This window comes from Candidatus Berkiella cookevillensis (genome assembly GCF_001431315.2).
In the GTDB taxonomy this organism is placed as follows: Bacteria; Pseudomonadota; Gammaproteobacteria; order Berkiellales; family Berkiellaceae; genus Berkiella_A; species Berkiella_A cookevillensis.
Window position 1 is genome coordinate 2,710,559 of the sequence record NZ_LKHV02000001.1, and the last position, 204,199, is coordinate 2,914,757.

The following is a 204,199-nucleotide window of genomic DNA, read 5'->3' on the forward strand; positions in this document are numbered from 1 at the left end:
TCTGTAACTGATCTGTTATATGTAAGATGACTGGGTTTATTTCTGGATATTTTAGCATGCATGCATTTTAGCATGTCACACAGCAAGCATTAACCAAGCAATGCATAAAAGTAGTATCGCAAAGAGCTTTCTTAAGTAATAACGTGGCAAAGTATGGGTAATATGCACGCCTAGTTTGGCGGTTAACACACTAACTACGCCTTGAGTGAGTGCTATAGGCCAAATAACATAGCCTATGCTGGGCAAATCAATAGGTGGCGCATCCCAGCCAAAATAAATAGCGCTAACGGTACCTGCAATGACGGTAGGCAAGGTGCAACTTACCGATAAGGCGCTGGCTTGCGGCAAACTAAAATGTAGTGCTACTAACAAAGGTATTAATAGAACGCCCCCACCCACACCCAACATGCCCGCAATCGTGCCAATGAAAACACCTATTACCGTTAAAACACACTTTGGTATGCGTAGCGACTGTTTATCTTCGGGACTACGTTCAACACGCTCTTTCCTAAAAAATAATAAAGAAATGAAAGCACAAAAAGCAGCAAAACACACCTTTAAAAAGTGACTAGAAAAAGAATCTGCAATAAATCCACCGAGCAATCCACCCAACACCGTGCCTGGCGCGATATACCAGAATAAAGGCCATAATACCGCCCCCTTTTTATGCTGAAAAAAACTAGCAGATAAAGTACTAAAAACCATAGTTGCAAGCGAAGTGCCTACTGCATAATGCATCACCATATCAGCAGGGATTGAAACATGAGCAATCATGAAGGCATAACTTAATAGCGGTACAACAGCAACCCCTCCTCCAATACCTAATAATCCTGATAGCAACCCTGAAAATGCACCAATCACAACAGCAAAAATATAAATCACTTTACTTACCGGCTCTTATCAAGCCACCTAAGCCTGCGTCTTCCAGTGCTTTTTCTAAATGCTGTCTAATATCGCGGGCATGATCCAAATCTTTTACTTCTTCAAATAATTGCTTTGCGCGCGCAACGGTAAAATTCCGAATAATCCATTTCACTCTTGGCAAAGAATGTGCATTCATGCTCAGCATATCAATACCTAAGCCTAAAAGTATAATAACCGCAGCAGGATCTCCTGCCATTTCACCACATAAGCTCACTTTTTTGTTTTGCAGATGCGCAGCATCTATCACAACTTTAATGGCCCCAATGACAGCGGGATGCAATGAATCAAACATAGATGCCACATAAGGATTATTGCGATCGACTGCCAACAAATATTGGGTTAAATCATTGCTACCAATCGAGGCAAAATCAACTTTACTCATCAAAGATCGGGCTTGATAGACCGCAGAAGGCACTTCAATCATCACGCCTGTTTGAGGGAATAATACGGGCGATCCTTCATCAATTACCTCACGATGCGCTTGTCTTAGCAATCGGAGTGCTTCCTCTACTTCTTGTATAGAAGAAATCATCGGAAACATCACTCTTAAATTATTAAGACCACTACTTGCACGCAACATGGCTCGTAATTGCACCAAGAAAATTTCTGGATGATCTAGCGTTACACGAATACCACGCCAACCTAAGTATGGGTTATCTTCTTCAATCGGGAAATAAGGCAGCATTTTATCGCCACCTACATCTAATGTACGAATAGTTACTTGCTTAGGGGCAAAGCTTTCCAATAATTGTCGATAGATTAAATATTGTTCTTCTTCTCCTGGAAATCTATCGCGAATCATAAAGGGCACTTCTGTGCGATATAAGCCTACGCCTTCTGCTCCTGCTTGAAGCGCGGGGCGAATATCAGCAACCAGCCCTGCATTTGCACATAAGGGAATGCGCATACCATCGGGTGTTTCCGCTCTTAACTCACGGAGTTCACTTAAGCCCGCATACAGTTCTTTTTCTTCTTCAGCCAATCGTAAAAATTCTATTTGCATGGATTGGCTTGGGGAAGTAAATACTTCTCCGTTATAACCATCCACAATGATGCATTTGCCTTCTAATTTATAAACCGGCAATCCACTTGCACCCATGACAGCAGGAATGCCCATAGCGCGCGCCAAAATAGCAACATGAGAATTTGCAGAACCTTTGGCAGAAACCACGCCCACAATAGATTCTTGCGGCACTTCTGCCAGCATAGAGGCTGTGACTTCATCCCCCACTAAAATGGTTTGTTGAGGATAAGTCTGCAAAGTCGTTGTTTCACTTTGCAAATTTGCTAATACTCTCTGTCCTAAATCAATGAGATCCGTGGCACGTTCACGTAAATATAAATCTTCCATGGCTTCAAACTTATGTACCTGGCGCTTGATAATTTTACGCAAGGCATAAGGTGCCCAATGCTTTTCTTCAATCAGCTCAATAATGTCTGCTTTTAAACTTTTACTATCTAAAATGCTTAAATAGGCATCAAATAAGTTCTGCTCTTCTGGTAAAAGTGTTTTCTCGAGCCGGAGCTTTAAACGTTCAATGTCAGTTCGCGTATCTGCCAGTGCCTTTTCAAATTGCATGATTTCATGTGGCACATCTTCAATTATTCTATCTGGGACAGTGTCTAAATCTGCTTGTTTGTATACAACAACCACTTCACCAATCCCAACCCCTGATGCAGCAGGTACACCACGAATGGTTGTATGAATTTGATTATCAAAATTAGATAGCTCATCCACCATACCCGCAATTTGGCCATGTGCGATGATCCCGGCCAATTGGGCTGAAATGGTAACGAGAAAAGCGACTTCCCCTTCATCAAAACGTCTTGGTTCACGTTGTTGTATCACTAAAATACCAACCAATCGACGCTGATGAATAATGGGAACGCCTAGAAATGCCTGATATTTTTCTTCACCAGTCTCAGGATAATAGCGATAACGAGGGTGTTGATTGGCATGAGATAAATTAATAGGTTCTTCACGCTCTCCCACAAGACCTACTAAACCTTCAGAAAAACCAATTGTGATCTTTCCGTCTACACCTTCTAAGAATCCGACAGAAGCGGCTAACAAGAAATGATTATGTCGTCTATCTGCTAAATAAACAGAACATGCTTCAACAGAGATGCTTTCTGAGACACGTTTCACCATCAGGTGTAAAACCTCCTGAAGGTCTTGTGCCTCATTGACTTCTTGGACTATTTGCCTCAGAACATTTAACAACAGCCCCTCCTGAGCATTTTCTATGGACTCACGAGATCAATATAATCTTCACGCATGAGTAAAAGTTGAGTAAAAGCTTGTCTTGTACTTGACACGGGATTTCTGACACCACAGAAATGAAATTATACAGCAATGCCCATATACGCTATTTTACGATAGGATCGAGCATAAATATTTTTTTTCTTTTTTCATTAATAACTGGATAAAACTCTAATAATGCCTGCCTGTACACTTCACGTTTAAATGCAACAACTTGATGTAATGGAAACCAAAAGTTTACCCATCGCCAATCATCAAATTCAGGTTTCACACAATCGTCCAGTTTTATGCTTTTAGCATCAGACTCTAGCATAAGCAAAAACCACTTTTGTTTTTGCCCAACACAAACAGGGGTCGAATCCAATCGGATCAACCGCTTAGGTAGTCTATATTTTAGCCAGCTCTTTGAACATGCAAGAATGGAGACATCTTTTGCCTTTAGGCCTATTTCCTCATTGAGTTCTCGAAAGAGTGTTTCTTCTACTTCTTCATTCTCATTCAAGCCACCTTGCGGAAATTGCCAAGCATCTTGACCAACTCGTTTGCCCCAAAAAAGCTTTTTTTGTTTATTAGCTAAAATAATCCCAACATTTAATCTAAACCCATCTTCATCTATCACAAACAAAAACCTGATGACAATAATTAAGTTTATTTTTCCACAAAGGCGGTAAACTAAGCAAATAGATTATGATGAGATTTAAAAATTAAAACAAAGCGCTCTTTGTAAAGAGCGCTTTGAAGGAAGGTTTGGGGTGTTACTTAATTGACTACTTGACCTATTATAAGAAATTCCAAACAACAGAAGCTTTACCAGAATGCGTTTTAGGCTTCATATTGGAAGCAACAAAAGTCAAATTGTCATTTGCCACCCCTCCCAAATCAACAACTTTGCCCTTTCCATGATAGTTATACTCAGCTCTTAGAGATAAACCTTGTATAGAAGGGATTGGCACTTCAAGTCCTACACCACCTAAGAAACGATACGTTCTTTTATCTTCACTCATCGCAAAGGCTGGCGTATTCGCTGGACCAAAAGCGCCTACAACAGAATATTCATCATTACTGGTTTCAGCACCTAAGCGAATGTACGGCATGAGATAAGGTGTCATTTGATAACCTGCTCTAGCGGTTAAACCAACGACAGTGCCTCTATCATAACGTGCAACGGTATTTGCCGCCTCTAGTACACCACCACCTAGATTACGATTGAATTGATGTTGTCTTGCATCATCAAAATCATGCCAATCCACATTGGTTTCTACACCAAATAACCAGCTGTTGCAATGCGCTTGAAAACCGCCTAATAAGCCCCAAATAAAACCACTATCAGAATGGTTTCGGGCTATTGTTGTTCCAGCTAATGCTGGTGCTGGTGTCACGGTTGTGAAATGATAATCACCACTTCTATCCCCATAACCTGCTGATGCCCCCACTAAGAAGTTATATTGCCATTGTGCCTGTGCAGCAGATGCACTTGCTAATAAAATAGAAGACACAATCACTGCTTTAGATAATTTTTGCATAACATTCTACCCCAAACGTTATTTAGTTAAACAAACACAACTAAAGGTATAACCCTAGATAAATACAATGTCAAGAAATTAGGAGGCATACATTATTTATCCTTTAAATCTCAATAAAAGATATGAAGAAATAAACAGCCAAAATATTTGTGCGTCGCAAAATGTATCCGCAATATCAAGCATATTATAAAGCAGGTAATAAATAGAGATGAGGTTTAGCTGTTAAGAATACATAAGACGAAAACAAAAACGCCGATCTTAGATCGGCGTTTTCGGTGATTAGGCGAGTAACTGTGAATTACATGAAATTCCAAACCCAAGCAATTTTACCAACGTGTGATTCAGGGTACTTAATACGATGCACACCCACCATTGAACCAACATTATCATCAATTACAAATCTATCTGTACGAATGTAATTGTATTCAAAACGTACGCTAGAGTTAGCGAAAGCTGGGAACTCAAGGCCCACACCACCTAATACGCCCCAAATATCATCCTTCTCATGATTGATAGGCTCACTGACAGGCGCTAATTGTCTTGCAGGGATTACATAAGTTAATTCATCACGACTATATTGCACACCGGCTTTTGCGTAAGCCATAAAGAAGGGTGTCAACCAATAACCACCACGCAGTGTAACACCATAGATATTACCTCTGTTGTATTCAACAGTAGCAGCAGTAGGCCCAAAGGGTGGGAATACGAGCACATCAGAAATGACGAAATCTTTATGCTTGTCAAAATTATGAAAATCGACATTTGCTTCAATGCCTGCGAGCCAACGGCTGCAATGAACTTGCCAACCACCCAACAAGCCTGCAAAAGAACCGGCATCTGCAACGCGTACAGAATTTACATTCAGTACTGCATCAAAAGGGGCTGGCACTAAAGGAACATTCACAATTTGATATCTAGATGTAAAGTGTGCGCGTCTAGATTCAATACCTAGCTCACCACCTAATAAGAAATTGCTTTTTAATTCAGCACGTGCAATTGTGCTAGAAACCAAAGTAAGTAGAAGCAATGATGCTAAAAATAAGGCTTTCACTCGCATGGAAATCGTCCTTAATCACCTTCATAGATTATTGTTTTGGAAATATTAAAACCCAGCTTTTTAACTAGGCTTTCAGCATATTAACCGAATTTCTTGCTCAAGCCAATGACTATTTTACCCAATACAGCACATGAAGCAGACGAACAAAAAAATTAGATGTCAGGCATGCACATCACATCTAATTTTTTCTTTGTCTTTGCGACGTCTCAGTTATTAATAGGCTGTTTCCCAAGTCAGCTGTAACTCTCTTGCCGCTTTAACCTCATCGAGACGCTGACATGCTAAGTGCTTAGGTGCCTGCTTGATGCTGGCTGGCTCTGCATGCATTGTCTGCCAGATTTTCTGCATTACCTGAACTAAATGATCCAATGTTTGCTTAGATTCTGTTTCTGTTGGCTCAAGCAATAAACATTCTGGTACCAATAATGGGAAATAAACTGTTGGCGCATGAATACCTTCATCCAACAAGGCTTTTGCAACATCAAGCGCTGTTATTTCAAGTGACTTTGCTTGCTTGCTTAAAGTAAGAATAAACTCATGCGAAGCACGTCTTTGAGGAAAAGCCGCTGTAAATCCAATCTCTTGTAATTTACACAGTAAATAATTTGCATTTAAAGTTGCAAATTGACTAACTCGCTGAACACCTTCTCTACCTAATATTTTGGTATAAATATAGGCACGTAACAAAATACCAAAATTTCCCATAAAGGTTGAAAGCCTTCCGATTGTATTTGGACACTCTCTTTCTTCTAACCAATAATATTTTGTTGTAGCGCCTTCTTGTAACGCTGCAACCCGTGGGATCGGCAAAAAGGGCAACAACCTTTCCGCACAAGCAACCGGACCACTACCTGGCCCACCGCCACCATGGGGGGTCGCAAAAGTTTTATGCAAATTCAGATGCATCACATCAAAGCCCATATCACCTGGCCGGACTTTACCCAATATGGCATTTAAATTTGCACCATCGTAATATAGTAAACCACCAACTTCATGCACTGCTTTAGAAACTTCTAATATGTTGCGTTCAAAAAGCCCCAAGGTGGAGGGATTGGTCAACATAATACCCGCTGTTTTAGCGCTTAGAATCTTCTTCAATGCATCAATATCAATATCACCCAATGCATTCGTTGGCACTTCTTTAACGGTATAACCACACATGGCAGCAGAGGCGGGGTTTGTACCATGTGCTGCATCTTGCACTATCATTTCACTGCGCTCAGTATCACCACGCGCACGATGATAGGCTCGGATCATCATCACACCGGCAAATTCTCCTTGTGCACCTGCCATGGGTGTTAAAGCAGTCGCTTTCATGCCTGTCATTTCTGTAATATCATTTTGCAATTCATACAGACAAGCCAACGCACCTTGGCACAACTCTACAGGTGCTAGAGGATGCAAGGCGGTAAAATGCTCCAAACTCGCGAGCTTATGTACACCTCTTGGATTATATTTCATCGTACAAGAACCCAACGGATAGAAATTTGTATCAATACTGAAATTCTTCTGAGATAGCTTTGTGAAATGGCGTATAACTTCAAGCTCGGATAATTCAGGCAAGCGAGGCTTAGATTTTCTTAAAGCCGATGCATTAATTTTTGTATTGCCTATGTCAGAGAGTGCTTGAGATCCTGAAACCCTGTTTTGAATACTTTTTTCAAAAATAATCATAAAAAATCCTTTGGTTTTCTTATCCTAAACGACATGCTTTACTTAAAGCGATAAAGTAGTCTTCTAATTGTGCCGTTGTTTTTGTTTCTGTCACACAAACCAGCAAACTATTATCTAACTCAGGGTAATAATCACTGAGATCAACACCTGCTTGAATGCCTGCTAAACGCATCTGTTCTAGTGCTTGCTTAACGGGTACCGGCAGACGAACCACAAACTCATGAAATCTATCGCTTGAAAAGACGCTTGTTACACCCGGGATAGTCAGAATTTTTTGATAGAGCTGCTCTGCTTGTACATGAGAATGCTGTGCTACATTCTTCAAACCATCGGGCCCCATGACACTCATGTAAATAGTCGCAGCCGTAACAAGCAAGCCTTGATTGGTACAAATATTGGATGTGGCTTTACCACGTCGAATATGTTGCTCACGTGCCTGAAGCGTTAGAGTAAAACCTAATTTACCCTCTAAATCTACTGTTTTTCCGACAATACGGCCTGGCATTTGTCGCACTAAATCTTTTTGGCAACATAAGAATCCAAAATAGGGTCCACCATAATTCATGGGTACGCCTAAGGGTTGACCTTCACCACATGCAATTTGCGCACCTTTTTCTCCCCATTCTCCAGGTGGCACTAGCAAATTCATTGCCATAGGATTCACAACACCAACCACAGTTGCTTCATTACGATGCGCCCAATTGGTCAGCTCATCTACCGCTTCTATACCACCAAAAAAATTGGGTTGAGAAATAATCAATACATCACAGGAAGATTTTTTCAGCATATTTTCCAAAGAAGAGAGTGAAATTGTTCCTGTGTTAAGCTCATAAGCGATTTCATGCAATTGGATCTGTTGCGGTTTTAAAATAGTATTCAGTACAGCACGATACTGTGGATGCAAATTCATGGGCAGCCAAATATTTGCGGTGGCTTTACGTCTTGTTCTTAAGGCCATCAAGATAGCTTCCGCTAATGCGGTTGCACCATCATACAAAGACGCATTAGAAACAGACAGCCCCATCAAAGACGCCATCATACTTTGATACTCCCACATCAACTGTAAATTACCTTGTGAGGCTTCAGCTTGATAGGGTGTATAGGCTGTCATAAACTCACCTCGAGAGCTTAACTCCCAAACACAAGCGGGAATATGATGTTCATAACATCCTGCACCGATATAGTTGCTCAGTAAGACATTTTCATTAGCACGTTTTTTTAAAAGTTGTGTTGCCTGCATCTCATTCATGCCAGGCGCTATATCCAATGGTGCATTGAGCTGTAATTCTGCTGGAATTTCAGAAAATAACGCATCAATAGACGCAACATTGATAGCAGCAAGCATCTCAGATATTTCTACTTCTGTATGTGGTATAAATGGCATGCCTTACTCCTTTACAGCCGTCTCAATGTTATCATGATAGCTTTGAGCATTGAGTAGCTCTGTCCATTCTGACAAATCACTGGGTTTGATTTTCAGCATCCATCCATCTTGATAGGCGTTTTGATTCACCAACTCCGGTTTTGAAGCAAGTGATTCATTGACTGCAATCACCTCACCTGAAAGCGGCGCATACAGATCACTGGCGGCCTTAACCGATTCAATCACACCAAATTCTTCACCTTTCTTTAGGATACGACCTACTTCTGGTAATTCAACAAAAACGATATCGCCCAGCAATGCTTGTGCATGATCCGTCACACCAATGATAATTTCTGTTGCACTTGATTGCATTGCCCATTCATGGCTGGTTGTATATTTAAGATCTTTAGGGATATTTGACATGCTGAACTCCTTTTTTATTGAACACTTCACACTTAAGTTTAAAATCCGATATTTGATTTTCCTGCTTTTACAAAGGGTGGTTTAATGATTTGTGCTTCAAGGCATTTGCCTCTTATCTCAATCCAACAATATGGCATATCCCAAGCATCAAGCTGAGCAAAGCCAATACCTTTTGATAAGGTTGGTGAGAAAGAACCACTGGTTAATAATCCGATTTGTTGCGTAGCCTCTTTATCCGCATAAACACACATATGTGGCCTGAGGACGCCTTTCTCTTTTAAAACAACACCTACTAGTTTCTGTGTGATACCCGCTTCTTTTTGACGTAAAAGTGCTGATCTACCAATAAAGAGCCGATTAGAATCTTTAAAATCAACGGTCCATGCTAAATTAGAAGTTAAAGGTGTAACTGTTTCATCCATATCTTGTCCATATAGATTTAAGCCTGCCTCTAACCGCAAAGTATCTCGCGCACCTAAACCAATCGGATAAAAATCCTGCGCTATCAATTTATGCCAAAAAGCCGCAGCTTGTTCATTAGGCAATAAAATCTCTACGCCTGCTTCCCCGGTATATCCTGTTCGAGCAATAAATAAATGCTCATCACTACATGCTGAAAAATAATTAAGTTTTGAAACTTGAGAAAAAAGCTGTGGAGAGAGGATTGTACTTAATTTTTCAATGGCCTGTGGGCCTTGTATGGCAATCATGGCAAGATCATAACGCGGATTGATACGCACTTGATAAGATAGGGCTTGTGTGTGCATCCAGTCTAAATCTTTGTCCGTTGTTGCGGCATTAATCACAATACGGTAACTGTTTTCTGAAATCCGATAGGTTATCAAATCATCTAAAATGCAACCCTGTTCATTGAGCATGCATCCATACAAAGCCGTGCCATCTTTGGTTAATTTGATAATATCATTTGCAAGCAGTGTTCTTAAAAACTGTGTGGCATTTGCCCCCTCTACATCGACAGCTCTCATATGAGACACGTCAAAAATACCAGCACTTTGCCTAACCTTAACATGCTCATCAACAATAGAGGTATATTGCAAAGGCATCTCCCAACCAGCAAAAGGCACCATCTTTGCACCTAAGGCTTTGTGAGATTCATATAACGGTGTTTTTTTTAACACGAGAAACTCCTTTTTATCGTCCATTTAACTGAATTTTAGAGGGCTATCATTTCCCTAATGCTTTTTGAATAAAAAATTGCTTTAACCAAGCATGACTGTCTACCCAATCTAGGCCTTTATTTCGCAACAATCCCAGCAAAGGTGACGTATGCGTAAATCCTTCTTTAAAAGCACGCATTAAATAAATCATGCCTTGATTATGCATTCTTCTGCTACGTTGATAGCGCTTTAATACATAATCATAACCAATATCTCGATGTTTTTTGGTTGCTTGCACCAATATATCTGCTAATACAGCCGCATCCAAAAATCCTAAATTCACACCCTGTCCTGCTAAAGGATGTATCACATGCGCGGCATCTCCTACCAAAGCCACACGCTCGCCTATATATGAAGTTGCATGCTGCTCTCTTAAAGGAAATTGTATGCGCTTGCTCATCACGGTCAATGTCCCTAACACAGCTTCCACTTCTTGGGTTAGCTGCTGTGAAAATGCCTCTTGTGAAAGCATCATTAAGGATTGACCCAAGGTCGTCTCTACACTCCAGACAATAGAAAGTGTGAATGGATCAGATAAAGGTAATAAGGCTAATACACCTGTTGCATTAAAGCGCTGATAGGCGGTGTTTAAATGAGGTCTTTCGCTCTGAATGGTCGCGACAATGGCCAGTTGATCATAGGATCTTTCTTTTACAGCAATAGCAGAAAAATTCCTCACCCATGATTGTCCACCATCACAACCCACTAATAATTTTGCACTTAAAATACTATTATTCTGCATGGTAGCCATTAAGCGATCAGCACTTATCTGATAAGCTTGCAATGGCGTATCATAGATTGTTTGCACATTTGGATAATGCTGTAATGCTGCTTGCAATGCATGCAAAATCACAGATTGCTCAACAATAACGCCTAAATCAGGCTCTTTTGCTTCCAAGGCACTGAAAAAAACCGAACCACTGAGTGCTTGATCCCATACTTTGATGTTCTCCATTGTACCCAAGCGCTTACTTGCAATACTCTGCCAAATATCTAAGCTTTCAAAAAGTTGCCGTGTTGCTTGTGTTAAAGCAACCACGCGTAAATCAGAAGGTATTTCTGTGGATGTAGGTGCGATGGGGGTCTTAATATTCGTCTCAAGAATAATAACGCTATAATCTGCTTGCGCTAATAATAACGCCAAGGTTAAGCCAACCATACCGCCACCATTTATAATGACATCACAATGAAGTGCATTGTTGGCAGTTTTTAAATAACAAATACTCATAATTAAAAATCTAATCCCATTGCCAAACGTGTAAAGAGCGCTTTCATTGGCATTAAAGTATCAAGACTATTAATACTCACTGCTTTCAAAAAACCAGGCACCTTTTCTAAAGAATGTGCAAGCTTATCTGTGGCGGCAATTATTTTCTGTTGATCACTCTGACATGTTCGAACATAATCGCTTAACTCAAAGAGTGAGCTCCCCCATTTGGCGGGATCGACACTCTTTGCAATGGATACATAAAGACGCTTAATATCCCTTAAACTCAAATTAAAGCCCTGAGCGGCAATAGGATGAATACTATGCACGCTGTTTCCAAGCAACAACAATTGTTTAAAGAAGTGCTGCTGTGAAAGCTGCATATTAAGTGGCACAACTATTTTCTTTCCAATCGCTTCTATCACACCATAGGACTGCCCAAGCGCCTGCTGACAGATATTCATAATCTCAGCGTCTGCATATGAACGAAAAAGCTCACTCTTTTCTCTTGGAAAAGAGAGCACCATCGTTGCGATATTATTTTTCCATGGTAGTAGCGCAATCACACCGGCATCAATAAAACGCTCCACGGCACATCCAGAGAGTGATTGTGAAAGCTTAACATTTGCCATAATAACGTGATGTTTATAGTCATAACGATAAGTCCCAATTCCCAGCATGTCACGAACTGTGCTGCTCGCACCTTCCGCTAAAAGTAATAACTGCGTCTTAAAATTTTTCTTATCATCTTGCTCACAATACCATTGCCCAGCCTCAAAACGAACCGCTGCCAGTGATGCTGAAAATCTTAGCTCAACATTTGGAATTTTATCTAAAGTCTCATACAGCACATTTTTTAATGTTTCCGTAGCAATTACATAACCCAATGCAGGATACGCGACCTGTTGTTTTGAAAGCCGTGCCCCTCCCCAATGCCCACGTGTGCTAACATGTACCTCATTAATCGGCTCAGCATAAGGCATTATCTCAGACCATAATCCTAAGTACTGATAAAGTTGAGCACTGGCATAAGATAAGGCAATCGTATTCATTTCTAAAAGATCAGCGCTCTGTTCATACAAACGAGGCTTTGTTTCCAGCACACAAATAGGCAAATGAAACTTCGCTAATGCTAAAGCAGTTGTAGCGCCAACAAGGCCACCACCTAAAATTGTATACTGATATTGACTCACAACGCCCCTTAATGCTTTTTCATAAAACTTTCAAGCTCAGCAACCGTTTTGGGTAGATCAGCCGTCAGCACTTCGCACCCTTGTTCAGTCACTAAGATATCATCTTCAATTCTGATACCAATGCCACGGTATTTTGCAGGCACACTACTTTCTTCTTGATCAATATAAAGACCTGGCTCTACAGTTAAGACCATTCCCGCTTGCAGTGGTCGCCATTGGTTATTTATTTTATAATCACCAACATCATGCACATCTAAGCCTAACCAATGCCCACTATTGTGCATATAAAATTTCTTATAGGCCTCTTTTTCAATTAATTCTTTGACATCACCTTGCAGAATTCTTAGCTCAACCAAACCTGTTACCAGTACTTCAATAATAATTTTCTGCGCTTCATTCCACGCTGCACCTGGCTTGATTGATTGAATAGCCGCTAACTGCGATGCCAACACACATTCATAAAGTGCTTGCTGCTCAGTGGTAAATTTTCCATTCACAGGAAAAGTGCGCGTTACATCGGCAGCATAGTTTTCATATTCACAGCCTGCATCAATTAATACCAATGTTTTATCTTTTAATTTATCTTTATTTTCAACATAATGCAGCGTACAGGCATTATTCGCAGAAGCAACGATTGGATTATAGGCAACATGCCGACTTCCTCCTTGATAAAAGGCATAAAGTAATTCAGCCTCAAGGCTATATTCATACAAATCGGCACTTGATGCCTTCATGGCTCTGCGATGCCCTGATAGAGTAATATCACATGCTTTTCTCATCGCACTGATTTCTTCTGCGCTCTTTATGAGTCGCATCTCATCTATCAGCACACGAAAATCAATAAATGTATAAGGAATAGTAACGCCTTTGCGTTGCTGTCTCCTAATCGCATTTATCCAAGAAAATAATTTTTTCTCAAAAGCTGGATGCATGCCAACGATATAATAAACCTGATGAATATCATGAAATAATGCAGGGAATCGAATAGCAGCTTCAGAAATAGAATAAGCCTCATCTGCTCCAAACTGCTCCCGTGCGCCCTTTAATCCTGCTCTTGTGCCAGACCATCTTTCTTGATCTTTATCTCTGTCTTGGCAAAATAAAATAAATTTATTACCTTCTTTATTTTTAATAAAAGCAGCAATGGCAAAACTCTCATTAAAGCCTGTTAAATAATGGAAATAACTCTCTTGTCTAAACATATGTTCTGCATCACTATTGCGAAACTGCATCGGTGCACTGGAACATAGCACTAAGCTATTTTCTGGGAGTTTATTAAAAACGGCTTGTCGCCTTGCTGAAAAATCCATTTATTTCTCCGATTAGATTTTAGCGTTTGTCGTAACTGTTTTTTTCTTTGTTCGCAAAGTGCACCTTAATGATGAACTTGATTGGCTTTTGCCTGCCGTTGTTCAATAAAAAACAGTGCATGTTCCGCCATAAGCAGAATACCAATCCTTACATATTCAATAATCTCAACATAATTAGCTTCACTTTCTTCAGAATCTTCTTCATCCATATCCATCTGCGTCAGCACAGAAAAATCATTCAGCATCTCTTCTAATGCTTCTGGCTCATCCACAAAATCACCCAAGGTTTCTTGCTCAATGCCTAATAAAAAAGCTTGCAAGAATTCTACTAAAGAATAAATACGTGCAGATAAAGGCATTTCGCTATTTGGAAGCATGTTTTCCAACTCGATTGAGGTTTCTAATAATTGCAGATAAATGAGTTCTATGATGGGTTCTACGAGTGGTTCAATTTTTTGAGATAGCTTTTCATCCAACTTGAGCTGTGTTGTATATGCAGCTAAACATAGCTTGGGATCATGTTTGCCTTGTAAGACCTTAGAGAGTGCATAACCAAATAAATAGGACGCTGTAATGGGTAAATGCAAAGGTTCTAAAAAAGTTTGTATGTGTTCGTACACTGAATGCTCTGTTTTTGCTGTGCTCATCGTCTTACCCCTTGCAAAGCGCTTAAAGGTTTGTAGCTTATCACAGTGTGTGTGTTGACCCCATGCCCCTACGAGGCCTAATATTAATAGAAAGAGAAAATTTCATCTATTGGACCCAACTGGAGCGCTTTTCATGAAAGCAAGTGATAAAGGTACATTTGTTAGTATTCTAGATAAAGAGTTTTGCATTAACTGTCCTCCTGATAAGGAAGTGACCCTTAAAAATGCCGCGTCTTATCTAGATAAACAAATGAGGCAAATTCGCAAGACAGGAAGAGTCATTGGTTTAGAACGTATTGCCGTAATGGCCGCTCTCAACATTGCCCATGAGCTACTTGCCCTCAAAGAAAATCGAGAAAATAGAGTTGCTGATTTTTCTGATCGGATTAAACTACTACAAAGTAAGATTGATGAAGCGCTTCAGAAAGATCTGAGAAAAGAGGAAGTGGCGCAAAATAATCATTTAAATATCAATGTAGCTATGGATAATAACCCCATGTCTACACTATCATTTTCTGAAACTTCCGTGAATGCACACGCAATGGAAGCGGAAACCGTGTAACGAATTGGCTTTTTCTGGTGTGTTTGCATGCACCTTAAAGACTCTTGAGCCGATGCTATGAAACTTGGGAGCTAGACTGCTATCACTGTTGTGCAAGTCCACCTTGTGTGGAAAGCCTGAAGAGATACATAGGCGCCCACTTGAACCCCTGGGTTCAAGACCGACAGGTAGCGGCATACTGGATTAAGCCACCTTTATTTTTTTAAGTACGAGCTTAAGTGACACACCAAGCAAAGCAATTGTTACGACAAAGTCTTAAAAAACTAAGACGCAATTTAAGCCGGTCACAACGGCATGATGCTTCCATTGCTGTATGGTTGCGCATCATTGAACAAAGCTTCTTCAAAGAAGCACAACATATTGCCTTGTACATGCCTATACAAGGTGAATTAGACACAAAACCGATTCTGCAAACATCTGCAAGATTAGGTAAAAATATCTATCTACCGATTGTAAAACCCGAAGCTTCCACCTTAGATTTCTATCACTACACACTCAAAATGAAAATGGCAATGAATCAATATGGTATTTTAGAGCCTCCAGAACAAGCATCAGAGTATATTGAGCCACAGAAGCTCGATTTAGTGTTTGTGCCCTTGGTTGCTTTTGATGCACACTGCCGTCGTTTGGGTATGGGAAAAGGTTATTATGATCGTACCTTTGCTTTTCATCAGCCTCTATCCAAACCAATGTTAGTAGGACTAGGGTATGCCTTTCAAGAAGTACCACTTGTACCCAGCAATGAGACTGATATTGCCTTAGATAAAGTTGTTACACATCAAGCTATTTTTGAAAATCCTAAAGCCTAGTCACAGCAGATGAGCTGTCGGGCAGGCGAGCCTCTTGTGGCTAAAACTCATCTACGAAGACGATTAAGCGCCCAATTGTTTTTGGGAGACCGCTAAAAGCTATGCTAAAATGTGTCTTTACTGACAAATAATTCAGCAGACTTTCACGGCACCCCCTATGCAACAAAAATTCTGGCTTATGAAATCCGAGCCTTCTACTTTTAGTATCGATCATCTTGCGGCGCTTCCTCATCAAACCGAACATTGGGAAGGCGTGCGCAATTATCAAGCCAGAAATTTTATGCGCGATGAAATGAAAGTGGGTGATGAGGCTTTTTTCTATCATTCAAATTGTGATACACCAGGTATTGTTGGGATTGTCACTATCGTAAAATCTGCTTACCCCGACCATTTTGCCTTGAAAAAAAGCTCACCCTATTACGATCCTAAAAGTACAACAGAAAATCCACGCTGGTATATGGTGGATGTAAAGCTCAAACAAAAATTTGACACTGTAATATCATTACGTACTTTAAAAGAAAATACCGCACTTGCAAAAATGCCTCTGGTACAAAAAGGTAACCGCTTATCTATCTTGCCTGTTACAGCAAATGAGTGGCGCACCATTTTAAAAATGCTAAAAAAATAACTCTAACTTACTTGGATATAATCATGACAACACAAAATGAACTCAAACAAAAAGTTGCTATTGCTGCTGTTGCAGAAATTGAACCAGGCACCCTTATTGGGGTTGGCACAGGCTCTACAACCAATCTCTTCATCGAGGCTTTAGCGCAATCTCCCATTCGTCATGAAATCATCGGCGCCGTGCCAAGCTCCTTAGCAACAGAGGCAAAATTAAAATCCTTTAATATTCCCATTGCGGATATAAATGATGGCATCATCCGCGTGTATATCGATGGTGCAGATGAATGTAATCATCATTGCGAATTAGTCAAAGGGGGCGGCGCAGCCTTAACGCGAGAAAAAATTATTGCTGCTATTTCTGAAAAATTTGTATGCATCATTGATGAGTCTAAATACAAACTCCAGCTGGGTGCTTTCCCCTTACCTGTAGAAGTGATTCCCATGGCCAGAAGTCATGTTGCAAGACAACTTGTACTATTGGGTGGTGATCCTGTGTATAGAGAAGGCTGTGTTACTGATAATGGTAATCACATTCTAGATGTACACCATTTAAACATTACCCAACCAATTGCCTTAGAAGAAAAGATTAATAACATCGTCGGTGTTGTTACCTGTGGGTTATTTGCCAAACGTGGTGCTGATAAGGTATTAATGGCAAACAACGCTGGCGTACAAGTGATCACACCGAGATAGATTATGGCTAAACTGTATTTTTACTATTCTGCAATGAATGCAGGCAAAAGTACTAACTTATTGCAGTCTAATTATAATTACCATGAACGGGGTATGGAAACTATTCTCTTTACCCCCAAACTGGATAATCGATTCACGGCTGGAAAAATTCATTCGCGTATTGGTTTAAATGCCGATGCAATTGCGTTTAACGATGCCACTCATTTATTTGAGGTGACTCAATTATGTCTACAAGAAGCCACAAGAAAAATAGCTTGTGTGCTAGTCGATGAAGCACAATTTTTATCTAAAGCACAAGTACATCAGTTATCTGAAATTGTAGATAAACTTCGTCTACCCGTGCTTGCTTATGGGCTACGCACGGATTTTCAAGGCAATCTATTTCCTGGTAGCCAATATTTGTTAGGCTGGGCAGATGAAATACAGGAACTCAAAACCATTTGTCATTGTGGAAAAAAAGCGACTATGAATGTGCGGCTTAATGAACAAGGTCGAGCGGTGACGCATGGAGACCAAGTGCTGATTGGTGGCAATGACACCTATATAGCAACCTGTAGAGCACACTTTAAATCTATGCGTGAAGAATCTCTCGCACTTGCCGAGCTTGCGACAGAGCAACCTGCTTAATAATTAGCAAAAATATTCTGTGCGTTGATGGCTATTTATTTTTTTAATATTTGATCTAACCTCACCCGCCCTACGAGCACCCTCTCCTGTCAACAGGAGAGGGAAAGTGCCACTACAATATTCTCCACTTTCGTCATCTCGGAATTTAGAAAGTTTTATAAATTAAAATTTTTAATGCCCAAGCTCTCTCAGTATTACTAGCATTTAAAGAGAGACCAGATAATAAGAAATAAAACTAAATACTTGCTCGTCCCTCTCCTGTCAACAGGAGAGGGTGCTCGTAGGGCGGGTGAGGTTAGATCAGCTTTTGGCAAAAGAACAGCGCTTCATACTAAACCACGCTATACTTTTGTCTGTCAACTAAAATATCAATTGCCATTCCTACGAGTGATCCATTGCGAAATAGAGGTTAATTTGGTATAAAGGCTGGCTCAACAGAATCATTTATAATTTAGGTAAGGGGAAATCATGGCAAGAGCATGTATGATTACCGGCATTGGTACAGCTCGTGGCAATCATGTTGCCCATTGTAACAAAAAAGTAAGACGTGACTTTAAAGCAAACGTCCACTGGAAAAGATTTTGGGTAGACAGCGAAAACCGTTTTGTCCGATTACGCGTATCCGGCCGTGGCATGCGTATTATTGATAAAAAAGGTATCGACACTATATTAGCTGTCTTACGCCACAACGGTGAAAAAGTCTAAAGGAGCCTATCATGGCAGCAGATACTATTAATGTAATTATGCGATCTACAGAATCTCGTTTTTTTTACACAACGACCAAAAATAAGCGCAATAAAGAAAAATTAAACTTAAAGCGCTATGATCCCGTTGTTCGTAAACATGTTATGTTTGTCGAAGAAAAGATGAAGTAGCACTAAAAATCGCTTTTTAAAAAAATCCCGGGAATTCCCGGGATTTTTTTATTCACTTATTTCTACTCTTATCAAGTAGGCGCTAAACAAAGGCTCTTAATGTAGGCAGAGAACTCTTCTAAAGATTTTATACCCGTTGCTTCCGCCTCTTTACACCAAAGCTGTAATGCAGTGATAAGCTCTTTTTCTTTAGCTTGTGTCTGCCCCCAAATCGATTGTAAACGCTCTCTAAAGTCGTATACCAGAGATAAAGAACGATTCTCTGACAATACATTTTGCAGATTTATTTTAGCTTGGGGCTTTAACAATGAAGATTCTCTCATCATTAAATCTTTCATCTTATCTAAAACCTGATTTTTTACACTCTTAAGATTTTGTGCTTCTTGACTAAAAGTTGGCGCAATAACTTTTTTAGAGTAACAAGCCATGATTTGGAAACGATTTGCTATCAATGCCTTAAGCGTATCAGTATCTATCTGCATCTTATTAGGCGCAGTATGTGCTTTAGGAATAACACGCTTCACACGGGCAAGCCCTAAAAAGGATAGCACGCAAATAATGCCCCACCCCATATCAAACTCCCACCACTTAGCAGATAGCTTAGCGGAAGTTGGATAAGTATGGTGATTATTGTGTAGCTCCTCACCCCCAATAAAAATGCCTAAAGGAGAGAGATTGCGAGCCTCATCTTTACACTCAAAATTTCTATATCCCCAATAATGGCCTATGCCATTGACAACACCCGCCGCCCAAAATGGAATCCATGCCATCTGTATAGACCAGACAGCCAAGCCAGGCACACCAAACAATAAAAGCTCCAGCGCCAAGAAAGAAAGAATGCCAAGCTTTGGATATTTTGAATACACATTCCTTTCAAGCCAATCATCTGGCGTACCCTGACCATAGCGCTCTAAGGTTTCTTTATTTCTTGACTCTTTACGGTACAATTCAGCTCCATGCCACAAAACGGTTTTAATACCCATTATTTGTGGACTATGTGGATCTTCCGCTGTTTCACAACGAGCGTGATGTTTGCGATGAATAGAGGCCCATTCTTTGGTTACCATGCCAGTCCCTATCCACAACCAAAATCTAAAAGCATGACTAATGATAGGGTGCAAATCTAAAGCGCGGTGCGCTTGATGTCGGTGCAAAAAGATGGTCACACCTGCGATTGTAATTTGCGTTGTAACTAAGGTTACTACTATGTATCCCCACCATGAGAGATTACATAACCCATAAAAGAAGTTTTCCACTATCTTACCCTCAGAATTATTTATATAACAAACATAAAAAATTATTCATACAACATGATTCTAAGCTACACGCTCAGTGCTCAGCAACTCAGCAATCCACAAGTCATTCTGAGCCTTAATATATGAAGGTACTTGAAGAGCTGCTTACTTACACGCAATGCTCAGTACAGGATATCTATTTTGCTTTAAAATCCAGCCTAATACAAAAAATTTTGAATGATAACTAATATCTAATGGCACTTACAGATTGCTATTTTCTTAAATAAGCGTATAACTCCAAAGACTGCATACAAATATAGCTAAAGCTTTAAGCCTATTCTATCGATAACTAAAAGTAGTTATCAGCACTTAACAAGCATTAAAAGCATCCATGACACAAGGCAAATCACTGATTATTCATCTCTTTATTTTGCTGCTACTCGGCGCTAGCTTAGGCTTAGTCTTTGTTTATCATCAATATTTTCAGCAGCAACTCACGGACAAACATCTTGCCTTAGACAAAGCGCAAACAGAAATACGTGCTCTAGAAAATGAAATTCGTCAAATAAAAGCCTCCTATGCACAGGCAACAAGCCCTGAAGCAAAAGCAGCACAAGCAGCGCTTTACGCGCAGCAACTCGAAAAAATGGCTCAAGAAAAACAAAACCTACAAAAAAACTATGACGCGCTTAATCTAAGCCTCACTGAATGCCAAACAACGCATGCAGCAGGAAACCTATCTTCCCCAAACAGCAATACTGCCACAGAACAAAGTAGCCAAGCTCTCCCCTTAGAAGCCCCACTCTCACCTACACCTCAAAGCTATCCTGAACCAGGCAAATCTGATAATACGATTAGCACCATTAATAACATGATAGAAAAAGATCATTTCGAATGCCCCATACCCCGTATCGTGAATAGCCATCTCGATACAGGACAATGGTCTGATATAGACATGAAATGGTGGGTTGATTTCACTTTTAGACCACTACGAGATGATGAAGAAGTTAAAAAACCTTTCCAAGCCTTGTTTGACGGCATCCATGTAGATTGCTACTACCGTATTGGTCCTGCTCATAATGAAGAAGAGATCAGTAATACCTGGATAGTTATCAAAGGGGTCAGTACCCATAAAGCAATTACGCCGAATAATGCTTGGCAACCTTGTGAGGTAGAGGGCTGCGAAAGAAGATGTGAATATGAAAATGGTACAAGTTGCAGCTTTGAACTTATAGATAAGCAATAATAATACAAATATGCGCAAATTGAGATTCATTTGATACGGATAAGTTGCTGATATTTTTTCTGCAATTCATCTTTACTTTCAACATAGGCCTCATGCAATGTAATACAATCCACAGGACAAACCTTCTGACATTGTGGTTCAGCGAAATGTCCAACACATTCTGTACATTGATGAGGATTGATTTCATAGATATCTTCGCCTTGTGAGATAGCTGTATTTGGACATTCCGGCTCACAGGCATCACAATTAATACAGTCGTCTGTAATTTTCAGTGCCATTACACGCTTATGTAGATATGCCTTTCATATGTACGCATATGCTAACACAAAAAAACCTTCTATTTTCATTTAAAATGCTTCCACCAAAGCTTGGCATACAACTTTGGGTGTCGCTTCAAAATACTTTCAAAAATTTTAAGAGAAACACGATTTGCTTCACCATAAAGCGGATTCTCATGAATACTAATATCAGGATTTGAGTTTGACTCAATGATGATGCCTGTAGAGCCAGGTTGTTCAATAGGCTTAGAAATATCCTCACAAGCAAGATCAAAACCAACCAATTTTAAATTTAAACGTTTAGCTGCACGACAAATCAGATCAATATTTTCTTCGCAAATAAGCGATATATCTAAAGCTTCCATGGTGCCACCCCATAAAGCATTAGAACAATAGCATAACATCACTGTCTCTCCTTTTTTAGGAACAGTCTCTAAAGTAATGCCAAGTTCTTCCATACGAATTGCATATTCTTCATTCACAGATAATTCATCTATACTTACTTTTCCAATGTAGGGTTTTCTACGCTCATTTTCAATTGCCATCAATTCGCTAATATTATGCACACCATCACCAAAAACACGAGCAGGAATTCTTTCTAACAAACCAATAACTTTATTATCTAACAGAAGTGCACGGTATGAACGTAACCCACCATGAAATTCTTCAACAGAAACAAATTCATGCATTTCAAAACAAAAGGCCAAATGTTTCTCAAGCAACTCATAATTTTTGATATTACAAAGCACATCCATGCCACCAAAGGTAAAACTCGTGGGTTTTGCAACAAGTGGAAATTTCAAATTGCCTATCCCCCAAGTTGATTTATTAAAGTCTTCCCTTGAAACCAAGGCAGCATTGGCAACAGGAATCCCCACATCTTTCAACAGCTTGTTCATAACTGCTTTGTTATCGGATACAAAACTGTCTGAACGGAGATTCAGCGGTGTAATCGAGCCTTTGAAGTAATAGTATTTATTTTCCAGTTTAACTTGCATACAGTGTTCATCTGAATAAAAATGAACTGGCAAACCTAAATCAAGCGCTGTTTGATAATATAGTTTTGCATTGATCGGCAAATTTGGCTGTTCTTTTCTCTTTGTTATATTAGCGTTCATGTTCCATTGACCGATGATATAATCATTCTTTGCGAGTGCTTTAATTATAGCAAGATAATAAAACTGGTTTTGAATACAAGCATTGTGCGCAATTTCAAAATTTAATGTCACCTTCAGCAGATATACACTACAATTTTATTATTCAATATCATTTCTATTCTCTAGCTAAAACGCATGTATATTAATACCAGGCTATACAAAAAATCAGCAGAATTATTACATCTTCCCATCATTGAGCATGAGGACTTCTGGATGATTGAAATACCACTGGGTAATCGTAATTATTTCTTCTGGAACAGAATCAATAGTTTTTCAATTCAAGCAAACGTCATCATTGGCATTGACAGATTACTAATAAATAAAATCTTAAGACGCGTCAAGCTACCCGTCACCAAAATGATAAAAATAAAAAGAGAAGACTTTGAATCTAAAAATTGGTCGCTTAACCCTTTAAAATTTCCTGTGAACATCATGACTGCTTATGATTTTGCCTACCAAGCAGATACTATTTGCAATATAGGAACACAACATAACTTGCTAGACCATATGAAATTAGTATTTGATGAGTGCGAAGAAATTGTCATAGAAGAATTTGATCCAAGGCTAAAAGCATATAATGTATTCTTATTTAAAAATAAGATTCTTAGTTGTGCCTCTTTACACTCGGCATTTGTTATCGGAGATGGTATTCACACCATTGCTCAACTCATGGAGATTGAGAATGACAGAAGGAGTGCATTAGTAGAAACCGTTGATATTGGTTTATTAAAAATGGATCTTGGCTACAAAGAAAATTTACATAGCCTGGGTCTAAGCTTAGATCATATCCCTGAGGCAGATGAAAAAATTATTTTAACGCTTGATCCAAGTCCACAACGTGGTGGTAGTACACAATCTTTTGATATAAAACGTATTCATCCACACATTGCGCAAACTTTAATAAAGGCTTCCACCGTACTCAATTTAGAGTGTATTTCTTTTAATATATCCTGCAAAGATATTAGTGAACCACCCAATACACAACCACTTTTTATCAGCCCATGTTGCTATCCAGATCTCAGTATGCATGAGACACCACTCTCAGGCGAAGGCATTGCCATCAGTAAAATAATGCTCAAAGATTTAATCTATCGTCATCCTTTTAGTTATCTTAAACATATTCTGTATTCTCTGTTCAACCATAATAATGAAGAACAACCCCATGAAATTACTAGCAGATAATATCATCCATTTGGAAACAGAAAGCGCTTTCAAGATTGGCGATCACATTTCTAAAGTACAGGCATCTGGCTTAGATGTGGTCAAACTGAATATTGGTGATCCAAATTTTGACATCCCTCATTTTATAAAAGATGAGATCAAAGCTCAATTAGATCAAAATAATACACATTACTGCGATCCCAAAGGCTTACTTTCATTCCGTGAAGCAATTTGTGAACGTATCAAACAAAGACAAAAAATATCCATCGTTCCAGAGCAGATTGTTGTGTTTCCTGGCTCAAAGACTTCTGTCGGGTTCTCCCAGCAAATATACTGCAATAAAGGTGACGAAGTTATCTATGCAATTCCTGGATTTCCAATTTATGAAATCTTTATTAACTATTTAGGTGCCAAAGCAGTGCCTATTCTCTTAAAAGAAGAATCTCATTTTGTAATGACGGCAGAACAACTTGCAGATGCTATCACACCAAAAACAAAACTCATTTATTTAAATTTCCCGTCTAATCCGACTGGCTCCATGCTTTCTCAAAGAGAAGCAGAAGCGATTGCAGATGTTATTTTGTCAAAATGCCATAAGAATGTAAGAATATATTCTGATGAAATCTATGAGGATTTGATATTTGATCAACAATCACACCATTCTGTAGCAAGCATTCCAGGGATGCAAGAGAGAACGATCATCAGTAGTGGACTCTCTAAGAATTTTTCTTGGACAGGTGGGAGAGTTGGTTACGCTGTCCTACCCACGATAGAAGAAGCAGAGATATTCAAAAAGCTGAATATTAACTATTTTTCGTGTGTGCCAGCTTATCATCAAGAGGCGGCAGCGGCTGCATTCAAGCACCCTCAAGCCTCGGATTATCTGGCAAAAATAGTCTCTACCTATCAGCAACGCAGAGATAGTATTGCAAAAGCCTTAAATGATATTAAAGGCATGTACTGCGCCATTCCTCAAGGAGCAATGTATTTATACCCCAATATCACTGAGATTTGTGAACATTTAGGTATCTCTGAAGTTTATAAAAATTTACCAGAGAATATTAAAAAACTCAGCTCTCCATCTACTATTTTCCAAATGTTTGCTCTTTATTATCATCAAGTTGCTGTCTTAGACCAGCGTGCATTTGGCGCACAAACGACCTACCAACAAAGCTATATGCGTTTATCTCTAACGGCTTCGCAAGAAATGCTAAACGCCGGTGTAAAGAAAATACAAACTGCTGCCGCAGATATTGATGGCTTTAAACAATATATCGTTAAAAACCTGCCGTTGTATTAGTTCTTTGCATGATAAACGCATTACTGGAAATACTATATTGCTTATAGGGTATTGCTTGAATATGTGGATTTACTTCTAAAAATTCTCTAAAGGCACGTGCTTCCCCTTTATTGGGATTGCCTTTGAATGCAAACCATTCATCGAACATGATCACCGTACCATCTTGTATTAAAGGCTCAACATGCGCTAACACCGTTTTACACGATTCATACAAATCAGAGTCAATGTGAATCAAAGCTGCTTTATTATATTTTGCGGGTATTGTTTTAGGAACAGTATCAGAAAAGAGCCCCACTTCAAGAATCGGTGCTTCATAGCCACAAACATCAAAAAGCTTAACAACATGTTCTGGCTTAATAGCTTCGCCAATTGCCAAAAAAGGGTGGTTGAGCCTTTCATTATTTTTAAAAACACTTTCATGCCATCTTGCATGCCCCTCTCCGATGGGTAAGCCTTCAAAAGAATCAAAACCAACTATTCTTCGTTGTATAGGTTTTTTCTCTTTGTCGCCCAACCATTCTGGCCATTTCTGATATTGTGTATTAAAAAGTGCAAATAATAGAAGACTAGCGCCCGCACCGACCCCAAACTCTAAAATATCACCTTCAATCATTTCATAATTCAACCAATACAAAATATCGCGAAATGCAAAATATCGAAAATCAGATAGCAACATTTGATGTGCTTTATCATAGGTATCCATATATAAGCTCCATGTAAATGCTTTATTTTATACAACACAATACACTACTGTATCACTGGCCCTCTGCGAAGAATAAAGGCATAGCTAGAGGTACTATATTGCTTATACGGTATTGCGCGAATATGCGGGTGCGCCTCTAAAAATTCCTGAAAGGCTCGCGACTCACCGCAGTCAGGATCACCCTTAAAGGCAAACCATTCATCAAACATAATCACAGTACCATTCTGTATCAAAGGCTCAATATGAAATAATACTGTCTTACAAGATTCATAAAGATCCGCATCAATATGAATCATAGCTGCTTTATTATATTTTTGGGGTAACACTTTAGGAACAGTCTCTGAAAATAAACCAATTTCGAGTATAGGTTTATCAAAACCACAGATATCAAACAATTTAAGAACATGTGCAGGCTTAATCACTTCACCTGTTTTTAGAAAAGGATGATTTCGTCTTTCATTATTTTTAAAGACATTCTTATACCACCGCGCATGTCCTTCTCCTGCGGGTAGTCCCTCAAAAGAATCAAAACCAACAAAATGTCTTTGCAATATTTGTTTGTCTTTATTGCCCAACCATTCAGGATGTTTCTGACATTCTTCATGAAAAAGAGCAAATAACAATAAACTAACACCTGCACCAACACCAAACTCTAAGATATCGCCTTCGACCATTTCATAGTTTAGCCATTGTACAATATCGCGAAATGCAAAATATCGATAATCAGATGCCAGCATTTCATATACTTTTTCGTATGCTTCCATAATGCAAATCCTTTGCTATATATTTGCTTCTACTTTTTAAATTTTTCTTTGAGCATCTGCTCGACAACAGTAGGTACAAATGTCGATATGTCTCCACCCAAAGATGCAACCTCATTTACCATAGAAGAGGAGAGGAAAGAATATTTCTCTGAAGGAATGAGAAACAGTGATTCAATATCCGCGGCCAAACGTCTATTCATATTAGCGAGTTGAAATTCATATTCAAAATCAGATACTGCACGCAAGCCACGAATAATTGCTTTTGCTTTTTTTTGTCTAGCAAAATCTGCTAACAAGATATTAAAGCCTTCAACCTCTACATTATCACAATGTGTTAATACTTCTTTGGCCAATCCAACACGTATAGCAAGTGAAAAAGCTGGGCCTTTGCGCGTATTCTCTGCAACAGCAACCACAACGTTTGAATATAGCTTTGATGCACGTTCTATCAAATCAATATGACCATTAGTAATGGGATCAAAAGTACCAGGAAATATAACCGTATATGCTTCATGTTGTTTCATATTTTATTCAATCCTATTTGACCACCCATTATCACCGCATTATTCTTGGCGACTATATAGTCACAGCACATGAGTTTCACCCGCAAGGGGCACAATGTAGGGTAGGCGTCGAGCCTCGAGCAACCAGAGTGTACATAAAAGTACATGAGGATTGCGAGAGGACGAAGACAACACCCCCGAAAGCTCATGTGCGAAGACTATACATTTCAACCCATTCGATTAAACGTTCTACTTGCTCCGGTGGTGTCTGAGGTAAAATACCATGCCCCAAGTTAAAAATATGCCCTGGCTGCTTGCCATGCGATTGTATGACACGTGCCACTTCTTGTTGCAACATGTCAGGTGTTGCCATTAATAAAGTAGGATCTAAATTACCTTGTAAGGCTATCTTCTGGCCGACTTGCTCTCGAACCCAACCCAAGTCTACCGTCCAATCAATGGACAATCCTTCTATACCCAGCGCAACTAAATCAGAAAAAAGTGTATATTTACCTTTGGCAAAGAAAATAATAGGCGTTGATTTTGTTGCTTCATCTGCTTTTAAAGCTTTTACTATTTTTTGAACCGCAGCTAAAGAAAAACGCTTATAGGCATGATCGGATAAAATACCACCCCATGTATCAAATATCATCAGTGCTTTCACACCTGCTTTTACCTGCGCTTTGAGGTATTTTATGGTTGTTTCTGACAGCTTATCTAACAATAATTCTACTGTTTCAGGTTGTTGCCAAGCCAAGGTTTTAATTTTACTAAAATCCTTGCTAGTGCCCCCCTCAACCATATAGGTTGCCACTGTCCAAGGACTGCCACAAAAGCCAATCAAAGGAATATTGTTTAGCTCTTTAACAACCAGTTTAATCGCATCACTGACAAAGGATAATTTATCTGCTGCTTCATTGGTCTCCAATTGCTCAACTTGCTTTAAACTTTCAATGCGAGGCGCAAACACAGGACCTTCTCCTTCTTGGAAAGAAAGCGGTAATCCCATGGCTTGTCCAATCAACAGGATATCAGAAAATATAATAGCTGCGTCCAAACGATAACGACGCAATGGCATCATCGTGACTTCGCAGGCAAGCTCTGGATTTTGGCAAAGTACGATAAAATCTTTTACCTGACTTCTTAATTTGCGATACTCCGGCATATATCGACCTGCTTGTCTCATCAACCACACAGGCGTTCTTTCAACAGGTTGGCACTTGAGTGCTTGTAAAAAAAGACTGGAAGTATCTTTCTCAACAGGCGTAAAAGGATGTGTATTTGAAGAATTGCTGGTCGTGCTGAGCGTATCTTTTACCATGACTTAACTAACTTCTTTTTGATAGGATGGTTCATTTTAACGGATATGGCTAGCGCCGTCGAGGAATTGAGGGGGTGCTTCAGTACTGTCTTTTCCCCCGTTCGCAAAGCGAACATATGCCCCTCGACCATTTATTCGTAGGGGCCGGTCTCTGTGCCGGCCCATCACATTCAGGGCGGACACAGCGGTCCGCCCCTACATAATCCATCTCATCATTTGTTGTCAAAGGGAGTCGCCGTCTGCGGCGGAAGGGTTTTCAAAATTTAACCCTGAGCTGAATTAATTTCTTGCTGAACGCTCTCTATGCTTCTCACCCATGGTTTAACATTTTGTCTCAATGCTGGAGGCAAAGTTTGTATTGCTTTCTGTGCAGATTCTTTGCTTGGATATTCTCCCAACACAACCACATACCAAAGATCGCCTTTGACTTGTTTGCGGTATGTATAGGCTTTATCGGCAATTTTATGTGTATTGATAAATTGCTTAATACTGGCTTGATTTTTACCACCCATTAACTGCAAAGTATAAAATTTAGCATTTGCATTTAATAATTTATTTTCTGCACTTAACAATGTTTTTGTTGCCGGCTTGGCAGTGGCTTGTTTGCTCACAGGTATTGCAGGCGCAACTGTTTTAAGGTCAACTGCTGCAGCTGTCTTGCTAACAGTTGCTGCCTTATCTGCTGCCGTGACATCACTGACAACCGCAGTAGTGGCAACACCACTGCTATTATTGTCCGTCGCAGCAAGTATAGGCGCTTGATTTGCATTTGTCTGTGTTGTTGCATTCCCTTCTTGCACTGCACTCGCATTTGTCATTGCTTCTCTAGAAGCAGACAGTACTTTGATATTTAAGGGCTGCGAGCTTGTTTCCCAATTTACTTCTGCCAACTGTGCAGCTTGTGTGGGTGGATTCTGCCATTCTGCATCGTCCATCGGGTTTAGGCTTAAATAAATGATACCCAAGCCCACACCTGCAAGTGCACCTAGGGCAATAGGATGAACAAGCATCTGCCTTGCTCGATCTAAAGAAAGTGTTTTAGTGGCCATATTAACTCCATGTGGCTTTGCGGTTTTTCTACTCACCGGCTCTTGAAAAATGTGATCTGATTGATGCTCGAATAACCCATCTTCATCTAAATCAGCTAAAGTATTTTTCTTTACAGTAGGAGGCATTGTAGCGGCTCTTTTTACCGTATCTATGCTTGCTTGTGCTAATTCTAAGGTATGGCTATGACCTTTAATGATAGATTGAAACTCATCTTGCGCTAAGGTTTGCTCTAATTCTGGCTGTCCAAATAAAATAATATGTAATTGTCTTCTCGGCTCAAGATCCGTTTGTGAAAGCTGTAAAAGTGCTTTTAAACACTCTGGCGACATGAAATCAGCATCATCAACCAGCAAAACCCAGGTTGAATCCTGGTGTTGTGCTATGCCATCTGCCTCTACTTGCAAGGGCAGCGTACTCTGTTTATCCCACGGCAGATTAAAGAGTTGCGCAATTTTCTGCATCATCGCATCCACTGTTTTCTGCTCAGAATACAAGGCATGTTTATATAATCTAGGCAAAGGCAAATCAAGAAAATATTGAATGAATTCTGTTTTACCAGAATTATGAGGTGCTACAACGCACAACACATTTTGACTAAATTGACATAAATGAGCGAGTAATTCTGCTTGCTGTTGCCATAATGCGACACGCGGTGTTGGTTTTTTGAGAGGCTGGTTTTCCATCTGTATCAGGTTCCCTGGTTCACATGGGTTCTTTCCATCGACTTAAAACTGTTTTCACACTTTCTATGTCCACGTTACTCAAAATCTCTGCACATCCAAGTTGAGACAAGAGCACCCAATTCATTGTTTGGTTATATTTTTTATCTAAGCTGATTTTATCAATAATTGCTTCAATGGATAAAGTGTTTGGCACATGAGTAGGTAGTCCAATTACTTCTAATAAGGCAACTAATCTATCCAATACAGTATAAGAAAGTGCATTCAATTCGCAAGCTAAATGGGTGGCAATCACCATGCCTATGGCAACGGCCTCACCATGCAATATGCTTTTGAAATCAAGCAGACTTTCAATTGCATGACCGATGGTGTGTCCAAAATTTAAGATCATGCGATGACGTGATTCAAATTCATCCTCACTCACAACCAAAGTTTTCAGCTGACAAGAACGGTAGATAGCTTGTGTACATAAAGTCATATCTTCATACAGTTGACTTGCATTTTTTTCTATCCAATTAAAAAAATCTGCGTCCTGTATGAGACCATACTTTATCATTTCAGCAAGCCCAGCATTAAATTCTCGTTTGGGCAAGGTTAACAAGGCTGTAGGATCAATGATAACAGCTTTGGGAGAATAAAAAGCACCAATTAAATTTTTACCCAGTGCATGATTAACCGCTGTTTTGCCACCGATTGCAGCATCAATCTGTGCTAAAAGTGATGTAGGGCATTGTATAAAATCTATACCCCGCAGATAACAACTTGCAGCAAAGCCTGTTAAATCGCCCACAACACCGCCTCCTAATGCAAGCATCAAAGCATCACGACGGTATTGGTTTTGCAAACAATGCGCCCACAGCGCTTCTGCTTGGGAGATTGTTTTATGTTGATCGCCTTCAGGAATGATATGCAATGCAATTTTGCTGGCAGAAAGGCTACGTGCCGTTGCTTCTAGGACAGGGAAATAACGATCGGCAATCAATTGATGCGACACAACTAAAATGTGTCTATTTTCCAGTAATGGCTTAAGAAGCGTTGTATTTTGATAGGCGCGTGACATTACCCATACAGGATAATCACCACGCTTTGATTTAACCCAGAGTGGTTTTTCTGTATCGATTGTTGGCATCATGAGGTCTAAGTCAGAAGATGTTCTTTTTCAAGAACGCGAATGACTTCCAAAGCAACGGATCGTACGGTGCGACCATCTGTATCAATAATCACATCTGCAATCTCACGATAAAGAGGATCTCTTGATTCCATTAAACCATCTAACTTCTCTTCTCTTGGCATATCTTTTTGCTGAAGCAATGGTCTTCTCTTATCTTTGGCAGTGCGCTTTAGTTGTTGTTCAACAGTGGTAAACAGATAAACAACCGTGCCTCGGGCAGCGAGCTTGTTTCTATTCTCGGCGCTTAAAATGGCGCCACCGCCTGTTGCCAAAACCAAACCCTGTCGTTGACTGAGTTCATCAATCACTATTTCTTCGCGCTTTCGAAAGCCTTCTTCGCCTTCAACATCAAAAATCCAGCCAATATCCGCACCTGCTCTGTCTTCAATTTCTTGATCGACATCACAGAATTCAAGCTTCAATTCCTTAGCGAGTTGTTTGCCAATCGTGCTTTTACCAGCACCCATTGGTCCAACAAGGAATAAGTTAATTGATCGCTTCATACGCCTCTTGATTTGTATTTAAGTATTTTGACTTCGTTATGCATATTAAAAACGAAACCTAGGTTTAGGGAGTAGACCAACAAAAGATAAATCCCCTGGGTCTCATTTCACAGTTCGGCAATAGTATAGCATCTTGCCTAAGATAAGCGCTAGCAAGAATGGGTCAGCTCATCGACCCATATTATACTTTTATCTCTTGCTATGTCACCCCCTCCTGAATAATCTTTGGCGTGACAAAAATTAAGAGTTCATTTCTCTTATCTAAATTTGTTTCGCTTTTAAACAACCAACCAACTAAAGGCAGATTGCCTAAAAAGGGTACTCGTCTAACTTGCCCATTCTTTTCTTGCTGATAAATACCACCCAAGACAACGGTCTCACCATTTGCCACTAATACTTTGGTATGCATTTCTCTTGTATTGATAGAGGGTACACCATTGACAGAAAGTGTACCTCGAGAATCTTGATTGACTGTTAAATCTAAAATAATTTTATCGTCTGGCGTAATTTGCGGCGTTACCTCCAAGCGTAATACCGCTTTTTTAAAAGCAACAGAGGTTGCACCACTGGATGAGCTTTCTTGATAAGGAATTTCCTCACCCGCTTCAATATAGGCTTGTTGTTGATTAGAAGTCACAATACGTGGGCTGGCTACAATTTTACCCAAACCCTCAGACTCCAAGGCGGCTAATTCTAAGTCAAGAATAGTGCCCCCTGGTAACGAAGCAACCGTTAAGCCCAAAGAAGAAGTACCCCCTGTTGAGATTGCCGCAGGCAAGTCAACCATGAGCCTTTCTGCGACTGAGGTTGCCGCAACAGCCGCTGTTGGATTTTGTGCCAAGGCAATACCACTACTGCCCGCATTATGACCCGCCACCCCTAAGACAGGCTCATTGCCCGGGCGCAGTTTTGCAGCAGCCCCAAATTTAACCCCCAGCGCATCTTCAAAATCATCTGTTGCAAAAACAACCCGCGACTCAATCAATACTTGTCTAACCGGCATATCTAAGCGATGCACCAATTTCCTAATCTCATCCAATTTCTGCGCTGTATCTTGTACAAGCAAGGTATTGGTTCTTTCATCCACAGAGGCCGTGCCTCTAGCGGAAAGTAAGGAATTATTTTCATCTTTTAACAAGCCAGCAATACTTGCAGCCTTTGCATAGTTGATCTGAATGTATTCAGCACGCAAAGGTGCCAAATCCTGAACTTGCTGCGTTGTTTGTAACTCCAATTTCTCTCGCGCTGATATCTCTTCTGTAGGCGCCACCAACAAGACATTGCCCACTTGACGTTTTGCCAACCCTTTTGTTCTCATAATGATATCTAAAGCTTGATCCCAAGGCACATTTTTCAAGCGTAAGGTCACACTGCCTCGCACCGTATCACTCGACACAATATTGAGCCCGGTAAAATCTGCTATCAACTGCAGGACAGCTCTTACTTCAATATCCTGAAAATTCAGCGACAATCTTTCGCCGGTATATTCAAAGGCCTTCTCCTTAAGCGCATCCTTTTCTTGCTTTGTTAAAGGGCGCACTTCAATGGTAAAGCGATTATCAGCTTGATAGGCGATATGCTCTGCATAGCCTTCCATTTTAATGGTCATTTCAACATCAGAACCTTGCTGTATGCTATTTACAGAAACAACTGGCGTTCCAAAGTCGGTGACATCTAGCTTGCGCTGTAACTGCGCTGGCAAGTGCGCATTGACAAATCTCACCCGTATTTGAGAGCCTTCTTCTTTCAACTCAATGGCAACATTCTGATGGCTTAAATCAACCATGACGCGCCCATCTGATTGCGCACCTCTTCTAAAATCTATATTGTTGATTGAAAATTGCCCTGCTATTTTTTTTGCAAAGGCATGACCACTGAAGGGATCTGTACTTTGTGCCGCAGGAATACCCGCAGCAATAACAATATTGACGTCGCTGCCTTCCACACTCATTTGATAGGGCACAGACTCATTTAAATCAATGACAACGCGGGTGCGGTTGTCTGCCTCAACCACACTAACACGTCTTACCGCGCCTAAATTATATTCCGCTCGAGCGGCATCAGATGCCAATCCATTTTTAACACCCGGCAAATCTAAAACTATCTTTGCTGGATTTTCAATTGCAAAGTTTTTAGGCTCTGTGATGGGGTGGGATAATTTTAAATTGACTTTAATTCGATTGCCTTCGATGCTCGAAACTTGCACCGCCCTTAATTGCAAACCATGCGCTGATGCCGCATTTCTAGCCTGTGGCGCAGCAGTAGCACTCGCCACATACCCAAGCAAAGCAAATACTAAAAGCATGCAACCAACGACACTGCGCTGTAACTTAGCCATATTTTTTAACTCCACACTATTCCTTTGTAACGGTTTCTTCTGCCGTTAATACCATGTCGGATTGACGCTCTTGCCATCCACCTGTGGGGCTGGGGACAATCTCCGTAATACCTACTTTTTCTTCTGTAATTGAATTAATTTTGCCATGATTGAGTCCAACATAATTTCCTTTGACTACGCGGTGGAGTGCGCCATCTTTGTCTACAATCAGCGCCCACATTTTGCCATCTCTTTCTAAGGTGCCCACCATTTTAAGTGCATCAATTGGAAAACCTTCTAAAGGCTCTTTGGGTCGATTTGCATCTGGGCGAATGCCATTATCCAGCACTGCGGTCGCAACTGTTTTTTCAGGATCCGGCGGCACAAAGGGACTACGCTTGTCTAAAGCTGCATATGTAAAAGTCTCATAGGGCTTAATTTGTGGTAAAGCTTCAATTTCTCCAGAAGGACGGGCTTTGACTTGAGCAATGTACTGCTCAAGCTTTTCTCGTTTCTCATCAAAATTACAACCTGCTACCACGAAGCACAAAATTAGCACAAGTAGTCGTCTAGTCATTCGACTCTCCTTCTGCTGTATACCGATAAGTCTTCGCCGTAATATTCATCATCAGTCTTTCATTCGTATCTTCGTTAGAAAGACGTTTAATTACAAAATCATGCAAGGTAACAATACGTGGCAAAGAAGCAATATTTGAAACAAATTCTGCAAATTGATGATAGGTACCAATCACCGCTATCTCTATGGGAAGCTCAACATAGAAATCAATTTCTTTTTCTGGCAAGAGGCGAATCGTACGAAACTCTAAACCTGTTGCAAGTCCTTGATGTGAAATATCTTCTAATAAGCCTGGCACTTCTGTTTTTTCTGGTAATTGGCGAAGTAAGGCACCAAAAGAGGCTTTCATCGTCTTCATTTGTTCTTGATAAGCATCTAAGTTTGCTGCTTGCTGCTGCTTATATTCAAAGGTCTGCTTGAGTGTTTGCTCTTCTTTTTCATATTGCTCTAAAACGCGCAATTGTTTTTTAGTATCAAACCAAACGCCTAAGGCAATCATTGAAAGCGTAATAAAGAGGATCATAATCCCCTTGGCAACCAAAGGCCAATTCCCAATGTCATTGATATCTAGCTCATTGAGGTTTAGGTTCATCGTGATCCACCGGCTCCTCTACAACTTGCACCGCTTCTAAATTAAAGCCTATGTATTTACCATCTTCTACTTTTTCATCTGCTTGAATAAGGTTTAAGTTAGGTCTCTTTAACCATGTGTATGCATCTATGTTACGCATAAAGGTAGATACGCGGGTATTGGATTCTGCTTTACCATCCAAAAGAATTTTTGTGTCACTTCGCGTAATGGATGTTAAATACAATCCTTCTGGCACCGTACGCACAATGCCATCAAATAAACGTACAATATGTGGCCGATTGGTTTGTAATTCTTGAATGATTTGCATTCTTGCAAGTAATTTTTCTTTCTCTTTTTGTAAGCCTTTGATTAATTCAATTTGCTTATCGAGTAAAGCAATCTCAGTGCGCAAGCGCTCATTATTGCCCATCTGAAAATTAATAGATGCCTTCATAGTAAGATGCATAATCACTATCAGAAAGACAGCAACCATCAAAGCACTACCCAAGAGCACCAGAAATTCTTTTTTCCTTGTCTCTTTTAACTCTTCACGCCAGGGTAATAAATTAATATGTGTGGTCATTGAAAGCTCCTCATGGCTAAACCACAACAAATCATCAGTGCCGCTGTATCGGCTTGCAGTGCTGGCAAATTGACTTTTGGTGCAATCGACATATTGGTAAAAGGATTTGCAAGTAATGCTGGAATACCTAGTTTCTCTTGTACTTTTTCAACAAGACCTGGAATAGTTGCTGTGCCACCTGCCATAATAATCTGATCAATTTCTGAATATTCTGAAGAAGAGAAAAAGAATTGCAAGGAACGACTTACTTGCTGCACAACACCTTCTTTAAAAGGTTCTAAGACTTCCGACTGATAATCTTCCGGTAATCCCCCCTGCTTTTTCGCACGACCTGCTTCTTCATAGCTCAAACCATAACGTCTCTGGATTTCTTCTGTGAGTTGCTTTCCACCAAAGATCTGATCGCGCGTATAGACCGTCACTTTATTTTTCAACACACTTAAGGTAGTCATAGAAGAACCAATGTCAACAACAGCAATGGTCTTGTTCTCACCATCATGAGCAAGTTGTGTTCCCAACAAGCTCAGTGCTCTTTCAATGGCGTAGGCTTCAATATCAACAACTTTAGTTGTCAATCCACCTAAACGAAGTGCTTGAACGCGTGTTTCAATATATTCAGCGCGCGATGCAGCTAATAGTACATCGACTAAGTCTGGACTCTTGCTAGAAGGGCCTAACACTTGGAAATCTAAAAAAACTTCTTGTAATGGATAAGGAATGTAACGGTCGGCTTCTAGCTGCAGTTGTGTTGCCAATTCTTGATCATTCAAGTTAGCATTCATCTGTATCACTTTTGTAATAACCGCAGAGCCAGAAACAGAAATAGCGCCAAATTTTGATTTGGCACGGGAACGCTTCATGAGTCGATCAACCGCATTTCCAACGGCTTCGATATCTTTGATTTCTTTTTCTTGCATCACATTAGGGGCTAAGGTCTCAACACCATAGCTTTCAACACGAAAGCCCTGTGGACCTTGGCTTAGTTCGAGCAATTTAACAGTGCAAGAACTGATGTCTATCCCTACCATTGGTGGCGTTTTTCGCTCGAATAAGCCAAACACGCATTTACTCCCTTAAACTTAAATGTGTAATGCCTTCAATAAAGTTATACAATAAACTTTATCGAAAAGTTGCTTACTTACAGCTTACATTTAGAAATGCTTTATGACAAAGTTATAGAACAATAACTTAATGCGCCACAAACAATACCACGAACAAATTTTTTCATGCATGCCCTAACTTGTCATTAAGATTTTCACCTAAAATAATAATTTAGGGGAGTAAATAGCCATAAGGGATGCAGACTCACGCCAGAGATCACTATATACTATCTTCTATGAATATATTACTACGCATCCTTTTTAGGGTATTTTTAAGTACAGGCGCAATGGCATTCTTTTGTTTGCTAGTTGTAGTACTTTATACAAATGCTCAACTACCCTCTGTGGAAGTATTAGAGGATATTCAGCTACAGGTTCCACTCAAAATATTTACAGCCGATGGAAAGTTAATTGGCGAATATGGGGAAAAAAGACGCACCCCAATACTTATCGAAGATGTCCCAGAGATCATGAAGTTAGCGATTCTCGCAACCGAAGATCGCCGCTTCTATCAACACAGTGGCATAGACATTCGTGGACTTGCGCGCGCAGCCATTCACTTAGTTTTATCAGGCACCAAAGAGCAGGGCGCAAGCACCATTACAATGCAGGTTGCGCGAAATTTCTTCCTCACACGCAAAAAAACCTTCAGCCGAAAACTGCACGAAATTTTACTCGCACGAAAAATCGAAAATGAATTATCCAAAGACAAAATTTTAGAGCTTTATCTAAACAAAATCTATTTTGGTAAAAGAGCTTACGGCGTTCAAGCAGCTGCACATGTTTACTATGGTACCGATATTCAAAATCTAGGGCTTGATCAAATCGCTATGCTCGCTGGATTACCGCAAGCACCTTCGTCAATCAATCCTATCAACAATCCAGAGGGAGCACTTAGACGTCGCGCTCATGTATTAAAGCGCATGCTACATTATGGATTTATCAGTGAAAGTGAATTTGAAGTCGCTAATCTTAAACCACTGAATGCAAAATATCATGGCCGTGTTGTCGATGTAGAGGCACCTTTTGTAGCTGAGATGGCACGCCAACAAGTGTACAAAATGTACGGTAATAAAGCCTATACCCAAGGCTTTGAAGCATACACCACTGTCAACAGCGAACTACAAAGCCTTGCGCGTTTATCTGTGCAAGAAGGTCTCTTAGAATACGATAAGCGTCATGGTTATCGTGGCGCATTTGCACATTGGAACCTAGAAGATAATCTGCCTCATACTGAATGGGCAAAAAAATTAAGCGAAATACCCACGGGTGGGCATTTACAACCCGCACTTGTGTTAAGCATAGAACCGGAATTTTTCACAGCACTCTTGGCCAACAATCAAATCGTCAAAGTTTCATTCCAAAGTATGGCATGGGCAAAGCAACAAATTACCAGTTTACGCTTAGGGCCTAAACCTAAATCTATTGATGAAGTTGTTGCAAAAGGCGACGTGGTTTTTCTTGAATCAAATAACACGGAATGGAATTTCAGCCAACTACCAGAAGCACAAAGTGCATTGGTGGCATTACATCCTAAAAATGGAGCCGTTTTAGCCTTGGTTGGCGGTTTTGATTTTGCGCTTTCTAATTTCAATCGCGCCAATCAATCTACTCGACAACCTGGCTCTAATTTCAAACCCTTTGTATATGCGGCTGCACTGGAAAATGGTTACACGGCTGCATCCGTCATTAACGATGCCCCCATTGTCTATATGGATGATAATTTGGAGGGCTACTGGAGACCTCAAAACGATACCCGACGTTTCTATGGACCAACGCGCCTACGTGTCGGTTTAACGAAGTCTCGAAACCTTGTTTCCATACGACTCCTACAAGCAGTGGGCATCGACAAAGCAATTAAAATACTCGATAAATTTGGCTTTGCTAAAAACCGATTGCCACGTGGACTTTCTTTAGCACTCGGAACCGCACAATTCTCTCCTCTGGAAATTGCCACGGGTTATGCTTCTTTTGCAAATGGCGGCTACAAAGTAAATGCGCATGTATTGGACAGAATTGAAGACAGCCAGAACCATATTATTTATAAAGCCAATTCTCCCATTGCATGCCCAGAATGCAATTTATTGGAAGAAGCGCACTTGGATCCTTCTCCCAAAGTAAAAAATAAAATTGATAATATGATCATGCTCTCTCCTGCTGACGAAGCACCCATACCTGCAGCGAAAGCCATTGATCCACAAACAGCTTATATCATGACCTCTATCTTACAAGATGCCATTGTGACTGGCACAGGACAACGCGCCAAAGCCCTACGTCGCGCTGATTTAGCTGGCAAAACAGGTACCACCAATAATAAATTAGATGCTTGGTACAGCGGCTTTAATCAATCGCTGGTGGCAACGGTATGGGTCGGTTTTGATGAACCTCGCTCCTTAAAAGAATATGGCTCAGAAGCAGCCTTACCTATTTGGATGAAATTTATGGGTGCAGCTTTAAATGGTGTCCCTGAAACCAAGCCTGAACAACCACGTGGCCTAGTCACCATTAAAATTGATCCTGAAACAGGCTTACTTGCCAGAGCAGGGCAGTCAAATGCAATATTTGAAATATTCCGTAAAGATACGCTGCCCTCACGCGCTGCACCGAGTATTGGTATAGATCGAGGTATTTCTCTGACCCCTAAAGCAGATAGTAGTGGTGACTCACTCTTCTAAGCACATAAATCTAAACATTGTCTTTAAGGTTTGGGAATGTCCTTCCTTGGCTTAGGTTCATCACTATCTAGCTTTGCCTTCTTGCTAGCGGGCTGCTGCTGATGCAGCTCTTGTGCAAGCGTTATCGGTGCAATACGCGGTGGATTATCAACCAAGGTTTCGATGTTTTGCAGATTTCCACTTGCTTTTGCAAGGCGCTCTTTTTCTTTTTTAAAAGCTTTTATTTCAGGCTCTAACTGCTCTGCTAACGCTTCAAGATAAGGATTCCGTCTTTGTGGGTTCACATCCTCATAACGAATAGCAATCTGCTCTCTCAATTGCTCTTGCAACGCTTCCAAACCACCTTCATAACGCTCTAGACTTAAGATTGCAGCTTGATATTGCTCTTTTAAACTTGCAAGCTCTTCTATAGAGGGGACATCACGGATCCCAGCTTCAATCTCATCTATTTCTTGTATAATATACCAAGCTTCATTTCTTTGACTTTTATACGCTTGCTCTAGAAAAACATATAATTCCCTTATTTCTAATAATTTTGGCCAATCTTGATCGGACGCATATTGCAACCACCCAAATTTAGGGTTTGGCATATCAGAAGACTTTCCATTATTTGCAGCTGTCATTAACGCAACTATTTCATCATTCAATTCAGGTTTCGTTGCAAAAATGAAAGGCGCCATCAACGCGGCAAGATGATATGTTTTATTTTCTGACATTTCTCGAACTGCATTTAACAAGAAATTCTTATTAATAGAATACTCACTCATACCAGATTTTTTCATAATATCCGCAAAAACTTGAATCAGTGCAGGATCATTTTTAGAAACCAATATGCTTGCTATTTTAGGAAAAGTTGCATCATTAATATAATCTTTATGCTCAGCAATAAACGCGCTTACCTGCTGAATATTTTTGATTTTATTGAGATCTTCCTCAGCTTTTTTATTTTTAGCAATAGCCTCAGCTTGAAGAGATTGCAAGTGTCGATCTAATCCTTCTTTCGCAAACGCAATAAAGCCGGTTGCGAATTCATTTGCTACTGCAATAGAACCTTGCAATTTGCTCATCACACCCTGCTGAGCTTGCTGCACAGCAAAGGATTGTGCACGCTCTCTCGCCGTTTCTTTCATCGCAGCCCACCAACCCGCTTGATCAGAATCAAAACCAATGGTTTCATCGATATTGGGGGCAAGCATATCAACCGCCAAAGTCTCTCTTTGTAGCAATTGTACATCGCATACAATACTATCCATGGCAGAGACAAGCACCAAATATTGTGTCACCGCATTAAGCTCTCCACCTTTGATTGCTTGATTGAGTCTTGCATTTTCGGCACTAATGTCATTTTTAAGATAAACGAATGGATCCTCACGTTTTTCTGCTTCTGTTTCAGGCAATTTAGCAAAAGCTGCTTTCTTTTGCTCATACAGCGTCCCCCCCTCTCTGGACAAACTCTGAGAAAGTGCTAACTCATGGACATCTTTAAATCCAAGATGCTGTGATACTTTGTTCAAGAATGCGCTGACATCCTCTGCCTTTCCTAGACCATATTTTTTAAGCAAGTTTTCATCCGTATGTTGTTGCCCTCTTTCAATTAATCCATACAGATCGTGTAATTCGGAAACCATATTGAACATAGCCTCAAAGGATTGTTCTCGTATGGTTTCCTGACAACAATCAACCAATATCTTATTAAAACTCTTTTCGTCTTTTACAGCATCAGTGCGCTGTGCCATTTTCGCTTTTATAACGTCCAGAGAGAACATCGTTGTTGTTGAGGCCACTTTATAAGCACCAGTTACAGGCATCAATGGATAAGCAGCATAATACGCTGCCATAGCGGCTGTATCATATACTTTACCGAGCATACCTTTTTCCGCAATGGTTTCCTCTTCAGGTGCGCGCCCTTGATATAAAGGATCTCGCGCCCTTTGCTCTTTTTGTTTGTTTCTTTCAGCAATATAATAAGCAAATTGATCTATGGATCCAGAGAAAAAATCTTGCGACATTTGCTGGCACATCTTGCCTGCTTCTTCATAAATTTTTTGCATCATGAAACCCATTTCGGTCGTTGTCATTGAATCAAAAGTTGTTTGATAAATGTTTTGATAGGCTGACAGCGCCATAGCAGGCGTCACATAGGCAGATTTAGCACTGCTGAGTGCTTTCGACAGCATATACATATCTGCTTGCTCTTCAATTGTTCTAAAAGATTTCTGAGCATATATCGCATTTGCTGCTTGACAAGCACCATCAAAAAATAATTTATACTCAGCAAAGCTTAAGTCATTCAATTTTTTCAAATCACTGGTTTGGATAACATTCGCAAAAACCATTAAGGTTTGCTCCAATTCTCTTTTGGTCTGCGGATTGGTTGTTGTTGCATATTGCTCAGTCAGTTTATTATTCAGTTCAAGAATAAATTCACGACCACCCATGTGATTAAACATCGTCTGAAGGACTTGCTGAGACTCTTTTCTCCATGTAGCTTCAGTCTCTTTTTGCAGGACATTCATCATGGTTTGCTTCGCCATTCTTGGCATACCTGATTTATCAACATTTGCACCTGCCAATGTCCATTCTTGATTTCTCGTTGTAATTTGTTTGCGCTCAATATCTCTATTCAGTTCAAGTGTTTGGGCATGTGGAATAACTCTTTCTCTTTTGTCTTGTGTATCAGCAGACCAACCCATCAATTGATTGACATTCTGAGATAACATACTCCAAATAGTTGCTTGAGGTTGCAATAATTCATCCAATACAGGATCCTCTTTCCATTTTGGCATGTAATGCGCCTGCAACATTTTGGTCATTTCATCGCGCATACTCTGATTAATGGCTTCACATAAATGCGTAGATTCTGCTTGTGCTTGTTTGGGGCCTGCCAAGAACCCAGCAATATTACTTTCAAGACTTTTTACAAAATCTTGCTTAAGATGACCTAAGACCTCTGTCTTAAATGTTTGATTCGATGGGTCATAAAATTTTGGCTCAAGATTCTCAAGCGCTATGGATATCGCTTTTTGCATTCTTTCTTTTGTTTGCAATTGCTCAACCACTTGTTTTGATTTATCAACCAATAAATTATAATGAACATTCTTGGTTTTATCTGAAACAGAACCTGCATTCATACGATTATATTCATCCGTGAAAATAGTCGCTGCTTGCTGCGCACCAATGCCTTTTTCCGCATCACCTTCCATAAATCTAGCACGTGCAGCTTGTTTTTCTTCTTCTGTGGCATAGACCATCAAATGAATAGCCAATGGCATGCTTGCATGCTTAGCCTCCCAATCTGGATGATTTTTCTTAAAATCTTCAATATCATAGCCCAAAGAACGTGCCATCTTTTCCATAAAGATTTTAAATTCTGGTTGTGCAAGATGCCCAAAGCCCAATGCTTCGTAATCAATTTGGATGCCAGGATGATTTTCCATCATTCTGCCAATGGTTTCATAGGCTAAATACATTTCAGTAACAAAACTATGTAAAGTATCATAGGCAATGGTTTTAGCCTGATTTTCAAATACCGATCTTACATGGGTATTTAAATCTACATGTCTCGTTGCTTCGTCCTTACCTGCTACATAATCGATTGCGGAAGTAAATGACATGAAGGTTGGCAATTTTTCACTTATTTTTTCTGCCATTTTTTGCGCGGCAGCTTTACCTACAGCCACACCTATGTTTTTACCTGCTTTTGCAGCCCCACCCAGTACTTGTCTAACCATACCTGGTTGTGGTGGTGGCACTTCCATTTTGCTATCAATATTTAGCTCTACATTTTGTTTCTTTTCTACACCTTCTTCATATCTTTCAGCAGCAGCGACTTGCTCTAAATTTTGTTTCATTCCCTCTGTAAATAGCTTCACGCCATAGCGTCCCGCAACTTCTGTTGCAGCTTTTTGTATAGAGCCCAGCCTTTGCTGCGCTTCTAAAATCTCCTGTTTTGTCTCTCCTCTGACAAATCTTACGACAGCGTCAATCATTCTTCTCCACCAAGATTTCTTTTTTCTATTAACGGTATGATGCGCTTCTCCCATGGTGGTTATGGTATTTAGATTTTGCACAATCTTAGGAACATTAAATTGCTTTATCACATAAATCTGCGACAAAGCTCGCTCTGAAAAATTATGTGCGGCAATTTGAGTACCCTTCTGAACAGCTTTATTTTTTCCTTCTACTGCTTTTACTGCATCGCTTTGCAATGCGCCTTCAATTGCATGACATAAAGCAGTAACATTTGTATAACTGGGTTCTTTGGAATCATCGATATCTGCTTGAATCGCAGCCTGTGCTTCTAACAGTGCTTTGCCGGCTTTAGAGGCTAAAAACTGTGGATCATCTAATATACTTGCATAACGCCCCCCAATCGCAAATTGTTTGTTCATCTCTTGCAATACATTCCATACTTCTCTTGCAAAGACTTCTTCTAAAACAGATTGATAGGTTGTGTGTACTTTCTGTTTCTCTTCAGCGGTCAGACCACTCAGCGCCGCGCCTTCAGTTTCATTCAGCTCAGGTTGTGGCAGTGCTATTTCGATTTGCTCTGAATTTGCGATTGGTTGATCATTTAACATAGGTGCATCTAAACCATTATTTAATAAGAGTCATGCCTGTAAGATGCTATTTCAAGCAATAAGTTCAAATCTCTGAACAAACTCAGGAGAAGATTAAAAATTGTCTTAAACAACAAGGAGCTAAGATATGAATGGTTGCTAAAATGCGTTAAAAATGATAACAGATTGAGCTGAAGCAGGTTGAATAGATAATCAGTTTAGGAAAATCAGGACAGCCATATATATTTTTAGCAATAAATCATTATTTATATCTATAAAAATAATCATACAATTCTGATATACAAATTAATTAAGTTTCAAAAAAGGTAAAATAAGCTGTTTTTTTCTATTGTAAATTGAGTGATTGTATAAAGTGAGGAGTTAAGCTATCGCTTGAGGATTATTGTATATTTTCTTTGCTTGAGTGATGCCTTTTAAAGCTTTCTTTCTCTCTTTGCCAAAATTTAACAGTAAGATTTCACTCCCCACTGCATGAGAAAAACTTTTAGCTAAATTTTTAACTAAAGATATCCAATTCATGGGTTCGAATTGCAATCTGCTTAAAATGGGCGCTAGATGTTCTGGAATAGAACCCGCTTTTTTATCATCCCGAATCACTCTGCCTGTATAGTCCACAAGCTCTAAATAATCGACAAGTTTAAAATCAATAGCATTTGAATGATTTTTTGAGACGTTTGAAAAAGGCACTAAGAACTTGGGTTGTGCAAGATTATTATATATATCAGCTTTTTCACGCTTAAGCTGTTTAATGGATTTTGGCTTATTGATTTTTAATTGCTTAGAAATATGCTGAATACGTTCATAAATAGAGGTAAATTCCGATTCTTCTGGGGTCGTGGTAATCCCAGCTCTCACCGGATTTAAATCAACATAAACCATTGCGCTCAACAACGCCCCTTCATCTAATAGCGCTTGAGATTTAAAGCGTCCTTCCCAGAATCTTCCAGCAGTATCATCCTCTTCGTTTACATCGCGCGCTATTTTTTCATTTAAACAACGCATAAACCAACTGATGCTGGTGAGTCGCTCTTTCCAAAGTTGAATCTTTTGCTTTAAATGCTTATTTTCTTCGGCATCTTTGGGGAAAATAGCTGCCCAACGACGGATGATTTCTGCTTCTGACCAATTCTCAGCCACTTTATCTTCTACATATAAAACCACATGATAATGATTGCTCATGATGGCATAGGCACAGATTTTGATAGCAAAGATATCTGCTAGATATTTTAATCGATCGACAATCCATGCTTTACGATGAGAATAATCTTTCTGTGTTAGTTTATCAAAACCACACAAAAAGCTGCGACGCACACATCGGTTCATGACGTGATAATACGGTGTTGCATTCAAATCAATTTGTTCTGAGCGAGCTAAAGTCATAACTTAAAAAATATCCCTATTACTGAAAGGAATTCTAGCTCAAAAATTTTGGGTGAAGCAACTTAATGTGGCTGTCCTATAGGAAAAAGGAAAAAGGAAAAGAAAAAGCAAATTGAATAGATAATCGTATTTAGGAGAAAAGAAGCTTCTTTGGCTCCCAGCCTATATTACTGAGAGCAAAGAAGAGAGAAGATTAAATGTTAAGATTCTTAACTGCAGCATTCAGCTCTTTCACAGCCTGAATCGACACATTAAGATTGTCTTTCTCGCTAGGCGTCAACTGAACCTCAATAATTGCCTCAACACCCTTTGCGCCAATTTTAGCAGGCGCACCAACAAAAAGCGCTTCTTCAATATCATATTGACCAGGCTTTAATTTGGTTGCACAGGGTAAAATACGCTTTTTATCTCGCAAGAAAGACTCAGCCATGTTAACAGCAGCAGTGGCTGGCGCATAAAATGCAGAGCCAGTCTTCAAGAGCGCAACAATTTCGCCCCCCCCTTTACGGGTTCTGTCCACAATTTCATCGAGCCTTGCCTGCGTAATCTTGCCTTGCTTAACAAGATCACTAAGGCTTACACCGGCAATGTTACTCATTTGTACCAAAGGCACCATGGTATCGCCATGTCCACCTAGCACATAGGCTTGTACCTGCTCAACAGAAACATTAAATTCCCATGCCAAGAAGGTTCTGAAACGCGCAGAATCCAATACTCCCGCCATACCAACGATCATATTGTCTGGCACACCTGAATATTCTTGTAATAAGTTAACCATGACATCTAAAGGATTGGTCACACAAATCACAAACGCTTTAGGTGCATATTGCTGAATACCTGCACCCACTGCTTTCATTACTTTTGCATTGATCTCTAATAAATCATCACGGCTCATGCCAGGTTTACGTGGCACACCTGCGGTTACAATGACAACATCAGCGCCTGCAATATCTTTATAGTCATTGGTGCCTACAACTTGATTATCAAAACCTTCGATAGGCCCACATTGACACAGATCAATCGCTTTGCCTTGGGGAACACCTTCGGTAATATCAAATAAAACCACATCTCCTAATTGCTTAAGCAATATTAGATGCGCAAGCGTACCACCAATATTACCTGCACCAATCAATGCAATTTTCTTTCTAGCCATCCTGCTCTCCCTTTCTGTTATGCTAAATCAGTTGCTAAATGCGTTTCTTGTTTTAATCCATTATCTTCTTTTAGTTTTGGATAATGCGAAGGATAGGGAAGTTTAGCAACGCCCGTTGTAATTGCCGCTTGTGCAACAGCACTTGATACAACCATCTTTAAACGTGGATCCATTGGCTTGGGCAAAATATATTCTGATCCAAAGCTAAAACTCTTGTCCGTATCATAAGCTTTTGAAATGATTTCTGGTACAGGTTGCTTCGCCAAATCGCGTATCGCCATCACCGCTGCAATCATCATTTCTTGATTAATACGTGTAGCTCTAACATCTAATGCACCTCTAAAAATATAAGGGAAACATAAAACGTTATTCACTTGGTTCGGATAATCACTTCTACCCGTTGCCATAATTAAATCATCTCTCACAGAGTGCGCAATTTCTGGAGAAATTTCTGGATCAGGATTTGATAATGCAAAAACAATTGGCTTATCATTCATTGATTGGAGCATTCTTGCAGATAATAAATTAGCACCAGACACACCAATAAATACATCCGCACCTTCAATCGCTTCTGCCAAAGTACGTTTTTGTGTTTCTGCAGCAAAGGCAAATTTATAAGGATTCAAATCTGCTCTGCCCGTATGAATGACGCCTTCTCTATCAATCATATAAATTTGATCGCGACGCAATCCCATCGCAATCAAGAGTCGCATAGAGGCGATACCAGCAGCACCCGCACCTAAACAAACCACTTTAATTTCGTCTAAATTTTTGCCTTGTAATTCCAAAGCATTCAGTAAGGCAGCAACAGTAATAATCGCTGTACCATGTTGATCATCATGAAAGACAGGAATATCAAGTCTTTCAATTAATGCTTGTTCTATTTCAAAGCACTGAGGACCTTTAATGTCTTCAAGATTAATACCACCAAAAGTGGGAGCAATACGCGCAACAGTATTAATAAAAGCTTGTGGATTAGAAGCATTGACTTCAATGTCAAAAACATCGATGTCTGCAAATTGTTTAAATAAAACGGCTTTACCTTCCATGACAGGTTTTGCAGCTAAAGGGCCAACATTGCCTAAACCAAGTACGGCAGTACCATTGGTGATAACCCCAACTAAATTTCCTTTCAAGGTGTATTGATAAGCCAATTCTGGATCTGCTTTAATCTGTCGAACTGGTTCAGCAACACCCGGCGTGTATGCAAGCGCAAGATCCCGTTGTGTTTCAGTGGGCTTGGTAATTTGAATACATAGTTTTCCAGGACGTGGCTCAGAATGATACGCTAATGCGCTTTCTTTGAGCTCTTGGGTCATTTTGATCACCTATTTGATAAGTACAACGAATTTTGAGTGTATATCCTTATCGCTCCCTAAGCTGCACAAAGTAGTGTGCCTAGGGAAAGAATGCTGTTTTCTCAAGCATAACGACAAGGAATATATGTGAAAATTACACTTATTATTTTGATTTTTTAGTGTCTTCTTTTGCTTTGGCTTTAGACTTCGCTTTAGCTTTCACAGCTGTTTTTTCTACAGCAGGCGCAGCAGCTGCTTTAGCAGCATAACGTCTCATAAATTGATCAACACGGCCTTCTGTATCCATAATCTTATGTTTACCGGTATAAAAAGGGTGACATTCACTGCACACTTCTACACGCAAGGTTTCGCCATGATAGGTTGATTTAGTTGCAAAACTGTTTCCACAGCTGCATAGTACATCAACTTTTTTATAATTAGGATGAATATCTGCTTTCATAAAACCCCTTGTTTATTTGAGTATCGCTACAAAGCACTAAGCTTCGCACCACACTACATTTTATTCTGAACCACTTAGAAATTTAAGCTCGTTATCTTAGCTTAAAGGAACCTACCTGAGCAAGAAAAGAAATGTATCTTATAGGCTATTTCGTGACCATACACTTAATATATTTACTGATCAAAGCTTGAATATACTATTTCATCGTGTTTTGAAGCATGCTATAACTATATAACTAACAAACTTACTTCTTAGTCATAGCAATGATTACGATTAAAGACTGTTTAGATTTTTCTACACTCAGCGAAGTTGAGATATGCGCTATTGCTGACCATGCTCACGAACCAATCATCCTATCTGTGGCACACGGCGAGTGTTTATCTCAAAGCCCAGATGGCAAACACACCATCGCAGAGTATGTAGCGGAGAACAGTGTACACACGCATAAAAATTATGCCGTGCACCACCGCGGAAAATTGAAACATCGCCATTACACAAGAGACCGCTAAGCTTTTTTAGCTTTTTTAAAAATAAAGTCCCGCAAAAACGGAACTTTATCCTCTTTAAGATATGGAGAGGAAGAGTCTAGAAGCTGTCTCAAAAATAGTAATTTTTTGTTCAGCCAAGGCGCAGATTCTTTGAGCAGCGCAGTTTACACAGATGTAAACGAGCAGCACAAAAGGAACTGCAACATAAGGATCAACGAAAAATGGCATTTTTGAGACAGCTTCTAAATATCATCCCAATTATCTGGCTCACCTTCTTGCCATTCAGTAATTGATTCTGGAATGGCCGTGATATTACTCATATCCCATTTCAGCTCTCCTGTCTCATGCTCCTTGATATCGTGAATAGCATCTTCAATCCTCTTGTAATGTCCAAGCGAATCTTCATCAAAACCAAGGTAATACTCATGGTTTTCTTCAGATTCAATGATCCAAAAGGTTCCAAGTTTGGTTTTGTGGTGCCACATAGCATTCCCCTCATCATCTTATAGTTTTGATGGTTTTGTTCGCTTAGACAAGCCTTTTACCCAAAATACTCCTTCTAATTGTGGGGATCAGCACGAGTCCAAGACCTAGTAACGCTAAAGTGCCTGGTTCTGGTACTGTAAAATCCATACTACCATCATATGTAGAATGGATTTTGAAGAGTTCATTCCCAAAGCCTAGCGGTCCTGCTAAACCTGCGCCTGACAGATCGGTGACAACTTGTTCTGTATTTTGATCAATACGAGATTTTAAAGTAATAGGAATGGCCATACCTAACAGGTCATGAAAGTCTTTATCGCCTGCTGTGCCTGGTATATTGTCGCCATTATCAAACCACCAAAAATTATCTAAAGCATAAGTGATTTCCCCCATCAATAAAGAAGAACCACTGATAAATTGACCAAGACTATCAAATGTATTGCTACCTTCGCCGCCCTTGATTGCAATTTCTAAAACCTTTTGGCCATCTGTAAAGCCCGTATTGTCTGAGGCACCAACAGAGGATCCAAAGCTTCCATTGGGTGCTCCCAATACGCCTGCTGCATCACCCTGAAAATAGAAGCTTAAACTGGTATTATCGCTATCATAAATAAAATTTTGTACAAAATTAGAAGCAACAGGCATGAGATTAGAGGTGAGTCGCCCCAACAGTCCTGTCCATGCAATCGTAATCTCAGATAAAAAACCTAAGCCTTCATCATCCCCTAAAGGTGGTAACAAATCAGTGATAGAAGCCGTGCCAGTATCTATAAACCTATCACCCACATCAGAAATAGCATTTCCATTCGTGTCATATTGTGTTGTGGTGGTATCCGCAAAAAAAGATAATTGGGTAAATACGCTTGTAAAAGTATCTAAATCACCACCTAGCATTGGGGTAGAACCCTGGCCACCGGGTGTTTGACCCGAAGCGCCCACATCAATATACGTGGGACCTGCGAAGGCTTGACCTGCGGACAACGCAGACATTAGCAGCAAAAATGTTGTCCTTTTCATTGTTATTAGTCCTTTTTTCATTTATCTATGTTTAAGCAAGCTTAGTGCCAACCTAGCCATCCCTCACCTAAAATATTTTTAATCAATTGAATTGATTAAAAATATTTACGTCATACTCAGGCATGTGCTTTATCAATGCTTCCATCAGCCATGCAAGACTAACACCCATGTGTAAAATATTTCGACACACAAACACGAAGACTATATCATCTTACCAGAGGAACCTTGTAGGTAGTCCTCAACGATGCTTATAATAAGCTACCTGTTTAACAAGATATAATAAGCACTTACTGATGATTAAAGCCATGCTGCTCAGAATTGGAGTCTTATTGTGCTGTTGCTTTCTACCTGTTGCTTTACTGGCAGAAACAAATAATTCTAATCCACCAGCGCCTCACTCGTTAAAGCCACCCAAGCTAGTCGAGCAACAAACTAATTCGCGGTCAACAGAAACAGCGCCAAGCAATACGCCAACCCTAAATCATGAGCCTAAGCCTATCGATAAATATGTCTGGCTAAGTCGCATGAAAGAATTACTACCTGCGCAACTGTGTGGGGCAGATGAATATTTTCTAAAATGTTTTGATATTGAACAAGCGAGCTGCAAACAATTTTCAGAGATCTATTTAACCGCCTGTCTCGATCAAATTGCGCCAAAACTGCCTGCTAAGCTCAGCACCACAGATGGCCAAAAATGGGGACAAATGATGGGTCGCTGCACACACGATTTATTTAACAAATTTATGGCAGATAAAAAGAAGGCGCTCCCTGAATGCACAGATGTCAGCAAACTCAAATCACCCTCCCCTAAGACATAGTATCCATAAGGCAAAACAATTTTATGAGTGAATGGCTTAACGTTATTTTACTGGCACTCACACAAGGACTCACAGAATTTTTGCCTGTTTCTAGCTCTGCACATTTAATTCTGCTGCCACTCATTATGCATACGCCTGATCAAGGCTTGGTCTTTGATATTTCATTACACATCGGCACTTTGCTGGCAGTACTCTATTATTTTAGAGTTAAAATAAAATGGTTGATCATCGGTTTTTTCAAAAGCTTCAAACCCAAAACGAAGATGGGTGTACATTCCAAACTGGCATGGTCATTGATTATTGGTTCTCTACCCATTGCTGTGGGTGGCATGTTACTTCACTCAACGATTGAAAATTTTGCACGCTCGCCACTGGTGATTGGATATGCCTCTATCTTATTTGGATTATTATTGTACATTGCTGAAAGAATAGGCTCACAAGCAAGATCCTTACGCTCATTTACCCTGAAAAATGCCCTTTTTATTGGATGCATGCAAGTAATGGCACTGATTCCAGGTACTTCTCGCTCAGGAATTACCTTAACAGGTGGATTATTTCTTGGTTTCAATCGCAAAACAGCAGCTACCTTTTCTTTTTTGCTTTCGATTCCGGCTATTCTGATGGCAGGCACATATGCCAGCACACAACTCGTCAATGCTTCTATTCACATGCATTGGTATGATTTCATGATTGGCATCAGCGTATCTGCTATAAGCGCATTCTGCTGCATTCATTTGTTTCTAAAACTGATTAATAAAATTGGCTTATTGCCCTTTGTCATTTATAGAATTATACTCGGCACTGTTTTAATCTTTATTTTCCAATCATGATATGAACTGGCTAGATGTTGTTGGCGCTTCACTTTCTTTGATTTCTACTTATCACTTTACCAAAAGCTATCATTCTGCGTGGGTCATTGGAATGTTTGCCATTGTCCTAAACACCATCTTATATTGGCAAAAAGGTGTTTATGGTCATGTGTTATTAGAAGCTATTTATTTTATCATCATGATAATTGGTCTCATGAAATGGCAACGGAACAATAACACAAGCGTCTATCAACTGAGCACCAAGCAAATGCTCATCGCAAGTGGCATCGTTTTCTCATTATTCTTAAGTTACGCATATTTTTTAATAGCATATACACCTTCTACCATACCTTATTGGGATGCAAGTACCACTGTCCTGTGCTTGTTCGCGCAAGCAATGATGATTTATAGAATCATTCAATGTTGGATGATCTGGTTTATTGTCGATGCCATGATCGTTATCTTACAATGGCAACAAGGCATGCCCTTTCACAGCATTGTTACTTTTATTTACCTAGGTTTGGCTATTTTAGGATTTCTCAGATGGAAAAAAGACTTGGTTCATCCTGTAGCAGATAAATTATCTTTTTCTATTTTCTCTTCTAAAAACAACAGTGTTTCATCATAAGAAAGTGGCTTGGCAAATAAGAATCCTTGCAAATGATCACAACCTAAATTTCTTAATAAAGTTGCTTGTTCAAGAGATTCAATACCTTCTGCCAGTGTTTTAATATTGAGCTGTTGTGCTAATGTAATAATAGCTGAAATAATAGCCTTGAATTTAGATTGAGTATCACTGCTAAGCTCATCAACAAAGGCTTTATCAATTTTAATGCCTTCTAATGGCAAATCTTTTATATAGCTTAAGCAAGAATATCCAGTACCAAAATCATCCATCACAATATGAAAACCAACCGATCGTAAAGCCTGTAATTTACTTGTGATCATTGGCTTATCATGCGCAAAAACAGACTCAGTGATTTCTAACTCTATTCTACAAGCTGGAACATCATGGTGGGCCAATATTTCAATAATTTCATCGACAAAATCTTCACGCATCAACTGCTGCACAGATAAGTTAATAGCCATAATGAAATTTGTATAGCCCGCCAACTTGAGCTTATGCATTGTTTGACAGGTTCTCTGTATGACCCAATCACCAATTTCATTGATCATCCCCATCTGTTCTGCAATCGGAATAAATAAAGCCGGTGATATATTACCCTTTGTGGGATGCTGCCATCGAAGCAAGGCTTCAAAGCCAATCAAATGCTGATCTTGTGCACAAAATTGCGGTTGAAAATAGAGATCAAATTCTTGTTTCTCCATGGCAATATGCATATCATTGGCAAGCTCAATCACAGAAGTCGCTTGACGTGTAAATTCCGGCTTATAAAATTGATAATTATTCCGACCTTTTTCTTTTGCAAGCCTCAAGGCTGAATTTGCACACTGAATAATACCATCTAAAGTATCTGCATCTTGGGGATACATTGCAATCCCAATACTCATCGTCACAAAATAAGGATTATGTTCAATAACAAATGGCTCTTTTAATGCTTGCATTAGTTTATCCGCAACGCGCGCAGAGTCTTGCAATTGATTGGTGTGAGATAACAGCAACATAAATTCATCTGCGCCAATGCGAGCAAGTATATCAACATTTCGCACAAGCATTTTAATTCTTTTCGAAACTTCTTTCAAAAGCTGATCGGCTAAACGATGTCCCAAAGCATCATTCATTGCCTTAAACCCATCAATATCTAAATGTACGATTGCACAATTTTGATCATAACGGGAACAATAAATTAAGGCATGATTCAAGCGTGACATAAATGACTCACGATTCAAAACACCTGTTAAATGATCATATTCATGCTGTTGATAACGCTCTATGTCTTGCTGATTTGTAATTGTTCTTTCTCTGAGCGTTACAATATAGGCTTCAATACGCTGTTCGATGTTTAAAATAGGGTATAACATGATTTCAATATAGGATAAATCATGCTCAATTTTTGTTAATTTAAAGGTTCCAATGGGCTGCGGTTGATGGCTATCTTGCGCTAATCGAAAACCCTCTTTGAGCGATTTTCTCATTGACGCATCTAAATTATTCACAATTCTTAGAATGGATTTGCCAATCATCTTTGATTGTATTTCTGACAAGTAACCTGTTGCTGCAGCATTCACAAAGGTGATATCAAGATTTTTGTTTACACAGATAAGCGCATTATTAATATTCATTTTGGGCTGCATAATCGGTATATGTGAAATATTATTGTCATGCAGTTTTTTAATATATTTATAAAGATATTTTATATATCGATTATTTTCATCTTTCAGAATAACTTGCGCTGCACCTTTTCTATAAGCACATAAATGCAAGGCATAGGCATTTTGATCGGACAATACTAAAATAGGTATATGGGCATCGACAATCGCTCGATTATTTTGCAGAAAGTCTAAAACAGAACCATCTTGCATAAAAAAATCAATAATAATTACATCAATACAATGGTCGCCACATATCTTAAGTGATTCAGCGATTTTATCCGTTACATAGAGCTGATTTATTTCACGATGAGAAATCAAGGCTTCTACGATAGGATCTTTATCCGCACGCTTACAAGCGACTAAAACATTAAGCGTGTTTTTTATCATGGTATGGCATACCTATTACCAAATATCCCGTTGTATTGATTATTATTGAAATATCTTTACAATATTTAAAGGTATAGCATATTCGGTACTCCTGATGTGTACTCTTTTTAGGTTTGATTGTACAACCCTTAGTTATAACTGTAGTTATCCACACAAATATGATGCAAAACAACAATAATACCGCTCCTATATCCACAAAAGCACCTTTTTTATCTCTTTTTGAAAATTTGCAATATGGCGAATTACATCTTAAGCAAGACATTCAAGCTGGCTTTTTTGGGATCATTGCCATTCACAACACCACACGTGGCCCATCGCTGGGTGGCTGTCGTTTTATACCTTATTCCGATCCGCAAAACGCAATCATTGATGCCCTCAAATTAGCACAAGGTATGAGCTACAAAGCCGCTATCAGTGATTTACCCTTGGGTGGTGGCAAATCGGTGATCATTCATTCTGAGAAAATCAAAGATAGGCGTAAAATTTTCGAATTGTTTGGTGATTTTGTTGAATCGCTGGGTGGACGCTATATCACCGCGGAAGATAGCGGCACACATGTCACAGATATGGATATTATTTTTGAAAAAACCGCTTATGTCACAGGTCACAGTAACATTGCTTTTGCAACAAAAGATCCATCGCCTCTCACTGCACTTGGTGTTGTGACAGGTATGCAGGCAGCAGCACAACATCATTTACAGCGCAGCTCTTTGGCCGGACTCCATATTGTGATCCAAGGCGTTGGTAATGTAGGCTTTCGTATTGCACAACTGTGCCAGCACTATGGTGCAAAAATCACAGTCTGTGACAGCAATCCCAAAGCACTTCAACATGCAAAAGAGCACTTGAACGTGGGTATTTGTACTGTCGATCAAATACATTCTATTCCCTGTGATATCTTTGCACCATGCGCACTGGGCAATGCTATTAATACGCAAACGGTACATAAAGTGAATGCAAAAATAGTGGCAGGTGCGGCGAATAATCAATTAGAATCTATTGAAATGGCTCGCATCCTTAAAGAGAAAGATATTTTATATGCGCCTGATTATGCCATCAATGCGGGCGGATTGATTCACGTTGCTGCCCAATATTTGCATCAGGATGAAACACAAGCACGAGAAAAAGTGCTGAAAATATACGATACACTACAAAGCATTTTCATCCAAAGTGACACAACAGGTTTATCAACTGCAGAGATTGCAAACCAGATTGCAGAGCAACGATTACAAGCATAAGTATTTTATATTTTAGTTTGCTAGGCTCATCAAGCATTCTATTAAAAAATAACTTTGTTGATCGTTTAGAGTGTAGGGGACGACCGTTGTGTCGTCCCGAAAATTTTACATCATATTAAAGCCCGAGCCCGAAGAAATTAACTCAAAGCGATCGGGTTTTGGGCTAGGCGGCAAGCATTTGAGTAACAGGAGTGTATACAAAATACACGACTGTTACGAACAATGCGATGCCAACAACGCCTAAAGCCCGATCGCGAAGAGTTTATGCTGGAGAATTTAATATCTTGAGAGGCTTTAAAAAATAACCACACATTTTTTTAAAGGTTTTACTGTCTAAACCACTGACCATGATACCAACAGAAGCCAAAGCACAGGCAACAACCAACGTCAGTGTAAAAGGCTCTTTCCCAAAAACAACCAACAAGGCCATGGCACAGATTCTTGCCACATAGGTTAACATGCTCAGTAAATATACATCACCAAACTTAACACCATAATCCCACAGTTGATAGGCAATGCCTGCACCTGTAATGCCTGTAATCACGGCCATTGAACCTTCTTGTACCGTCGGCATCACAAAAGTTTCAAATTGAAAATGTAATATTAAGGAAATTAATGCGCCCATGCCACAATACATGCCAATCATTTCTGTGGGAACAGCTTTAAAATATCTTGAAAAGGCGGAATAACCACTCCACAGTATTGCCCCAAATAGCGCTAAACCATAGCCAATAAAATAGGAAACGTTCAGCCCATTTAATGAAACTTCTTTGCTGATCAGAACATAAATACCTAAGAATCCGCAAACGGCACCAATTAAATGCTGTGGCGACAAAGTTTCCTTGGGTAGCATGCTGGTAAAACAAATCGCCAAACATGGCCATAGATAATCGATTAAATCGACATGTGCGATAGGTGCATGTTGCGCACCATAGATGTAGGCAAAATCACTGACACAAATACCGAGTATACCTGCAACCCAGATATAAAGCGGTTGCCTAAAAATAAGATGCCACTTGCGCTTCACTGTTAAACGTACTGCCGTCATGGCAAATGAACTAGCAAAAATAATCGCCAGTACTTCAAAAATAGGTAGACTATTAACTTCAGAAATTAAGAGTGGCTCAACGGTCCACATTCCCAAAGCGCCCAAACCTAGATAGGTTGCTCTTCGCACAGACAGGTTGTTCAACTCATTCATCCCCCACAGTATTATAGGTAAGCTAAAAAGCACAGGAGCCATATAGTAGGGAAATTTGAGGCAAGATGGAACACTTAATTGATGACTTTGTGTCTCTATACCCATAATCTCTGCTCATTCACAACAAAGCCTTTGGCGTTATTGCCTTCCCCCCTCCAAGCACAGTCTAACAAAGTTACACAACTTATTCTGATGAATCAATCTTTTATTTAGAGAAATCATCTGTTTACGATAAACGGGGCCTCTTATCACGCTGAAGTGCTTTAACAGATAAGCGTATATGCGCCTAAATTTTATGCGGGGAACTTACTTGGCTCAAACAGAGTCTTAAAAAAACAACAGCAGGAAATTTGGGTGACGTTATGCGTAATTTCTTTGTGAGGATGAGGCCTCAAACAATAACGAGAGTACTCATGCTCAGTCTCAGTGCTTTAGCTCTATGCATATATACAAAGCCCAGCGAATCCCGCACGCTGCCACACGTCATCGAGCATCCACAAAAGACACCTCAAAAGCCGCCTATAAAAAATCAACCTAAAATAAAAGAAGCCGAACAAGATTTGCAGCGCGCCCATGAAGCACACCAAAGAGCACAACAGCAAAATGAGTATTACAAAAATACTGAACCTCAGACAATACAACACTGGCAATCTGAAAATGATTTAAGAAGCACACAACAATCCATCAGAGATGCAGAAGGAAATCTCTATTCAGCACAACGACGCGCAGAAAGCGAGTTGCGTGATAGAAAATTAAGAGAACAAAACCTAGATACGCAAAAACGCAGACAAAACAACATTTTACGCTCTTATCCTCAGCAGCATCATGGTAGACGTTAAAACACTATTATTTTATCCATACATCATAATCCTAATGTACAGTGCCCATTCTGTATATTAAGATAAATATATAAACTGCCACAAATGATGTGTGACCAACAAGCTATGAAATCCATTCTTAATTTAGAGCATTATATTGATTTCTCACCCAGCTGGGCAAAGCGTAGCTATATAAAAATACTACACGTACTCAAAAAAATTTCTACGCACTGCGGTATGATTGCTTGGCTCGATAAGCATGCGCCCTATTCTCGTCGCCATCACTATATACGCTCTTTATTCGCAACACATCAGCTCAATGATATGATTGCATTGGACACACCTTGGTGGACTTATCATGCTATTGAATTTGTGAATGACTATTTGGCCAATATGAGCCATCCAGCAATGGTATTTGAATATGGGAGTGGCGCAAGCACACTCTGGCTTGCAAAGCGATGTCAGTCTTTGATTAGCATAGAACATGACACACACTGGCACGATCAAATTGTGCAACACACAAAAGACAAAAAAAATATCTTACTTTTACACCGTCCACCGAATGTATTGCAAGTAAATAAACCCTCTGTTTACCATTCAGATAAACAGCCTTTTTTAGATTTTCAATCTTATGTAGAAAGCATTCAAAGTTTTGAAAGGCAATTTGATGTCATTATCATCGATGGTCGTTGTCGTCCGCAATGTTTATCGCTTGCAATGAAAAAACTTAATAAAAACGGCATTATTGTTTTTGATAATTCAAATCGCGCGCGCTATCAACAGTGTCTTTCTAAAGCGGATATTGAAATACAACGCTTTTGGGGACGCGTACCCGGCTCGCCTTTTCGGAGTGAAACCGCTATCGTCAGAAAAATCAATTAACCGCCTAAAATTTGTGTTCGCGCACTCATTCTCGGCTCTATTTTACCAATGACTTTAGGACAATCTTCCGCTGTAAATTTTTTATCTCGAATCGCTTGTTGAATCAAGACTTCAAATATTTCTGCGATCTGCTCTCGTTTGTCTGGCGGAGAATTTTCTAAATTAAATTCATCACCAGGACGCGCCATGTCTACAGCAATCTGGCAAAGTGTTCTAATCCCTGCATCGCGATTGTTTACTGTTAAATTCTGCTGTAAGGCAAATGCTACATCGTCATCTTTGGTTTTAATACCATAACCTACTATTTTTTCTGTAGATTTGTTATCTGCATTAAATACCATTTCAACTGTTTGCGCATTGTTTATGTTCTTTTCAAGCACAGAGTTAATATTATATTTCTGAAAATTGCTAGATTCTTGTAAATGAGTTTTCAATTGTGCATATTTAACAGTTTTTCCTATCGCGTCTTGTCTAGAGGGAATTCTGTCCTGATTGAAACGATGCAACATATCAGAATGTGCTAAAGATGATTGCCTTTCTTTGTGCACACGCTCTGTGGTACTCTCTCTGGCTGCAAGTCCAGAAACTGTAGAAACAGTAGAGGTTGTAGAGGAATGTGATAAAGCAGAGTCATCCATCACTGGATTTTGCCAAGATGCTGTCTGTTCTGAAGATAACACACTTGGATCTGGCACAATAGGCCAAGTGCCCGATCTATGCAATCGCCTATCCATGCTAGGTATCTCTCGTTCTGGTTGAGCAGCATTTTTATAACGTGGCGTTATAGCAGAAACTGCACGCCTGATTCGAGTAGGCTGCCCATGCGTATAAGAGATTTGTGCTGGGCTTAATAAATCATGTACTTGACAATATTTAACCCAAGCTCTTAAATCATTCTGCTCTTTTAAGCGGCTCAATTCTAGAATGATTTCTGGTTGTATGGCACTAAAATTCAAAGTGGTACTCTGTCCCGGCACAAAACTTTGCCAAGCAGCAAAATCTCGAGCACTCATTTTTACAAAATCACCGATTTTTACACGGTTTTCTTTATCACCACATTCAACCCATTTCTGCTGTTTACTATCTAATTTCAAAAAGATAAGATCGTTTGTAATCGCAAGACAAATAGGTTTCTGACCTGTCTCTCTACAGATAGACAAATAAGCTTGCTTCGCGCGCCTTGATGCAACCAACCCCGCTAAAAATTTTACCCCTCCTTCATAACGCTTACTTTCCGCGCCCGTGTTAGGCTCTAGCATGGTTATTTTTTCTCGTGCATAAGGTGTTTTGGCCTGATACCACGCACGAGAATTTCCCATCAACCCAACTGAACGCTTAAATCTATGGGCTTGGCCTTTCTCTGCTTGCACATCACAAAATACTTGTGCCACATTCGGTAGCCCTGCAATCTTTCTCATTGTATCGGCTTTAAAACCCTTGGGAATGCTTGCAGTAAAAGTATCAGGTAACACAATATTTAAATGGCTGGTTGCAAAAGCTGCATCTCGCACATGTTTTTTGACTCCTAAATTAGTATGAGAATGCAAATTATCAACACCTTTAAAGCCTTTAGAAAGCGCCACTTGCAAAAGCATTTGACGCATTTGAGACACATCTCTTTCTATCCCACCATCAATCGACACAACATCATTACCAGATAGATCGGAGCTTGAATGCTCCAAAACATCTTGATCCAAGCGCCGCACAACACCATCTGCCCCAAAACTTTTTCCTGACGCAGAAGGCCCACCAACCCAGAGCACAAGACGGTTATCCCATTTTCCCCCATCATAATGTTTGATGGACTTCAAGAATACTGCATCTCTAAAAGCGGCACTATTTCGCTCTTCTGCAATAGCATCCTTATATAATCTCAGCCCTTCTTCACCCAGAAAATCTAGCATATTCGTCGCTTGTGTATTAACCGCTGCCTGAGAACGATTGTCTGGATTGTTTAATATATAATCATGCAAATATTGTAAAAAGGCCTCTCTTGCATTTGTTGTTTCTGCAGATGCTGTCTTGGTATATAGTTTCTGAACGCCCTCTTCTCCCAATAATGCGTGTACCTTGGCTTTACACTCTTTTTGTGACAAGGTATTTTTCGACTTACTATCTTTAACACAATAATGACCGATTTGAGACAACCATGTATCCAGTGTATTTTCTGTATCTACAGTGAAGCGCTCCAAAGCACCTGGGCTATAGTGCAAAAGCATTGCCTCCTTTTCTTCTTTTGTCGGTGGTTTTGCAATTTTTCTAAATTTTGCAGCATTTCCTCTTAAAATTTTCTTTTCTTCTTTGCTGGATGTCTCATAATGATGTGTTCTGGACTCCCACATTTTACGACCACCTGTTCTGTCCACATGAGCTGCCACATGATTTTGATGTCCAGATTCCTCTGCAGGCCTTACATATTCCTCTAAGTATTCATAGTATTTTCGATCGGATGCATTTGCATCAAAGATTTGACCGGATTGATTAAATTGACTCAACATTGCTGCTCGATGAACATTGGCCTCACCTTCTCTATCATATGCACTTTTGCATCCTCCCATACTGATACCCAATTTACTGCACAAAATGCTTTCATAGGCTGACTTGGCCGTTTGAGTATTACGGGTTGGAACAAAGGCATCAATGACACGTGGCGGTACCCCTTCTTTAAAATGACTGAATAATCTTCCGGCTGTTTTACCCACATACTTGCTAATGTAAATAGGCGATGTAATAAGTGAAACAACAGGTGCCAGCACGGGTACTTCTTTAATGCGCACAGCATTCTTCACTTTCCTCATTGCCCAACCCAATTGAGACTCGTGATTTAATTTTTTCAAATTTACAGCAGCCTGAAGAATCAAGCTCAAATCCTTTTGACTTTCCTGAGATAAAGCAGAAGAATGTAACTGTCCATTGAACAATTTTTGACTGATACTATCTATTGCTACTTGTTGTTCTTTTGTCGGTGATTTATTACTAAAGGGTGCAAACGTAAGCCAAGAACGCTTCTGATTATCAAGAAATGCCTGTACAAGCTTTAATTCTTTTCTAGTCTCGGACTCCGCAGCGGGTATTTTATTATCAAGTTTTGCAATCAATTGATTTACATGTGAAACCAAATGATTTGAATCCACAATATCATTATCTGTCGGGATAATAACGGGATGCCACATGTTAATACAATTGTTGACTTGTCCAAGCCTAAAATTAACTTTTCGCCCTTCTACCTCAATATCTAAACCTTGTAAATACCTTAATACTTCTGCATTAGAAGCCTTTTTAACAGCCATCATATCTCGATCGGCACCATAGAAAAAAGTTGGCGCGACTAAGGTTTGATGCAACAAATCTATATCAATCGCATCACCCTCTGCCAGTAAAGGCCCCCAACGTTTAATATATTCTTGTGCTATTTTTCGCAATCGCTCTTCAGACAGTAATTTTTCCATCCCATCGGCAGCCATGTCCACACGCGCTTTTTTATCTTTAATATTAAAAGGTGAGCTGATAGCAAAACGAACCTTCTCTTCTTGATGTAAAATTTTGCCAGATAAATCTAAGCTAATATTTTTCTCTTGCCATGCATTAGAAGGATTTGGCATATCACGCGTGGTACAAGGCGGAGACTGTCTCATTACATCTGCCAAATGTTTTTCCATAAATTGCTCAAACCAAAGACCATGGTTCTTTTTTCCTTGTTTGTACCAAGCGGTTTCTTTTTGTGCTTCTAAATCCTGAGGTGCGACAAAGCTTAATTTCTCACTGATTTGTAATTCATAACCAGATTCCGTTGCCATGACAGTACAAATACTTTCTTCACTCGGCTCAAGCATTGTATAAAGTTCTGTTCCTTTCTTGAGATCTTTGAATGCTTGCTGATAATATTCCTCTTTTAATTGATTCAATGCTTTTTCGTCATCCGGCAATGCGTCTAGTTTTGCCAATCGTGCTTCCGCAAGCTTAAAACTCATCATACCAACAAAGTCTAAAGTACTTTTTCTTGCTCTCTCAAAATTCTCAGGCGTATGTGCGCTAAGTCCTCCCATATCTTCTGAATATTTGAGCAAGCATTGCCTAATAAATCCTTCGTCTATATCATTTTTCTCAAAGCTAGCAATTTTAAGCATGGTATATGCATGTTGTAAACCTCTGGCATAGAGATCCTGCGTCTGAACTTGAAAGGCTTGATTTCCATTGAAAACACGCATTTTTTTGCTATCAATTTCAATGAGTGGCCCTTTGGCAGCAAGCAATTCATTTTCAATTTCTTTAATCTGATTAAATAGATTGTCTGGTGTCTTAAAAATTTTTGTCTGACCATAATAGAATACAGGCCTCTCTTGGGTAGCGGCCATCAAAATTAAATGTATTTTCCGTTTCTCTCTTGCCAATTTCATTTCTGTTTCTTCTGCAGTCTGAACAACCCTTGTTGCGCATACAGTTGCTGCCTTTGGATAGCGCTCTGCAAAAGGCGTAGAAAAATAAGTCTGTGATTTTTCATCTGCGTTAAAAGAATTTTGAACCAAAAGACTCGATTGCTTCAAGTGCACAAGCAATTCATTCGCCTCAACAGTCTCTCCTAAATATTTATTAACGATGTCTAATATTTTGGGCCCCAATAATGCCGTTGTAATATTTTGTGAACCCATTTTATTTTCATCTTTAGCATCAATAATTTGTTGCCCAATATACATAAGCTGATAGAAAAGCTGTGCTTCTTCGTAAGCACCACAGACAATCAACTGCTCAATGAATTCTTGCACGAAAATTCGCTCATCCTTATCCGTATCCTCAGCATGTGCTAACATTCGTTCCTTAAATGCACGCATAACCTCTTGTCTCTCAGGATTCACCTCTTGAGGCGTGAAAGACCCCCTAGAAAATTGCAAAAGTGCGGCTTTTATCAAACCCGTTATATCATTGATATTTAGATCATTTAACTCTTTTAAGGTTTTTAATGGGCAATGATTAGGATCTTCTAAGTATGCTTTTAAATTCTCTTCGATACGTTCAGCAGAGCCAGAGATTCTAAAAATTCCCTCTGATTTAACATGTTCTGGCAGCAGATCAATAAATTGAGAAAGCATTGCATTTAGCTTTTGCAATGCTGTAGCATCTCTCATCGTTGCTGTTTTAGCGGCAGCCTGAATAGGATCTGTTTTGGGTGGTATGGGAGATGATTTCATTCACAACACTCTCACAATTACATAATAACTACTGTATGAGACCGCATAATTATGTAAAGGGTTCCTTAAAATGCAAGACAGTATGGCGCTCGCATCACTCTAAATGAGACGAAACAGAGCCAGAAACTACAAATAAATACAGACGCCTACACTTGTTTATGTATTTCACACAGCATAAGTGCAATTGCACTAAATAGGGAGAGATTGAAGAGATATGGGTACTCTGAAATATTTCAGAGTACCTATTTTTAGAATGCTTAGAATGGATCGTTATTCTTTTGAGGAGCGTTTACGCTCATGCTCTTTAAGGAATTTTTTACGCAATCGAATGGATTTGGGGGTTACTTCTAATAACTCATCATCATTCAAAAACTCTAAGCCTTGCTCTAAGGAGAACTTAACAGGTGGCGTTAAAACAATGTTTTCATCTGAACCAGAAGCTCGCATATTGGTTAATTGTTTACCTCTAGTAACATTCACAATCAAATCATTAGAACGTGTATGCAGACCAACAATCATACCTTCATAAACTTCCGTTTGAGGACCAATAAATAAACGCCCCCTGGGTTGCAAGTTGAAAAGCGCATAACCCGCAGCTTTACCGGGTCCCATTGAGATCAATACACCGTTATTCCGTTCTGCTTCAACACCTTCTTTGTAAGGACCATAATGATCAAAAACGTGTGTCGCAAGACCTGTGCCAGAAGTAATCGTTAAGAAGTTGGTATGAAAGCCAATGAGCGCACGAGACGGTACGATATAATCTAAACGTACGCGCCCTTTGCCATCGGACACCATATTTTGTAAATCCCCTTTACGCTCACCCAACACTTCCATAACGCGGCCTTGGTGTGTTTCTTCTATATCAATTGTCAAAAATTCGTAAGGCTCTTCTTTGCCATTTTCACCTTCATGAATAATCACCTCAGGTCTTGAAACCGCAAATTCATATCCTTCACGTCGCATATTTTCCATCAAGATAGTGAGATGTAATTCACCACGCCCTGATACTTTGAATTTATCAGGATCTTCTGTTTCTTCCACTTTGAGTGCCACATTGTGTACACACTCACGTGCCAATCTATCTCGGATTTGTCGGCTGGTTAAAAACTCACCTTCTTTACCACAAAAAGGAGATTTATTGACTAGAAACATAATGCTCATGGTGGGCTGATCAACCACAAGCGGTGGCAATGCTTCTACGTTGGAAGGATCACAAACCGTGTCCGAAATGCTTAAAGGATTAATACCTGTGATGGCAACAATATCACCCGCACGTGCTTCTTCAATTTCAACACGCTTTAATCCCAAATATCCCAATATTTGCAATACTTTACCTTGTCTGCGTTTGCCTTCACTGTCAACAATCACAACGGGTGTATTGGGCTTAATGCTTCCTCGTTGCACACGACCTACACCAATGGTGCCAACATAACTTGTATAATCGAGAGAAGAGATTTGCATTTGAAATGTTCCATTTGGCTCACATTTTGGTGCCGGAACTTTTTCTAAAATCGTCTCAAATAATGGATTTAAATCTTTTCCTGGTTTACTCAGATCAAGCGTTGCAGTACCTTCAAGTCCAGAGCAATATACCACAGGGAAATCAAGTTGCTCATCGGTGGCGCCCAGCTTGTCAAATAAGTCAAAGACTTGATCAATCACCCAACTGGGGCGTGCACCTGGTCTATCAATTTTATTGATAACAACAATGGGATTTAAACCTTGCGCAAATGCTTTTTGCGTCACAAATCGTGTTTGTGGCATAGGTCCATCAACAGCATCCACCAACAAGAGAACCGAATCTACCATGGAAAGAACGCGCTCTACTTCTCCCCCAAAGTCTGCGTGCCCAGGTGTATCCACAATATTAATGTGATAGCCATTCCAAACAATTGCGGTGTTTTTAGAAAGGATTGTGATGCCTCGCTCTTTTTCCAAGTCATTAGAGTCCATCACACATTGCACATCCGCACCTTTCATGCGCCCCAAGGATCCTGACTGCTGCAGGAGTTTATCAATCATCGTTGTTTTGCCATGATCGACGTGGGCAATAATGGCAATATTCTTTAACTGTAGCGTCACAAAAACCTCATTGAATGAAAAATAGGAGAGAAAATCGGCAAAGAGTGAAATTTTACCTGGATATGAGCCTTACTAAAAGGGAAATCTGCAATTAATCACGCAAAATGGACTCAAAGGCGGTAATTATTTCACCTGGATAACAATAAGTTTGCCAGCGAACTTATTCGAATATGCGTGGAAAGGCTAAACAAGACAAGAAAATACTTTCAAAATGAGCCTTCAAATGCGCCGCAACCTCTGAGCCACCATGCCCATCAAAAACGGCTAACATACATAGAGAAGCTTTATCCAAGGCGGTCAGCTCGACAATTTGCACTGAGATATTATCCTGAGAACCTTCGCGTATTGCCCACTCAGCCAACCCATGCGCCATGAGTCCACAATTTTGTGAGTGATGATGCAAAGAGATATATTCACCCAGCATGCTGTGCGTAATGGCATCACTTTCTGTCAAACCATCACACGCATTGATAATAAATATTTTTTCTCCTGTTAATGCATTGTAGTGCGTTTTTTGTATTTCTGGCACATGTATCATGCCATAACGATCATAAGCCGTATCACCAAAAGCACGACTGACGGCAAGCACTCCCGCAAGTCGGCGCTTATAACCACTGCAAATAGGTGCTAAATCATCCAATGCTTTACCGATCTGTGTGGTATATTCTGTCAATCGCAACAGTTCTCGAGGCTCATCAGGATTATGACGATAATTCAATTCTTGTACTGCTTTAAGAGTACCCTCTGAAGATAAATGCACTAAGAAAACCTGCCCGTCCCCAAGACTGGCTGACCAACAACTTTGCTTGCCTACCTCTAGCAAGCTAAGCATCGCGGTTGCACCTTGGTGCAAAACATTTTCACATTTAAGATTGGCCACAATATGCTGTTGCATTTGCGCAAAAACGCTTTGAAATAATTGTGTTTTCTGTTTCTCTGAAAGACGTGAAAATTGCATGCAAGCCATTTGATCTAAGTCACAAAAAATCATGCGATCTTCTTGGCTCTCTCGTTTACCCAGTAATTCTACACCACCTACATTTGCACCAACCACATAGTAATCTTGATGTCCATTACAAGCATTTACAAGCTGCTCGCCTGAAAGTGATAGACCTTTCTTATCAAAATATTGATACATGAAACTACCTTAGTAAAGAAGCAGCAGGAAAGAAAGAGCCTATCATAGGCAATCTATTTTGCAAACTAAAATAACAGATTGAGATTTCAGAATAAGCAACGCATAATATTTTTATTATTTATTACCAATAGATGCAGATTTATTATGACCACACCCTCACTCTTGCTATATAGTCGCTCAACCTGTCCTTACTGCAAACGTGTCACCCAATTTCTCTCTGAAAATAATATTCATCTTGAAATTAAAGATGTAGGCTTAGATAAAGCAGCCTATCAAGATATGATCAATCTCTCCGGTGGTACACAAGTACCTTGCTTGAAAATTGACAATGGCTTCATGCTTGAATCCTTAGATATCATTGCCTACTTAAAGAAAATATATCAAAAATAAGTGGGACAACTATAAATTAACTCGTATAGTTAAAGAAGACACCTTTATCTGAATAAATAACATGACCGCTATACCTATTTTAGAAGTCAAAAAAATCAGTAAACGCTTTGATAACATAATGGCTGTTAACAATATCAGTTTCCAAATAAAGCCTGGTATTTGCTTTGGTTTGTTGGGTCCCAATGGTGCGGGCAAAACAACTACCATTGAAATGATTGAGGGGATTCTTAAACCCACGAGCGGAGAGATCTTGTATCGTGGGATACCTCAACACCATATTAAAAAACAGTTCAAAGCAGAAACCGGCATACAATTTCAAAATACGCTGTTGCAAGAATTTCTCACCGTAAAAGAAAATTTATATTTATTCAAAAGTTTTTACAATAAAGGCTTAGAGATTGATGAATTGATCACACTCTGTTATTTGAATGATTTTCTGGATAAAGATACACGAAAAATATCGGGTGGACAAAAGCAACGCTTATTACTGGCGCTTGCCTTGATCAATGATCCCACCTTACTAATCTTAGATGAGCCTACCGTAGGTCTTGATCCACAAGCACGACGAAATTTTTGGGAACTCATTCAAAATATAAAACAACGAAACAAAACCATTATCCTCACAACCCATTACATGGAAGAAGCTGATTTACTCTGTGATGAGATTGTCATTATTGATAAGGGGCAAATTATTATCCAAGGTGCACCGTATCTACTCACCAAAGAAGCCGCAGAAACACAGAGTGTTCTCTTACCCAAACATGCTTTTGAAAAGACAAATATTTTAAATCAATTTTCCATACAAGAAGAAAATGGGCATATTCGTATTTTAACAACAGATCTAGAAGAAACACTTTCAGCCCTATTATATCATGGCGTTTCATTAAAAGATTTATCCATTAAAGCGCCTAATCTAGAAGATTTATTTCTGAAGCTCACCGGTCATCGCTTAAGAGAATAATATGCGAAAAATATTTCGATTAACGCAAGCACGCTGCTTAGAATTCCTTCGAGATAAGGAAGCGCTCGCCTGGAATTTATTGATGCCGATTTTCTTTGTTGTTGCTATCGCTCTCGCATTCAATACAGGCGAAAAAAATCTCTTTAAAGTAATGGTGGTTTCTCAACAAGATACAGGCTCAACGAAAAATGATATTTTTGAGACAGCTTCTCCCGTTATACCTCAATTAAAATATATACAATACATTCCAATTGATAATTTAAAACTGGCCCAAGAATATCTCGCACAACATCAAGTCGATCTAGTTGTGCAAATGAATCCTCAGACAGAATATTGGTTCAATCCATTATCAGAAAAAAGTGATTTTCTACACCAAAGCTTTGCAAAATTATCAAGTCTTTCATTGAAGGCACATCCTATTGAGAGTACAAATATTCGTTATATAGACTGGGTATTTCCTGGTATATTGGCAATCCACTTGATGTATAGCGCACTCTATGGCATCGCCTATGTGATTGTGCGATATAGAAAAAATGGCTATCTTAAACGTTTACAAGCAACGCCTTTAACTGCTTTTGAATTCTTAAGCGCTCAAGTATGTTCAAGATTATTAATCTCAACCATCATTTTAGCGCTGGTCTATTTTACCTGTACGATGATTTTACATCCACTGATGAAGGGAAATTTTTTTGTATTATTTATATTGTATATCACTGGCACTTTTTGCTTAATCAGTTTAGCACTGTTTCTATGCGCAAAGGTCAGCAGTGAAGAGCTATCTCGAGGTATTTTAGAAATGGCTGCATGGCCGATGTTGTTAATTTCTGGTGCATGGTTTAGCTTAGATCAAGCACATGTGAGCTTACAGTGGTTCTCACAAATTCTACCGCTAACCCATCTTATTTCTGCGACAAGAAAAGTCATGCTGTATGGTGCAAGCTTGCATGACATTCAAGGCGAGTTACTGATTTTATTGTGTATGTCTATAGGCTTTTTGCTGATTGGTAGCTTGACCTTCAAATGGTCAAAATAGTGCAATACGTGAAGATTTCAGCTTCAAAGTTTTTGGTAGAAGAAAGTATGAATCTCTCTTCCTACCGCACGCCCTTTACGTTCAAACTTAGTGATGATTCTATCCTCTTTTAAAGAGAAGATATCAGAGACATCTTTATAAGCAGTAGAGACATTGAAAACGCTTTGTATGTGTTCTGCATATTCTGCCCAGTCCGTCATAATCTGCAATACACCTTTTACTTTGAGCTTTTCAGCAAGGAGATGAATAAAGCCTTCTTGAATTAAACGACGTTTGTGATGTTTCTTTTTACGCCAAGGATCTGGAAATAAGATATAAACGGCATCTAGACTTTCTGCAGCAATGTGTGTTTGCAGGACTTCAACAGCATCATGACACATAAGTCTTACATTATGCATCTGCTGCTCATGTAGCTCACGACAACAATTACCAATACCAGGCTCATGCACATCAATACCAATAAAATTCTCATTTGGGCGCTGCTTGGCCTGATGCATTAAATGCTCACCCATGCCAATACCGATTTCCAAAACTAAGGGCTGAACGGTATCAAATGCTTTTGAACAGTCAAAGCTCATTTTAGAATCATAACTAACCAAATATTGCTGCCCTAGAGATACAATCGCTTGTCTTTGTCCTTGGCTCATTCGCCCCAAACGTCTGACATAACTACGAATTGTACGCAAAGGACGAGAATTCAAGGTATCCATAGTCATAATGTTTTGTCATAACCACTCAATTAAAAGATAAGTTATTATACTCAACTTAATCAAACAACACCAGCAAGCCATGCATCAGAAGAGTAACTGACAATCCGGTTGTTTATTAAATAAGCGTCTTGCATAATACTAGGCAGAACTTTAGGCTGCTTTACATAATATTGTGGCAAATGCTTGGATCAACGATATTGGCAAGGATTCTATCATGGCGAAACAAGTCTCTTTTATTGGATTTATAGTAAAGACAATCTGTCTGTTGATTGGCGTTGCCATTATTGCGCCTATTAGTCTGATTTTTATCATTGATCCCACAGATTATAAAGCAGATATCCAATCTTATTTAACCGAGAAATCTGGTTACCCCATACAATTAAATGGCGACATTCGTCTCAAGCTCTTTCCCTGGATTGGATTGACCATTCAAGATATTTCAATCCCACAAATAAATGAGAGTACACCCCATTTGTTTTCTGCTAAAGAACTAAACCTCAAATTACCTATCAGAAATTTATTAGCATGGGAATTCAAACTAGACTCACTCACCATAGAGGAAGGTCATTTCTATTTGGTTAAAGAAAAAGATGGCTCCGTAAGTTGGGATATAAGTAAAAGTAATAAAAACACAAAGCCTGTAGAACACTCTGAATCTGCACAAACCCACACCAAAAGTGCATCACCCACTTTATCTTTTTCAATTTCATTATTGGCTTTTAAAAATGGCGCTGTTGAATATATAGACAAACAAAAAGATCAAATCGCACATCTAAAAAACATCACCTTTCATAGTGAAGATTTTGGACAAGCACTACGTTATCCGCTCAAAGGATCCTTTGACTTTTCACTTGATAACATCAGCAACAAGAAGCCTTTATATCAAGGGAAAGCCTCACTTAATGGTTTTATTCCCCAGCCTAAAAATAATCAATTTGCCTTTGAAGACGCAAATACAGTGATCCATTGGCAAGACAAAAGCAACAATAAATCACACGTGCTCGATGCCAGCCTAAAAGTATTGGCAAAACTGCAAGATGCAATCATCCTATCACCATTGTCAGCCAAACTAGATGGGATGCAAGTCAATGGTCAAATAACATTCCCACTCACTGCAAAGGCTATCACCTACGATTTGACGATGGATCAACTCGATCTCAACGCACTCTTAGCCAGCAAAGAAAGTGAACCATCGGCAAAAATTGTACCCGCAACCTATGTTCCCACCGCAGCAAAGCAAAAGAAAACGGAATCTATCCCGGATAGCAAAGGGACGATTAAAATTAAAACGCTCATCTATGATAAAATAAATGCACATAATGTGAACATCCATGCACTTACGAAAAAAAATACGCTTAGCTTAGATCCTGTTACAGCGGAAGTATATGACGGTACCGTAAAAGCAGTGGTTAATAAAGCACTTGACGCTGATGCACCTCTGTATTTCAAAGGTAATTTTGCACAAGTGAATATGCAAAAAATGCTTACGAATCTTTCTGATATAGAGCAGTTAGCAGGGCGCGGCAATATTCAATTTGCCTTTGTACAAACGCCCAATAACCTAAGTGGTACGACCAATGTCAATATTACACAAGGCGCCATTTTGGGACTGGATCTCGATTATTATTTACAAATGGCAGAAAATTTTATAAAAAAACAACCTATTTCAGCAGAGAAAAATAATGCTAAAACACCGTTTAATAGCTTAACTGCCACCTTAATGATCAATCAAAAAATCATTCAAAATGAAGACCTGATGATTCTCTCTGATGATTATAAGCTAACAGGCAGAGGTGCGGTTAATCTCAATCAAAACAGTATTGACTACGATTTAATCGCCAATAAAATCTATCACGATGGCAAAGAGCATCCAAATGCATTACCCTTAGCCGTCTCGGTAAAAGGGCCTTTAAACAAACCTCAAGTTGTGCCTAATGTCGATCTCTACATGAAAAAATTTCTGGAGAAAGAAGGCAAAAAACAAATCAACAAACAATTAGAAAAATTAATTGGTATAGACAATGAGGAAAATACAGGGACAACAGGCACGGACAAAAGCCCAGAAAAGAAAATTGAAGAAAAAATCGAAAAAGAAATTGAAAAGGGTTTAAAGAAAATCTTTAAATTTTAACTATTATGACAACAGCAGTACCCGCATCTTGGTTTGTGCGACAAATATTATCGTGGTATGACCAGCATGGTCGCCACGATTTACCCTGGAAGTTACCTGTTTGCCCTTATCGCATATGGGTATCAGAAATTATGTTGCAACAAACCCAAGTAGCAACAGTGATTGATTATTTTAATCGCTTTATGAAGCGCTTTCCCACACTCTTGTCACTAGCAAAGGCAAGTGAAGATGATGTATTGGCACACTGGGCAGGCTTAGGTTATTATGCACGTGCGCGTAATCTTCACAAAGCAGCACAACAATTGATTGCTCATCATAAAGGCATTTTTCCACGCACCGTAGAAGCATTACAAACACTCCCTGGTATTGGCCCTTCTACTGCGGCAGCCATCGTAGCCCAAGCCTTCGATCAACGTGCCACCATTCTGGACGGTAATGTAAAACGCATTTTAAGCCGATTTTTTTGTGTGGCGGGGGCGATTAACCAAACAGAAACACTTAACACACTCTGGGATTATGCCGATCGTTTAACACCCAAAAATCGCGTTGCGGATTATACACAAGCCATTATGGATATCGGTGCAACACTCTGCACCAAAAGCAAACCTGCTTGTTCCATTTGTCCCGTACAGCGTAAATGTCAGGCTTTTGCCACGAGTCAACAATCACAATTTCCGGTGCCCAAAGCGAGCACACCGAAGCCTTCTCGAAAAATTACTTTTCTCTGTTTGCATTACCAAGATAAGCTCTTGTTTGAAAAACGACCCGCATCTGGTATTTGGGGCGGATTGTATAGCTTCTTAGAATTTGCAGATCCATCATTCTTAAAAAACTGGTGCGAAAGCCTAACCTTGGCATTCAGTCCCCAACATTATCAGCGCGTAGGTCCAAGTCTACATACTTTTACCCATTTTCAATTAGAATATGAGACCTATTTTTTAAACTGTAGCAAAAAACCTAATTTCAAAAAAACACAGCAATTTCAATGGATCCCCATAAAAGATCTCTCCACCATTGGATTGCCAGCGCCTATTCGCAAAGTGGTATCAAAGTATATCGCCCAGTAGCACATTTAGAGAGATTTTGTTAAAGTAGCCAAAAATCCTAAGATTTGGAGTCAGTATGCGTATTATTTATTGTCATAAGCTAAAAAAAGAAGCGGAAGGCTTAGCACGTATACCCTATCCAGGCGCATTAGGCCAACGCATTTTTGATCATATTAGCAAAGAAGCTTGGAAACTATGGCTGACTCACCAAACCTTACTCATCAATGAAAATCGATTGAATCTGCTAGAAGCAGGCACACGTCAATTCCTTGAAACAGAAATGGAAAAATTTTTGTTCTCAGAAGAAGCACAGGTGCCCAAAGGATTTACGCCTATTCAAGACACCTAATATACAGTGGCCTAATTAAAAATCTTTAAAAATAAAAAAGACGGCTAAGCACAGTAAACAAAAACCAACTAAGTGATTCCATCGTATTGCTTCCTGAAGATAAAAAATTGAGAAAAAGCAAAATACCACTAAAGTAATACACTCTTGTATCGTCTTTAGCTGCACAGCGCTAAAATACCCGTGCCCAATTCGATTTGCGGGTACTTGTAAGCAATACTCAAAAAAAGCAATGCCCCAGCTGATCGCGATAACAATAAGCAATGGCGAAGACTTATATTTTAAGTGTCCATACCATGCAAAGGTCATGAAGATATTTGAACAAACTAATAAAAAAATAGTTGTAACCGGTACCGATGCAATTATGTTAGCCATGTGATTTTTATCATATTACGCGCATACACTCATATTACGCTCAAGTGCTTTGCCACAAAAGAAAAAACCCGCGTTAAACGGGTTTCTTTATTAAGATGTCAAAAGACATTACAGAACTCAATTATCGACTTAATTTTAAATTCTTAGATCCTGATATTTTCTCTTTCTCTTCATCAAAAGCAGGACTATGTACCAAGCTGTCATCACTAGAAGTGCTTAGGCTTAATCTAGGTTGCTCTTGCGCTTCATTGCGCTGCCTATAAAGAAGGGTTTGCGCACGCTTTGCTTTTAGCTCATCCCAAATCTGTTTTTCTGAGGCAACCTCGTTTCGCACTAAGCGATACAACTGATACTGTTGTAGCACATCTAACGCAGGATATTTTTTTTGTAACGCATCAAGCTCCTCATACCTGTCAAAGTCAGATAGCAACACAAAAATTTCAGCATACTTGTCTTCCAACTCTTTTGGAATGCCATGTAGGGACTCTGATACTCCATGTTTTGGACCTAAATTCATTTCAAAACCTTATTTAACCAACTAAAAACACCTGCGCATTATATGTCAGCAGATAAAATGCATCAATCCATGCTCATCAATAAGCCGCTGATTGTATGATGACTGCATTTCTCAAGCATTTAGCAGATTTTTATCTTGGCTGTCCTGGCAATCTCAGCTTTTTAACTTATTATTGTTTTCTATGAATACTTGACTACAAGACTACATTCCTTTTTAATTACACACCTAGCGCGGCCAGATAGCTCAGTCGGTAGAGCAGAGGACTGAAAATCCTCGTGTCGACAGTTCGATTCTGTCTCTGGCCACCAGCTAATTCTTAGACTTGTAATACAATCAAAACTGAATTGACTGATCAAATCCCATTTTTCTCAAGTTTAGGCTACAATAAAGTCTAGCCAGCTCCTTTTATATTTGAAGAATATGCCAACAGAAGAAATCCATCTAACTATTATGCCCTCTGTCCCAGAAGAGCTTGCAACTTATTTTGCGAGCCTGGGCTCCTGTGAAGCAAATGCCGTTCTTATCGGCACACAAATCGATTTAAGGGCCTTAACAAACGCGCCATTGGGACGTACTGACTCTGTGATGACGAAGTTAAGCCACAACGGCATTGCGCTCATTTACCGCTATGGCGCAATTATGTTTTTTAATGCTACCGTTTCTGAAACGGCACAATTAATTGCCTTGTGCCAGCCCTTTACCACTAATTTATTCACCAAACCTGAAACAGAACGGTTTTCTGTGCAAATTGTGCCCTCACATAGTGAAGGCATAAAAGAAGGCAAAGTGTTTATTCAGAAGGTAACCAAACAACGATTAGAGATTATTGGTAACGCACTTTCAAAGAGTGTTACCTTAGACTATCAAGAAAATAGCATTAGCTCTTTGTTTGTCAAAGTCGAACCTATTGCCAAACGTTTATCAGAAAAAGGCAAGCTGGGACATACCGCAAAAGAATTGTTACAGCACATTGGAGCAACGCTCCTTGTCTCCCAAGAGATGATCGGCAAAATCGAAGTGGCAGAAAAACCCACACTCCTATGGGAACAACCACATCTTGAGCCTCTATATCAGCAGATGTTTGATGATCTGGAAATTAAAGAACGACAAGAAATCATTAATCAGAAAATCAATCTCATCGCCAAAACAGCGGAAACTTCGCTGGGCGTACTAGAACATAGCCATAGCAACCGCTTAGAATGGTATATTATCATCTTAATCGCCATTGAAATCGTATTACAACTCTACGAGTTGTTTTTTAAACCAATGTTACACGGATAGAATCGTATGTTTGGCAAAAAGAAAGGCAGCAATACGGAAAAAAAAATCGTAAATAAAACAGAAGGGAATCAAAATTTTTTAGCTGCCATGCGAATCAACACAATTGATGAGATTGCAGACAAGCTAAAAATCAAAGATGAGTATCAGCGTACGCCTTTACATCGCGCCATAGAATGCGAAGTCGATCCTAAATGGATAGCAATAATGCTTAGCAAAGGTGCAGAGCCTAATGCACAAGATGACAATGGTAATACACCGCTACATTATGCAGCACAAAATGGTGATATGACGACAGTTCAGTTATTGCTAGATAATCACGCAAATCCGCACATCATCAACACCTACAAAAAAACGCCCTTATGCGACATTAATGCCTTAAACCATGAACATCCTTTAGAACTCTATGAATTGCTGCTCAAACATAATTCAAGAGGATGTTTTTGGGAACAAGACAGCTATTTACCTGAAGCCTTGCATAAATCTCTCATTGCGTTGGGCGTAAAATACTATGATCCACAGCACATTGAGTTTGATAGCCAGAAAAATTCTTTATTGCATTGGGCATGCTATTACGGCTTAGAAGAAGAGGTGCAAAGCTTAATTGCTAAAGGTTGTAGGCTCTTTGCAAAGAATATTCAAGCTAAGACGGGTCTAGCCATAGCCACAGAACGAGAGTTTAATACCATCAAAGCTATTTTAAACAGAGCGATGGCTGCGCCTCCGAAATAGAACGCCCTTCCCTAAAAATAACCTCTCTGTTAAGCACTGATCGTGGCCGTAATGAAATTTTCATGATTTTATAGCCATTACTTGCCTTGCATTCTATAAAACAGCAATGAATGCAAAGAATGTGCACATTCAAAAAAATGCAATTTTGTGTTTTTCTGCAATTGACAAATTACTTTTCTATTTTTAATAAGTTGTGCACAGTCATTTTAGTTAAACAGCATATTTATTTTGCCGGCTAATTTAGTGTAGCCACTCACCTTGAGTGCACGCAACAGAATGATATTTATCATATTTTTACAATTTTAATAGCCTAATCTGAATTTTATCTGAAAAGCTAAATAATTAAGTTAAAAAGCTAATAACTTTCTATCCACAAAGTTATCCACAAGTTATGAAACTAATTTTTCCATTTTTCTGCACATTCTAATGGCCAAATGCTTACAAGAAAACGGGGAAAATACGACTGGGATCTATATATAAACGGATAAAATTTACTATTCTGCGAGCAGATCTTGCCAAGCAAAAGTAGTGTCCCCTACCACAACAATAGGGTTTGTTTTGTAACTTAAGCTATTGTTATAACGCACAGGTGACAAATCAAAATGGAAGACAGCACCACCCGCCTCTTCGACAATGCATTGCCCAGCGGCATTATCCCACTCACCTGTCTGGGTTGTACGCAGAAATAGATCTGCCTGGCCTCTAGCAATTTCACAAAACTTCAGGGCACTGCCTCTACTCACCAGATTATAGGCGGGTAGCTGATTTAATATGGCTTCTATCCTTGGAACACCATGATGCCGACTGGCAATCACACGCAACGGTTCTTCGACAGGTGTCTTAGCCCGAATGACTTCTCGTCCTTCAGGATGACAATAATAGGCGCCCCCTTTTTTCCAAGCGACATAACCTATCTTTAAAGCAGGTGCATAGATCACACCTACAATCGGTTGATGTTGTTCTATCAAGGCAATATTGACAGTAAACTCACTATGCCCTTTTACAAATTCTTTCGTGCCATCTAGAGGATCAACACACCAGTAGCTCTGCCAACTCAGTTTTTCTGCTAAAGAATGGGCTTCACCTTCTTCAGAAAGTATGGGAATTGTTTTATCGTAGACCACATAATGTGCAAGTTGACGCTCTATCACTGCATGAGACGCTATATCCGCTGCTGTTAAAGGCGAATCATCTTCTTTATATTCTATCTCTAGATCTTTTACTTTTTCATAATAAGGCAATATTGCCTCACCCGCAGCAACTGCCGTTTGATAAACATCATGTGCAATTTTTTCTAAGGTATTATTCATGTGCTGTGACTATGTCTCTTTTCAAGATGTGCCTTCACTAAAAATAACGCAGCAATGCTGCGCGCCTCATGGAAATCCGATCTGGCCAATAAACCAGAAATATCATGTATAGACCAAGGTATAATGGTGATTGGCTCAGGTTCATCACCTTGCAATGAAGAGGGCGATAAATCCTCTGCAAGTACAATATGCATCAAGGTTGCATTATAATTAGGTGATGTTGTCATCGCTTGAATATAGGTCATGCGATTTGATTTAAAACTGATTTCTTCTTGTAACTCTCGATTGGCTGCCTGGTAACAGTCTTCCCCCATTTCAATGCGTCCTTTAGGGAAACAGAGCGCATATTCATTGACACCTGCTGCATACTCTTTCGTAAGCAACAATGTTTCGCTATCTTGCATCGGCACCATCAAAACAACACCAGGTGCCCATTCTTTGAGTCTTTCAAACTCACGCTTTTCACCATTGCTGAATTCTAAGCTTACTGCTTCAATTTTAAATAATTGTGTCTGCGCTACCGAGCGAATGCCTGTAATTTTAGGGCCTTGATGCACAACAGCACGTCTCGCTGCTTCAGAGTCATTCTTCATAAAACCTTGTCTCACATTCATGTGCAAAGACTATAGATTGCCCACATAATACCGTGCATAGTATGATTCAGCCAGTCTTTAATCTATGCCAGCAACATGAGTAAAGAAACACATTCTCTGAGCGAACCTCAAAAAGTCCGTTTGGACAAATGGCTTTGGGCAGCACGCTTCTATAAAACACGCGCGCTCGCTGTCAAGGCCATTCAACAAGGCAGGATACGCTACGAACACCAAAAATCGAATCCATCCCGAATAGTATGCGTCGGCGCACATATGACAATTGAAACATCGTTGTATGAAATGTCTATTATTGTGAAGGCGATCTCTGATCTAAGACAAAGCGCCTCTATCGCACAATCCTTGTATCAAGAAACACCTGAAAGTGAAGTGCGTAAACAACAAGCACTCGAAGCACGTCAAAAACAAAAATGGATGATGCTCAGCGCACCTGTGCCCAATGGCAAGCCGAACAAGCATGATCGACGGGCTATCAAAGCGCTAAAGCGCGAAAGCGAAGAATAAAATTGAAGAATAGATGAAAGGGGTCATTGTAATTTTGGGCAGAGTGCTAATAGGCACCCTGCCTCATATTCAATTGCTTATTTGCGATGCGTGCCTGGACGCTTAGATTTAGTAGCCGTATCTGTGTTGGTCGCATCATTCGCAGCTTTCGTTTTCGTCTTGCTAGCACCATGCTGATGCAAAACACTTGGTGGTACATGTGTAACATCATTGTCTTCTGCTACTTTGCTTATTTTTGGTTTTAACGCAATTTGGCCCTCTTTTAATATCGCTTTACCGCGTCCAGCAGGACCAATCACATCATATCGATGTGCAACGGGGATCTGATCGTATAAGGCCTGATTTTTTACCTTATCCTTCTCATGTAGATTTTTGACATCTGCATGAGTCTGTGCACTACCTTCACCTGTTAGATCTCTTAAATGCTCTTTTAAGCGTGTTGCACGTGGATTTTTAGATCCAAGCTCTCTAATATGAAAGCCAAATTCTCTGACAAAACCACCCAAAGCAACCCAAAAAAGATTTGAATCTCGATGATCTTCTGGTAATTCCAAGTGTGTTTTAACCCAATCCACCACAGGACCGATGATAGTTTTTAAAGGGCCATTATAAGGTGCACGTTGTTTTCTCTTTTTATCATCATTCATTTCTTTGGTTGTTGGCTTTTTGTAAAGCGTTGGACATACTTTCTGATCGATTGCATGAATATAATCCATACCTCGGCCAATACCAGCCACCACACCGGCTGCTTCATATTCATGTGAACGACGCACAGAACGTTCAAAGATAAAGAGGAATTCAAGCGGCCAAGTGATCGTACTCAGCATTTTGCTAAGCCAATTTCCACTTCGTAAACTTTCCAAGGTTGAAAGTAAATCAATACCCATTCTAACGATGATGTTTGAATTACCACGTTGCAAATAAATTTTTGTCATTTGGGCTGCAATATAAGCAGCCAAATCACGCTGATTCATGCCTGTTTCATGAGAGTTAAAAACACCAGAAGAAAACAAAATAGCGCTATTCCAGGGATTCATGCCTTCAACTGTTTCTATTTCAAAGTGCGGATCGGTATAAGTTAAGAGTCTTGGCATTGGCATGTCTACATGCTTATCGCCATATTTCTGTTTAAAATAAGTATTTAGCTCCATACGCACATGATCAACCAGTTTTCTTAAATCGGTTGGATTTTCTTTATCAAAAATAAAGTTTTCGCGTACTTCGCGGGTACTGAACATGAATGTTTGGATTTCTCGTGCAAAAACAAAGTTAAGCACCGTAAGACCACAAATCGCAAAAAAGGTCTTCGCATAAAAAGGTAAGAAGAGTGCTGCTGTCGCTGTCGCTCCCATCCATAACCACCAAGCACCACTCACAACCAAAGCGGTTGCTAAGAGCGTAAATAATGTCCCCAACGGTGGCAACAATCCTTTGAGTACCGGAGCACGACCCGTACTCATTCTTGCCAGCCAAGAAAAATTCAAAGAAGAGAGCTTAAGCATCTAAAAACCCTTAATTTGTAGCAATAAGCGACATACGCTATAAGATCCCTAACACAGTGTCAATTGTTTACTGTAAAACTAACTATATTTATCTCCTATCCATGAAATCCAGAGCAATTTCAGCAAAAGCATAATTAGTTGCTCAACTATTCGTTAACAGCGCCGCCAGCAATGATGCGTGTATATAACGAAATCCAACTTGTTCAAGACAAATAAATATTTTATATTGTGAATCACTCTTGTCTTAGCCGAGCCTATGTTCATGCCATCTAAAATCCCTACGTTGACTATAAATGATGTTATTGCCCTATTTGATCAGGCAAAAAATCAACATGCATTCTTTCAAGCTGATCTCATGGTACAGGCGCCCCCTAAACGATTAACTGGCGGTGTGCTCAATGATGTATACAAAGTAGAGACCTCTGCTGGCTCCATTATTATCAAGTGGTATCGCGATACACAATTAGATCCCAGCGCTACTGCCACACATGAAGAATTATTTGATTTGCAAAAATGTTTATTTGAAAAAAAAGTATCCGTACCGGAACCTTATGCTTATCTCAATAATTTTAGAGGCAATCATGTGCTTGTCATGGAGTACATCGAAGGACAATCCCCTACAGAGCTTAATCAAAAACAGGCAGAACGGATTGGCGCTTTAATTGCTAATTTTCATCTAGCAACACAAAAATTTCCTGCCTTTAAAACACAACCCAACGATATAAAATCTTTCTTAAGTGAAATTTATCAATCGATATGCCGAGGCTTTTCACAGCGACAACCCATACGTGAACTCTCCTATTTAAAAACCTTATTTGGCTATGCATTCTCCACACTCTGGTTTGAAGATAACTCTAAATTACCCTCTGGCTTAAGACATGCAGATATTCATGCAGGCAATATTTTAATCTCGGAAGATATCCCCTATTTACTTGATTTTGAGCTATGTCTAAAAGGTGCTTTCATTGATGATATTGCCAATGCAATTTGTATGTTCTGTTTAGGGCATGAGACCAAAATGAATGAAGCCTTATTAAGTGCCTTGCTCACAGGCTATCAAAGCATCCGTCCCATCACAGCGCAAGAATTAGATTATTTGCCAACTGCCTTTAAGAATCGTATCGGCTTGGAAAGAGTCGGCAATCTTAAATTGAATAACTTGCACATGCCAAATGGCAGCAATTTTACAGAGAAAAGCGCAAAGACACTCAGCCACTATATAAGTAGTGGTCAATGGCTAAATTTTAGAAGAAAGCTGCTACCTGTCGAAATGACAGAACAAGAAATGCTATACCAAGCAAAGGACAAGCGCTTCAACCCTTATTATCAATTACAATGCGCTACAGTAACGAGTGATCCTACGCACCTTGCAGCCAATGATGCGCAGCCTATAGTGCTCGAAGGCAAAAAAAATAAGCTTTCTTAAGAAAGAACCGCTGTATAGAGTGCACGCAAATCACGCTGTGCTAAAACGCTATCACGTCTTAAAATGTAAATCGGCAAGGGAGTATAACGTGCTATACTCTCTTTTGTGTCTTGCACAGATACGCTGCTATCTTCAGATTCGTTCAAAACAATGTACTTAACAGAGATTTTACTGGCCTCACAACTGCGCAAAGCAGTTAAAAGATGTGTGATACTGCCAAGATAAGTACCTGTCACCATCATCACGGGCAAAGCATGCGCAGCGATCCAATCCAATACGGTATGCTGTTGGCTAATAGGGGACATCACTCCACCCACGCCTTCAATCAATAATCTTTTATTCTGCTTTTGTGCATTTAAGATTGCATCTTCACAAAAATGTAGTAAAGCATCCATCTGAAAGGGACGATTCTCTTTTAATTGCGCTAAATCAGGTGCAACGGGACTATAATAACGCCAAGGTGAGATGGCTTGAATATTTTCTGCGTGTATTGTCTTGCCTTGCGCTTGTAATATTTTGGCTGTATCTGTATGGGCAATCTCTTCACCCTCTGGCCATCCTGAAATCAATGGCTTAATGGCATCCAAGCAATTGAGCTGCTTTTTATCCAAGCTCAATAACTTTTGAAGGACAAATGTCTTCCCAATATCTGTCGAAGTGCCGGTTATAAATAATGCTGTCATAAATTGAAGTCTTTATATTAAAATAGCCCATCATTTTATCAAGTTTGAACAAAATTAATAACCCATGATTGATCACACACTTTGGTTGCCCTACACCCAAATGCAAACGACATCCACCCCAATTGAAATCGTCGCAAGCGAAGAAGAATATTTAATTACCAAACAGGGGACGAAATTGATTGATGCCATTGGTTCTTGGTGGACCAGTTGCTATGGTTATAATCACCCAGCGATTGTGGCAGCCATCCAATCACAAGCAGAAACCCTACCGCATGTAATGCTCGGTGGCATTGTTCATCCACAAGCACAACGCCTCGCGCATCGCTTAAAAGCACTCTTACCCGCTGATCTCAATCATGTGTTCTTTGCCAATACAGGCTCAGAAGCGGTTGAAATTTCGATGAAGATGGCCATTCAATATTGGCTCAATCAGGGGCAAACACGTACTCAATTTGTGTGTTTTGAGCAAGGCTATCATGGCGACACTTTTTATGCGATGTCTGTATGCGATCCTGTGGAAGGCATGCATCATATTTTTAAAAACGCCTTACCCAAACAACTTCACACGCCGATACCACGCAGCAAGGAAAATTTAGAGACCTTTAAAACGTGGCTACGCTTACATAAAAATCAAATTGCAGGCGTTATCATTGAACCTTTAGTACAAGGCGCTGGGGGCATGAAAATGCATACACCGCAGGTATTAAAAGAAATTGATACTGTGTGCAAAGAACTAGATCTATTACTCATTGCCGATGAAATTTTTACAGGCTTTGGACGCACGGGGAGTTTATTTGCTATCAATCAAGCTCATGTTGTGCCTGACATTATTTGTCTATCCAAAGCTTTAACGGGTGGCACCTTGCCACTTGCAGCCGTGATTGCGCGCACCCCCATTTATGAGGCTTTTTTAAGCGATAATCCTGAAGCTGCATTGATGCATGGCCCAACCTACATGGGTAATGCCATGGCTTGTGCCGCAGCCAATGCCGTATTAGATCTCTTTAGTACAGAAGCTTGGCAAGAAAATGTGCAGAAAATACAAACACAATTACAAAATGCACTTGTGCCACTCTCAAACTCAGCAAAGGTAAAAGAAGTACGCGTCTTGGGTGCCATTGGCGTTGTTGAACTACAACAAAATGTTGCGCATGATAAAGCCTGGTTTGTTAAACGTTTTTTAGAGTCCGGCATCTGGTTACGTCCCTTTGGCAATATTATCTACACAACGCCTTGTTTTAATATGAGATCTATCAATCTACAACGAATCACAGAAGCTATTTGTAAGCATATACACGATTGGAAGACTTGAAAGCTTGCATACTTACCTAGTATACTCGACTACCTTAAATTTTTAACGTATTTTAGTCGTATCCATGTTAACTGCCGCTTTTCGGAAAATGAATAAAACCATTGATGATATTTTCAACCACATTAAAGCAAGCAGTGAAAATATCGCGCGATGGATAGAAAAACATTCGAATGCGGTGACAGCCGAAGTAGATAAGGCCTTGCATGAAATACATGCCTATTTTCTCTTTCATTGGAATCGCTACAAGCCCAAAGTAGATAAAATCAGCCAAGCAACCACGGTTGTGACAACAGCAACCAGCACTTTTAAAACCTCGACAGAAGTCATGCCCATTCTCTTTTCAGTATTACCGATTATCACAGGTATACCCATTATTGGATTATTGCTTCCTGAATTCTTCTTAACAGATGCTGTTTTAGCCACCATCATGGTCGGTGTGGCTGGATTTGTGGCATACCTAAAATACATTGAGTTGCAAGAACGCGATGCCCTTGATCACATGATTGTGGAAAATCAAAACAGAATTAGCGCACTTGAATCAGAATTAGCACAATTAAAACAAAATCAAAACCTTAATCCAGACCCATGCTGCGATGCTCAATCTCATGCAGCGACACTTACACATCAATTTGAAGCGGATAAACACAAAAAATCTACGCCTCATACGCCAGAGCCACAACACACGCCTCCCCCTTTGCAAAAGAGATCTTCTCCTGTAGCAAGAAAGTCACATTAGCCATTGGAAGAGAAACAACGCTTCTATACACTAAATTTCACGTGATAAAAATAGCAAAGGAATGCTATGAGATACTCATTTTCTAACTTGATCACATCTCTTGTCTTTAGTATTTTAACGGCTGTTCCGCTCAACAGCGCTGCTGTAGATAATTATGCGCATCGCGGTGGTGCCGGATTATCGCCCGAAAATACGCTTGAAGGCATAGAAAAAAGTTTAAGGCTTAAGATTGATGTCATTGATATGGATATTGGTATAACACAAGACAATGTGATTGTTTTATATCACGATACTGTTCTCAACCCCGATATTACACGAAATACCAAGCAAGAATGGTTATCTCAACCTGGTCCAGCCCTTAAACATTTATCTTATCGTGAGCTACAACAATATGATGTTGGCAAAATAAATCCTCAAAGCCTTTATGCAAATGAGCTTCCAGCACAACAAAGTGCAAATAAACCCATACCCATCCCAACACTACAACAAGCTATACAACTCATTCAAACATCCTCAAAACCCGTACGCTTACAAATTGAAATCAAAACCGATCCTGATCCAAGCAAGCAAAGTGCAACACCCGAGCAGATTGTGCCTACACTCATCACGCTCTTAAGAAAAAAAGGCATAGAAAAAAATGTGGAAATACATTCTTTTGATTGGCGTAACCTTATTTTATTGCAAAAACTTGCACCAGAAATCACCACTTCTTACCTCTCAGCAGATGAAATACTCGACCACAGCAATTATGTACGCTGGCATGCAGGCAACGATATCAAAGCGTTACAGCAATCTTATCCTGCCCTTATTAAACAATTAGGCGGCAAAATCTGGTGTCCACACTATCAAGAACTCACGCCCGACCTACTCAAAGAAGCTCATCAACTAAATCTAAAAGTGAATGTTTGGACGGTAGATAGCCCGGATGATATGCTGCACATGGTTGAAATGGGTGTGGATGGCATTATTACGAACAGACCTGATCTCCTTGCGAAACTCTTGTCTTCCAATAATAAAGCGAGTAGTTAAAATAAAAAAAAGCGCCACTTCAAATACAAGTGACGCCTATTAAATTTAAAACTGCTCCTTTTGAGAGCAGCCACCCAAAGCATGACTTTGGGTGTAAGTGCCCATACTCATCTCGTACTGACGATGTGCGCGGGCACAGTGTGCTTGGCTTAACATGAACATTATTCTTTTCGACAAAAGCGACAGGAACTTTAGCAGTGAATCAGAGGCAGACGATCCTTAAAGTTGCGTTAAATACGCCACTCCGAAAACTATTCGATTACCTACCTAACACTGAAATAGACTGTGCTTCCTTGCAAGTGGGCATGCGCGTTAGCGTGCCCTTTGGCAAAAGAACGCTTGTAGGCGTTATTATGGATATTGCCACACATTCCACCTTCGACAATGCTAAACTCAAAACCATCATTGAAGTCCTAGATGAATCAGCGTTGTTTCCAGCTGATCTCTGTCATTTTTTTCAAAAAGCCGCACAATACTACCATCATCCGATTGGCGAAGTGGTGCATGCTGGTCTTCCTCAAAGCATTAAGCAAGGGAAAAGAGCAAAACCAACGGTCGTACCTACATCAAGTGCTTTTCAAACTTCAGATCTAGCGCTGAACCCACATCAAATAACCGCCATCGATGCGATTAAAAAATCACTCCATCAATTTACAGCTTTTTTATTAGAAGGGGTAACAGGCAGTGGCAAAACAGAAGTTTATTTGGCCACTGTTTTAGCAGCGCTAGAAGCAGGTCAACAAGCATTGGTCTTGGTTCCAGAAATCTCATTAACGCCCCAAACCTTTGAGAGATTTCAACAGCGCTTTGGTAACCAAGTGGTGAGCTTCCACTCCCAAATGACGCCTGCTAAACGACGCGATGTGTTCTATCAGGTTCAGCAACAAGCAGTCTCTATTGTTGTGGGAACACGCTCTGCTCTATTCTTACCTTTTAAAAAATTGGGCTTGATTGTCATTGACGAAGAGCATGACGCCTCCTTTAAACAACAAGAAGGCTTTCGTTATTCTGCCAGAGATTTAGCCGTGCTTCGTGCAAAATTACTTAATATTCCTGTATTGCTCGGCTCTGCAACACCTTCATTTGAATCACTCTATAATGCTCAAAAAGCAAAGTATCAACAATTATACTTACCTCATCGCGCAACAGATGTGGCTATGCCACACATAGAATTACTAGATATAAGACACAATAAGCTCAACGGTGGATTATCCGCACAATTACTCGCTAAAATTCAAAGTACGCTCGCCAATAAAGGACAGGTATTATTATTTATCAACCGCCGTGGCTACGCACCTGTTTATATGTGTTATGACTGTGGCTGGTTTGCAAACTGCCATCGCTGCGAAACCAGACTTACCTACCATCTTCATAAGCGCCAATTGATTTGCCATCATTGCGAACGCATTGTACAAATCCCAAGCCACTGCCCTGACTGCAACAGCAGCAGCTTGAATACAGTCGGTCAAGGCACAGAGAAAATAGAAGAAAGCCTCAGCGCTCAATTCGCAGATGCCCGTATTGTGCGCGTGGATAGCGATACGACCTCTAAAAAAGATAGCTTGGCAACTTTTTTGAAACAAGCGCATGACAATGAGGCAAACATCTTGATTGGAACGCAGATCCTTGCCAAAGGCCACCACTTTCCACACTTATCATTGGTTGCAATCATCGATGCCGATGGTGGTTTGTTCAGCACAGACTTTAGGGCGCAAGAAAGAATGGCGCAATTACTCATACAAGTTTCTGGGCGAGCAGGCAGGGTACACAATGCTGGGAAAGTTGTGATTCAAACTTTCCACCCAGAACATCCTTTCATGCAACATATTACACAGCAAAATTATAGATCGCTGGCAAACACTTTATTACAAGAGCGCATGAATGCCACGCTTCCGCCTTATACACATATTGCCTTGATACGCGCCAACCATATAGAACCCAACATGCCAATGACATTTCTACAGCAGGTACAAAGCTACTTAAGCAATGCACTACAAAACCAAAGCATTAGCATAAGAGGGCCTATCCCCAGCATTATTCCTAAACGCCAAGGCCGCTATCATTTTCAATTATTATTACAAACGGATCAGCGTGCGATCTTGCATCAAGCCTTAGGTCATTCGACAAGCTTTCTAGAAAATATGAAAATAGGAAAAAAAGTTCGGTGGTCTTTGGATGTAGATCCGGTCGAAATGATTTAAAATTCTATATAAATAGTGATAAGCCTGCGAGACATTACATGACGAGAGATTATGCAAAAAGAAAACGCACTGATTACCCCACAAAATCAGTGTCCCGTACAGCAAAAGCAAATTGGAATACTGAGACAAATAGTTTTTTCTCTCCATTTGCGTGGCTAATGCTCGGCATTGTCTTCGGTTTATTAATTGCCAGTGTTGCCTACTGGAAACTAAAAACAGAAGATAAACAACCGGCTATCGCAAGCAACGCCACCCAAACCCATAAGAAAAATGCTGCCAATAGCACGACTGCCAAAAAAGGCGCCCAAGCCTCTGAGGCGGAAAAGAAAAACGAAACAACTCGCTTTGATTTTTATACTTTGTTGCCCAATATGAATATTGAGGTGGCTGACACTCCTGCCGAAGGCGCAATGCCGAATATGGCCGAGCCTGCTATTAAGCCAAACAACCCAAATGAGCTAGCAGTCTCAGAAAAGAAAAATGCTACTGTTGCAAGCGAAAATAGCAAACTCACACCTCCTGTACCGGCAGCAGTTGCGGCATCAACCCCCACAACAAAACCAGCGGTTGTTGCCTCTCTCCCTGTTGCAACAGCAGAAACAACAAACAAAGGTCCTTTTATTATTCAGGTGGCTTCCTTCAGAAAGCGTGAACAAGCTGATACACTCAAAGCAAAACTTGCATTGAGTGGTTTTGAATCCAACATTCAAAGCATCAAAATAGGCTCGGGAGAAACCTGGTATCGGCTTTATTTAGGCCCTTTCAATAATAGGCTTGCAGCTGAAAACACACATCAAAAGTTAGAATCTGAACAAAAAATAAATGGTTTGGTGCTTAAAATAAACGTATAATTTCTACGCTTAATATATAACTACTTATCTCTCTAAAGCTTATAGACAAAAGAGAAGCTTGAACGAAATAAGCAGTTAATATTAGCTCTCAACTAAAAATTAGTAAAAATAAGCAAGGGGAAAGACATTGGAACAGTATCGAGGAACAACCATTGTCTCCGTGAGACGTGGCAACCAAGTCGCTCTAGGAGGTGACGGACAAGTCTCAATGGGCAATACAATTCTAAAAGGTAATGCAGTAAAAGTCAGACGATTACACAATAGAAATGTAATAGCAGGCTTTGCAGGTGGTACAGCAGATGCATTTACCTTGTTTGAAAGATTCGAAGCAAAATTAGATAAACATCATGGCCATTTGACACGTGCCGCAGTTGAATTAGCAAAAGATTGGCGAACCGATAAAATGCTACGCCGCTTAGAAGCTTTGCTTGCTGTTGCAGATAAAACCGCATCTTTAATTATTACCGGCAATGGTGACGTCATAGAACCCGAAAATGGACTGATTGCCATTGGCTCAGGTGGCCCTTTTGCACAATCTGCCTCTATTGCACTGTTTGAAAACACCACACTCAGCGCCAGAGACATTGTAGAGAAATCTTTGGACATTGCTGCAAATATCTGCGTCTATACAAATCATCATAAAACGATTGAAGAATTAACCATCGAATAAAAATAATAGGGTATTACAATGACAACCTCGGTGATGACACCAAGAGAAATCGTTCACGAATTAAATAAACATATTATTGGCCAAACAGCGGCAAAGCGCGCTGTTGCTATTGCTTTACGCAATCGCTATCGCAGAATGCGCGTCAGTGACGATTTACGCAACGAAATCACACCTAAAAACATCTTAATGATTGGCCCTACAGGTGTGGGCAAAACGGAAATTGCTAGACGATTAGCCAAACTTGCCAAAGCACCTTTTATTAAAGTTGAAGCCACTAAATTTACCGAAGTCGGCTATGTGGGTAGAGATGTAGAATCCATTATTCGTGATCTCGCAGATATCTCTTACAAATTAACCAAAGAAGAAGCACTTTCCAAGGTAAGAGAAAGAGCAGACATTTTTGCAGAAGATCGTGTATTAGACACATTAGTACCAAAACCTGGCTTCCAATTTGCACCCAATGAAGAGCAAATCGCAGATAAAAGCCCAGCACGTGAGTCTTTTCGACAGAAATTACGTCAAGGCACTTTAGACGATCAAGAAATAGAAATCGAAATTGAATTACCAGCAATGGGTGTTGAAATCATGGCACCGCCTGGTATGGAAGAAATGACCAGCCAATTGCAAAGCATGTTCCAAAACATGTCTTCTAATAATCGCACTAAAAAGCGAAAAATGAAGGTCAAAGACGCAATGAAAATTTTGCGTGAAGAAGAAGCCTTTAAATTGGTCAATGATGAAGATATCAAAGCACAATCTGTTGAAAAAGTAGAGCAACATGGTATTGTATTTTTAGATGAGATCGATAAGGTCACACAAAGAAGTGAACACAGTGGCGGTGCCGATGTATCCAGAGAAGGAGTACAACGTGACCTTCTACCCCTTGTCGAAGGCTGCACAGTCTCCACCAAACATGGCATGATCAAAACTGATCATATCTTATTCATTGCATCGGGTGCTTTTCATTTAGCCAAACCCTCTGATCTCATTCCCGAATTACAAGGCCGATTACCCATTCGCGTTGAATTAGAAGCACTCACAGCCGCTGATTTCGTGCGTATATTAACAGAACCAGATGCTTCTTTGACTTTACAATATAAAGCACTACTCGGTACAGAAGGCATTCAAATCGAATTCAGAGAAGACAGTATCAAACGTATTGCAGAAATGGCATGGCAAATCAATGAAAACACAGAAAACATTGGCGCAAGACGTCTGCATACCGTGATGGAAAAATTACTCGAAGCGCTCTCTTTTGATGCTTCTGAACTAGGCAATGAAACGGTGATCATTGATGCAGCTTATGTTGACAAACAACTCGCCAATATCGTGCAAGATCAAGATTTAAGCCGTTTTATTCTCTAAAGCAAGAAGTGATATAACGAATGCAAGAAGAAAAAACCCACTTTGGCTATCAAGAAGTGCCCAAAGATCATAAACAAGGCCTCGTAAAACAGGTCTTTGATTCCGTCACAGAACAATATGACTTGATGAATGATGTCATGTCCTTTGGTGTGCATCATCTTTGGAAAGAGTTTGCAGTGCGAAGTGCACAGCTCAAAAAACATCAAGTTATTTTAGATCTTGCAGCAGGTACCTGTGATCTCACTACCTTGGTAGTCAAACATCTCAAAGGGGATTGTTCCGTTATTGCTTCTGATATCAATGCAAGCATGTTAAAAAAAGGCCAATATCGATTATTGGATAAAGGCTTGCACAAGAATATTAATTTTGTCCAAGCCAATGCTGAATACTTACCCTTCCCAGATAATAGTTTTGATCGCATCTTCATGGGCTTTGGGCTACGCAATGTAACGGATAAGGCAAAAGCACTGGCCAGTATCTATCGCTGCCTAAAACCAGGCGGACAGTGCCTTGTCTTAGAATTTTCACACTGTACCGATCCCATTGTTAGCAAATTATATAATCTTTACTCCTTCAAACTCTTACCTAAATTTGGGCAATGGATAGCAAAAGATAAAGATTCTTATCAATATTTAGCAGAATCCATCCGCATGCATGAAACACAAGAAGCCTTAAAAGCAATGTTCTTATCCTCAGGATTCGAGGCTTGCAGCTATGAGAATCTGACCTTTGGCATCGTGGCTGTTCATAAGGGTTTTAAATTCTAATGCAACACAAAGCATTGCACTTCATATTCTCAAGCTTAAAAACATTAGTGCGTAAGCTAGACCCTTATGTTTTTGATCCTCTTGAAGCTCATGAAAATAAATTAATTGGCATCGAAATTCAGAATGTACTCACACTCACGCTACAAGTACAAAACAAAGATCTCTTATTGATAGATTCGGATAGCTTACAAGCCTCTGATCAATATGACTGTTTTATTCAAGGGCGCTTAGCGTCTTTTCTAGATATTATTTTCAAATATAAAATGTTTGTGCCTGGCCAAGGCATTACGCTGAAGGGGGATACCCATCTAGCCCAAGCCTTTTTTAATTGCTTTAAACAAATGGATCCTGATTGTGCAAGCATCTTTGAGCAGCAGCTCCCTGCCCCATTCGTGGCGTTGCTCAGCCTCTTGTCTAACAACCTAAGCGCTGAATTAAAACTATGGCACAAGAACCGCAAAGGCAATTTACGCACTTTTTTACAAGATGAAACACAATGCTTACCCAGCAAAGGTAGTGTACAACAATTTGAAGTACACCTTTCCAATTTAATGCAACAATTTGAGCATTTAGATGCAAAATTAAACAAGCTGATGACCTACAAAGTTCCGAGTATATAATGAATGCAATGAAGAAAATGCTTCGCTTTATCTATATCAACTATATTCTACTCAAATATGGCTTAGATAACTTGGTTTGGAGCACACCTCTACTTCGCCCTTTAAAAATTCTCATTATCTTTTTCCCGTGGCGCTGGTTTAGAAACAATGAACGACCAACAGGGATTGCTATAAGAGAAGCATTAGAAGAACTAGGGCCTATTTTTGTTAAATTTGGCCAACTACTTTCAACACGCCAAGATTTATTGCCGGATGATATTGCAAGCGAACTCACCAAGCTACAAGACAAAGTTCCACCCTTTGCATCCTCCATTGCAAAAGACATGATTGAAAAAAGTTTAAACCAACCCATAGAGGCGCTCTTTAAAGAATTTGATCTCACGCCAATTGCATCTGCATCTATTTCTCAAGTGCATCGAGCAACTTTATTTAATGGCAAAGAAGTTGTTGTGAAAGTATTGAGACCCAATCTTCGCCAACAGATTAAACAAGATCTTGGTTTGCTTGAAAGTTTTGCCAAAGCCTTACAACACGTCAGATCATTTAAGCGCTTCAAGCCTTTAGAAATCGTTCATGAAATAAGATCAACGCTCTTAGATGAAATTGACCTATTAAAAGAAGCAGCCAATGCATCACAATTAAAAAGAAATTTCTCAAACCAAAACATTCTTTACGTGCCAGAAGTCTATTGGGATTATTGCCGCAAAGATGTACTTGTCATAGAAAGAATTGAGGGTGTACGTATCAGCGATATTGATACCTTGAATGCACATCATATGAACCTTAAATGTTTGGCTGAACGTGGCGTTGAAATTTTTTTCACCCAAGTCTTCAGAGATTGCTTCTTTCATGCCGACATGCATCCTGGCAATATTTTTGCTGATACACAAAACCCGAGTAACCCAGGCTATATTGCTGTCGACTTTGGCATCATGGGCACTTTAGATCCCATTGATCAGCGCTACCTTGCTGAAAACTTTCTTGCTTTTTTTGAAAGAGATTATCGTCGCGTCGCAACCTTACATATTGAGTCAGGCTGGGTTCCCAAACATACTTCAATCGGTGCTTTTGAATCCGCAATACGCACGGTATGTGAACCCATTTTTGAAAAACCGCTGAAAAATATCTCTTTTGCGCAAACTTTATTACGATTGTTCCAAGTGGCTCGTAAATTTGATATGGAAATTCAACCACAATTACTCTTATTGCAAAAAACCCTCGTCAGCGTAGAAGGCTTAGGACGTCAGCTCTATCCCGATCTTGATTTATGGACAACCGCAAAACCATTTTTAGAAAAATGGCTTAAAGATCATTACAGCCCCAAAAAAATGCTACGCACCATCAAACAAAAGATCCCCAAGTGGGCAAATGAAGCCATTGAGATCCCTGATACTTTACATGAAGCCTTACAATACTGGCAGTCACATGTACGCCCTTATATGCAACATACTGCTTCTCAGAAAGTAAAAGCCAATGCACTCACCACGCGCTCTGTTGCTTATATTAGCTTGGGCTGTACCTTAATTCTTACTGCAACGATGATAGGTCTGCACACCTTGCCAGAAATATTCTTAGCACACTGGGGCTTACCTTTGTCTGGCCTTTGCGCTGCCATTGGCGTGTTTTGTCTGCGAAGAAAAGCAGGTTAATGTGGCTTAATGCGATTAAATTCGGGACGACACAACGGTCGTCCCCTACAAATAAGGGCACATTTTTATAATCAATCAAATAGCACTCAATAGAAAAATACATGCATTACGTAGATTAAGAGACCAGCAACAAAAATATATGTAGGGAACGACCTTGAGTGTTCCCTACGAATAAATATTCGTCATTGCGAGTGGAAGCCGTCTATCATTGATTGAAAAAGCACAAAAATATCACGGCTAAAGCGAAGCAATCTATCTTGAAATCTTTAAGAAGAGCACAGTAAGAAAGATTTCAAGATAGATTGCCACGCAAAAGACGTGATAGTTTATCTCTTATTTCACCTTTTTCCTGCGTCTTTTGCTCGCAACGACAAATTCTTAATTCGTGAGGATCACTCAAGGAAACGACCGTTGTGCCGTTCCCAAAATCCCACAATTTTTTGATTATACTGCAAAGTAAGCCTTTCACAGAATTCCTGATTCCCTGCCTCTACCAATTTTGGGAGACTGGCTAAAGCCTGGTGAGGCTTAATAAAACACCCTCTGCTACACTGAAGGAGTCCCTCTTTTTGGTTTCTTATGTGGCACGTCACTCTCTTTTTGGGGCAGATGATGTTTTTTAGTTTTTCTCTTGCTGTCTTCTTCCGTTTGAACATGCACATGGTGTGGCACAAATGATTTTCTGCTAGTACCTCCGTTTAACATCGCAGCAGGCATTACCCCTTTTTCATTCAGTTGAGAATGAGGCAGATCTAGAGATACAGTATCCTGAACAATAGCCTCATTCAACACCGTTTGCTGCGCCAATTGTTGCTCTGGTTTGCCCACAACCGCCTCTTTGAGGCGCCTAAAGAAATCACCAATTCCATGCCATAAGCGAGATAAAAAGCCAGGTCTTTCTTGGGTAGGTGCTACAACGGGAGCAACAAAAGGCACCGAGTCTAAGTGTACCTTCATCTCTTTGGCTTTTTGTACTGCACGCTGATCAACAACATGCTGCATTGTTGCCAGTTCTGCTTCTGCTTTCAATGTAGCATCTAAGCTGGATACTATATTTTTAACAACTTTAACAGATTGACCACTGATGGCTTCAATCAAGCTATTCGCACCAATTTGAATCACATTGTCTTTGATTTTTTCCACTGTTTCACGTTCTTCATGAGTTTTAGACACAGCTTTTACCTCTCTGGCATCCAAAACTTTGCGTGTCACATCTTCATAACTCATGGTATAGGTAGAAGCTTCATCGACCAGCGTTGGCAAATGCTTTGCGGCTTTGGCCAGTGCTTTGGTTTTCATGTGTGCGCCCTTGAACATACCTTGCATTGCTCTTAAATGTGGCTCTGTATCTGCATTTAAGCTGAAAAATTTATTCATGACGCCTTGCGCAGACGTATGCAATGCAGCTTTATGTTCATTGAAACTGCGCACTTGATCATAAAATTCTCGAGAAAGCGCTATCAATTTTGCTTCATGTTGCCCAATGATCTCTATTTGATTTGAAATTTCTGTGTTTTGCAACTCTATTGCTTTTTCGAGATCGGATGTTTCTTCATCAATTTTAGCAAGTTTAGCCTCAACTTCTTTAAAGGGGCGCATAATACCCAATTTTTGTCGTTCAGACTCTTTTTCTATGTCTTCACTTTTAATCTGCTTTTTCTCTTTAAGCACTGATATTTTACTGTCTTTAACCGTTGTTAGTTTATCAATATTAATTTGATGTTGTTGAATAAATTGTGCTTTACCAAGCTCTCTTTTCTGTTTGTACTCCGTAATTTTCTTTTGTACTTCAGGATGCGCTTCAGTAAACTGCCTTAAATCATTACTGTTTGCCGCAAGGCCACTAAAAAATCCTTTTTCTTTTTCATACTCTTTTTTTATGTAATCTATGGTTGCCTCTTGCGTGTTTTCATCATATTCTTTTATCGTTTTCAGTAGCTTTTTATTTGCCGTTTTTAAATTTTTATCATATTGTACAGAGATATCTAACTTTTCTTGCTTGTACTTCTTATTCAGGCTATTTAATTTTTTCTCTTTATTCGCTTCTAATGCATCAATCTGTCTAACAATATCTTCTCGTTTTTCTGCTGGCAAATATTGCTGATAAAGTTCTGGCTCTCTATGTTTTCGCACTTGTCGCAAGCTTTGCAAGCGTTGTAGATTAATTTGCTTTCTTTCCTTAAGCACTTCAACTTTGTTTTTGGCTTCATTGAAAGGCTCTTGCGCTTTGATGTATTTTTCTCTCAAAACAACATGACTGTCACATAATATTTGGAATTCTTTGTCTAAAGCCACTTTAGATTCATGTAATGCAATAACACGAGATCGCAACTGCAACCATTCTGCCTTGTTCTCCATTTTATCCAAGGCATGATTATTTTCTAAAATATCAATCGCAATTTTAACTTCTGTCAACATTTGATAGCTATAGCTTAAAGCCTCATCTTCCAGTGCTTTTAAAAACACCTGTGCCATATTGGGGGCCTCAATAAAAGCCATATTGGGTGTTGCTGCTGTAAGTGCCTTATATACATCATAAGCCACACTGGCTTTCCCTAATACACCTTGTTTTTGATTGAATTGTTGCACAAAATCAAAAACAGATCTGGGTACTTCTTCTTCAACAGAGGCTGTTTTATTAGGCGTATACAATTCTGCAAAAGTCTGTGATTGAAATTCATCCGCAACAATCTCCGGCACACGCACATGAGAATGCTGCTCCATGAATGCAACATGTTGCGCAAAAGCATGCTTACTACCCTCTGTTTTTGCAATTGCTTTACCGATCTTAGCCCCCACTTTCTGACTAGCGCTCTCTAATAATGTTTGTACAACCCCTTCGTCTTCAAGATCTTCTGTCGCAACAGCCTCTGAGACAATGTCTTCTGCAACATTCATTCCGACATGATGCACACCGCCCAGAATTGCTAAGTCTGTATTGTATTCTCCCATTAAACCAATAAAAGCAATACTATTTGCATCCATGTTATTTTGTGTACTCAGACTGTCTTGGATAAAAGAGGACATCTTTTTGGAGAGCACCACAAAATATTTATGCGCTTCTTGCGTTTTTAATTCCTTTATCAGTGGCAATATATGTCTATCATGATATTGGTTTGCTTTATCAATGCTTTCTTTATACTCAGCATGGCATTGCTTAATGGCATACCTCTTTTCCTTTTCCAAATTCGCCAAGTGCGGTTTAAGTGGTGCGATTAAACTCTCTTTTTGTTCATTACATTCAACCTCAATTGACTTTTTCTGTGCTTCAATTTCTGACACAGCCAAATCATAAACCACATCTAAGCGTTCTACCTTAGATATTGTGCCTAGTTGATCACGATTTTTTTCTATGATATTAAGAACCATGATTTCAATATTTAGCTGATCAATTTCTTTCTTAAGCGCTTCATTAGGATGATTCTGAAAGCGTTGTTGTTTTCCCTGAAGTGTCTGCGTCAACGCTTCTAATCCAACAGCATCTAAATCTCTTGCTTTTGCACCAGGATAATAACGCATTAAATCGTCATGCTGTTTCTTCGCTTGTATGGCTGCTTCTTTTCTTTTTTCTTCTACTTTTTTAAGTTCCTTGTCAATAGGCGCGTATTGTTCTAAGGTTTTTCTCTCAAACTCACGCTCAATTTTCTTTAATGCATTTTCAAAATTGCTTCGCAAAGCATGATATTTTTTAAACTCAGCATTTAGCTTCTTTTTGGTTTTGAACTCAGCATCAGACTCATGCGCTTTCTTTTCTTTGATATCTATATTTTCTTCAATAAAATTCATACTCAAATGAGTCGAAAAATTATCTTTTAAACGCTGATAAGCCCCCTCATCCTCTGCCAACTGCATAACCGCATTATCTATCTGTTGATCGATATTATATTGCGCTCTTAAAAGCAGAATCTCTTGTTTATAGAGCATATCAAGCGCTGCATGACTTTTCTCAGGCGAATTATTTTTCCGCTTTTGCAGATCATCTAATAATTGGTCTTTGGCTTTCAGGTATGATTGGTTGAGTGGAATGCCAATAAGGCTAAAAATATCTTCTTGAATCAACGCGGCCTCTAAACCAACAGCCTCTTTTGCATGTTTATGCTTAATGGCACCAACGCCTCGAACAGTTAAAAATAATGCATCAAATTGCTCTTGACTCAGTGTATGCACACCTGATAAATGTGCAGCTTGTACTGCTTTTGCAAGTATTTTTTCAGGTTTCATTGTAACCACGCTTAAAGCTTTCAGATTTCGTATATGAACTGAGGCTTATTTACATGGATAAGTTCATTCTGCATCAAAAATTTGTAGCGACAAAGATAAATGTTCAACTTTAAACAAAGTTAAAATTTCCTATGATAAGAATCACTTAACTTAAAAAATAATGACACAGAGGGTGGGCATGAATACAGTGGGCATTTTGGCTTTGCCAACACAATCTTAAGACAAAATTGAAATATCTCGTGGTAATACTCAGGTAAAGCATGAAAACTTAAACAGTAATAAAAAGCCGTTATGAGGCACTCACAACGACTTCTCATTCACTATTTGGTTCTAACTACTTCTGCCAGTGCAAAGCGACAAGTAGTTAGGCTCGATCTAAGCAGCCTGTGCCACAGCGATGGGTCTGACGACAGGTCTTTTAAACTGAAATTTAGCTTTAGACAGTTCAGCCTTAGACAACTCAGCTTGTACATTACTTTGTTTATATTGATTGTAAGCGAAGTCACAAACTTTTTGTCCTGCACTAATAGCGCCATCAACTAAGTAATCGCTTGCGTACACGGCAGGAATCGCTAGCACTGGCGTTACAAGCGATGCTGCAACAGCACCCACCACACCTTTTGTTATGGTTACCGCAGTACTATCACTACCATTCACAGCAGCATTCAGTCCACCCCAAGCCAATCCGCCTGCTGCTTGAGCAGCAATATTTGCACCAGGAATCATTTTTTGAACAGCTGTTTTAGCTGCGACCGCGCCTAGACTCACTACAGCATCTTTAACAACGCCACAAGAAAGATTTTTCGCAGCTTCAGAAGTCGTTTCCTTGCCTAGAATAAAATTTACTACCCGATTCATCAAATTCGGAATAGTATAAAAAATTACATCTTTTATAAAATTGCCCATATTGTCACCTTATCATGTTAAGCCTAAGTTTAATGACTTAGTTTTAAAAATAAATACCATTCACTCAATTCTCTGATAAAGTCAGTGTTCTTCTTGATAAGTTGTCACTATACTAGGAGTACACTTAACATTGAGTGAACGATTACTCGCATAACGCAGACTACCACCACAGTATTTATTTATCTAGCTAAAAATGACAACTGGCATAAAATGATGGATTAGCCATCATTGCAAATGCTCTAACAATAAAAATCTTGCTTCAGCTATCGCTCATTACTTCTCCCCATAAAAAAACTGCATCTATCTGACAATACCTATACGTTTGTCAGATAACATTTGAGAAAAAACACCTGCGATGATAGCTTAAGTTTTGTGAGCGAATATTCACTTTTTTAAGATAACATTAGCCTATTTGAACTTATTTAAAATGAATCAATCTAGGAATCTAGATAGAAACAAGAAGCATTAAACGAGGACTTAACCATGAATCCAGCAGATAGAAGAAAAATTGAAGAGATAATTTATAACAGATTATATGCAAATATTGTCTCTCCTAGGGACCTAGAAGATCTCGAACAATTATTGCAAGCCATTCCTGAAAATGAAAAAGATGAAGATTTTCAAAATTTTCTATCTTACAATCTAGACAAACCCTTACTTGAACTTCTTCAAACGACACAAGAAGTAGAAATTATCCAATTATTACAACAGTATCTACCTCAAGCCATTAGCACCCATTCCAACAGTGCAAACAACGAAGAGGACATGCAAGAATGGGCTTATATAGATACAAATCAAATAGCAAAAAAAATTCGTCAAGAACAAAGTAATTTATTGCACGGAAAAATTTTCCCTTTAGAAATCCTTCCACACAAAGAAACAGAAGGGACGACAAATGGCTGGGTCATTAAGAATGAAAACAGCGAAAAAGATGAAATTAATATTTTCTTTATGGGAACAGCAGGTGCACCTCTCTTTGGTGGCCATACCGATATATATGAGGGAGGAGACGTTCTTTGTAATTTAGCAATGCAAAAAGCATTAGAAGAAAATAAACAGGTGATGCTGATACGAGGTGTTGGTACTGCAAAAATGTCACCCAACCAACCACTAGAATATTTAGAAAACCCATTTTCCAAAGCAGAAGATTCATTGGAAATGGTTTCTGATCTCAGTATAAAGAAAGGCAAAACAGAAGGCGGTGCTGCGGGAAATATTTTAGGATCTGGGCTCGAAAAACGAATTAGTGTTGCCATGGAAAAATATTATATTCCCCAATTAATTGAAATGATTCAAGCCAATCAACATGAAATCAAAGTAAATATTACTGGTCATAGTCGTGGCGCAATTACCACTTTTGCTATGGCAGACTGTATTGATAAATGGACTCATTCTTTAACTGAATTGAATGACGAAGCAATACAAGCGCTTGGCTCTAAGATCAATCAACAAAATGATCAAATGGAAGTCGAACAAATAGTGCTCGCATTAAAAAAGCTCAAGGAAGGAAAAATCAACATTAATATGAGGCTCGTTGCCTATGATCCTGTAGAAGGACGAACGGGGCTTGGAAACATCAAAACAAGCAAATTAGCGGCAAATTGGACGGCAGATTTTGATTTACCAATTTATGGTCAAAATATCAAATTTTCTTACTCAAAAATGCCAAAATCAGTCAAAGACCTAAAAGTGATTTTAGCACATGCGGAATACAGAGAAGCATTTCAACCTACAATCCCAACGCTTGATGAAAATACCAACACAGAATTTTCTGTGGTAATAGGTGGTCATGGTACCATGAAAGGCAACCTAAGCGATCATAGCAATACTGGACAGGATTCATATCCCATTGCAAAAGAACAAAAATTTATTCGGGAAGCCGGAAGAGCCTCCATTGATTTGGGACGAGTTGATGTAATCCCTTCTTTATTTCAACAATACCCACCATTTCTATCGGTAACCCTGTTTAACATCTTTTCAGCGAATGACGCGCAAGGTTATATCCGAACCAAAAATAGACTCATCAAAACAATACCTGATTATGACTATAATAAATACAATTCTATATTCCATAAAATAAATCAACGCATGGATCTTTCTAAGCAAGAATGGGAAGACGTAGATAGTCTTTTTCAACAGTGTAAACAGGCAATGCGTCAAGACCAAGACCTATGCAAACAACTCTATTTTGATTTGACTAGAGATGTTCATGAGATTTATCTCAACCCGAAAGACGATGAAAAATTAATGTTACTTGGACGTTGGTTTCATGAAATGAAAAACGACACCACCGATGCAGGTATAAAATTACTCAAAACCGACCCTACACTGCCCAGAAAAATATGGCATAGAAATGAGCATGAGCAAATGGGTCTGGAACCCTTAACAAGAACCTTTCCAGCAAGTAAATATGAACCAGCATCCCTCATGTTTTATCCAAATAATTGTCAAGTGGGTGGGGTTTACCAAACGGATGATGGTTTTATTAACCAACAATATACCAATCCATATCTATTTAATTTGGAAAATATATTTACTGACGAGGAAAAAGCGACACTGACTTTAGAGCAATTAAGTAATTTAGAAAAATTAGCATTAGATTTTAATGTGCTAAATAAGATAGGACTCCAATTCAACACAAAACAAACAGAAGAGCGTTATTCGCACCATGCCAATCATTTTATTGATCAGGTAACCTCATCAAAGCTTCCAGAGCACATGAAGATAGCCATGCTTGGGACATTGAGCATGAAAGACAAATATCAATATAAGAAAGGAAGCTCTTTTGAATTTGATAAAACGGTGGCTAATTATTGTGCAGAATATCAGATAAATAAAATGTATGATCTTCTAATGTACTATCCCACACAACCAGGCGCTACTTCGAAACAATATCGTGAAATTATTAAAAGCGCAAAAAAGCTTTGTAGTCAATTAGAAAATTATAACTCCGCAAAACTCAGAAGTTGTCAAAAGCTATGTAGCAATGAAAGCACGAAACAATATATTCAGCTTGATCGTCAAATCCAAAAATATAAAAAAGCGATTGCGGATTATCATGATCCAGCAGATTCTAAATTAAAATCTAAAATGAGTAGCGTTTCGAAAGGTTCTCTTGCGATCGGCGCCGCTGGCGTGGGAGCCACAGCAGCTGTAGCTGCACCACGTCCTGGTTCAATTGCCACTGGTTCCTTAGTTGCAGCAACTGCATTGTATAGTGCCTATATTAGCAGCACTTCAAATCCAATGATTTTTGATATTGATTCCAATTTAAGAAGACTCGAGCAAAATTTAAGCTATTTGTCTCTTGTGGATCATGAAGCATTAAAAGAAATAGAAAATGAACTCACGCAAATAAAAACAACTATCGATAATATATCTAGCAGAGGCCCCGGATATTGGATTGGATCTGAAGCGCGTTCTAAAAGGCTTCTGACTCAAGCCCATTTAAGCAATATAGATCGCTTCAAACACCTAAATAAGAAATTACGCGCTCCTATTGATGAGAAAGCAATAACCGATCTTATATCAGAAGAACGTGATCCTTCTAAAAAATCCCAAATGCTTTCTTTAATTCTTGATAAATTAAGTACGGAAATGCGGGAAGATCTTAGTCAATGCTTTATAAATGCAATCAAAGCAGTTGATTCAGAAATCTGCTGCATTCAGGACGAAAATGGAAATGCATTATTACATTTCTTAGTTCATAATAATAAATTTGATCTATTAGAACAAATCCACAACGATCCAGCAATGACTGAGCGATTTGGTACGATCGGCGTTGCAAATTACATTTCAGGAAGTTGGAAAGGAATCTCTGCCAAATTTAGAAATTCCTACAACATGGAGAACAAAGAGGGCTTAACGCCCATAATGCTAGCGGTATTTACTTCAACGGCAGATAATCTTGAAAGCAATAAAAAGATAATTGATTTGCTGTCTCATAAAACAGTAATGGATTTAAAGGCGCAAGAAAAGGAATGCTATTTGAAAATGGCAGAACAAGTAGCAAGCGAAGATATCGAATCGGCTTTCAGCACATATAATAATTATATAAAAAGTAATTCAGGGATGTTTACTACCGCAAGCCTGAACGGTTTCAATTCTCAATATTGGGAATCAATGATGAGAAAAGGAGCGAGTGAAGAAATAAACCCACGACCATAAAGAAAGTAAGATCCGGATAGAAAACTGTAAATTTAACAAAAGTCTTGATGAGCGTAGCGTCTATTCTCTTTTTGATTCAAAAGAGAGTACAGGCGCTTCGCGCCACAGGAGACAATCTAGGACAGCCATTTAAGTTCCATTATTTTCGTGCAATTCCCCCAGCCCCCATCTATCACACGGAACTTTATTGCGTTTTTTGATCTCATTTAGAAATAATGTAAAGTAATATAATCGTGTAAATACGCTGAGGTATGTTTATGGTAAAGAGATCAACATCTTTTGATTTTTTGGCATCACAACGCTTCTATTTACCAGAAATAAATCTTGTGCAGTATCGAAATATACTGGCCACTTTGTTTGGGCTTAACGATCAACAAATTTCTATTAACACCGCTAATGATAATTTAGGAAATATATACAGGCAAATTATTCTGGAAAGAGAAGCTTATGCACGTTATTTAAAACAATTAGTGGTCCCTACACGGTCTCTCACTCAAATAGATGAAGCACAGCTCAATCAAAAATACTTTGAGCGTATTAAAATATTTAACGAAAACTTAAGTTTCGTGAGTGCACAAGAGGTATTAGAAGCAGACATGCTATTAATGTTTGCACATTTTTTTCGTCTACAAGAGATAAGAAAAGATGCACTGATCCAGAAATCAGCTGATGCAGAATTAAAAGAGCAACAATACACGAATCAAGCCAAATATCTCATTGAAGCACCCGGCTCTGACACAACAGCAGAGGAAGCGCTTGCTGCATTAGAGCGTAATTTTATAAAAGAAATAACCAACATTAACCGTGAAATTGAACAAACAAAAATCAAGTTGCAAGAAATAAGTATACGAAAAAATCAATTAGAAAAAGCCATACAAACCCAAACAAGAAAAGCAAATGAATTAACTGATCAAATTCAAAGCCATGAGCATAAAATTGCGGACGTACAATCCAAAACCGATCTCGCCATTCAAAGGCATATGCGCATTGTGCGTATGATTGATGAGAAAAAAGAGAGTAAACGGCAAGAAGAAGCAAAACTAAATGCTGTAAAAGACAAGAAAATACAAGCACAAGCAAAAATAACAAAGCTAAATGAAGAAATTCAATCACATGAAGCGCTTGCAGAGAGCAAAGCGCAAGAAATGTCACTCTTATCAAAGAAACTGCATGACCCAACACTCAGTGAAGCTGAAAAGCAACAATTGAATACAGCTTATCATGAAGCAGAAACGGAAAATTTCATTCATAGCATGTATGCTTTCTCCACCTATCAAGACAATGACGAGCTTGAAGATATTAGCAAACAATTATCTAAAGAAGAATCAGTTCTTGAAGAACATATACATTTACTCAAAAGAGAAATCAAAGATCTTAAGAAACAACTTTTTGAAACAGAAACAGTTATCAAAGAGCTAAATGCTAAAAAGACGCTTCTTGTTGAAGAACATAAAAAACTATTGTCTACCCATCAAACAGAAGAAAGCAAGCTCAAAGAAATTATTTCAAAATATAAAAACTTACAACAACAAGAAGAATTACATTACAACAACATGGAAAATTTAAATAAGTTAAAAACTTATCACGAAACAGAACTTGTTTTAAGTAGCACGCTCATCGCCATCGCTGAGAAAAAACCAATTTTGATCAATGTTTTAAATACAAGCAAACAAGCGCATGAAAAATCACTGGACGCAATTGAGAGCATGGAAATGGCAATTGCAAAACACACACAGACCATTGCTCAAAAACAACAATTACTGAGTGAAGAAAAGCCGGGTAGCAAACGCTATAAGAAATTACAATCAGAGATTGCAAAAGCAACACACTCACTTGCCAATATGCGTACCAAATTACAACAGCAACAAGCAAAAGAAACTGCCCTAAAAAATAAAGTCGATGAAGCACAACAAGAAGTGGATCAGGCAAATAAAACACATCAGGATATTATGCATAGCTTAGAAAATATAAAAGCAGAAATCCATAATTTGCGCCAAAGTGTTCAAAGCAACAAAGAGCAAGCCCAACACCTCGCACAGAAAAAAAGCGCCCACACACCCAACGAATATCGCAGCCATACAACTCAGTATACCACCTTGAATCCAAATAATGCGCTACGCGCTCAGACATCCCCTCTAAAACCCTCTAAATATCCAACGGAACCAAGCGTGACGAAACCGCGAAAATCATAAAAAATATTGGTATAATTGGATATTGCTCAATCTTTTTGTTTAGATTACTAACATAACAAAGGATGCAAAGATCGATGGCACAGAACTGTTTATTTTGCGATATGGCAACTGGAAAATTAGCGACGAACAAAGTATATGAAGATGATCATATTTTTGTCATAAACGACATTCGCCCCAAAGCACGTGTACATTTGCTTGTCATACCTAAAATTCATATTGCCAGTTTATTAGAAGTCCAAGAAGAACATAGCGATCTGATGGGATATATCATGACTTCTCTCAAAAATTTTGCAAAAGAGCAAAATATCGATGCCTTCAGAACAGTGATAAATGCAGGCGCAGACAGTGGACAAGAAATTTTTCATTTGCATTTCCATTTGTTAGGTGGCGGTGCATTACCTAAATTTTAGAACGCATAATTATCTTTTAACAAGGCTAAAAAAGAAAAGAGGTTTAACATGGGTATTAGTGGCATCAGCCCCGGATCATTATTATTGATTTTATTAATTGTGGTTTTACTCTTTGGCACCAAAAAATTACGCACACTCGGTGAAGATTTTGGCAAAGCGCTACAAGGCTTCAAAAAAGGCCTAAACGAAAGTGACAAGCCCGATACAGAACAGTAGGTCAATCATGGGACAAATTGGATTCGGAGAGATTTTGATTATTGTCATTGTTGCTATCTGTGTGCTAAAACCGGATCAGCTACAAAGTATTTCCTTTATGCTTGGCAAATTATGGGGCAAAACGAACAAACAGCTTAAAACGCTCAAAGCCGAATTAAAGCAAACCATTGATCCCCCCGCACCATAAGCACATGATAAACGCAGATACCTTAAATCATATCATAGAACTCAAAAAAAGATTGCTTTCTTCAGTCTTGGTTTTTGGTGTCGCTTTCTTAGCTATTTTTGTATTTTGTCGCCCTCTTTTCGATCTGTTAACACAGCCAATCTTAAAGTTCTTACCTAATTCCTATCAAATCATTAGCACCCAGATCATGACACCTTTTACGGTGCTCATGAAATTTTCGGTCTTTCTTGCTTTGATAATCGTTATCCCTTACTTACTTTTTCAACTATGGTCATTTATTGCGCCAGGCCTGTATCAACATGAAAAGAAAATCTTTTTCCCGCTGTTGCTCTTAAGTACGATATTATTTTACATGGGTGGTCTTTTTGCTTTCTTTGTTGTATGCCCTTTAGCACTCAATTTTTTCTATCATTTCGCGCCCTCAGATATTAAAGTAATGACCGATTTAGGTGCTTATTTTGGCTTTATCAGTAATTTAATGCTGATCTTTGCTTTTAGCTTTCAAATTCCTATTGTGATTTTTTCACTACTTTATTTCAATCTCATCTCCATAGAACAATATGTACAAAAACGTCCCTATATTATTGTTGGCTGTTTTGTTATTGGCATGCTCTTAACCCCCCCAGATGTCATATCACAAATCTTACTAGCCGTTCCTTTGCTCATATTGTTTGAATTGGGAGCCTGGTTAAGCAAAATCTTCAAAACAACGAAAGTAGTCGCTCAATAATTCTCACTAACGTGTAATATCTTGTATTCTTCAGCATTGATGAAAAACATGTTCCTCTTTCTATCGACATTCTATTCAAATCGATTGTATACCCTTCACTGATGAATCTTACCCGCAAAGCTCTTTAAACACTGTTTTTAATCCTAATAGACCAATCACCTATCATTAGGAAAATTAATTATTCAGGAAACTTTTTCATTTTGGTCTCTGTCCCACCTGTAATCGTCTGGCAATTCACTCCCAAGTGAATCTAAGGCTGTACCAAGAATAATGATTTAAGCTACATCATATTATTGAGGTGTATAATGCTGGGACCCAAACAAGAAGAAACGCTCTCTCAAGAATCTCGCCCTGAAGAAATAAAGATCCATTTAGGCTTCATGCCAGAAGAAGTAGCTTCTGTTTTAAAACCCATCATCAATACACGTATGGGTACCGATGCTGCTGTTTCAACGATGGATACGGGAGAGTCTATTCTCATTATTTCTAGAGGGAAAATTACAGACGAGTTATTTGAACAATTTGTCAGTAATTTTGGAATCGAACAGTATTCTGAAAATGCTTCCACACTTACGGCTAACCCTGGCGCAGAGGGCATCTGTGAACGTATTGCTCACAGCTTGGCAAGTTATATTCAGGGTGCAGATATTACTGCAACAGAAATCGTGGGTGCTAAATATAAGATGCGTGATTTCATGCACGATGGAAAACCTGAACTCTCCGTGGCCAGAATTGGTACCGGCCCTATCACACAAATTTGCTTACAACTACCTGAAATGGGATTACAAGGCGATCTAGCGGCTGTGTATACCATGGGCATGATGGATGCGATTGGCAAACATGCATTAGATCCAACCACGCCTGTTACTGTTTCCTCTTATGGTGGTGGTGGCTCAGCAAGTGAGCAATTAACGCCTGGCCAACTTAACAATTGTAATGCAGTATTGAGCTTAAGAACCCATATTGATTTATTACCACAAGTAAAAAATTTGATCACTGCCTTGAATGCGCGCTCCGATATAGATACCACGGATGAGATGGCGCAATTGCAAAGAATACAGACAGAAATAGAGACACAAAGTACATCTTACAATCACAACCACACCCAAAACAATTTAATTAAAATTCGCAACCAATTGATCGCAAAAGGACTCACTGAGCAAGAAATCAAAAATACAGAAGAAAAAGATAAACGCTATTATACAGAGATATCTTTAACAGACCCCCAAGGAGGAAAAAGAACCTTTCTCAGAACAGCATCATATGACGCTAGAGAAAAAGCAGAAGAAGTGGCACATTTGGTATTACTCGATTTTGCAAACACTAAAGATCCTTTACTCACCTCTTCTTATGTTACTTATCTCAAAAAAACAAATCCAGAATACGCAGAATTACAAAAAAATCTTGACCCCAACAATATAATAGAAAAAACTTTAGCTCAAATCGAAAGCATTGCACACCAGCAAGATAGCCTTAGCGAGGCTATCAATGAAAAAAAACGCGCACATACTTCTTTTGTAAGAGCAAAATTAAAAGCAAGCTTGTATGAAAACAATCAATTGAGTTTAACGGCCTCAGGCAATCTCCCAAGCTCAACACAGAGCACTGACGATCTAAGCAGAAAAATTGCAAAGTTAGATCAAGAAATTGCCACCTTAAAAGCCGAAGAAGAGGCGCTTGATCGGACAGCAACAGAGCTTTCAGTAACATTAGAAACCTCTCTTGAAAACGAGGCTATTAGAAAAAAAATACAAGCCATTCATGAAGAAGAAATCGCAAAACTTAAACAACAAGCACACGAGTGCTATTGGGATATCGGTGGTGCTCATGTCATGAATATGCAGAAATATGATGCATTTCGTGACGGCACAAATCCTGGCTTTGACAGAACAAAAGACTATCTTATCCAAGCTATGCATCGCACACATGACAACTCTGAAATACCAAGCATTAATTTTGCAGCAGGTATGTTTATTGGTGCACAAACCAAAGAAGCTGTTAGTAGAATTGCAGGTTCTGACACATCCATTGTTGCTGACGTCAATATGGAAGATGATGTCATTGCAGAAATTATTCATATGACCGTTACTGGAGACATTGGAAAGAGAGATGGTCAGGCCATAGCCTTAAATCAATTTGCAATGGCACGCGTGCATTGTGATCCTTTCTCTATTACACACCAAGTTGAAGATGAATTTAAAGCATGGTGTAAACAAAAAACGGCAGATAAAGATTATTACACCAGCGCTATTCTATGGGGATTAAGTGGCTTTGATCCAAATAATTTATCAGATGATGCAAAGTGGACTTTCGTTGATCATCTTAAAGCAATAGATGATTCGCCAGAAAATGCTGCTCTTTTCTATCAGTATGAAGGCATCGTTGTCGATCCCTTTTGGCGTGAAATCGGCACTGATTTTCTCGCCAGCATTATGAATAAATCAGCCTTTGCCATCGATACAAGAGATACCCGCAATGCAGAAACCATTGCCGGGCTTGCTAAAGAGGCAGCCACTATTAAACAAATGATGCGTGAAGGCGCAGATCCCCAAGAAATTAAAGCAAGGGCAGAATTACTGGTATTCCATTTTCTAAACGTAAACAATATGATTAATATAGATGGTAGTTATAAAGTCTGGGCACGTGCGGGTAGCTGGTGCGGAAATCCAGAACGAAGCATTGATCAAATTGGCTTTGTCGGTGCAGCCATCGATAGAGGCTTCTATGTTTCAAGTAATATGAATGCGCTGATTGAACATGGTAAACGTATTGCAGAAAAACAAACAGAAACCATGAGTGTACCACAAGAAAGTATCGTTCTTTACGAAGGACCACGAGATCCAAACGAAACACCACAGCTTACAGCCAAACAGCAAAGGGATGCCCATTTGGCCAGCTTGCTAGAAGGCCGTGAAAAACTCAGAGCAACACGCCTAACAGAAGGACAACATAGTTCTACTCCAGCAAAAGAGGGTATCAAGACACTCGGTTCCGAAGAACCCCAAAGTGCCCCCCCCAGAGTCTCTCGTGGCAGCGTTATGTTTTTCTATAATGAAAAGAAAATCACTGGCCCAAGGGCTTTAACGGAGATTCAAAAAATACAAGATCCTGCACAACGCATGAAAGCAGCAGATGAATTTATAAAATGGGCACGCGCTCATAATCGACATTTTAACCCACCTGCAATGAAGGAAATTAAAAAAATAAGTCAAGGCCAAGATCAAGCAGATCCTACGCTAGAAAGATCAAAACCTAAATCAGCACGTTAATGCTAAAAAACGCCTCTCTCAATAGAGGCAGAGACGTTTTGATTCTCTGGGCTTATCATGAATGCTTTAAAAACTAGAAGCTGTCTCAAAAATAGTAATTTTTTGTTCAGCCAAGGCGCAGATTCTTTGAGCAGCGCAGTTTACACAGAGGTAAATGAGCAGCACAAAAGGAGCTGCAACAAAGGATCAACGAAAAATGGCATTTTTGAGACAGCTTCTAATTTTATTCGTGATAACGTGCCATAATATTTGTAGCATTCACTAAAGCATCCACAATACCCGGTTCACTCGCAGCATGTCCGGCATCTCGAATGACATGCAGTTCCGTTCTTTGCCATGCCTTATGCAATTGCACAGCATTGTCTAAAGGACAGATCATGTCATAACGTCCATGCACAATAATACCTGGTATATTTTCTAGCTTTGCAGCATCTCTTAGAATAGCATTTGGCTCAATAAAGCATTGATTCATAAAATAATGCGTCTCTATACGTGCCAAGCTAATGGCAGTATGTGGCTCTGTGAAACGATTAAATACTGTTTTACATGGATTTAATGTTGCACATTGCCCTTCCCATTGCGCCCAATGCTTTGCCGCCCCCATACGCGCTAACTCATCCTCACAGTTTAACAACGCATGATAGGCTTTAATGATCTCGCTTCTGTCTTTTTCAGGGATAGGAAGTATAAATTCTTCCCAGTAGTCAGGAAAAACATAACGCGCCCCTTCTTGATAGAACCAACGCAGATCTTCTTCGCGACATAGAAAAATACCACGTAAAACCATACCTGTAACACGCTCAGCATGTGCTTGTGCATATAATAAAGCCAAAGACGAACCCCAAGAGCCACCGAATAACATCCAACGCTCTATCCCTAAATGCATGCGAATCTTTTCTATATCACTTATCAATATCTGGGTTGTATTATTGTTTAACTCACCATGTGGCTCAGAGCGTCCACAACCACGTTGATCGAATAAGATAATCCTGTATCGCTCGGGATCAAAATAACGTCTATCGTCCACAGAACAACCGGCACCCGGGCCCCCATGAATAAACAAGACCGGCAAGCCATTGGGATCTCCACATTCTTCTACATATATAATATGAGGTGCATCTAGCTCTAAGCGATGCTGAGCGAAAGGTTTGATCGGCGGGTATAATGTTTTCACTTTGAAAGTCCTTAGCTGATGCACACTAATATAGAAATGATGCTAACACGAATGGTTGATCGCTTACACAGCACCTGGATATAAACGCTAGGCATACTATTGTTGGTATGCGAAACTAACATTGTCAATCTCCAACCGACCATATTCGGATTTGCCTGGGACCCCTCCCGGGCATTTTTTTCTCTGACACAAAAAAATCTTCCGTTTTTACTTACAATCTCATCCTATAACGACTCACATCTCACTGTCATTTGCGACTGTATTTCCATACGCTCTTTTCTCAATGCACCTGCACATATTATCAACTATTTTAAGAATAAGGACAGTTAAGAGTCCCAAAACTTAAGTTATCTATGTTTACAACGATAATAGAATAGAGGGAAAATAGAAATGAGTGAGGTCAGTATGCGTTCCTTATTATTACACCCTACATCTATAGCACAATGGCAAGGATTAATTCACGAAGCACAGAAAAGTCTTTCTATTGCTTTAAATACCGAACTTGAAGCTTATTTAGTGTTTTTACTCATGCGCTTTACGCAACAGCCAGAAGTTGCCCACAGTGTCCTTGGACTCGATTTTTTAGAGGGTACGCAACACATCAAAGCCAACCAAATCGATCTCTTGCGCAATGTTGGCGATAAATGCTTATTATTTGCCGGTTTATTCCCCGATCGTGCCTACAAACGCAGGGTAAGCCAGTATTATTTCATTAAATTAGGCAAAAGCGCTTATTTGAATTTATCAGAAAACAGCATCAATTCACAGCAAGCCACCTTGTTTGCAACATTGTGCACACAATTTCTCTTACTCACCGATATTTTGCAGGCAACACGCGAAATCTCTCAGCCAAACCAAGACTTAATGAAAGTAATTGAGCGCTGGCATACAACAGGCAGCCCCTTATCCTTACAAAATATTCAAAAAGCGACTCAAGGATTACCCAGTTTGCCACAAGCAAACAACGGCCCAAAAAAGTCTGTTCACTAAATAGTCTGGAAACAAAGGCCAAAAGCCTTTATACTGCTGCCTTTGATTTTGATAAAAGTTAGTATTCGATCTTATGACGCAGTATAAAGCGCTTGCTCTCATATCAGGGGGTTTAGACTCTCTGCTTGCCGCCAAAACCATCCAAGCTCAAGGCATACATGTGGAAGGTATTAATTTCTATACCGGCTTTTGTGTGGAAGGTCACACACATGCGATACGCAAAAAAGATCAAGTAAAAATGAAACGCAATAATGCGCTTTGGGTTGCCGAAACACTGAATATCCCTTTACACATCATGGATGTCGTCGAAGAATATAAACAAGTCGTCTATCAGCCAAAATTTGGATATGGAAAACATCTCAATCCCTGTCTTGATTGTAAAGTATTCATGGTGGGTAAAGCCCATGAATGGATTCTTGAACATGGTTTTGATTTCATTATTACCGGCGAAGTAATTGGGCAACGCCCCAAATCTCAGCGTCGTGATACCATGAATGTTGTTCAGAAACACTCAGGTGCCCAAGATCGATTATTAAGACCTTTATCTGCTAAATTTTTCCCACCAACCTTACCCGAACGAATGGGCTGGGTAGACAGAGATAAGCTCTTTGATATTCATGGTCGAGGCCGTAGTCGCCAATTAGAAATGGCCAAAAACCTTGGCATCACTGATTTCGCACAACCTGCTGGCGGTTGCTGTTTTTTAACGGATAAATACTATTCTGCAAAACTCTTAGATTTATGGCAGGCTAACGGCACCAAGCAGTATGAATTAGATGACATCATGCTTCTTAAGATTGGCCGACATTTGCGCCCTAAACCCCATTTTAAATTAATACTAGGTAGAGAAGAAGGTGAAAATAACTTCTTATCAGGCTACAGAAAACAGTTCACACACATGAACCCCCAAAACTGTCTAGGGCCTTTCGGACTCATTGATGGTGTCTTAAAAGATGACAGTGATTATGAACTCGCCGCTAAAATATTATCGCGTTTCTGCAAACCCAAACGCGAGCTATCTACGCACGAAGATGCAGTGGGAATAGAAAAAGCAGAGACATGCCCAGAGATATGCATTGAATTTACACATACGACTGGAGAGAAAAAACAACTTCGCGTCTGCCCCTTCACAGAAGTCGATATTCCTAAGTTCTGGTATGTGGAACAGAATTTATCTTCTCAACATGACACTATTCCAACACAGATACAAGTTAATTCATTGCTGAATGAATATTCAAATGAACATCCAGAAGAATTTTTAGAATGACCACTCATACACTTGATGCACGTCGCTTATTGTGCCCGATGCCTGTAATAAAATTACAGAACCTCGTTAAAAACTGTCAAAGCGGCGATCGTATCGAGATCACTTGTACCGATCCAGGCACACAGCAAGATATTCCCATGTGGTGCAAAATATTCAAACATGAAGTTAGTATTGTTTCAGAAAATAATAGCGAATGGTTATTTGTAATCATAGTTAATTAACATTGGTATCCTTGCTTCCTTTATTCATGCTTTACAAGCTTTCTTAAAAGAATAATATAAAGCCAAAAGAGAATCATATTTCACCCATACTGCAGTTGCGTTAAGATGTGTCTTTTCAAATCTTAAGTAGGTGGATGGTCATGTCGATTCAAACCGTATTAGAAATGATACAGAAACACGAAGTTAAATTTGTTGATATGCGCTTTACAGATACCCTCGGTAAAGAGCAACACGTTTCTGTTCCTGTCAGCCAAGTGACTGAGCAGTTTTTATCAGAAGGGAAAATGTTTGACGGTTCTTCTATCGCTGGATGGCAAGGCATTAATGATTCTGACATGATTTTATTGGCAGATCCTGATACCGCTGTTTTAGATCCTTTCAGAGAAGACGTCACTTTAAATTTAATCTGTGACATCCATAACCCTTCTACTTTACAAAATTACACAAAAGATCCTCGCTCGTTAGCACGACGCGCAGAACAATTCTTAAAATCTACAGGCATTGCAGATACTGCTTATTTTGGTCCTGAACCTGAATTTTTCATTTTGGATGATGTCCGATGGAAAATAGGTATGAATGGTGCATTCTACGCGATTGATTCCAATGAAGCTGCCTGGAATTCTGAACGCTCAGAACAAGGTGGTAATTTAGGACACCGGCCTTCTGTCAAAGGTGGTTACTTCCCAGTTCCTCCTGTTGATTCTTCACAAGATCTTCGCTCTGAAATCTGTTTAACGCTTGAGCAAATGGGCTTAATTGTTGAAACACACCACCATGAAGTAGCAACAGCCAACCAATGCGAAATTGGTATTCAATTTAATACCCTTGTTAAAAAAGCAGATGAATTACAAATTCTAAAATACGTTGTACATAATGTTGCCCACGCCTACGGAAAAACAGCAACCTTTATGCCTAAACCACTAGTTGGTGATAATGGAAGCGGTATGCACTGCCATATCTCTCTGGCAAAAGACGGCAGAAATCTATTCAGTGGCGATGGTTATGCAGGCCTATCTGAAACAGCGCTCTTTTTCATGGGCGGTATTTTAAAGCATGCAAAAGCATTGAATGCCTTTACCAATGCAACCACCAACAGCTACAAACGTCTCGTTCCTGGTTACGAAGCGCCTGTTTATTTGGCCTATTCAGCACGTAATCGTTCTGCTTCTATTCGAATTCCTTATACAACGTCACCTAAAGCACGCCGTATAGAGATTAGATTCCCTGATGCAGCAACGAATCCTTATTTCTCATTTGCAGCCATGCTCATGGCCGGTATCGATGGCATCAAAAATCAAATCCACCCTGGTGAACCAATGGATAAAGATTTATATAATCTGCCACCTGAAGAAGCCGCTGAATTATCTACTGTTGCAGCCAATTTACAAGAAGCTTTAGATTGTTTACAAAAGGACCACCAATTCTTAAAAGAAGGCGGTGTATTTACCGACGATCTCATTCAAAGCTATATCAAGCTCAAACAAGAAGAAGTTCTGCGTTTGGCAATGACCACACATCCCATTGAGTTTGAGATGTACTATAGTCTCTAATAAGTTCTTATATAGTCTACACACATGAACTTGCAGGAGGCATCAAGTACCCCCTGAAAGCTCATGTGCTGTGACTATACCCACAACAGATGATTCGTCGGTTAGGCGGCAAGCGTTCGAGCAATAGGAGTGTATACAAAATACATGACTATTGTGAGATACGCGAAGCCAACAACACCGACATTGTGCCCTTTTACGGGTAAGATTCATCTGTGAAGGGTATATATCATCAAAGAGCGTTACTACTATGCAAAATTTTATGCTTTCTACTCTCATACTGATCTTTAGCTTTAGCGTCTATGCGTCTTCTGTACCTATTTATAAGTCAAAAGATGAAAAAGGTAATATTAGTTACAGTGATAAAAAAGCCACATCTCAAAATGAAGCTTTGCATCTACCTCCTTTATCCACCTATACTTCTCCCTCCCTTCCTGTGGACAGCTCTGACAACAATGCTGCGCCCCTGTTGCCCATAAAAACAAGCGTTCAAGCGTACAAGATGGTATTTATTGCACCTAAAAATGACCATATTTTTACGCATGAAATAGACAGTATTGAAATTAGTTTATTGCTAGAACCCAGCCTACAGGCAGATGATAGAATTATATTAAAAGCAAATGGTAATGCTTTAGGTGGATTTCGTGATAACCCCAATTTTAAAATTGATCGCTTAGACAGAGGTAGCTATAAGCTTCAGGCTTTTGTTTATTCAAAATCAAATCTCCAAAAGCCTAAGGGACAAACAGAAATCATTACTATCTATCAAATCAGAGAAATGATTCGAAAAAAAGCACCTTAGCGTTTAATGATCCGCCCTTGTTACATCACATAACAGCCGTTTGCTCGAGGTTTATCGGACTCTTCTTCTGACAAATCATCTCCACTCTGACGTAGATCTAAGACAGCATCTAATTGCTGCGCCAGCCTTGATCCATCTGGATCATCCTCTTCAAGTCGAAAATCAGATTGACCACGAATCAGAGCATTGAGACGATCGTATCCGGGTGTAAAAAGGGGCGAAGAGAATGGCAGTAAAGCATCACGTCGGCGCAGACTCGGTAAGCCTACAAATCTTGTTCTTCTTTCCTCGCTGACCGAATCATCTGCAATAAAAGAGGAAGAAGAGGAAGAGGATGGTAAAGACACAGTTTGTGAACTTGAATGAGGTGAGTGTTCGATTTCTGGGAGTGACTCTTCTAGGCTCAGACTATTTAATAAAGGAATTTGAGGCAATAAGAAGGAATAGCTTGCCAACAAGGGCATGGGTATTCTTGAACGCCCTGTTAATAAAGATAATGAAATGGGTGACATTGTGCTTGAATGAGTCACATGAGAACGAGAAGGAGAGACCATATCTTCAATGGTTGCTTTCACAAGTGCTGATTGCGTAGTCTGGTAAAGCGCATACAATTGATGCGGTTCATTACATTCTTTGTCCAACAACTTTTGTACAATAACGTCTTCAGGTAAATTTAAACAGAGTAATGATTCGGGTAATGGAAATACAACCTCATAAATATTGATCTGGTGCCCCATCGCATAAGCAATAATGACAAACTCAATTGCTTCAGTGATCAATCTTAAGATCTCTTGCTCACCCATCTCGGCACGCTTCTCAGTATTGAAAATAAATTTGATCAATCCAGCATTGCGTCCTTGAGGATCCATATTAAAGCGATATATTTCTGCTAATTCTCTATTAAGTTCGAAATTATTACTAATTCGGCTTCTTTTTTTAAGAATATTCACTAAAGCAACACCCAAATCAGCTGCGCTAAATTTTTTCTCTAGATTTACTAACCAAAACTCGATCCAACCTTTAACATGTGTCAAGCAGCCTTCCTGCACTTGATTACGTGCCAGTTTAACCTCTTGAATGCGCTCTTCTAACCATTGCTGCTTTTCTCCATCTACTGTCTTCTGATAAGAGACTAATTCTCTTAATAATAAATCATAATTGAAAAAATCATTTCTTCTATAAGAACGACATTCAACCGTACTAAACCAAAGCTCTGTAAAATTCATATAAAAACGCATGCTGTCTTGATCTAAAGTAGACCATAGATTCAGTATCCCTGCGAAAATATTTTTCATAAAAAAATGATAATGATCAAAAGGTATAATCCGAATATCACCATCATTCTCTGAACTTTGAGCATGCTGCGACAAACGTTGATAATGCTCAGTGAGCGGATGGGCAGCGATGTTATTCCAACTTTTAATCAATTTTGCAACAATTTCATCATGCACCTCATCATCAATCATATCGCTGATATGATTTTTCAGATTCTCAATAATGGCTTTATCACCCTCCAAAAAAAGACCTGGTTTCAACCCAATTTTCTCGGACAAAGCAAAGACAATATGTGCTTGAATTAAATCGCTTAGGAGTGGCAATAATGATCGTGAAATACGCAAAGATCGTAGCATCGGCTCAAAGTCATCAATCAAAAAAGAGTTAATATATCCAAAGTGATCGATCAAAAATAATTGCTTTTTTTGTGACGTGCGTGAGCAATCAATCGGCTTAACGTTTTTATAGGTGCCGGTTATCATAGTAGCGTTCCTTCGCTTTGTGACTATATTTTGTTATACCAATCTTCAATTAAGCTTGGCAACCCTATGGTTTCTCAATCCATTTATAAGAAACGTAGCTTATATAATCACTTTCTCCAACGCTGCCGTGCGTCGCAATTGCTTTAAGAGAAATACCCCTTGGTATTTGACTCGTTTCAGCAGTAGTGTTTGCTGCGTCACAAGAAACATCAACATGAAATCCTTGTAAGGCACCCATTTCTTTAGTAAAAGTAAGGCTTTGGGCTGGACATTTATGGGGTTCTCGCTCATAACTGCGAGTCGCTATTTCCAAAGCACTTACTGTAGCCAAGTTAGCGCGCGCTTCCAGTAAGGACAAATATATGTTTTTCTGAGAAAGCTTTGTAAAATGAAATCCCATCATGGTAATTGCAGCAATGATTAATAGCACAAAAATGGCTATCAATAATGCAAAACCAGGCTGATTATTCTTGAAAAATGATTTGTTGCACAAAAGTATAGTCATTTTCAGTATCGATACGTTGCACTAAATTTATATTAAGCGTTTTATAGCCCTTATACCAATTAAATTTACAATCTGTTAAATGACTTATTAAAGCAGGCTCTCCATTATCAAGATCTTCTCTAATTAATTTTCTAACTAATGTCTGTGTTTCTCGCGAAAAATCGATACTGTACTCAGGGGATAGCATATAGATCACAGCCCAATTAGAATGATTTAATTCATTCTTATCATTGCGACTCAACTCAAAACTCAAGATCAGATTATGCGCTTGATTATTCATCTGTACGTCCAGGATAATCGTAGGGTGAGATGCCACAGCTATCGCAGCCATAGCCTTTAAAGCCTGCCCTTCTATGTTTAATGACTCGGGTATTTTCACTGCCCAACCTTGCTCAACTTTTTGGAGATAGGCTCCACCATGATAAAGAATCTTACGATATCGAATGGATGATTTGTCTGCATTTATCGCCATAGAATAAGGGTAAGCTGAGGATAACTCCGCACTTAAAAAATCACTGGCATGCGATAAGATAGAATATGTCATATGATTTTGTCGCACTGCTGTGAAGGCATTAGAAAAGCTTAAACTCAGCAGAATAAACACTTTCATTGTGATGGCCAACACAATCAGTGCCAAAAGCATCTCAATCAGTGTGAAGCCATGCACACTTTTAGGAAATACGTTATTAGCTTTCATGATAACTTTGTAATTTACTAAAGTAAAAAGAATGGCCTCTTTTGTCCTTCAAACAAAGATTCCATAAATGAAAGACATTTTGCTGCAAGTGCACAGGCTGTTTTTGAAAGTAAATAGAAAATTCGTGGTAACTGGCATCTTGATAAAAAGGCAATAAATCTACCACTTGCGCTTTATAGAGCGATTGGCAATCACTCTCAGAACGAGAGGCAGGAGCACTAAAAATAGCTAAGCAATGATTATCTAACTTTATTTCTTTATCAATCTCCATTAAATGAAAAAGACTAAAGGCTATCTGCACTGCTTGCTTCTCAATCAGTGGCTGAGTGCCTATTTTTAGCATATACAAAAATCCCTGATAAGCACCAGAAAAGGTAATACCCACTATCACAATAGCAAATATCAATTCGATCAGCGTCACACCGCTTTGTGCTCGGTAATTAATAAACATAAGAAGTCTGTCCATCAATAGAAATGACTTGTCCACCAATACGGTACTGTATCTCATCTTTGTTTTTGTCTTTATCTAAAATCAACACACTGCCATCTGGGTTGAACTGTACTTGTTCGGGACAAATCATTTTCAAGCTTGGAGAGATAGACACAACATCTATATGATTTATATTGTGTGGTGTTTTCGTCAAAGGATCTAAGCGCATCACCGTCATAGTATGCTGTTTGACATCACATCTAACCAAGATGCTGTGTTTGCTCTGACGTGCAAAGGAAGCGGCAGCATTTAACAAGGTGTAAATTTCATCACTCACTGTATGCGCATGAAAACGATTATAAGTAGAAGAAAAAGAAAAGCCTACGATACCCAAGATCGCAGTAATGATAAGAACCAACATCATTTCTAGTAAGGAATAGCCATCTGCTGCCTTGTTTGAAGAACACATTATTATCTACCTGCAGCATAAAAATATTCTATTGGTATAATACCTCGCCCGTATTCGCTTTATATTTTATGAAATTTTTAGAATTCTTATAAGTATAGATACACTCGTTATTGCCCATTGCCTTAGCACAAAAGTCACCACTACTACACTTACCGTTTGCGTCTGCGGGAATCACTGTTACACCAGAAAGATTAATCACATGCGTTAGAATCTCACTACACGCATCATGTCCTGCCTCACCTTCATTATTGATATCAGAAAGTGCAGTATTACCATCTCCACTGATACCAATGGGAAATCCCTTGGCATTAAAAATAGTCTCTGGCGTACCGTCTTCATCCATATCCAAATAAGCTTGCTTATTTGAACTTAATTCCCATTTTGTTTTTGCAATCAGAAGCCCTGTACTAAAAGCGCCACCTGTGCTTTTTACCACTGCTACTTCGGCCTCTTGAGTGACGTTTAGAAATCTTGGTAGAGCAACAGCTGCCAACATACTAAGCAACACCACAACAATCACTAATTCAATTAATGTAAAGCCTTTGGCATCAAAATGATATAGACGCATCGCCGTACTTACCTTATACATAAACCCTTCACAGCTGGATATCATGTACTTAACGCTTTTTTAGTTAAGCACATAGTTAAATATAGATCTCATCTATAGACTCTATCGTACAATCATGGCAAATCATTAATATTTTCCAAGTGCCACTGATGAAATGTCCCACATGGGTAAAAAAACACCTAAGGCTAATAACAACACAAAGCCAGCAACAAAAGTAATCAGCATTGGCTCCATTCGCCCCGAGAGTTCGCTCACACGATATTGAATTTCCTTTTGATAATAAACAGCAACGCCTTCTAATGCTTCTGCTAAAGTACCTGTTTGTTCTCCCATTAAAATCATCTGCATTACCAATGGTTCAAATAAAGCACTATGCTTAATAGCCAATGCAAAAGACTCTCCCAACTCTATTCTGGTACGAATTTTATCAATCTCGCTGGCAAAAAACTGATTATCTGACACAGAAGAGATCGTTTGTATTGCAGATAACATAGGAACTTGTGCGTGCAATGCATTTGCTAATTGCAGACAAAAGCGACACACCCAAATTTTAGCTAAGATTCCTCCGACAAAGGGAATATGAAACTTTAATCTATCAAAAAATAACTTCCCAGATACCTTTGTATTCGCATAGCGGATAGCACCCAATATAACTAATATTGCCAACAATAAAAAATGGCTATAATGCATAAAAAAATAAGAGGATTGCATTAACACCTGTGTTTGCCATGGCAACTTTGCGGAAAAAGCAGAGAAAAATTGTTGAAAAGAGGGCACCACAACCCAGTTAACAATCAAAATAGCTACAATGATAAAAAACATCACAACCAGAGGATATCGAATAGCTTGCCATATTTGTCTTCTTGTTTTAATCTCTTCTTCATAATGATTTTTGATCTGTTCAAAAGCATAAGCCATATTACTGGTCTTTTCTCCCATTGCAATCAATGAAATCGGGTATCCACCAAAAATAAAGTGATAACTATGAAAGGCATCTGTGATTGAAAAGCCAGACTCAAGATTAAAGATGATATTCTGCAAAATAGAGACAAATTTCTTGTTGCTATGCGTACTACAAATAGAACGTAAACCATCTATCATTGGTATATTAGAGCGAGCAATACTGTACAGTTGAGAAAAAAACAAACTCAGCTCATCCAAAGGGATCTTATCCTTAATAAACAGGCTACCGGAAATCGACTGTTTAATTTTATCTTCTGTTTCCATACGAATATGATGAGGCTTAATACCCATAGATAACAATTTCATTGCAGCCTCTGATTTTGAAACTGCCATAATCATGCCTTGCAATTTATTGCCTTTCTGATTTATGCCGTGATAATGATAGTTTTTCATGTGTATCTATAGCATCCATATCAATCTCAACACTTAAGTGCAATGCCTCAGACAATGTAACTACGCCTTCTATGGCATATCGAAGGGCTTGCTCAATCAACGATTGATGCGCAACAGCTTCACGCGCATATAAAGTATAAAACTCAAAATCATTGCTCCGTAGTGCAGAAGCTATTTTGTCATTAATAGATAAAATTTCATAAATACCCACTCTTCCTTTATATCCCAACATATTGCAAGCGGAGCATCCAACACCTTTATAAAATCGTATCTCTTTGTAGTTAATTGAAAAATTATTTTTTATCCAGTTTTCTTCATCCAAATCTGGCTTTACCATTTTTTTACATTTTTCACAAATCCGCTTCAATAATCTTTGCGCAACAATCAGCTTAACACTGCTTGCAATCAGATAGGACGGCACACCCATATCAACCAGTCGTATAGGTGCAGAGATTGCATCGTAAGTATGCACTGTTGAGAATACAAGATGCCCTGTTAAGGCTGCTTTTAGCGCAATATCCGCCGTTTGTAGATCTCTAATCTCTCCAACCAAGATAATATCTGGATCATGTCTTAAGACTGAGCGCAAAATGGTTGCAAAATCTAAACCTATTTTAGGCTGCACTTGTATCTGATTCACACGGGGAATGAGATATTCTACCGGATCTTCAACTGTAATAATTTTTTTCTCTGGTGTGTTTATCGCAGCAAGTGCTGAATATAAAGTTGTTGTCTTACCACTACCTGTCGGTCCACAGACAAGAACCATGCCATGAGGAAAATAAATATGTTTCTTAAAAATACTTAAGGCAGAATCACTCATACCTAAGCTTTCAAGCCGTAAAATGCCCATGGTCTTATCTAACAATCGCATCACAACTGCTTCTTGGTTGTTCAATGCAATAATAGCAACCCGAACGTCAATTTCTCTTTCCTGAATGACAATGCTAAAACGCCCATCTTGCGGCAACCGATGTTCAGAAATATCTAAATTTGCCATTAATTTTATACGCAAAATTAAAGAAGGGAAGACTGTCTTTTGATGAATGATCTGTTCTGATAAAATACCATCTATGCGATGTCTAATGCGAAAAAAATTATCACCAGGTTCCAAATGAATATCAGACGCTCGATTTAGATAAGCTTCTTCAAGGATGGAATATAATAATTTCTTGATGGGTGTGCTCTCAAGTATTTCTTGATATTCAGCAACACTTTCTGCTTGTCGCATCGTAAATTCTATCTCACCCGCAGCATTTTTTATTTCAACTGATTTTTTATATACAGTGTTTAAAAGATCAATGATATCATTCTCTTGTGCAACGGCGAGTCGAATTGTCTTTTTTAATTTTGCACTGATCTGATCGTAAGCTAATATATCGGTTGGATCTGAAGTCACAACCAAGTATGAATCATTCAGCAGATCAATAGGGAGCATTTTATATCTACGCGATAATATTTCTGGCAATAACCCAACAATCTCTTTTTTTACACGATAATGTTTTAAATCAATAAAGGGTAGATTTAACTGATCGGCCAAAAAAGATAATAAATGCTCTTCAGACAGTATATTTTTTTCAATAAGAATAGCACCTAATCTTTGTCCAGTCTGTTTTTGTACCGACAAAGCCACACTTAAGTCTTCTGGGCTAATAACTTTTTGTTCAACCAATAAATCTCCCAGCTTTATTTTTTTCATGGCTTTTCCTCTTGGGAGCGGTCGGACACAGTCGCAATATGATACCGAGAAACGGTCACATAGATATCTGCCTGAGGGAATTTTTTAATCTTGTATTTAAAATCATCAAAACGCATGAAAAATGGCAATGCTTGTAGCTCAGTTATATATTTAAGCATCACCGGATATTCTCCCATCAGATGTATCTGATAGCTTTCTAAAGGACTAGGCACTTCCTCTTTTGCGGATTTTGGCATAATACTTTCAAGCGAAATCAATTCTAAACCAGGCGTTTGTAATAATTTATCTAACAACAACGCGTTTTTTCTATCCTTAGCAACCGCATTTATTTCTTCCGAGATTAAATTATCTTGCGAAGTGTTTTTTTCTGATTTAGAAATTTTTTTTAATTGTTTGAGCAATAGTGCTTGTTCAGATAAAGCATTTGCTAACAATTGATGGCTAAGTGCTTTTTCTTTTGACAAAGGCTCTATAACAAAAGAAAAACTCAGCAATAGAACAGCAACCATTCCTGTGATCAACAGCAATATCTTTTCTCGCTTATTGAGCTGTTCTATCTTCTTCAACACTGTCTGATGGTTCATGATACGCTTATCACTCTGCTTCTATGCTAAAGGCAACGTGCTTGGTTTGTGGATTGATACTTTTTATTTTTATCTTAAATGGCCTGTCTTCAAAAGGCGTCCATTTATCAACAATTTTGGTTACAAGACTTGGATGTAAGGCTTTCCCCTCGATCAATATTTTCTGTCCTTCTTGAATATGAATATAATCAATTGTAGTACCCTGCACATAATTCTTAGCGATTTGGTTCAAATACTTTGTTAAATGAATAGATGGATAGGCGGAATGCGATGCAACTTTATCCGAGTCGACAGCAGAATTTGCCAATGTGCGACTCAAAGTTTGTATCTTATCTTTAATGATTTTATTTTGTGTTTGCGCTGCTTCAACATACCTATTTATTTCATGTAATTTATTTTTCTGTATGAGCGCCCAAAAAAGGAGTATAAGAAAAGTAACGACCCACACAGTGACGATCAACATTGCTCGTGTTAGCGGTGGCGAAACGGCAGTTGTTGTTAGAAAATTAATATTTTGCTTCACGATATCACCCCACTCATCGCACCATAAGCAAATACAAATTTTGCATCTATATTTTTTTCCTGGATATTTTCATCCATTAAAATAGATTTAATCTTTATACCCAGTATTTCTTCTATCTTGGGAAAATCAATCGTTAAATGCATATCATCATACAACAATATCTGGCTGACATTGGGCTGTACAATTTTACTGGTACAAAAATCAATGGTTCTGTGAATTTCAACACATAAATCATTATAGAAAGCTTCTGCTTCTATTTTTTCTTGCAAAAATTTGTATTTAGCCACAGAAATATCTAACTGTCTTAGCAAATATATTTCTTTATTTCTCACGATCACTATCTCAGCCATGTCCGGCCGCAACACAATCATCATCACACCTGTTAGAGCATCCTGATCACACAATAAATGTTTGATTGTATTTTGCCAGATGTCTATTTGAGCGATATTTATTTTGCAGTCTGCAGCCCAAGCCTGATAATGCGCAATAACTTCTTTGTGCACCGCAAAAGCATAAATCATTTTTTTAGTTTGCATTGTATTTTTAGCTGGTAACTCTATATATTCAATCACTGCATCTTCTGCAGGATAATCTAAAAAATCTGTCAGCCCCCACTGAATCGCTTCTTTTTTGTATTTTTCTTCTGTATCAATGTCGTCAATCAGGAAATACTGGTATTTTTTCGGGTCTAAAATGATAGTGGCAGGTGCCGTGTCCAATTGATTCTTAATAAGATGGGTTCTAATAGCGCGTTTACTCGCTGCATCAAAAGGATGTTCAAACGAAAACATTTCTACTGCCTCATGAGAGACAGGCTGGGTGTCACGAGCACTGCCCAGCAGAAGATCATCGTTTAAACAAAGCCCCACTTTTTTTGGCTTTGATATTTTGAGCCACGGCTCCAAGACAGGCGATCGAATCAGGATGGCCCATGGTTGCATTAACATCTTGTATTATATCCAGTTACAGAAACAGCTATGGTTAATACAACTATTAGCCATATTATTGATTCTGACAAGTTATCGTCTTCGCCTTCTTACAAGCCTCATGTATTTTCATTCAACGAAATTAAAAATTTAATGTTTTTGGATTCTGTCCGATAACAATGTGTGAATTGTAATTTGGATAATTTGGTTTTAACCATGTGTGATAGGTGCGCGAATGAAAAATATACTGCGCTCAGCGGCAAGGAATCGGTCTGCTGTTGCTAAACTATTGCTATGGATTGGCGCTGTTTTTGTTACAAGTAACGTATCTGCTTTAACTTTTCCTCTGCCATCAGATGGAAATATTGTAGGGCAAATACAACATGCCACGGTTCGGCCGGGTGAAAATTTATCAACAATTGGTCGACGCTTTGACATCGGCGGATATGAGATGAAAGAAGCAAACCCAGGCGTTGATTACATGAATCCTGGTGTGGGTAGGACACTTGTCATCCCATCAAGATTTGTACTCCCCAATACCTCTCGAAAAGGTATCGTTATCAATCTTTCAGAAATGCGATTGTACTATTACCACCCAGATGGCAGACAAGTCTCAACCTTTCCTGTGGGTGTAGGTCAAGAAGGTTGGGATACACCTTTAGGTGAATCTCAAATTGTCAGAAAGAGAGAGAATCCTACTTGGGTCGTACCCGATTCAATACTCGAAAACCACAAACGTCTGGGTAAATACATTGCGCCTATTATGCCTCCAGGGCCTAAAAACCCGCTTGGTCAATTTGCAATGACGACTGGCTTCAAGAACATCGTGATTCATGGCTCACCTTATCCAATGGGTGTTGGCGTCAGGAGCAGTCATGGTTGTATCCGTATGTTAAACGAAAATATCCGTGAGCTTTATCACATGGTGCCAGTTGGAACGAAGGTTACCATCGTGCACGAGCCTAATAAGCTTGGATATTTGGGGAATCAAGTATTTCTTGAATCACATGTGCCCATCTCTAACACAATGTATACAGGTCTCTCTAGCACAGATACACTGGTACAAAGAATGGCAAACAAACTGGGTAAGAAAATTACCATCAAACATTCTGAGGCTCAACGCTTAAGAAGCCAACCCTTAGGATATCCCGCACTGATTGGTAATATTTTCTAAAATGTCATCACATTTAAAAAAAGGGGTTGATACCCCTTTTTTTTCTTATATAATCTGAAAAATGTTTCATATCATACTTTACCAACCTGAAATTCCACCCAACACCGGCAATATCATACGCTTATCTGCCAATACGGGCTGTTGCCTGCATTTGATTGAGCCTTTGGGTTTTACGCTAGATGATAAGCAGCTTAAAAGAGCAGGCTTAGATTATCATGCATTGGCCAATGTAAAACTGTACCCCAGCCTAGCGCTGTGCTTAGCGCAATTTAATCTCGAACGCTGCTTTGCACTCACCACTAAAGGCACAACACAGTATCATCAACCACGTTTTCAAGCAGGCGATGTCTTTGTCTTTGGCCCTGAATCAAGAGGACTACCCGCAGAACTGCGAGATAATTTTAAGGCTGACAATAAACTGAACATTCCACAACTAACGCAGGCACGCAGCTTAAACTTAGCCAATGCGGTTTCTATCATGGTTTATGAGGCGTGGCGCCAAAATAATTTTGCGAGCAGTTAGGATTTAAGCTTCGCTCACTTTGCTGTCATGCCAGCGAAGGTTCATAGGCGTCAACTTAAGAAGAAAACATAATTAATAAGTGATTAACCTACTTAACCCTCACCCGCTTCTTAGAAGCCCCCTCTCCCAAAATTGGTAGAGGGGAAAATGTTCGCTTTGCGAACGAAGAAATCAGTTGCTTCGCAAATCTGAATGCTTTAGGTATGTTGGATAGGAAGATTCAGCAAATCTAACATCGCACCCTGTGCTGGCTTAGCACCATAAATGACTTGTTCAACTTGTGTGCAAATCGGTAACTCAACATCATATTGCTTTGCCATTAACAATAGCTCTTTGACATTACGCTTACCTTCAACCACTTGACCAATCGATTGTTCGGCCGCTTCTACAGCTTGACCTTGGCCTAAAGCCAAACCAAAACGACGATTGCGTGATTGATTATCTGTGGTTGTTAATACCATATCGCCCAAACCAGCTAAACTCATAATGGTATCCAGCTGTCCGCCAACAGCTTTGCTTAAAAGGCTCATTTCATGCAGCCCTTTTGTAATGAGCGCTGCTCGTGCATTTGCGCCAAAGCCTAAACCGTCTGAAATACCCACCGCAATCGCAATCACATTTTTTACAACCCCACCAATGGCAACGCCTCTGACATCTGTTGAGGGATAAATACGAAAAAATGCACTATGAAATAAAGGTGTTATCTCTTTAAGCACTTCTGCAGATTTACTTGCAAGACTGACCGAAGTTGGCATTTTCATGGCGACTTCTTTGGCAAAACTAGGGCCTGATAAAATAGCAACTGGCACATTCAATATTTCTTCAGCAATCTCATGCAAGAAAAGACCATCTTCAGTAACACCTTTTGTTGCAATGATGAGTGTTTTTATTTTTGAGACAAAGGGCTTTAATTGTTTTAAGGTATCTACAAAAACATGACTTGGCACGCACATTAAAACCAAAGCATCGGCTTCAAAGGCATCCGCCAAAGAAGAAGTACAGACAAGGTGCTTTGGAAATTTAGCACCTGGAATATATTTCTTATTCTCACGATCTTGATTAAGCGCCTTGATTTCATCTGCAAATGGCCCCCACAGCTTTAATTGCTCAAAGCGTGTGGCACCATATAATGCTAAAGCGGTTCCCCAAGAACCGCATCCAAGCACGATTAAAGGCAAACGTGCTAATAACTCACTCATCCGTTCGCAGCCTCTTCTTTTTGTTTTTTCTGCTGCTCTAAATGTTGTAAATAAAGTGCATCAAAATTAACAGGCGCCAACAATAACTGAGGGAAACCGCCCCGTGTTACCAGATCAGAAATCGCTTCTCGTGCATAGGGATATAAAATGTTAGGACACATAGATCCCAAAGCATGTGATAATTGTTCCTTAGGGAATCCTTTGATGGTAAAAATACCAGCTTGATGCACTTCAACCAAAAACGCTGTTTTATTAGCCATCTTCACAGTAACTGTTAAGTGCAATACAACATCGTATACATTTTCTTCAATGTCTGTTGTCTTGGTGTGTAAATCGACATTAACTTCTGGCTTCCACTCTTCTTTGAAGATTTGTGGTGCATTGGGTGTTTCAAAAGAAGCATCTTTGATATAAATGCGTTGAATATTAAATATTGGCCCTTGTTTGTCATCAGGCATCGTTGTGTTGTCATTTGCCATTATCTTCTCCCTTCCCATTGATTATGAATAAAATTAATGCTTAGAAACGGGTAAATTTTCTGAACGCCATTGGTTCAACCCGCCTTTTAGAAAATAAACATCCGTAAATCCCTGCGCCAAAAACCATTGTCCAATTTTAGGTGACTGCGCACCGTTTTCACAAACAACAACAATGGGCCTAGATTTATATTTAGTCAGTGTTTTCTTTCGTTCTTCTAATTCAGATTGCATCATGTGAATAGCGCCGAGTATATGACCTTGCTCAAAAATTTGCTTTTCTCGCACATCAATCACCACTGCTCGCGAATGGTTCATCAAGTTAACCAGCTCGTTTGGCGCCAGTCCTGGCAAGCCAAAAGATCGGTTACGCAGCTCAGTGACGGCTAACAAAACTAACAATGCAACAAAAAGACTTGATAAAGCCCAATGCTGAAGAAGAAATGACCAGTATACTTCCATCCGCTCATGACCTAATAGGTATAACAATAAGCTGGCCATTATACACAGTATCGCTTTATCTGGCGACTCAGCATGTTGTCGACACCAAGCAATCAGTTACAATGGGTGTCTTAAAAAAATATTTATATAGCTAAAAATGACCCGACCAAAGCCAGTTTTATTGCTAATTTTGGACGGCTGGGGTGCCAGCCAAGAAATAAAAGGGAATGCCATACTGGCAGCCCAAACACCCACATGGGACAAACTGATTGCAACACATCCTTACACTGAAATTGAAGGCTGTGGCGAAACAGTAGGCTTACCACACGGGCAAATGGGTAATTCAGAGGTAGGACATTTAACCATTGGGGCTGGGCGTATCGTCCATCAAGATCTCAGCAAAATAAATCTTGCCGTGCAAGATGGCTCCTTCTTTCACAACCCTATCCTAAGGCAAGCCTTCCTCAATGCGGAAAAAACACAAACCGCTGTTCATGTCATGGGTCTGTTATCACCGGGTGGCGTACACAGCCATGAAGATCATATCTTTGCATTGCTGGAGCATAGCAAGCACTACAATTGCCCTGTTTATATCCATGCCTTTTTAGATGGCAGAGACACCTCACCCAAGAGTGCCGAAGCCTCTTTAGAAAAGTTAGAGAAAATAGTTGCAGCCTTACCTAAAGCACACATTGCGACCCTCATGGGGCGCTACTATGCGATGGATAGAGACAATCGCTGGGATAGAATTGAGCGTGCTTTTAACGCAATTGTACATGCTAAAGCAGAGCTGCATTTTTCCTCTACGCAGCAGGCACTGTCACATGCTTATGCACACAATCTAACAGATGAGTTTGTATTACCCAGTATCGTCGATGCAGCCTATTCTGGCATACAAAGCACAGATACGGTGCTGTTTATGAATTTCCGCTCAGACCGCGCAAGGCAGATGAGCCATGCACTCTCAACGCCTGATTTTTCTGGTTTTGATCGCTTGAATTTTAAACCCATCAAACAATTAGTAACGCTCACCGAATATGACAGCACTCTCAAAGCAGCCATTCTCTTTCCTAAAACCACACCTAAAAATGGTTTAGGAGAATACTTACAAACCTTGGGACTACAACAATTAAGAATCGCTGAAACAGAAAAATATGCACATGTAACTTTCTTTTTCAATGGTGGCGTTGAAGCACCTTGCGAAGGAGAAGAGCGAATACTCATTCCCTCTCCTAAAGTACAAACTTATGATTTGAAACCGCAAATGAGCGCGCTTGAGATTACAGAGCATTTAACGCAGGCCATTGCCTCTCGTCGTTTTGATGTCATTATCTGCAATTTTGCAAACGCAGATATGGTTGGGCATACAGGTAATTTCAAAGCAACCATTGAAGCAATCGAATGTTTAGATCAGTGTCTAAGCAAAATAATCGCAAGTATTGAAGCACAAAACGGTGCGCTGTTGATAACCGCTGACCATGGCAATGCAGATTGTATGTACGAAACCAATACAGATAACCCACATACAGCACACACACTTGCAAAAGTACCCTTTGTGTATTGTGGTTCATCATCATTGGTTTTTAAGCACCAAGTAGGTTCATTACAAGATGTTGCCCCAACCCTACTTCACGTTATGGGTATTACCCCACCCAAAGAAATGACGGGTGTATCTTTGCTAACGGACGCCTAAAATGACAACTCGATATAATTTCATTTTTTTATTTTGCTTATGGATAAGCTTGAATGCGCATGCCTATACGCCCACGAAGCAGACAGAAAAATCCAAACAAACGCTAGAGCTACTACAATCTAAAATTAGCTCTACTGAATCTAGTATCCATGAAGATAAAAAACAATTATCCCTCTTAAATAAGCAACTCAGAAGTCTTGAAATAGAGATTGGAAAACTGAACGAACATATTCGTGGCTTGCAAACACAAATTGATAGCTCTGCCACACAAGTGACTCAGCTCACCAATCATTATGCCGTATTGGCAAAAGACAAAGCACAACACGAACAATTACTCTCCGAATTGATCTTACAAACTTATAAGAACTATCAGAATGAGCGCTGGCAACTATTATTATCTAATAAAGATATACAAAGCCTGATGCGATTGACACACTACTATCATGATTTATCTAATGCTCGAAAAAAAGAGATCCATAATCTCATCACCAATTTATCAAGTATTGAAGCAACTGCTAACAAAATTGAACAAGAAAAATCAAATTTAGAGCGGCTACAAAAAGCAGAAACTCAACAAAAAAATGACTTGCTGCAGAGTCAAAATCAACGCAAAGAAATCTTAAGCAAACTCAACAATCAAGTAAATGCAAATGAGAAAAACCTAGCGCAGCTCAAAGGTGAACAACACGCCCTAGAAGCAGTCATGAAAAAGCTACAATCTGGCTTGGCAAAAATGCCAGAATATATCGAGCCCTCCTTTAAGTTTCAAAAAAATAAAAGCACGTTATTCTTCCCCATACAAGGTCAAAGCGCCACTTTAATGGCCGTCACGGCTCATCCTGGTGAAAAAAACAAAAAATCCTATGTTAAAGCAACGACAGGCACACCTGTATATGCCATTTACAGTGGACGCGTTGTGTTTTCAGAATGGCTACGTGGGGTTGGTTTACTCTTGATCATCGATCATGGCAATGGTTACATGAGCTTATATGGTAACAACGATATACTTTACAAGTCTGTCGGTGACACCGTTAATAAAGCTGAAATGATTGCCAGGGTTGGCCAAAGCGGTGGTCATAGCGAACCTGGGTTATACTTTGAGTTAAGAAAAGATGGAATGGCGCTTGATCTGAGCAATTGGTTCAGGCTTAGTTAGTTGATAAGCAGTGTTTAGATAGAAAGCACAGCGCAAATTTTCGACTAAAATTAAAAAACATTTACTTGTTTGTGAAATATAGTCACAGCACATGATTTTTAGGGTAGGCGTCAAGCCTCGAGCAACCGGAGTGTACAAAAGTACATGAGGATTGCAAGAGGGCGAAGACAACACACCCAACATTGTGCCCCTTGCGGGTAAAACTCATATGCGAAGACTACAGCATAAGTAACGCAAGCTAAAGATATCGGAGAGTACGCGACACTCTTTTATTGTTAAGGACAACTCTATGAAATTACATCTAAAAAACCACTTTGGTTTAGCTCTTGTTTTACTCTCCAGCCTGTATACCTATTCTACTTTCGCAAAACCCAATGAAAGCAATATCCCATTAGATGATTTGCAGCGCTTTACTGCGGTTGTAGAACATATTCGAAAGTATTATGTAAAACCAGTGGACGATAAAGAACTTTTTGAAAATGCGATTCGCGGTATGTTAGCCGGCCTTGATCCACATTCAACTTATCTTGATCCTAATGAATTCTCTGACTTGAAGGTAAATACTTCCGGCAAATTTGGGGGGTTAGGGATAGAGGTCACTATGGAAGACGAAGTTGTGAAAGTGATCAGTCCTATCGATGATACGCCTGCCTATCGCGCTGGAATTCTCGCTGGTGACATGATTGTACGCCTCGATGATACACCCGTTAAAGGCTTAGCGCTGAAAGATGCGGTTGAAAAAATGCGTGGCGAGCGCGGAACAGACATTGTACTGACCGTTATTCGCAAAGGCGAAACAAAACCACTCAAGATTAAAGTAACACGCGACATCATTAAAGTGAAAAGTGTTAAATCCAAGCTGCTCGATGATCACTATGGCTACATTCGAGTTTCTCAGTTCCAAACCCGCACCTCTGAAGATCTTGAAGCCGCTATTGCGCAACTTCGGGTAGCCTCTCATGATCGACTCCAAGGCGTTATTTTAGATCTGAGAAATAACCCAGGCGGTGTTTTAGATGCCTCTGTTAAAACCTCTGATCTCTTCTTAGATAAAGCAAAACTTAAATACAACGGTTTAATTGTGTACACTGAAGGCCGCTTACCAGGCTCTAAAATTGAAGAGAAATCTGTAGGTGGTGATATCTTAAAAGGTGCGCCTATCGTTGTAATTGTAAATGAAGGATCAGCATCTGCCTCAGAAATTGTAGCAGGCGCTTTGCAAGATCATAAACGTGCACTTGTCGTCGGTGCTCAAACCTTTGGTAAAGGTTCTGTTCAAACCGTGTTACCACTCAGAGACAAACATGGCCTCAAACTAACAACCGCTTTGTATTACACGCCTTCTGGGCGCTCTATACAAGCCAAAGGTATCACGCCAGACATTCAAATTCCTAATATCAAAATCCCAGAACAAAAGGATGATGACACTTGGGCAATGCTAAGAGAACAAGATCTCAGTGGCCATTTAGATAATAAGCAAGATACAGCAACACAAGCTCAAAAAGATCAAGCCATCGCAGCCAGCATGGCAAAGGATAGTAAATTAGCTGAGATTAAAGAAGAAAAGCCCAAGAAGCCCCTTATCATTGAAGATTACCAACTCAATGAAGCGCTGAATTTATTGAAAGCACTGGCATTGATTGGCGGTGATATAGATAGGACAAAGAATGTTGTCTTGAATCAAAATAAACAAGAGGCGGTCAAAACAAAAGCCGTGGCAAATTAAGTTATCTTCTAAATAGCGACGTATATCATCAGTTAAGAAATGAACGAAGTGAATGATGTTCTTCCCTTGGTATCAAGGGAAGAGGCTCAACTAAAGTTGAGCAGATGGATTTTAAATATGTTTTAAAAATCCCTCCGCCACAAGCGGCGACTCCCTTTGATAACAAAGGGAGCATATGGCGCTTTGCGCATGAGAAATAACTGATCAATAAATTATAATAGTAAATACTAATATCTAATGCGCAGTAATCATTTTCTTCAGCGCTAAAATAGCCGACTTTTCAATTTGACGTATGCGCTCAAGCGATACTTTATATTTAGCAGCAAGATCTTTTAATGATGATTTTTCCTCATTAAGATAACGCTCAGTCACAATATCCAAACTACGTGGATCCAGTGCTTCTAATGCACCCTTTAGCTTATCTTGCTGGTTGGCCTGCTCATTGTTGTGTGCTAAAGCCTGCAAAGGATCACCTTCTTGCGCTTCTAAATATTGTTCAGGCGTTACAACATAAGTATCGCCCGATTCTTCATTCAATGGCATATCAAATGCCATATCCCTTGCCTGTAAACGTGATTCCATTTCGATGACTTCTTGTGGCAATACACCTAAATCTTTGGCAACCACAGCGACTTCTTCTTGTGTAAACCATGCTAAGTGGTTTTTCTTGCCACGTAATTTAAAAAATAACTTTCGTTGTGCTTTGGTGGTCGCAATTTTCACAATTCGCCAGTTACGGATTACAAATTCATGAATTTCAGATTTGATCCAATGTACAGCAAAAGCAACCAATCGAACACCTACAGCAGGATCAAAACGCTTTACTGCTTTCATAAGACCAATTGTACCTTCCTGAATCAAATCAGCTAAAGCAAGTCCATACCCTGTATAAGTACGTGCGATAGAAGCAACAAAACGTAAATTAGATAAAACCAGTTTTTGCGCGGCTTGCAAATCACCTTGTTGGTGATAAGCCACTGCCAGGTCTCGCTCTTCTTCTGCACTTAAAAGTGGAATTTGCTGTACACGCTGCAAATAGGCCTGTAACCCATCTTGTACAGAAGGTAAGTTATAAGAGGTTATTTGCAAGGCTGTTGACATAATTACACCTGTATCTACAAGTTGTTTAACATTACTTTTAACGATTCACTCATAATTCTAGCACTCTTCCTATTAGAGTGCTACATTGAAAAATATATATTTTTCAACAAGATATATATAATATCAGATGCTGCAGCGCTAAAATCACCAAAGGAGTATCTACAAATACCCCTCTTAGGCTTAGCTCATTCTTTATTAAGGGTGCACATTTGCGCCTTGTGGTGCCGGGATCCCTGGCTGTGGCTGCCCATTACCTACCTGAGCTACAGGTTGCTGCTGCGCAGCACCAAATAAATATTGGTACAAGCGATTATTAACAACCAATGGTGGCATTGGCTGCCCCATAAACCACTGATTCAATCTTAGCCAAGAGGCTTTTAAAGACAAATACGCTAAAGTTGTGGCAACAGCAGAACCTGCCAATACTTCTGCATAATAAAAAGCAGCGGGTGGAATTCTAACGCCTGTTTTCTGATATAAGCCTTCAGAAATACCATCTGCGACATATTGCATACCACCTTGCATCAAGTCATAGCTCGCACCCATACCATCCCAAAACATATCTGTTCCCCAAGAAGCCCAACTCGCTGCTGCATTTCTTAAAGGTGCACTTACTTGTGCTAAATAATTGCCTTGACCACTGAAATAAGCTCTAGCCTGTGCTAAGCATTCTCTGGCTTTTTCTGGACCACCAAACACACAATGTCTGATTTGCGTGCTACCCCACAGGACATCTCTGCCTATTCCAAAAACAGCAATCCCTGTATCTGTCGCACTTTCACTTAACTCATAAACAGAAGGTGCTGCATGATCTGCCAGTGATTTATGAAAAAACAAAGTAGAAAACATATTTCTCAGCATCCATAATGGTTTATTTGCGATAGTGATGAGTGTACCTTCGCCACCAAATACCCAATCTCTTGCTGACCAGTTTAAATCGTTCTTATCAAAGGCATTATATATACCTGGAATCATTCGTTCTAAAGGCGGACGCATGAGTGCGGTGGTTGCAGGTTTAATCGCATCCCAAAATTTTTCTTTTAAAAAAGCATCATGCACATAATCAGAAATTGTTTCAGGCAAAATAACCTTGCCTGCTACTTTGAGTGCTTTTTTAGACAAGTGTTTGATCTTAGGAACAAGACCCGCAGGATGCGCACCAACCCCGACAGCAACGTGTGCGCCATGTGCACCTTGAGGTGGTTGTGGCCGCGAAAAAGCCCAATTAACCGCTTTATAACCCACATAAGGCAACACCAAATAATGAAAACCATGCTCTGTCAATGCATGAATAGAATCAGCGGCATTAAAGGCTGCGTTCTCAAAGCTATTAAAGATTAAAGGGTTATAATTATAGGCACTCATGTTAAACACCGAATAAAGTTCACTAACAAAATATTTGCGAACTGTAATCAACACCACGGGGTATTGCAAGGTGTTTGCTGGAAATGCTGATAATCTGTGTAAATTTAACGATGAGCAGCGAAACCAAAGGATAGTTTAACAAAAACTACCCTTTATGGCTGACTCTTTAAATCATAGCAAGGATCTCAGTCACTAGCTTTTCAATGCCAAGCTGTGCTTCGCTGATCCTGTTTGCCAACATATAAGCAGGTGTGCTCACCACTTTGTGTGTCTTGTCCACAACAATATCTGTCACAGGACAAGCAATATGCTGCCCTCCCATTGCACTCAATTTATCAGCAGTGGGTTTATCCGTACCAATAGTGAGCTTGGTTTGAGTAGGATAGAGTTTAGGAATCATCGCCGGTGCAATACAAATAAAGCCAACAGGCTTTTGGGCTGCATGCATGGCGGCCACCAACTGTGACACGCCTTCATTCACATGACAGTGGGTTCCTTCAAAGGCAAAATCACATAAATTCTTAGCAGCCCCAAAGCCCCCCGGAAAAATAACCGCATCAAAATCACTCGCAGTGATCTCTTTTAAATCTTTGATCTCTCCTCGTGCAATACGTGCAGCCTCAACCAACACATTACGTTTTTCAGGCATTTCTGTCTGCGTCAAATGATTAATGACGTGAACTTGGTCAATATTAGGCGCAAAGCATTGATACTGTGCGCCCGCCTTATCAATCGCCAGCAAAGTTAAAATAGCTTCGCCAATCTCACTACCGTCCATGACACCACAACCCGATAAAACAACGGCTATCTTCTTCATCCTGCATTCCTCCACAAAAACCCAATATTTCTATTCCCGCCATCCCATCCAAAGTTTCTGTACATACTTCTTCTTGGGTTTGAACTTTCTGAGATTAAACGGTAATAATAGCATTATTTCTAATGTCTGATATTTTTCTTCACGATACTCTTCTTGCCCCAAAACCAGCCTATTTTCTCCTGCAGAAGGCCTTGCTTTATAAGTGTTGAATAATTTATCCCAGAGAATCAAACAAAAACCAAAATTTGTCATATATTCATCTTTGCGATCAGAGTGATGAATACGATGCATACCAGGTGTCACAATAAAATAACGCAAGTATTTTTCAGTCTTTTCCGAAAAATAGAGGTTAGCATGTGTAAACAAGACACCCAAATTTAATATAATTTCAAAGAGCAGCGCTGCCAATACAGGCACACCAAAAAAGACAACACCAAAGGATTTTATTGCCATAACAACCAGTTCTTCAAAAGGATGAAATCGTAAGCCTGTGGATACATCCATTTCTTTATCAATATGATGCACTCGATGACAAAACCATAACCATTTATAGCGATGCATCAAACGATGCTGAAAGTAAATCAATAAATCTAAAGCAAGAATTCCTATTATCACTTTTATAAAAAACGGCATTGTTACTTTATTTAAGATACCTTGATGGTTTTTTTCAGCAAGCCAGGCTGTTTGCAATAAAAATATAGGAAAAACCAAACGTATCGCTGCTTGAGAGATAAGACTCAAAGAGAAATGTTTAAGCCATCGCCTAAACAAAGAGCTTCGAATCATTCGCCAGGGCGACCGAGTTTCCCAAAAAGCCAATAGCAAAAAGAAGCTTAAAGCACATCCAATGCGCAGATAGCCTTGTGTCGATTGTAACCATTCATGCAGTGCCATATATACTCATCTCAAACAAGGATTCAAGTTTCACTCAATGTACCATCCACATCCTAAAAAAGGGAGAACTCATTACAGTCATTCAACTTGCATTATTTTGGGATGCATCCTAAACAAATCACGGTGAGCTTGGTATGATAGCCATCAGAATGTGTTCTATGGAGATAAAGACAATGTCCGACGCAATAGTAAACGTAACTGATGATTCCTTTGAAAACGAGGTAGTAAACTCAAATACCCCTGTACTCGTTGATTTTTGGGCAGAATGGTGTGGCCCTTGCAAAATGATTGCTCCCGTTTTAGACGAAATTGCCAAAGAATACGGTGGGCGCCTCAAAGTTACCAAAATAAATATTGATGAAAATCAAGCAACTCCACAAAAATTTGGTGTACGCGGTATCCCTACACTGATGTTATTTAAAAATGGCGAGCTAGAATCTACTAAAGTAGGCGCTGTATCAAAATCTCAATTAGCTGCTTTCATCGATAGCAACCTCTAATGTATGTGGCTACCAAATATTTTATTTAATGACTAGCTTCAAAATAAATTCTTTGGTAGCATTGTCCACTATCTTGGCAAATGCCAAGGTAGGAAGCAAACTGGATTTGTTTGGCATATGAGCTTACACGCTTGTGGCCATTACCTAAGAGGAAAACAACTCAGTAGTATAAGCAGCGATCTGAAGCGCGGCATTTATCCTAAAAGCAGCGAATCTGATCTAACATTCACTATCCCCCATTCAATATAATTAAAAGCACGCATATGAATCTTTCAGAACTGAAAAATAAACCAGCAACTGAACTTTCGGAACTCGCTATAGAATTAGGCGTTGAAAATGTCGCCCGATTACGCAAACAAGATCTTGTTTTTGGTATCCTAAAAGCACACTCAAAAAGTGGCGAAGATATTTATGGCGAAGGCGTTTTAGAACTCCTGCAAGATGGTTTTGGTTTCTTGCGCTCTGCACAAGCCTCCTACTTGCCAGGGCCAGATGATATCTATGTTTCTCCAAGCCAAATTAGACGTTTTGGTCTTAGAACAGGCGATACAGTGTCTGGTAAGATTCGTCCGCCCAAAGATGGTGAACGCTATTTTGCACTGTTGAAAGTAAATGAAATTAACTACGAAAGCCCAGACAATACACGTAATAAGTTATTATTCGAAAACTTAACCCCCTTACATGCTGAAGCACGTCTTCACCTTGAAGTGGGTAATGGTAGCACTGAAGATCTCACCGCTCGCGTTGTCGATCTTGTGTCACCGATTGGTAAGGGTCAACGTGGCTTGATTGTGTCTCCGCCTAAAGCAGGTAAGACCATGATGCTACAAAATATTGCTCATTCTATTTCAACCAATCACCCCGAATGTAAATTAATTGTTCTCTTAATCGATGAGCGCCCTGAAGAAGTAACCGAAATGGAACGTTCTGTACAAGGTGAAGTGGTTGCAAGTACTTTTGATGAGCCACCGCATCGACATGTCCAAGTATCTGAAATGGTCATTGAAAAAGCAAAACGCTTGGTTGAGCATAAAATGGATGTTGTTATTTTATTAGACTCTATCACCCGTTTAGCAAGAGCCTATAACACCACCATTCCTCACTCAGGAAAGGTATTAACAGGTGGTGTCGATGCCGCTGCATTGCAACGTCCAAAACGATTTTTTGGTGCTGCGCGTAATGTTGAAGAAGGTGGAAGTTTAACAATTATCGCAACCGCGCTAATTGACACTGGATCCAAAATGGATGAAGTCATCTATGAGGAATTCAAAGGTACAGGTAACATGGAATTGCATCTTGATAGACGTGTCGCTGAGAAGCGTGTTTATCCTGCAATTAACATTAATCGCTCTGGCACACGCCGCGAAGAAAAGCTCACCACGCCTGAAGAACTACAAAAAATGTGGATCCTCAGAAAGCTCTTGAATCCTATGGACGAGTTAGCGGCCATTGAATTCCTCATTGAGCGCCTCAAAGGTAGCAAAACAAATGAAGAGTTCTTTGAAGCAATGAAACGCGCCTAATCTTTAAGCCAATGGCCTATCAAGATCTACGCGAATTTCTGGCTCTGCTTGAACAGCAGGGCCAGCTTAAACGGATTTCCTATCCTGTTGATCCTTTTCTTGAAGTCACAGAAATCTGTGATCGTGTCTTAAAGGCGGAAGGACCTGCGCTATGGTTTGAATCTCCCAAACATGCATCCATGCCTCTTTTAGGCAATTTATTTGGCACCGTTGAACGAGTAGCCCTTGCCATCGATAAAACATCCTTAGCAGGCTTAAAAGAAGTAGGCGAACTCTTAGCACTATTAAAAGAGCCTAAGCCACCCGAAGGTTTTTGGGATGCGATATCGCAGATCCCAACCGTTAAAAAATTAATGAGCATGCGCCCTAAAATGCTCAATAAAGGCCTTTGTCAAAGCCATCAGCTTGCCAAACATGAAGTCGATCTTGAAATGCTTCCTATTCAAACTTGTTGGCCAGAAGATATTGCTAAATTAATCACCTGGGGTTTAGTCATCACACAAGGCCCAACACAAGGACGACAAAATTTAGGCATATATAGACAGCAAGTGATTGATAAGAATCGTGTCATTATGCGTTGGCTTAAGCACCGTGGTGGTGCGCTTGACTATCAAGCCTGGTGCCAGCAACATCCTGATAAGCCCTTCCCCATTGCAGTAGCATTAGGCGCCGATCCCGCAACCATATTAGCGGCTGTAACGCCCATCCCAGATACCCTCTCTGAATACGCCTTTGCAGGGCTACTAAGGGGCAAAAAGACAGAACTCGCGCCTGCAATATTACATCCTCATTTATCTGTGCCTGCTAGCGCCGAGATTATTCTTGAAGGTTATATATACCCCAATGACACAGCCCAAGAAGGCCCTTTTGGCGACCATACTGGTTACTATAATGAAGTTGAAACTTTTCCAGTCATGACAATTGAAATGATCACAATGCGCGACTCTGCTTTCTATCATAGTACTTACACGGGCAGACCTCCCGATGAGCCAGCCATACTCGGCGTTGCGCTGAATGAAGTATTCACGCCTATTTTACAAAAACAATATCCAGAGATAATCGATTTTTATCTACCACCAGAAGGATGTTCTTATCGCGTTGCCGTGGTCTCTATCCATAAAAAATTCCCTGGGCATGCCAAGCAGATCATGATGGGGATCTGGTCATTCTTACGCCAATTTATGTATACAAAAATGATCATTGTTGTAGATGCAGATATCAATTGTAGAAGCTGGCAAGATGTCATTTGGGCAATGTCTACACGTATGGATCCCAAACGTGATACTTTCATTTTGGAAAATTCACCTATAGATTATTTAGATTTTGCTTCTCCACAAAGCAACCTTGGGGGCAAAATTGGTTTTGATGCCACAAATAAACTTCCTGGAGAAACCAGTCGAGAATGGGGAAGACCCATCGTACAATCCACAGAGATCAAAGAACGCATTGATGCCATTTGGCCTGTACTGGGTTTGTAAAGATTTGTCATGATAAAATATAAATTGATTGATACAAAACCTATCAGCAAAGACATTATTTCTCTTCGCTTTTCCCCGTTGAATACAGCTCATGTGCTTCATTATGAATCAGGGCAATATATCAACACAATGCTGAAAGATCCCCCCTTTGCAACAGATGCTGTTTTATCACTCTCCATTACAAATGCATCCAATCAAGGCCACAATTTAGAATTTCATTTACGCCACGATGAAAAACAAAAAGCAGCGCTATCATTTATCGATCAACTTCGACACAATCCAGTCATTGACATTGTAGGTCCCTTTGGTCAGATGACGCAGACTAGTCGCCAATCAGGCAAGAAATTACTCTTGCTGGCAGGTGGCACAGGTATAGCACCGTTTAAAGCATTACTCGAAGAAATGATAAAAACCCAAGACACACTACACAATCAATCTATTAGCTTATGGTGGGGGGTGCGCAAACCCGAAGATCTCTATCTGCTAGATTTCTTGAAAAGCATTCAAGCACAATACCCTGCCTTTACTTACAAAATTATATTATCCACACTTGATAAGCCAAGTCATTGGCCATTTGCAAATGGCTGGCTACATGACATACTCATCAATGAAAATGAATGGCAGGATATAGAAAGCACTCAAGTCTACCTAAGTGGCCCATTTGAAATGGTTAGAAAATGTCAGAGCACATTATTAGCACGCGGTTTAGATGCGCGCTTCATCCTATCTGATATGCTCGGCATCATTTAAATAACCAAGCGCAGACTATAATCTACTAGGCCTATTCACAGATTTTAGACTTGTACCCAAGGCGACTAATGCTTCTGCTATATTCTTTCTGAATCCAGTGTAATCTACCTTTTCAAGCTCACTAAGGTTCGGCAATTGCTGATGTCGAACATAATAAGCTGCTATCACTTTTGCATAAAAACAAATAACAGGCCCACAATCATAAGCATTTTCTTGCTTAGCCACACTGATGAATTCTCCGCTAATATGCTCTGCCCGTCCTCTTTGTAAAGGCCTGATTGCGCTAGCTAGTTCAAAGCCAGAGCCCGTTAAAAGCCCCTCATCCCTACTATTAAAACCATCTAGTATATACACACTAGGATCTGATGTGTTGTCAATAATGATGAGATGCCAATGATTATTTTGATGCATAGGCCAAAAAACCAACGGCGACTCAGATAATTTCTTTTTCCACACATCATACTTTTGTTCATTACGAAATCTGTCAGGTAATGGGGGTATGCATTGATTCATCAAGCTAGAGATAACTTCAACGCCTGAATATTGCGCTGCAAGCTGCTGAAAGTAATCATTCACCAAAATGTCATTAAACCATGCTTCTGTGGCAGTAAAGCTGTCTGGCTGTTCTAAAGGCACGAGCAACCGCTTAACATCTTCTTCACGATATGAAAGGTCTTGCAGTTGTTGATGTAATTGTTCATAAGGATTTATTTTAGGGGGCGTTATTTTGCGCGTTGTTGAAGAAAAAGTCAGTGTCGGTGCAGGCTCTGGTAACTTCACTTCTGCATGAGAAGAAGATGACCCGGAATTATTCTCCCAAAAGAAATCAAGCACTGAAAGAATGGAACCAATCATGGACAATTTCCCACAAATTTTATAGAAAACACCTCGAAGTTAGAAAATGTACTGAAATAATATAGAATTGTCAACTACCTGTTGATTGCTAAAATGAATGCTCACTTATAGTACTGCCTCTTAGTCACACCTTGATTTGCTGAAGAATCAGTACTGATTCTTCAGTGAGACGCCCTGTGCTGAAGGACCTAGCTTATTAAAGCACATTGGAATTAGAACATTTATTCTTTCCAATAGCTCTCTATCGTCACATTCCCTCCCTTCCCAGGTATTCTTAACGGCATGCCTCTTTGTTCAAACAGGGCACGCATATCTTTCACCATATGCGGATTACCACAAAGCATGACTTGTGCTGTTTCTGCAGAAATTTCTTCACCCAATTCTGCCTCAATTATTTTCTGCTCTATCAATTCTGTCATCCGTTGCGAGTATACATGCTCATGTTTCTCTCGTGTAATGATAGGAATAAAACGGAATTGACTTGGATATTGCGTTAAAAAGGATTCAATTAAACCATGATGAGATGATAAATTGACGGTCGGCACACTGTGAACCAATCGAATTTTGTCAAAAGTCTGCCAAGCTGCTTCGGTTTTTAAAATGGATAAAAATACCCCTAAACCTGTGCCTGTGGCAAAACACCATAAACTAGGCGCTGGCGCGAGGGTGGCAAGCGTAAATCTCCCAGATGCTTTTTTGGATACCCAAATTTTATCACCTGTTTTTAAATTGACCAGCTGAGGTGTTAAACCACCTTTATCTACAAAATTAAAATAAAATTCTAATACAGACTCAAAAGGCGCATTCGCAAAGGAATAAGGCCTAAATAATGGCTTTTGCTCATCACCTAAACCAATCTGTGTGAATTGACCAGCCTCAAAGCCATCAATCGGCGCCTTGATGAAAATAGAATAAAGATCATCACTCCATTGATGTAATTTGACAACTTCTCCACTGACCCATCGACTCATATTACACCCACTGCATTCATTTATATTTTTTCAGGAAATTTAACGTGCGTTGCGACAGAGGTTAACTCTATCGGAACAAATTGAATCAACCCTTTACGAAAATATTGATTCGATAATTCAAGCTGATCAATTTTTTCTAACAAGATACCTAATTCTGCATAGGCTTCTGGCAAAGCGCATAATTTAAGGCATGCCTCTAAATACCGCTGTGCTTTACCCCAGAGCTGCGCTTGCATACACAGGCGTCCTAAAGTGAGCAATAAATTTGGACTGTCTTGATTTGCTCTTAACCAAACTTCCGCTTGATCCAAAGGTTTCTGTGGATCTTGGAATTTAATAAGCCCATACAAATAAATACAAGGCTCACTCCAATTTCTTTTGAGGCATTGTCTTAAAACAGCTTCTGCTTCCAGTGATTTTTCCTCTTGGCATAGCTGCAAGGCATAAGGATAAACAATATCTGGATCCGTTTGTAATCTTTTGGGAATCTTATGCCAAAAGACCTCTAATGTTTTTTCACTTTGTTTTTGATAACTGTTGATAATCTGTACATACAATTGCTTCTCGAGCGTTTTTTCCTCTTCAGAACTAATCACTTTATGTTTGCGAAGATTAGGCAGCAATTCAAGCAACTGCTCCCAGTCTTTTAATTGCTGATAAATGTTCTTGAGCAACTTTAAAATATGGGGATGAAAAGGCGCAAGGTTCAATAAATGCTTTGCGGTTGCAAGCGATTGTTCAAATTGACCTTGTTGGTATTGCAACCTTGCTTGTGTTAAGCCAATGGCAATATCTGCCCCTTTGGTCTTATCATGAGCAAGCTTTAAGTAGCGATCGCGCCGTTTGGCTTCACCCAATTCTTGTGCCGCTTTTGCAGCGGAAAGATAGTTCAGTAATGGGACTTCACTGTATTCAGCCGCTTGCAGAAAATGCTTTTCTGCGCGAATCCAATCACCTTCTGCAAGCTCAATAAAGCCTTGATGGGTTAAGCGACGTGCTTTTTGTTTTTTTCGATTAAGTGTAAAATCACCAACCCAGAAACTAGAATGCACTAAATTATCATAGATTTTTAGCATATAATGGAAAAGTACAAAGACAAAAAAAGCAGCAACAATAGCCAGCCACAGTGGCATATCAACACGCCACCCTGCTACCCGAATAATTATAATGCCAGGATCAGATTTTACATTCGTGCCAATCCAAACTGCAAATGCTAAAACGACGGCAAGCCAAATCAACTTTTTCATGAGTTTGTCTCTTGCTCCTGTACAACGCCAGGTGCTTTAGAGGTTTCCAATGCTTTTTTCAAAGCAGATAAGGATTGAGAAACATCCGGCATCTTTGTAGTCAATACCACACCATTTAGTTTTTCCAATGCTTTCAAAGCAGTTTCCCGTGAAGGTGTTGCATCAAAATATTGCTCAATCGATAAATTGAGATGATTGAGAGATTCGTGATAAACAATCGTGTCTGATTTTAGCAATGCCCACTTGGCTTGTTCTAGCGTTAAGCCTAAAGTCTTTACCAATTGCTTTTGCTCTAGTTTTGTAAGAACGGGCTGCATGACATCTTGATCATAGCGGCTGACGCGAATTAAACTTTTAAATTCATTCCATGTTTGCATTAAGACTCGCTGCCAAGTCGCTTTCTCTTCCGCCATATCCTCTGCTTTCACCCAAGAACCTTCTTTGTTCTCATCAACCAATGCTTTAAAGCGCAAAGTATACAAAGTAGACTCAAGCACATTCAATTGTGTCCAGATATCATGTTTATCAACCACAGGTGTGCTTTCTAAAGCAGCAATATCTTTTGCCAATGCTTCTCTCACCCACGCCAGTTGAGGATAACCTAAGGCTTTAATCTTTCTATCTGCGATTTGAAGCTGCGCTTTGGCTGTATGGCTATCTTGATTAAGCTGTAATTGTATATCAGCATTTTGTATTAAATAGTAGGCTTCATTTAAAACCCACTCACTTTTACCGGATTGCATAATAAGCTGATCTTGAGCCGCTTCTATTTCTGATTTCAAAGTCTTAAGCTGCGCCTGACTCAGCTCATTTTCTGCTCTAACAGCAGTAACAGACTGCAGAGAAGATTCTGCACGTGCTGCTAATGATTTAACAGATTGTTGATCTGCTGCAAGCGAAACATTCAATTGATGAATCTGAGAATGTAATTGATAGACAATATAGCTAACAGCACCAACCGCTACACAAGAAAGAATACTGAAACCAAAAAGCGCTTGAGTCACCCAAGATTTTTGGACTGTGGGTGCCACAGGAGGTGGCATCTTTGGCGCATTTTTTTTGCCTGTATTTTCATCTGCCTTTTCATCTGAAGCATTAGCAAAAGAATCATCGATACTATCACCTGTAATGGTATTGTCCGCCCAAAAGTCTGTCTGATCTTTTGGGGGAGATTGCACCAATGCTTCTGCTTTACTGGGAGGTGCCTCATGAACAGCTTTTGTCACTTGTGCAGTACGCACTGATTCTGTAGAGGAAGCGTTTTTTATAAATTTGGCTGGATTAATGCCGGGATCAATAGGGTTACCAACGACTTCACCCGCGTCTTTAGGCAAAATACTCGCGGTATCCTGAGCTGCGCTGGCGCCGACTTTATCTGTTTTTTTTCCATGGTGCGTTACAATCACCGGCTTACTGGATGCATGCTTACCATCCGTATTATCTTTGCTTTTATCTTTATCCATATGGCTTTATGCTCGCAGATAATCATCTAATAAAGATGTTTGTTAATCAACCAATACCAGTTATTTAACTATTTGTTGCCGATACGAACTATCAGAATAACATGGATTGCCTTAACATGAGTCCCTTGCAGCTAAAAATGCACCTGCTGTAGATATATCCCTTCCCTTGAAAGCACAGCTTATACAGACAAGGGTTCTGCTTCAATCAATGCATGAATTTTATCAATAGCTAAGGATTGCACATTCCACACTTTACCAAAGCTTAAAGATTTCGCGTACTGCAAAATCCTTTCGCTCACAACAATAAATAACTGAGCTTTAAGCCACGACAATGCTGCTTCTGGAAACAATTGGATAATATTTATCAGTGCTTCTTGACTGGTTATGACAAAAATGGGTTTTGAACAACGCCGTATTGCCTCTATGGTTTCAGAGGCATCATCCAGGGGACAGACTCTCTGATACAGTGCAATTCTATGCACCTGTGCATGGCGTTGTTGTAAATTTTCATCCAGATAACGCCTGCCACCCTGTCCTGATAAAATAACGATCCTTTTATTCTTCATCTTCTCTGGTTGAAAGAATGCTAATGCTAATAAGCTTTCACTGGTCGTGCCATCTGGCGCAGTGAGAAAAGGCTGTATCCCATGCTGCTTAAGTGCATTGCTCGTACCTTGACCTAAGGTAACAATTTTAAAAGCGGCTTGCTGTAATTGCTGCAACAAAGCAGGTGATGCACTGTGAATACAATTAGCACTGGTGATGATAAGGATATCTGCCTTTGCGAGTATTTCATGCTGATGCGCATTCCATGTTGTGTGCAGCGATTTAATTTCCAATGTAGGAAAGCACAAGTAATCTACGTGATGCTGGATTAAATAGTCAATCCAAGCTTCTGATTGCTTTTTAGGACGCGTAATGATCAATGTATACAAAGCACTCTCCGCTTTTTGATAATGCATATTATTCCTTTGCTTTAACAAAGCTTTCTATGAGTGAAAGTGCACCCTGAGCAATCAATCGCTCGGCTACTTCATTACCCAATGCTTCAAAAGCGTCAAAAGGCATGGTGCAAGAAGCTTCCACCATCTCTGTTGTATCTGGATGCCCAACCCTACCCATCAATGTAATGCTTTCATTTTCTACAAAAGCATAGCCTGCAATAGGCACTTGGCAACTACCATGCAAACGCTTATTCATGACGCGCTCGGCCATTACACAATGATACGTTCTGGGATGATTCAGGGGGGCAATCAATGCTCGCACTGCTTCTGCAGCTTTATGACAAACAATGCCAATGGCACCTTGCCCAACGGCAGGTAATAAAATTTGCGGCGGGAAAACATGCGTTATCACATCGCTCATCTCTAATCTTGCCAAACCTGCTTTTGCCAATACAATGGCATCAAAGTCTCCTGCCTGGCATTTTGCAACACGTGTGGGCACATTACCTCTTAATGAAAGATAATTTAAATCTGAGCGCACACGTCGTAGTTGCACAATACGACGCAAACTAGATGTACCCACATTAGCGCCAGCAGCTAATTCCTCAATACGCAATCCTTGTGGACTGATCCACGCATCACGGGGATCTTCACGCTCACACAATACAGGTAAAATAAGCGCATCAGGCAAAGTTTGGGGAACATCTTTTACAGAATGAATGGCAATATCTGCTTCACCTTGAATCAGCACATCATCTAATTCTTTAACAAATAAGCCTTTGCCACCCACCTTATATAAGGGAGCTTCTAAAAATTTATCGCCACTGGTGGTAATTTTTAAAATATCAAAATCAAGATCAGGATAAAAGTTATTTAGCTTGTTCTTGACCCAATCTACTTGAGCCAGTGCTAATTTGCTGCTTCTGGTTACAATACGGAGTTTTTTCATAAAAAAATAGGAAAATAAGCCTAGAACAGGCTATATACTAGCTGAATTCATCCAGGAGATAAACCTTCCACTTTGAACTCTGTTATTTGCGTGTCATTAAATTGTTCATGACTTGTCTGACATGAGCAACGTGCCTTCTTGAAACATCTAAGGCCTCATCGATACCACGCAATCGTATACAGGGTTGTCCACTCACATTTTTTTCGAGTGCAAGAATGTAATCTAGTGCTATCAAACAATTTCGATGAATCCGCAAAAATTTGCCTGGAAATTCAGTTTCAAGCTCTTTGAGTGTATCCTCGATTAACACTTCACCTTCTTTGTGACGCACTGTGACATATTTGTGTTCTGCTCGAAAATAATAAATATCTGGAACGGGGATCAAGACAATCCCTTTTCTGGTTCTAGAACTGATATGTGTTCTCGCTTTAATCGAACCATCTTCTTTTTTATTGAGTGCTTTCCATTGAACTTTGTTCGGTCGCACTGCTTTGCCGAGTGCTTCTTTTAATCTGTCAGAGCGGACAGGTTTAAGTAAATAATCAACTGCATGCACTTTGAATGCTTCAATCGCATATTCATCATAAGCGGTCGTGAAAATAATGGCCGGTGGCTCATCCATACCCACAAGGTGCCTTGCCACTTCTAAGCCATCCATGCCTGGCATACGAATATCAAGCAATACAATATCAGGCGTTAATTCGTCGATCTTTTGTAATGCTTCATGGCCATTAGTCGCCTGGCCAACAACTTGATGCTCCTCAAATTCACTTAGGATTCTAAGAATTCTATCTCTTGCCAAATCTTCATCATCAACAATTAAAACACGCATTTGCCGGTCCTTTCATGTGTATATGAATACTGAACTAAACACCCCCCTTAATATAGGGGAACAACACTTTGACCTCATACAATTCATCTGTTTTGTTCACGATAAGTTTTGCATGACTTCCAAATAATAAGTTTAGCCTATGTCTGATATTTGCCATAGCGATTTGGTTTCCATGTGTTTTTATACCACCCTCTTGTTTAGGCACTGGATTTACAATCGTAATACAAACCATATTGCCACTCATGGTTCCTAATACAGTGATAGCGCCACCTTGAGGCAAGGGCTGAATACCATGATAAATTGCATTTTCAACCAATGGTTGCAAGGTTAGCATCGGAATAGCAGCATCCTGAGGCACACGTTGCAAATCCACGTCTAAGGTCAACCGATTACCCAATCTGAGTCCTTCAATCCGCAAATAGTTCCGGCATAAGATCCATTCCTCAGACAACGGAACCATAGAACCTGATTGCTTCAGGCTTGCTCTAAAAAGTTCCGATAAATCCTCAACAGCCTGCTCCGCGAGATCGGCATCTGTACGAATTAAGCTTGCAATGATATTCATGCTATTAAATAAGAAATGGGGTCGTATACGTGCCTGCAATGCTTCAACACGCGCTTGACTTTCTAATTCGATACGTTGCTTCCATTGTTGCTGAACATAAAAATAGCGCAATGCAACCAATGATAAAATAGCTGAAATAGCTGAGCAACGAAAAACAAACTGGCCAATGGTTTCGGGAACACTCCCCCATTGATAGTCTATGGAAATCAGGAAGTATTGTGCCGTTGCAGAGATAATGGTGGTTGTTAACACAATCATGAAATACGCTACTACAGCTGACCAAAAGAGTGGCAGCTTAGACAGCCAACGCTTCGACAAACAAAGCACGCCCGCACTTGTCAAAGCTATCCATTGCACAAAAACAGACAACAAACCAAGCTCATCCCAAGACTCACTGAGCTTATCACCCGTTGCCAAAATTAACATAAAAGCAATGAGCTGAGCGCCAATAGATAAAATAAATACCGAAGTAACCGAACAAAAATTCGGAAGAAAAAATGTATATTCTTTATTATCGGTTACCGATTCCGACATACTCAAACCCCAATTCAAGTCTCAATGACGGCCTTACTAAAAGAAGCTGTTTCAAAAATGTCATTTATTGAATATATATCCTGTCCACAATTCAAATACAATGACGATAAACACTCTTATAGGTTTTCGGTCAATCTTGTAGAAAATAAACTCATCTTTATACAGTGATCTAATTTTGTACATGAGTCCTCAGAGATACAGTCTTCGTGCTCATAACCCTCATGTACTTTTACTCAATCTTTTAAAATCTGCTTAATCCACGCCCCCAGATCATAGAATTCTTCCATACAAACCATATGTGCCATAGGATAACTATTGAAAATGGGATTAAAACCCACACTTTCTAAAATGTTACTTGCTTGCTGCCCTTGAAAATAAGGCACCATAGGATCCATCAATCCATGTGCCATGAAAATGGGTAGATCCGAATTATTGGGGTGTATTTCTGCTGACAATGCCTTATGCAGCAGAAGATAACCGGATAAGCAGGCAACGCCTGCCAATGTTTTGGGATATCGAGTAGCGCAATGTAAAGCCATCGCACCGCCTTGTGAAAATCCCATTAAAATAATTCTTTGGCTCTCAATACCCTGCGCAAGTTCATGATCCAGCAGACTCATAATATTTTTTTCTGATTGCCGTATACCTTCTTCGTCTTGTCGCTGCATAATATTGAAATCTTTGATGTCATACCACGCAGGCATCCACAGCCCACCGTTTAGCCCAATGGGAATTTCCTCTGCATGTGGAAAAATAAAACGAATACGATGATTATCTGGTAACTGTAAAAAAGGTAAAACATCTTCAAAATCATGGCCAGACGATCCCAAGCCATGCAACCAGATCACGCTTGCGGTTGCAGGGTGTGCGGGTTCTAAAACAATTTTTTCAAGTAAAGTAGTCTGCACAATTCTAACCTTATTAAGCAACTAACCTCACTACTTGGTGTTGTACAACGCAAGTAGTGACCAACTAACTATCTTCAATTTTCTTGTCATCACTTCAAACACTTTGCTAAGCCATCGATTATTGTGTAAAGTTCCCTAAGCAAATCAACTAAAGGCACTCGTTTCATAGAATGAATACTCAAAAAATCCGCTCTTATTTCTCTTTTGGGGGCATTTGCGCAATAGTGCTACTGTGCTCACTACTGATAAGCTGTGGACAAACGGGTCCCCTGACCTTGCCTGATACAAAGGCGGAGTATTATGGACCACTTTAATTACCAACACCATGCACTTTACGCAGAAGGTGTCTGTCTAAAAGAGATCATAGAAAAAGTTGGTAGCCCCTGTTATGTCTATTCTGCTGCAACACTGACTCGGCATTATCAAGTCTTCGACGCTGCATTTACAGATCAACCGCATAAAATTTGTTATGCAGTGAAAGCAAACAGTAATTTAGCTGTGTTAAATCTATTGGCTTCTTTAGGCGCAGGTTTTGATGTGGTTTCTCAAGGTGAACTCATGAGAGTCATCGCTGCCGGCGGCGATCCAACACAGGTTGTCTTTTCAGGTGTCGGAAAAAGACCCGATGAGATCGCATTTGCACTCAAACACAACATTTATTGCTTCAACGTCGAATCATTGGCTGAGCTAGACTGTATACAGCAAATCGCACATCATTTGAATGTGCGCGCACCCATTGCACTTCGCATTAACCCAGACATCGATGCCAAAAGCCATCCCTATGTTGTCACTGGCCTTAAAGAAAGTAAATTTGGCATTGCTTATGAGGACGCAATATCGGCATATAAAAAAGCTTCGAATTTAGCTAATATCCAAATAAGAGGCCTAGACTATCACATTGGATCGCAGTTAGTGGAACTCTCGCCTTTTATTGAAGCCATTCATCGTATGAACGAGCTGATTCTTAAATTGCAATCACTTGGCATCACATTGCAACATTTAGATATTGGGGGTGGCCTCGGTGTTGTTTATCAAAAAGAAACACCCCCTCTACCGGATGAATATGCGCGCGCCATCCTAAAAAATTGCCCCTATCAAGATCTCACACTCATTATTGAACCTGGAAGAGCCATTGCAGCCAATGCAGGCATTTTAATTACCCAAGTTCTCTATTTAAAAGAATCTGCACACAAAAATTTCTGCATTGTGGATGCAGGCATGAATGATTTATTAAGACCTGCACTTTATTCTGCATGGCAAGAAATTATTCCCATTGAACGCCTGAACGAGCAAGAGGCAATAATTTATGATGTTGTGGGACCTGTGTGTGAAAGCGGGGATTTTTTAGGCAAAAATCGCGTGCTCGCAATAAAACAAGGTGACTACCTTGCTGTTCGTTCTGCGGGTGCTTATGGATTTGTCATGAGTTCAAACTATAACACTCGCCCCAGAATTGCTGAAGTGATGGTCAAAGACAAGCAATATAAAATTGTCAGAGAACGTGAAACAATAGAACATTTATATCGTAATGAACATATTTGGTAAATAAAATGCAAAATGTGCTTGAGGACTTGCCGCTGATGAAGAAGAAGATTAGATTTGTAAAAATGCAAGCACTGGGAAATGATTTCGTCATTTTAGACAGAATTACTCAATCACTTACGATTACGCCTGATCTGATTGCAAAAATTGGACATCGACAATTGGGCGTTGGCTGCGACCAAATACTCATTGTAGATCCACCTTCTCAGCCTGACTATGATTTTAACTATCGAATCTTTAATGCAAATGGAGATGAAGTAGAACAATGTGGCAACGGTGCAAGATGTTTCGGACGCTATGTATACGAAAAAGGCTTAACAGACAAAAACTATTTAACCATTGGTTGCCTAGCAAGCCCCATCTATATTGATTTGAGCGATCCCATGCGTATTGAAGTTTTATTGGGCAAGCCAAAGTTTCCACCTAGCGCTAAAGACTTTCATATAAATACACAAAAAGTAAATGCGTTGGGACGTTACAAAGTTTCAATTTATAAAACAGATAAAGATGTAACGCTCTTATCGATTGGTAATCCGCATTGTGTGATGTCTGTTTCAAATGTGAAAGACACAAGGGTCGCCTCAATCGGAAAGTCATTGCAAAATGATCCCATCTTCCCTAAGGGCGTCAATGTGAGCTTTGTTGAAGTGCTTGCCAGAAATCATATTAAGCTTAGAGTCTATGAAAGAGGTGTGGGTGAAACACAAGCCTGTGGTACAGCTGCCTGTGCAGCGGTTATTGCCGGCGTCACTCAAGGTGAATTAAATACTTCTGTACAAGTTGACATGCCAGGTGGCAGTTTGTCTGTGAATTATGACACGCAAAAAGGCGTGAGTATTACCGGAAACACGCATACAGTCTTTGAAGGTGCATTTGTCATTAACCAAACTGATGAATATGAGTTTGCGTTTTAAGACTGACTTTTGGTATTCTCTTTAAATTTTAAGTTATTACTCTATGAAATTTAGCACTCGGCGCATTTATAGCCTACTTGCCTGCTTTGCCCTATTTTTTTTTGGCATATCCTTATTGCTCCAATATCAGTTTGGATTAATACCCTGCTCACTCTGCCTCATCGCTCGCTCTATTATGTTTCTCACGGGCATCCTATTTGCTATTGCAGCGCTCCATAATCCTGACGACGGCATTGCCAAAGTTATCTATCTCATCAGCGGCGGTATTTTGATTGCATTGGGGCTTACTGTCACTGTAAGACACATTTGGATTCTACAATTACCCCCACACCTTGTACCCTCTTGCACACCTGGACTTGATTATTTATTTGAGACCTTACCCATGTTTGAGGCAATTTTGGTGATTTTAAAAGGTGCAGGTGAATGTGCTGAATCCCAAGAACAGTTCTTAGGACTTTCTCTGCCACTGTGGACAATGCTTGCTTTTATTCTTCTCGGTCTGGGAAGTATTTGGGCTTATTTTCAAACAAAAAAAAGGGTAGCTTAAGAAGCTACCCCTTTATGTCATCCTTTACATCGCTTTTCAAACAATCAGAGAACCAATATCCATGCTTTTTATTTAGCTGTCCTTACTACAAGTTCATCTGCAGCGATAAATCCCTTAAGATTCATTAACACACTATCCCTGTAAAACGGCAGTCCCTTGCCTGGGATGCTGGAAACATGTCCATGTAAGCCAGCAACGCTATCCATCTCAATCCTTGATTTGGATGTCTTCAGAGTAACAAAAATTAATCTTTACTCAAGCTACTCAGCATCGTGCAAATTTAACACTGTGATGCCGACTTCAAAACTGAACTCGAATTATCTAATACGAATCAGCTACTTAGTTAATTCTTTAAGTAAGATGTGATTTATTTAGCAAAGAACAAATGGCGATTCTTCCACACAACCTTGAGATATTGCTTACAAACCCTCGAGCAATAGTTAGTCGATCTTAAAAAAATATTTTATTGGTTTACTAAATACCTTGACTATTAGGGTCATCAAGCTTTACTTATTGATATGAGGGCAAAACAAAAACGTATTCGATGTTGGTATTCACGAAGCACATGAAAATTAACTGGAAAAATCTCAAAGGCAGCACCTAAAATATCATGCAGTGCCAGTTAACTTAAATGTATGAAGACTAGAAGCTGTCTTAAAAAGAGTAACTTTTCGTTCAGCCAAGACGCAGATTTTTTAAGCAATGAAATTTACACAAGTGTAAATGAGCAGCCTGCAACGAAGGATCAACTAAAAATGGTATTTTTGAGACAGCTTCTAATCCTTGCTGGTTCGCCCCCCCCACTTAATTAGGAGGAAACCATGAATTCACTCACGACGCTAAGCACTGGCGCTGAACTGAAACATTCTTTAAAGCAATGGCTGAAACTAAGACAAGAGTTAATTATTCAATTTAATACGCTGTGCCAATTAAGGCCTTTTTTAAACAGCAAAGATACCTCTTATTTAGAGGGATCTCTCATTACTTTTTGTCAATTACTCTTAGATTATATGTCGATGGGACATTTTCAAATGTTTGAAAAACTACTCGCCAACATTGAAAATGTATCTACAATGCGAGAGATTCAAGCCTCTCATTTCGAAGCTTTGAAAACAACAACACTTAATGCCTTGAACTTTAGCGATAGCTACTCAACGCATTTTAAAGCAGACACTTTAGAAAGGGATTTAAGCCAGCTTGGCGAAGAACTGGCTTTAAGATTTGATCTAGAAGACGATTTAATTCGACTTTATCCAAAAAGACCACAAATGAGCGCCTTGAAGCAAACAGGGAGTTAGTCTTCTAAAAACTTTCTTTTGCCTTCAACGCCTTCCCAATCTTTTGCGTCTGGAAGTGCATCTTTATGCGTTGTAATGGAAGGCCAAATTTTTGCTTTCTCTGCATTGATGGCTAAAAAATCTGCCTGATCATCTGGCAAATCATCTTCTGAACAAATAGCTTCTATAGGGCATTCAGGCTCACACAATGCACAGTCAATACATTCATCTGGATCAATGACCAAGAAATTAGGTCCCTCGTGGAAACAATCAACAGGACACACCTCTACGCAATCAGTATATTTACACTTAATACAGTTTTCAGTTACTACAAATGTCATGGAGAGCCTCTTGCTAAAAATAGTGCCACGACAGTGTAACATATGTCTAGCCATTCCCCTAGCTTTAGACTTGACAAGAAAATATTTTTTAAAAAAATTAAAAAAAGTAATTAGCTCACTGTATAATGCAAAATCTCTACAAAACGCGTAAATCCGAGGAGTTTGGCATGCCTAAGCTAAAAAAAGCATCTGCTAAAGTGGCAGATCTTAAATCAACCAAGCGTCAAGCAAATAAAACGAATAAAAAAGATCAAGGTGCAGCATTACACCAAGTGCTTTCTAACAGCCTTTCTCAATTAAATGAATACTGGAAAAAGCAAAGCGATGCCGCTAAAAAGCAAATAGGTGTTGCTCGTGCTGAATTAAAGAAAGCTCAAGATAAGGCCAAAGCGCTAAAATCAGACAAAAGCAAAAAAGTTAGTGGAAAAGCTAAAAATGCTCAAGCTGATAAAACACAACAGCTCTTTGTTAAACAACAGCAAGCATTAGAGAAAGCTAAGCTTTCCTTGATTGAAGCCAAACAACAGCAACAACATGCTCAACTACAAGCCAAAAAATATGCTGAGCTGAATAAAACCACTACGGTGCTTGAAAAAGAGACCCTAAAGCAAATCGCTCAATCGAATAAGGCTGCCAAGGAAGAAGCAAAAGCAACCACAGCCAAAGCTGCTGCTAAACCAGCAAAAGCAACAAAAGACAAAACCGCGAAAGAGAAAACCACAGTTGCTGCAGCCAAACCTAAAAAAGCGACAGCGGCTAAAGCAAAAAAAACTGCCCCTAAACTCAAAAAGCCTGCCCGCAAAGCTAAAGCAGCCACTATCGCCGCTGAAAGCACTGAAGAAATAATGGACATTTTTGAAGAAAAACCTGATTTTTCAGATATCACAGAACAGAACGTATCTGAAGAACAGACCAACTACGAAGATGCTCTAGATGCAGAAATGGATGAGCTGAATACAGAATTTGTCGAAGAAGAAGAATACGACGAATTTAACGACTAGCCTCCCTTGTGCAAATGCGCATAAAAAAAGCCAGCGAAATGCTGGCTTTTTTGTATCTCTCGCTTTCTATCCTCTTACTTGGCTTCTCGCCCATTTTTCAGATTGTTAGCTAGCATTCTTCTTATTACAACGCTTTTGTGTTACCCATCGCTCGAATCCAACAACATTCTAAAAATCGTAACAGGCTGAAAAACATCTCTTTGAAAAAATGGCGCCTAAAACTCTTCAAAGGTTTAGAGAAATATCTAGCCTGGCAAGGAGCCAAGGTTGCCGCCAACATACCCGTGAGCAATCGATCATCTATCAAGAGTAAACGACTTGATTCAATCCCTCGGTAATTCGCAATCTCCCAAATACCATCTGGATAAGGTTTTTTTGCCACGCCTCGCACCACTTGAATGCCAGGGAAATGCTCTCGAAAATAACGCAAACGCTCTGGCTTTGCTTTATTCGTCAAAATAGCAACACGTGGCTCGCCAATCGACAGGCAAAGCTTCTCTAACCACTTGTGTGCCTCAGGCGTTGGTCTATTTGCATCATGGGGTGCCAAAACACCATCAAAATCTAATACAACAACCGCCACATGTGCGGCCTCAATCATTTCTACTGTTAAATCACTTAGACTTGTTAGCTGTAACTTGGGATTGGTCAAAAATTCTTTAAGTCTGTGGCGTTCTCTCCAACCATTTTGCATCGCAAATACTATTCTATTCATAACACCTTATTTCTTTGTTTTCCCTCTTTGAAGGCCAATATATTGTAAGTCAGCTCATCAATCAATCTCTGCCTAGATTCAACCGCATTCCACGCAACATGCGGTGTAATAATAAGATTTGGACATTGACCCGATAAAAGTGGGAGCAAAGGACTGGGTGGCTCCTGTGCAAGCACATCTAAGGCAGCGCCTTGAATAGAACCATGCATCAAGGCCTCATAGAGCGCCTTTTCATCAATTAAACCGCCACGAGAAGTATTTATAAGGAAAGCGCTTGGTTTCATTGCTTCTAATTCTGGTGCGCCAATCATATCTCTGGTTTGCGCTATCAGCGGGCAATGCAAAGTGAGAATATCTGCAGAGCGAATAAGCTCTGTAAAAGGCACACGATCTGAACGCAAAGAAACACTATTCTTATGCTCACTCACCATTACCTTCATGCCAAAGGCACGCGCAAGCTCTGCAACTGCTTTACCAATGGCACCATATCCCACAATACCTAAGGTTTTATTAAGAAGCTCATTTGTTGAATAGTTGTCTAAGCAAAATCTTTGAGCACGCGCCCATTCGCCTTCAAAAACCAATGTATGATAACGTGTAATCTGACTCATGAGACTAATCATCAAGCCAAAGGTATGCTGCACAACAGCAGGTGTAGAATAATTCACAACATTACAAACAAAGATCCCCAACTCGTGCGCAGCTTTGAGATCAACGTGGTCAGTACCTGTGGCCGCAATACAAATACATTTTAATTGAGGATTTTGTGCCAAGAGGCTACGCGTGAGTGGGACTTTATTCGTTACAACTAACTCAGCATCTTGTAAGCGCGCCAAAGTCTGAGCTTCAGACGTAGTCGTATCAAAATGCTGCCAATGCTCTAACGCATTATCAAAAGCAGTAAAATCAATACCTGCTGCTTGGATAGTAGCTCTATCTAAAAATATTCCTCTCAAAAATCACCCGCGTCATTTAAAATGTATGAAGAATATATGAGCATTATTTACTAATAATGTATAGTCTTTGTGGCTGAATTTTTAGAAGACGACTGCTTGGCATGAGCGAACAAGCAGTCATGTATAAAAAGCGATGGCTCTGTCTGTAGCATTAAAATCTAAGTCGGAACGCTTCTATATTCTCAAAGGCTTTGCAACTTTAATAGCAGGCTTGGATTGTTTTGACACACTGGCCAAACGAACCATCCAAGCAAATAATGAACCCACAGAAACAAGTATCAGAATCATTGATAGCGCAAATATTACCCCAGTCATGACGACCTCTCCGAATGACCGATGTTCGGCTCTTCTGGTTAAGTTAAAATCCTTTTCAACATTATTCTAAGCAAAGTAACATCTAGACGCAATCAGATTTTAATTTTCTTCCTCTAAATAAGTGTAACCATTTAAGCCCGATCCCAACATATCTAAATATTGCCTCTTAATTTCAGAGTTTAATGGCACAGACTCCAATTGAAGTTTATAACTGCGCATCAATCTTTGTGGATCAAAATTGACTAAACTCAATACCTTTTCAACGCTATCACCCAAAACCGGCTCAACTAACTGAAAAGTACCTTGCTCGGTTATTTCAACATGAACGGAATCCGTGTCGCCAAATAGATTGTGCAAATCACCTAAAATTTCCTGATAGGCGCCCACTAAGAAAATACCTAGCAAATGCTCTTTGTTATCAAAAAAAGGTGGAATAGGTAAACTCTTCTCAATACCTTCACCATCTACATATTGGTTAATGCGCCCATCTGAGTCACAGGTCATATCTTGAATAACCGCTCGATAGCTAGGCGGCACATTTAAATTTTTAAGCGGCATAATGGGAAATATTTGGTCAATAGCCCAAGCATCTGGAATAGACTGAAATAAAGAGAAATTACAAAATAGTTTATAGGCTAGTTTTTCATTTAACTCATCTAAAAGTTCACGGTTCTTACTTTTATTGTCAGTCAGCTCTTTTTGTATGGTACGACATATTTTATTAAATAGTCCTTCAGCAAAGGCACGAGACTCAATGGTTATTTTAGCTTGCGCAAATAATAGATGCGTCTGTGCAATACAAGATTTAGCAACATGATAGACCTCACTCCAAGAATGAGGCTTTAGTTGCTCGGATAATGCCCATAGCTGATTAATGCAGTCGGGCTGCTTGATTTCTAGATGCTCTGGTAAAGAAAGGTTTGTTTCAGCAGGTGCCTCATAATCAACAACTTGAGTAATCAAAACAGCATGATGCGCAACCATGGCTCTACCGGATTCGGTGATAATCGCAGGCTGCTGGATTTGCCTTTCATCACAGAGCTTAGCCATCGTTTTTACAATAACATCGGCATATTCTCGAAATGAATAATTAACAGAACAATCATTGCGGGATCGCGTACCTTCATAATCAATACCTAAACCCCCGCCCACATCCACCATTTCTAGCGGAGCCCCTAAACGACAACACTCAGAAAATAAACTTGCAAACTCTTGCATAGCAACTTCAATTTCATGAATATTTGCCACTTGCGAACCTAAATGACAATGTAACAATTTTAAACTAGGTAAATAGCCGGTTTCTTTTAAGTGCTCAATCGCTTTTAATATTTGATAGGTGGTTAAACCAAATTTTGATTTTTCACCGCCAGTGTTCTGCCATTTACCTTTGCCAATCATCGTTAAGCGCGAACGTAATCCCAGCAATGGCTCAATACCCAATTTCTTGGATTCTTCAATCACTAAATTTAATTCGGATAATTTCTCAATGATGATAAAGATTCGATGCCCTAATACCCGTCCCACCAAAGCCAAACGAATAAATTCTCTATCTTTATAGCCATTGCAAATAATAAGCTGCTCACGACCTGCATTTAAAGCCAGCACCGCCATCAGCTCTGGCTTGCTACCCGCCTCCAAACCAACATCAGATTTTAAGATCTCTTCTACGACTCTACGTTGCTGGTTAACTTTAATAGGATACACTGGCCTAAAGTCGCCTTCATAACCATGATTCTGTTTGGCATGACTAAAAGCTTCATTTAACTGCATAATTCGATTACGCAGAATATCAGAAAAACGAATTAAGACAGGCAAAGTCAAGCCTTCTTTCTTAAGCTGACTAATAATATCATTTAAACTAATTTCTGCTTGGTTATTGTTATTAGATATCTTAGCGATTAAATCACCCGCCTCATTGATATCAAAATACCCATCGCTCCAGCGATGGATGTTGTATATATTGCGTGCCGATTCAATTGACCAATCAGAACTCTTTAACATGAGGCGCTTTCCTTTTTGATATTCTGTAAGACGCATTAATTTAAGATTTAGGATACAGCCACCACCCCAAAAAACGTTTGTTGCCTGGCTTATTCTGGCTTTTTAGCTTTTTTAACCACGAATTTGCCGTGGATATTATATAAATTTACTGACAATTGCGAGAAATCACTCTGCTCGACTCCCAGAAAACTTGATGCAAAGATTTATATCCTGTATCTTGCCGGTCTCAATTTTATTCTTCTAACCGATGTATAAGGGAAAAGCATGCTTAACCAATCTGAATGGTTTACCGAAGTAAATGATAATTATGGCTTGGCTTTTTCATTGAAAATCAAAGAGAAATGCACAGAAATTCAATCCCCTTTTCAATCTGTTGCAATTTATGAAACAACAGATTTTGGTTATCTGATGACCATTGATGACATCATCATGCTCACCAGTCGAGATAACTTCTTATATCATGAAATGCTTGTGCATCCAGCGCTTTTCACACACCCTAACCCTAAAAATATAGCGATCATTGGTGGGGGAGATTGTGGCAGCTTACGTGAAGCTTTAAAGCATCCAGTAGATTCCGTCATTCAGATTGAGATAGACGAGGTGGTAACACAACTCGCAGAAAAATATTTTCCAGAATTGTGTGAATCCAATCATGATCCACGCGCACAATTGCTCTTTATTGATGGTATTCGCTGGATGCAAGAAGCCAAAGATCAGTCTTTGGATGTGATTATTGTAGATTCAACCGATCCGCTCGGGCCTGCCGTTGGCTTATTCAATCAAGCATTTTATGAACAATGTCACCGTGTCTTAAAACCAAATGGTATTTTAGTACAACAAAGTGAATCACCTATATTGCATCAATCTTTACAAAAAGATATGCGTGAGGCCATGTTCCAAGCAGGGTTTCCTCACTTGCTTACCTTGCCCTTCCCGCAACCCGTATATCCTTCAGGATGGTTTAGCTGCACCATGGCATCTAAATTACCTAGTTTCAGTGATTTCAGAAGAGATACAGCGCTCTTAAAAAAACTAAATACACAATACTATCAATTTGAAGTGCATGAAGCAGGCCTACATCCTGTGCCTTTTCTAAAAGCACTAGAGCGCTGATTCACCTATTTCGCCCGTGCGAATACGAATCACTTCCTCAAGCGGCTGCACAAATATTTTGCCGTCGCCAATACGTCCAGTTTGAGCTGATTTTAAGATTGCTTCGATGATCAGCTCAACTTCTTCATCTTTTACCGCAATCTCAAGCTTAGCTTTGGGTAGGAAATCGATCACATACTCTGCACCTCGATACAATTCTGTATGCCCCTTTTGTCGACCAAAGCCTTTTACTTCGCTGACGGTAATGCCTTGAACCTTTAGCTCCATCAATGCTTCTCTCACATCATCCAATTTGAAAGGTTTTATGATTGCAGTTATTAGTTTCATATCAAACTTCCTTTTGTGGCATATTCTAAAGAATCTTGCTTGTTTTGCTGTAGTATGTGTTTTACTTCACACCTGTCATTAAGGTCATGTATGATGACACGATTATAGGTAAATAGCTCGTTGTCTAGCCTACAATATCGTAGCGCATATACTATAGAGACTCATCTCAACTGGTTTTTGGAAAAATGCCTGGAAACATTTGGAGACATCATGATTTCTGATCTTAAAAAAAATTTTGTTGAACAGCTTATGCTAAACGTCCCCACAAGCTTACTCAGCATTAAAAATGAGATTGAGCCTTGGATTCATAATTTTTTAACAGATTGGTTAGCCCAACATGATTTGGTTACACAAGCTGAGTTCGATTTACAATGCCAACGTCTAAACAACATGCAAGAAAAATTTAAGGCATTACAAGACAAAATTACACTGCTCGAAACACAATTAAAAGAAGCTACGCCATAAGCACTTTATAGTCACAGCACATGATGTGTCGGGTAGGCGTCAAGCCTCGCGCAACCTTCGTTCCCATAAAAGTACATGAGGATTGCGAGAGAACGAAGCCTATAGATGAAGCAATAATATGCGATGCATCATTCACGTCGCTTAAATAATAAATATTTCGTTTAAACATTACTCAAGACAGCATGATGCCATGAGTAATAATGCTGCCAAAATTTATAGCACATACTCTACTGCAAAAATAATCTGCAATTCGCTTAATTTTTATCCTGTTATTAACCATCATTTTTTAAAAATACGCAGCCTATATATTTTTCTAACATGCTAAGTTAGTGTTCTATAAATAGTCTTAATATGATTAATATGTGCATTGACTAGTACGACACCCCCAAAAAAATGTAGAATGGTAAATTACTCGACCATTCAAATGAGAAATAAATTACGTGCACGCTCCTGAAATCTTGCTCATCACACTTACTGCTTCTGTTGTCATCGTAACATTGCTACGACGTTTACATTTACCGCCATTGCTTGGTTACTTAATGGCAGGTGCATTGGTGGGTCCACATTGTTTTAGATTATTAGAGACCCGAGAAGAGATGAGCTACATTGCCGAATTTGGTGTTGTATTCTTACTCTTTAACATTGGTCTAGAACTCTCTTTACCAAAGCTTATCTCAATGCGGAGACCCTTGTTAGGCTTAGGTGGATTACAAGTTGCTATTTGTACAGCGATTGCACTGGGTGCATCCACGCTCTTGGGAACGCCGCTTCCCGCATCGATTGCCATTGCAGGCGCACTTGCGCTGTCATCGACAGCCATTGCAACCAAACTATTGATTGAGCAAGATGAGTTGCAGCAACCCCATGGTAAGCTATCGCTCAGTATCTTACTGTTTCAAGATCTTGCTGCTGTTCCCTTTTTGATTATCATTCCTGCCATGGCAGTGACCACCGGAGGTGGTGACTCAATCACCTATACCCTACTACAACGATTACTGACAGGAACCGTAATATTCTTCGTTATGTTGGCTGCAGGCCGCTGGTTATTAAGGCCGCTCTTTCATCAAATTGCCAATGCGCGTTCATCAGAACTCTTTATGCTAACCGCACTCTTGATAGTATTTGCATCTGCGCTACTGACAGAGCATTTTGGTTTATCGCTTTCTTTAGGCGCATTCTTAGCGGGCGTGATGCTTGCAGAAACAGAATATGCGCATCAAATAGAATCTGACATTCAACCCTTTAGAGATATTTTATTAGGCTTTTTCTTTATTTCTGTTGGGTTAATGTTTGATCCTGGCGTCTTTACCACTCAATGGCAAGCATTGCTCATGATTGTGGCAGCAACGCTCATATTAAAGACGATCATCATTGCTATTTTAGCTAAGCTCGCCGGAAGCTCTTCAAGTACATCCATACGTGCAGGTATTGCTTTGGCACAAGGCGGTGAATTTGGTTTAGTATTCTTATCAAAGGCTTTTGGTTTTCATTTAATTGATGCAAGCCTAAATCAGCTTATTATTGCAGCCGTTGTTATCAGTATGGCCATTTCTCCTTTACTGATTCGCAAAAGCGAAGCAATTGCAGATGCCTTGTTAAATATCTATCACAAGTTCATACCAAAGTCCCAAGATACAGAACAAAGTGACGAGATCAGTACACCACCTAAAGAACAAGCAAACCACGTTATCATCTGTGGCTATGGTCGTGTTGGACAAACATTAGCACGCTTTCTGGATTATGAGGGGATCCCTTATGTGGGCTTAGATTTAGATCCTGTACGATTAAGAGAGGCAAAAGCAGCATCTGAACCTGTCTTTTTTGGTGATGGTGCCGATGAGGATGCCTTGAAGGCCGCTGGTATCGATAAAGCCAGAATGGTAATTTCATCTTCCAATAATACAAAACAAGCGCAAAAAACAATTATGAATGCGCGTCGTCTGAACCCTAATATCCCAATTTTGGTTCGCACAATTGATGATAGCGACTTAGAAGCATTGCAAATAGCCGGCGCCACAGAGGTGATTCCGGACAAACTTGAATCCAGTTTAATGCTTGCTAAACACATGCTTATTTTCCTGGGTCAAACACCACACAAAGCACAGCAACAGATTCATCAGGTGAAATTAAATCGTTACAAAATGTTACGCTCCTTTTATGAAGGCGAGAAAATTGGCCATTTAGAAACCAACTCAAAAGAAAAACGCTCTTTACATACTATTGAGCTGACAGAAGGTTCTTATGCAATTGGTCAATCACTGGATGAGTTTTTTGCCAAAAAAGGTCACTTTGAAATCGCTTATTTCTCTCGAAATGGCTTCAAATGCGATACACCTGCATTAGATTTTATCTTACAAGCAGGCGACATCATTGTCGTTGAAGGTACTCACGAAGAAACCTATCAAGCAGAAGAAAAGCTCTTACAAGGATAAAGCAAGGAGGAGCCACTCCTCCCTCCTTTACCCACAGGCATGAATTAAAATAAATGGATTAAAGATAGAAGGAAACTTATTTTGTCAGTTGCTGTTGTATATTCCCGTGGTGCCAGTGGACTCAAATCCCCTTTAGTACATGTAGAAACGCATCTCTCTCGAGGGCTCCCACAATTTGCTATCGTTGGACTACCAGAAGCCGCGGTAAAAGAAAGTAAAGATCGTGTCCGGGGCGCCATCATTCAAGGTGGCTTTGAGTTTCCACGTAAGAGAATCATTGTCAATTTAGCGCCAGCTGATCTCCCCAAAGAGGGTGGGCGCTTTGATTTACCCATTGCCATCAGCATTCTATTAGCCTCTGAACAATTACAGGCAGAACATATTGCGCAATTTGAATTTGCAGGCGAGCTTTCTTTAAGTGGTGAACTACGATCTACAGCCGGTTTGATCCCTTTTGCACTCGGTACACAAGAAGCAGATCGCACCCTCATTTTGCCGCATGCCAACGCACATGAAGCTTCGCTGGTTCAAGGTTTGAAAGTCCTTGGTGCTCATAGTTTATTATCGGTATGCCAACATCTAAGTGGGCATCTTGCATTGCCAACGACCTTAGCCAGCGTAGCACGCCACACCAAGCAACACACACAATGCCTTTCTGATATCTCTGGTCAAGCCCATGCCAAACGTGCGCTAGAAATTGCGGCAAGTGGCCATCATAGCTTATTAATGATGGGTCCACCTGGTACGGGAAAAACCATGCTGGCAAGCCGTTTAACCTCATTATTACCCCCCTTGCCTGCAAAGGATGCCATTGAAGTGGCCGCAATACGCTCTATCAGTCGAGGAGCTCTTGATCTGGAGCGTTTTTTAGAAAGACCTTTTCGTCGCCCCCACCACACAGCGTCTCCAGTTTCTTTAGTGGGTGGAGGACGCAACCCCAAACCAGGTGAGATCTCACTGGCACATTTAGGCGTACTCTTTCTCGATGAATTACCTGAATTTGATAGAAAAGTATTAGAAGTATTACGTGAACCCTTGGAATCCGGCAGGGTTCATTTATCCAGAGCACAAGGCCAAGCCGAATATCCTGCACAATGCTTGTTGGTTGCTGCGATGAATCCTTGTCCCTGCGGTTACCTCGGTGACACCTTAAAAGGATGCAGCTGTACTGAAGAACAAATCAAACGCTATCGACACAAAATTTCTGGCCCCTTGCTCGATAGAATTGATATGCATCTAGAAGTCCCTAGATTGCCTAAAGGCCAACTGAGCCAGAATAATGTAGAAGAAACCAGCGATATAGTCAGAGAACGTGTACTCAAAGCAAGAGCAATACAAGAAATGCGTTCCAACTTACCCAATGCACACTATAACCCCAAAGAAATCAAACAATTCTGCGCATTGGATAGTACTGCACAACAGCTCTTAGAAAATGCCATGGAAAAGCTAGGTCTCTCTGCAAGAGCTTATCACCGTATTGTAAAGGTAGCGCGCACAATTGCAGATTTGGCGGATGAGAAAATGATTCAGGCAGCTTTTATTGCGGAAGCGATTCAATTTAGGCAATTGGATCGTATTAAGAATTAAGAACAGAAGGATTTTCAAAGTAAAGACTTTAAAAAATCCATCTGCTCACTAAAGTGAGCTCTTCCCTTGACATCAAGGGAAGAAAATCATTCACTTCGTTCATTTCAAGAGCGTCCACCATCTTATTATTCAATAGCTGATTGCACAACGAAAAAGATGGTGAAGAGTATTTAAGTTCAAATACTTTATTGCTAAGTTATCTCTCAGTGGTGCAAAGCACCCTATGCCCCCTTTGCTATCAAAGGGGGCGCGCCGTCTACGGCGGGGGGATTTTCAAAACAACAACATTTTAAGGCAGCATATACTCGATAGTGGCTTTCAAAGCATCATCTGAACATTGCATACAAGTACCTTTGGGCGGCATACCGCCTTTACCCTTAATAGCACTTTGTAGCAAGGCATCAATACCCACAGCAAGGCGCGACTCCCAATCCGCTTTATTGTGAAATTTAGGAGCACCTGCAATGCCGGTTTGATGACAGATAGTGCAATAGGTATCGTATATTTTCTTAGGATCTGTTGGGCCACTTGGGGCTGCTTGCACGGGTGTCTCTGTAGAGCCACCTTCCACAGATACTATCCCAACAGGTTTAATGCGCGCTGCAATCGATTCAGAATCCATATTGTCGACAATGGCCTGACAGGCAAATAAAGGGGATAGCCAAAAACAGCTTAATGCTATCAATAATATATTTTTAGTTATTCTTGTCACTATCAGCTCCAAACAATAGGAATATTCAAACTGGCACAGTATAACAAAGCACCCAGCAAGACGAAAACTACTTATGCTCAAATGCTAAATAACTACCGTGTTGCCTTAACCAATGTTCTGCCTGTTGATAGTCTGGCATTAACTGAGACACTTTATCCCAAAAACGCACACCATGATTTCTATAAAATAAATGGCAACACTCATGCGCAACGACATAATCCAAAACAAAGGCTGGCGCTAAAATCAAAACCCAATTGATATGAATGTCTTCATGAATGCCGCAACTCCCCCATCGTGAAGACTGTGTTTTTACTCTAACACTCTTTGGCCAACGACCTAACTGCACACAAAAACGCTCTGTGCTTTGCAAAGCACGCTCCAAAGCCCATTTTTTGAGTGCTTTCAATAGGGCTGCTTGAATCACAGATTCATAATCTACCAATAGGGTTGTCACAGGAATTTGTACCACAAGCTGTTCTGACAAGTGTCGTACCTGAGGTTTACCACCCCCATAAATAACATGGATCGTTTTTTTATGCCCTTCAATACTTATACTTTCGCTGGGCAGGAAATGAGGCGGCCAAAATAAGTCAGCATGCTTTTTTATTCTAAGATGTTGTTCTTTTATCCAAGCACTGCTTGTACGCAAAAAGGCTTCAATGGCGGGCGTTTTGACATTTTTAGGGACAACCAACTCAATACCTTTTTGCTTAACACGCAAATGCAGTCTTCTAGTTCGTTGACTGTAACGAATCCAATAAGGGATGGTTTCATAATCTACCTGGATAGTGCCCCGTTCATCTGCACCCATAACTTTATTTACCAACTTAAAAACTACCTATAGATTAACGATTAGCCTCTCGCACAAACGTGATAATATATAGCGAACCATTTGGTAGAAACAAATAGTATGTAATATGCACAAGTATGCCACAACTTTATCTCGGCCATTCTTAAAATGGCCAGGTGGAAAAATGCGATTGATTCAGGAACTGCTAGCTCATCTACCAGATAGAACACTGTTGGCTGAACCTTTTGTAGGCGCAGGTGCACTCTTTGCAAACACGCAACACAAACACGTTTTTATCAATGATATAAACACGGATCTCATCAATATTTATCAACAATTAAAGAAAGAAAAATTACGCTTTATCAAAGCAGCAGAATCATTTTTCTCTGGAAAATATCATAACGCGACTGCCTACTACGATCTAAGAGCCGAATTCAACGAATCAACGCATCCATTCAAGCGTGCTTGTTTGTTTTTATATTTGAATCGTCATGGTTACAACGGATTATGTCGTTACAACTCAAGTGGTTCTTACAATGTTCCTTTTGGAGACTATAAGGCGCCTTATTTTCCCCATCAAGAACTACTCTTCTTCATTGAAAGATTAAAGAATGCTAGTTTGAGCAATTTGTCTTATGCTGATTTTATGCGCAAATTGGCTGAAAAAGAGAAACTGAAAGATATTGTGTTCTACTGCGATCCCCCCTATGCCCCCTTGTCAAAAACAGCCAATTTCACTGGCTATGCAGCTTCTAAATTTGAACTAGAAGATCAAAAACAATTGGCCTTATTGGGTCGCACACTCTATAAGCAAGGGGCTGCAGTCATGATCAGCAATCATGATTTACCGTTTACCCGAACACTGTATAAGCCCGCCTATATCAAAAGCATTTTAGTGAAGCGTGTCATTAGCTGCAAAACCGATCTTAGGCAAGAAGTGAAGGAACTTCTTGCCATTTATACTTAAGTCTTTGCATGTATTGTCGGCGATGTTTTTAGATTGGAGAACCAGAATCAGCATTGATATTGCTGGCTTTTGATTCCTTTTGATGCTGTGACTCAGAGGGTTGCGGCAAATAATCCTGCTGCTTTGTTACCAAATAGTTCACAACTTTGACGAGTGACTCTTCTCCCCCCGTCATTCTAACAGAAGTTAAATAAGCACCTTTAGGACCTTGAACTAAAATAATAGGAATAGAGGTAATCTTATAGGCTTGAGAAAGTGCATTCGCCCACTTCTGTTTTCTATTCACTGAAAAAGAATCAAAGGATTTTTCAAAGTCTTCTGATGAAACGCCTTTTTTTACAAAAAATGCTTTGAGCGCATCTTCCGAACTGTCTGTCAGCTCATCGGTATGAATGGCTTTGAATAAAGGCTGGTGAATTTGCTCCAAAACATCTAAATCTTGAGCCAAATAATAAACCTTCGTCAAGGTGCGCCAGCTAGGCTGAAATTCAACGGGTACACGCTGGAAATCAACATACAACGGCGCTGTATGCGCCCATGAACTTACAAAAGGATCGAGTTTATAGCACCAACTACAACCATAACTAAAAAACTCCACCACTTGAACTTTGTCTTGTCCTTCTTGCCGAAAATTTTGAATAATATCGTTTTCTTTAACATCTTGTGTCAATGAGATGTAGTGCTTACCCTCAATATAATCTTGCGCTTCTTGTGCCACGTCTTGTGCGCAGCTGCTTAAAGAAAAAACAAAGAAAAAAACGATACTTAAAATAGATCTGCTCTTTAGGATCATGACCTGAATCACTTTGTTGTGCCCCTTGCGTTTAACGAAGTCCCTCAATATAACTACTCACCGCTTTAATCTCATCATCAGACATACGTGCAGCAATCTGCTGCATCATTCCAGATGGATCATTTTTTCTGCTTCCATCTCTAAATGATTTTAATTGAAGCTCAGTATAATCGCTGTGCTGCCCTGACAATCGTGGATACTTAGCAGGCGCATTCCCCTTTCCGCTTGGACCATGGCATGCTAAACACGCTGGTATACTCTTTTCAAGATTGCCACCGCGATATATTTTTTCACCCAAAGCAACCCATTCAGGCTTAGCTTGACCCGATGTTTGTTCTTCAGCTGCATAATAAGCAGCGATATCCGCAATATCTTGTTCAGTTAAGTTTACAATGATGCCATACATAGCAGGGTTACTGCGTGGTCCTTCTTCACCTTGTTGAAACTCTTTGAGTTGTTTAACCAAGTAGCTTTCATGTTGCCCTGCTAGCTTAGGCCAATTGGGCACGACGCTATTGCCATTCACACCATGGCAAGCAACGCATGCTTCTACTTTCGCATTGCCAGCCTCGCTGCTACCCGTAACAGCCGCGCACGAGAAAGATACGAGAAATAACAAAAGCAGGGGGAAACTAAATTTCATTCTTATTATCCACGTCATTTTTATAGGCTATAATTGAGTTAACATGTTAAAATGCTGGTTATAGGTTGCCAACTTATACCAACATATTTAGATGCTGGTCAATATTAAAATTTGTGTTGGTTGTCTGTCAACTAATAGGTTTTTAATAACGATGAATTATATACCCACTGAGCCGACACTGATTGACTATTCAAAAGTAACTTTTATTAAAAGTTCTCCCAATCTTGAATTAGCCCCAAAAGACTGCGGTATTGAAGTTGCATTTGTTGGTCGCTCTAATGCGGGTAAATCAAGTGCAATTAACGCCATTGTAGGGCAGAACAAGCTTGCGCGCACCAGCAAAACCCCAGGTAGAACACAACTCATTAATTTCTTCAGCATAGACGATGATAGACGTATTGTCGATTTGCCAGGCTATGGTTATGCAAAAGTGCCCGAAAGAATTCAGCAACAAATTGAAGAAATTCTAAATACCTATCTTGGCCAACGACAATGTTTGCAAGGTTTAGTGCTGTTAATGGATATTCGTCATCCCTTAACCCCCAGAGATCACAATCTTCTACAAATTGCTCAAGAATGTAATCTACCTGTACATATATTACTGACCAAATGTGATAAATTAAAACGTGGTGTCAGCAATAACATATTGCTACAGGTTCGCAAGAATCTCACAGGTTACACCAATATGACTGCTCAAACTTTTTCTGCCTTAAAACAATTAGGCTTGGAAGAGGCGCGTCAGAAATTATCAGATTGGTTCACTTTTTAGATTCTTTCAGATTAACTTGTAAACGCGAAACACATCGCGTTTACAATATTTTATATAATTAGTGTGCTTCATCCCAATTCAAACCTGAACCTATCTCCACCAAAAGTGGCACAGATAGCTCCATACTACTTTCCATTGCCTGCTTAATAAGTTGTTTGGCTTCTTCAACACTGGATTGCTTGACCTCAAAGACCAACTCATCATGCACTTGCATTAGCATGTTAATATCATCTCGACCTTTAATTGCCTTGTAGACTTGCAACATTGCGCGCTTAATAATATCTGCTGCGGTTCCCTGCATCGGTGCATTGATCGCAATTCTTTCTGCTTGCTTTCGACGAAGTGCTTGTTTAGCGTTTATGTCTGGCAAATACAAACGACGTCCTAACAGTGTCTCAACAAAACCTTGTTGCCGAGCAGTTTCCCTTATCGCATCCATGTAATTTTTTACACCCGGATAGCGCTTAAAATAAAGCTCCATATACGCCTTTGCCGCTCCCTGCTCAATGTCTAATTGTCGAGCCAGGCCAAAAGCAGACATGCCATAGATAAGACCAAAGTTAATAGCCTTTGCACTCCTTCTCTGCTCAGCAGTGACATCCCTCAAATCAACCCCAAAAACTTCGCTTGCGGTAAAACGATGTATATCTTCATTGGCCTGAAATGCCTTTAGCAAACCAGCATCTTGAGAGAGATGTGCCATAATACGCAATTCGATTTGAGAGTAATCAGCAGATACTAATTCAAATCCAGGTTTTGCAATAAATGCTTGACGTATTTTTCGTCCTTCTTCTGTTCGAATCGGTATATTTTGTAAATTAGGATCGCTCGAAGATAAACGCCCTGTTGCAGTAACGGCTTGATGGTAAGAAGTATGAATACGACGCGTATTTGGGTTAATCAATAAAGGTAATTTGTCAGTATAGGTAGATTTTAGCTTACTTAAGCTACGATGCTCCAAGATCAGTCTTGGAAAATCATAATCATGCGCCAATTCTTGCAGTGCCTCTTCTGAAGTAGACGGCGCGCCTTTGGGTGTTTTATGCGTGACAGGCAGATTAAATTTTTCATAGAGTATTTCCTGCAATTGCTTTGGTGATCCCAAATTAAAGTTGCAGCCTGCAAGCACATAAGCTTCCTCTTCAAGCACAGCCAATCGATGTGCTATCTCTTGGCTTTGAGCATTTAACTTCTGCTCATCCACCAACACACCTGCTTGCTCCATGTGATACAACACTTCAACCAAAGGCATTTCAAGCGCTTCATAAAGTGCTCGTAACTCTTTATTTTCTTTGAGCTTCGCTTGAAAATAGCGATGTAATCTGAGTGTCACATCCGCATCTTCTGCTGCGTACTGAGAGGCTTTTTCAACTTCCACCTGATCAAAAGTAATCTGCTTAACCCCTTTGCCTGCAACCGCTTCAAAAGAAATAGTTTCATAATTCAGATAGAATTTCGCCATACTATCCATATCATGACGCGTTTGCGTAGAGTGATAACAATAGGAAGCCAACATCGTATCATGACTAATAGGCTCAAGCTGCATACCTTGATTATGCAAAACATGCATATCATATTTTAAATGCTGTCCAATCTTTTGAATTTTATTATCTGTAAAAATAGCTTTTAATTTATCTAACACGTAATCTTTGGCAAGCTGAGGAGGACAACCCAAATAGTGATGGGTTAAGGGGATATAACAAGCTTTACCTTCCTCTATGGATAATGAAATACCCACCAAATCCGCTAAATGAGGATTAATGCTGGTTGTTTCTGTATCAACAACCACATAACCCACTTTCTGAATATCTGCGATCCATTTGTCCAGCATCTCACGCTCGAAAAGAGTCTCATACTGCGTTTGTTTGCTTGGAACAGACGCCTTGTCTGTAAATGCTAATTCTTTTAACCAAGAATTAAACTCTAAAGATGTATATAATTCGAGTAATGCAGTGTTGTCGGGTGGCTGTACAATAAGATCAGAAGGCTGAATCTCTAATACCAAATCTGTTTTAATCGTAACAAGCTGCTTACCAATTGGCAAAAACTCCATATGTGCACGAAAATACTCACCTACTTTTCCAGTGATCTCATTCTGATGGCTTATCAAATTATCCAGTGTTTCATATTGATTTAACCATTTTTGTGCGGTCTTAGGACCTACCTTTGGCACGCCTGGAATGTTATCAACACTATCTCCCATCAATGCCAAATAATCTATAATCTGATCGGGTCGCACACCAAATTTAGCTTCAACGCCTTTTTCATCCATGACAGTGCCTGACATGGTATTGACTAACAACACACCGGGTTTAACCAGTTGTGCCATATCTTTATCTCCCGTTGAAATCAAGACAGCTAAGTTCTGCTGGTGACCCAGCTCACTTAAAGTACCAATCACATCATCTGCCTCAAGCCCTTCAAAGGCCAACAGTGGAATTCCCATGGATTGAATAATGTCATGCAAAGGTTTTATTTGAACGGCCAATTCTTCAGGCATCTCTGGTCTATTGGCTTTATACGCATCAAAAAGTGCATGTCTAAAATTTTTGGATTTTGTATCAAAGATAACTGCCAAATAATCTGGTTTTTCTTCTTTAATCAGTTTACGCAACATGTTTACAACACCATAAACAGCTCCCGTAGGCACGCCCTTAGTGTTGGTAAGCGGAGGAAGTGCATGATAGGCTCTAAACAAATAAGATGAACCATCCACTAAGACGAGTTTTTTTGTTTCCTTTGGCTGCATGTTGAATTAACCTGTGATTTGAGTACTCAATTTTAACTTTGCATCTTAACACGAGAATGAAAATGTCGGTGATAACAAGCATTACAGAAGGTGAGCTAACTGATTTCTTAAGTGCATATAACTTGGGTGAATTACAATCTTATCAAGGCATTACAGAAGGGACAGTCAATACAAACTACCTGCTCAATATCAATCATCAGAAATACATCTTTACTGTATTTGAAGTACTCAATAAAGAAACCGCTGAACACTATTTAACACTCACAGAATTCCTTTCCAAACAAGCGCTTTCCTGTGCCACCCCCTTATTAGACAATCATCAGAATTCAATTCGCTATATTAAGGGAAAACCTGCGTGCTTAGTCTCTTTTTTACCAGGCAAAAGCAATCAACATCCTTCGCCTGAAAATTGTCGACAAATTGGCTTATATTTAGCAAAAATGCATATTAATTCGCAATCCTTTAAACCCTTATCTAACCCTATGGGAATAGAATGGCGCACAGAACATGCTTTAAAAATATTTACCAAACTATCTCTTGACGACCAGCAATTACTTCAAGCTGGCTTGAATATACAGAAAAAAATTCATTGGGATTTATTACCAAAATCTACCATTCATTACGATTTGTTCAGAGATAATGCATTTTTTGAAAAAGACCAATTAACCGGCGTAATTGATTTTTATTATGCTTGTTTTGATGTGATGTTATTAGATCTTGCGATTGCTATTAATGATTGGTGTACCAACTGGCAAGATAAGAAATTCAATATAAGCCCAGTGCATTTTCGCGCTTTATTAAATGGCTATCAAACGATTCGCCCCTTCGAAACACTTGAACAACAAGAGCTACTCTTGTTCTTACAATTGATGAGCTTTCATTTTTGGCTAACGAGAACCGTCAATCAACATTTCCCACCAATCGGCGAATCTATTACGCTTAAAGATCCAAATGAATTTAAGAAAATTTTTAAGAATTGGCTCTCAATCACTTCACTTAAGATCTAAAACTCAATTGCTCAAACCGCTCTTTCAACTTTGTCGTTTCTAAATCTAAAGATTCAATATTTCCTGTGCTGCTTCTAGCTCTCTCTCGCATCGGCAAATAGCATGGCGCTTCTTCCAAATTTAAAGCCAAACATCTCAGACCATCAATACGATCTTCTGCGCTCTCAATCTTAGTATGCAGCAATGAACGCTGTGTTTTTAGCACGTTCTTCCAATCAATACGTCTAAGCTTAAAAAATTTCTTAATTTCCGATGACTGACATATTCTCAATGCATTGTGCTCCAAAAATATTTCTCCTAGCTTAGGCAATGTCGCTATTTCTTTGGGGAGTATTTCTATACGATTATTGCCTAAATATAACCAAGTTAATGCTTGTAATTTTTCTATATCCTTGGGCAAAATTTCAAGCTGCATATTGCTCAATGCCAGCCACTTTAGATTTATCAGATCAAAAAATTCTGTTGGTAATTTTCTTAAAAATCCATCACTCAAATAAAAATATTCAAGATTGGCAAGACGCCCAATACAACGTGGTAAAAAGCTAATGGGATTATCATACAGATTTAAAGACTGTAACGCTTCGAAACAATCTATATTTTCTGGCAAAGTTTCTAAACAATTATCCTGAAATTGACAACGACGCACAGTTCGAAAATACTCTTCGTGCTGTGTGATAATATGTTCAGGCAGCCGTGATATACAAGATAATTCGAGATTGTCTGTGTTTAGGCCTTTTCTCAGTTGTCGGTTAATTAAACGGGCATTCAAAATATTTAATACACGATCAAATTGAACAATGTATTTCTCATCTCCTGATCTTTCAAAATGAAAATTTATCTCTGTGGCTTTCTTCAGTAATTTTATCAAAAATAATGTTTCAAAAGGTGTATTTCCTAAAATAGCTAAGACATCATTTTGTCTTGATTGGAAGAAAGCTATCTCTTGTTTAAAACGGATAATACGACTTTTACAGTAATGATGGTAAGAATGTAACGTAGGCTCAACAGCAAGAGGTGCTGAAATTTCCAATAATTTTTTCTTCAGACTAAGGGAATCATCACTTAAGCGATAATTTCGATGCGCTGTTGCAGCAAACTGCAATCGAGCTTTTAAGGGTAGATACTGGGTGATGTTTAATAAAAGTTCATCAGCTAACAAGTCTAACATCTTTTCCATCCTTGGAAAATAAAGCCCAACTTTTGTTATATGCTCTTAAATTAGCAAAAGCAATACTAAAATAACGAACAGGTTTTTCCTTATCGATGAACATTGCGAATCTGGATCCCATTTTTTGAAGGGGGACGCGCACCTTTTCTTCTACAAATGAGCGTAGCGAATGATTTTTTCCTCTACCAATTTTGGGAGAGGGTAAAATGTTCACTTTGCGAACGAAAATAACACGATATAAAAGCAGATGGCAAAGCCTCAAACAGTTTCGAGTTTAGCATAAGCCAATGCTAACCACTTCGACCCTTCTCTTTCGAATTTAACTTGAATGCGAGCCGCCTCACCTTTTCCTTCACCGCAGATAACCACACCTTCACCAAAACGCGCATGTCGCACACGCTGTCCAAGTGCATAGGGCAAATCGCTGCTAATATTACTCACTTTATTACTTGCAGGTATTTTACGAAAAGCCGTTGGAGCATCTGTATTTACATTCAATTTAATCGTTTCAATGAGATGTTTGGGCAGCTCATTAATAAATCGCGAAGGTCTATTACTGCCAGATAATCCAGCAAAAGCACGCTTCTCTGCGTAGGTTAAATAGAGTTTTTGCATAGCTCTTGTAATACCAACGTAGCATAAACGCCGCTCTTCTTCTAATAAGGGCTGCTTTTCAGTATTGCGATGATGAGGGAAAAGGCCATCTTCCATACCCGCCATAAAGACAACAGGGAACTCTAATCCTTTTGCAGAATGCAGTGTCATCAATTTTACACTTGCAGCATTCTCATTTTCACCTTCTTTATCTCCCGCATCCAGCGCAACTTCAGAAAGAAATGCCGGTAATGATTGCATGCTATGTTCTGTTTGACCTTGTTCTTCTTCAAAGCCTTTGTGGTATTGCTGTGTTGCCTGTATCAACTCCATTAAGTTTTCAACGCGCACATGTGTTTTTTCACCGGGTTGTGATTTCACATACATCATCATGCCAGATTCATTCAATATTTTTTCTGCTAATTTAGGTAGTGTAAGCGTAGCAACCGCTTCTTGCATTGCCTCAATGGTTTGCATAAATTGCAATAATCCATTGCGAATTCGCCCTGCACTCATCGTGGGCACGCTTTGTTGTGCTGCAGCCCACAAAGACACAGTTTTCTCTTTTGCAATATCTCTTAAGCCTTGCAATGTTCTTTCACCGACCCCACGTGGCGGCATATTGATAACACGCTCTAAAGCAGTATCATCATCAACGTTTACCACTAAACGCAAATAAGCCAATATATCTTTAATTTCAGCGCGATCAAAGAATCGCAAACCACCATAAACACGATACGGCACATTTCCTTGACGCAATGCTTGCTCTAAAACACGTGATTGCGCATTAGAACGATATAAGATAGCGACATCATTTAAATGTCCGCCACTCTCAAGCCATTTACGAATTCTTTCTACAATAAATTTTGATTCATCTATTTCATTAAAAGCACCATATAAAGTGATAGGCTCGCCCTGGACGTGCTCTGTCCAAAGCTCTTTACCTAAACGTGCTTCATTATTTGCAATTAAATGATTTGCTGTCTTTAAAATGGTTTGCGTAGAGCGATAATTTTGCTCCAAACGCACCGTGTCTGTGCCTTTAAAATCTTGACTAAATTTATGAATATTTTCAACACGCGCGCCACGCCATCCATAAATAGATTGATCATCATCACCTACAATGGTAATAAAATTATTCTCACCAAATAACAATGACAACCATCGGTATTGAATGGTATTTGTATCTTGAAACTCATCAACTAAGATATGACTAAATTGGCTCTGATATTGCGCTAATACTTCTTTATGATCACGCCACAATTCATAGGCAAGCAATAATATCTCGGCAAAATCAATCAAGCCGGCACGCTTACACGCATTGTCATAAACACGATAAACTTCTGCAAACATAGCAATCTCAGGCATCATTGCATTTAGAACATCGTGTGGTCTTCTACCTTCATCTTTTTGTTTGTTGATAAAGGATTGCGCGCGCTTAGGCTCACAAACCTCTTCATCTAAGCCTATTTCTTTGATGATACGTTTAATCATGCGTTGCTGATCATCAGAATCAATAATCTGAAAATTTTCAGGCAAGCCTAATACCGAATGATGCCGCCTTAAAATACGATGTGCTAGACCATGGAAGGTGCCTACCCACATGTGAGAATGTGATGCTTTCAATACCTGATCAATTCTGTGTCTCATTTCATTAGCAGCTTTATTTGTGAAGGTCACTGCTAAAATATTGCTTGATAACGCTTGGTTACTTGCTAAAAACCATGCGATACGATGCACAATAACACGTGTTTTTCCACTACCAGCCCCAGCCAAAACACGTAAATATTTGGCACTGGATGTTACTGCATTTCTCTGTTCTCTGTTTAAGGGATCTAATATATGCTGTGTAAACTCTGGGGACAGGGACATTATTTATCCTTCTTATCTACAATAAAGGGAACCATTAGAACAGCGCTTAACACATAAAATAATGGCAAGACAAATAGACTGACATGGAAATCATAGACGGAATAAAACGGTACGCCTGCATCATTGACAGCGCCCATCCGCATAAAATCAAGTAACCAGCCAATAACATAAGTGAGTAATGCACTACCCACCATTGAAAGCATATTCACAAACCCAACAGCGGTTGCAACATATTGAGATTCAGTGATGCGACGAATCATAACAAAGGCCAACACATAAGTACCTGTTGCGCCAAAGAGGAAAAACAAGAGTGATGCCGTCCATCCATTATGATGAGGCAAATAAATGATTAAACTCAGTGCAAGTGCTGCACATAAGGCTGAAAATAACATTGGATATTTTCTACTATCCAATTTACCGGATATCCAACCTAGCAATGGACTGCCCACCGCCATTCCCACAAAGGTCATGGTAACGGCGGCACTAGAGGCTATTTCTCTACTTAAGCCATGTGTATCCGTTAAGAATTTTACCCCCCATGCACCACCAAAAGCATCTGTGGGCGCCGTCACAAAAAAAGCATAAATACCGACAAGCCAATTTTGAGGTTGCTTCGCAACGGTAAACAGCGACTGCCAAAAACCTGGATTAGCGCCCTCTTCCCGCAACAACGTATCGGGATGATTCGGATTTTGATCTTTGATCAATAACCAAGCGACAACACCTAAGACAATACCAACAATAGCGATGACATGCAGCAAAGTCCGCCAATCTAAAAATTTCAATGCCAAAGAAAGTGGGTTCCCCCCTACGGCAGCGCCTAGGGTTCCTATCGCTAAAGTCAAACCTGTTAATAAGGGAAATAAACGCGGTGCAAACCAAATATTAATGATTTTCATACAACTAATAAAAGCAAACGCTGAACCTGCACCAATTAAAAAGCGTGACACGCAACTTAAAAAGAAATTCTCTGTTAATGCGAGCATAAAAGTGCTCACAGCACACAACATAATCGCAAAGGTAAGCAATCGTCTTGGGCCATATTTATCTGTTAAGGCGCCAACAGGTAATTGTAAAGCAGCATAAGACCAATAATAGCAAGATGTAAATAAACCAAAAGCCTTGGCATCCATACCAAAAGCAACAAATAATTCTTTCTCTAAAACATTCGGTGAAACACGCAACAAGAATTCATAGAGGTAGAAAAAAGTTGCCACTGCAAACATTGCAATGGGTAACAGATAAGATTGTTTGTCTTTATTATTTTGCATGAAGGAACCATATTATTTACTGACCTATGGAAGGAAGCCATAATTGAAGTATGATAACGTTCTCATTTTTCGAGAAATTGAGTCTATCCAAGTCGAGGCCGGATAGCAACCAGCAAGGCTGCAACAAATATTTAGACAATCAACCAAATCAGTAGGGATGTAATATGTCAGAAGAATTTCAATATCAAAGTGGTTTCGGTGGTTATTTGCAAACTGAGGCGCTGCCCAATGCCCTACCTCATGGACAAAACTCTCCTCAGAAGCCTGCTTACGGCCTATACGCGGAACAATTAAGTGGCAGTGCTTTCACAAGACCACGTTCACACAACTTGAGAACTTGGCTGTATCGCATTTTACCTTCAGTTAGTCATTTATCATTTCAACCTTTAAAAAATATGACCTTGGCTCAAGACTCAAACCAACTTTACGCTATTCCCAATCAGCTGCGCTGGGATCCATTGGCAGATCCTACACAAAAGCAATCCTTTATTGCTGGTTGTCAAACTTTGATCCAAAATGGTAACCCTCTCGTACAAGAAGGGGCGGCAATCCATCTGTACACAGCAAACGAAAATATGAACGATGATTTCTTCTATTCTGCTGACGGCGAATGGCTAATAGTCCCCTATCTTGGTCGCTTAACATTGAAAACTGAATTCGGGATAATAACCCTAGCCCCCAGTGAAATAGCCGTGATACCCAGAGGTGTCAAATTCCAGGTTGAATTAATTGATCCAATTATCAAAGGTTATATATGCGAAAATTTTGGTGCACCTTTTGGCTTACCAGATCTTGGTCCTATCGGTAGTAATGGTCTTGCCAGCCCAAGAGATTTTCTATTCCCCACAGCACATTTTGAAGATAAAACTGGCACATTCAATATTATATGCAAATATGCGAATAAATTATGGCAAGCCCAAACCAATCACGCGCCGCTGGATGTTGTTGCTTGGCATGGCAACTATGCCCCTTACAAATATGATTTACGCTTATTTAATACTATCAATACAGTAAGTTTTGATCATTGTGATCCTTCTATCTTTACGGTTCTTACCTCAGCAACGGCCACACCAGGACTGGCCAATCTTGATTTTGTGATTTTCCCAGAACGCTGGATGGTTGCAGAACACACCTTTAGACCCCCTTATTATCATCGTAATATTATGAGCGAATACATGGGACTCATTCATGGTCATTATGATGCAAAAAATGAAGGTTTTTTACCGGGTGGTGGCAGCTTGCACAATTGCATGTCTTCGCATGGCCCAGATGGTGATACAGCAGAAAAAGGAATGCATGAGACGCTATTGCCCATTAAACAAGAAAATACGCTGGCCTTTATGTTTGAGAGTCGTTTGCCTTGGCAAATTACTGAATTTGGCATGCAAACCAGTGCTTTGCAGAAATCTTATCAAGATTGTTGGCAAAATATACCGAAGTTCTTTAATCAAAAATCCTGAAAACACCTCAATAAAAAACCCTGTGATTAACATTGCAATCACAGGGCTTAATGTAGGCTAGGCGCCAAGCCTCGCAAAAACACAGGGCAACAAAGCCTAAGAAATAAATACGAAGATTATTAAGAAAGGACGGCTTCTTTGAGGGGTTTCAATACAACCAATTTCACATCATCACGCGCAGGTTTAGATGGAATAACAACTTCACTGCCTGTTAATGGGCTAATCATTGTACGTTCTTTAGTTGCTTTACGACGTACTTTACGAATTTTAAGACCTAATTTAGGAATAATAATTTCACCAGAGCCTTTTTTTGCTAAATGAGACTTGACCAATTTAGCCATCACATCAAAAACAGCTTCTACATCAATACGCTTAATGCCAGTTTCGTTAGCAATATGTTGAAAAATTTCAGCGCGTGATTGACGCTCTTTGATTGCGCGGGTTTTTTCTTTGAATTGTGCGCTTTGAATATTTTTCTTCATTGATGTTTTAGTTGATTTTTTTAGTGACATGTAAAACTCCATTCGTTTTTTAGTATAATAATAAGCCAGCGATTATGCCAATGCCCTATCTATATGTAAAGAACTTTTGCTATTTTTTCAATATTAAAGAGGTTTTATACAAACAGCGCTATCATTATGCGGAGAATTTACGTGCAAGGAGACAGGAAAAGCTTGCAAGACAGGCAGTGTTTCATCGGCAAGCAATTTTTCTAAATTAAGCAAATTTTCCTTAGGATTTAGCCAAGAATTGTAGTTATGAGGCTGTAAAATCATAGGCATTCGATCATGAATTTTCACAAAATCAGCAACAGCGGGCTTCGTTATAATTGCACAAGTCATTATTTTTTCCCAAGCAGACTCCTGCCAAACAGAGCAAATACCTGCAATTCCCATGACAGCATTATCGCGCGAAGAAATGTAAAAAGGCTGTTTCTTACCTTGCAATGCTTTCCATTCATAATAACCAGAGATAGGAATAATACAGCGCTGGCTTTTAAATGCATCGCTAAAAGCAGGCTTTTCCATCAGCGTTTCACTACGTGCATTTATATACCCTTGTGGGATTGCACCATTGACTGCTTTTGCCCATCTGGGTAAAAAAGCCCATCGGCTAAAAGATACGCCACGGTGATTATGAAGCATAATAGGAATGGTTTGGGTGGGCGCAATATTATAACGCGGCCGCATACTAAAGCTTTCTTTTAAGCTAAAATGCGCAACAATTTCTTCTATCGTTGCATGTAAAGCAAAACGACCACACATCTAAGAATCTTTATTCAACGGTAACAGACTTGGCCAGATTTCTGGGTTGATCAACATCTGTGCCCTTTCTTAAAGCAACATGGTATGCCAATTGCTGCAAGGGGAGCGTTAGAAGAATAGGCGATAATAACGGACCACCTTTGGGGACTTCAACAAGCTTAAGATCAGTGCCCAATTCTAAATTCATACCTTCTTCAGCAATTAAAATTACTTCACCATTTCGTGCCATTACTTCGTGAATATTTGATTTTAATTTATCGAGCATTGCGTCGTAACTTGCAACCACAACAACGGGCATATGTTTATCAACCAATGCTAAGGGACCATGTTTTAGCTCTCCTGCAGGATAAGCTTCCGCATGTATATAGGAAATCTCTTTTAATTTAAGCGCGCCTTCTTTAGCAATTGCATAATTAGTCCCGCGCCCAATAAAAAGAGTATGTTGCTTCTCTTCGAAATATGCAGAGTATCTCTCTATCGTTTCCTCAAGCTTTAAGGTTTCTTCCAACAGTGCGGGAAGTTTTCTTAAATGTGCAACGATCTGCATTTCATCTGTTTTGGCTTTATCATTACGTTTACCCAAGCAGTGCGTGAGCATAAGCAATGCAACAAGCTGGGTTGTGAATGCCTTCGTTGAGGCAACCCCAATTTCAGGGCCTGCATGTGTTAATAAAACACACTTGGATTCACGAACCAAGGCACTTTCTGGAACATTACAAATACCAAGCGTTCCACAATAATGCTCCGATTTCAAACCTCTTAATGCTGCCAAGGTATCCGCTGTTTCGCCCGATTGTGAAAGCGCAACAAATAATGTGCCAGCAGGAACCACTTCTCTTCTGTATCTGATCTCACTGGCTATTTCAACTTGACAAGGAATACCGGCAATATTTTCAATCCAGTTTTTGGCAACAAGACCTGCATGATAGCTCGTACCACAAGCAACAATTTGTACATTCTTCGTTCTATCGAAAATATCAGAGGCATTTGCACCAAACACCGCATCTTGAATATCATCTTGCAACAATCGGCCTTCTATTGCAGAACAAACAGCATGAGATTGTTCAAATATTTCCTTTTGCATGAAATGCTTAAAATTGCCTTTACTAACACTTTGAACACTTAAATCAGTTTTCCTGATAGGGCGATTAACTTTATTGCCTTGTTCATCATATATTTCATACTCATCTCGTGAAACAACGGCGATATCTCCCTCTTCTAAGATAATGATCTCTTGTGTAAAAGGAAGTAAGGCCAAAACATCAGAAGCAATATAATTTTCGCCAATACCAAGCCCTAAAACCAATGGGCTGCCTCTACGCGTCGCAATAATATTATTGGGTTTCTCTTTGCTAATAACGGCTAATGCAAAAGTACCTTCCAAACGAGCAATCGTTTTTTGTACTGCTTCTAATAATGAAGGCGTGCGTTTTAACTCCTCACCCAGGCAGTAAACCACAACTTCAGTATCTGTTTCAGAGGTAAATTGATAATTTTTATGTGCAAGTTCTTGTTTAAGCTGATTGAAATTTTCAATAATGCCATTGTGAACAAGTGCAAGTTTATCTTCAAAAATATGTGGGTGAGCGTTATGCTCACTGGGCTGGCCATGCGTAGCCCAACGTGTATGTGCTAAGCCAATCTTTCCCAATAGTGTTTTCTTTTCTAATGCAAGGGCAAGCTCTTGCACTTTACCTCGTGCTCTAACACGAGAGAGATTTTCTTGCTTATCTAATACGGCAAGCCCCGCGGAATCATATCCTCGATATTCAAGCCTTTTTAAGCCTTCTATAAGTATAGGCGCTATATCTCGTTGAGAAGCAACAGCAATAATCCCACACATAATAGTAATAAACCTCTCGTTATTTAGATTTAACTTTTTCCACAGGTACCACATCTTTTTCTAAAGATGAAGCATGAGAATGCGTCACTGTGGCAAGCTTAGTTGGTCGCTGCCACTCTTCAATGGAGCGTTGCTGTAATTGATGTGTCATGGTTAATTTATCAGCTGGCACATCTTTAACCACTGTACTTCCTGCGGCGATGGTTGCTTCTTTGCCAATTTTAATCGGTGCAACGAGCTGTGTATCAGAGCCAATAAAAACACCATCATCAATGATGGTTCTATGCTTATTTGCACCATCGTAGTTGCAAGTAATGGTGCCCGCACCCACATTGACGGCTTTGCCCATAACCGTATCGCCAATATAACTCAAATGAGAAATTTTAGAGCCTTGGCCAATGTTTGAGTTTTTAACCTCTACAAAATTACCAATGTGTACATCTTGATCTAATTGAGTACCAGGTCGCAATCGTGCAAAGGGTCCAACGCTGCAATTATCACCGATAACAACATCTTCAAGATAAGAATTAGCTAAAACACTAACATTTTCGCCAATTTTGCAATTAATTAAAACACAGTTTGGACCAATTCTACTGTTTTTCTGAATGCTAACGTGGCCTTCTAAGACGACATTAACATCAATGACCACATCAGGTTCGGCTTGCAAAGAACCTCTTAAATCAAAGCGTGCTGGATCAGAAATACAAACACCATCTTTCAAAAAATTTTCAGCCACATGACGTTGATAATAGCGCTCTGCCGTTACTTGCTGGGATTTATCATTAACCCCCAATACTTCTTCAACCACACTTGGAACGGAAGTAGCAACAGAAATATTTTCCTGCGCGGCCATCTGAATAATGTCTGTTAAGTAATATTCGCCTTTCGCATTATTATTTTTTAACTGGGGCACCCATCGAGCTAATAAGCTTTGTGTTACCACAAAAATACCCGTATTTACTTCATGGATTTGCTTTTCAATATCATTGGCATCACGTTCTTCTACGATACGCACAACTTTAGCTTTTTCATTGCGAATAATTCTACCCAATCCTGTTGGATCGGTTGCCAGAGCCGTGAGCAAACCAACATCTTCTGTAGGTGTGGCCGTTAATAAGCGCTTTAATGTATCCACAGCAATAAGAGGCACATCACCATATAACGTTAAAACGCGGTGATGTGCAGGAATATGGGGTAATGCCTTTGCAACCGCGTCGCCTGTGCCCAGACGATGTGGTTGTTCCGCCCACGTTAAGTCAGCATCATGAAAAGTTTGCTTGACTAAATCACCTTCAAAACCATGAATAATGATAATCTGTTGTGGGTTTAGTGCTTTGGCAGTGTTTATGACATGCGCAAGCATTGGTTTGCCCCCAATAGGGTGCAACACCTTAGGCAAAGGTGATTTCATCCGTGTACCTTGTCCTGCAGCGAGTATGACAACACTCAAATCCATGTGGCTACCTTAGTATAAATTTGTCTACCTTATTTTACTTTAACAAAAAGGGTGGACAAGCCACCCAATTAAACCATTTTTACGCCTGCGAACATTCGAATGCGTGCGCTCAGCTTATTTAATCTTGCCCTTTTTCTTCATTTCCTGAATAGCTCTTAACATACCAGCCGCTCTTGCCAACTCTGCACGTGCACGAGCAAAATCAATATCGACTTGCTTATCATTGAGCAACCTTTCTGCCTGTTGTTTCGCCTTGATAGCTTCTGACTCATTAAAGTCTCTTGCTCTAACGACCGTATCTGCCAAAATGGTAGCATGCTCAGGCTGAACCTCTAAGACACCACCAGTCACATAAATTACTTCTTCTTTATCAGCATCAAGACGAATACGAACCGGACCAGGCATTAAACCCGTAATTAAAGGCGCATGCCCAGGCACAATCTCTAACTCACCTAAAATCCCCGTAAGGAAAATACGCACTGCTTTTCCTGAGAAAATTTCAGCTTCTGCGCTTACGATATCTAATTGCATTTGATTTGGCATAAAATAACTCAATAATTAGCTTTAATTAGATACTTTTTTGGCTTTTTCCACAGCTTCTTCAATGCTGCCCACCATGTAAAACGCTTGCTCAGGCAAATCGTCATATTTGCCTTCAATGATGCCTTTGAAACCTTTAATGGTTTCTTTTAATGGCACATATTTACCAGGTGCGCCTGTAAATACTTCTGCAACGAAGAAAGGCTGTGACAAGAAACGTTGAATTTTACGTGCGCGAGAAACAACACGCTTGTCTTCTTCTGATAATTCATCCATACCCAAAATAGCAATAATATCTTTGAGTTCTTTATATCTTTGCAAGGTTCCTTGTACACCGCGTGCAACCTCATAGTGCTCATTACCGACCACTAAAGGATCAAGCTGACGGCTGGTTGAATCCAATGGATCTACCGCAGGATAAATACCTAATTCAGCAATTTGTCTTGACAATACAACGGTCGCGTCTAAGTGCGCAAAAGTTGTTGCAGGAGATGGATCGGTTAAATCGTCTGCGGGAACGTATACAGCCTGAATAGAAGTAATAGAGCCCGTTTTGGTAGAGGTAATACGCTCTTGTAAACGTCCCATTTCTTCAGCCAACGTAGGCTGATAGCCTACCGCTGATGGCATACGACCTAATAATGCCGATACTTCCACACCCGCGAGGGTATAACGATAAATATTGTCGATGAACAATAGAACGTCTCTACCTTCGTCTCTGAAACTTTCAGCGATTGTAAGACCCGTTAAAGCAACACGTAAACGGTTTCCAGGTGGCTCGTTCATCTGACCATACACAAGGGACACTTTATCAAGAACGCTGGATTCTCTCATTTCATGATAGAAGTCATTACCTTCACGGGTTCTTTCACCCACACCGGCAAACACAGAGTAACCACTGTGCTCAATTGCAATGTTACGAATGAGCTCCATCATGTTAACGGTTTTACCTACACCGGCACCACCGAACAAACCTACTTTACCACCTTTAGCAAAAGGGCAAATCAAATCAATAACTTTAATACCTGTTTCTAATAACTCTTCACTGGCAGCCTGCTCTTGGTAAGAAGGCGCCGGTCTGTGAATCGATAAACGTTGTTCTTCACCAATGGGTCCCTTCTCATCAATAGGAGTACCCAAAACATCCATAATTCTACCTAAAGTCTTTTGACCCACTGGAACCATAATCGGTGCAAGTGTATTTTTAACGCTGATACCGCGCATGAGACCATCTGTTGTACCCATTGCAATGGTACGAACAATTCCATCCCCTAATTGTTGCTGCACCTCTAAAGTGAGGTTCACACCATCAACCAATAAGGCATCATAAATTTTGGGCACGCTGTCACGAGGGAATTCAACGTCCACAACAGCACCAATAATTTCAACAATTTTACCAATTGTTTGCTTTGTAACAGATAGGGTTTCAGCTGTACTCATTTTAGGCTCACACTCCCCTTTAACGGGTCTAAATAAAAGTTATAATTAAACGGCTGCCGCGCCACTGACAATCTCAGAAAGCTCCTGAGTAATGGCAGATTGTCTGGCTTTATTGTAAACAAGCTGTAAGCTATCAATTAGCTCGCCGGCATTTTCTGAAGCGCTTTTCATCGCAATCATTCTTGCTGATTGTTCACAGGCAAAATTCTCAACAATCGCATGATAAACCTGAGACTCTAAAAAGCGCGTGAGTAATAAATCAAGCAGCTCTTTGGCATCTGGCTCATAAATATAATCCCAGAATTTAGACTTAGATGGTTCAACATTAAAATTCACATTATCAGGCACAATGGGTAATACTTTTTTGATAACCGGCTTTTGACTCATCGTATTTAAAAATTGATTATGATAAATATACAAAGAGTCTAGTTTTCGGTCATCGTAGGACTTTAACATTGCGCCAACAGGGCCAATGACATCTGCAATTTCAGGATGATCACCTATTTTGCTCGCAGATGCCAAAATAGGAACTTTGAATCTTTTCAAAAATCCCTCAGCTTTCGAGCCAATGGCGCAAAAAGAAACTTTTTTACCTTCTTTTTCAAAACGCTCGCATTCTTGTAGCAAATAACGAAACATATTTGCATTCAAGCCACCGCACAAACCACGATCAGAAGAGAGAAGAATGATACCGACATTCTTTTCTTCTCGTGAAATCATGTATGGATGCCTATATTCAGGCTGGCTATGTGCCACATGGCTGATAACCGTCGCAATTTTTTCTGCATACGGTCTGGCTTCATTCATGCGTTGTTGTGCCTTACGCATTTTACTCGCCGCAACCATCTCCATCGCGCGTGTTATCTTTTGAGTACTTTTAATACTCTTAATCTTTGTGCGTATCTCTTTTGCGCCTGACATTCATTACTCGCCTTGTTTTAATTGCCAAGTTTGCTTCGATTTAAATGATTCAACTGCTGCTTTCATTTTTGCTTCAATTTGATCATTAAAATCGCCTTTGCTATTAATTTCTGCCATTAGCTCTTTTTGCTCTCTATTCATATAATCGAGCAATTGCTTTTCAAAAGTAACGACTAAATTTAGTTCAACGTCATCGAGATGACCTTTATCCACCGCAAATAAAACCACCGCTTGTTCAGCAACTGATTGTGGTGAATATTGCTTTTGCTTCATTGATTCCATCACGCGTTGTCCACGAGACAATTGTTTGCGTGTGGCCTCATCCAAATCAGATGCAAATTGCGAGAAAGATGCCAATTCACGGTACTGCGCCAAAGCAAGTCGCACACCACCACCCAGCTTTTTAACAACCTTCGTTTGTGCTGCTCCCCCTACACGAGAAACAGATAAACCAGCGTTAATCGCAGGTCGAATATTCGCATTAAACAAATCACTTTCCAAAAAGATCTGACCATCTGTAATGGAAATAACGTTTGTTGGAATGAAAGCAGAAACGTCACCTGCTTGTGTTTCAATAATAGGTAAGGCTGTCAATGAACCTGTTTTACCTTTAACTGCACCCTTTGTATATTTCTCAACATACTCAGCGTTCACACGCGCCGCACGCTCTAACAAACGAGAGTGCAAATAAAATACGTCACCAGGATAAGCTTCACGTCCTGGGGGGCGCTTCAATAACAAAGAAATTTGACGATATGCCCAAGCTTGTTTCGTCAAATCATCATAAATGATCAATGCATCTTCGCCCTGATCACGGAAATATTCACCCATTGCACAACCGGCATAAGGTGCAATAAATTGCAGCGCAGCAGCTTCACTCGCTGTTGCAGCAACAACAATGGTATGTTCCATTGCGCCATATTCTTCTAATTTTCTTACAACGCTCGCAACAGATGAGGCTTTTTGCCCAACAGCAACATAAATACATTTAACACCGGTGCCCTTTTGATTGATGATAGTATCAATCGCAATCGCTGTTTTGCCGGTTTGTCTGTCTCCAATAATCAACTCTCGCTGGCCACGACCAACAGGAATCATCGCATCAATAGATTTCAAGCCTGTTTGAATAGGCTGGTTTACAGATTGTCTGTCGATTACGCCAGGCGCTACTTTCTCAATTGGAGAAGTTTGGCTTGCTTTGATTTCGCCTTTGCCATCAATAGGACGCCCTAAAGAATCAACAACGCGGCCTAATAATGCTTCACCAACAGGAACTTCCAAAATTCTCTTGGTGCATTCAACAGATTGACCTTCTGCCAAATGTTCACAAGCGCCTAAAACCACGGCACCAACGGAATCACGTTCCAAGTTAAGCGCCATTGCATAGATGTCGCCAGGGAGCTTAATCATTTCGCCCAGCATCACATCATTTAGACCATGGATACGAACAATACCGTCACCCACACTGATAATGGTACCTACTGTTCGTGCTTTTGCATTTACATCAGCACTTTCAATACGCTGACGAATAAGTTCACTTATCTCTGAAGAATTTAATCGCATAACCATCTTCTCTAAATTTTGTTAAGTATCCTAATGGAAAATTCCCATTGCATCATTTAAACGAGCCAATTTACCTCGTAATGAGCCATCAATGAGTAAATCACCAGCACGAACAATCGCTCCAGCCAAAATGCTTGCATCTGTCTTGGCAGACAATGCGATCTCACATTTCATGCGTTTTTTCAGCGCTTGGATGAACTGTTCTTTGTATTTATCACTAAGTTCGAATGCAGAAGTAATTTCTACATTCATTACTTGCTCTGCTTCTGCACGAAGTGTTTCAAAATGTTCAGAAATGTAGGGAATAAAAGGCAGGCGTTTATTTTCCGATAATACATTTAGAAAATTTTTAAAATCAGAATTAAACAATTGAGCATCAATTGAATAGATAAACGCCATGACTTGATCGGCAGACACACAGGGATCTTTCAACATGTTTTCAACAGCTTCATTCTGAATAATCGACTTTGCTGCCTCGAGCATCTCTGACCATTGAGCTAATTGCTTTTTTAAGGCAGCAAACTCAAAAGCGGCTTTTGCATAAGGGCGAGCGACTGTATATTCAGATGCCATCTTTAAATTTCCTGTGCCAATTTATCAAGCATTTGTAAATGTGACGCTTCATCGATATTTTTCTCTAGCAATTTTTCAGCACCCAACAAAGCGATCTCTGTTACATGCTTTCTCAATGCTTCTTTTGCATCACTTACCATTTGATTTACTTCATGGCTTGCTTGCTCGATGATACGCTGCCCTTCTTCATGCGCCTTTTGACGAGCACCATCGATAATATGATCCGCTTGCTTCTGCGCCTCAATAATTATTTTTGATGCTTTTTCTTGGCTTTCTTTAATTTCGCGCGTAGAAACCTCTTGCGCTCTTTTAAGTTCTGCATGACCTTTTTCGGCCGCAGCAAGCCCGTCTGCGATTTTATCTTGCCTGTCAACAAGTGCTTTATTAATGGGCGGCCAAACAAAACGCTTGGTAAACCAAACAAACAAAACAAATGTGATCATCTGGCCAAGTAATGTGGCATTAATGTTCACGCTACATCCTCCTTAAATATATTAACTGGGGATGTGTTTTAAAACTTCAGTTAAGAATGGGCTTGCGAAGGTGAAGAACAAAGCAATACCCACACCAATCATGGTTACCCCGTCTAATAGACCCGCAACGATAAACATTTTAACCTGTAACATAGGAACCATTTCTGGCTGACGAGCTGCGCCTTCTAAGAATTTGCCACCCAATAAACCAAAGCCAATAGCGGTACCAAAAGCACCTAAGCCAATTAACAAAGCAACCGCGATGGCAGTAATACCTTGCAAGTGAGCTACAATTTCTGCGATTTCCATTTTTTCTCCTACCAAAGGTTAATAACTAAAATAGTAAAGACTGAAAATGTTTGCTAATGCCCTTCATGTGCCTGTGCAATATATACAATTGAAAGCATCATAAAGATAAAGGCTTGTAAGGTGATAATTAAAATATGGAATACAGCCCATACCCACCCTAACGGCCATTGCGTCCACCAAGGAAGCAAGGCAATCAATATAAAAATAAGTTCACCAGCATATAAATTTCCAAACAAACGAAGTCCGAGTGAAATAGGCTTTGCCAGCTCATCTACAAGCCGTAGCAATAAATTGAAGGGGAAGAACCAGGGACCAAAGGGAGAACAAAACATCTCCTGAAGCAAATGAAAACCTTTTATTTTAATATTGTAATAAATGGTTAATAAAAAGATACTTAGCGAAAGCGCAAGCGTGAGATTCAGATCGGTCGTAGGAACAACCTTAAGATAATGAATGCCCACCATGGACGCAGCATAAGGCAATAAGTCCACGGGCAATAAATCCATCAAGTTCATGAGAAAAACCCAAACAAAGATGGTCAAAGCAAGCGGTGCAACCGTTTCGCTTTTACCATGATAGGTATCTTTCACTTGTTGTTTAACAAAATCGAGCAGTACTTCAACAAAATTTTGTAACTTGCCCGGTACACCAGAAGTTGCTTTGACAGCCGCACATCTAAATAAAAACAAAAAGCTTATGCCCATTATCCAAGAAATAATGAGTGTATCTAAATTAATAGCCCAAAAACCTTCACCAACCGAAAGATTGGTAAGGTGATGAACGATATATTGACCTGCAGTAAGTTCTTCGCCTGTTGTGCTCATATTTTATTAATTCTTTTTTAAACTCAAGTAAATCGGCCCTAACCAAAATCCAATCTGAGCCAAAAGATATCCAATGAATATCCAGAGTGGCAGCCCCCAAGGAATGAGTAGCGCTCCTATGAAAAAAATCGCTGTCAATATAATCTTGACCGCTTCTCCCCAATACAAAGCCTTTACTATTTGCTGCGAAGCATGTGCCCCATAAAAGGCAAATACACGTCTATACAAGTAAATATTGGGCGCAAGACAGACCAAACCACCCACTACGAACGACATAGCGGCTCGTAGATGCCAAAAATACCAAATGATAGGAGAAAGGCTGAATACAAAAATTGCTTGCGATATCAATGCCCACAAAGCATCTTTGTGCTTGAATGAATATTTCATTTTCCTTTACCCCAGGCGCAAAGCTTGTCAAGCGCGCCAAGTATACTGTCACTTATTAATTTAATCAAATATGAATGTTGCCCCACTGTTTTTATTTGCTTAGACAGCTCAGCAAAATCATCAATATTATCTAAAGTTAAAGGCACAAGGAACTAAAAAGGTAGTTTGATAACCATAAAAAACACCATTCTCCCCCATGCATTTCACACAATGAAGCATTTTCAGAAATATTGGTTGGTTAACCACATCAAAACAAATGAATTAAAAACAAAGAAAAAGATCAGATATAAAAAAGGCCGATAGTATTATCGGCCGAAGGGGGATCCAAGGAAAATCACAAGACTTAAGAACCCAAGCGATGCGAATGATCTCCATCTATGATGAATACATTCTTTTCACTTTCTTGCCTTAAGTATAGCAACCCATTCACAGCATGCAAAAATCGATGCCTTTCAAAGTAAATGGCTAAGCAATGTGATCGAGTATCCCCTCTAATTCATCCACATTATGATAACGAATTAAAACCAAGCCACCCTTTTGACCATGTTTAATATTTACTTTAGCACCCAATTTTTCGGCCAAATCAATTTCCAATCGCTTAATATTCGGATCGACGGCAACAACCATCTTTTCTGCCGGTTTACCTTCTTGGATTCTTTTGACAAGCTTTTCTGTTTCTCTCACAGATAAAGCGCGACTGACAATCGTTCTGGCAACCTGACCTTGAAGCGAAGCTGATAAGGTCAACAAAGCACGCGCATGCCCCATTTCAATATGACCTTCTTCCAACATTTTTTGCACTTCTTCCGCCAGCGCTAATAATCGAAGTAAATTGGTAACACTGGTTCTAGATTTGCCAACTGCCTCAGCAACTTCCAAATGTGTTAAACTTAAACTATCAGCCAAACGCTTTAATGCTCTGGCCTCTTCCATCGGATTTAAATCTTCGCGCTGAATATTTTCAATCAGCGCTAAAGTCATAGCATCTTCATCAGACACATCTCTTACAATCACCGGCACTTTTTCAACACCAGCAAGCTGAGCAGCGCGCCAACGACGCTCTCCTGCAATAATTTCATAATTCTTTGAGATTGAAGATAAGCGCACCACAATAGGCTGCAAAACACCTTGCGCTTTTATAGATTCTGCTAATTGTTCTAAGCCTTCATGCCGCATCGTCTGGCGGGGCTGAAAAGGCCCACCTTTTAATTCTGTGACAGACAAATATTTTAATATTTGCCCAGGAACACGCGCAGAAGCATCTTCATAAAAATTATCCTGCGGCTCTAAAGGGAAAGAGGGTAATAATTCGGTACTTCCTTGCGGACCCAATGTGGCAGATAAAAGTTCATTTAAGCCTTTACCTAAACCTCTATATTTTTTAGCCATTCATAATCCTAAAAATGTAAAATGCTCTGAGTTTTAATCAACGTGTTCTTTTTGTTTGCTTGTTGTTTTTGGGGTTGTTTTGGTTTTTTTAAACTTTCTAACGAACTCACCCGCCAACGCAAAATAAGACGATGCACCACGAGAACTTTTATCATACAAACAAACGGGCAAACCATAGCTAGGTGCTTCAGCTAATCTAACATTTCGTGGAATGACTGTTTGAAAAACCTTATTGGCAAAATGATCAATTAATTGATTCGAAACTTCAATGGCTAATCGATTTCTACCATCAAACATTGTACGAATAATACCGCCAATTTGTAATCGTGGATTCAAACTACTTTGTAGCTGCTTTATGGTATTCACTAAATCTGTCAAACCTTCTAAAGCAAAATATTCACATTGCATCGCAATGATTACCATATCAGAGGCGACCAATGCATTAACAGTTAACATATTCAGTGAAGGTGGACAATCTAAAAATATGTAATCGTATTTATCTTTAAGTGCTTCTAACTTCTTACTCAATGTAAGTTGTTGCCCCGGCTTTTTAACCAAATTTGCCTCAGCAGCTGTTAAGTCACTATTAGCAGGAATCAAATCATAACCAGCTGGGGTTTGCTCAATTAAAACGTCTTCAGTTTCACAGCTCCCTAACAACCATTCATTCACAGAAAATTGAACTGCGGTTTTATCAACCCCACTACTCATCGTAGCGTTACCTTGTGGATCTAAGTCACACAGCAAAACCTTATGTTTCGTTAAGGACAAAGAAGCCGCTAAGTTCACACAACAAGTTGTTTTACCAACACCACCTTTTTGATTTGCAAAAGCAAATACGTGACACCCCATTCCAGGCTCCCATTTTTATTTTTTATGATTTGATCAGCTTGTACATTTTGGCACAACCACAACAGCATAACGATTGCTCATGCCTGGCACCGATAAAGGTGCTTTTTCCTGTAACACAAAACCTTCTGGTATATTAGTGAGTTCTTCTTCAGAGATATCACCTTTCATCGCAACAAATCTTCCATCACTTACCAGCAGGTGATTACAAAGCTGAACAAATTTAGCCAATTGAGCAAATGCTCTACTAACAATTGTATTAAATTTGTATTCTGGATGATAATTTTGAACTGATTGATGAATGCATTCTACATTATCCAGAGCCAATACATTAATAACATATTTGAGAAAGATGCATTTTTTACTTTGGTTATCAATCAAAACGATTTTTTTGTTTGACAACAAAATACCCAGTATTATTCCCGGTATACCAGCACCTGTACCAACATCCAATATCCGCTCACCCACACAATAAGGCATCACACTAACCGCATCCAACAAATGCCATCGCAATAAATCACGCTTTTTGATGCGCGTTAAATTATGCTTTTGATTCCATTTATCAAGTAATTCAAAATAAGAAAAAAGTTTTTCTGCTTGTTGATGTGTAATAGACACACCCAAATTTTGAATCTCATACAAAATATTCTCAATGGTTACATTATCCGTTAGCTTCACTTTCTACTTCTCTTGTATAAGCATGGTTTCGTTGCTGATGATACTTCTTAAGATAAATTAAGAGTAAGGAAACTGCGGCAGGCGTTACACCCGGTATACGAGATGCCATCCCAATGGTATGTGGTTTAAAACGCTGGAATTTCTCTGTGAGTTCAGCTGACAAGCCACTGATGATTGTATAGTCAAAATCTTTAGGAATAAGCGTTTCTTCTTGCTTGCTTGCTTTCTGAATTTCAAGCATTTGCTTTTGTATATAGCCCTCATACTTTGCATGAACTTCTACTTGTTTAAGCACCTGGGCTTTAATATTTTCCAACAAATCAGCATCTAGCTCAGGATAATCAAAATGCAAATCATCTTTAAGTGAAGCAAAAGCACTTAGCATATCTATAGACACTTCAGGTCGCTTCAAGAACTGATAAGCATTAGATTCTTTGGTGAGCAAACTGTTAATAACTTCCACATTTTCGGAAATATCCGCACGGTGCAAAAATGTATTTTTTAGTTTTTCTTGTAGCGTATCAATCGCTTGTTTTTTCTTGTGGAAAATTTCTGCTCTCAATGCATCCACCAACCCAAGACGAATACCAACCTCTGTTAAACGTAAATCCGCATTATCTTCACGCAACAGTAATCGATACTCTGCACGAGAGGTAAACATTCGATATGGTTCTAATGTACCATGCGATATCAAATCATCGATCAATACGCCAATATAAGCTTCATCACGCTTTGGATACCAAGGCTCTGAATCAAAGACTTTTAATGCCGCATTAATCCCAGCAATTAAGCCTTGAGCGGCGGCTTCTTCATAACCTGTTGTGCCATTAATTTGACCCGCAAAGAATAAGTTGTTGATAACTTGCGTCTCTAACCAAGGTTTGAGCAGTCTCGGATCAAAAAAGTCATACTCAATTGCATAACCTGGTCTTGTGATATGCGCATTCTCTAACCCACGAATACTACGCACAAAATCCAACTGAATCTCAAAAGGTAAGCTGGTCGATATTCCGTTAGGATAAAATTCTTTGGTATGCAAACCTTCTGGCTCTAAAAATATTTGGTGTGTTGCTTTATCGGCAAATCGAACAACCTTATCTTCGATGGAAGGACAATATCGTGGCCCAATCCCTTCAATTTGCCCACTATACATAGGCGAACGATGCAAACCTTTTTGAATAATTTCTTTGGTTTTATCGGTTGTATGTGTAATAAAACATTCTATTTGTTTGGGATGTTGTGCTTTCGTTCCTAAAAACGAAAACACAGGCACAGGATCATCTCCAGGTTGTGCCTGCATTTGTGAAAAATCTATTGAATTAGCATCAATACGCGGTGGTGTTCCTGTTTTTAAGCGTGCAATTTTAAAGGGAAGTGCTAATAATTTTTCTGCCAACGCAATAGAAGGCGGGCACCCCGCTCTTCCACCGATAGATTTACTTTCGCCAATATGTATTTTCCCACGCAGAAAAGTGCCAACGGTTAATACAACTGTTTTTGCAAGAAAGCTTAGACCCATCTGCGTTCCAACGCCCACGACTGTTTTATCTTGCAATAAAAGGTCTTCAACGGGTTGTTGGAAAATCCATAAATTTTTCTGATTTTCTAATTTCTCTCGAATGGCCTGCTTATAAAGATTTCTATCCGCTTGAGCACGCGTTGCTTGCACAGCGGGTCCTTTACTGGCATTCAAAATTCTAAATTGGATACCTGCTTTATCAATGGCTTCAGCCATTGCACCACCCAAGGCATCAATTTCTTTTACCAAATGTCCTTTACCAATTCCGCCAATCGCTGGATTACAAGACATTTGACCTAAAGTATCAATATTATGTGTCAACAAGAGTGTTTTAGCGCCCATGCGACTTGCAGCCAATGCTGCTTCTGTTCCAGCATGCCCGCCTCCCACAACAATCACATCAAACATTTGAGGATATTCATACTGCATGATTATTTACCGACACAAAAAGTTGAAAATATTTTACCCAACAAATCATCAGACGTTAGCTGTCCTGTGATTTCGCCTAAATGTAGTTGTGCTTGTCTTAATTCTTCAGCAACCAACTCGCCTGCTTTAAAGTTTACAAGCTGAACTTGTGCATTTTGAATGTTCTCTTTCGCACTTTTAATGGCGTCAACATGTCGTCTACGCGCACTAAAAACACCTTCAAATGAATGCGCATGCTTGGTAAGTGCAGAATGCAATACATCCATACCAACGCCATTTTTAATTGAAAGCGCTATATACGCGACATCAATTTCTGGCGCATGAGCAATTAAATCCATTTTATTTAACAGCACTATTGTTTTCTCTTTATATTCTGCCAAGAGCGCTTGCTCTACTTCTGTGAACAATATCTTTTGCGAAGCATCGATCACAAGCAAAATGGTATCTGCTAATTTAAATTGTTCTTTAGCTCTTTTAATGCCCTCTTCTTCTACTGCATCGGTGGCATTTCGAATGCCTGCCGTATCCAACAAGTGTATCGGCACACCATTAATTTGAATAGTTTCTTTGATAATGTCTCGTGTTGTCCCAGGAATATCTGTCACGATGGCAGAATTATTTTGTGCAAGCATGTTAAATAGGCTAGATTTTCCAACATTTGGTTTTCCAGCAATAACAACTTTGTTACCTTCTTGAAGCAATTGTCCTTGTTCGGCAACTTTTAACAAATGAATAATTTGAGACAGGAGGCGCTCAATAGAAATTAATATTTTTCCATCCGACAAAAAATCAATTTCTTCTTCTACGAAATCTATAGCGGCTTCTACATAAACGCGTAATTCTGTGAGCGCATTTTGAATTTTGTTGATTTCATCAGAAAAAGCACCACACAATGAACGATGCGCACTTTTAACAGCCTGCTCTGTTGTTGCATGTATTAAATCAGCGATTGCTTCTGCTTGACACAAATCTATTTTATCGTTTAGGAATGCACGTTCAGAAAATTCACCTGGTTTTGCAATTCTGGCACCCATTTCAACACAGGCTTTTACAATCATATCCAAAATAACTAAGCCACCATGACACTGTAGCTCTAAAACATCTTCCCCTGTAAAAGAATGGGGTCCCGGGAAAAAAAGTGCTAAGCCCGTATCAATCATTCCTTTGTGAGGATCTTGAATATTAACCAGTGTCGCAATGCGAGGGGTTGGTACAACACCTATGATACTGCGCGCAATATCGCACACCGCTTTGCCGCTGATGCGCACGATACCAACCGCACCTAATAGAGGTGCGGTTGCTTGTGCCACAATCGTATCAACGTTGTTGCTCATATCATGCGTTTTTTGCTTGAAGTGGTTTTGCTTTTAAACCAAATTTTCGAGTGATATACCATTGCTGCAACATGGATATTAAGTTATTGGCAACCCAATACAACACCAATCCAGCAGGGAATGATACAAACAATATGGTAAAGATAAACGGCATAGACATCATGATCTTAGCTTGCATAGGATCCGGAGGTGGTGGATTCATACGTTGCTGGAAGAACATAGATGCACCCATAATAATAGGTAATACATAGTATGGATCTTTAATAGAAAGATCATTTATCCAGAAAATAAAAGGAGCTTGCCTTAACTCTACACTTTCAAGTAACACATAATATAAAGCAATAAATACTGGAATTTGGATAAGAATTGGCAAACAGCCACCCAGTGGATTTATTTTTTCTTTACGATATAACTCAATCAAAGACTGACTAAATTGTTGCTTATCCTCACCACATCGTTGCTTAAGCGCTTCAATTTTAGGCTGCACTTCTTTAAGATGCGCCATTGATTTATAGCTTGCTGCAGATAATTTATAAAACACTACTTTTATCAGAAGTGTTAACAAAATAATCGACCATCCCCAATTCCCAATAAAATCGTGAATATATTTCAACAACCAAAACAGCAATTGAGAAATTGGCCACAAAATACCGTAATCTACAGTGAGCTCAAGGCCTGGAGAAAGTTCTTTTAATACATCGGTAATTTCTGGTCCCAAATAGAGCCTTCCACCCACTTCAAGTGTTGATTGAGCAGGAACCTCAAAGGAAGACAAAGTACCAATGGTATAGGTGTCATTTTCATCTACACGAGAATAATATTTTTGTTCCGCATCTTTTGAGGGAATCCAAGCACTTAAGAAATAGTGCTCCAACATGGCAACCCAACCACCCTTTAAGGTTTGCTTAAAGGTATTTTGTTTCATGTCTTTGAAACTAACCTTTTTATAGGGCTTATCGGCAGTATGGACTGCAGCACCTTGATACATTTGGACAGATAAAAAAGCTCTCTTTTGCTCTTCATGCTGTCTTTTAATTTGACCATAATAACTTCCAACCCAAGCGTTTTGTCTTGTGTTTTCTATCTTGTAGGTTACATCGATCACATAACTATTTCGTTTGAGTGTAAATAGCTTGGTAACTCTAAGTCCTTCTTCTTCCCAGACAAGTGGTATTTGTAGTATTTCTTGCGAAGGCGCAAGCACATATTTCGTTTGAGCAACTTTATACGCAGCTCTACCCTTTATTCTTGAATCAGGCCCAGAATTGTCTTGGCCTAAAAGCCCTGTTTGCACAACATAAAAACGCTTATCTTCAACATTATTTAGTAATTGATATGCATCATCAGGTGTTTCAAGAGAGGTTGGATATTGTGGTAAATTTGCAAAAACAATATCACCACCCTTTGGATCAATTTTAAGCTTAAAAACATCTGTATCAACGGTGATAAGCGTTGTTGGTGTCGTTGATGATGGTATATTTAAATGTGAGCTACTTGGCAACGAACTTTGAATATTCGGCACATCGGATGGAATATCTTTGTTAGGCTGTAGAGTCTGACTCGCCGATTTAGAGGCAAGCTCAGGTACTTGTTCTTGTTGCCATGTGCTGTACAGCATAAGTCCAACAACAAATAAAGATAATAAAATAAAAACGCGAATGCGTTGAAAATCCATGACCGTTCCTCTTATGGTACCAAATCTATGCCACCGGGATGAAAAGGATGACATTTCAATAATCGACAAATGACATATCTGCTCCCTCGTATGCTGCCATGCTTTTCAATTGCATCTATTGCATAATGAGAACAAGAGGGAAAAAATCGACAACTTCTTCCAAGCCATGGGCTTAGAAAATATTGATATCCTTTAATCAAAAGGACTAAGCTTCTTTGGGAAAAGGTGGTAAACGTTGCCATATCTTTTGCAATTCATACTTAATCTTTTCGTTGCTTGGACGTTGTTTGTCAGGCGTTTTCTTAAGCAAGACAACAATATCCAAACCTTTAATATCATCTTGAGCCAAGCGAAAACTTTCTTTGATGAGTCGTCTATAAGTATTTCGATTTACGGCTTTAGGAATTACCCGTTTAGCGATAACAACGCCAAGGCGAGCTGTTTGAAGTTTATTGGCATAGTAATACAAACAAATCGAATAACTGTTAAGTCTCCTGCCTTTATTAAAAACAGCCTGAAACTCACTTCTAACAATTAAACGATTTGTTTTTGCAAACTTTAGCTTTGGAATTGCGCTGTGCTCATTTACTATCAAGCTAACACAATACCTTTATTTCTTTAAGCCGCCGACAGAAACTAGATTTTTACGTCCTTTCTTACGACGTCTGCTTAATACGAGACGACCATTTTTAGATTGCATGCGCTTTCTAAATCCATGTGTTCTGGCTCTGGTTAGTCTTGTTTTTCTTTGGAAGGTTCTTTTCATTTTTGCACCAAGCTAGCTAACTATTTAGACACTGTAAAATTAGGTGGTCAACTATAGTTGAATGGGACTCAATCTGTCAAGTTTTAAAATCCAAATAGTATATTAAATATATATTTATGAAATTGAATAGATCAATGTTTATGATTAGTCCTGTGTATAAGCGGAAAACTTGAAAAAATCATATTTTATCAACAATTTAGCTTATAAATTTCTGTGCATAACCCTTGGGATTATGTCTATTGTAAGCTCTGGATAATTTGGATTACAGCTCAAAATCATGAAAAGCATCGAATAATCCACAAAATTACACATTAGTTATACATAAGTTTTAAGAGAAATACTTAAATGAACAAGATTTTTAAAAATTAGTAAATAATTATTATTTATTTAATATCTTATATACAGATGTAATAACTATAGAGCGATATTCTGTGGATAACTTGATGTTTTTTTTTAGAATCAATTAATTAAAAATTTTTATGGCTTGGGGTATGAGGGGGAACAAGCCTTTAATTAGCTGGGGATAACATGAGGCTTAACAAAATTTTTTAAAAGACACCCAAGTTATCCCGAGTATGTTGGTATAGTTTTACACAATTTATTTACATAACGGGCGTTATCTAACAAACAAATTATAAAAGATCCTAATAAATATTATTTTATTATTTGATCTGATAAGTAATTTTTATAAACAGCGTGTTTTCCTGTGTATAACTACAAATAAATATTATATTTTAAATGCTTAGCTTAGGGCCAAGGCTTGGGATCTAATCGGTATTACATGTGAGAGAGCTGTTTATAACTAAGGCTATGAGTAGAAATTGTTGATAAGCACGTTATTTTTGCATGGATTATTGTCACTTTATTCACAATATAACCCCAAATACGTTGTATATCTTTGGTGTGGAATGATGGCGAGGAAGATTAAGGCAGGGCATAAAGAAGGCTTGGAAGATAATCACCTAAATCAAAATTAAATTTTTCATAATATTTTCTGGTGCTAGACAGTCATTTACATAAAAATCCAGTGTGGATAAGTTAAGAAAAGATCGTTAAACTACGGGTTCGTTGTAGGGGATCTAGTTTCTGAACATACAAAACACTAATAATCTTCCCTTATTTAGCATTTAGCGTAACGACTTACCCCCTAGCCCATAGGCGAAGGAGAACGTTTATTTTTATGGTCAATGTTGACCAAAAAGGGACGTTTCGCGATACGGAGTAAGTTGTTAGCCTTTAATTATTTTAATTTTTAACTGTGTTTAATAACCTAAGTTATTAGATATGGTTTCGTTTTCGTTAAAAATTGTATTTTTGTCGGTTGTTTAAAGCATAAAAAGCAGTTTAAAAAGTTACGCTAAACATACAAACATAAATGACCTGTTTGTGAGTGTAATGATTAACATCACGATAATGTTTTGTCGCGGGAGTAAAAAAAGCG

184 protein-coding genes, 1 tRNA gene, 1 other RNA gene and 2 pseudogenes (1 of these 188 only partly in view) are annotated in these 204,199 nt (G+C 39.5%); 74 read left to right on the top strand and 114 right to left on the bottom strand.

Annotated elements, in window-relative coordinates; all coding sequences use genetic code 11:
• The 14 genes from lgt to CC99x_RS11700 all read right to left on the bottom strand — a co-directional run.
• Positions 1 to 58: the start of a prolipoprotein diacylglyceryl transferase gene (lgt, locus tag CC99x_RS11635; protein WP_057625162.1), read on the bottom strand. The gene continues 743 nt to the left of window position 1, outside the view; only the first 58 of its 801 coding nucleotides appear in the window; the start codon lies at positions 56 to 58; the stop codon falls past the left edge of the window.
• A 17-nt stretch (positions 59 to 75) separates the two neighbouring features.
• On the bottom strand, positions 76 to 882 hold the full coding sequence (locus CC99x_RS11640) for a TSUP family transporter (RefSeq protein WP_057625163.1): 807 nt from the start codon (positions 880 to 882) through the stop codon (positions 76 to 78).
• A 1-nt stretch (position 883) separates the two neighbouring features.
• A complete protein-coding gene (ptsP, locus tag CC99x_RS11645; RefSeq protein WP_057625164.1) occupies positions 884 to 3,148 on the bottom strand; it encodes a phosphoenolpyruvate--protein phosphotransferase in 2,265 nt (754 codons plus the stop codon).
• Positions 3,149 to 3,293: 145 nt separating this feature from the next.
• Complete coding sequence (locus CC99x_RS11650) at positions 3,294 to 3,806, bottom strand: RNA pyrophosphohydrolase (RefSeq protein ID WP_057625165.1); 513 nt, start codon at positions 3,804 to 3,806, stop codon at positions 3,294 to 3,296.
• A gap of 160 nt (positions 3,807 to 3,966) precedes the next feature.
• The gene (locus CC99x_RS11655; protein ID WP_057625166.1) at positions 3,967 to 4,710 is read right to left on the bottom strand and encodes an outer membrane protein; all 744 of its coding nucleotides are present in this window, start codon (positions 4,708 to 4,710) and stop codon (positions 3,967 to 3,969) included.
• A gap of 298 nt (positions 4,711 to 5,008) precedes the next feature.
• Positions 5,009 to 5,767: an outer membrane protein gene (locus tag CC99x_RS11660; protein ID WP_057625167.1), complete on the bottom strand. Its 759-nt coding sequence runs from the start codon at positions 5,765 to 5,767 to the stop codon at positions 5,009 to 5,011.
• Positions 5,768 to 5,980: 213 nt separating this feature from the next.
• A complete protein-coding gene (gene gcvPB / locus CC99x_RS11665) occupies positions 5,981 to 7,441 on the bottom strand; it encodes an aminomethyl-transferring glycine dehydrogenase subunit GcvPB (RefSeq protein ID WP_057625168.1) in 1,461 nt (486 codons plus the stop codon).
• A gap of 19 nt (positions 7,442 to 7,460) precedes the next feature.
• On the bottom strand, positions 7,461 to 8,825 hold the full coding sequence (gene gcvPA, locus CC99x_RS11670) for an aminomethyl-transferring glycine dehydrogenase subunit GcvPA (RefSeq protein ID WP_057625169.1): 1,365 nt from the start codon (positions 8,823 to 8,825) through the stop codon (positions 7,461 to 7,463).
• Positions 8,826 to 8,828: 3 nt separating this feature from the next.
• Entirely contained in the window at positions 8,829 to 9,227 is a 399-nt protein-coding gene (gene gcvH / locus CC99x_RS11675; protein ID WP_057625170.1) for a glycine cleavage system protein GcvH, read from the bottom strand.
• A gap of 38 nt (positions 9,228 to 9,265) precedes the next feature.
• Complete coding sequence (gcvT, locus tag CC99x_RS11680; RefSeq protein WP_057625171.1) at positions 9,266 to 10,366, bottom strand: glycine cleavage system aminomethyltransferase GcvT; 1,101 nt, start codon at positions 10,364 to 10,366, stop codon at positions 9,266 to 9,268.
• 46 nt (positions 10,367 to 10,412) lie between these two features.
• Positions 10,413 to 11,633: an FAD-dependent monooxygenase gene (locus CC99x_RS11685; RefSeq protein ID WP_057625172.1), complete on the bottom strand. Its 1,221-nt coding sequence runs from the start codon at positions 11,631 to 11,633 to the stop codon at positions 10,413 to 10,415.
• Positions 11,634 to 11,635: 2 nt separating this feature from the next.
• Positions 11,636 to 12,805, bottom strand: coding sequence for an FAD-dependent monooxygenase (locus tag CC99x_RS11690; protein ID WP_057625173.1), 1,170 nt, complete (start codon positions 12,803 to 12,805; stop codon positions 11,636 to 11,638).
• An 8-nt stretch (positions 12,806 to 12,813) separates the two neighbouring features.
• Positions 12,814 to 14,115: a Xaa-Pro aminopeptidase gene (pepP, locus tag CC99x_RS11695; protein ID WP_057625174.1), complete on the bottom strand. Its 1,302-nt coding sequence runs from the start codon at positions 14,113 to 14,115 to the stop codon at positions 12,814 to 12,816.
• Between the two features lie 65 nt (positions 14,116 to 14,180).
• On the bottom strand, positions 14,181 to 14,762 hold the full coding sequence (locus CC99x_RS11700; protein ID WP_057625175.1) for a UPF0149 family protein: 582 nt from the start codon (positions 14,760 to 14,762) through the stop codon (positions 14,181 to 14,183).
• Between the two features lie 133 nt (positions 14,763 to 14,895).
• Here CC99x_RS11700 and CC99x_RS11705 point away from each other — a divergent pair.
• The 8 genes and pseudogenes from CC99x_RS11705 to rpmG all read left to right on the top strand — a co-directional run.
• Positions 14,896 to 15,183: pseudogene (locus CC99x_RS11705) on the top strand (cell division protein ZapA); the annotation flags it as partial.
• Between the two features lie 149 nt (positions 15,184 to 15,332).
• A non-coding RNA gene (ssrS, locus tag CC99x_RS11710) (6S RNA) lies at positions 15,333 to 15,513 on the top strand.
• Positions 15,514 to 15,542: 29 nt separating this feature from the next.
• Complete coding sequence (locus CC99x_RS11715; RefSeq protein WP_057625176.1) at positions 15,543 to 16,133, top strand: 5-formyltetrahydrofolate cyclo-ligase; 591 nt, start codon at positions 15,543 to 15,545, stop codon at positions 16,131 to 16,133.
• 157 nt (positions 16,134 to 16,290) lie between these two features.
• A complete protein-coding gene (locus tag CC99x_RS11720; RefSeq protein WP_057625177.1) occupies positions 16,291 to 16,761 on the top strand; it encodes an EVE domain-containing protein in 471 nt (156 codons plus the stop codon).
• Positions 16,762 to 16,784: 23 nt separating this feature from the next.
• Positions 16,785 to 17,453 (top strand): ribose-5-phosphate isomerase RpiA, encoded by a 669-nt coding sequence (gene rpiA / locus CC99x_RS11725; protein WP_057625178.1) that lies wholly within the window; start codon positions 16,785 to 16,787, stop codon positions 17,451 to 17,453.
• A 3-nt stretch (positions 17,454 to 17,456) separates the two neighbouring features.
• Positions 17,457 to 18,080 (top strand): thymidine kinase, encoded by a 624-nt coding sequence (locus CC99x_RS11730; protein WP_057625179.1) that lies wholly within the window; start codon positions 17,457 to 17,459, stop codon positions 18,078 to 18,080.
• Between the two features lie 468 nt (positions 18,081 to 18,548).
• The gene (rpmB, locus tag CC99x_RS11735; protein ID WP_057625180.1) at positions 18,549 to 18,785 is read left to right on the top strand and encodes a 50S ribosomal protein L28; all 237 of its coding nucleotides are present in this window, start codon (positions 18,549 to 18,551) and stop codon (positions 18,783 to 18,785) included.
• An 11-nt stretch (positions 18,786 to 18,796) separates the two neighbouring features.
• Positions 18,797 to 18,955, top strand: a complete 159-nt coding sequence (gene rpmG, locus CC99x_RS11740; protein WP_057625181.1) for a 50S ribosomal protein L33 — start codon at positions 18,797 to 18,799, stop codon at positions 18,953 to 18,955.
• Positions 18,956 to 19,026: 71 nt separating this feature from the next.
• Here the strand turns inward: rpmG and CC99x_RS11745 are convergent, their stop codons facing one another.
• Positions 19,027 to 20,211 carry a DesA family fatty acid desaturase gene (locus CC99x_RS11745; RefSeq protein WP_057625182.1) on the bottom strand — a complete coding sequence of 395 codons (1,185 nt, stop codon included), beginning with the start codon at positions 20,209 to 20,211 and terminating at the stop codon, positions 19,027 to 19,029.
• A 370-nt stretch (positions 20,212 to 20,581) separates the two neighbouring features.
• On the opposite strand from CC99x_RS11745, the gene CC99x_RS11750 reads away from it, so the two are divergent.
• Positions 20,582 to 21,436 carry a hypothetical protein gene (locus CC99x_RS11750; RefSeq protein ID WP_057625183.1) on the top strand — a complete coding sequence of 285 codons (855 nt, stop codon included), beginning with the start codon at positions 20,582 to 20,584 and terminating at the stop codon, positions 21,434 to 21,436.
• Between the two features lie 26 nt (positions 21,437 to 21,462).
• On the opposite strand, the gene CC99x_RS11755 is transcribed toward CC99x_RS11750, so the two are convergent.
• Together CC99x_RS11755 and CC99x_RS11760 are read right to left on the bottom strand one after the other, a co-directional pair.
• Positions 21,463 to 21,714 carry a YfhL family 4Fe-4S dicluster ferredoxin gene (locus tag CC99x_RS11755; RefSeq protein WP_057625184.1) on the bottom strand — a complete coding sequence of 84 codons (252 nt, stop codon included), beginning with the start codon at positions 21,712 to 21,714 and terminating at the stop codon, positions 21,463 to 21,465.
• Positions 21,715 to 21,779: 65 nt separating this feature from the next.
• Complete coding sequence (locus CC99x_RS11760; RefSeq protein WP_057625185.1) at positions 21,780 to 22,943, bottom strand: hypothetical protein; 1,164 nt, start codon at positions 22,941 to 22,943, stop codon at positions 21,780 to 21,782.
• A gap of 63 nt (positions 22,944 to 23,006) precedes the next feature.
• Here CC99x_RS11760 and CC99x_RS11765 point away from each other — a divergent pair, with 63 nt between their 5' ends.
• Positions 23,007 to 24,053: a hypothetical protein gene (locus CC99x_RS11765; protein ID WP_057625186.1), complete on the top strand. Its 1,047-nt coding sequence runs from the start codon at positions 23,007 to 23,009 to the stop codon at positions 24,051 to 24,053.
• Positions 24,034 to 25,332 (top strand): pyridoxal phosphate-dependent aminotransferase, encoded by a 1,299-nt coding sequence (locus CC99x_RS11770; protein WP_057625187.1) that lies wholly within the window; start codon positions 24,034 to 24,036, stop codon positions 25,330 to 25,332. Before CC99x_RS11765 ends, CC99x_RS11770 begins: the two co-directional genes overlap by 20 nt.
• Here the strand turns inward: CC99x_RS11770 and CC99x_RS11775 are convergent.
• From CC99x_RS11775 to CC99x_RS11830, 12 genes are all read right to left on the bottom strand, one after another.
• A complete protein-coding gene (locus CC99x_RS11775; protein WP_057625188.1) occupies positions 25,310 to 26,035 on the bottom strand; it encodes a TylF/MycF/NovP-related O-methyltransferase in 726 nt (241 codons plus the stop codon). The two genes, CC99x_RS11770 and CC99x_RS11775, sit on opposite strands and share 23 nt — an antisense overlap.
• Positions 26,036 to 26,079: 44 nt before the next feature.
• Positions 26,080 to 26,799, bottom strand: coding sequence for a TylF/MycF/NovP-related O-methyltransferase (locus CC99x_RS11780; protein ID WP_057625189.1), 720 nt, complete (start codon positions 26,797 to 26,799; stop codon positions 26,080 to 26,082).
• 29 nt (positions 26,800 to 26,828) lie between these two features.
• Positions 26,829 to 27,323 (bottom strand): pantetheine-phosphate adenylyltransferase, encoded by a 495-nt coding sequence (coaD, locus tag CC99x_RS11785; RefSeq protein ID WP_057625190.1) that lies wholly within the window; start codon positions 27,321 to 27,323, stop codon positions 26,829 to 26,831.
• Between the two features lie 184 nt (positions 27,324 to 27,507).
• Positions 27,508 to 28,623 (bottom strand): uroporphyrinogen decarboxylase, encoded by a 1,116-nt coding sequence (gene hemE, locus CC99x_RS11790; protein ID WP_057625191.1) that lies wholly within the window; start codon positions 28,621 to 28,623, stop codon positions 27,508 to 27,510.
• A gap of 263 nt (positions 28,624 to 28,886) precedes the next feature.
• Positions 28,887 to 30,356 (bottom strand): SPOR domain-containing protein, encoded by a 1,470-nt coding sequence (locus CC99x_RS11795; RefSeq protein ID WP_057625192.1) that lies wholly within the window; start codon positions 30,354 to 30,356, stop codon positions 28,887 to 28,889.
• A gap of 19 nt (positions 30,357 to 30,375) precedes the next feature.
• Entirely contained in the window at positions 30,376 to 31,485 is a 1,110-nt protein-coding gene (aroB, locus tag CC99x_RS11800; protein WP_057625193.1) for a 3-dehydroquinate synthase, read from the bottom strand.
• 5 nt (positions 31,486 to 31,490) lie between these two features.
• Positions 31,491 to 32,027 (bottom strand): shikimate kinase AroK, encoded by a 537-nt coding sequence (gene aroK / locus CC99x_RS11805; protein ID WP_057625194.1) that lies wholly within the window; start codon positions 32,025 to 32,027, stop codon positions 31,491 to 31,493.
• Positions 32,028 to 32,226: 199 nt separating this feature from the next.
• Positions 32,227 to 34,365, bottom strand: a complete 2,139-nt coding sequence (locus CC99x_RS11810; protein ID WP_200953489.1) for a type IV pilus secretin PilQ — start codon at positions 34,363 to 34,365, stop codon at positions 32,227 to 32,229.
• A 16-nt stretch (positions 34,366 to 34,381) separates the two neighbouring features.
• Positions 34,382 to 34,921, bottom strand: a complete 540-nt coding sequence (locus tag CC99x_RS11815; RefSeq protein ID WP_057625195.1) for a pilus assembly protein PilP — start codon at positions 34,919 to 34,921, stop codon at positions 34,382 to 34,384.
• Positions 34,914 to 35,513 (bottom strand): type IV pilus inner membrane component PilO, encoded by a 600-nt coding sequence (locus tag CC99x_RS11820; RefSeq protein WP_057625196.1) that lies wholly within the window; start codon positions 35,511 to 35,513, stop codon positions 34,914 to 34,916. The genes CC99x_RS11815 and CC99x_RS11820 overlap by 8 nt, the downstream gene beginning before the upstream one ends.
• A complete protein-coding gene (locus CC99x_RS11825) occupies positions 35,494 to 36,075 on the bottom strand; it encodes a PilN domain-containing protein (RefSeq protein ID WP_057625197.1) in 582 nt (193 codons plus the stop codon). Before CC99x_RS11825 ends, CC99x_RS11820 begins: the two co-directional genes overlap by 20 nt.
• Positions 36,072 to 37,136: a type IV pilus assembly protein PilM gene (locus CC99x_RS11830; RefSeq protein ID WP_057625198.1), complete on the bottom strand. Its 1,065-nt coding sequence runs from the start codon at positions 37,134 to 37,136 to the stop codon at positions 36,072 to 36,074. The genes CC99x_RS11825 and CC99x_RS11830 overlap by 4 nt, the downstream gene beginning before the upstream one ends.
• A gap of 341 nt (positions 37,137 to 37,477) precedes the next feature.
• On the opposite strand from CC99x_RS11830, the gene CC99x_RS11835 reads away from it, so the two are divergent.
• Positions 37,478 to 39,850, top strand: coding sequence for a penicillin-binding protein 1A (locus CC99x_RS11835; protein ID WP_200953491.1), 2,373 nt, complete (start codon positions 37,478 to 37,480; stop codon positions 39,848 to 39,850).
• A gap of 23 nt (positions 39,851 to 39,873) precedes the next feature.
• On the opposite strand, the gene CC99x_RS11840 is transcribed toward CC99x_RS11835, so the two are convergent.
• The 7 genes and pseudogenes from CC99x_RS11840 to CC99x_RS11870 form a co-directional block, all read right to left on the bottom strand.
• Positions 39,874 to 44,430 carry a hypothetical protein gene (locus CC99x_RS11840; RefSeq protein WP_057625199.1) on the bottom strand — a complete coding sequence of 1,519 codons (4,557 nt, stop codon included), beginning with the start codon at positions 44,428 to 44,430 and terminating at the stop codon, positions 39,874 to 39,876.
• A 360-nt stretch (positions 44,431 to 44,790) separates the two neighbouring features.
• Positions 44,791 to 45,810, bottom strand: coding sequence for a hypothetical protein (locus CC99x_RS11845; RefSeq protein WP_057625200.1), 1,020 nt, complete (start codon positions 45,808 to 45,810; stop codon positions 44,791 to 44,793).
• 193 nt (positions 45,811 to 46,003) lie between these two features.
• Positions 46,004 to 46,963, bottom strand: coding sequence for a malate dehydrogenase (mdh, locus tag CC99x_RS11850; RefSeq protein ID WP_057624271.1), 960 nt, complete (start codon positions 46,961 to 46,963; stop codon positions 46,004 to 46,006).
• Between the two features lie 17 nt (positions 46,964 to 46,980).
• Positions 46,981 to 48,282 (bottom strand): malic enzyme-like NAD(P)-binding protein, encoded by a 1,302-nt coding sequence (locus CC99x_RS11855; protein ID WP_057624272.1) that lies wholly within the window; start codon positions 48,280 to 48,282, stop codon positions 46,981 to 46,983.
• A gap of 238 nt (positions 48,283 to 48,520) precedes the next feature.
• A pseudogene (gene rpmE, locus CC99x_RS11860) lies at positions 48,521 to 48,721 on the bottom strand (50S ribosomal protein L31); the annotation flags it as partial.
• A 730-nt stretch (positions 48,722 to 49,451) separates the two neighbouring features.
• The gene (locus tag CC99x_RS11865; RefSeq protein WP_057624273.1) at positions 49,452 to 49,694 is read right to left on the bottom strand and encodes a hypothetical protein; all 243 of its coding nucleotides are present in this window, start codon (positions 49,692 to 49,694) and stop codon (positions 49,452 to 49,454) included.
• A 43-nt stretch (positions 49,695 to 49,737) separates the two neighbouring features.
• Complete coding sequence (locus CC99x_RS11870) at positions 49,738 to 50,709, bottom strand: PEP-CTERM sorting domain-containing protein (protein WP_057624274.1); 972 nt, start codon at positions 50,707 to 50,709, stop codon at positions 49,738 to 49,740.
• 293 nt (positions 50,710 to 51,002) lie between these two features.
• Here CC99x_RS11870 and CC99x_RS11875 point away from each other — a divergent pair, with 293 nt between their 5' ends.
• Genes CC99x_RS11875 through pnuC form a run of 3 tightly spaced genes read left to right on the top strand, consistent with a single transcriptional unit; the run spans position 51,003 to position 52,964 of the window.
• On the top strand, positions 51,003 to 51,527 hold the full coding sequence (locus CC99x_RS11875; protein ID WP_057624275.1) for a hypothetical protein: 525 nt from the start codon (positions 51,003 to 51,005) through the stop codon (positions 51,525 to 51,527).
• Positions 51,528 to 51,550: 23 nt separating this feature from the next.
• Positions 51,551 to 52,357 (top strand): undecaprenyl-diphosphate phosphatase, encoded by an 807-nt coding sequence (locus CC99x_RS11880; RefSeq protein WP_057624276.1) that lies wholly within the window; start codon positions 51,551 to 51,553, stop codon positions 52,355 to 52,357.
• A gap of 1 nt (position 52,358) precedes the next feature.
• Positions 52,359 to 52,964 carry a nicotinamide riboside transporter PnuC gene (gene pnuC / locus CC99x_RS11885; RefSeq protein WP_057624277.1) on the top strand — a complete coding sequence of 202 codons (606 nt, stop codon included), beginning with the start codon at positions 52,359 to 52,361 and terminating at the stop codon, positions 52,962 to 52,964.
• Here pnuC and CC99x_RS11890 read toward each other — a convergent pair.
• Positions 52,898 to 54,997: an EAL domain-containing protein gene (locus CC99x_RS11890; protein WP_057624278.1), complete on the bottom strand. Its 2,100-nt coding sequence runs from the start codon at positions 54,995 to 54,997 to the stop codon at positions 52,898 to 52,900. The two genes, pnuC and CC99x_RS11890, sit on opposite strands and share 67 nt — an antisense overlap.
• Positions 54,998 to 55,155: 158 nt before the next feature.
• On the opposite strand from CC99x_RS11890, the gene CC99x_RS11895 reads away from it, so the two are divergent.
• On the top strand, positions 55,156 to 56,235 hold the full coding sequence (locus tag CC99x_RS11895) for a Leu/Phe/Val dehydrogenase (RefSeq protein WP_057624279.1): 1,080 nt from the start codon (positions 55,156 to 55,158) through the stop codon (positions 56,233 to 56,235).
• A 262-nt stretch (positions 56,236 to 56,497) separates the two neighbouring features.
• Here the strand turns inward: CC99x_RS11895 and CC99x_RS11900 are convergent, their stop codons facing one another.
• Entirely contained in the window at positions 56,498 to 57,541 is a 1,044-nt protein-coding gene (locus tag CC99x_RS11900; protein ID WP_057624280.1) for a DMT family transporter, read from the bottom strand.
• A 257-nt stretch (positions 57,542 to 57,798) separates the two neighbouring features.
• Here CC99x_RS11900 and CC99x_RS11905 point away from each other — a divergent pair, with 257 nt between their 5' ends.
• Positions 57,799 to 58,275, top strand: a complete 477-nt coding sequence (locus CC99x_RS11905; RefSeq protein ID WP_141651888.1) for a hypothetical protein — start codon at positions 57,799 to 57,801, stop codon at positions 58,273 to 58,275.
• A 105-nt stretch (positions 58,276 to 58,380) separates the two neighbouring features.
• Positions 58,381 to 59,136: a class I SAM-dependent methyltransferase gene (locus CC99x_RS11910; protein WP_158003202.1), complete on the top strand. Its 756-nt coding sequence runs from the start codon at positions 58,381 to 58,383 to the stop codon at positions 59,134 to 59,136.
• Here the strand turns inward: CC99x_RS11910 and CC99x_RS11915 are convergent.
• The 3 genes from CC99x_RS11915 to CC99x_RS11925 all read right to left on the bottom strand — a co-directional run bounded on the left by CC99x_RS11915 (position 59,133) and on the right by CC99x_RS11925 (position 67,545).
• The gene (locus tag CC99x_RS11915; RefSeq protein ID WP_057624283.1) at positions 59,133 to 64,322 is read right to left on the bottom strand and encodes a RhoGAP domain-containing protein; all 5,190 of its coding nucleotides are present in this window, start codon (positions 64,320 to 64,322) and stop codon (positions 59,133 to 59,135) included. The genes CC99x_RS11910 and CC99x_RS11915 overlap by 4 nt on opposite strands.
• 270 nt (positions 64,323 to 64,592) lie before the next feature.
• Positions 64,593 to 66,407, bottom strand: a complete 1,815-nt coding sequence (typA, locus tag CC99x_RS11920) for a translational GTPase TypA (RefSeq protein WP_077065387.1) — start codon at positions 66,405 to 66,407, stop codon at positions 64,593 to 64,595.
• Positions 66,408 to 66,567: 160 nt separating this feature from the next.
• Complete coding sequence (locus CC99x_RS11925; protein WP_057624284.1) at positions 66,568 to 67,545, bottom strand: PP2C family serine/threonine-protein phosphatase; 978 nt, start codon at positions 67,543 to 67,545, stop codon at positions 66,568 to 66,570.
• A gap of 144 nt (positions 67,546 to 67,689) precedes the next feature.
• Here CC99x_RS11925 and CC99x_RS11930 point away from each other — a divergent pair, with 144 nt between their 5' ends.
• The 3 genes from CC99x_RS11930 (at position 67,690) to CC99x_RS11940 (ending at position 69,929) form a co-directional block, all read left to right on the top strand.
• Positions 67,690 to 67,935: a glutaredoxin family protein gene (locus CC99x_RS11930; RefSeq protein ID WP_057624285.1), complete on the top strand. Its 246-nt coding sequence runs from the start codon at positions 67,690 to 67,692 to the stop codon at positions 67,933 to 67,935.
• Positions 67,936 to 67,996: 61 nt separating this feature from the next.
• Positions 67,997 to 68,896, top strand: a complete 900-nt coding sequence (locus tag CC99x_RS11935; protein WP_057624286.1) for an ABC transporter ATP-binding protein — start codon at positions 67,997 to 67,999, stop codon at positions 68,894 to 68,896.
• Between the two features lies 1 nt (position 68,897).
• On the top strand, positions 68,898 to 69,929 hold the full coding sequence (locus CC99x_RS11940; RefSeq protein WP_057624287.1) for an ABC transporter permease: 1,032 nt from the start codon (positions 68,898 to 68,900) through the stop codon (positions 69,927 to 69,929).
• Positions 69,930 to 69,952: 23 nt separating this feature from the next.
• On the opposite strand, the gene trmB is transcribed toward CC99x_RS11940, so the two are convergent.
• The gene (gene trmB / locus CC99x_RS11945; RefSeq protein ID WP_057624288.1) at positions 69,953 to 70,639 is read right to left on the bottom strand and encodes a tRNA (guanosine(46)-N7)-methyltransferase TrmB; all 687 of its coding nucleotides are present in this window, start codon (positions 70,637 to 70,639) and stop codon (positions 69,953 to 69,955) included.
• Positions 70,640 to 70,853: 214 nt separating this feature from the next.
• Here trmB and CC99x_RS11950 point away from each other — a divergent pair, with 214 nt between their 5' ends.
• Genes CC99x_RS11950 through CC99x_RS11960 form a run of 3 tightly spaced genes read left to right on the top strand, consistent with a single transcriptional unit; the run spans position 70,854 to position 74,165 of the window.
• Positions 70,854 to 72,770 (top strand): AsmA family protein, encoded by a 1,917-nt coding sequence (locus CC99x_RS11950; protein ID WP_141651890.1) that lies wholly within the window; start codon positions 70,854 to 70,856, stop codon positions 72,768 to 72,770.
• Between the two features lie 5 nt (positions 72,771 to 72,775).
• Positions 72,776 to 73,837, top strand: a complete 1,062-nt coding sequence (gene mutY / locus CC99x_RS11955) for an A/G-specific adenine glycosylase (protein WP_077065389.1) — start codon at positions 72,776 to 72,778, stop codon at positions 73,835 to 73,837.
• Positions 73,838 to 73,892: 55 nt separating this feature from the next.
• Positions 73,893 to 74,165: an oxidative damage protection protein gene (locus tag CC99x_RS11960; RefSeq protein WP_057624290.1), complete on the top strand. Its 273-nt coding sequence runs from the start codon at positions 73,893 to 73,895 to the stop codon at positions 74,163 to 74,165.
• A 15-nt stretch (positions 74,166 to 74,180) separates the two neighbouring features.
• Here CC99x_RS11960 and CC99x_RS11965 read toward each other — a convergent pair whose 3' ends face one another.
• Together CC99x_RS11965 and CC99x_RS11970 are read right to left on the bottom strand one after the other, a co-directional pair.
• Positions 74,181 to 74,537 (bottom strand): DMT family protein, encoded by a 357-nt coding sequence (locus tag CC99x_RS11965; RefSeq protein ID WP_077065390.1) that lies wholly within the window; start codon positions 74,535 to 74,537, stop codon positions 74,181 to 74,183.
• A gap of 121 nt (positions 74,538 to 74,658) precedes the next feature.
• Positions 74,659 to 75,054, bottom strand: coding sequence for a hypothetical protein (locus CC99x_RS11970; protein WP_057624291.1), 396 nt, complete (start codon positions 75,052 to 75,054; stop codon positions 74,659 to 74,661).
• A gap of 232 nt (positions 75,055 to 75,286) precedes the next feature.
• Here CC99x_RS11970 and CC99x_RS11975 point away from each other — a divergent pair.
• The 3 genes from CC99x_RS11975 to CC99x_RS11985 all read left to right on the top strand — a co-directional run bounded on the left by CC99x_RS11975 (position 75,287) and on the right by CC99x_RS11985 (position 77,064).
• Positions 75,287 to 75,362: transfer RNA gene (locus CC99x_RS11975), tRNA-Phe, on the top strand.
• A 112-nt stretch (positions 75,363 to 75,474) separates the two neighbouring features.
• Positions 75,475 to 76,335 (top strand): RMD1 family protein, encoded by an 861-nt coding sequence (locus tag CC99x_RS11980; protein ID WP_057624292.1) that lies wholly within the window; start codon positions 75,475 to 75,477, stop codon positions 76,333 to 76,335.
• Between the two features lie 6 nt (positions 76,336 to 76,341).
• The gene (locus tag CC99x_RS11985; protein ID WP_057624293.1) at positions 76,342 to 77,064 is read left to right on the top strand and encodes an ankyrin repeat domain-containing protein; all 723 of its coding nucleotides are present in this window, start codon (positions 76,342 to 76,344) and stop codon (positions 77,062 to 77,064) included.
• Between the two features lie 494 nt (positions 77,065 to 77,558).
• Here CC99x_RS11985 and cysQ read toward each other — a convergent pair whose 3' ends face one another.
• Both cysQ and nudE read right to left on the bottom strand, forming a co-directional pair.
• Positions 77,559 to 78,374: a 3'(2'),5'-bisphosphate nucleotidase CysQ gene (cysQ, locus tag CC99x_RS11990; protein ID WP_057624294.1), complete on the bottom strand. Its 816-nt coding sequence runs from the start codon at positions 78,372 to 78,374 to the stop codon at positions 77,559 to 77,561.
• Positions 78,371 to 78,967 (bottom strand): ADP compounds hydrolase NudE, encoded by a 597-nt coding sequence (gene nudE, locus CC99x_RS11995; protein ID WP_057624295.1) that lies wholly within the window; start codon positions 78,965 to 78,967, stop codon positions 78,371 to 78,373. The genes cysQ and nudE overlap by 4 nt, the downstream gene beginning before the upstream one ends.
• A gap of 96 nt (positions 78,968 to 79,063) precedes the next feature.
• Between nudE and CC99x_RS12000 the strand changes: the two genes are divergently transcribed.
• A complete protein-coding gene (locus CC99x_RS12000) occupies positions 79,064 to 79,489 on the top strand; it encodes an Hsp15 family ribosome-associated heat shock protein (protein ID WP_057624296.1) in 426 nt (141 codons plus the stop codon).
• Positions 79,490 to 79,566: 77 nt separating this feature from the next.
• Here CC99x_RS12000 and CC99x_RS12005 read toward each other — a convergent pair whose 3' ends face one another.
• On the bottom strand, positions 79,567 to 80,991 hold the full coding sequence (locus CC99x_RS12005; RefSeq protein ID WP_057624297.1) for a hypothetical protein: 1,425 nt from the start codon (positions 80,989 to 80,991) through the stop codon (positions 79,567 to 79,569).
• A 262-nt stretch (positions 80,992 to 81,253) separates the two neighbouring features.
• Here CC99x_RS12005 and CC99x_RS12010 point away from each other — a divergent pair, with 262 nt between their 5' ends.
• A complete protein-coding gene (locus CC99x_RS12010; RefSeq protein WP_057624298.1) occupies positions 81,254 to 82,417 on the top strand; it encodes a phosphotransferase in 1,164 nt (387 codons plus the stop codon).
• Here the strand turns inward: CC99x_RS12010 and bioD are convergent.
• The gene (bioD, locus tag CC99x_RS12015) at positions 82,414 to 83,100 is read right to left on the bottom strand and encodes a dethiobiotin synthase (RefSeq protein ID WP_057624299.1); all 687 of its coding nucleotides are present in this window, start codon (positions 83,098 to 83,100) and stop codon (positions 82,414 to 82,416) included. The two genes, CC99x_RS12010 and bioD, sit on opposite strands and share 4 nt — an antisense overlap.
• Positions 83,101 to 83,164: 64 nt before the next feature.
• Here bioD and CC99x_RS12020 point away from each other — a divergent pair, with 64 nt between their 5' ends.
• The 10 genes from CC99x_RS12020 to ubiB all read left to right on the top strand — a co-directional run bounded on the left by CC99x_RS12020 (position 83,165) and on the right by ubiB (position 94,300).
• A complete protein-coding gene (locus CC99x_RS12020; RefSeq protein WP_057624300.1) occupies positions 83,165 to 84,412 on the top strand; it encodes an adenosylmethionine--8-amino-7-oxononanoate transaminase in 1,248 nt (415 codons plus the stop codon).
• A gap of 64 nt (positions 84,413 to 84,476) precedes the next feature.
• A complete protein-coding gene (locus CC99x_RS12025) occupies positions 84,477 to 85,148 on the top strand; it encodes a hypothetical protein (protein ID WP_057624301.1) in 672 nt (223 codons plus the stop codon).
• Between the two features lie 66 nt (positions 85,149 to 85,214).
• Positions 85,215 to 86,177: a glycerophosphodiester phosphodiesterase family protein gene (locus CC99x_RS12030; protein WP_057624302.1), complete on the top strand. Its 963-nt coding sequence runs from the start codon at positions 85,215 to 85,217 to the stop codon at positions 86,175 to 86,177.
• A gap of 197 nt (positions 86,178 to 86,374) precedes the next feature.
• Positions 86,375 to 88,378 carry a primosomal protein N' gene (locus CC99x_RS12035; protein ID WP_077065391.1) on the top strand — a complete coding sequence of 668 codons (2,004 nt, stop codon included), beginning with the start codon at positions 86,375 to 86,377 and terminating at the stop codon, positions 88,376 to 88,378.
• A 38-nt stretch (positions 88,379 to 88,416) separates the two neighbouring features.
• A complete protein-coding gene (locus CC99x_RS12040) occupies positions 88,417 to 89,229 on the top strand; it encodes an SPOR domain-containing protein (RefSeq protein ID WP_057624304.1) in 813 nt (270 codons plus the stop codon).
• Positions 89,230 to 89,356: 127 nt separating this feature from the next.
• Entirely contained in the window at positions 89,357 to 89,899 is a 543-nt protein-coding gene (gene hslV / locus CC99x_RS12045) for an ATP-dependent protease subunit HslV (protein WP_057624305.1), read from the top strand.
• A gap of 18 nt (positions 89,900 to 89,917) precedes the next feature.
• Positions 89,918 to 91,264 (top strand): ATP-dependent protease ATPase subunit HslU, encoded by a 1,347-nt coding sequence (gene hslU / locus CC99x_RS12050; protein WP_057624306.1) that lies wholly within the window; start codon positions 89,918 to 89,920, stop codon positions 91,262 to 91,264.
• Between the two features lie 20 nt (positions 91,265 to 91,284).
• Positions 91,285 to 92,031 carry a bifunctional demethylmenaquinone methyltransferase/2-methoxy-6-polyprenyl-1,4-benzoquinol methylase UbiE gene (gene ubiE / locus CC99x_RS12055; RefSeq protein ID WP_057624307.1) on the top strand — a complete coding sequence of 249 codons (747 nt, stop codon included), beginning with the start codon at positions 91,285 to 91,287 and terminating at the stop codon, positions 92,029 to 92,031.
• Complete coding sequence (locus tag CC99x_RS12060; protein WP_057624308.1) at positions 92,031 to 92,651, top strand: SCP2 sterol-binding domain-containing protein; 621 nt, start codon at positions 92,031 to 92,033, stop codon at positions 92,649 to 92,651. Before ubiE ends, CC99x_RS12060 begins: the two co-directional genes overlap by 1 nt.
• Before the next feature lie 8 nt (positions 92,652 to 92,659).
• Positions 92,660 to 94,300 (top strand): ubiquinone biosynthesis regulatory protein kinase UbiB, encoded by a 1,641-nt coding sequence (gene ubiB, locus CC99x_RS12065; protein ID WP_375338903.1) that lies wholly within the window; start codon positions 92,660 to 92,662, stop codon positions 94,298 to 94,300.
• 546 nt (positions 94,301 to 94,846) lie between these two features.
• Here the strand turns inward: ubiB and CC99x_RS12070 are convergent.
• Positions 94,847 to 98,521: a hypothetical protein gene (locus CC99x_RS12070; protein ID WP_057624310.1), complete on the bottom strand. Its 3,675-nt coding sequence runs from the start codon at positions 98,519 to 98,521 to the stop codon at positions 94,847 to 94,849.
• Positions 98,522 to 98,896: 375 nt separating this feature from the next.
• Positions 98,897 to 99,427 carry a hypothetical protein gene (locus CC99x_RS12075; RefSeq protein ID WP_057624311.1) on the bottom strand — a complete coding sequence of 177 codons (531 nt, stop codon included), beginning with the start codon at positions 99,425 to 99,427 and terminating at the stop codon, positions 98,897 to 98,899.
• A 765-nt stretch (positions 99,428 to 100,192) separates the two neighbouring features.
• On the opposite strand from CC99x_RS12075, the gene CC99x_RS12080 reads away from it, so the two are divergent.
• The 7 genes from CC99x_RS12080 (at position 100,193) to CC99x_RS12110 (ending at position 110,598) form a co-directional block, all read left to right on the top strand.
• Positions 100,193 to 103,594 carry a hypothetical protein gene (locus CC99x_RS12080; RefSeq protein ID WP_259596691.1) on the top strand — a complete coding sequence of 1,134 codons (3,402 nt, stop codon included), beginning with the start codon at positions 100,193 to 100,195 and terminating at the stop codon, positions 103,592 to 103,594.
• 257 nt (positions 103,595 to 103,851) lie between these two features.
• The gene (locus CC99x_RS12085; RefSeq protein ID WP_057624313.1) at positions 103,852 to 105,786 is read left to right on the top strand and encodes a coiled-coil domain-containing protein; all 1,935 of its coding nucleotides are present in this window, start codon (positions 103,852 to 103,854) and stop codon (positions 105,784 to 105,786) included.
• A gap of 74 nt (positions 105,787 to 105,860) precedes the next feature.
• Positions 105,861 to 106,196 carry an HIT domain-containing protein gene (locus CC99x_RS12090; RefSeq protein WP_057624314.1) on the top strand — a complete coding sequence of 112 codons (336 nt, stop codon included), beginning with the start codon at positions 105,861 to 105,863 and terminating at the stop codon, positions 106,194 to 106,196.
• A gap of 48 nt (positions 106,197 to 106,244) precedes the next feature.
• The gene (tatA, locus tag CC99x_RS12095) at positions 106,245 to 106,412 is read left to right on the top strand and encodes a twin-arginine translocase TatA/TatE family subunit (protein ID WP_057624315.1); all 168 of its coding nucleotides are present in this window, start codon (positions 106,245 to 106,247) and stop codon (positions 106,410 to 106,412) included.
• Positions 106,413 to 106,419: 7 nt separating this feature from the next.
• Positions 106,420 to 106,599 carry a Sec-independent protein translocase family protein gene (locus CC99x_RS12100; protein WP_057624316.1) on the top strand — a complete coding sequence of 60 codons (180 nt, stop codon included), beginning with the start codon at positions 106,420 to 106,422 and terminating at the stop codon, positions 106,597 to 106,599.
• A gap of 4 nt (positions 106,600 to 106,603) precedes the next feature.
• The gene (gene tatC / locus CC99x_RS12105) at positions 106,604 to 107,329 is read left to right on the top strand and encodes a twin-arginine translocase subunit TatC (protein WP_057624317.1); all 726 of its coding nucleotides are present in this window, start codon (positions 106,604 to 106,606) and stop codon (positions 107,327 to 107,329) included.
• 305 nt (positions 107,330 to 107,634) lie between these two features.
• Positions 107,635 to 110,598 (top strand): hypothetical protein, encoded by a 2,964-nt coding sequence (locus tag CC99x_RS12110; RefSeq protein ID WP_057624318.1) that lies wholly within the window; start codon positions 107,635 to 107,637, stop codon positions 110,596 to 110,598.
• Positions 110,599 to 110,821: 223 nt separating this feature from the next.
• Here the strand turns inward: CC99x_RS12110 and pip are convergent, their stop codons facing one another.
• A complete protein-coding gene (gene pip, locus CC99x_RS12115; RefSeq protein WP_057624320.1) occupies positions 110,822 to 111,772 on the bottom strand; it encodes a prolyl aminopeptidase in 951 nt (316 codons plus the stop codon).
• Between the two features lie 390 nt (positions 111,773 to 112,162).
• On the opposite strand from pip, the gene CC99x_RS12120 reads away from it, so the two are divergent.
• From CC99x_RS12120 to CC99x_RS12140, 5 genes are all read left to right on the top strand, one after another.
• On the top strand, positions 112,163 to 112,762 hold the full coding sequence (locus tag CC99x_RS12120; protein WP_057624321.1) for a hypothetical protein: 600 nt from the start codon (positions 112,163 to 112,165) through the stop codon (positions 112,760 to 112,762).
• A 73-nt stretch (positions 112,763 to 112,835) separates the two neighbouring features.
• Entirely contained in the window at positions 112,836 to 114,029 is a 1,194-nt protein-coding gene (locus CC99x_RS12125; RefSeq protein WP_077065392.1) for a tRNA (5-methylaminomethyl-2-thiouridylate)-methyltransferase, read from the top strand.
• Positions 114,026 to 114,250, top strand: coding sequence for a sulfurtransferase TusA family protein (locus CC99x_RS12130; protein ID WP_057624322.1), 225 nt, complete (start codon positions 114,026 to 114,028; stop codon positions 114,248 to 114,250). The genes CC99x_RS12125 and CC99x_RS12130 overlap by 4 nt, the downstream gene beginning before the upstream one ends.
• A gap of 140 nt (positions 114,251 to 114,390) precedes the next feature.
• Complete coding sequence (gene glnA / locus CC99x_RS12135) at positions 114,391 to 115,800, top strand: glutamate--ammonia ligase (RefSeq protein WP_057624323.1); 1,410 nt, start codon at positions 114,391 to 114,393, stop codon at positions 115,798 to 115,800.
• Between the two features lie 247 nt (positions 115,801 to 116,047).
• Positions 116,048 to 116,599 carry a DUF4124 domain-containing protein gene (locus tag CC99x_RS12140; RefSeq protein ID WP_057624324.1) on the top strand — a complete coding sequence of 184 codons (552 nt, stop codon included), beginning with the start codon at positions 116,048 to 116,050 and terminating at the stop codon, positions 116,597 to 116,599.
• Between the two features lie 20 nt (positions 116,600 to 116,619).
• Here the strand turns inward: CC99x_RS12140 and CC99x_RS12145 are convergent, their stop codons facing one another.
• From CC99x_RS12145 to CC99x_RS12195, 11 genes are all read right to left on the bottom strand, one after another.
• Positions 116,620 to 118,356, bottom strand: a complete 1,737-nt coding sequence (locus CC99x_RS12145) for a hypothetical protein (protein WP_057624325.1) — start codon at positions 118,354 to 118,356, stop codon at positions 116,620 to 116,622.
• Between the two features lie 64 nt (positions 118,357 to 118,420).
• Positions 118,421 to 118,861 (bottom strand): hypothetical protein, encoded by a 441-nt coding sequence (locus CC99x_RS12150; protein WP_057624326.1) that lies wholly within the window; start codon positions 118,859 to 118,861, stop codon positions 118,421 to 118,423.
• Positions 118,821 to 119,558: a PulJ/GspJ family protein gene (locus CC99x_RS12155; RefSeq protein ID WP_057624327.1), complete on the bottom strand. Its 738-nt coding sequence runs from the start codon at positions 119,556 to 119,558 to the stop codon at positions 118,821 to 118,823. Before CC99x_RS12155 ends, CC99x_RS12150 begins: the two co-directional genes overlap by 41 nt.
• Positions 119,548 to 120,009, bottom strand: a complete 462-nt coding sequence (locus tag CC99x_RS12160) for a type II secretion system protein (RefSeq protein WP_057624328.1) — start codon at positions 120,007 to 120,009, stop codon at positions 119,548 to 119,550. Before CC99x_RS12160 ends, CC99x_RS12155 begins: the two co-directional genes overlap by 11 nt.
• Positions 119,999 to 120,457, bottom strand: a complete 459-nt coding sequence (locus tag CC99x_RS12165; RefSeq protein ID WP_057624329.1) for a pilus assembly FimT family protein — start codon at positions 120,455 to 120,457, stop codon at positions 119,999 to 120,001. The genes CC99x_RS12160 and CC99x_RS12165 overlap by 11 nt, the downstream gene beginning before the upstream one ends.
• A gap of 28 nt (positions 120,458 to 120,485) precedes the next feature.
• Complete coding sequence (locus CC99x_RS12170) at positions 120,486 to 121,025, bottom strand: type II secretion system protein (RefSeq protein ID WP_057624330.1); 540 nt, start codon at positions 121,023 to 121,025, stop codon at positions 120,486 to 120,488.
• A 126-nt stretch (positions 121,026 to 121,151) separates the two neighbouring features.
• Positions 121,152 to 122,381: a type II secretion system F family protein gene (locus CC99x_RS12175; RefSeq protein ID WP_057624331.1), complete on the bottom strand. Its 1,230-nt coding sequence runs from the start codon at positions 122,379 to 122,381 to the stop codon at positions 121,152 to 121,154.
• Positions 122,338 to 124,080, bottom strand: a complete 1,743-nt coding sequence (locus CC99x_RS12180) for a GspE/PulE family protein (RefSeq protein ID WP_057624332.1) — start codon at positions 124,078 to 124,080, stop codon at positions 122,338 to 122,340. Before CC99x_RS12180 ends, CC99x_RS12175 begins: the two co-directional genes overlap by 44 nt.
• Entirely contained in the window at positions 124,077 to 124,664 is a 588-nt protein-coding gene (locus CC99x_RS12185; RefSeq protein ID WP_057624333.1) for a type II secretion system protein M, read from the bottom strand. The genes CC99x_RS12180 and CC99x_RS12185 overlap by 4 nt, the downstream gene beginning before the upstream one ends.
• Positions 124,665 to 124,674: 10 nt before the next feature.
• Complete coding sequence (locus CC99x_RS12190; RefSeq protein ID WP_057624334.1) at positions 124,675 to 125,187, bottom strand: hypothetical protein; 513 nt, start codon at positions 125,185 to 125,187, stop codon at positions 124,675 to 124,677.
• Positions 125,184 to 126,134: a hypothetical protein gene (locus tag CC99x_RS12195; RefSeq protein ID WP_057624335.1), complete on the bottom strand. Its 951-nt coding sequence runs from the start codon at positions 126,132 to 126,134 to the stop codon at positions 125,184 to 125,186. The genes CC99x_RS12190 and CC99x_RS12195 overlap by 4 nt, the downstream gene beginning before the upstream one ends.
• A 214-nt stretch (positions 126,135 to 126,348) precedes the next feature.
• On the opposite strand from CC99x_RS12195, the gene CC99x_RS12200 reads away from it, so the two are divergent.
• Together CC99x_RS12200 and CC99x_RS12205 are read left to right on the top strand one after the other, a co-directional pair.
• Positions 126,349 to 127,287, top strand: coding sequence for a L,D-transpeptidase family protein (locus CC99x_RS12200; protein ID WP_057624336.1), 939 nt, complete (start codon positions 126,349 to 126,351; stop codon positions 127,285 to 127,287).
• 61 nt (positions 127,288 to 127,348) lie between these two features.
• On the top strand, positions 127,349 to 127,810 hold the full coding sequence (locus tag CC99x_RS12205; RefSeq protein WP_057624337.1) for a tRNA (cytidine(34)-2'-O)-methyltransferase: 462 nt from the start codon (positions 127,349 to 127,351) through the stop codon (positions 127,808 to 127,810).
• Between the two features lie 197 nt (positions 127,811 to 128,007).
• Here CC99x_RS12205 and CC99x_RS12210 read toward each other — a convergent pair whose 3' ends face one another.
• From CC99x_RS12210 to CC99x_RS12220, 3 genes are read right to left on the bottom strand one after another with little or no spacing between them, the layout of a single operon-like run.
• Entirely contained in the window at positions 128,008 to 129,009 is a 1,002-nt protein-coding gene (locus tag CC99x_RS12210; protein WP_057624338.1) for an NAD(P)H-dependent glycerol-3-phosphate dehydrogenase, read from the bottom strand.
• A complete protein-coding gene (gene secB / locus CC99x_RS12215; protein WP_057624339.1) occupies positions 129,006 to 129,488 on the bottom strand; it encodes a protein-export chaperone SecB in 483 nt (160 codons plus the stop codon). Before secB ends, CC99x_RS12210 begins: the two co-directional genes overlap by 4 nt.
• A gap of 33 nt (positions 129,489 to 129,521) precedes the next feature.
• Entirely contained in the window at positions 129,522 to 129,986 is a 465-nt protein-coding gene (locus CC99x_RS12220) for a rhodanese-like domain-containing protein (protein ID WP_057624340.1), read from the bottom strand.
• A gap of 97 nt (positions 129,987 to 130,083) precedes the next feature.
• Here CC99x_RS12220 and gpmI point away from each other — a divergent pair, with 97 nt between their 5' ends.
• The 3 genes from gpmI (at position 130,084) to CC99x_RS12235 (ending at position 134,501) form a co-directional block, all read left to right on the top strand.
• Complete coding sequence (gene gpmI / locus CC99x_RS12225) at positions 130,084 to 131,619, top strand: 2,3-bisphosphoglycerate-independent phosphoglycerate mutase (RefSeq protein WP_057624341.1); 1,536 nt, start codon at positions 130,084 to 130,086, stop codon at positions 131,617 to 131,619.
• Position 131,620: 1 nt separating this feature from the next.
• Complete coding sequence (locus CC99x_RS12230) at positions 131,621 to 132,775, top strand: murein hydrolase activator EnvC family protein (protein ID WP_057624342.1); 1,155 nt, start codon at positions 131,621 to 131,623, stop codon at positions 132,773 to 132,775.
• Between the two features lie 289 nt (positions 132,776 to 133,064).
• Entirely contained in the window at positions 133,065 to 134,501 is a 1,437-nt protein-coding gene (locus CC99x_RS12235; protein WP_077065393.1) for a S41 family peptidase, read from the top strand.
• Positions 134,502 to 134,735: 234 nt separating this feature from the next.
• Here CC99x_RS12235 and rpoH read toward each other — a convergent pair whose 3' ends face one another.
• The 4 genes from rpoH to CC99x_RS12255 form a co-directional block, all read right to left on the bottom strand.
• Positions 134,736 to 135,602: an RNA polymerase sigma factor RpoH gene (gene rpoH / locus CC99x_RS12240; protein ID WP_057624343.1), complete on the bottom strand. Its 867-nt coding sequence runs from the start codon at positions 135,600 to 135,602 to the stop codon at positions 134,736 to 134,738.
• A 195-nt stretch (positions 135,603 to 135,797) separates the two neighbouring features.
• Positions 135,798 to 136,967, bottom strand: coding sequence for a hypothetical protein (locus CC99x_RS12245; protein ID WP_057624344.1), 1,170 nt, complete (start codon positions 136,965 to 136,967; stop codon positions 135,798 to 135,800).
• Between the two features lie 166 nt (positions 136,968 to 137,133).
• A complete protein-coding gene (gene elbB, locus CC99x_RS12250; protein ID WP_057624345.1) occupies positions 137,134 to 137,784 on the bottom strand; it encodes an isoprenoid biosynthesis glyoxalase ElbB in 651 nt (216 codons plus the stop codon).
• A 30-nt stretch (positions 137,785 to 137,814) separates the two neighbouring features.
• A complete protein-coding gene (locus CC99x_RS12255; RefSeq protein ID WP_057624346.1) occupies positions 137,815 to 138,678 on the bottom strand; it encodes a sterol desaturase family protein in 864 nt (287 codons plus the stop codon).
• A gap of 173 nt (positions 138,679 to 138,851) precedes the next feature.
• On the opposite strand from CC99x_RS12255, the gene trxA reads away from it, so the two are divergent.
• From trxA to CC99x_RS12275, 4 genes are all read left to right on the top strand, one after another.
• A complete protein-coding gene (trxA, locus tag CC99x_RS12260; protein WP_057624347.1) occupies positions 138,852 to 139,178 on the top strand; it encodes a thioredoxin TrxA in 327 nt (108 codons plus the stop codon).
• A 263-nt stretch (positions 139,179 to 139,441) separates the two neighbouring features.
• Positions 139,442 to 140,701, top strand: a complete 1,260-nt coding sequence (gene rho, locus CC99x_RS12265; RefSeq protein WP_057624348.1) for a transcription termination factor Rho — start codon at positions 139,442 to 139,444, stop codon at positions 140,699 to 140,701.
• Between the two features lie 11 nt (positions 140,702 to 140,712).
• Positions 140,713 to 142,179 (top strand): 4-hydroxy-3-polyprenylbenzoate decarboxylase, encoded by a 1,467-nt coding sequence (gene ubiD / locus CC99x_RS12270; protein ID WP_057624349.1) that lies wholly within the window; start codon positions 140,713 to 140,715, stop codon positions 142,177 to 142,179.
• Between the two features lie 9 nt (positions 142,180 to 142,188).
• Positions 142,189 to 142,929, top strand: a complete 741-nt coding sequence (locus tag CC99x_RS12275) for an FAD-binding oxidoreductase (RefSeq protein WP_057624350.1) — start codon at positions 142,189 to 142,191, stop codon at positions 142,927 to 142,929.
• A 15-nt stretch (positions 142,930 to 142,944) separates the two neighbouring features.
• Here CC99x_RS12275 and CC99x_RS12280 read toward each other — a convergent pair whose 3' ends face one another.
• From CC99x_RS12280 to CC99x_RS12320, 9 genes are all read right to left on the bottom strand, one after another.
• Complete coding sequence (locus CC99x_RS12280; protein WP_057624351.1) at positions 142,945 to 143,784, bottom strand: Ulp1 family isopeptidase; 840 nt, start codon at positions 143,782 to 143,784, stop codon at positions 142,945 to 142,947.
• A gap of 221 nt (positions 143,785 to 144,005) precedes the next feature.
• Positions 144,006 to 144,755, bottom strand: a complete 750-nt coding sequence (locus CC99x_RS12285; RefSeq protein WP_057624352.1) for a ferredoxin--NADP reductase — start codon at positions 144,753 to 144,755, stop codon at positions 144,006 to 144,008.
• Between the two features lie 20 nt (positions 144,756 to 144,775).
• Positions 144,776 to 146,002, bottom strand: coding sequence for a heme biosynthesis HemY N-terminal domain-containing protein (locus CC99x_RS12290; protein WP_057624353.1), 1,227 nt, complete (start codon positions 146,000 to 146,002; stop codon positions 144,776 to 144,778).
• Positions 145,999 to 147,465 (bottom strand): uroporphyrinogen-III C-methyltransferase, encoded by a 1,467-nt coding sequence (locus tag CC99x_RS12295; RefSeq protein ID WP_057624354.1) that lies wholly within the window; start codon positions 147,463 to 147,465, stop codon positions 145,999 to 146,001. Before CC99x_RS12295 ends, CC99x_RS12290 begins: the two co-directional genes overlap by 4 nt.
• 179 nt (positions 147,466 to 147,644) lie before the next feature.
• Positions 147,645 to 148,427, bottom strand: a complete 783-nt coding sequence (locus tag CC99x_RS12300; protein ID WP_057624355.1) for a uroporphyrinogen-III synthase — start codon at positions 148,425 to 148,427, stop codon at positions 147,645 to 147,647.
• 1 nt (position 148,428) lies between these two features.
• Positions 148,429 to 149,358: a hydroxymethylbilane synthase gene (gene hemC, locus CC99x_RS12305; RefSeq protein ID WP_057624356.1), complete on the bottom strand. Its 930-nt coding sequence runs from the start codon at positions 149,356 to 149,358 to the stop codon at positions 148,429 to 148,431.
• Between the two features lie 82 nt (positions 149,359 to 149,440).
• Positions 149,441 to 150,190 carry a LytR/AlgR family response regulator transcription factor gene (locus tag CC99x_RS12310; RefSeq protein ID WP_057624357.1) on the bottom strand — a complete coding sequence of 250 codons (750 nt, stop codon included), beginning with the start codon at positions 150,188 to 150,190 and terminating at the stop codon, positions 149,441 to 149,443.
• A gap of 34 nt (positions 150,191 to 150,224) precedes the next feature.
• Positions 150,225 to 151,289 carry a sensor histidine kinase gene (locus CC99x_RS12315; RefSeq protein ID WP_057624358.1) on the bottom strand — a complete coding sequence of 355 codons (1,065 nt, stop codon included), beginning with the start codon at positions 151,287 to 151,289 and terminating at the stop codon, positions 150,225 to 150,227.
• A 233-nt stretch (positions 151,290 to 151,522) separates the two neighbouring features.
• Complete coding sequence (locus CC99x_RS12320) at positions 151,523 to 152,197, bottom strand: alpha/beta hydrolase (RefSeq protein WP_057624359.1); 675 nt, start codon at positions 152,195 to 152,197, stop codon at positions 151,523 to 151,525.
• 170 nt (positions 152,198 to 152,367) lie between these two features.
• Between CC99x_RS12320 and lptM the strand changes: the two genes are divergently transcribed.
• The 5 genes from lptM (at position 152,368) to CC99x_RS12340 (ending at position 156,498) form a co-directional block, all read left to right on the top strand.
• Positions 152,368 to 152,511, top strand: a complete 144-nt coding sequence (gene lptM / locus CC99x_RS13065) for an LPS translocon maturation chaperone LptM (RefSeq protein WP_375338904.1) — start codon at positions 152,368 to 152,370, stop codon at positions 152,509 to 152,511.
• A complete protein-coding gene (gene lysA / locus CC99x_RS12325) occupies positions 152,498 to 153,742 on the top strand; it encodes a diaminopimelate decarboxylase (RefSeq protein WP_057624360.1) in 1,245 nt (414 codons plus the stop codon). Before lptM ends, lysA begins: the two co-directional genes overlap by 14 nt.
• A gap of 35 nt (positions 153,743 to 153,777) precedes the next feature.
• Entirely contained in the window at positions 153,778 to 154,653 is an 876-nt protein-coding gene (dapF, locus tag CC99x_RS12330; RefSeq protein ID WP_158003203.1) for a diaminopimelate epimerase, read from the top strand.
• Positions 154,654 to 154,696: 43 nt separating this feature from the next.
• Positions 154,697 to 155,200, top strand: coding sequence for a disulfide bond formation protein B (locus CC99x_RS12335; protein ID WP_057624362.1), 504 nt, complete (start codon positions 154,697 to 154,699; stop codon positions 155,198 to 155,200).
• A gap of 821 nt (positions 155,201 to 156,021) precedes the next feature.
• On the top strand, positions 156,022 to 156,498 hold the full coding sequence (locus CC99x_RS12340) for an Rsd/AlgQ family anti-sigma factor (protein WP_057624363.1): 477 nt from the start codon (positions 156,022 to 156,024) through the stop codon (positions 156,496 to 156,498).
• On the opposite strand, the gene fdxA is transcribed toward CC99x_RS12340, so the two are convergent.
• On the bottom strand, positions 156,495 to 156,818 hold the full coding sequence (gene fdxA / locus CC99x_RS12345) for a ferredoxin FdxA (protein ID WP_057624364.1): 324 nt from the start codon (positions 156,816 to 156,818) through the stop codon (positions 156,495 to 156,497). The genes CC99x_RS12340 and fdxA overlap by 4 nt on opposite strands.
• Before the next feature lie 167 nt (positions 156,819 to 156,985).
• On the opposite strand from fdxA, the gene CC99x_RS12350 reads away from it, so the two are divergent.
• Positions 156,986 to 157,819, top strand: coding sequence for a hypothetical protein (locus CC99x_RS12350; RefSeq protein ID WP_057624365.1), 834 nt, complete (start codon positions 156,986 to 156,988; stop codon positions 157,817 to 157,819).
• 124 nt (positions 157,820 to 157,943) lie between these two features.
• Here the strand turns inward: CC99x_RS12350 and CC99x_RS12355 are convergent, their stop codons facing one another.
• The 4 genes from CC99x_RS12355 to speA all read right to left on the bottom strand — a co-directional run bounded on the left by CC99x_RS12355 (position 157,944) and on the right by speA (position 161,806).
• Positions 157,944 to 158,534, bottom strand: coding sequence for a hypothetical protein (locus CC99x_RS12355; RefSeq protein ID WP_057624366.1), 591 nt, complete (start codon positions 158,532 to 158,534; stop codon positions 157,944 to 157,946).
• A complete protein-coding gene (locus tag CC99x_RS12360; protein ID WP_057624367.1) occupies positions 158,531 to 159,490 on the bottom strand; it encodes a D-2-hydroxyacid dehydrogenase in 960 nt (319 codons plus the stop codon). Before CC99x_RS12360 ends, CC99x_RS12355 begins: the two co-directional genes overlap by 4 nt.
• A gap of 174 nt (positions 159,491 to 159,664) precedes the next feature.
• Positions 159,665 to 159,805, bottom strand: coding sequence for a hypothetical protein (locus tag CC99x_RS12365; protein ID WP_158003204.1), 141 nt, complete (start codon positions 159,803 to 159,805; stop codon positions 159,665 to 159,667).
• Positions 159,806 to 159,904: 99 nt separating this feature from the next.
• The gene (speA, locus tag CC99x_RS12370) at positions 159,905 to 161,806 is read right to left on the bottom strand and encodes a biosynthetic arginine decarboxylase (protein ID WP_057624368.1); all 1,902 of its coding nucleotides are present in this window, start codon (positions 161,804 to 161,806) and stop codon (positions 159,905 to 159,907) included.
• 264 nt (positions 161,807 to 162,070) lie between these two features.
• Between speA and speE the strand changes: the two genes are divergently transcribed.
• The gene (gene speE, locus CC99x_RS12375; RefSeq protein WP_057624369.1) at positions 162,071 to 162,919 is read left to right on the top strand and encodes a polyamine aminopropyltransferase; all 849 of its coding nucleotides are present in this window, start codon (positions 162,071 to 162,073) and stop codon (positions 162,917 to 162,919) included.
• Here speE and CC99x_RS12380 read toward each other — a convergent pair.
• Positions 162,908 to 163,246: a P-II family nitrogen regulator gene (locus CC99x_RS12380; RefSeq protein WP_057624370.1), complete on the bottom strand. Its 339-nt coding sequence runs from the start codon at positions 163,244 to 163,246 to the stop codon at positions 162,908 to 162,910. The two genes, speE and CC99x_RS12380, sit on opposite strands and share 12 nt — an antisense overlap.
• A 210-nt stretch (positions 163,247 to 163,456) precedes the next feature.
• Between CC99x_RS12380 and CC99x_RS12385 the strand changes: the two genes are divergently transcribed.
• The 3 genes from CC99x_RS12385 to CC99x_RS12395 all read left to right on the top strand — a co-directional run bounded on the left by CC99x_RS12385 (position 163,457) and on the right by CC99x_RS12395 (position 167,730).
• A complete protein-coding gene (locus tag CC99x_RS12385; protein WP_057624371.1) occupies positions 163,457 to 163,711 on the top strand; it encodes an accessory factor UbiK family protein in 255 nt (84 codons plus the stop codon).
• A gap of 440 nt (positions 163,712 to 164,151) precedes the next feature.
• Positions 164,152 to 166,143: a monovalent cation:proton antiporter-2 (CPA2) family protein gene (locus CC99x_RS12390; RefSeq protein ID WP_057624372.1), complete on the top strand. Its 1,992-nt coding sequence runs from the start codon at positions 164,152 to 164,154 to the stop codon at positions 166,141 to 166,143.
• 81 nt (positions 166,144 to 166,224) lie between these two features.
• Positions 166,225 to 167,730 (top strand): YifB family Mg chelatase-like AAA ATPase, encoded by a 1,506-nt coding sequence (locus tag CC99x_RS12395; protein WP_057624373.1) that lies wholly within the window; start codon positions 166,225 to 166,227, stop codon positions 167,728 to 167,730.
• Between the two features lie 289 nt (positions 167,731 to 168,019).
• On the opposite strand, the gene CC99x_RS12400 is transcribed toward CC99x_RS12395, so the two are convergent.
• Positions 168,020 to 168,442, bottom strand: coding sequence for a c-type cytochrome (locus CC99x_RS12400; protein WP_235528074.1), 423 nt, complete (start codon positions 168,440 to 168,442; stop codon positions 168,020 to 168,022).
• 67 nt (positions 168,443 to 168,509) lie between these two features.
• Entirely contained in the window at positions 168,510 to 169,268 is a 759-nt protein-coding gene (locus CC99x_RS12405; protein WP_141651893.1) for a M48 family metallopeptidase, read from the bottom strand.
• A 91-nt stretch (positions 169,269 to 169,359) separates the two neighbouring features.
• Here CC99x_RS12405 and CC99x_RS12410 point away from each other — a divergent pair, with 91 nt between their 5' ends.
• Positions 169,360 to 170,199: a Dam family site-specific DNA-(adenine-N6)-methyltransferase gene (locus CC99x_RS12410; RefSeq protein ID WP_057624375.1), complete on the top strand. Its 840-nt coding sequence runs from the start codon at positions 169,360 to 169,362 to the stop codon at positions 170,197 to 170,199.
• A gap of 28 nt (positions 170,200 to 170,227) precedes the next feature.
• Here the strand turns inward: CC99x_RS12410 and CC99x_RS12415 are convergent, their stop codons facing one another.
• Positions 170,228 to 171,004 (bottom strand): DsbA family protein, encoded by a 777-nt coding sequence (locus CC99x_RS12415; RefSeq protein WP_141651894.1) that lies wholly within the window; start codon positions 171,002 to 171,004, stop codon positions 170,228 to 170,230.
• Positions 171,005 to 171,023: 19 nt separating this feature from the next.
• Positions 171,024 to 171,635 (bottom strand): c-type cytochrome, encoded by a 612-nt coding sequence (locus tag CC99x_RS12420; RefSeq protein ID WP_057624377.1) that lies wholly within the window; start codon positions 171,633 to 171,635, stop codon positions 171,024 to 171,026.
• A 151-nt stretch (positions 171,636 to 171,786) separates the two neighbouring features.
• Between CC99x_RS12420 and yihA the strand changes: the two genes are divergently transcribed.
• Positions 171,787 to 172,404 carry a ribosome biogenesis GTP-binding protein YihA/YsxC gene (gene yihA, locus CC99x_RS12425; RefSeq protein WP_057624378.1) on the top strand — a complete coding sequence of 206 codons (618 nt, stop codon included), beginning with the start codon at positions 171,787 to 171,789 and terminating at the stop codon, positions 172,402 to 172,404.
• A gap of 58 nt (positions 172,405 to 172,462) precedes the next feature.
• On the opposite strand, the gene polA is transcribed toward yihA, so the two are convergent.
• Positions 172,463 to 175,153, bottom strand: coding sequence for a DNA polymerase I (gene polA, locus CC99x_RS12430; RefSeq protein ID WP_057624379.1), 2,691 nt, complete (start codon positions 175,151 to 175,153; stop codon positions 172,463 to 172,465).
• Positions 175,154 to 175,215: 62 nt separating this feature from the next.
• Here polA and CC99x_RS12435 point away from each other — a divergent pair, with 62 nt between their 5' ends.
• Positions 175,216 to 176,160 carry a homoserine kinase gene (locus tag CC99x_RS12435; protein WP_158003205.1) on the top strand — a complete coding sequence of 315 codons (945 nt, stop codon included), beginning with the start codon at positions 175,216 to 175,218 and terminating at the stop codon, positions 176,158 to 176,160.
• On the opposite strand, the gene CC99x_RS12440 is transcribed toward CC99x_RS12435, so the two are convergent.
• The 3 genes from CC99x_RS12440 to CC99x_RS12450 form a co-directional block, all read right to left on the bottom strand.
• Positions 176,150 to 177,328, bottom strand: a complete 1,179-nt coding sequence (locus CC99x_RS12440; RefSeq protein ID WP_057624381.1) for a leucine-rich repeat domain-containing protein — start codon at positions 177,326 to 177,328, stop codon at positions 176,150 to 176,152. The genes CC99x_RS12435 and CC99x_RS12440 overlap by 11 nt on opposite strands.
• Positions 177,329 to 177,586: 258 nt before the next feature.
• Positions 177,587 to 179,794 (bottom strand): DNA helicase II, encoded by a 2,208-nt coding sequence (gene uvrD / locus CC99x_RS12445; protein WP_057624383.1) that lies wholly within the window; start codon positions 179,792 to 179,794, stop codon positions 177,587 to 177,589.
• Entirely contained in the window at positions 179,794 to 181,065 is a 1,272-nt protein-coding gene (locus tag CC99x_RS12450; RefSeq protein ID WP_057624384.1) for an MFS transporter, read from the bottom strand. Before CC99x_RS12450 ends, uvrD begins: the two co-directional genes overlap by 1 nt.
• Positions 181,066 to 181,229: 164 nt before the next feature.
• On the opposite strand from CC99x_RS12450, the gene hmgA reads away from it, so the two are divergent.
• Positions 181,230 to 182,525 carry a homogentisate 1,2-dioxygenase gene (hmgA, locus tag CC99x_RS12455; RefSeq protein WP_057624385.1) on the top strand — a complete coding sequence of 432 codons (1,296 nt, stop codon included), beginning with the start codon at positions 181,230 to 181,232 and terminating at the stop codon, positions 182,523 to 182,525.
• A gap of 119 nt (positions 182,526 to 182,644) precedes the next feature.
• Here hmgA and CC99x_RS12460 read toward each other — a convergent pair whose 3' ends face one another.
• The 22 genes from CC99x_RS12460 to rpmH form a co-directional block, all read right to left on the bottom strand.
• Positions 182,645 to 183,037, bottom strand: a complete 393-nt coding sequence (locus CC99x_RS12460) for an HU family DNA-binding protein (RefSeq protein ID WP_057624386.1) — start codon at positions 183,035 to 183,037, stop codon at positions 182,645 to 182,647.
• A 93-nt stretch (positions 183,038 to 183,130) separates the two neighbouring features.
• Positions 183,131 to 183,790 carry an SOS response-associated peptidase gene (locus tag CC99x_RS12465; protein ID WP_057624387.1) on the bottom strand — a complete coding sequence of 220 codons (660 nt, stop codon included), beginning with the start codon at positions 183,788 to 183,790 and terminating at the stop codon, positions 183,131 to 183,133.
• Between the two features lie 10 nt (positions 183,791 to 183,800).
• Positions 183,801 to 185,633 carry a glutamine--fructose-6-phosphate transaminase (isomerizing) gene (gene glmS, locus CC99x_RS12470; RefSeq protein WP_057624388.1) on the bottom strand — a complete coding sequence of 611 codons (1,833 nt, stop codon included), beginning with the start codon at positions 185,631 to 185,633 and terminating at the stop codon, positions 183,801 to 183,803.
• Positions 185,634 to 185,652: 19 nt separating this feature from the next.
• Entirely contained in the window at positions 185,653 to 187,089 is a 1,437-nt protein-coding gene (glmU, locus tag CC99x_RS12475; RefSeq protein WP_077065394.1) for a bifunctional UDP-N-acetylglucosamine diphosphorylase/glucosamine-1-phosphate N-acetyltransferase GlmU, read from the bottom strand.
• A gap of 114 nt (positions 187,090 to 187,203) precedes the next feature.
• A complete protein-coding gene (locus tag CC99x_RS12480; protein WP_057624389.1) occupies positions 187,204 to 187,632 on the bottom strand; it encodes a F0F1 ATP synthase subunit epsilon in 429 nt (142 codons plus the stop codon).
• A gap of 21 nt (positions 187,633 to 187,653) precedes the next feature.
• Positions 187,654 to 189,069 carry a F0F1 ATP synthase subunit beta gene (atpD, locus tag CC99x_RS12485; protein ID WP_057624390.1) on the bottom strand — a complete coding sequence of 472 codons (1,416 nt, stop codon included), beginning with the start codon at positions 189,067 to 189,069 and terminating at the stop codon, positions 187,654 to 187,656.
• A gap of 45 nt (positions 189,070 to 189,114) precedes the next feature.
• A complete protein-coding gene (gene atpG / locus CC99x_RS12490) occupies positions 189,115 to 189,990 on the bottom strand; it encodes a F0F1 ATP synthase subunit gamma (protein ID WP_057624391.1) in 876 nt (291 codons plus the stop codon).
• 3 nt (positions 189,991 to 189,993) lie between these two features.
• Positions 189,994 to 191,553 carry a F0F1 ATP synthase subunit alpha gene (atpA, locus tag CC99x_RS12495; protein WP_057624463.1) on the bottom strand — a complete coding sequence of 520 codons (1,560 nt, stop codon included), beginning with the start codon at positions 191,551 to 191,553 and terminating at the stop codon, positions 189,994 to 189,996.
• Positions 191,554 to 191,583: 30 nt separating this feature from the next.
• On the bottom strand, positions 191,584 to 192,126 hold the full coding sequence (locus CC99x_RS12500; RefSeq protein WP_057624392.1) for a F0F1 ATP synthase subunit delta: 543 nt from the start codon (positions 192,124 to 192,126) through the stop codon (positions 191,584 to 191,586).
• A 2-nt stretch (positions 192,127 to 192,128) separates the two neighbouring features.
• Entirely contained in the window at positions 192,129 to 192,599 is a 471-nt protein-coding gene (locus CC99x_RS12505) for a F0F1 ATP synthase subunit B (protein WP_057624393.1), read from the bottom strand.
• A 21-nt stretch (positions 192,600 to 192,620) separates the two neighbouring features.
• The gene (gene atpE / locus CC99x_RS12510) at positions 192,621 to 192,908 is read right to left on the bottom strand and encodes a F0F1 ATP synthase subunit C (protein WP_057624394.1); all 288 of its coding nucleotides are present in this window, start codon (positions 192,906 to 192,908) and stop codon (positions 192,621 to 192,623) included.
• A gap of 53 nt (positions 192,909 to 192,961) precedes the next feature.
• Positions 192,962 to 193,732 (bottom strand): F0F1 ATP synthase subunit A, encoded by a 771-nt coding sequence (atpB, locus tag CC99x_RS12515; RefSeq protein ID WP_057624395.1) that lies wholly within the window; start codon positions 193,730 to 193,732, stop codon positions 192,962 to 192,964.
• Positions 193,733 to 193,738: 6 nt separating this feature from the next.
• Positions 193,739 to 194,119: an ATP synthase subunit I gene (locus CC99x_RS12520; protein ID WP_057624396.1), complete on the bottom strand. Its 381-nt coding sequence runs from the start codon at positions 194,117 to 194,119 to the stop codon at positions 193,739 to 193,741.
• A gap of 465 nt (positions 194,120 to 194,584) precedes the next feature.
• Complete coding sequence (locus CC99x_RS12525; protein ID WP_057624397.1) at positions 194,585 to 195,508, bottom strand: ParB/RepB/Spo0J family partition protein; 924 nt, start codon at positions 195,506 to 195,508, stop codon at positions 194,585 to 194,587.
• Between the two features lie 33 nt (positions 195,509 to 195,541).
• Positions 195,542 to 196,360, bottom strand: a complete 819-nt coding sequence (locus tag CC99x_RS12530; protein WP_057624398.1) for a ParA family protein — start codon at positions 196,358 to 196,360, stop codon at positions 195,542 to 195,544.
• A gap of 33 nt (positions 196,361 to 196,393) precedes the next feature.
• On the bottom strand, positions 196,394 to 197,035 hold the full coding sequence (rsmG, locus tag CC99x_RS12535; RefSeq protein ID WP_057624399.1) for a 16S rRNA (guanine(527)-N(7))-methyltransferase RsmG: 642 nt from the start codon (positions 197,033 to 197,035) through the stop codon (positions 196,394 to 196,396).
• Positions 197,019 to 198,983 (bottom strand): tRNA uridine-5-carboxymethylaminomethyl(34) synthesis enzyme MnmG, encoded by a 1,965-nt coding sequence (mnmG, locus tag CC99x_RS12540; RefSeq protein WP_057624400.1) that lies wholly within the window; start codon positions 198,981 to 198,983, stop codon positions 197,019 to 197,021. Before mnmG ends, rsmG begins: the two co-directional genes overlap by 17 nt.
• 2 nt (positions 198,984 to 198,985) lie before the next feature.
• Entirely contained in the window at positions 198,986 to 200,317 is a 1,332-nt protein-coding gene (mnmE, locus tag CC99x_RS12545; RefSeq protein ID WP_057624401.1) for a tRNA uridine-5-carboxymethylaminomethyl(34) synthesis GTPase MnmE, read from the bottom strand.
• Between the two features lies 1 nt (position 200,318).
• Entirely contained in the window at positions 200,319 to 201,992 is a 1,674-nt protein-coding gene (yidC, locus tag CC99x_RS12550; RefSeq protein ID WP_057624402.1) for a membrane protein insertase YidC, read from the bottom strand.
• Positions 201,993 to 202,003: 11 nt separating this feature from the next.
• A complete protein-coding gene (gene yidD, locus CC99x_RS12555) occupies positions 202,004 to 202,234 on the bottom strand; it encodes a membrane protein insertion efficiency factor YidD (protein ID WP_077065395.1) in 231 nt (76 codons plus the stop codon).
• A complete protein-coding gene (gene rnpA / locus CC99x_RS12560; RefSeq protein WP_057624403.1) occupies positions 202,198 to 202,587 on the bottom strand; it encodes a ribonuclease P protein component in 390 nt (129 codons plus the stop codon). Before rnpA ends, yidD begins: the two co-directional genes overlap by 37 nt.
• Before the next feature lie 15 nt (positions 202,588 to 202,602).
• Positions 202,603 to 202,758, bottom strand: a complete 156-nt coding sequence (rpmH, locus tag CC99x_RS12565) for a 50S ribosomal protein L34 (protein WP_077065396.1) — start codon at positions 202,756 to 202,758, stop codon at positions 202,603 to 202,605.
• Positions 202,759 to 204,199: the final 1,441 nt, after the last annotated feature.

Coding starts and splice junctions, on each gene's coding strand:
- CC99x_RS11655 (WP_057625166.1), bottom strand. CDS start 4,710: ATGCAAAAATTATCTAAAGCAGTGATTGTGTCTTCTATTTTATTAGCA.
- CC99x_RS11660 (WP_057625167.1), bottom strand. CDS start 5,767: ATGCGAGTGAAAGCCTTATTTTTAGCATCATTGCTTCTACTTACTTTG.
- gcvPB (WP_057625168.1), bottom strand. CDS start 7,441: ATGATTATTTTTGAAAAAAGTATTCAAAACAGGGTTTCAGGATCTCAA.
- gcvPA (WP_057625169.1), bottom strand. CDS start 8,825: ATGCCATTTATACCACATACAGAAGTAGAAATATCTGAGATGCTTGCT.
- gcvH (WP_057625170.1), bottom strand. CDS start 9,227: ATGTCAAATATCCCTAAAGATCTTAAATATACAACCAGCCATGAATGG.
- CC99x_RS11685 (WP_057625172.1), bottom strand. CDS start 11,633: ATGAGTATTTGTTATTTAAAAACTGCCAACAATGCACTTCATTGTGAT.
- pepP (WP_057625174.1), bottom strand. CDS start 14,115: ATGGATTTTTCAGCAAGGCGACAAGCCGTTTTTAATAAACTCCCAGAA.
- CC99x_RS11700 (WP_057625175.1), bottom strand. CDS start 14,762: ATGAGCACAGCAAAAACAGAGCATTCAGTGTACGAACACATACAAACT.
- CC99x_RS11720 (WP_057625177.1), top strand. CDS start 16,291: ATGCAACAAAAATTCTGGCTTATGAAATCCGAGCCTTCTACTTTTAGT.
- rpiA (WP_057625178.1), top strand. CDS start 16,785: ATGACAACACAAAATGAACTCAAACAAAAAGTTGCTATTGCTGCTGTT.
- CC99x_RS11730 (WP_057625179.1), top strand. CDS start 17,457: ATGGCTAAACTGTATTTTTACTATTCTGCAATGAATGCAGGCAAAAGT.
- rpmB (WP_057625180.1), top strand. CDS start 18,549: ATGGCAAGAGCATGTATGATTACCGGCATTGGTACAGCTCGTGGCAAT.
- rpmG (WP_057625181.1), top strand. CDS start 18,797: ATGGCAGCAGATACTATTAATGTAATTATGCGATCTACAGAATCTCGT.
- CC99x_RS11750 (WP_057625183.1), top strand. CDS start 20,582: ATGACACAAGGCAAATCACTGATTATTCATCTCTTTATTTTGCTGCTA.
- CC99x_RS11755 (WP_057625184.1), bottom strand. CDS start 21,714: ATGGCACTGAAAATTACAGACGACTGTATTAATTGTGATGCCTGTGAG.
- CC99x_RS11765 (WP_057625186.1), top strand. CDS start 23,007: ATGTATATTAATACCAGGCTATACAAAAAATCAGCAGAATTATTACAT.
- CC99x_RS11770 (WP_057625187.1), top strand. CDS start 24,034: ATGAAATTACTAGCAGATAATATCATCCATTTGGAAACAGAAAGCGCT.
- CC99x_RS11775 (WP_057625188.1), bottom strand. CDS start 26,035: ATGGATACCTATGATAAAGCACATCAAATGTTGCTATCTGATTTTCGA.
- CC99x_RS11780 (WP_057625189.1), bottom strand. CDS start 26,799: ATGGAAGCATACGAAAAAGTATATGAAATGCTGGCATCTGATTATCGA.
- coaD (WP_057625190.1), bottom strand. CDS start 27,323: ATGAAACAACATGAAGCATATACGGTTATATTTCCTGGTACTTTTGAT.
- hemE (WP_057625191.1), bottom strand. CDS start 28,623: ATGGTAAAAGATACGCTCAGCACGACCAGCAATTCTTCAAATACACAT.
- CC99x_RS11795 (WP_057625192.1), bottom strand. CDS start 30,356: ATGGAAAACCAGCCTCTCAAAAAACCAACACCGCGTGTCGCATTATGG.
- aroB (WP_057625193.1), bottom strand. CDS start 31,485: ATGATGCCAACAATCGATACAGAAAAACCACTCTGGGTTAAATCAAAG.
- aroK (WP_057625194.1), bottom strand. CDS start 32,027: ATGAAGCGATCAATTAACTTATTCCTTGTTGGACCAATGGGTGCTGGT.
- CC99x_RS11810 (WP_200953489.1), bottom strand. CDS start 34,365: ATGGCTAAGTTACAGCGCAGTGTCGTTGGTTGCATGCTTTTAGTATTT.
- CC99x_RS11815 (WP_057625195.1), bottom strand. CDS start 34,921: ATGACTAGACGACTACTTGTGCTAATTTTGTGCTTCGTGGTAGCAGGT.
- CC99x_RS11820 (WP_057625196.1), bottom strand. CDS start 35,513: ATGAACCTAAACCTCAATGAGCTAGATATCAATGACATTGGGAATTGG.
- CC99x_RS11825 (WP_057625197.1), bottom strand. CDS start 36,075: ATGACCACACATATTAATTTATTACCCTGGCGTGAAGAGTTAAAAGAG.
- CC99x_RS11840 (WP_057625199.1), bottom strand. CDS start 44,430: ATGTTAAATGATCAACCAATCGCAAATTCAGAGCAAATCGAAATAGCA.
- CC99x_RS11845 (WP_057625200.1), bottom strand. CDS start 45,810: ATGACTTTAGCTCGCTCAGAACAAATTGATTTGAATGCAACACCGTAT.
- mdh (WP_057624271.1), bottom strand. CDS start 46,963: ATGGCTAGAAAGAAAATTGCATTGATTGGTGCAGGTAATATTGGTGGT.
- CC99x_RS11855 (WP_057624272.1), bottom strand. CDS start 48,282: ATGACCCAAGAGCTCAAAGAAAGCGCATTAGCGTATCATTCTGAGCCA.
- CC99x_RS11865 (WP_057624273.1), bottom strand. CDS start 49,694: ATGTGGCACCACAAAACCAAACTTGGAACCTTTTGGATCATTGAATCT.
- CC99x_RS11870 (WP_057624274.1), bottom strand. CDS start 50,709: ATGAAAAGGACAACATTTTTGCTGCTAATGTCTGCGTTGTCCGCAGGT.
- CC99x_RS11875 (WP_057624275.1), top strand. CDS start 51,003: ATGATTAAAGCCATGCTGCTCAGAATTGGAGTCTTATTGTGCTGTTGC.
- CC99x_RS11880 (WP_057624276.1), top strand. CDS start 51,551: ATGAGTGAATGGCTTAACGTTATTTTACTGGCACTCACACAAGGACTC.
- pnuC (WP_057624277.1), top strand. CDS start 52,359: ATGAACTGGCTAGATGTTGTTGGCGCTTCACTTTCTTTGATTTCTACT.
- CC99x_RS11890 (WP_057624278.1), bottom strand. CDS start 54,997: ATGATAAAAAACACGCTTAATGTTTTAGTCGCTTGTAAGCGTGCGGAT.
- CC99x_RS11895 (WP_057624279.1), top strand. CDS start 55,156: ATGATGCAAAACAACAATAATACCGCTCCTATATCCACAAAAGCACCT.
- CC99x_RS11900 (WP_057624280.1), bottom strand. CDS start 57,541: ATGGGTATAGAGACACAAAGTCATCAATTAAGTGTTCCATCTTGCCTC.
- CC99x_RS11905 (WP_141651888.1), top strand. CDS start 57,799: ATGCGTAATTTCTTTGTGAGGATGAGGCCTCAAACAATAACGAGAGTA.
- CC99x_RS11910 (WP_158003202.1), top strand. CDS start 58,381: ATGAAATCCATTCTTAATTTAGAGCATTATATTGATTTCTCACCCAGC.
- CC99x_RS11915 (WP_057624283.1), bottom strand. CDS start 64,322: ATGAAATCATCTCCCATACCACCCAAAACAGATCCTATTCAGGCTGCC.
- CC99x_RS11925 (WP_057624284.1), bottom strand. CDS start 67,545: ATGTATCAATATTTTGATAAGAAAGGTCTATCACTTTCAGGCGAGCAG.
- CC99x_RS11930 (WP_057624285.1), top strand. CDS start 67,690: ATGACCACACCCTCACTCTTGCTATATAGTCGCTCAACCTGTCCTTAC.
- CC99x_RS11935 (WP_057624286.1), top strand. CDS start 67,997: ATGACCGCTATACCTATTTTAGAAGTCAAAAAAATCAGTAAACGCTTT.
- CC99x_RS11940 (WP_057624287.1), top strand. CDS start 68,898: ATGCGAAAAATATTTCGATTAACGCAAGCACGCTGCTTAGAATTCCTT.
- trmB (WP_057624288.1), bottom strand. CDS start 70,639: ATGGATACCTTGAATTCTCGTCCTTTGCGTACAATTCGTAGTTATGTC.
- CC99x_RS11950 (WP_141651890.1), top strand. CDS start 70,854: ATGGCGAAACAAGTCTCTTTTATTGGATTTATAGTAAAGACAATCTGT.
- mutY (WP_077065389.1), top strand. CDS start 72,776: ATGACAACAGCAGTACCCGCATCTTGGTTTGTGCGACAAATATTATCG.
- CC99x_RS11960 (WP_057624290.1), top strand. CDS start 73,893: ATGCGTATTATTTATTGTCATAAGCTAAAAAAAGAAGCGGAAGGCTTA.
- CC99x_RS11965 (WP_077065390.1), bottom strand. CDS start 74,537: ATGGCTAACATAATTGCATCGGTACCGGTTACAACTATTTTTTTATTA.
- CC99x_RS11970 (WP_057624291.1), bottom strand. CDS start 75,054: ATGAATTTAGGTCCAAAACATGGAGTATCAGAGTCCCTACATGGCATT.
- CC99x_RS11980 (WP_057624292.1), top strand. CDS start 75,475: ATGCCAACAGAAGAAATCCATCTAACTATTATGCCCTCTGTCCCAGAA.
- CC99x_RS11985 (WP_057624293.1), top strand. CDS start 76,342: ATGTTTGGCAAAAAGAAAGGCAGCAATACGGAAAAAAAAATCGTAAAT.
- cysQ (WP_057624294.1), bottom strand. CDS start 78,374: ATGAATAATACCTTAGAAAAAATTGCACATGATGTTTATCAAACGGCA.
- nudE (WP_057624295.1), bottom strand. CDS start 78,967: ATGAAGAATGACTCTGAAGCAGCGAGACGTGCTGTTGTGCATCAAGGC.
- CC99x_RS12000 (WP_057624296.1), top strand. CDS start 79,064: ATGAGTAAAGAAACACATTCTCTGAGCGAACCTCAAAAAGTCCGTTTG.
- CC99x_RS12005 (WP_057624297.1), bottom strand. CDS start 80,991: ATGCTTAAGCTCTCTTCTTTGAATTTTTCTTGGCTGGCAAGAATGAGT.
- CC99x_RS12010 (WP_057624298.1), top strand. CDS start 81,254: ATGCCATCTAAAATCCCTACGTTGACTATAAATGATGTTATTGCCCTA.
- bioD (WP_057624299.1), bottom strand. CDS start 83,100: ATGACAGCATTATTTATAACCGGCACTTCGACAGATATTGGGAAGACA.
- CC99x_RS12020 (WP_057624300.1), top strand. CDS start 83,165: ATGATTGATCACACACTTTGGTTGCCCTACACCCAAATGCAAACGACA.
- CC99x_RS12025 (WP_057624301.1), top strand. CDS start 84,477: ATGTTAACTGCCGCTTTTCGGAAAATGAATAAAACCATTGATGATATT.
- CC99x_RS12030 (WP_057624302.1), top strand. CDS start 85,215: ATGAGATACTCATTTTCTAACTTGATCACATCTCTTGTCTTTAGTATT.
- CC99x_RS12040 (WP_057624304.1), top strand. CDS start 88,417: ATGACGAGAGATTATGCAAAAAGAAAACGCACTGATTACCCCACAAAA.
- hslU (WP_057624306.1), top strand. CDS start 89,918: ATGACAACCTCGGTGATGACACCAAGAGAAATCGTTCACGAATTAAAT.
- ubiE (WP_057624307.1), top strand. CDS start 91,285: ATGCAAGAAGAAAAAACCCACTTTGGCTATCAAGAAGTGCCCAAAGAT.
- CC99x_RS12060 (WP_057624308.1), top strand. CDS start 92,031: ATGCAACACAAAGCATTGCACTTCATATTCTCAAGCTTAAAAACATTA.
- ubiB (WP_375338903.1), top strand. CDS start 92,660: ATGAAGAAAATGCTTCGCTTTATCTATATCAACTATATTCTACTCAAA.
- CC99x_RS12070 (WP_057624310.1), bottom strand. CDS start 98,521: ATGAAACCTGAAAAAATACTTGCAAAAGCAGTACAAGCTGCACATTTA.
- CC99x_RS12075 (WP_057624311.1), bottom strand. CDS start 99,427: ATGGGCAATTTTATAAAAGATGTAATTTTTTATACTATTCCGAATTTG.
- CC99x_RS12080 (WP_259596691.1), top strand. CDS start 100,193: ATGCAAGAATGGGCTTATATAGATACAAATCAAATAGCAAAAAAAATT.
- CC99x_RS12085 (WP_057624313.1), top strand. CDS start 103,852: ATGGTAAAGAGATCAACATCTTTTGATTTTTTGGCATCACAACGCTTC.
- CC99x_RS12090 (WP_057624314.1), top strand. CDS start 105,861: ATGGCACAGAACTGTTTATTTTGCGATATGGCAACTGGAAAATTAGCG.
- tatA (WP_057624315.1), top strand. CDS start 106,245: ATGGGTATTAGTGGCATCAGCCCCGGATCATTATTATTGATTTTATTA.
- CC99x_RS12100 (WP_057624316.1), top strand. CDS start 106,420: ATGGGACAAATTGGATTCGGAGAGATTTTGATTATTGTCATTGTTGCT.
- tatC (WP_057624317.1), top strand. CDS start 106,604: ATGATAAACGCAGATACCTTAAATCATATCATAGAACTCAAAAAAAGA.
- CC99x_RS12110 (WP_057624318.1), top strand. CDS start 107,635: ATGCTGGGACCCAAACAAGAAGAAACGCTCTCTCAAGAATCTCGCCCT.
- CC99x_RS12120 (WP_057624321.1), top strand. CDS start 112,163: ATGAGTGAGGTCAGTATGCGTTCCTTATTATTACACCCTACATCTATA.
- CC99x_RS12125 (WP_077065392.1), top strand. CDS start 112,836: ATGACGCAGTATAAAGCGCTTGCTCTCATATCAGGGGGTTTAGACTCT.
- CC99x_RS12130 (WP_057624322.1), top strand. CDS start 114,026: ATGACCACTCATACACTTGATGCACGTCGCTTATTGTGCCCGATGCCT.
- glnA (WP_057624323.1), top strand. CDS start 114,391: ATGTCGATTCAAACCGTATTAGAAATGATACAGAAACACGAAGTTAAA.
- CC99x_RS12140 (WP_057624324.1), top strand. CDS start 116,048: ATGCAAAATTTTATGCTTTCTACTCTCATACTGATCTTTAGCTTTAGC.
- CC99x_RS12145 (WP_057624325.1), bottom strand. CDS start 118,356: ATGATAACCGGCACCTATAAAAACGTTAAGCCGATTGATTGCTCACGC.
- CC99x_RS12150 (WP_057624326.1), bottom strand. CDS start 118,861: ATGACTATACTTTTGTGCAACAAATCATTTTTCAAGAATAATCAGCCT.
- CC99x_RS12155 (WP_057624327.1), bottom strand. CDS start 119,558: ATGAAAGCTAATAACGTATTTCCTAAAAGTGTGCATGGCTTCACACTG.
- CC99x_RS12160 (WP_057624328.1), bottom strand. CDS start 120,009: ATGTTTATTAATTACCGAGCACAAAGCGGTGTGACGCTGATCGAATTG.
- CC99x_RS12165 (WP_057624329.1), bottom strand. CDS start 120,457: ATGTGTTCTTCAAACAAGGCAGCAGATGGCTATTCCTTACTAGAAATG.
- CC99x_RS12170 (WP_057624330.1), bottom strand. CDS start 121,025: ATGCGTCTATATCATTTTGATGCCAAAGGCTTTACATTAATTGAATTA.
- CC99x_RS12175 (WP_057624331.1), bottom strand. CDS start 122,381: ATGAAAAACTATCATTATCACGGCATAAATCAGAAAGGCAATAAATTG.
- CC99x_RS12180 (WP_057624332.1), bottom strand. CDS start 124,080: ATGAAAAAAATAAAGCTGGGAGATTTATTGGTTGAACAAAAAGTTATT.
- CC99x_RS12185 (WP_057624333.1), bottom strand. CDS start 124,664: ATGAACCATCAGACAGTGTTGAAGAAGATAGAACAGCTCAATAAGCGA.
- CC99x_RS12195 (WP_057624335.1), bottom strand. CDS start 126,134: ATGTTAATGCAACCATGGGCCATCCTGATTCGATCGCCTGTCTTGGAG.
- CC99x_RS12200 (WP_057624336.1), top strand. CDS start 126,349: ATGAAAAATATACTGCGCTCAGCGGCAAGGAATCGGTCTGCTGTTGCT.
- CC99x_RS12205 (WP_057624337.1), top strand. CDS start 127,349: ATGTTTCATATCATACTTTACCAACCTGAAATTCCACCCAACACCGGC.
- CC99x_RS12210 (WP_057624338.1), bottom strand. CDS start 129,009: ATGAGTGAGTTATTAGCACGTTTGCCTTTAATCGTGCTTGGATGCGGT.
- secB (WP_057624339.1), bottom strand. CDS start 129,488: ATGGCAAATGACAACACAACGATGCCTGATGACAAACAAGGGCCAATA.
- CC99x_RS12220 (WP_057624340.1), bottom strand. CDS start 129,986: ATGGCCAGCTTATTGTTATACCTATTAGGTCATGAGCGGATGGAAGTA.
- gpmI (WP_057624341.1), top strand. CDS start 130,084: ATGACCCGACCAAAGCCAGTTTTATTGCTAATTTTGGACGGCTGGGGT.
- CC99x_RS12230 (WP_057624342.1), top strand. CDS start 131,621: ATGACAACTCGATATAATTTCATTTTTTTATTTTGCTTATGGATAAGC.
- CC99x_RS12235 (WP_077065393.1), top strand. CDS start 133,065: ATGAAATTACATCTAAAAAACCACTTTGGTTTAGCTCTTGTTTTACTC.
- rpoH (WP_057624343.1), bottom strand. CDS start 135,602: ATGTCAACAGCCTTGCAAATAACCTCTTATAACTTACCTTCTGTACAA.
- CC99x_RS12245 (WP_057624344.1), bottom strand. CDS start 136,967: ATGAGTGCCTATAATTATAACCCTTTAATCTTTAATAGCTTTGAGAAC.
- elbB (WP_057624345.1), bottom strand. CDS start 137,784: ATGAAGAAGATAGCCGTTGTTTTATCGGGTTGTGGTGTCATGGACGGT.
- CC99x_RS12255 (WP_057624346.1), bottom strand. CDS start 138,678: ATGGCACTGCATGAATGGTTACAATCGACACAAGGCTATCTGCGCATT.
- trxA (WP_057624347.1), top strand. CDS start 138,852: ATGTCCGACGCAATAGTAAACGTAACTGATGATTCCTTTGAAAACGAG.
- rho (WP_057624348.1), top strand. CDS start 139,442: ATGAATCTTTCAGAACTGAAAAATAAACCAGCAACTGAACTTTCGGAA.
- ubiD (WP_057624349.1), top strand. CDS start 140,713: ATGGCCTATCAAGATCTACGCGAATTTCTGGCTCTGCTTGAACAGCAG.
- CC99x_RS12275 (WP_057624350.1), top strand. CDS start 142,189: ATGATAAAATATAAATTGATTGATACAAAACCTATCAGCAAAGACATT.
- CC99x_RS12280 (WP_057624351.1), bottom strand. CDS start 143,784: ATGATTGGTTCCATTCTTTCAGTGCTTGATTTCTTTTGGGAGAATAAT.
- CC99x_RS12285 (WP_057624352.1), bottom strand. CDS start 144,755: ATGAGTCGATGGGTCAGTGGAGAAGTTGTCAAATTACATCAATGGAGT.
- CC99x_RS12290 (WP_057624353.1), bottom strand. CDS start 146,002: ATGAAAAAGTTGATTTGGCTTGCCGTCGTTTTAGCATTTGCAGTTTGG.
- CC99x_RS12295 (WP_057624354.1), bottom strand. CDS start 147,465: ATGGATAAAGATAAAAGCAAAGATAATACGGATGGTAAGCATGCATCC.
- CC99x_RS12300 (WP_057624355.1), bottom strand. CDS start 148,427: ATGCATTATCAAAAAGCGGAGAGTGCTTTGTATACATTGATCATTACG.
- hemC (WP_057624356.1), bottom strand. CDS start 149,358: ATGAAAAAACTCCGTATTGTAACCAGAAGCAGCAAATTAGCACTGGCT.
- CC99x_RS12310 (WP_057624357.1), bottom strand. CDS start 150,190: ATGCGTGTTTTAATTGTTGATGATGAAGATTTGGCAAGAGATAGAATT.
- CC99x_RS12315 (WP_057624358.1), bottom strand. CDS start 151,289: ATGTCGGAATCGGTAACCGATAATAAAGAATATACATTTTTTCTTCCG.
- lptM (WP_375338904.1), top strand. CDS start 152,368: ATGAATACTCAAAAAATCCGCTCTTATTTCTCTTTTGGGGGCATTTGC.
- lysA (WP_057624360.1), top strand. CDS start 152,498: ATGGACCACTTTAATTACCAACACCATGCACTTTACGCAGAAGGTGTC.
- dapF (WP_158003203.1), top strand. CDS start 153,778: ATGAAGAAGAAGATTAGATTTGTAAAAATGCAAGCACTGGGAAATGAT.
- CC99x_RS12335 (WP_057624362.1), top strand. CDS start 154,697: ATGAAATTTAGCACTCGGCGCATTTATAGCCTACTTGCCTGCTTTGCC.
- CC99x_RS12340 (WP_057624363.1), top strand. CDS start 156,022: ATGAATTCACTCACGACGCTAAGCACTGGCGCTGAACTGAAACATTCT.
- fdxA (WP_057624364.1), bottom strand. CDS start 156,818: ATGACATTTGTAGTAACTGAAAACTGTATTAAGTGTAAATATACTGAT.
- CC99x_RS12350 (WP_057624365.1), top strand. CDS start 156,986: ATGCCTAAGCTAAAAAAAGCATCTGCTAAAGTGGCAGATCTTAAATCA.
- CC99x_RS12355 (WP_057624366.1), bottom strand. CDS start 158,534: ATGAATAGAATAGTATTTGCGATGCAAAATGGTTGGAGAGAACGCCAC.
- CC99x_RS12365 (WP_158003204.1), bottom strand. CDS start 159,805: ATGACTGGGGTAATATTTGCGCTATCAATGATTCTGATACTTGTTTCT.
- speA (WP_057624368.1), bottom strand. CDS start 161,806: ATGTTAAAGAGTTCTGATTGGTCAATTGAATCGGCACGCAATATATAC.
- speE (WP_057624369.1), top strand. CDS start 162,071: ATGCTTAACCAATCTGAATGGTTTACCGAAGTAAATGATAATTATGGC.
- CC99x_RS12380 (WP_057624370.1), bottom strand. CDS start 163,246: ATGAAACTAATAACTGCAATCATAAAACCTTTCAAATTGGATGATGTG.
- CC99x_RS12385 (WP_057624371.1), top strand. CDS start 163,457: ATGATTTCTGATCTTAAAAAAAATTTTGTTGAACAGCTTATGCTAAAC.
- CC99x_RS12410 (WP_057624375.1), top strand. CDS start 169,360: ATGCACAAGTATGCCACAACTTTATCTCGGCCATTCTTAAAATGGCCA.
- CC99x_RS12420 (WP_057624377.1), bottom strand. CDS start 171,635: ATGAAATTTAGTTTCCCCCTGCTTTTGTTATTTCTCGTATCTTTCTCG.
- yihA (WP_057624378.1), top strand. CDS start 171,787: ATGAATTATATACCCACTGAGCCGACACTGATTGACTATTCAAAAGTA.
- polA (WP_057624379.1), bottom strand. CDS start 175,153: ATGCAGCCAAAGGAAACAAAAAAACTCGTCTTAGTGGATGGTTCATCT.
- CC99x_RS12435 (WP_158003205.1), top strand. CDS start 175,216: ATGTCGGTGATAACAAGCATTACAGAAGGTGAGCTAACTGATTTCTTA.
- CC99x_RS12440 (WP_057624381.1), bottom strand. CDS start 177,328: ATGTTAGACTTGTTAGCTGATGAACTTTTATTAAACATCACCCAGTAT.
- uvrD (WP_057624383.1), bottom strand. CDS start 179,794: ATGTCCCTGTCCCCAGAGTTTACACAGCATATATTAGATCCCTTAAAC.
- CC99x_RS12450 (WP_057624384.1), bottom strand. CDS start 181,065: ATGCAAAATAATAAAGACAAACAATCTTATCTGTTACCCATTGCAATG.
- hmgA (WP_057624385.1), top strand. CDS start 181,230: ATGTCAGAAGAATTTCAATATCAAAGTGGTTTCGGTGGTTATTTGCAA.
- CC99x_RS12460 (WP_057624386.1), bottom strand. CDS start 183,037: ATGTCACTAAAAAAATCAACTAAAACATCAATGAAGAAAAATATTCAA.
- CC99x_RS12465 (WP_057624387.1), bottom strand. CDS start 183,790: ATGTGTGGTCGTTTTGCTTTACATGCAACGATAGAAGAAATTGTTGCG.
- glmS (WP_057624388.1), bottom strand. CDS start 185,633: ATGTGTGGGATTATTGCTGTTGCTTCTCAACGAGATATAGCGCCTATA.
- glmU (WP_077065394.1), bottom strand. CDS start 187,089: ATGGATTTGAGTGTTGTCATACTCGCTGCAGGACAAGGTACACGGATG.
- CC99x_RS12480 (WP_057624389.1), bottom strand. CDS start 187,632: ATGCCAAATCAAATGCAATTAGATATCGTAAGCGCAGAAGCTGAAATT.
- atpD (WP_057624390.1), bottom strand. CDS start 189,069: ATGAGTACAGCTGAAACCCTATCTGTTACAAAGCAAACAATTGGTAAA.
- atpG (WP_057624391.1), bottom strand. CDS start 189,990: ATGTCAGGCGCAAAAGAGATACGCACAAAGATTAAGAGTATTAAAAGT.
- atpA (WP_057624463.1), bottom strand. CDS start 191,553: ATGCGATTAAATTCTTCAGAGATAAGTGAACTTATTCGTCAGCGTATT.
- CC99x_RS12500 (WP_057624392.1), bottom strand. CDS start 192,126: ATGGCATCTGAATATACAGTCGCTCGCCCTTATGCAAAAGCCGCTTTT.
- atpE (WP_057624394.1), bottom strand. CDS start 192,908: ATGGAAATCGCAGAAATTGTAGCTCACTTGCAAGGTATTACTGCCATC.
- atpB (WP_057624395.1), bottom strand. CDS start 193,732: ATGAGCACAACAGGCGAAGAACTTACTGCAGGTCAATATATCGTTCAT.
- CC99x_RS12520 (WP_057624396.1), bottom strand. CDS start 194,119: ATGAAATATTCATTCAAGCACAAAGATGCTTTGTGGGCATTGATATCG.
- CC99x_RS12525 (WP_057624397.1), bottom strand. CDS start 195,508: ATGGCTAAAAAATATAGAGGTTTAGGTAAAGGCTTAAATGAACTTTTA.
- CC99x_RS12530 (WP_057624398.1), bottom strand. CDS start 196,360: ATGGGGTGTCACGTATTTGCTTTTGCAAATCAAAAAGGTGGTGTTGGT.
- mnmG (WP_057624400.1), bottom strand. CDS start 198,983: ATGCAGTATGAATATCCTCAAATGTTTGATGTGATTGTTGTGGGAGGC.
- mnmE (WP_057624401.1), bottom strand. CDS start 200,317: ATGAGCAACAACGTTGATACGATTGTGGCACAAGCAACCGCACCTCTA.
- yidC (WP_057624402.1), bottom strand. CDS start 201,992: ATGGATTTTCAACGCATTCGCGTTTTTATTTTATTATCTTTATTTGTT.
- yidD (WP_077065395.1), bottom strand. CDS start 202,234: ATGGCAACGTTTACCACCTTTTCCCAAAGAAGCTTAGTCCTTTTGATT.
- rpmH (WP_077065396.1), bottom strand. CDS start 202,758: ATGAAAAGAACCTTCCAAAGAAAAACAAGACTAACCAGAGCCAGAACA.